At 64.7% G+C, this 223,637-nt stretch carries 210 protein-coding genes, 2 tRNA genes and 2 pseudogenes (3 of these 214 only partly in view); 101 read left to right on the top strand and 113 right to left on the bottom strand.

Translation table 11 applies throughout. The features are described from left to right. Window positions 1–9 carry the beginning of a Rieske (2Fe-2S) protein gene (locus tag ACQR0U_RS19345; protein ID WP_315715574.1) on the bottom strand. It extends 351 nt beyond the left edge of the window, so the window shows 9 of its 360 coding nt (coding positions 1–9); the start codon lies at window positions 7–9; its stop codon lies beyond the left edge, outside the window. Continuing rightward, window positions 1–946, bottom strand: the 5' portion of a protein-coding gene (locus tag ACQR0U_RS19340; protein ID WP_434843938.1) for a VOC family protein. 8 nt of this gene lie to the left of the window's left edge; 946 of the gene's 954 nt are visible here — the first part of the coding sequence; it begins with the start codon at window positions 944–946; its stop codon lies off the left edge, out of view. Before ACQR0U_RS19340 ends, ACQR0U_RS19345 begins: the two co-directional genes overlap by 17 nt. 23 nt (window positions 947–969) lie before the next feature. Beyond that, window positions 970–2,127, bottom strand: coding sequence for an alpha/beta hydrolase family protein (locus tag ACQR0U_RS19335; RefSeq protein WP_315715572.1), 1,158 nt, complete (start codon window positions 2,125–2,127; stop codon window positions 970–972). Window positions 2,128–2,272: 145 nt separating this feature from the next. Here ACQR0U_RS19335 and ACQR0U_RS19330 point away from each other — a divergent pair, with 145 nt between their 5' ends. Next, window positions 2,273–3,181 carry a LysR family transcriptional regulator gene (locus ACQR0U_RS19330; protein WP_315715571.1) on the top strand — a complete coding sequence of 303 codons (909 nt, stop codon included), beginning with the start codon at window positions 2,273–2,275 and terminating at the stop codon, window positions 3,179–3,181. An 89-nt stretch (window positions 3,182–3,270) separates the two neighbouring features. Here the strand turns inward: ACQR0U_RS19330 and ACQR0U_RS19325 are convergent, their stop codons facing one another. Next, the gene (locus ACQR0U_RS19325; protein ID WP_315715570.1) at window positions 3,271–4,254 is read right to left on the bottom strand and encodes a SphA family protein; all 984 of its coding nucleotides are present in this window, start codon (window positions 4,252–4,254) and stop codon (window positions 3,271–3,273) included. A 1,188-nt stretch (window positions 4,255–5,442) separates the two neighbouring features. On the opposite strand from ACQR0U_RS19325, the gene ACQR0U_RS19320 reads away from it, so the two are divergent. Both ACQR0U_RS19320 and ACQR0U_RS19315 read left to right on the top strand, forming a co-directional pair. Then, on the top strand, window positions 5,443–6,177 hold the full coding sequence (locus tag ACQR0U_RS19320) for a LuxR family transcriptional regulator (RefSeq protein WP_315715569.1): 735 nt from the start codon (window positions 5,443–5,445) through the stop codon (window positions 6,175–6,177). A 75-nt stretch (window positions 6,178–6,252) separates the two neighbouring features. Next, a complete protein-coding gene (locus ACQR0U_RS19315) occupies window positions 6,253–7,026 on the top strand; it encodes an acyl-homoserine-lactone synthase (RefSeq protein WP_434872218.1) in 774 nt (257 codons plus the stop codon). A 530-nt stretch (window positions 7,027–7,556) separates the two neighbouring features. Here ACQR0U_RS19315 and ACQR0U_RS19310 read toward each other — a convergent pair. From ACQR0U_RS19310 to hemA, 5 genes are read right to left on the bottom strand one after another with little or no spacing between them, the layout of a single operon-like run. After that, on the bottom strand, window positions 7,557–8,516 hold the full coding sequence (locus ACQR0U_RS19310) for a DMT family transporter (protein WP_434843935.1): 960 nt from the start codon (window positions 8,514–8,516) through the stop codon (window positions 7,557–7,559). 18 nt (window positions 8,517–8,534) lie between these two features. Next, window positions 8,535–10,943, bottom strand: a complete 2,409-nt coding sequence (locus tag ACQR0U_RS19305) for a penicillin acylase family protein (protein ID WP_434843934.1) — start codon at window positions 10,941–10,943, stop codon at window positions 8,535–8,537. Continuing rightward, window positions 10,943–12,448, bottom strand: coding sequence for a hypothetical protein (locus ACQR0U_RS19300; protein WP_434843933.1), 1,506 nt, complete (start codon window positions 12,446–12,448; stop codon window positions 10,943–10,945). Before ACQR0U_RS19300 ends, ACQR0U_RS19305 begins: the two co-directional genes overlap by 1 nt. Beyond that, window positions 12,445–13,983 (bottom strand): B12-binding domain-containing radical SAM protein, encoded by a 1,539-nt coding sequence (locus tag ACQR0U_RS19295; protein ID WP_434843932.1) that lies wholly within the window; start codon window positions 13,981–13,983, stop codon window positions 12,445–12,447. The genes ACQR0U_RS19300 and ACQR0U_RS19295 overlap by 4 nt, the downstream gene beginning before the upstream one ends. A 57-nt stretch (window positions 13,984–14,040) precedes the next feature. Further along, on the bottom strand, window positions 14,041–15,348 hold the full coding sequence (gene hemA, locus ACQR0U_RS19290) for a 5-aminolevulinate synthase (RefSeq protein WP_316195896.1): 1,308 nt from the start codon (window positions 15,346–15,348) through the stop codon (window positions 14,041–14,043). 516 nt (window positions 15,349–15,864) lie between these two features. On the opposite strand from hemA, the gene ACQR0U_RS19285 reads away from it, so the two are divergent. Genes ACQR0U_RS19285 through ACQR0U_RS19270 form a run of 4 tightly spaced genes read left to right on the top strand, consistent with a single transcriptional unit; the run spans window position 15,865 to window position 20,261 of the window. Further along, a complete protein-coding gene (locus ACQR0U_RS19285) occupies window positions 15,865–16,674 on the top strand; it encodes a HalD/BesD family halogenase (RefSeq protein WP_316195886.1) in 810 nt (269 codons plus the stop codon). Continuing rightward, window positions 16,671–17,579, top strand: a complete 909-nt coding sequence (locus ACQR0U_RS19280) for a DMT family transporter (protein WP_434843931.1) — start codon at window positions 16,671–16,673, stop codon at window positions 17,577–17,579. The genes ACQR0U_RS19285 and ACQR0U_RS19280 overlap by 4 nt, the downstream gene beginning before the upstream one ends. Beyond that, on the top strand, window positions 17,576–19,027 hold the full coding sequence (locus tag ACQR0U_RS19275; RefSeq protein WP_316226614.1) for an amidase: 1,452 nt from the start codon (window positions 17,576–17,578) through the stop codon (window positions 19,025–19,027). The genes ACQR0U_RS19280 and ACQR0U_RS19275 overlap by 4 nt, the downstream gene beginning before the upstream one ends. A 46-nt stretch (window positions 19,028–19,073) precedes the next feature. Then, complete coding sequence (locus tag ACQR0U_RS19270) at window positions 19,074–20,261, top strand: amidohydrolase (RefSeq protein ID WP_434841934.1); 1,188 nt, start codon at window positions 19,074–19,076, stop codon at window positions 20,259–20,261. 191 nt (window positions 20,262–20,452) lie between these two features. Here ACQR0U_RS19270 and ACQR0U_RS19265 read toward each other — a convergent pair whose 3' ends face one another. Continuing rightward, window positions 20,453–20,920: a GNAT family N-acetyltransferase gene (locus ACQR0U_RS19265; RefSeq protein WP_434843930.1), complete on the bottom strand. Its 468-nt coding sequence runs from the start codon at window positions 20,918–20,920 to the stop codon at window positions 20,453–20,455. 524 nt (window positions 20,921–21,444) lie between these two features. On the opposite strand from ACQR0U_RS19265, the gene ACQR0U_RS19260 reads away from it, so the two are divergent. Then, complete coding sequence (locus tag ACQR0U_RS19260; protein WP_434843929.1) at window positions 21,445–21,690, top strand: hypothetical protein; 246 nt, start codon at window positions 21,445–21,447, stop codon at window positions 21,688–21,690. Window positions 21,691–21,858: 168 nt separating this feature from the next. Here ACQR0U_RS19260 and ACQR0U_RS19255 read toward each other — a convergent pair. Next, window positions 21,859–21,933, bottom strand: a tRNA-Gln gene (locus tag ACQR0U_RS19255). A 288-nt stretch (window positions 21,934–22,221) separates the two neighbouring features. Here ACQR0U_RS19255 and ACQR0U_RS19250 point away from each other — a divergent pair. Beyond that, window positions 22,222–24,000 (top strand): acyl-CoA dehydrogenase, encoded by a 1,779-nt coding sequence (locus ACQR0U_RS19250; RefSeq protein ID WP_434843928.1) that lies wholly within the window; start codon window positions 22,222–22,224, stop codon window positions 23,998–24,000. A gap of 1,044 nt (window positions 24,001–25,044) precedes the next feature. After that, window positions 25,045–25,338 carry an HdeA/HdeB family chaperone gene (locus ACQR0U_RS19245; protein ID WP_315715557.1) on the top strand — a complete coding sequence of 98 codons (294 nt, stop codon included), beginning with the start codon at window positions 25,045–25,047 and terminating at the stop codon, window positions 25,336–25,338. A 115-nt stretch (window positions 25,339–25,453) separates the two neighbouring features. Here the strand turns inward: ACQR0U_RS19245 and ACQR0U_RS19240 are convergent, their stop codons facing one another. Further along, window positions 25,454–26,146, bottom strand: a complete 693-nt coding sequence (locus ACQR0U_RS19240; RefSeq protein ID WP_315828095.1) for a phytanoyl-CoA dioxygenase family protein — start codon at window positions 26,144–26,146, stop codon at window positions 25,454–25,456. Between the two features lie 270 nt (window positions 26,147–26,416). On the opposite strand from ACQR0U_RS19240, the gene ACQR0U_RS19235 reads away from it, so the two are divergent. Together ACQR0U_RS19235 and ACQR0U_RS19230 are read left to right on the top strand one after the other, a co-directional pair. Beyond that, window positions 26,417–26,785 (top strand): hypothetical protein, encoded by a 369-nt coding sequence (locus tag ACQR0U_RS19235; protein ID WP_315715555.1) that lies wholly within the window; start codon window positions 26,417–26,419, stop codon window positions 26,783–26,785. Window positions 26,786–27,057: 272 nt separating this feature from the next. Beyond that, on the top strand, window positions 27,058–27,315 hold the full coding sequence (locus ACQR0U_RS19230) for a hypothetical protein (RefSeq protein WP_315715554.1): 258 nt from the start codon (window positions 27,058–27,060) through the stop codon (window positions 27,313–27,315). A 337-nt stretch (window positions 27,316–27,652) separates the two neighbouring features. Here the strand turns inward: ACQR0U_RS19230 and ACQR0U_RS19225 are convergent, their stop codons facing one another. Beyond that, a complete protein-coding gene (locus ACQR0U_RS19225; RefSeq protein WP_315715553.1) occupies window positions 27,653–28,921 on the bottom strand; it encodes a DUF892 family protein in 1,269 nt (422 codons plus the stop codon). 293 nt (window positions 28,922–29,214) lie between these two features. Here ACQR0U_RS19225 and ACQR0U_RS19220 point away from each other — a divergent pair, with 293 nt between their 5' ends. Then, window positions 29,215–29,724: a hypothetical protein gene (locus tag ACQR0U_RS19220; protein WP_316164264.1), complete on the top strand. Its 510-nt coding sequence runs from the start codon at window positions 29,215–29,217 to the stop codon at window positions 29,722–29,724. Next, window positions 29,724–30,095 (top strand): hypothetical protein, encoded by a 372-nt coding sequence (locus ACQR0U_RS19215; protein ID WP_434843927.1) that lies wholly within the window; start codon window positions 29,724–29,726, stop codon window positions 30,093–30,095. The genes ACQR0U_RS19220 and ACQR0U_RS19215 overlap by 1 nt, the downstream gene beginning before the upstream one ends. A 33-nt stretch (window positions 30,096–30,128) precedes the next feature. On the opposite strand, the gene ACQR0U_RS19210 is transcribed toward ACQR0U_RS19215, so the two are convergent. Beyond that, the gene (locus tag ACQR0U_RS19210) at window positions 30,129–30,644 is read right to left on the bottom strand and encodes a hypothetical protein (RefSeq protein WP_434843926.1); all 516 of its coding nucleotides are present in this window, start codon (window positions 30,642–30,644) and stop codon (window positions 30,129–30,131) included. A 455-nt stretch (window positions 30,645–31,099) separates the two neighbouring features. Here ACQR0U_RS19210 and ACQR0U_RS19205 point away from each other — a divergent pair, with 455 nt between their 5' ends. Together ACQR0U_RS19205 and solA are read left to right on the top strand one after the other, a co-directional pair. Next, a complete protein-coding gene (locus ACQR0U_RS19205; protein WP_434843925.1) occupies window positions 31,100–31,864 on the top strand; it encodes a crotonase/enoyl-CoA hydratase family protein in 765 nt (254 codons plus the stop codon). 21 nt (window positions 31,865–31,885) lie between these two features. Further along, window positions 31,886–33,079: an N-methyl-L-tryptophan oxidase gene (gene solA, locus ACQR0U_RS19200; protein ID WP_434843924.1), complete on the top strand. Its 1,194-nt coding sequence runs from the start codon at window positions 31,886–31,888 to the stop codon at window positions 33,077–33,079. A 12-nt stretch (window positions 33,080–33,091) separates the two neighbouring features. Here solA and bla read toward each other — a convergent pair whose 3' ends face one another. Further along, window positions 33,092–33,979, bottom strand: coding sequence for a subclass B3 metallo-beta-lactamase (bla, locus tag ACQR0U_RS19195; RefSeq protein WP_315752053.1), 888 nt, complete (start codon window positions 33,977–33,979; stop codon window positions 33,092–33,094). A 107-nt stretch (window positions 33,980–34,086) separates the two neighbouring features. Between bla and ACQR0U_RS19190 the strand changes: the two genes are divergently transcribed. From ACQR0U_RS19190 to ACQR0U_RS19160, 7 genes are all read left to right on the top strand, one after another. Continuing rightward, the gene (locus ACQR0U_RS19190; RefSeq protein WP_434843923.1) at window positions 34,087–35,763 is read left to right on the top strand and encodes a bifunctional metallophosphatase/5'-nucleotidase; all 1,677 of its coding nucleotides are present in this window, start codon (window positions 34,087–34,089) and stop codon (window positions 35,761–35,763) included. Between the two features lie 111 nt (window positions 35,764–35,874). Beyond that, the gene (locus ACQR0U_RS19185; protein ID WP_315715545.1) at window positions 35,875–36,804 is read left to right on the top strand and encodes a histone deacetylase family protein; all 930 of its coding nucleotides are present in this window, start codon (window positions 35,875–35,877) and stop codon (window positions 36,802–36,804) included. 100 nt (window positions 36,805–36,904) lie between these two features. Continuing rightward, window positions 36,905–37,156, top strand: a complete 252-nt coding sequence (locus tag ACQR0U_RS19180) for an exodeoxyribonuclease VII small subunit (RefSeq protein WP_315715544.1) — start codon at window positions 36,905–36,907, stop codon at window positions 37,154–37,156. A gap of 963 nt (window positions 37,157–38,119) precedes the next feature. Continuing rightward, window positions 38,120–40,045, top strand: a complete 1,926-nt coding sequence (dxs, locus tag ACQR0U_RS19175; RefSeq protein WP_316164258.1) for a 1-deoxy-D-xylulose-5-phosphate synthase — start codon at window positions 38,120–38,122, stop codon at window positions 40,043–40,045. 29 nt (window positions 40,046–40,074) lie between these two features. Beyond that, window positions 40,075–40,635 carry a nucleoside 2-deoxyribosyltransferase gene (locus ACQR0U_RS19170; protein ID WP_315715542.1) on the top strand — a complete coding sequence of 187 codons (561 nt, stop codon included), beginning with the start codon at window positions 40,075–40,077 and terminating at the stop codon, window positions 40,633–40,635. A gap of 183 nt (window positions 40,636–40,818) precedes the next feature. Next, window positions 40,819–41,556 (top strand): TlyA family RNA methyltransferase, encoded by a 738-nt coding sequence (locus ACQR0U_RS19165; protein WP_315715541.1) that lies wholly within the window; start codon window positions 40,819–40,821, stop codon window positions 41,554–41,556. Then, a complete protein-coding gene (locus ACQR0U_RS19160; RefSeq protein ID WP_315828087.1) occupies window positions 41,549–42,784 on the top strand; it encodes a class I SAM-dependent RNA methyltransferase in 1,236 nt (411 codons plus the stop codon). The genes ACQR0U_RS19165 and ACQR0U_RS19160 overlap by 8 nt, the downstream gene beginning before the upstream one ends. Before the next feature lie 199 nt (window positions 42,785–42,983). Here the strand turns inward: ACQR0U_RS19160 and ACQR0U_RS19155 are convergent, their stop codons facing one another. Continuing rightward, window positions 42,984–43,556 carry a septal ring lytic transglycosylase RlpA family protein gene (locus ACQR0U_RS19155; RefSeq protein ID WP_315752056.1) on the bottom strand — a complete coding sequence of 191 codons (573 nt, stop codon included), beginning with the start codon at window positions 43,554–43,556 and terminating at the stop codon, window positions 42,984–42,986. A 199-nt stretch (window positions 43,557–43,755) separates the two neighbouring features. On the opposite strand from ACQR0U_RS19155, the gene ACQR0U_RS19150 reads away from it, so the two are divergent. Then, the gene (locus tag ACQR0U_RS19150; protein ID WP_316185987.1) at window positions 43,756–44,598 is read left to right on the top strand and encodes a nucleotidyltransferase domain-containing protein; all 843 of its coding nucleotides are present in this window, start codon (window positions 43,756–43,758) and stop codon (window positions 44,596–44,598) included. 64 nt (window positions 44,599–44,662) lie between these two features. Here the strand turns inward: ACQR0U_RS19150 and ACQR0U_RS19145 are convergent, their stop codons facing one another. After that, entirely contained in the window at window positions 44,663–45,517 is an 855-nt protein-coding gene (locus ACQR0U_RS19145; RefSeq protein WP_316185986.1) for a DUF1194 domain-containing protein, read from the bottom strand. Between the two features lie 226 nt (window positions 45,518–45,743). Between ACQR0U_RS19145 and clpS the strand changes: the two genes are divergently transcribed. Next, window positions 45,744–46,049, top strand: a complete 306-nt coding sequence (gene clpS / locus ACQR0U_RS19140; protein ID WP_315715536.1) for an ATP-dependent Clp protease adapter ClpS — start codon at window positions 45,744–45,746, stop codon at window positions 46,047–46,049. 59 nt (window positions 46,050–46,108) lie between these two features. On the opposite strand, the gene ACQR0U_RS19135 is transcribed toward clpS, so the two are convergent. The 4 genes from ACQR0U_RS19135 to fabI form a co-directional block, all read right to left on the bottom strand. Beyond that, on the bottom strand, window positions 46,109–47,284 hold the full coding sequence (locus ACQR0U_RS19135) for an adenylate/guanylate cyclase domain-containing protein (protein WP_316185985.1): 1,176 nt from the start codon (window positions 47,282–47,284) through the stop codon (window positions 46,109–46,111). Between the two features lie 58 nt (window positions 47,285–47,342). Continuing rightward, a complete protein-coding gene (gene aroC, locus ACQR0U_RS19130; protein WP_315715534.1) occupies window positions 47,343–48,428 on the bottom strand; it encodes a chorismate synthase in 1,086 nt (361 codons plus the stop codon). A gap of 112 nt (window positions 48,429–48,540) precedes the next feature. Then, window positions 48,541–49,140 (bottom strand): histidine phosphatase family protein, encoded by a 600-nt coding sequence (locus ACQR0U_RS19125; RefSeq protein WP_315715533.1) that lies wholly within the window; start codon window positions 49,138–49,140, stop codon window positions 48,541–48,543. Between the two features lie 12 nt (window positions 49,141–49,152). Next, window positions 49,153–49,986, bottom strand: a complete 834-nt coding sequence (gene fabI, locus ACQR0U_RS19120; protein WP_315715532.1) for an enoyl-ACP reductase FabI — start codon at window positions 49,984–49,986, stop codon at window positions 49,153–49,155. Window positions 49,987–50,192: 206 nt separating this feature from the next. On the opposite strand from fabI, the gene ACQR0U_RS19115 reads away from it, so the two are divergent. Next, window positions 50,193–50,681: a sigma-70 family RNA polymerase sigma factor gene (locus ACQR0U_RS19115; protein WP_315752062.1), complete on the top strand. Its 489-nt coding sequence runs from the start codon at window positions 50,193–50,195 to the stop codon at window positions 50,679–50,681. Window positions 50,682–50,772: 91 nt separating this feature from the next. After that, complete coding sequence (locus ACQR0U_RS19110) at window positions 50,773–51,546, top strand: anti-sigma factor family protein (protein ID WP_316171900.1); 774 nt, start codon at window positions 50,773–50,775, stop codon at window positions 51,544–51,546. 369 nt (window positions 51,547–51,915) lie between these two features. Here ACQR0U_RS19110 and ACQR0U_RS19105 read toward each other — a convergent pair whose 3' ends face one another. Together ACQR0U_RS19105 and ACQR0U_RS19100 are read right to left on the bottom strand one after the other, a co-directional pair. Further along, window positions 51,916–52,878 carry a DnaJ C-terminal domain-containing protein gene (locus ACQR0U_RS19105; protein WP_315828080.1) on the bottom strand — a complete coding sequence of 321 codons (963 nt, stop codon included), beginning with the start codon at window positions 52,876–52,878 and terminating at the stop codon, window positions 51,916–51,918. Window positions 52,879–52,990: 112 nt separating this feature from the next. Next, entirely contained in the window at window positions 52,991–53,395 is a 405-nt protein-coding gene (locus ACQR0U_RS19100; RefSeq protein ID WP_316204000.1) for an RT0821/Lpp0805 family surface protein, read from the bottom strand. 125 nt (window positions 53,396–53,520) lie between these two features. Between ACQR0U_RS19100 and pdxH the strand changes: the two genes are divergently transcribed. After that, window positions 53,521–54,171 (top strand): pyridoxamine 5'-phosphate oxidase, encoded by a 651-nt coding sequence (gene pdxH / locus ACQR0U_RS19095; protein ID WP_315715527.1) that lies wholly within the window; start codon window positions 53,521–53,523, stop codon window positions 54,169–54,171. A 139-nt stretch (window positions 54,172–54,310) separates the two neighbouring features. Beyond that, complete coding sequence (locus ACQR0U_RS19090) at window positions 54,311–55,063, top strand: SDR family NAD(P)-dependent oxidoreductase (RefSeq protein ID WP_316171898.1); 753 nt, start codon at window positions 54,311–54,313, stop codon at window positions 55,061–55,063. A 256-nt stretch (window positions 55,064–55,319) separates the two neighbouring features. Here ACQR0U_RS19090 and ACQR0U_RS19085 read toward each other — a convergent pair whose 3' ends face one another. Further along, entirely contained in the window at window positions 55,320–55,538 is a 219-nt protein-coding gene (locus ACQR0U_RS19085; RefSeq protein ID WP_409998659.1) for a hypothetical protein, read from the bottom strand. A gap of 391 nt (window positions 55,539–55,929) precedes the next feature. Next, window positions 55,930–56,907, bottom strand: coding sequence for a magnesium transporter CorA family protein (locus ACQR0U_RS19080; protein WP_315715525.1), 978 nt, complete (start codon window positions 56,905–56,907; stop codon window positions 55,930–55,932). Between the two features lie 343 nt (window positions 56,908–57,250). Between ACQR0U_RS19080 and ACQR0U_RS19075 the strand changes: the two genes are divergently transcribed. After that, complete coding sequence (locus tag ACQR0U_RS19075) at window positions 57,251–57,931, top strand: L,D-transpeptidase (protein WP_011925214.1); 681 nt, start codon at window positions 57,251–57,253, stop codon at window positions 57,929–57,931. Window positions 57,932–58,027: 96 nt separating this feature from the next. Here ACQR0U_RS19075 and ACQR0U_RS19070 read toward each other — a convergent pair whose 3' ends face one another. Beyond that, entirely contained in the window at window positions 58,028–59,500 is a 1,473-nt protein-coding gene (locus tag ACQR0U_RS19070) for an extensin family protein (RefSeq protein WP_434872217.1), read from the bottom strand. On the opposite strand from ACQR0U_RS19070, the gene ACQR0U_RS19065 reads away from it, so the two are divergent. The 4 genes from ACQR0U_RS19065 (at window position 59,447) to ACQR0U_RS19050 (ending at window position 64,786) form a co-directional block, all read left to right on the top strand. Beyond that, the gene (locus tag ACQR0U_RS19065; RefSeq protein WP_315752068.1) at window positions 59,447–61,075 is read left to right on the top strand and encodes a fatty-acid--CoA ligase; all 1,629 of its coding nucleotides are present in this window, start codon (window positions 59,447–59,449) and stop codon (window positions 61,073–61,075) included. The genes ACQR0U_RS19070 and ACQR0U_RS19065 overlap by 54 nt on opposite strands. A 165-nt stretch (window positions 61,076–61,240) precedes the next feature. Continuing rightward, a complete protein-coding gene (locus ACQR0U_RS19060; protein ID WP_316171896.1) occupies window positions 61,241–62,446 on the top strand; it encodes an ABC transporter substrate-binding protein in 1,206 nt (401 codons plus the stop codon). A gap of 128 nt (window positions 62,447–62,574) precedes the next feature. Beyond that, on the top strand, window positions 62,575–63,792 hold the full coding sequence (locus ACQR0U_RS19055) for an MFS transporter (RefSeq protein WP_316192115.1): 1,218 nt from the start codon (window positions 62,575–62,577) through the stop codon (window positions 63,790–63,792). Window positions 63,793–63,925: 133 nt separating this feature from the next. Continuing rightward, entirely contained in the window at window positions 63,926–64,786 is an 861-nt protein-coding gene (locus tag ACQR0U_RS19050; RefSeq protein ID WP_315828076.1) for a DUF1499 domain-containing protein, read from the top strand. Between the two features lie 87 nt (window positions 64,787–64,873). Here ACQR0U_RS19050 and ACQR0U_RS19045 read toward each other — a convergent pair whose 3' ends face one another. From ACQR0U_RS19045 to ribB, 3 genes are all read right to left on the bottom strand, one after another. Beyond that, window positions 64,874–65,791 (bottom strand): MBL fold metallo-hydrolase, encoded by a 918-nt coding sequence (locus ACQR0U_RS19045; RefSeq protein WP_316192116.1) that lies wholly within the window; start codon window positions 65,789–65,791, stop codon window positions 64,874–64,876. A gap of 191 nt (window positions 65,792–65,982) precedes the next feature. After that, window positions 65,983–67,197: an acyl-CoA dehydrogenase gene (locus tag ACQR0U_RS19040; protein ID WP_315715517.1), complete on the bottom strand. Its 1,215-nt coding sequence runs from the start codon at window positions 67,195–67,197 to the stop codon at window positions 65,983–65,985. A gap of 64 nt (window positions 67,198–67,261) precedes the next feature. Continuing rightward, a complete protein-coding gene (gene ribB / locus ACQR0U_RS19035) occupies window positions 67,262–68,338 on the bottom strand; it encodes a 3,4-dihydroxy-2-butanone-4-phosphate synthase (RefSeq protein ID WP_316192117.1) in 1,077 nt (358 codons plus the stop codon). A gap of 175 nt (window positions 68,339–68,513) precedes the next feature. Between ribB and ACQR0U_RS19030 the strand changes: the two genes are divergently transcribed. Continuing rightward, the gene (locus ACQR0U_RS19030; protein WP_434843920.1) at window positions 68,514–69,752 is read left to right on the top strand and encodes a PLP-dependent aminotransferase family protein; all 1,239 of its coding nucleotides are present in this window, start codon (window positions 68,514–68,516) and stop codon (window positions 69,750–69,752) included. An 11-nt stretch (window positions 69,753–69,763) separates the two neighbouring features. On the opposite strand, the gene ACQR0U_RS19025 is transcribed toward ACQR0U_RS19030, so the two are convergent. Beyond that, the gene (locus ACQR0U_RS19025) at window positions 69,764–71,044 is read right to left on the bottom strand and encodes an amidohydrolase/deacetylase family metallohydrolase (RefSeq protein WP_315828073.1); all 1,281 of its coding nucleotides are present in this window, start codon (window positions 71,042–71,044) and stop codon (window positions 69,764–69,766) included. A gap of 175 nt (window positions 71,045–71,219) precedes the next feature. Here ACQR0U_RS19025 and ACQR0U_RS19020 point away from each other — a divergent pair, with 175 nt between their 5' ends. Beyond that, window positions 71,220–71,666 carry a hypothetical protein gene (locus tag ACQR0U_RS19020; protein WP_315752075.1) on the top strand — a complete coding sequence of 149 codons (447 nt, stop codon included), beginning with the start codon at window positions 71,220–71,222 and terminating at the stop codon, window positions 71,664–71,666. Between the two features lie 144 nt (window positions 71,667–71,810). Next, entirely contained in the window at window positions 71,811–72,038 is a 228-nt protein-coding gene (locus tag ACQR0U_RS19015) for a hypothetical protein (RefSeq protein ID WP_315715512.1), read from the top strand. A 92-nt stretch (window positions 72,039–72,130) separates the two neighbouring features. Here the strand turns inward: ACQR0U_RS19015 and ACQR0U_RS19010 are convergent, their stop codons facing one another. The 3 genes from ACQR0U_RS19010 to ACQR0U_RS19000 form a co-directional block, all read right to left on the bottom strand. Beyond that, window positions 72,131–72,952, bottom strand: a complete 822-nt coding sequence (locus ACQR0U_RS19010) for an aldo/keto reductase (protein ID WP_434843919.1) — start codon at window positions 72,950–72,952, stop codon at window positions 72,131–72,133. 193 nt (window positions 72,953–73,145) lie between these two features. Further along, window positions 73,146–73,565 carry a hypothetical protein gene (locus tag ACQR0U_RS19005; RefSeq protein WP_434843963.1) on the bottom strand — a complete coding sequence of 140 codons (420 nt, stop codon included), beginning with the start codon at window positions 73,563–73,565 and terminating at the stop codon, window positions 73,146–73,148. A 319-nt stretch (window positions 73,566–73,884) separates the two neighbouring features. Beyond that, window positions 73,885–74,766, bottom strand: coding sequence for an aldose 1-epimerase family protein (locus tag ACQR0U_RS19000; protein WP_434843918.1), 882 nt, complete (start codon window positions 74,764–74,766; stop codon window positions 73,885–73,887). A 330-nt stretch (window positions 74,767–75,096) separates the two neighbouring features. On the opposite strand from ACQR0U_RS19000, the gene ACQR0U_RS18995 reads away from it, so the two are divergent. Continuing rightward, window positions 75,097–76,293, top strand: a complete 1,197-nt coding sequence (locus ACQR0U_RS18995; RefSeq protein WP_315752147.1) for an amidohydrolase family protein — start codon at window positions 75,097–75,099, stop codon at window positions 76,291–76,293. A 147-nt stretch (window positions 76,294–76,440) separates the two neighbouring features. Here the strand turns inward: ACQR0U_RS18995 and ACQR0U_RS18990 are convergent, their stop codons facing one another. From ACQR0U_RS18990 to ACQR0U_RS18955, 8 genes are all read right to left on the bottom strand, one after another. Continuing rightward, window positions 76,441–76,956 carry a MarR family winged helix-turn-helix transcriptional regulator gene (locus tag ACQR0U_RS18990; RefSeq protein WP_315752079.1) on the bottom strand — a complete coding sequence of 172 codons (516 nt, stop codon included), beginning with the start codon at window positions 76,954–76,956 and terminating at the stop codon, window positions 76,441–76,443. A 13-nt stretch (window positions 76,957–76,969) separates the two neighbouring features. After that, window positions 76,970–77,674: an ABC transporter ATP-binding protein gene (locus ACQR0U_RS18985; protein ID WP_315715507.1), complete on the bottom strand. Its 705-nt coding sequence runs from the start codon at window positions 77,672–77,674 to the stop codon at window positions 76,970–76,972. Further along, entirely contained in the window at window positions 77,671–78,462 is a 792-nt protein-coding gene (locus ACQR0U_RS18980) for an ABC transporter ATP-binding protein (protein ID WP_315828069.1), read from the bottom strand. The genes ACQR0U_RS18985 and ACQR0U_RS18980 overlap by 4 nt, the downstream gene beginning before the upstream one ends. Next, entirely contained in the window at window positions 78,459–80,345 is a 1,887-nt protein-coding gene (locus tag ACQR0U_RS18975; RefSeq protein ID WP_434843917.1) for an ABC transporter permease, read from the bottom strand. The genes ACQR0U_RS18980 and ACQR0U_RS18975 overlap by 4 nt, the downstream gene beginning before the upstream one ends. A gap of 182 nt (window positions 80,346–80,527) precedes the next feature. Continuing rightward, on the bottom strand, window positions 80,528–81,730 hold the full coding sequence (locus tag ACQR0U_RS18970) for an ABC transporter substrate-binding protein (RefSeq protein WP_315715504.1): 1,203 nt from the start codon (window positions 81,728–81,730) through the stop codon (window positions 80,528–80,530). A 26-nt stretch (window positions 81,731–81,756) separates the two neighbouring features. Beyond that, window positions 81,757–82,341 carry an amino acid synthesis family protein gene (locus tag ACQR0U_RS18965; protein WP_315715503.1) on the bottom strand — a complete coding sequence of 195 codons (585 nt, stop codon included), beginning with the start codon at window positions 82,339–82,341 and terminating at the stop codon, window positions 81,757–81,759. A gap of 39 nt (window positions 82,342–82,380) precedes the next feature. Then, the gene (locus ACQR0U_RS18960) at window positions 82,381–83,268 is read right to left on the bottom strand and encodes a UPF0280 family protein (protein WP_315828067.1); all 888 of its coding nucleotides are present in this window, start codon (window positions 83,266–83,268) and stop codon (window positions 82,381–82,383) included. Further along, entirely contained in the window at window positions 83,265–84,716 is a 1,452-nt protein-coding gene (locus ACQR0U_RS18955; protein WP_315828066.1) for a 6-hydroxynicotinate reductase, read from the bottom strand. Before ACQR0U_RS18955 ends, ACQR0U_RS18960 begins: the two co-directional genes overlap by 4 nt. Before the next feature lie 285 nt (window positions 84,717–85,001). Here ACQR0U_RS18955 and ACQR0U_RS18950 point away from each other — a divergent pair, with 285 nt between their 5' ends. The 9 genes from ACQR0U_RS18950 (at window position 85,002) to ACQR0U_RS18910 (ending at window position 96,629) form a co-directional block, all read left to right on the top strand. Further along, window positions 85,002–85,484 (top strand): (2Fe-2S)-binding protein, encoded by a 483-nt coding sequence (locus tag ACQR0U_RS18950; protein WP_315715500.1) that lies wholly within the window; start codon window positions 85,002–85,004, stop codon window positions 85,482–85,484. Then, entirely contained in the window at window positions 85,484–89,029 is a 3,546-nt protein-coding gene (locus ACQR0U_RS18945) for a molybdopterin cofactor-binding domain-containing protein (protein ID WP_315828065.1), read from the top strand. The genes ACQR0U_RS18950 and ACQR0U_RS18945 overlap by 1 nt, the downstream gene beginning before the upstream one ends. A gap of 153 nt (window positions 89,030–89,182) precedes the next feature. Then, the gene (locus ACQR0U_RS18940) at window positions 89,183–89,965 is read left to right on the top strand and encodes an IclR family transcriptional regulator (protein WP_315828064.1); all 783 of its coding nucleotides are present in this window, start codon (window positions 89,183–89,185) and stop codon (window positions 89,963–89,965) included. Continuing rightward, on the top strand, window positions 89,965–90,840 hold the full coding sequence (locus ACQR0U_RS18935) for an ABC transporter permease (protein WP_315828063.1): 876 nt from the start codon (window positions 89,965–89,967) through the stop codon (window positions 90,838–90,840). Before ACQR0U_RS18940 ends, ACQR0U_RS18935 begins: the two co-directional genes overlap by 1 nt. 8 nt (window positions 90,841–90,848) lie before the next feature. Next, the gene (locus ACQR0U_RS18930; RefSeq protein ID WP_315715496.1) at window positions 90,849–91,727 is read left to right on the top strand and encodes an ABC transporter permease; all 879 of its coding nucleotides are present in this window, start codon (window positions 90,849–90,851) and stop codon (window positions 91,725–91,727) included. A 14-nt stretch (window positions 91,728–91,741) separates the two neighbouring features. Next, a complete protein-coding gene (locus ACQR0U_RS18925) occupies window positions 91,742–92,806 on the top strand; it encodes an extracellular solute-binding protein (RefSeq protein WP_316193386.1) in 1,065 nt (354 codons plus the stop codon). Beyond that, window positions 92,803–93,891, top strand: coding sequence for an ABC transporter ATP-binding protein (locus ACQR0U_RS18920; protein WP_316193387.1), 1,089 nt, complete (start codon window positions 92,803–92,805; stop codon window positions 93,889–93,891). Before ACQR0U_RS18925 ends, ACQR0U_RS18920 begins: the two co-directional genes overlap by 4 nt. A gap of 78 nt (window positions 93,892–93,969) precedes the next feature. Further along, window positions 93,970–95,073, top strand: coding sequence for a DUF917 domain-containing protein (locus ACQR0U_RS18915; protein WP_315828060.1), 1,104 nt, complete (start codon window positions 93,970–93,972; stop codon window positions 95,071–95,073). 2 nt (window positions 95,074–95,075) lie between these two features. Continuing rightward, window positions 95,076–96,629: a hydantoinase/oxoprolinase N-terminal domain-containing protein gene (locus ACQR0U_RS18910; RefSeq protein ID WP_434843916.1), complete on the top strand. Its 1,554-nt coding sequence runs from the start codon at window positions 95,076–95,078 to the stop codon at window positions 96,627–96,629. A 10-nt stretch (window positions 96,630–96,639) separates the two neighbouring features. Here the strand turns inward: ACQR0U_RS18910 and pncA are convergent, their stop codons facing one another. Continuing rightward, on the bottom strand, window positions 96,640–97,275 hold the full coding sequence (gene pncA / locus ACQR0U_RS18905) for a bifunctional nicotinamidase/pyrazinamidase (protein WP_315752148.1): 636 nt from the start codon (window positions 97,273–97,275) through the stop codon (window positions 96,640–96,642). Window positions 97,276–97,445: 170 nt separating this feature from the next. On the opposite strand from pncA, the gene ACQR0U_RS18900 reads away from it, so the two are divergent. After that, window positions 97,446–97,730: a hypothetical protein gene (locus ACQR0U_RS18900; protein ID WP_315715490.1), complete on the top strand. Its 285-nt coding sequence runs from the start codon at window positions 97,446–97,448 to the stop codon at window positions 97,728–97,730. Between the two features lie 68 nt (window positions 97,731–97,798). Beyond that, window positions 97,799–97,999, top strand: a complete 201-nt coding sequence (locus ACQR0U_RS18895; protein ID WP_315715489.1) for a hypothetical protein — start codon at window positions 97,799–97,801, stop codon at window positions 97,997–97,999. Between the two features lie 2 nt (window positions 98,000–98,001). Here the strand turns inward: ACQR0U_RS18895 and ACQR0U_RS18890 are convergent, their stop codons facing one another. Further along, a complete protein-coding gene (locus tag ACQR0U_RS18890) occupies window positions 98,002–98,202 on the bottom strand; it encodes a DUF3606 domain-containing protein (RefSeq protein ID WP_316226592.1) in 201 nt (66 codons plus the stop codon). Window positions 98,203–98,278: 76 nt separating this feature from the next. Next, complete coding sequence (gene amaB, locus ACQR0U_RS18885; RefSeq protein WP_315752091.1) at window positions 98,279–99,829, bottom strand: L-piperidine-6-carboxylate dehydrogenase; 1,551 nt, start codon at window positions 99,827–99,829, stop codon at window positions 98,279–98,281. A gap of 827 nt (window positions 99,830–100,656) precedes the next feature. On the opposite strand from amaB, the gene ACQR0U_RS18880 reads away from it, so the two are divergent. After that, on the top strand, window positions 100,657–101,283 hold the full coding sequence (locus tag ACQR0U_RS18880) for a LysE family translocator (protein ID WP_316226591.1): 627 nt from the start codon (window positions 100,657–100,659) through the stop codon (window positions 101,281–101,283). A 134-nt stretch (window positions 101,284–101,417) separates the two neighbouring features. Next, entirely contained in the window at window positions 101,418–102,182 is a 765-nt protein-coding gene (locus tag ACQR0U_RS18875; RefSeq protein WP_434843915.1) for a serine O-acetyltransferase, read from the top strand. A 34-nt stretch (window positions 102,183–102,216) separates the two neighbouring features. On the opposite strand, the gene ACQR0U_RS18870 is transcribed toward ACQR0U_RS18875, so the two are convergent. The 5 genes from ACQR0U_RS18870 to ACQR0U_RS18850 form a co-directional block, all read right to left on the bottom strand. Then, window positions 102,217–102,471 carry a hypothetical protein gene (locus tag ACQR0U_RS18870; RefSeq protein WP_434843914.1) on the bottom strand — a complete coding sequence of 85 codons (255 nt, stop codon included), beginning with the start codon at window positions 102,469–102,471 and terminating at the stop codon, window positions 102,217–102,219. A gap of 135 nt (window positions 102,472–102,606) precedes the next feature. Next, window positions 102,607–104,229 (bottom strand): methyl-accepting chemotaxis protein, encoded by a 1,623-nt coding sequence (locus ACQR0U_RS18865; protein WP_315715483.1) that lies wholly within the window; start codon window positions 104,227–104,229, stop codon window positions 102,607–102,609. A gap of 451 nt (window positions 104,230–104,680) precedes the next feature. After that, the gene (locus ACQR0U_RS18860) at window positions 104,681–105,064 is read right to left on the bottom strand and encodes a DUF302 domain-containing protein (protein WP_316171943.1); all 384 of its coding nucleotides are present in this window, start codon (window positions 105,062–105,064) and stop codon (window positions 104,681–104,683) included. A 173-nt stretch (window positions 105,065–105,237) separates the two neighbouring features. Further along, a complete protein-coding gene (locus ACQR0U_RS18855; protein ID WP_434843913.1) occupies window positions 105,238–105,744 on the bottom strand; it encodes an EF-hand domain-containing protein in 507 nt (168 codons plus the stop codon). 30 nt (window positions 105,745–105,774) lie between these two features. Then, complete coding sequence (locus ACQR0U_RS18850) at window positions 105,775–106,509, bottom strand: DUF899 domain-containing protein (RefSeq protein WP_434843912.1); 735 nt, start codon at window positions 106,507–106,509, stop codon at window positions 105,775–105,777. Between the two features lie 945 nt (window positions 106,510–107,454). Here ACQR0U_RS18850 and ACQR0U_RS18845 point away from each other — a divergent pair. Next, on the top strand, window positions 107,455–107,667 hold the full coding sequence (locus ACQR0U_RS18845) for a hypothetical protein (protein ID WP_315752098.1): 213 nt from the start codon (window positions 107,455–107,457) through the stop codon (window positions 107,665–107,667). A gap of 63 nt (window positions 107,668–107,730) precedes the next feature. Here ACQR0U_RS18845 and ACQR0U_RS18840 read toward each other — a convergent pair whose 3' ends face one another. The 3 genes from ACQR0U_RS18840 to ACQR0U_RS18830 form a co-directional block, all read right to left on the bottom strand. Further along, the gene (locus tag ACQR0U_RS18840) at window positions 107,731–109,428 is read right to left on the bottom strand and encodes a response regulator (RefSeq protein ID WP_434843911.1); all 1,698 of its coding nucleotides are present in this window, start codon (window positions 109,426–109,428) and stop codon (window positions 107,731–107,733) included. Beyond that, a complete protein-coding gene (locus tag ACQR0U_RS18835) occupies window positions 109,418–110,944 on the bottom strand; it encodes an ATPase domain-containing protein (RefSeq protein ID WP_315752100.1) in 1,527 nt (508 codons plus the stop codon). The genes ACQR0U_RS18840 and ACQR0U_RS18835 overlap by 11 nt, the downstream gene beginning before the upstream one ends. A 212-nt stretch (window positions 110,945–111,156) precedes the next feature. Then, window positions 111,157–112,191: a YihY/virulence factor BrkB family protein gene (locus ACQR0U_RS18830; RefSeq protein ID WP_315828053.1), complete on the bottom strand. Its 1,035-nt coding sequence runs from the start codon at window positions 112,189–112,191 to the stop codon at window positions 111,157–111,159. Between the two features lie 360 nt (window positions 112,192–112,551). Here ACQR0U_RS18830 and ACQR0U_RS18825 point away from each other — a divergent pair, with 360 nt between their 5' ends. Together ACQR0U_RS18825 and ACQR0U_RS18820 are read left to right on the top strand one after the other, a co-directional pair. Then, complete coding sequence (locus ACQR0U_RS18825; protein WP_315715474.1) at window positions 112,552–112,797, top strand: DUF3551 domain-containing protein; 246 nt, start codon at window positions 112,552–112,554, stop codon at window positions 112,795–112,797. Window positions 112,798–113,180: 383 nt separating this feature from the next. Next, window positions 113,181–114,071, top strand: a complete 891-nt coding sequence (locus ACQR0U_RS18820) for a hypothetical protein (RefSeq protein WP_315752102.1) — start codon at window positions 113,181–113,183, stop codon at window positions 114,069–114,071. Between the two features lie 83 nt (window positions 114,072–114,154). On the opposite strand, the gene ACQR0U_RS18815 is transcribed toward ACQR0U_RS18820, so the two are convergent. The 7 genes and pseudogenes from ACQR0U_RS18815 to ACQR0U_RS18785 all read right to left on the bottom strand — a co-directional run bounded on the left by ACQR0U_RS18815 (window position 114,155) and on the right by ACQR0U_RS18785 (window position 118,912). Next, window positions 114,155–114,631 (bottom strand): GNAT family N-acetyltransferase, encoded by a 477-nt coding sequence (locus ACQR0U_RS18815; RefSeq protein ID WP_316207695.1) that lies wholly within the window; start codon window positions 114,629–114,631, stop codon window positions 114,155–114,157. Between the two features lie 55 nt (window positions 114,632–114,686). Continuing rightward, window positions 114,687–114,959 (bottom strand): hypothetical protein, encoded by a 273-nt coding sequence (locus ACQR0U_RS18810; RefSeq protein WP_315715796.1) that lies wholly within the window; start codon window positions 114,957–114,959, stop codon window positions 114,687–114,689. Between the two features lie 288 nt (window positions 114,960–115,247). Beyond that, the gene (locus ACQR0U_RS18805) at window positions 115,248–115,778 is read right to left on the bottom strand and encodes a DUF4142 domain-containing protein (RefSeq protein ID WP_434843910.1); all 531 of its coding nucleotides are present in this window, start codon (window positions 115,776–115,778) and stop codon (window positions 115,248–115,250) included. A gap of 194 nt (window positions 115,779–115,972) precedes the next feature. Next, complete coding sequence (locus tag ACQR0U_RS18800; protein ID WP_434872216.1) at window positions 115,973–117,646, bottom strand: FAD-dependent oxidoreductase; 1,674 nt, start codon at window positions 117,644–117,646, stop codon at window positions 115,973–115,975. 61 nt (window positions 117,647–117,707) lie between these two features. After that, on the bottom strand, window positions 117,708–118,202 hold the full coding sequence (locus ACQR0U_RS18795) for a MarR family winged helix-turn-helix transcriptional regulator (protein ID WP_434843909.1): 495 nt from the start codon (window positions 118,200–118,202) through the stop codon (window positions 117,708–117,710). 235 nt (window positions 118,203–118,437) lie between these two features. Beyond that, a pseudogene (locus ACQR0U_RS18790) lies at window positions 118,438–118,503 on the bottom strand (adenosine-specific kinase); the annotation flags it as partial. Between the two features lie 163 nt (window positions 118,504–118,666). Next, window positions 118,667–118,912: a HypC/HybG/HupF family hydrogenase formation chaperone gene (locus tag ACQR0U_RS18785; RefSeq protein WP_315752106.1), complete on the bottom strand. Its 246-nt coding sequence runs from the start codon at window positions 118,910–118,912 to the stop codon at window positions 118,667–118,669. Between the two features lie 131 nt (window positions 118,913–119,043). Here ACQR0U_RS18785 and ACQR0U_RS18780 point away from each other — a divergent pair, with 131 nt between their 5' ends. From ACQR0U_RS18780 to ACQR0U_RS18755, 6 genes are read left to right on the top strand one after another with little or no spacing between them, the layout of a single operon-like run. Continuing rightward, window positions 119,044–119,544, top strand: a complete 501-nt coding sequence (locus tag ACQR0U_RS18780; protein ID WP_316164219.1) for a HyaD/HybD family hydrogenase maturation endopeptidase — start codon at window positions 119,044–119,046, stop codon at window positions 119,542–119,544. Further along, complete coding sequence (locus ACQR0U_RS18775; RefSeq protein WP_315828048.1) at window positions 119,534–119,953, top strand: hydrogenase expression/formation C-terminal domain-containing protein; 420 nt, start codon at window positions 119,534–119,536, stop codon at window positions 119,951–119,953. The genes ACQR0U_RS18780 and ACQR0U_RS18775 overlap by 11 nt, the downstream gene beginning before the upstream one ends. Beyond that, window positions 119,937–121,010: a hydrogenase small subunit gene (locus ACQR0U_RS18770; protein ID WP_316187356.1), complete on the top strand. Its 1,074-nt coding sequence runs from the start codon at window positions 119,937–119,939 to the stop codon at window positions 121,008–121,010. Before ACQR0U_RS18775 ends, ACQR0U_RS18770 begins: the two co-directional genes overlap by 17 nt. Next, on the top strand, window positions 121,007–121,666 hold the full coding sequence (locus tag ACQR0U_RS18765) for a hypothetical protein (protein ID WP_316187355.1): 660 nt from the start codon (window positions 121,007–121,009) through the stop codon (window positions 121,664–121,666). Before ACQR0U_RS18770 ends, ACQR0U_RS18765 begins: the two co-directional genes overlap by 4 nt. Beyond that, window positions 121,663–123,390, top strand: coding sequence for a nickel-dependent hydrogenase large subunit (locus tag ACQR0U_RS18760; protein ID WP_316164215.1), 1,728 nt, complete (start codon window positions 121,663–121,665; stop codon window positions 123,388–123,390). Before ACQR0U_RS18765 ends, ACQR0U_RS18760 begins: the two co-directional genes overlap by 4 nt. A 4-nt stretch (window positions 123,391–123,394) precedes the next feature. Further along, entirely contained in the window at window positions 123,395–124,660 is a 1,266-nt protein-coding gene (locus tag ACQR0U_RS18755; protein ID WP_434872215.1) for a (Fe-S)-binding protein, read from the top strand. A gap of 151 nt (window positions 124,661–124,811) precedes the next feature. On the opposite strand, the gene ACQR0U_RS18750 is transcribed toward ACQR0U_RS18755, so the two are convergent. The 13 genes from ACQR0U_RS18750 to ACQR0U_RS18690 form a co-directional block, all read right to left on the bottom strand. After that, a complete protein-coding gene (locus ACQR0U_RS18750) occupies window positions 124,812–125,039 on the bottom strand; it encodes a sulfurtransferase TusA family protein (protein ID WP_315715462.1) in 228 nt (75 codons plus the stop codon). Between the two features lie 41 nt (window positions 125,040–125,080). Continuing rightward, a complete protein-coding gene (dsrE2, locus tag ACQR0U_RS18745) occupies window positions 125,081–125,575 on the bottom strand; it encodes a sulfur carrier protein DsrE2 (RefSeq protein ID WP_315715461.1) in 495 nt (164 codons plus the stop codon). Between the two features lie 42 nt (window positions 125,576–125,617). After that, complete coding sequence (locus tag ACQR0U_RS18740; protein WP_434872214.1) at window positions 125,618–126,655, bottom strand: YeiH family protein; 1,038 nt, start codon at window positions 126,653–126,655, stop codon at window positions 125,618–125,620. A 15-nt stretch (window positions 126,656–126,670) separates the two neighbouring features. Continuing rightward, window positions 126,671–127,111: a glycine cleavage system protein H gene (locus ACQR0U_RS18735; protein WP_315715458.1), complete on the bottom strand. Its 441-nt coding sequence runs from the start codon at window positions 127,109–127,111 to the stop codon at window positions 126,671–126,673. Window positions 127,112–127,126: 15 nt separating this feature from the next. Then, window positions 127,127–127,561 (bottom strand): hypothetical protein, encoded by a 435-nt coding sequence (locus ACQR0U_RS18730; protein WP_316187354.1) that lies wholly within the window; start codon window positions 127,559–127,561, stop codon window positions 127,127–127,129. Between the two features lie 38 nt (window positions 127,562–127,599). Further along, window positions 127,600–128,523 carry a CoB--CoM heterodisulfide reductase iron-sulfur subunit B family protein gene (locus ACQR0U_RS18725; RefSeq protein WP_434843908.1) on the bottom strand — a complete coding sequence of 308 codons (924 nt, stop codon included), beginning with the start codon at window positions 128,521–128,523 and terminating at the stop codon, window positions 127,600–127,602. After that, entirely contained in the window at window positions 128,523–129,269 is a 747-nt protein-coding gene (locus tag ACQR0U_RS18720; RefSeq protein WP_315752118.1) for a 4Fe-4S dicluster domain-containing protein, read from the bottom strand. The genes ACQR0U_RS18725 and ACQR0U_RS18720 overlap by 1 nt, the downstream gene beginning before the upstream one ends. 10 nt (window positions 129,270–129,279) lie before the next feature. Then, on the bottom strand, window positions 129,280–130,155 hold the full coding sequence (locus tag ACQR0U_RS18715) for a hypothetical protein (protein ID WP_434843907.1): 876 nt from the start codon (window positions 130,153–130,155) through the stop codon (window positions 129,280–129,282). Further along, entirely contained in the window at window positions 130,152–131,204 is a 1,053-nt protein-coding gene (locus ACQR0U_RS18710; protein WP_434843906.1) for an FAD-dependent oxidoreductase, read from the bottom strand. Before ACQR0U_RS18710 ends, ACQR0U_RS18715 begins: the two co-directional genes overlap by 4 nt. Continuing rightward, window positions 131,201–132,574: a heterodisulfide reductase-related iron-sulfur binding cluster gene (locus ACQR0U_RS18705; protein ID WP_434843905.1), complete on the bottom strand. Its 1,374-nt coding sequence runs from the start codon at window positions 132,572–132,574 to the stop codon at window positions 131,201–131,203. The genes ACQR0U_RS18710 and ACQR0U_RS18705 overlap by 4 nt, the downstream gene beginning before the upstream one ends. 62 nt (window positions 132,575–132,636) lie before the next feature. Continuing rightward, window positions 132,637–133,380: a 4Fe-4S dicluster domain-containing protein gene (locus ACQR0U_RS18700; protein ID WP_434843904.1), complete on the bottom strand. Its 744-nt coding sequence runs from the start codon at window positions 133,378–133,380 to the stop codon at window positions 132,637–132,639. Between the two features lie 13 nt (window positions 133,381–133,393). Continuing rightward, window positions 133,394–133,774, bottom strand: a complete 381-nt coding sequence (locus ACQR0U_RS18695; protein WP_315752123.1) for a DsrE/DsrF/DrsH-like family protein — start codon at window positions 133,772–133,774, stop codon at window positions 133,394–133,396. Between the two features lie 259 nt (window positions 133,775–134,033). After that, complete coding sequence (locus ACQR0U_RS18690; RefSeq protein ID WP_316224342.1) at window positions 134,034–134,735, bottom strand: type 1 glutamine amidotransferase; 702 nt, start codon at window positions 134,733–134,735, stop codon at window positions 134,034–134,036. Between the two features lie 207 nt (window positions 134,736–134,942). On the opposite strand from ACQR0U_RS18690, the gene ACQR0U_RS18685 reads away from it, so the two are divergent. The 4 genes from ACQR0U_RS18685 to ACQR0U_RS18670 are packed head-to-tail and all read left to right on the top strand — an operon-like array spanning window position 134,943 to window position 140,106. After that, window positions 134,943–135,863 (top strand): radical SAM protein, encoded by a 921-nt coding sequence (locus tag ACQR0U_RS18685; RefSeq protein ID WP_316192121.1) that lies wholly within the window; start codon window positions 134,943–134,945, stop codon window positions 135,861–135,863. A gap of 8 nt (window positions 135,864–135,871) precedes the next feature. Continuing rightward, window positions 135,872–136,939: an NAD(P)/FAD-dependent oxidoreductase gene (locus tag ACQR0U_RS18680; RefSeq protein WP_315828033.1), complete on the top strand. Its 1,068-nt coding sequence runs from the start codon at window positions 135,872–135,874 to the stop codon at window positions 136,937–136,939. 55 nt (window positions 136,940–136,994) lie between these two features. After that, the gene (locus ACQR0U_RS18675; RefSeq protein WP_315828032.1) at window positions 136,995–138,218 is read left to right on the top strand and encodes a radical SAM protein; all 1,224 of its coding nucleotides are present in this window, start codon (window positions 136,995–136,997) and stop codon (window positions 138,216–138,218) included. A 16-nt stretch (window positions 138,219–138,234) separates the two neighbouring features. Beyond that, window positions 138,235–140,106: an alpha/beta fold hydrolase gene (locus ACQR0U_RS18670; protein ID WP_315828031.1), complete on the top strand. Its 1,872-nt coding sequence runs from the start codon at window positions 138,235–138,237 to the stop codon at window positions 140,104–140,106. 40 nt (window positions 140,107–140,146) lie between these two features. On the opposite strand, the gene ACQR0U_RS18665 is transcribed toward ACQR0U_RS18670, so the two are convergent. After that, window positions 140,147–140,470, bottom strand: a complete 324-nt coding sequence (locus ACQR0U_RS18665; RefSeq protein ID WP_434843903.1) for an ArsR/SmtB family transcription factor — start codon at window positions 140,468–140,470, stop codon at window positions 140,147–140,149. 289 nt (window positions 140,471–140,759) lie between these two features. Here ACQR0U_RS18665 and ACQR0U_RS18660 point away from each other — a divergent pair, with 289 nt between their 5' ends. Together ACQR0U_RS18660 and ACQR0U_RS18655 are read left to right on the top strand one after the other, a co-directional pair. Continuing rightward, the gene (locus tag ACQR0U_RS18660; RefSeq protein ID WP_315715442.1) at window positions 140,760–141,440 is read left to right on the top strand and encodes a class I SAM-dependent methyltransferase; all 681 of its coding nucleotides are present in this window, start codon (window positions 140,760–140,762) and stop codon (window positions 141,438–141,440) included. 35 nt (window positions 141,441–141,475) lie between these two features. Then, window positions 141,476–141,985, top strand: a complete 510-nt coding sequence (locus ACQR0U_RS18655) for a helix-turn-helix domain-containing protein (RefSeq protein ID WP_434843902.1) — start codon at window positions 141,476–141,478, stop codon at window positions 141,983–141,985. A gap of 112 nt (window positions 141,986–142,097) precedes the next feature. On the opposite strand, the gene ACQR0U_RS18650 is transcribed toward ACQR0U_RS18655, so the two are convergent. Then, a tRNA-Pro gene (locus ACQR0U_RS18650) sits at window positions 142,098–142,174 on the bottom strand. A 229-nt stretch (window positions 142,175–142,403) separates the two neighbouring features. Here ACQR0U_RS18650 and ACQR0U_RS18645 point away from each other — a divergent pair. Genes ACQR0U_RS18645 through ACQR0U_RS18630 form a run of 4 tightly spaced genes read left to right on the top strand, consistent with a single transcriptional unit; the run spans window position 142,404 to window position 145,910 of the window. After that, complete coding sequence (locus tag ACQR0U_RS18645) at window positions 142,404–143,402, top strand: L-threonylcarbamoyladenylate synthase (RefSeq protein ID WP_315828346.1); 999 nt, start codon at window positions 142,404–142,406, stop codon at window positions 143,400–143,402. A gap of 18 nt (window positions 143,403–143,420) precedes the next feature. Then, on the top strand, window positions 143,421–144,848 hold the full coding sequence (locus ACQR0U_RS18640) for an FAD-binding oxidoreductase (protein WP_434843901.1): 1,428 nt from the start codon (window positions 143,421–143,423) through the stop codon (window positions 144,846–144,848). Between the two features lie 15 nt (window positions 144,849–144,863). Then, the gene (locus ACQR0U_RS18635) at window positions 144,864–145,319 is read left to right on the top strand and encodes a GNAT family acetyltransferase (protein ID WP_434843900.1); all 456 of its coding nucleotides are present in this window, start codon (window positions 144,864–144,866) and stop codon (window positions 145,317–145,319) included. Between the two features lie 9 nt (window positions 145,320–145,328). Next, window positions 145,329–145,910 carry an NUDIX domain-containing protein gene (locus tag ACQR0U_RS18630; RefSeq protein ID WP_434843899.1) on the top strand — a complete coding sequence of 194 codons (582 nt, stop codon included), beginning with the start codon at window positions 145,329–145,331 and terminating at the stop codon, window positions 145,908–145,910. A 159-nt stretch (window positions 145,911–146,069) separates the two neighbouring features. On the opposite strand, the gene ACQR0U_RS18625 is transcribed toward ACQR0U_RS18630, so the two are convergent. Next, on the bottom strand, window positions 146,070–146,840 hold the full coding sequence (locus ACQR0U_RS18625) for an SOS response-associated peptidase (protein ID WP_434843898.1): 771 nt from the start codon (window positions 146,838–146,840) through the stop codon (window positions 146,070–146,072). A gap of 86 nt (window positions 146,841–146,926) precedes the next feature. Between ACQR0U_RS18625 and ACQR0U_RS18620 the strand changes: the two genes are divergently transcribed. From ACQR0U_RS18620 to ACQR0U_RS18605, 4 genes are all read left to right on the top strand, one after another. Next, complete coding sequence (locus ACQR0U_RS18620) at window positions 146,927–147,448, top strand: hypothetical protein (RefSeq protein WP_315828341.1); 522 nt, start codon at window positions 146,927–146,929, stop codon at window positions 147,446–147,448. 65 nt (window positions 147,449–147,513) lie between these two features. After that, window positions 147,514–147,930, top strand: a complete 417-nt coding sequence (locus ACQR0U_RS18615; protein ID WP_434843897.1) for an NUDIX hydrolase — start codon at window positions 147,514–147,516, stop codon at window positions 147,928–147,930. A 31-nt stretch (window positions 147,931–147,961) separates the two neighbouring features. Continuing rightward, window positions 147,962–148,360, top strand: a complete 399-nt coding sequence (locus tag ACQR0U_RS18610; protein ID WP_315782189.1) for a TIGR02301 family protein — start codon at window positions 147,962–147,964, stop codon at window positions 148,358–148,360. Window positions 148,361–148,528: 168 nt separating this feature from the next. Next, complete coding sequence (locus ACQR0U_RS18605) at window positions 148,529–148,795, top strand: hypothetical protein (protein ID WP_315717207.1); 267 nt, start codon at window positions 148,529–148,531, stop codon at window positions 148,793–148,795. An 840-nt stretch (window positions 148,796–149,635) separates the two neighbouring features. On the opposite strand, the gene ACQR0U_RS18600 is transcribed toward ACQR0U_RS18605, so the two are convergent. From ACQR0U_RS18600 to ACQR0U_RS18590, 3 genes are all read right to left on the bottom strand, one after another. After that, window positions 149,636–149,935, bottom strand: coding sequence for a hypothetical protein (locus tag ACQR0U_RS18600; RefSeq protein WP_315828339.1), 300 nt, complete (start codon window positions 149,933–149,935; stop codon window positions 149,636–149,638). A gap of 263 nt (window positions 149,936–150,198) precedes the next feature. After that, complete coding sequence (locus tag ACQR0U_RS18595) at window positions 150,199–151,551, bottom strand: transposase (RefSeq protein WP_434872213.1); 1,353 nt, start codon at window positions 151,549–151,551, stop codon at window positions 150,199–150,201. 629 nt (window positions 151,552–152,180) lie between these two features. Continuing rightward, a complete protein-coding gene (locus tag ACQR0U_RS18590; RefSeq protein ID WP_434844191.1) occupies window positions 152,181–153,710 on the bottom strand; it encodes a DUF1254 domain-containing protein in 1,530 nt (509 codons plus the stop codon). Between the two features lie 357 nt (window positions 153,711–154,067). Between ACQR0U_RS18590 and ACQR0U_RS18585 the strand changes: the two genes are divergently transcribed. Both ACQR0U_RS18585 and ACQR0U_RS18580 read left to right on the top strand, forming a co-directional pair. Beyond that, complete coding sequence (locus tag ACQR0U_RS18585; RefSeq protein WP_315754037.1) at window positions 154,068–155,327, top strand: HlyD family secretion protein; 1,260 nt, start codon at window positions 154,068–154,070, stop codon at window positions 155,325–155,327. Between the two features lie 437 nt (window positions 155,328–155,764). Beyond that, complete coding sequence (locus ACQR0U_RS18580) at window positions 155,765–155,950, top strand: Ig-like domain-containing protein (RefSeq protein ID WP_315754035.1); 186 nt, start codon at window positions 155,765–155,767, stop codon at window positions 155,948–155,950. 62 nt (window positions 155,951–156,012) lie between these two features. Here ACQR0U_RS18580 and ACQR0U_RS18575 read toward each other — a convergent pair. Continuing rightward, window positions 156,013–156,174, bottom strand: a pseudogene (locus ACQR0U_RS18575) (transporter); the annotation flags it as partial. A gap of 215 nt (window positions 156,175–156,389) precedes the next feature. Then, window positions 156,390–156,833 carry a CBS domain-containing protein gene (locus ACQR0U_RS18570; RefSeq protein ID WP_316159425.1) on the bottom strand — a complete coding sequence of 148 codons (444 nt, stop codon included), beginning with the start codon at window positions 156,831–156,833 and terminating at the stop codon, window positions 156,390–156,392. Window positions 156,834–157,572: 739 nt separating this feature from the next. Between ACQR0U_RS18570 and ACQR0U_RS18565 the strand changes: the two genes are divergently transcribed. Then, entirely contained in the window at window positions 157,573–158,091 is a 519-nt protein-coding gene (locus ACQR0U_RS18565; protein WP_316167499.1) for a protein phosphatase CheZ, read from the top strand. Window positions 158,092–158,224: 133 nt separating this feature from the next. On the opposite strand, the gene ACQR0U_RS18560 is transcribed toward ACQR0U_RS18565, so the two are convergent. Beyond that, window positions 158,225–159,559 (bottom strand): dihydroorotase, encoded by a 1,335-nt coding sequence (locus tag ACQR0U_RS18560; protein WP_316230906.1) that lies wholly within the window; start codon window positions 159,557–159,559, stop codon window positions 158,225–158,227. A 198-nt stretch (window positions 159,560–159,757) separates the two neighbouring features. On the opposite strand from ACQR0U_RS18560, the gene ACQR0U_RS18555 reads away from it, so the two are divergent. From ACQR0U_RS18555 to ACQR0U_RS18525, 7 genes are all read left to right on the top strand, one after another. Next, window positions 159,758–160,642: a YgfZ/GcvT domain-containing protein gene (locus ACQR0U_RS18555; RefSeq protein WP_316201104.1), complete on the top strand. Its 885-nt coding sequence runs from the start codon at window positions 159,758–159,760 to the stop codon at window positions 160,640–160,642. Between the two features lie 9 nt (window positions 160,643–160,651). Beyond that, on the top strand, window positions 160,652–161,281 hold the full coding sequence (locus ACQR0U_RS18550; RefSeq protein ID WP_316193403.1) for a DNA-3-methyladenine glycosylase I: 630 nt from the start codon (window positions 160,652–160,654) through the stop codon (window positions 161,279–161,281). Then, entirely contained in the window at window positions 161,278–161,895 is a 618-nt protein-coding gene (locus ACQR0U_RS18545) for an HD family hydrolase (protein WP_315717218.1), read from the top strand. Before ACQR0U_RS18550 ends, ACQR0U_RS18545 begins: the two co-directional genes overlap by 4 nt. Window position 161,896: 1 nt before the next feature. Continuing rightward, the gene (locus ACQR0U_RS18540; protein ID WP_315717219.1) at window positions 161,897–162,136 is read left to right on the top strand and encodes a hypothetical protein; all 240 of its coding nucleotides are present in this window, start codon (window positions 161,897–161,899) and stop codon (window positions 162,134–162,136) included. Beyond that, window positions 162,133–162,357 carry a hypothetical protein gene (locus tag ACQR0U_RS18535; RefSeq protein WP_315717220.1) on the top strand — a complete coding sequence of 75 codons (225 nt, stop codon included), beginning with the start codon at window positions 162,133–162,135 and terminating at the stop codon, window positions 162,355–162,357. Before ACQR0U_RS18540 ends, ACQR0U_RS18535 begins: the two co-directional genes overlap by 4 nt. 101 nt (window positions 162,358–162,458) lie before the next feature. Further along, window positions 162,459–162,965: a tyrosine phosphatase family protein gene (locus tag ACQR0U_RS18530; RefSeq protein WP_315754022.1), complete on the top strand. Its 507-nt coding sequence runs from the start codon at window positions 162,459–162,461 to the stop codon at window positions 162,963–162,965. Between the two features lie 188 nt (window positions 162,966–163,153). Beyond that, window positions 163,154–165,835 carry a DUF2339 domain-containing protein gene (locus tag ACQR0U_RS18525; protein ID WP_434844824.1) on the top strand — a complete coding sequence of 894 codons (2,682 nt, stop codon included), beginning with the start codon at window positions 163,154–163,156 and terminating at the stop codon, window positions 165,833–165,835. Between the two features lie 12 nt (window positions 165,836–165,847). Here ACQR0U_RS18525 and ACQR0U_RS18520 read toward each other — a convergent pair whose 3' ends face one another. From ACQR0U_RS18520 to ACQR0U_RS18510, 3 genes are all read right to left on the bottom strand, one after another. Next, window positions 165,848–167,536 carry a methyl-accepting chemotaxis protein gene (locus ACQR0U_RS18520; protein WP_316167488.1) on the bottom strand — a complete coding sequence of 563 codons (1,689 nt, stop codon included), beginning with the start codon at window positions 167,534–167,536 and terminating at the stop codon, window positions 165,848–165,850. 658 nt (window positions 167,537–168,194) lie between these two features. After that, complete coding sequence (locus tag ACQR0U_RS18515; RefSeq protein WP_315717224.1) at window positions 168,195–168,428, bottom strand: DUF6894 family protein; 234 nt, start codon at window positions 168,426–168,428, stop codon at window positions 168,195–168,197. A gap of 176 nt (window positions 168,429–168,604) precedes the next feature. Beyond that, on the bottom strand, window positions 168,605–169,273 hold the full coding sequence (locus tag ACQR0U_RS18510; RefSeq protein WP_315826955.1) for a hypothetical protein: 669 nt from the start codon (window positions 169,271–169,273) through the stop codon (window positions 168,605–168,607). Between the two features lie 798 nt (window positions 169,274–170,071). Here ACQR0U_RS18510 and ACQR0U_RS18505 point away from each other — a divergent pair. The 3 genes from ACQR0U_RS18505 to ACQR0U_RS18495 all read left to right on the top strand — a co-directional run bounded on the left by ACQR0U_RS18505 (window position 170,072) and on the right by ACQR0U_RS18495 (window position 172,042). Next, window positions 170,072–170,602, top strand: coding sequence for a winged helix-turn-helix domain-containing protein (locus ACQR0U_RS18505; protein ID WP_434872212.1), 531 nt, complete (start codon window positions 170,072–170,074; stop codon window positions 170,600–170,602). Window positions 170,603–170,907: 305 nt separating this feature from the next. Further along, window positions 170,908–171,609, top strand: a complete 702-nt coding sequence (locus ACQR0U_RS18500) for a DUF433 domain-containing protein (RefSeq protein WP_434872211.1) — start codon at window positions 170,908–170,910, stop codon at window positions 171,607–171,609. Then, on the top strand, window positions 171,587–172,042 hold the full coding sequence (locus tag ACQR0U_RS18495; protein ID WP_434872210.1) for a DUF5615 family PIN-like protein: 456 nt from the start codon (window positions 171,587–171,589) through the stop codon (window positions 172,040–172,042). The genes ACQR0U_RS18500 and ACQR0U_RS18495 overlap by 23 nt, the downstream gene beginning before the upstream one ends. 126 nt (window positions 172,043–172,168) lie before the next feature. Here the strand turns inward: ACQR0U_RS18495 and acuI are convergent, their stop codons facing one another. Both acuI and ACQR0U_RS18485 read right to left on the bottom strand, forming a co-directional pair. After that, complete coding sequence (gene acuI, locus ACQR0U_RS18490) at window positions 172,169–173,155, bottom strand: acrylyl-CoA reductase (NADPH) (protein WP_434872209.1); 987 nt, start codon at window positions 173,153–173,155, stop codon at window positions 172,169–172,171. Window positions 173,156–173,219: 64 nt separating this feature from the next. Next, window positions 173,220–174,467, bottom strand: a complete 1,248-nt coding sequence (locus ACQR0U_RS18485) for an MFS transporter (protein ID WP_315826956.1) — start codon at window positions 174,465–174,467, stop codon at window positions 173,220–173,222. A gap of 358 nt (window positions 174,468–174,825) precedes the next feature. Between ACQR0U_RS18485 and ACQR0U_RS18480 the strand changes: the two genes are divergently transcribed. The 3 genes from ACQR0U_RS18480 to ACQR0U_RS18470 all read left to right on the top strand — a co-directional run bounded on the left by ACQR0U_RS18480 (window position 174,826) and on the right by ACQR0U_RS18470 (window position 180,666). After that, complete coding sequence (locus ACQR0U_RS18480) at window positions 174,826–176,424, top strand: L-aspartate oxidase (RefSeq protein WP_315826957.1); 1,599 nt, start codon at window positions 174,826–174,828, stop codon at window positions 176,422–176,424. An 850-nt stretch (window positions 176,425–177,274) separates the two neighbouring features. Beyond that, window positions 177,275–178,168: a hypothetical protein gene (locus tag ACQR0U_RS18475; RefSeq protein WP_434844187.1), complete on the top strand. Its 894-nt coding sequence runs from the start codon at window positions 177,275–177,277 to the stop codon at window positions 178,166–178,168. Window positions 178,169–178,320: 152 nt separating this feature from the next. Continuing rightward, a complete protein-coding gene (locus tag ACQR0U_RS18470; protein ID WP_316193438.1) occupies window positions 178,321–180,666 on the top strand; it encodes an ABC transporter substrate-binding protein in 2,346 nt (781 codons plus the stop codon). Between the two features lie 4 nt (window positions 180,667–180,670). Here ACQR0U_RS18470 and ACQR0U_RS18465 read toward each other — a convergent pair whose 3' ends face one another. From ACQR0U_RS18465 to ACQR0U_RS18455, 3 genes are all read right to left on the bottom strand, one after another. Next, entirely contained in the window at window positions 180,671–182,152 is a 1,482-nt protein-coding gene (locus ACQR0U_RS18465) for a cell wall hydrolase (protein ID WP_434872208.1), read from the bottom strand. Between the two features lie 438 nt (window positions 182,153–182,590). Continuing rightward, on the bottom strand, window positions 182,591–185,554 hold the full coding sequence (gene ppdK / locus ACQR0U_RS18460) for a pyruvate, phosphate dikinase (RefSeq protein ID WP_315826960.1): 2,964 nt from the start codon (window positions 185,552–185,554) through the stop codon (window positions 182,591–182,593). Between the two features lie 106 nt (window positions 185,555–185,660). Beyond that, window positions 185,661–185,816 (bottom strand): DUF3096 domain-containing protein, encoded by a 156-nt coding sequence (locus ACQR0U_RS18455; protein ID WP_012042558.1) that lies wholly within the window; start codon window positions 185,814–185,816, stop codon window positions 185,661–185,663. A 248-nt stretch (window positions 185,817–186,064) separates the two neighbouring features. On the opposite strand from ACQR0U_RS18455, the gene ACQR0U_RS18450 reads away from it, so the two are divergent. Then, a complete protein-coding gene (locus ACQR0U_RS18450; RefSeq protein ID WP_315717233.1) occupies window positions 186,065–186,418 on the top strand; it encodes a DUF1236 domain-containing protein in 354 nt (117 codons plus the stop codon). 169 nt (window positions 186,419–186,587) lie between these two features. Here the strand turns inward: ACQR0U_RS18450 and ACQR0U_RS18445 are convergent, their stop codons facing one another. The 8 genes from ACQR0U_RS18445 to ACQR0U_RS18410 all read right to left on the bottom strand — a co-directional run bounded on the left by ACQR0U_RS18445 (window position 186,588) and on the right by ACQR0U_RS18410 (window position 193,621). Continuing rightward, a complete protein-coding gene (locus ACQR0U_RS18445) occupies window positions 186,588–187,181 on the bottom strand; it encodes a class I SAM-dependent methyltransferase (protein ID WP_315750431.1) in 594 nt (197 codons plus the stop codon). Between the two features lie 2 nt (window positions 187,182–187,183). Then, window positions 187,184–189,391, bottom strand: coding sequence for a glycine--tRNA ligase subunit beta (gene glyS / locus ACQR0U_RS18440; RefSeq protein ID WP_434844185.1), 2,208 nt, complete (start codon window positions 189,389–189,391; stop codon window positions 187,184–187,186). 3 nt (window positions 189,392–189,394) lie between these two features. Next, window positions 189,395–189,826 carry an endonuclease domain-containing protein gene (locus ACQR0U_RS18435; RefSeq protein ID WP_315826963.1) on the bottom strand — a complete coding sequence of 144 codons (432 nt, stop codon included), beginning with the start codon at window positions 189,824–189,826 and terminating at the stop codon, window positions 189,395–189,397. Between the two features lie 291 nt (window positions 189,827–190,117). Beyond that, entirely contained in the window at window positions 190,118–191,065 is a 948-nt protein-coding gene (locus ACQR0U_RS18430; RefSeq protein WP_434844184.1) for a glycine--tRNA ligase subunit alpha, read from the bottom strand. A 129-nt stretch (window positions 191,066–191,194) separates the two neighbouring features. Further along, window positions 191,195–191,386: a hypothetical protein gene (locus tag ACQR0U_RS18425; RefSeq protein ID WP_315717238.1), complete on the bottom strand. Its 192-nt coding sequence runs from the start codon at window positions 191,384–191,386 to the stop codon at window positions 191,195–191,197. A gap of 105 nt (window positions 191,387–191,491) precedes the next feature. After that, window positions 191,492–192,394 carry a S49 family peptidase gene (locus ACQR0U_RS18420; RefSeq protein WP_434844183.1) on the bottom strand — a complete coding sequence of 301 codons (903 nt, stop codon included), beginning with the start codon at window positions 192,392–192,394 and terminating at the stop codon, window positions 191,492–191,494. A gap of 242 nt (window positions 192,395–192,636) precedes the next feature. Beyond that, window positions 192,637–193,401, bottom strand: a complete 765-nt coding sequence (locus ACQR0U_RS18415) for a tRNA1(Val) (adenine(37)-N6)-methyltransferase (protein ID WP_316193411.1) — start codon at window positions 193,399–193,401, stop codon at window positions 192,637–192,639. Continuing rightward, the gene (locus ACQR0U_RS18410) at window positions 193,394–193,621 is read right to left on the bottom strand and encodes a DUF2007 domain-containing protein (RefSeq protein WP_006613556.1); all 228 of its coding nucleotides are present in this window, start codon (window positions 193,619–193,621) and stop codon (window positions 193,394–193,396) included. Before ACQR0U_RS18410 ends, ACQR0U_RS18415 begins: the two co-directional genes overlap by 8 nt. 151 nt (window positions 193,622–193,772) lie before the next feature. Here ACQR0U_RS18410 and ACQR0U_RS18405 point away from each other — a divergent pair, with 151 nt between their 5' ends. Further along, on the top strand, window positions 193,773–194,783 hold the full coding sequence (locus tag ACQR0U_RS18405) for a polyprenyl synthetase family protein (RefSeq protein ID WP_434844182.1): 1,011 nt from the start codon (window positions 193,773–193,775) through the stop codon (window positions 194,781–194,783). A 263-nt stretch (window positions 194,784–195,046) separates the two neighbouring features. Here the strand turns inward: ACQR0U_RS18405 and ACQR0U_RS18400 are convergent, their stop codons facing one another. The 3 genes from ACQR0U_RS18400 to ACQR0U_RS18390 all read right to left on the bottom strand — a co-directional run bounded on the left by ACQR0U_RS18400 (window position 195,047) and on the right by ACQR0U_RS18390 (window position 199,808). Next, entirely contained in the window at window positions 195,047–195,949 is a 903-nt protein-coding gene (locus tag ACQR0U_RS18400) for a 4-(cytidine 5'-diphospho)-2-C-methyl-D-erythritol kinase (protein WP_434844181.1), read from the bottom strand. 162 nt (window positions 195,950–196,111) lie between these two features. Then, window positions 196,112–197,908: a tetratricopeptide repeat protein gene (locus ACQR0U_RS18395; RefSeq protein WP_315717245.1), complete on the bottom strand. Its 1,797-nt coding sequence runs from the start codon at window positions 197,906–197,908 to the stop codon at window positions 196,112–196,114. 241 nt (window positions 197,909–198,149) lie between these two features. Next, window positions 198,150–199,808, bottom strand: a complete 1,659-nt coding sequence (locus ACQR0U_RS18390) for an electron transfer flavoprotein-ubiquinone oxidoreductase (RefSeq protein ID WP_434844180.1) — start codon at window positions 199,806–199,808, stop codon at window positions 198,150–198,152. A gap of 305 nt (window positions 199,809–200,113) precedes the next feature. On the opposite strand from ACQR0U_RS18390, the gene ACQR0U_RS18385 reads away from it, so the two are divergent. Beyond that, window positions 200,114–200,932 (top strand): uracil-DNA glycosylase, encoded by an 819-nt coding sequence (locus ACQR0U_RS18385; protein ID WP_316167476.1) that lies wholly within the window; start codon window positions 200,114–200,116, stop codon window positions 200,930–200,932. 111 nt (window positions 200,933–201,043) lie between these two features. Here ACQR0U_RS18385 and ACQR0U_RS18380 read toward each other — a convergent pair whose 3' ends face one another. The 4 genes from ACQR0U_RS18380 to ACQR0U_RS18365 form a co-directional block, all read right to left on the bottom strand. Next, window positions 201,044–202,552 (bottom strand): glycosyltransferase family 39 protein, encoded by a 1,509-nt coding sequence (locus ACQR0U_RS18380; RefSeq protein ID WP_434872207.1) that lies wholly within the window; start codon window positions 202,550–202,552, stop codon window positions 201,044–201,046. Between the two features lie 209 nt (window positions 202,553–202,761). Further along, a complete protein-coding gene (locus ACQR0U_RS18375; protein ID WP_315826968.1) occupies window positions 202,762–203,616 on the bottom strand; it encodes a ribonuclease HII in 855 nt (284 codons plus the stop codon). Between the two features lie 75 nt (window positions 203,617–203,691). After that, window positions 203,692–204,141, bottom strand: coding sequence for a VOC family protein (locus ACQR0U_RS18370; protein WP_316167472.1), 450 nt, complete (start codon window positions 204,139–204,141; stop codon window positions 203,692–203,694). Between the two features lie 19 nt (window positions 204,142–204,160). Then, window positions 204,161–205,339, bottom strand: a complete 1,179-nt coding sequence (locus ACQR0U_RS18365) for a PA0069 family radical SAM protein (protein WP_434844156.1) — start codon at window positions 205,337–205,339, stop codon at window positions 204,161–204,163. A gap of 191 nt (window positions 205,340–205,530) precedes the next feature. Here ACQR0U_RS18365 and ACQR0U_RS18360 point away from each other — a divergent pair, with 191 nt between their 5' ends. The 4 genes from ACQR0U_RS18360 to ACQR0U_RS18345 all read left to right on the top strand — a co-directional run bounded on the left by ACQR0U_RS18360 (window position 205,531) and on the right by ACQR0U_RS18345 (window position 210,236). Then, a complete protein-coding gene (locus ACQR0U_RS18360; protein ID WP_316201111.1) occupies window positions 205,531–207,948 on the top strand; it encodes a phosphoketolase family protein in 2,418 nt (805 codons plus the stop codon). A 175-nt stretch (window positions 207,949–208,123) separates the two neighbouring features. Next, window positions 208,124–208,696: a glycosyl transferase gene (locus ACQR0U_RS18355; protein ID WP_316167468.1), complete on the top strand. Its 573-nt coding sequence runs from the start codon at window positions 208,124–208,126 to the stop codon at window positions 208,694–208,696. Window positions 208,697–208,760: 64 nt separating this feature from the next. Next, window positions 208,761–209,690, top strand: a complete 930-nt coding sequence (locus ACQR0U_RS18350; RefSeq protein ID WP_316167466.1) for a bifunctional helix-turn-helix transcriptional regulator/GNAT family N-acetyltransferase — start codon at window positions 208,761–208,763, stop codon at window positions 209,688–209,690. A gap of 132 nt (window positions 209,691–209,822) precedes the next feature. Then, the gene (locus ACQR0U_RS18345) at window positions 209,823–210,236 is read left to right on the top strand and encodes a hypothetical protein (protein WP_434844155.1); all 414 of its coding nucleotides are present in this window, start codon (window positions 209,823–209,825) and stop codon (window positions 210,234–210,236) included. Window positions 210,237–210,276: 40 nt separating this feature from the next. Here the strand turns inward: ACQR0U_RS18345 and moaB are convergent, their stop codons facing one another. Together moaB and ypfJ are read right to left on the bottom strand one after the other, a co-directional pair. Next, window positions 210,277–210,840: a molybdenum cofactor biosynthesis protein B gene (gene moaB, locus ACQR0U_RS18340; protein ID WP_316201113.1), complete on the bottom strand. Its 564-nt coding sequence runs from the start codon at window positions 210,838–210,840 to the stop codon at window positions 210,277–210,279. A 9-nt stretch (window positions 210,841–210,849) separates the two neighbouring features. Beyond that, a complete protein-coding gene (gene ypfJ / locus ACQR0U_RS18335) occupies window positions 210,850–211,770 on the bottom strand; it encodes a KPN_02809 family neutral zinc metallopeptidase (protein WP_315717256.1) in 921 nt (306 codons plus the stop codon). A gap of 384 nt (window positions 211,771–212,154) precedes the next feature. On the opposite strand from ypfJ, the gene ACQR0U_RS18330 reads away from it, so the two are divergent. Further along, entirely contained in the window at window positions 212,155–213,288 is a 1,134-nt protein-coding gene (locus ACQR0U_RS18330; protein WP_315717257.1) for a site-specific DNA-methyltransferase, read from the top strand. Window positions 213,289–213,291: 3 nt separating this feature from the next. Here the strand turns inward: ACQR0U_RS18330 and ACQR0U_RS18325 are convergent, their stop codons facing one another. The 6 genes from ACQR0U_RS18325 to ACQR0U_RS18300 form a co-directional block, all read right to left on the bottom strand. After that, window positions 213,292–214,317, bottom strand: a complete 1,026-nt coding sequence (locus tag ACQR0U_RS18325) for a hypothetical protein (RefSeq protein WP_315750421.1) — start codon at window positions 214,315–214,317, stop codon at window positions 213,292–213,294. 295 nt (window positions 214,318–214,612) lie between these two features. Continuing rightward, window positions 214,613–217,144 carry an HWE histidine kinase domain-containing protein gene (locus ACQR0U_RS18320; protein WP_316171362.1) on the bottom strand — a complete coding sequence of 844 codons (2,532 nt, stop codon included), beginning with the start codon at window positions 217,142–217,144 and terminating at the stop codon, window positions 214,613–214,615. Beyond that, window positions 217,141–217,734, bottom strand: a complete 594-nt coding sequence (locus tag ACQR0U_RS18315; RefSeq protein ID WP_316171361.1) for a biliverdin-producing heme oxygenase — start codon at window positions 217,732–217,734, stop codon at window positions 217,141–217,143. The genes ACQR0U_RS18320 and ACQR0U_RS18315 overlap by 4 nt, the downstream gene beginning before the upstream one ends. Window positions 217,735–217,895: 161 nt before the next feature. Continuing rightward, on the bottom strand, window positions 217,896–218,516 hold the full coding sequence (locus tag ACQR0U_RS18310; protein WP_316171392.1) for a glutathione S-transferase family protein: 621 nt from the start codon (window positions 218,514–218,516) through the stop codon (window positions 217,896–217,898). An 870-nt stretch (window positions 218,517–219,386) separates the two neighbouring features. After that, the gene (locus ACQR0U_RS18305) at window positions 219,387–219,710 is read right to left on the bottom strand and encodes a hypothetical protein (protein WP_316171360.1); all 324 of its coding nucleotides are present in this window, start codon (window positions 219,708–219,710) and stop codon (window positions 219,387–219,389) included. Window positions 219,711–219,818: 108 nt separating this feature from the next. Next, entirely contained in the window at window positions 219,819–220,364 is a 546-nt protein-coding gene (locus tag ACQR0U_RS18300) for a hypothetical protein (protein ID WP_316171359.1), read from the bottom strand. A 283-nt stretch (window positions 220,365–220,647) separates the two neighbouring features. On the opposite strand from ACQR0U_RS18300, the gene ACQR0U_RS18295 reads away from it, so the two are divergent. Beyond that, window positions 220,648–221,469, top strand: coding sequence for a hypothetical protein (locus ACQR0U_RS18295; protein ID WP_316171358.1), 822 nt, complete (start codon window positions 220,648–220,650; stop codon window positions 221,467–221,469). A 318-nt stretch (window positions 221,470–221,787) separates the two neighbouring features. On the opposite strand, the gene mutY is transcribed toward ACQR0U_RS18295, so the two are convergent. Beyond that, window positions 221,788–222,891 (bottom strand): A/G-specific adenine glycosylase, encoded by a 1,104-nt coding sequence (mutY, locus tag ACQR0U_RS18290; RefSeq protein ID WP_316171357.1) that lies wholly within the window; start codon window positions 222,889–222,891, stop codon window positions 221,788–221,790. A 125-nt stretch (window positions 222,892–223,016) separates the two neighbouring features. Between mutY and ACQR0U_RS18285 the strand changes: the two genes are divergently transcribed. Both ACQR0U_RS18285 and ACQR0U_RS18280 read left to right on the top strand, forming a co-directional pair. After that, the gene (locus tag ACQR0U_RS18285; protein ID WP_315717265.1) at window positions 223,017–223,496 is read left to right on the top strand and encodes a DUF721 domain-containing protein; all 480 of its coding nucleotides are present in this window, start codon (window positions 223,017–223,019) and stop codon (window positions 223,494–223,496) included. 118 nt (window positions 223,497–223,614) lie between these two features. After that, window positions 223,615–223,637, top strand: the 5' portion of a protein-coding gene (locus ACQR0U_RS18280; RefSeq protein ID WP_315717267.1) for a DsbA family protein. 634 nt of this gene lie beyond the right edge of the window; 23 of the gene's 657 nt are visible here — the first part of the coding sequence; it begins with the start codon at window positions 223,615–223,617; its stop codon lies beyond the right edge, outside the window.

Genomic DNA, 223,637 nt, shown 5'->3' with positions numbered 1-223,637 from the left:
AGTCGCCATTCTCGGGGATTCCGGGGCCGGGGTACCATTTCTTGCGCATCTTCATCAGGAAGGTCTGCGAATTGTCGGCGGATGCCGTCGCCTCGCGCGGCTGCCAGCTCGCATCGTGCTGGTCCATGTCGGCATCCATCTCGATGTGGCAGCCGAACGGGCTATTGAAGTACCAGAACCAGTTCGAGCCCAGGATGTGACGGCCGGGGCCCCAGAACGCCTGATAGCCCTTCTCGACGAAGCGATAGCCGTTGGTGATCATTTCCGAAGGACCACCGAAATGGAACGTGAAGTGCTCCACGCCGTGCATGTGCGGCGGCGCGCCGATCAGGAAATGGGTGTGATGGTCGAGCGAGCCGCCCGGCTGCAGGAACGGCCCGGTGCCGGTGAAGCGGTCGGTGCAGCGGAAGCCGAGCCGGTTGACGTAGAACGCCTCGGCCTTCACCACGTCGGGCACGAAATAGACCACATGCGACAGCGAGCGCGGACGGATCACGCTGCCCTGCGGCGGCACGCCGAGGCTGTTGATCGGCCGGAACACCACGCCGCCCGGCGCATTCGAGATCTCGCTGGCCAGCATGAACGGCCGCCGTGCCGTCAGTTGAAAGCCGATCACGAAGTCGGAATCGTCGGTCGACTCGATCGAGCCATCGGGCAGCCGCCGGACCTCGCGGTCGCGCCGCAGCTCGGCGGTGATCGCCCCCAGCGTCGCCTCGTCGGCGACGCCCATCACCGTCTTGCGCAGACGGCAGCCCGGCACGGGCGCCGGCGGCAGAGCCGGATCATCCTGCCGTGCGATCACCACGGCGGTGCCGTCGATCGCCTCGAAGCGGCCGCCGCGATCGGAGACGTCGACGGGCGTCAGCCCGTAATCGACCAGGAAGCGCGCCGCGCCCCTCACGTCGTCGACACCGAATATCAGGCTCTCCAGACCGACGATTTTCATAACTTTCCTCTCCACCTGCTGCTTCAGGCGATGTGTCCGTTCAATGTCTCTGCGACCCAGTCCGCGATGTAGTGGCCGGCATTGATGCTGTTGTCGAAGCTCGCATGCTGGGCGCCGCCTTCACGCGCGGTGAAGACCTTCAGCTCGCGCTTGGGCGAATTCACCAGTTGCTCATAGGTCCGCTCGGCCCAATGCAGCGGAATCTGCGAGTCCTTTTCGCCATGCGTCACCAGGAACGGCACCTTGATGCGGTCGAGAATGCCGTCGAGGTGAACCTGCTCGGCAATCCGCATGAAGTCGTCCTGATCTCTCGCACCCCACACCCAGCGCACATGCGCCCAGTAATGCGGGACCGGGAAATCACCTTCCTTCTGCAGGCGCCTCTTCTGCACGTCGCGCCAATCGTGATTGGCACCCCAGGCGACGCCGCAGGCAAAGCGCGGCTCGAAAGCCACCGCGCGCGGACAGTAGTAGCCACCGAGCGAGACGCCCTCGAGACCGATCCGCTTCGGGTCGACGTCGCTGCGGGTCTCCAGCCAGTCGACGACCCGGGACGCCCAATGCTCGCTGTCATGGCGCGCGGTGAGACCCTGCAGCCGGAGCGCCTCGCCCGATCCGGGCTGGTCGATCACGAGCGACGACACGCCCCGTCGGGCGAGCCAGGCGGGCAAGCCGACGCGGTATTTCATCTCCTTGGTCGAATCCAGGCCGTTGACCTGCACCAGCAGCGGCGCCGGCCCGTCGCGCCCTTCCGCGCGGACCATGAGACCGGCAATGTGGGAGCCTTCATAGGGAATCTCGACGCGCTCGCAGTTCTCCCGCGCCAGTGCAATGCCCTTGGCGAACACGTCGAGACATCTGCGGTACAGCGCCAGCCGCCCCGGCGCCTCGTGCGCCTGCAGACGCTCGCAGGTGATCAGATAGCTCGCTGCGCGGCCATATTTCTCGCCGGCCGACAGCAGCCGCCCTTTCGCCTCGTCCTCGGACGCGAGCGCACAGAGCTTGTCTGCCATCCGCGCCCAGGTCTCGCGGAAGGCCTGGGTACCGTTGGCATCGGGCTGCCGGGCCGCCTCCTGCAGCGGCGCGCACATCTCTTCGATCTCGCCGATCCGCGCGCCCATCTCGATCGCGAGATCGACCGAGAGATTCCAGACATAGTTGGTCGGAAAATACTTGAACATGAATGCACTCGCGACGCGCGGCCCGGCCACGCGTCTTCCTCGACGTTCTTCCCGAGGTCTGGCATAGCCCCGTTTGACCATTTCGAAAAATTGATTAACAAGATTGATCGCATTGATCTCTTGAATACCTCGAGCGAGGCCGCCCATGCGCTTCAACAACAAGTTCGACCTCAATCTCCTGGTCGCGCTCGACCATCTGCTGCACCTGCGCAGCGTCAGCGGCGCCGCCGCGCGCATGAACATGACGCAGTCCGCGATGAGCAATGCCTTGCTGCGTCTGCGAACCTATTTCGATGACGAACTGCTGGTGAAGATCGGCCGCAAAATGGAGCTGACGCCGCGAGCGGAGACGCTGAAGGACTCGATCAGGGACCTTCTGGTGCGGGTCGACTGGGCCATCGCCTCGTCTGCCGAGTTCGATCCCGCGCAGTCCGACCGCTGCTTCAAGATCCTGGCGTCGGACTACACGCTGGTGACGCTGATCCCGCGGCTGCTGGCGCGCAGCGAGGCCCTTGCGCCCGGTATCCGCTTCGACTTCCTGCAGCAGGTGCAGCGGCCAGAGCGCGCGCTCGAGCGCGGCGACGTCGACCTGCTGATCATCCCGGAGGAATTCAGCTCCAAGCTGCACCCGTCCGAGGTGATCTTCGAGGACGACTTCTGCGTCATCGCGTGGAGCAAGGGAAAGTATGGCAAGGGCAAGCTGTCACGGCAGGATTTCGCCAAGTCGTCCCACGTCGTGATGCGGCCGGCGATCGCGGCACAATCGCTCGAAACCTATTATCTGGAGCAGCGCAACACGAGCCGCAGCGAGGACGTTTCGGTCTACGCGTTCACCGCCATTCCGCATCTCGTTGCCGGGACGAACCGCCTTGCCACCGTGCACCGGCGGCTCGCCATCGCCGCCCAGCGCAGCCTTCCCATCCGCATCATCGAGCTGCCGATCGCGCTGCCGGCGCTGCGGCAGCGCGTGCAATGGCATCGCTACCGCTCCAACGATGCCGGCCTGCTGTGGCTGCGCACTCTGATCCGCGAGGTCGTCGCCGAGCTGCCCTGACCACCGTCGACCGGCACTGGCGATGGCGAACGGCCGGCGCGAGACGCCGGCCGCCTTCGTTGATGAGCGATCAATCCAGCTTGCGCGAGTCAGCGCTTGATCGGTCCGGCTCCGGGCGGCGGCGCGGGCACCCAGATCGGGAATGCCAGATTGGCCCAGACCGTATCGCCGCGGCTGCCGTTCTCGACGTAGAATGTATGCTGGTAGTTTACGTTGATCTGGAAGGGGCCCGCATTATAGGTCAGCGACGGGCCTGCATTGATCGAGCGCAACCGGTTGCCGTCCTGCACCCCGGCGAAATTGAATGCCTTGACGCCGTTGATCTTGTCGTCCTGATACTGATGCGTATAGCCACCGACGACGCCGAGCTTCCAGGCGCCGATATTATAGCCCGCGTTGAAGTCGACCACCAGCGCATCACCGCTGCGGTACTGCTGGGTCAGCTGCGTGAAGGCGTTGACCGAATCGGTATTGGTGCCGTTGAGCAGCAGACGTGGCGAGACGGCGAATTCGAAGCCCTTCGGATCGGCATAGCGATAGGCGAGGACGGGCGAGATGGTGGTGTAGTTCGTGCCGACGTTGAGGGGCTGCCGCGCCGAATAGGTGCCGGTGTTGGGCATGATGTCCAGGCCGACCGTGAAGGTCTGCACGGGCGACAGCGCCCAGCTCAGAATGATCGGCGAGAAGGTCAGATTGGCAAGGCCGTTGGCCTGGAACGATCCGCCGGGATTGGTGCTTTCGAGATGGACGAAGGGCACCACGAGCTGCGAATAGACATGGGCGCCGAAAAAGTCGCCGGGATAACTGGCGAGAAACCGCATCGTCTCCGACACGGCGGAGAGCTTGAAGTCGATCGGCAGCTTTTTGCCCTGCCCGTCATACAGGCCGTTGGCGCTGGTGTAGCTGGTCTGGCTGATCGCAAACAGGCCCGGGATCGGCGGAAACGACGCAATGAACACGCCGGGCGAGCCCGCCGGATAGTTGGTGGCCGCGTTCTCGGCGGCCCACGCACCCTGGATCATCCCGGCCAACATCAACGCTGCGGAAGCGGACCGCTGCAGTCCTCTTGTCATGAATCCCCCCTTGGTGGCGCGTTTTCTACGAAACGAGCTTGCCCCCGACCGACCTCATGGCGACGCGCCCGCGCCCGACCGATCGCGTCATTGATGAGCGATCCCAGATCATTCGTAAAATTGATCGTTTTGATCCGAGCTATTCACAGTCTCGATGTGCCGGCCTCACGGGCGTCGATTGATGTCGCGCTCCTTGGTTCAAGCAGAGTGAGCAACCACGGGCACGTCACCGACGACATAATCGATCTCACCCACCGTGTTGAAGATTGCCCGTACGAGGCCTGCAGTTCAGGCCTTGGATCAAACACAACCATAGATTGTTGGCGGCAGGCGCATAGGGCTCGAACCTAGGACCCGCTGATTAAGAGGCATATGACTTGCCAGTAACTTCCATGGTCATTCCACCAATGACGATTCCATGACGTCGGGCCACGCTGCTGGATGAGAGGCCGCATGGCGGATTCAAAATCAGTTTGATGATGCAACGATATCAAAGCCATTTTGGCAAATCGTCGAGACGAACTGCCGCAATATCAATCGGTTGTTTGCCTTCTCAATGAACGCGTCGTATCCCGACGCGCGGCGCGATCGGTTCAGCAGGCCGGCTGTTCGCGTTGATGGCGAAAAAACGCTGCGCTTGCAGACCGCTTTTCAAGTGCTGGCTGGATCAGTCTTCTCATCGTCAATCAATACGTGTATTCGCTGACACTCTCGTCTCCTACCCAGGACGTCGGGGCCGCCGGCTTCTGGCCGTTCATTATCGTTCGGTCGCGTTTGATGGCAGCGAGAGCTGCCCAGCAGAGGAATCGGTGAATGGGTTTCGCCACAGCTTTCTTGATGTCTGCGGCCGATTACCAGAGTCGTACGGCAGACATTCGACGCACCGCTCCGACCAGATTGCCATTCAATCTGCAAAAAACCATTCCAAGGAAACCAGAACGGTTGCATTCCTATACCGTCACTGCTAATCATCCGCAGAGGTTGTAGGGCATGTCGAAGAAGCGACTCTCCAATTTTTTTGTGCACGACCGCGCGGGCGAGACGAGGAATTTCTGAACGGAACGTCGGGAGGAGGTGCGCTGGTTGAATGTGTGGCGACTCGCGAACTTCTAAGGTGACTGTCCGGACGAGAGATATCCGTCAGCTATCGGCAGTATCCTGACTACTTTGCGTTCGAGACAGAAGGCAATGTTTGAGATCCCTCAGGCCTATGGCGAAGCTATCGCTGATGCTACTAGCATCGACAGCCTACTCGAGCTGCTTCTAGCCTCCACTGAGCGCTTCGGAGTGACCGGCGTCTTTATCGCTGACCTGCCGAGCCGAATGGAAATCCTCGAGCCTCATATCCAGCTACGTGGCTGGAATGATGCCTGGATCAGATATTATAATGAGAGAAATTATGTCCATATAGACCCGATTGCCCAACTGCTTCGGGAAAGAGCGACGCCGTACGTCTGGAGCGAGGAGTGTGCGGTTCAGCCGCTCACCGCAAAACAACGAAAGCTCATGGACGAAGCAAGGGACGCAGGACTGATTGACGGCTTCACGGTCCCGATCCACGGTCCGCAAATGCGCACAACCTGCGTATCGTTTGCGACGGGCGCCAAGCCGCTGCAGCGAAGCGATCGGCACAATCTTCATTTCATGGCGTTACTCAGTCATCAGCGTGTCGACCAAATGATACACGCGAAAAGACCTGCAACGGCGAAAGAGGAGCGAGCGTGCGTGCTCGCGCCGCGCGAACTGGAATGCCTACATTGGGCGATGCACGGCCTGAAATCCAAGGAAATCGCCTTTGAGGCTCGTCTTTCCAAGCGAACCGTCGATCAATATCTTCGCAACGCGATGTCGAAGCTTCGCGCCGGCAGCCGAACAGAGGCCGTCCGCATCGCGATATTGAACGGTTCGCTAAAGCCGGTATGAAGTAAATACTGTACTAGAACGGCATCGCCAATACTTGTGCAAAATGATCGGTTGGTCTCCCTACCCGAGGAGACCATGATGATATTTGCGTTCTACGAGGATTCAAAACTGGCCACCCCCAGCCTTATGGATGAAATCTACGATCTTAGATATAGGATCTTCGTGGAAGCGCTTGCGTGGTCAAGCCTTGTCAAGCCGGACCGGCGCGATCGGGACCAGTTTGATGGTGATGATGCGCTGCATGTAGTTGATATCCACGACGGACGGGTGATGGCGTACTCGCGGCTTCTTCCGACGACCAGGCCGCATCTCCTGTCGCACGTGTATCCGGAGCTGGTGCGGGGGCGATCATATCCGAAGGCGCCGGACATCTTCGAATGGACCCGTCTTTGCGCCAGGTCCGAGATCGGAGACGGTGACGTTCTAGCCTCGCGTCGACTGATGGTCGCCATAGCAGAGATCTGTCAGTACCTCGGCATCACGGGTCTTATCGCGCAATCCAAACCGGGTTGGGTACGGCGGCTGAACCGGCTTGGATGGAATGCGCAACCACTCGCCGATCCCGTGGTCTTTGATGGGCGACCGACCCTTGCGTTGGAGGCGAGAGTCTCTGACCGTACGGTATCTACATCGCGCAAATGCTTGGGAATCGACACTGACATCTTGGACCAACCATCCCTCCGAGACCTCGCCGCTTCCAAAGCAAAACGTCACATCTGCGCAGGAGCGCTGCGCAGGACCGGGGTACTTCACGCGCAACGAGAGATTGTACCCGAGCCGTTAGATTTATGCTCCTTGCAGGTGGACGGCGCCAACCGCACCTACAGCGCGGCGATGCCGGTGACCTAACCAGACCTGTCATTCCGAGCCCAAGTTGCCTTCTGGCTGTTGGCTACAGCGAGCCGCCCGCAAGCACCTGCAGGCGGTAAGCCCCGTCCAGGGACGAGCGCTCGGCAGTTCGAGTGCCGATCAGCAGCTTGCGGTCCGCCGCGCCAAGAGCGTGCCGAGCCAGCGTTCGCGCTGACAGCTGTGCGATCGACGATCGTCACCGCGGAATGGCTGGGAGCATTTGCCGATACTTCGCTCTCGGGCGACAGGAAGCGCGGGCTGACTGCGATTGTCGCACCGGACGGCAAGCCGGGCGCGATCGTCTCGGACAAAGTACCGAGCTCACCCGCAGCGTCATGATGAACCGGATGCAGAGATCCGCGACGAGTTCTTGAACGAAACGCTGTTCTTCGACCTTGCGGTTCGGCTCGCTGACAACAACAACCTGCAACCGCATTCATCCAGCACAGCAATTCGCCCAGCCGCTATTGCGGAACGCACATCAAGAGCCGCATTGCTAACCGGCGACCCACCTCGCGGGATACGACCTCTCACGCCGACTTTCGACAGAAGTATACCCCCGTGAGAACCAATCCAACTGCAGCAAAAATGCTCATCGAAAGCTGCTCTCCCAGAAAGATCACGGCTATCAAGAGTGATACGATCGGCTGTCCGAACTGCAGAGGCGCAATCGCCGAGACGCCTCCCTTGTCCAAAGCCCAGAACCATGCGGCGAATCCGATCAAGGTGCAAAAGACCGCAAGAAAGAACAGGGCCCCTCCTCCTACGACCGTCACCCCGGAGATCGCCTCCAAGACAGAGGGCAACAGCGGCGTCACAAGAGCAGCACCGAAGATGATCGACCATGCCGTCGCTCCGAACAGGCCAATTCGCGCAGATGCGCGAGCGCCTGCCACATATCCAATGCTGACCGTAATGGTGCCGATGAGAACGATGACGTCGCCCACCATTGTTCCACTGCCGAAGACATCGCCGTTCGAACGAGCGCCGATCAGAAACGTCTCACCACACAATGCCATCGCACTTCCGATCAGCCAAAGAGTGCGGGGAAATGTCCGGGACAGCACATGCTGGATGATGGATGTAAACACCGGAGCGCAAGCCAAGATGAGAGCCGCGTGCGAAGTCGACGTTCGCGAGAATCCCAGACCCTGCAGAAAGAACGAACCACCGAACCCGATCATACCGTTGATCGCGACGGCGATCCAACCTCCCCTATCGGTCGGAAGCGGCGGCCGAAGCAGGAGAACCATTGGTAGGAGGAACATCGCGGCCAGGAGAAGTCTGGACGGCCCGATCAACGATGAGGGCATGTCATGGGCGACCAGTACTGTCGCGGCCGGAGTCGTTCCCCAAAACATGACTGCGATCAGCCCCAAAACATAGGGACCGGATCGACTGGATCCTGAGTCGACCGGCGGCAACGGCGCGCCCGAGGAGTCGGCTTCCGTATCACCCGATTTGACCAAAGATGCGTCCTCGACCGCCATGTGACTGCCCTGTCAGCCCTACGGAATAAATCTCATGAGAGTCGCGCCTTCACGCTGCAAGGCCAACTCATCGCCAGCCAGCGTGATCGACTCGCCTTCGTTCCAAAGCGGCGTCAGGTTTCCGTAAAAGCGCGAGAAGATATGGCCAGATTGGCCGGTCGCGGTCATGAAGCGGGACCGATCCGGATCGCCGAGATCATATAGGGCTCTAAATGTCGGAACGTGTTTCCGCTCGAACGGGCGATCATGGTGCGGCTGCAGAGCACCTCCGCTGTTGAGCGTATACAGGTCCCCGCCACTTCCGACGCCAAGCTCGCTCAATGACCTGAAGATCGGTATCCGCGAGTAGAAGACGTGCGAAAGCGTCGAGATGTGCTCGTCTCCCCACCGCCATTTCGTCAGGTCAGACCCGCGGCGCCTCGAGAGCATCGCCATAGCTTCTTCGAGAGCCCGCGTCAGACATGCACGACATTCCAGATCCGTCTCTTCGCCCGAAGCGCACCATTTGGGATGCTCCAGGATAAGCTTCCTGAGGAGCGAAGCCGCACATGGCCCGACATACTCAAGCTTCACCTTCGCCTTGTCATCGATCAGCATTCGTCGGAGCGCCTGCATCCACCCGTTGAAAATGAGCGGTTCTGCCCAGTCCTTGTGCATCGTGCCGTCCCACTTCGAGAGCAGCGCGAGGGCTTGCCGTCCCAGTGGACTGGACGGGGTTGCTCGAAGCAAAATCGGCAGAAGATCCTGAGCGGCGAGAGATAGAATGTCGGCCTGCATTTCGGCAGATGTTTCCAGCGAGTGCAATCTGATGTTGTCGAAAAACTGTTGGACTCTTTGCGTCCGATACGGCTCTTCCCAATCGCATCCCATAAAGACATCGTGCCCACACCAGGCCGGTCGACCATTCGCATTATGGATATAGCCACAGGCCGGATTGAACGAGTGCGGCATCTGCTCGAACGGAACGTAGCCTGACCAGTCTGCATCACCTGTTGATCCCGCCGCGGGATGAAGGCCATATTCCGACTTGCGCACTGGGACCCGCCCGAGACTCATCACTCCGATATTGCCGGCGACGTCGGCGTAGAACATATTCTGCGCAGGCGTTTCGTACAGCCGCAGACTATCCTTGAATTCCTCCCAATTCCGCGCCCGATTGAGCTTCAGAAACGCCTCGGCAGTGCGGTCACAATCTCCGAGCCCGCTGAAGGATAGCGCGATGACGCCATCGCTGCCCGCCAGCGCGGCAAGACGCGGGACAGCATCGGATAGCACCGGGCCATGCCGCGACTTGCGGATGGCGAATTTGACGTCGGGCCGACCTCGGACTCGGATCGTCTCTTCATGCCTGTCAAATGCGTGAGAGCCAGGTTGCGCAAGATATTTTGTCGTATCCGCCGGATCCAGAGTTTCCACGAACAGATCCTGAACGTCGGACATCGCCGCCGTGGTTCCCCAGGCGATGCTCTCGTTCTGCCCAAGCAGGATCATCGGTACGCCTGGTACTCCGGCTCCCTTCACCCATCCTTCGGGGGTGACGATCCGGCATAAAAACCAGAGCACTGGCGACGACACGTCAAGATGCGGATCGTTCGCGAGGAGCGGGTGGCCGCCGGTGGTTCGCTCGCCGGCGACGACCCAAGCATTTGAAGCGCCATTGGCCAATCCGAGCAGCGCTCCCATCTTGTCTGAAAAGTCGGATTGTCCGCGCGAGCCACCAGACCCACCCGACGCCGATGGTCCAGTCTTGCCCCGCATGGGATCGGGATAGAACGGGCCGGCATCGACCGTTCCGATTCTGCTGGTCAACTCGGCTCGATTCAGCTCGGCGAGATAGTTCCGGCTCATTTGCCAAGCCATGAGCTTGCCCCACACGATTGAATCAATGGGAGACCATGGCTCCGGCCGGATTCTCAACCAGACCATCTCAAACGGCAGTTTGCTTCGGTGCGTCGACAAGAATGCATTGACGCCGTCCGCATAGGCCGAAAGCGTGGATTGAGTTTCCGGCGCAAGCGCGGCAAAGCTGGTCTTGGCCAGCTGGTAGAGACCTAGAACACGAATGATTTTGTCTGTGTCGACGAAATCCGCCCCGAAGATTTCGGAAAGTCGCCCTTGTCCAGCACGTCGGTGAATTTCCATCTGAAACAGGCGCTCGCTTGCGTGCAGGTAACCCAGGCACCGCGCGGCATCCTGAAAATTCTCCGAGAAGATATGGGGAACGCCATGCTTGTCGTGATAAATCCTGACCTCGTTCCCCAACCCGGCAAGCCTGCGTTCACCCGATCGCCTTGGCATCGCGCGCACGAAGATCGTCGCGACCAGCGCCAGCCCGAAAAGAAAACACGGCCCAACAACGCATAGCGTCCCTGTCACCACCACGGCCGTGAAAGCAGGCATCGAAAATGAGTTGTTCAGCACGAACATCAGTCCGAGACGGCCGCCAAGCGCCGCGTCGCCTCCGCGTTCTTCTCTGACGGGGCGATATCGAGGCGAAGGCTCGGATCTCCCATCAGCAGGATCGGCTCATCGCCCAGGCACTCTTCGCGGACCAATCGGATTGATTGTCCGATCGCATAGCCAACCTTCAGCAATTCTGAAATGGACGCTACGGCAGCTCGCCATATCCTGGCGGGCACGACGAGCAAATGATACGGGCCAATCGTGGCGACGGTCATTTCTGGTCCACCGGCGAGGCTCCACAAACCTGGGCCGAGCCCACCACCGCACGCGCCTGTCGGCGCCTCGTACGACACAAGACCCACCGGACGGACCGCGATCGCGACTTGTGTTGGTCCAATGAAGTTCAGATACGAGCCGAGCAACGTGGACGAGAGAGCCGGCAGGTCCGCGGCGGTCAGGAGCCCGATAGCGCATCGGCGTTGCGCTGCCGATAAAACCGCCTTCGACAGCGCCCGGTCAGCCGGTCCGATAATGGCTGTCACGCTCGATACGGACGGTGGGCAGAGAGAGGGCAGTTCCTCCCAATCGTTCAGCTCGACCAGATGCTTGCAGGTCAGGACAGCGTATAGTCGCGCCAAGACCAACGCCTCCGAGTCGACAAGAACCGCCGCCAGGGTCTTGGACGAAAACCGAGCATTCAGATGCGCGAACCGACTGCTCGCCGTGATGGTCGAGCGATCCGGGCAGGCAGGGTGAACGGGAGATGCTGTTGAAGTTGCCGAAAAGAATTCATCGTCATCTGACCGCACCTCGACCGTCCTCAGATGACGCGTGAACGCCTCGTCGCGCGGCAGGTCGATCACCCGGTCGGGACGCGCCAGATACGGCAGATGTCCAGGGATCAGATCCTTTTCGAGAAGGGCCTCGAAAGTCGCCCCGAATGCCGACGCGGTGTCACACCGATGAAACACGGTGTCGAATACCCATGTCAGATCGCTCTCGGTCCATGGTTCGAAATAGGCCGCCGCGCGTTCTGAAAGACTCGCCTCCACCGCTGCATTGACACCAATGTCGTAGCGCATCGGTGTCCAGTCGCAGACAAATCCAGGCTTTTTGAACTTTCCTCCGATGGGAACGCACCCCATCGCCTGATACATCATCAGATTTGCGTCGGACGAATCCGCCCTGATTGACCTGATTCCATTTCGCTTCATGAGCAGAATAATTGCTCCGAACAACAGCCGCAGATGCGCTTTCCGGCGGTATTGCGCCGCGAGGCATAGATAGCTGACATAGTACTCCTGCCAATCTCGGATGTAGGCAAGACGAACAGCACCTATCAAACGGTTGCCCGCAAGCAAAACGACATTCTTCGAATACCAATCGAAAATGACGTCGTGATAGGATCGCTCCTGAATCCCAAGCTCATCGCAGAACACCTTGTCCCGCAGAGACCTAAGCGCGGCAAAATCGTCGGGGCGTCCGAAGCGGAGCTTGATATCATTCGTGACGTCGGCCTCGTCCGTCATGACGGAACCCCTGTCGGAAACACCTTGTCGATGTCGACGGAGCCATATTTCTTGTCCGCTACCGCGTCACCGCCGCAGCTTCCGCGCCGCATATCAACCCATGGAAGTGTTGGAAGCTCGCCCCCGCTTCGCTCTACGTAGCCGTAGTGCTTGTAAGACGTGTAGACGCGAAGAAAGTAGATCCAGAATGACGGAACGTTACAAATGAATTTGAACAGACCTATGCGCCGGATCTGCTCGAGTGGCGGTCTCTGGACCTTGAGCAGCATCTTCCCATAGAGATGGCAGAACTCCTTGATATCGAGCCTTGTGGGGAGAACGGCGTGCTGAAAATCGTAGTACGTCGGATTCTTGTAAATGAGCGCGTCTTCGTTCTTGGCGTAGTCTGTCGTCCCCGGCATCGGCGTCGCGACAGTGATGTTCGGGATATCGACTTTTCGGCTGCGGATGTAGCTCGTCAAGTTTTCGAACTGTTCTCTTTTGTAGTCGACACCGACGATGAACAGGCCTTCGATCAAGACATCATTCTTCTTGAGAATCTCGATGGCCCTGTCGTTGTGCGCCACGGAGCTGCCCTTTTCCATGGCACCGAGCTCGGAATCGGAATAGCTCTCCAGACCCATCCGAAGGCGCTTGAGCCCAACCCGCGACCACAGCGCGACCAGGCTCGGGTCTCTGACAATCGCGTCCGCCCGACTGTAGAACAAGTACTCCTTCTTGATGCCCGCCCGAAGGATCGCTTCACCAATGGCGTGCGCCCGGCGCCCGTCCCCGAAGAAGTGGTCGTCTGTAAATATGACATACGGCTCCTCGATCGTCTTGAGATACTCGACGATGTATTCCGGGCTCCACGTTAGATACTTTCCGAGGTTCGGCCGCCACAAATTGCAGAACGAGCATCTTGCGGGACATCCCATGGACGTCCTCAGGGCAGCAACCGGCTTCCACCAGAGGTGATAGTATCTGCCCTTATACTTGCCGAGGATGCTTCGGTTCGGAAGGGGGAGGCTGTCGAGATCGAAGGACTTCGGAACGACCGCCTTGCCGTTCGAGAAGAATTTGCCGTTGTCCTGCCAGGCAACGCCTGCCAGATCAGCTACGTTACGCTCGCTTTCCCGGCAGCGCAGGATTAGATCCCGGAAAGAGAGATAAGCCTCTCCCATCATGACGTAGTCAATGTTGGGGTCCGCAAAGTCGGACGGACTTAGGCTAGCATGATGCCCCCCTACCGCAACGATGATCGACGGGTCGATCTGCTTGACCAGCGCCGCCTGCATCCGCACGAGGTCGACATGCATCGTCCAAGACGTGAATCCGACGAAGTTTGGACGCAGGCGCCTTATCGTCTCGAGCAGGGCCAACGGGCGGCGATCAAGGCGCTGATCCAGCAGAGAAATGTCCACCTCATCCTTGTCCAGCATGGACGCCAGCACTTCGTACTGGATGGGTTCGACAATATAGATCCGGTCGTCTGCCAGATGAATTGGATGATAGTGCTGCGTTACGAACAGGATCTTGTACTTGGAATGCGTCATGTATCCGCCCTCGCCATGCCTGATGCCGCATCGTCACGACGCGCGGTGCGTTCGCCTTTACTCCGCCGGAACCGACCGCTGATTCGTCATGTCTTTCGGATTGACCGCGTCGTCCGTCATGCCAACGATCGGAGATCGCGCGGCCCGTTCATCGTACGGAAGCTCGAGAGACGCCCAGACGTCAGAGAGAGCAGCGACCAACAGATCGATGTGCACGTCTCGATGGGCCGGTGTCGGAGTCAAACGAAGCCGCTCCGTGCCTTTGCTCACAGTGGGATAATTTATGGGCTGAACATATATCCCGTGTCGTTCCATCAGCATCTGGCTTGCGGCGGTACATTTCTGCGCGTCGCCCACCACGACCGGGATGATATGCGATTCATTGGCCATGACCGGCAGGCGCGCGGCCTGGAGCGCGCGCCGGACCCTGCGCGTCACCGCCTGCTGTTGGTCGCGTTCGGCCTTGGACCGGCGCAGATGACGTACCGCCGCCGTTGCGCTCGCGGCGACGTTTGGCGGCATCGTCGACGTGAAGATGAACGACGGCGCATAGCTTCGGATTGAATCGACGATCGATGCATTTGCGGCGACATAGCCGCCAAGCGATCCGAACCCTTTGGCGAGCGTACCTTGAATGACGTCGATCCGATCTGCGAGGCCGTCTCGATCGCAAATGCCCCCACCTTGAGGTCCATACAGCCCCACCGCATGAACTTCGTCGATGTAGGTCATGGCACCGTAGCGTTCAGCGAGAGCAGCGATCCCGCCGATGGGCGCAATACTGCCGCTCATCGAATAGAGACTTTCAAATACGATGAGCTTTGCGCGATTGCGGGGCTCCGCGGCAAGCAGCTGCTCAAGATGCCTCACATCGTTATGACACCAGATCTTCTTCTCGCATCTCGAGCGGCTGATACCCTCAATGATCGAGTTATGGTTGTCCGCGTCTGAAAATATCACGCAGTCCGGCAACAGGGTCCCGATGGTAGAGATTGCTGCGAAGTTCGAAACCCAGCCTGACGTAAAGACGAGCGCCGCCTCCTTTCCATGCAGACTGGCCAGCTCCTGCTCCAACTCTACGATTTTTTGGTGCGTGCCGGAGATGTTCCTTGTTCCTCCCGCGCCCGTGCCAAAGCTCCGGGACGCTTCCGTGGACGCTTCGATCACATCCGGATGCAGGCCCATGCAGAGATAGTCATTGGAGCACCAGACGGTGACCGGCTGTGGTGCTCGTGTCTCGCCCGGCGGTCGCCAGAGCGCAGTCGGCGCAGTCTCGGGATTGCGCACCAGAGTGGCAAATGTCCGATATCGCCTTTCCTCACGAAGAGCGTCGATCGCCCGGACAAATATGCCTTCATAATTCATCATCGCTGATTCCACTCTACTGAGCGAACACATCGTCGGTGAAGTCGAGGTGGCTTGAGAGAGAGCTCCGAGCAGCGGTGGATGACACGGTGATTAGCAGGCAAGCAGCGCCGCGGCGAACGGCACCGACGATGAACGCCGAACAGGTGGCGTGACGTAGGGAGGATGTCCGTCGAAGACGCACTCATTAATTTCGCGACACGATACTGAACGCCAAGGAGCCGCGTCGAACATTCGCAATATCGCGCCGCATCCTGCTTGTCTCTCGCTCACCGACGCCGTCCTTCGTGATTTGTCACCTTCAACGCGAAGCAGAGCGAGCCCAATGCCCTGTCGTCCATAGCTACCGATGACCAACGCGGGCGGCTATATCCGAAAAATACGGTATCGATACTTCCATGGCCCACAGGCACCGTACAGAACGACGGAGGCAGTCGCGACGCGCGCGATGCATAGCCGCACGTCCTCGGGCGGGGGATCCGCCCTGGCTCTTTCAGCAGCGAAATTGAGGTTGCAATGAATCTGTCAGCAAACTGCACGTCCACAGACACCGAGCTGCGCCTCGCCAGTCACATTGGCGGCCTGTCGCAAGGCGCCATCGATCAGCTGTCACAAACGTTCAGGAGCAACCACGTCGCGGTCATCGATCAGCTTCTTCCGAAGGATATGGTCGAAGCGCTCACCAGCGAAGCGAATATCCTGCTCGACCGGGAGTCGAAGCGGCGAAAGCTGACCATCAAGGAAAGCGGCAATACACCAAGAGCCTACAGTAGCGTCGGGCGCGACGCTATTTGTCAACATGACGGGATTATTCCGGCCATCTTCAATAGCGACGCGGTTCTCTCCTTCCTCCGGAAGCTCGCCGGTGAGAACATCGAACGGGTTCCTTACCGACCCGAGGAGTATATCATCAACAGCCAGTGCGAGCCTGGCGACACCCATGGATGGCATTGGGACGATTATGCCTATGCCCTCATTTTTGTCATTGAGGCTCCAGATCCGCTCCTCGGGGGACGCGTCGAGTACCTCTCGAACGTCGAATGGCAGAAAGGCTCCACTGAGCCATATCTCCGGCGGGTCCTGCAAGACAACGTCGTTCGGTCTCTCTACGTCAACAGCGGACATTGCTATTTTATGAAGGCGAATACGACACTGCATCGTGTGGCGCCCCTGACGGGATCTACCAAGAGAACCGTTGTGGTCCTGACGTTTGCGTCGCCGGAAGACATGGTGTCGGATTCCATAACGCACAACTCGATGGAAGACATCTATCCAGACGATACCAGGTCTGATGACGCAACAGTCGAGACGGCTAACGTCGGATGACGGTCGGCGTCGAAGTTGCCGGGCTTGGAACCGCTGCGTGCCTGGCGATCAGTAGCCTCATTGCCGCTGACGTCAGTCGCACCACAGGTGTTTTCGAGTTCACGAAGACGCGAATGATCTTCGCGTCTTTTTTCATGCTTCCAGTTCTGCTCATCGCCGATGTTCCGCTTCGCGTGAGTGTCGCGGACGCGCTGACGCTCGCGGCATCGAGCCTCATCGGAATTGTGATCGGCGACCTGTCTCTCATTGCCGCAATCAGCAAAATTGGGCCGAAGAAGACCAGCATCATATTCTCATCCAACGTCGTTATCGGCGCCGTGCTGGAGGCTGCCATCTATCACAAGAGGACCACGATAGAGGCAGGAGTTGGTATTCTTCTTGTACTGACTGGGGCGTTGATCGTCATTGCCTTCAGAGGAGGCGCCGGCGCTCCCCTGAATGGACATCTCAACGCCGAACGTCAGAACACGGGCGTCGCATTGGCGGTTCTTGCAGCCGGATGCCAGGCGATCGGCACGCTGATTTCGACTCCCGTCGTAACGGCGGGAACGTCGCCCATCATGGCGACGACAATACGGTTTTGCGCAGCGTCCCTATTGTTTGTCATCATGGGCCGGACCCGCAGCGACGACATCAGGACAGACGCCAGCTCAGCCACCGTTTACGCCAAGATCGTTGTGAGTGCGCTCGTTGGAATGTGCGGCGGCCTGACGCTTCTTATGCTGGCGATCACGAGCGGAAAAATCGCAATATCGATGACATACGCGTCCTCGACGCCGCTGGTGCTCCTGCTTCTGCTCTGGCTTACGCGGGGTGAGAGACCGAATGCAAGTTCGCTCCTGGGCGCAATCACGGCCGTGGCGGGCACCGCTTTACTCATCTTCGAAGGGGCACACCAGCGATGAACGCCTTGCTCGACTATTCGGCTGTTGAGATCGTGTCCCTGCTTAGACGCGGCGACGTGACTCCGCATGATTGCCTTGATGCCGTGGAACAGCGCGTCGGCGAGGTCAACTCGACCGTCAACGCCCTGCCGACGCTCTGCTTCGATAGGGCGCATGATCGTGCATCAAAATTGATGCAGAAGCCTCGCGACGAGCGCGGCCAACTGTCTGGCCTGCCGCTGGTCATCAAGGACCTTCAGAAAGTGTCCGGGGTTCGATCGACGGCCGGATCTCTCATATATAGCGATCATGTTCCAGCCTTCACTGATGCGGTCGTCCAGCACATCGAGGATGAAGGGGGACTTGTATTTGGAAAATCCAACGTCCCTGAACTCGGCGTTGGATTCAATTCTCTGAATCCGGTCTTTGACCCGTGTTTGAACCCGTGGAACGTCAAATATTCGCCGGGGGGATCATCTTCCGGTTCGGCTGCTGCTCTGGCGTTGAATATGACGTGGCTTGCTCATGGCTCTGACATGGGGGGATCCTTGCGCATTCCCGCGAGCTTTTGTGGCGTTGTTGGGATGAGGCCGTCGCCGGGGCGGGTCGCGATGGCTAACCGCGCATCCGTTGATCAGACGCTAGCGGTCCAAGGCCCCATGGCACGAAACGTCGTCGATCTTGCAATGTTCCTTGACGCCATGTCGGGCGAGACCCACAGGGATCTGCTTTCCAAACCACGTCCATTGCGGTCGTTTGCCAGCGCGGCTGAAGTCCAGAAGTTGCCGAAGCGAGTCGCCTTCTCCGCTGATCTGAACATCGGCCCTGTGGACCCCGAAGTCGCTTGCATCGTGCAAAATGCCGCGGCGCGACTTCAGGCCAATGGCGTCGTCGTGGATCAGGCGTCTCCGAATCTAGATGGTGTCCAGCGATGTTTTCGAGTGATGCGTGCTTACGTATTGGCGTGCAGCCTTGGTAGCGTCCTGAGGAAGCAGGGTACGCTGGTGAGATCAACCGATATCAGGGAGAACGTGACCGAGGGGCTGCAGCTGACGATCGACCAGATGCTTGAAGCCGAACAGGCGCGGGTTCGCATCGTGCAGCATGTGGCTGATTTCTTCGAAACATATGATCTCTTGATATGTCCGTCGACAATCGTGCCGGCTCATCCGATCGATCAGCCGACCGTAGTTGAATGTGCAGGCCATGTATTCGATGGCTATTTCGACTGGACAGCGTTGACCTACGTTGCGGCCGTGGCCGGTCTTCCTGCGTTGTCGCTGCCTTGCGGTGTGACGCGGTCGGGTCTTCCAGTAGGACTACAGGTGATCGGGCCGACAAATGGCGACCACGACGTCATTTCCTGTGCGGCCGCCCTGGAGGACATGCTGTCGTTTCACCAACTCGCTCCTGTTCGTGGAAGGTCGGAGGCAATGGCCTTGTCCGAGAACATCCAGAGGCTGGCGTAGCGGGTCGCAGCGACGAGGACGCCCGCTTCGAGACGAAGGAGATGATATGTCATTGCGTGACGCACTGCAGCCAGGCACTCTCGATCAAGCGATACGCATCCGCAGGGCGCTGCATTCGATTCCGGAGTTAGGGTACAAGGAGCTCAAGACGTCGGCGATGGTTGTGGAGTGTCTGCAAGCGCTCGGTGCCGACGAGATACAAACCGGGATCGGCGGAACCGGCGTGGTCGGCATCATTCGCGGCATCAAAGGGACTGGCCCCAGAAAGTATGTGGGGTTGAGGGCAGAGTTGGACGGCCTGGAATTGACGGAGCAGACGGGTCTTGCTTGGCAGTCGCAGAACAGCGGCTGCATGCATGCGTGTGGTCACGACGGCCACATGGCCATTCTGCTCGCCACCGCACGAGAGCTTTCAGCGAACCGTGAGTTTTCCGGAACCGTATGTTGCATCTTTCAGCCCGCTGAGGAGGGGGGAGCGGGTGCAAAAGCGATGATCGAAGATGGATTGCTTGAGAGATTCCCGCTCAGCTCGATCTATGCAATTCATAATGCGCCGTGGCTTCCAATCGGAAAGATCGCCATCAATAGCGGGGCGGTGATGGCCGCGGCGGACCGGATCGAAATCTCCGTCCTTGGAGCGGGTGGCCATGGCGGAATTCCCCACCAGACGAGGGATCCGATCGTTGCCACCGCAAACATCATCTCGATGCTGCAAAACGTCGTATCGCGCTATGTGGATCCCGGGGAGGCTGCCGTCATATCTATCGGAGGCATTCACGGCGGAAGCCCTCTCAAGGGCAGCATGATTCCCGATCGGGTCGACTGTGTCGGCACGGTTCGTACATATTGTACGGACGTTCAATCGACTATTGAGAAGAAGATCCGAGATATCGTGGACCACGTCTGCGATGCCCATGATTTGACGGGATTGGTGACCTACAAAAAGCTCTATCCAGCCACGATCAATCATGCGGACCGCGCTGCTCTCGTGACCGGCGTTGCAGACATCTTGCTTGATCAAGACGACATCCTGAGCAACGTTCGTCCGAGCATGGCCGGAGAGGACTTTTCGTTCTTTCTACAAAAGGTCCCGGGGGCGTATTGCTTGATTGGTCAGGGGACGGACAGCGCTGCCAGCCTGCACAGCCCCTCATATGATTTCGACGATCGCAATATCGAGCGTGCCGCGTTGCTGTTGAAGCGCATAGCCCTTAGGGAACTGGCGTCCACTTGATGCTCCTCAAATGGAAAGACAGGGTTCTAATGCCCTTCTCTCCGATTCAAATCCTGTTCGAGCTTGACCTCAATAGGCCACCTGCGGCCGCCGCGCAGAAGAGCGAATACCGCGCAACGACCAAGACAATGACAGAGTCCAACATCGGCACCAAAGTGCAGGCAGATGCCTGTGGGACATTCAGCAGGTTGCTAAAGGTCGCGCTGCATGAATATGCTCAGCGGGTCGATGCCGTAACCGCCGAACGGCGGAATTTCGAAGAAGCCGTTCTTTCGATACAATGCTATCGCGGAATGCTGCAAGTATCCGGTTTCCAAACGAACACAAGATAGCCCTGCCCCTCGCGAGGCCTGCACGATCGTATCCAGCAGATCTTGCGCGACCCCCAGCCCCCTATAGGCAGGATCTACATACATGCGTTTCAACTCACCATAGTCAGGTGACAAGACGAGGGCCGTGCAGCCAATCACCCTGTCGTTGATCTGAGCGACGAAGAATAGAGTATCGTCCTTCGACAACTCATTCACATCGATCAAGTGGTTGCTTTCTTGCGGGTAAAGCGACGCATAATATTCGTCTGCGTCTCTGAGCATACGGACGACATCTGCGTGAAAGGGATTTCCCTTCGCGATCTCGACGCCTCCACGCTGCTTGTTCATCTCCAGCAACTCCATTGCACGCACATCGATGTATGACGATGATATCTTTCATGTCGTAACAAGGATAGCGAACTACGCCGAAAAAGATAGAACGGGCACGAAGAATCTAGGCTCTGTTACCAAGATCTCGCCGAGCCAAGGCGGACGTCTCTCTCGTCATCGCTCAAGCCCCGGCTCATCACCCGTGAGGCCATAGCCGCTTGCATCTGCGCTTCCCTCAACGTCTTCGACCAGATGGTGCAGGCAGGAAGTATGCCGAAGCCCGCACTCATTGGCGCTCGCCGAAGAGCATGGAACGTCGGAGAGCTTGATTGTGCCAATGATCGGCTGCCTTCGAATGACAGTGATTCTGACAACGACGAGACGTGGAGTGATGCCGATGCCAAAATCGAATGGGCATCCCCAATCCAAAGGCTTCTGTAGCGCGCGTCGGCTCGGTTGATTGGCTTTTCCGCGAATATAGGCAGACAAAGGCATGTCTCGAAAAGGTCTCGAAGCGCTCGCGACCGGTCTACGAGCACAGCATGCAAGCCATCTGCGACGTGCGCAACAAAGGAGGCGAGCGCATCGGGTGCTTGCCGATCAAGAGTATCACCCCGCGTGCCGCTGATAAGCTCTACGAAATGTTCATCAGGGATGACGCGGGCGAGAGCACACTCTTTCGGCGCGGCGAGAAATTCGTTGGCCTGTGCCGCAAGGCATGGCGCGTGGTTCATCGACTGTACCCGGCCGAATTCGCCAAGGATTCCCGAATCCTTGGCCCGGAGTAACGCCGGCTACGCCAAGCGCACAGCTCCGCGCATCCTTGCGGCAACACGCAAACGACGAGCTCACGTTTTGGCGAACACAACGCAAACAGAGTTTCGGAATGCGGCGCCTGGCGAATTTCAGAACAACAAGATCGTGAAATGTAAGATACCGACTGGGCTCCGGAAATCTGGCTGGGGCGGGAGGGATCGAACCTCCGAATGGCGGAATCAAAATCCGCTGCCTTACCGCTTGGCTACGCCCCATCAGGCCCGGCGGATCGGCATGGCGCGCGGGCGCCATGCGATTCCGGATCGGCGCCCGTGGTCTACAGAGCGCGCCCGCCCATTTCAACCGCTGCGCCGCAGGAAATTTGCGCGGGCTCCGGGTGATCCGCCGCGCTCGCCGATTCGTCAATCTGAACAAGCCTTTACCGTGTCCCGCCGGGTCCGCCGCGGCCGCCCGCCGCAACGGCTTGCGAAAAAGTTGAGACCCGGCCGGTTTCATGGGATGACGGCGGCCAAACCGGCCAATTTCGACCCCGAGGACACGCCATGACCTATCGCGCCCCGCTCAACGACATGCTGCTCGCCCTCAACCATGGCGCCGGGCTGAAGGCGGCGGTCGAGGCCGGCCATTACGGCGATTTCGACCCCGACATCACCGCCGCCGTGCTCGAGGAAGCCGGCAAGTTCGCCACCGACGTGCTCGCCCCGCTCAACCAGATCGGCGACAGGAACGGCGTCAAGCTCGCCGACAAGAAGGTCACCACCGCGCCGGGCTGGCCGGATGCCTACAAGCGCTGGACCGAGGCCGGCTGGAACGCGGTGTCCGGCCCCGAGGCGCATGGCGGCCAGGGCCTGCCGCTGGCCATCAACGCCGCCTGCACCGAGATCTGGAGCGCGGCCAACGTCGCCTTCGGCCTGTGCCCGCTGCTGACCTTGTCGGCCATCGAGGCGCTCGACGCCCATGGCAGCAAGGAGCTGAAGGACATCTATCTCGGCAAGCTGATCTCCGGCGAATGGACCGGCACGATGCAACTGACCGAGCCGCAGGCCGGCTCCGACGTCGGCGCCTTGCGTACCCGCGCCGAGCGGGCCGCGGACGGCAGCTACCGCATCACCGGAGCCAAGATCTTCATCACCTATGGCGACCACGACATGACCGACAACATCGTGCATTTCGTGCTCGCGCGGCTGCCGGATGCGCCGGCTGGCACCAAGGGCATCTCGCTGTTCCTGATCCCGAAATTCCTCGTCAATGCCGACGGCTCGCTCGGCGCCCGCAACGACATCTACGCCACCGGCGTCGAGCACAAGCTCGGCATGCACGCCTCGCCGACCTGCACCATGACGATGGGCGACAATGGCGGCGCCATCGGCTATCTCATCGGCGAAGAAAACGCCGGCATGCGCTGCATGTTCACGATGATGAACCAGGCGCGGCTCGGAGTCGGCCTCGAAGGCGTCGGCGTCGCCGATCGCGCCTATCAGCAGGCGCTCGCCTACGCGCAGGACCGCCGCCAAGGCCGCGCCGTCGGCAGCAAAGGCACCGGCTCGGACGCGATCATCGCCCATCCCGACGTCAAGCGCATGCTGATGCAGATGCGCGTCCTGACCGCTGCGTCGCGCTCGATCTGCTACGCGACCGCCGTGGCGCTCGACGTCGCCGTGCGCGCCAAGGATCCCGCCGCGCGCGCCGAGGCGGCCGCGCGCGGCGCGCTGCTGACGCCGATCGCCAAGGCGTTCTCCACCGACATCGGCAACGAGGTCGCCTATCTCGGCGTGCAGATCCATGGCGGCATGGGCTTCATCGAGGAGACCGGCGCCGCGCAGCACTATCGCGACGCCCGCATCACCGCGATCTACGAGGGCACCAACGGCATCCAGGCGATCGACCTCGTCACGCGCAAACTGGGTGCGAACGGCGGCGCCTCGGTGTTCAAGCTGCTCGACGAGCTCACCGACATCGTCCGCCGCGTCGAGACCTCGAACGATCCGGCCTTCGGCACCACCGGCGCCAAGCTGCGCGAGGCGCTGGCCGCGCTCGACCGCTCCAGCCGCTGGCTGCTGGAGAAGCTGGCGACAGCCCCGAACGACGCCCTCGCCGGCGCCACGCCCTATCTGCGCCTGTTCGGCTCGGCGCTCGGCGGCTGCATGCTGGCCAACGAGGCGCTGGCCGCGCGCAGCGAGAGCGAGACCGTCGGCGCCCGTCATGTGGCGCTGGCACGGTTCTTCGCCGAGACGTTTGCCGTGCAGGCGCCGTCCCTGGAAAAGACCGTCACCGACGGCGCCGATGCGGTGCTCGGCGCCGAGGCCGTGCTGGTGGCGTGAGTTCGACTCGGTCGTGACAGCGCAGCTTTGACGTCCTTACATCATGGCTGATCACCGGGCTCCCACCCTCCCCTGGAGGGGGAGGGTCGCCTCACGAGGAGCGCAGCGAAACGTGAGGCGGGGTGGGGTGATGTCTCCACACGCACCCGTGCCGGTGGAGACATCACCCCACCCCGCTCGCCCGCTTCGCGCGCGATCGACCCTCCCCCTCCAGGGGAGGGTGAGCACCGGCCATGTAGCATCGTGTGATCCACAATCTCAAACAGCATGTCACGATCAGCTCGGAGCGTAGCTCGGCATGAGCATCCGCGCTCTCGCGACGCGCTCCGCGCCCGAGCTATGAGCTAAATTCCCGCCCTCACCGAGTGGAGGGCGCGAGGAAGGCCGGACCTCGGCTGAGGCCCGTGGCCCGCCTGCAGAAAAAACGCAGGCGGCAGTCACCACAGGTACAGCCGGACAGATCCGGCCTTCCCCGCGCGATGGTTTTAACAGGCTATAGCGCGCTCTTCCTGGTGCACCGGGCTTTCTGGCCACCATGTCGCGCAATGCGCTTTCGCGCATTACGCTTGATACTAGCGTCGGAGTATCAGAACCACACGCCTTGACCGTCCGCGAGCAGCCGTTCGTCCGTGCCAACAGCACTGCGCCCGCCCGCGTCCACCGCATCCCGCTGCCAACGTCCGTGACGACCGCGAACCGTCCCCTACCGTGCAACGGGATGGGCGGACCATAATGCTGATTTGGGGAAACGACAAAGCGATTTATGTTTTTCAGCAAACCTTGACACGATCATTTCGGGTTAACGTGATTTGCCCGACGGGCACGCGCGCCCGCCGAGGCTCCCAATTCAGACCTCGGAGCTGGAAAGGCTCGATGCACCCTGCGGCTCTCCCGCTCATGCTTGACTTTCTCCGCGCGGTACGGACAGTTCCGGCCACCGCTCCCGTCGCGATCGTGATCACGGAATTCGCGCCGCTTCGCGAAGGGATTGGTGAGCCTCTGCATAGTTCATCGTTTTTGATCATGCCCGTTCGGAGAAGACATATGAAATCGCTCGTTGCCCCACTATTTGCCGTCGCCCTCCTGCTGTCATCTGCGCCGGCGTCGGCGGTCGTCCTCGATCTGTCGACCATGAGCTGCAAGCAGTTCGTCGAAAGCGGCGACGACACCATCAAGATGGTGCTGATCTGGCTGGACGGCTGGTACAAGGGCGATCAGGACGAAGCGCTGTTCGACACCGAGGAGTTCATCGCGAACGCCAAGAAGTTCGGCGCGTACTGCGCCGAGCATCCGACGGTCAGCATCGTGACGGCGGCCGAGAAGATCCTCGGCAAGTAACCGGCGACGCGCACCATCCGTGTCGCGTAGGGCGGGTTGGTGTTAGTGTGACCCGCCTTTCCACCGCGCCGCCAAGGGCGGATGACGCTCCGCTCATCCGCCCTCCTCCGTTGTCTCAAATGCCGAGCCATTCCAGTCTGCCCGGCAGTTCATCCGCGGCAAAATCGACTTGCAGCACGCGGCGATGGCCGGGCTGCACGGATAGTTCCGAGGCGTGCAGGATCGGTGTTGCATACAGCCAGATGTCGCCCGGCTCGGCGTGGCACGCGACGGTGCCGCACCGCGCGACGACGATCGGCACATCGGCTTCCGGGATGCGGCCGAGGCAGTGTGAGCCTGGCGCAATCAGGAGCGGGGCGTTGCCGTCGGGCACGGCGTCGAGGTGGACACGCAAGGTGACCATCCGCGCCAGCACCTCGTAAGGCGGCGCGACGTGCTGCAGGCCGCCCTTGGTGGTCCAGGGACCGAAACCCGAGAGCTCGATGCGCTCGCGCACTACGATGGTCCGGTCCTGATGCCACGGGACCGCCCAATTCATCTGCGGCGTCTTGTCGAAATAGACGGCGCGCACCGGGCGCGCGGCATCGCCGAGAACGGCGGCGGCGGCGCGGCCGACCGGACCGTCATTGGCGAGCAACGGCGTCAGCGCGGCAACACCGTGCAGCCGGGTGCCGGCCTGCGCCGGTGCGTGGCGGGACAGCGCGGCGGCGAGAGCGTGCAAAGCGGACGCATCGAGTGCCGTCGTGACGTGCAGCGCGCCGGCGTCGGTGAACTGCGATTTCTGCTGGGAAGAGAGCGCGAAGGTCATGCGCGCAGGAGACTAGAGTGCGCCGCGGGAGCTTGGCAATCGCTCTTCTTTCCCGCCGCCGAGTTCGCAATCCATGCCCACGATGGACATGAGATGCGAGCGCGATGGGGCCACCGGCGTCAAGCTTCGGTCTTGGTCCGGCATCAGGACGGCGGCGTCCGGACATAATCAGACGCAACTGGCGCCGCCAGTTTCGGGCGGCAGTTGCGTTGAAGAAGCGGGCCGAACGTCCACCGCGCGGCCCGGCTTCCTTCTTCACGCGAGAGTCCCATGTCGATCAGCTCTGTCACAACGCCCGTCGCGGCCACCGCGTCCCAGGCAAGCACCGCCACGCAATCCACCTCGTCCACGTCTCAGACGTCGTCGTCCTCGGCCACCAGCTCCGCCAGCGCCACGTCTGAAAGTTCTTCCGGCAGCGGCGGCTCATCGTCGGGCAAGACCGTGGTCAGCGAGGTCTCGATCACCCTCGACGGGATCACCACGACGACGATCACCTATTCCGACGGCTCGACCGAGGTGACCAAGACTGCCGCTGCCTCGAACGGAAGCGGCAACAACGCGCAGACCTACAATGCGCAGGGCGCGACCAATGGCGCAGCCAGCAGCACGGCTGCGTCGAGCCAAGGCGTGACGGCCTGAGGCTCGTTCGGAATCCCCGCGCCGTCCTACGAGCTGTGGGTCGCGCCGAGCGATGGCGTGGCGCCGATCGCGAGCGTCGCATCCGAACGCGCCGGTTCCGAATGAGGAACTGGACGAGCATTACAACAGCAAAACGCGCTGCGACGCACGCGTCGCGGTGACGCCGTGAAGCAACAGTCCGCGCGCGATGTCATGCGCGGCCCATTGTTAATTTGCCCCGGCGCGCCGAGTCACGCCTGCTGGCAGGCGGCTACGACAATGGGGAGACGACGATGTTGCGAAGCGTGATCGGCGCGGGAGTGCTGGTGCTGGCGATGGGGTCCGAGTTGCAGGCGGCCAACGAAGCAGGTCCGGAGACGCGGATGTCGTGCTCCGAGGTTCGCTACTACGTCGAGAAATATACCGCCGAGGTGGCCGAGATGTATGCGCGCAGCCGGGGCGCCACCGACGCCCAGATCAGCCGGGCCCGGCGCTGCCTGTCGCCGGTTCACTTCCGCCGGGCGGAGCGGTCGCACAGCTATACGGAGTGAGACGGCAGCCCATATTGGCTTGCTCGTTGTTGTCATCGCTCCCTCCACCGTCATTCCGGGGCGCCCGCAGGGCGAGCCCGGAATCCATACTCACGATGGTGGTGAGGTGCGAGCGGCATGTGGCGCGTGCTCGCCTCAAACTGAGGCCTGTGGTTATGGATTCCGGGCTCATTCACGCTGCTTCAAACGGCTGCGCCGTTTGCGCGCGAATGCCCCGGAATGACGACTGGGAGAGAGTTGAGACTCTTGGGGCAGGTTAGCCGCAGGCGTAACCCGCCGTCTTGATTTGGAAGGCGGCGGATGACGCTGCGCTCATCCGCCTACGACTACGCCCTCCTCACGCCTGCTCGATCGCCGCCGGCATCTTCGCCACCGACATCAGCGAGCGGGCGACCTGGTTGAGGAGCTGGTCGGCGTTCTCCTCCTCGGCCAGCGACTTCGACAGCAGCGCGACGACGGCACTGTGGCGGAGCTGCTGGGCGAGGTTGCGCGCGGTGGTGTAGCCGGAGATCTCGTAATGCTCGACCCGCTGCGCGGCGCCGATCAGCGCGAGGTCGGCGGCGGCATCCTCCTTGTCCTCGCTCTGGGTCATGATCTCCTGGCCTTCCTCGATGAGGCCCATCATGCCCTTGCAGGGTTTTGCGCGCGGCGTCTTCCCAAGGAGCTCGAAGCACTCGTTGATGCGCTCGATCTGCGCTTCCGTCTCGGCCAGATGCTGCTCGAACAATTCGCTCAACTGGTCGAAGCGCGCGGCCTCCGCCATCTTCGGAAGCGCCTTTGTGAGCTGCTTCTCGGCGTGCAGGATGTCGCGCAGCTCGTCCATGAGGAGATCGCTGAGGCCGGATTCGTCGGCCGGCGGCGAGCTTTCGGTGACAATCGCCGAGGCTGCTCCGGGCTCGCCGGCCTGGATCGCCGGCGATTCCGTGAACACCCAGTCGCCGCCCTCGTTCCAAGGGCCCCGGGTGTCGATCTCGCCGTGGTCCCCGGCGCCGGTGGAATCGTTGAAGAACTGATCGACCAGGCCCGGCGTCGGCGCGAGGCGGCCGATGCTGAAGGCGGGCTTGCCCATGCTCTCCAGCGCCAGCGCGAACGCCTTCATGTGGGTGATCTCGCGCGTCATCAGGAATTGCAGCGCGTCCTTGGTCCCGGCATCGTCGGTGAAATTGATCAGCCGCTCATAGACGATCTTGGCGCGCGCTTCCGCGGCGATGTTGCTGCGCAGGTCGACGTCGAGCTCGCCGGTGATCTTGAGATAATCGGCGGTCCACGGATTTCCCTGCGAGTTGAACAGGTTGACGCCACCGCCGCCGGCGATCGCAATCAGCGGATCGGCCTCGGCGGCCTCGCGGTCGAACTTGGCGGGCTTCAGATGCATGCGGGCGAGCGTGCCGACCACCTCGAGATGGCTCAGCTCCTCGGTGCCGATATCCATCAACAGATCCTTGCGGTCGGGATCCTCGCAATTCAGGCCCTGGATCGAGTACTGCATGGCCGCGGCGAGTTCGCCGTTGGCGCCGCCGAACTGCTCGAGCAGCATGTTGCCGAAGCGCGGATCTGGCTCGTCGACACGGACGGTGAACATCAGCTTCTTGACGTGGTGATACATGGGGAGGCCTCGGACGTTTGCGGGGGGACGCATTGTCCGAACGGCGCGGGTACATGGTTGTTCCTTACCTCCGTGCCGGAACCTGCCCGTCAGTGGGAGCTAGATTGGCGCCATATGCACGCTGAGCCACACTGAGCAATCCGCGCGAACCCAATACGGCCCCCCGCTGCGATCCATGCGGCCGGCTTAAAATGCGGTGACTTTGCGACGACATCCTGTTGGCAGTTGGGCCGCGGCCCTTGCTAAGCTTTTCCCTGCTCGCCTAAGCTGTGGTGCTGGAGAGTGAGATGTTGATGCGGACACCAGCCAGGGAGAAACCCGGTCTCGGCGAGCGACTTCGCCGCGTCATCGGACGACTTCGCGCGCACGCATCCTCGCTCGCGTCCTCGTCGCTCACGATGACGGCCGCACCGCGACCCTACTCCTATCACTTCGCCGAGGAGCCCGACGACAGCAACATGGACGTCGCGCTCGCGGCGCTGATCGACCAGATCGAGCGGCCGGCGATGACGTCGCCGCCGAAGTTCCCATCTCTGGCGCGCGTCACTGCGTCTCGCCAGGCGCCGCACATCCCGGTCTATGAGCGGCCCCCCTATTTCGGCGTCACGCCGCGTGACATCGCGCCGCGCCCCGTCGAGGTCGAGCCCCGGCGGCTGCCCACCGAAGACCCCGTCGAGCGGATCACACCGGAGGAGGAGCTGTCGGAGCTGCGCAAGGAATTCATGAGCGTAATCTCGGCCCGGCTCGGCTCGCCCGAGGATCATCTGGCAACGATCAGGACGCTGCTCAGGTCGGTGAAGTAATGTGGGGCCGCAGCAATATCGGCAAGACGGTCGAGGAACTGACCGACCATCTGCGGCTGGTCGATCACGTGCGCGCGCTGCAAGACGGCCAGAAGGAGATCGCCGAGGCGATCCGCACCGTGAACAGCCGCCTGACCTCGATCGAGGCCGAGTTCCGCGTGCTCAAGGCGGAGACGCAGCGCGACGCGCTGCGCGAGGTGCAGCACGCGATGACGGGGGTGCAGGGCTCGATGCATGACGAGCTGACGCGCATGGCGACACGGCTGGCGGTGCTCGAGCAGGCCTTGCGGCGCGAGGCCGTGCGGCAGCAGACGCAACCTGCCACACCGCGCGCACCCGGCACGCCGCCGCGCCTGGACGGGGCGCGGTGAGGCGCGGGATGCCGCGCGCGACCGCAAGCCGGGTCAGCGCAGTTTCGCCGTGCGGCCCGCGACGTCGACGATGACGCTGCCGCGCTTGGCATTGTCCTCCGGAACATAGGCTTCGCCGGGCGCGAGCTTGCGCATATCCTGCGCATCCTTCGGCTTCGGAAAGCCCTTGCCGCACGCGGTGCCGATCGTCTCGCGGTCGGCATAGGTCACGTCGGCGACCACGGTGCCCGGGCGCGGACCGGGCGCCAGCTTCGACAGGTCGAAATATTTGATCGGCTCCGCGCAGGTCACGACATTGGCCATGTCAGCCTCCGTCGTATCCTCGGCCTTCAGCAGAAAGTCGTTGGACATCGTGATGGGCTCGCGGCCGCCCCCGGTGAAGCCGATCCGGGCCACGGCGCTTTCGAGAACGCCCTGCCCCATGTGGCCGACCAGGCAGACCAGCGTATCCACTCCGTCGCTCTTGCCGGCCATCACACATTGGTCCACCCGCATACCGGGCTGGAAGCCACGAAACACGAAGGTCGCGCCGGTCTGCTCGAACAGCACCGAACCGCCGAAATCGTTCGCGCGCGACTCGCATTCGCTTTCATAGGTGACGACCAGCAGCGGATTGCCGGATACGAGGAAGCGACCGAGATGGCGTTGCGGCTTCAGCGTGACATCGCAGCCACGCTCGTCGGCCTCGGGATAGGATTTCGCACGCTTGCACTTGGCGCCCGCGATCGCACCGAAAAGAACTTCGTCATGTAATCAACCCTGGGGTTCAAGCTGTGACGATCACAGCCTGGCTCCCGACCTCATCCTGCTCCGATGCGACCGCAAACCGGTCATCAACCATGAATGCATGACGCCTTGCCCGCGCGACGGGATGCAACCTTCCCGTGTTTTCGTCGCATGCTCAGCCCTTGGCGCGCTCAGCAGATGATGTAGGCTGAGGCGAGAACAACGACTCGAAACGACCGGCAGCATCGCAGCCGCCGGCGCACACGCGCGAGGGGCCCATGACCGACCATCTGATCGTGACCGACGAGGGCGAGACGCGGACGATCAAGCTAAGGCGCCCGGAGAAGAAGAACGCGATCACCCAGGCCATGTATCTCGGCATGAGCGATGCGATCGACACCGCGCAGAACAATCCGCTGGTGCGATGCATCATCATCACCGGCGGCTCCGGCGTGTTCACGGCCGGCAACGACCTCGAGGACTTCCTGCATGCGGGGTCGGCCGGCAACGACGCCGCGCGCACCTCGGCAGCGACCAAGTTCCTGTATTCGCTGGCGCATAACGTCAAGCCGATCATCGCCGCCGTCGACGGCGTCGCGATCGGCATCGGCACGACGATGCTGTTTCACTGCGACTACGTGCTGGCCTCGACCACGGCGACGTTCTCGACGCCCTTCATCCATCTCGGCCTGGTGCCCGAGGGCGCCTCGAGCCTGCTGATGCCGCAGACCATGGGCTATCAGCGGGCGTTCGCCATGCTGGTGATGGGCCGCACGATGACCGCGGCGGATGCGCAGATCGCCGGCTTCGTCAACAGCGTGGTGGCGCCGGGGCATACCGAGGTCGAGGCGCACAAGGTGGCGCGCGACATCTGCCGGCTGCCGGCCGAGGCGGTGGCGATCGGCCGCAAGCTGATCCGCACCGCGCCGGACGAGTTGACCCGCCGCATCGACCAGGAGGCCTATCTGTTCGCCGAGCGCATGACCTCCGAGGAGGCGGTCGGCGCGTTCAAGGCGTTCCTGTCGCGCAAGAAGAAGAAATGAGCGGAGCCGCTGCGGGAGCGCATGGCGCAGTTTGATGTCATCGTGATCGGCTGTGGCGCGGTCGGCAGCGCCGCCCTGCTGCATCTCGCCAAGGCCGGGACGCGCGTGCTGGGCATCGACCGCTTCCAGCCGCCGCACCGCTTCGGCTCGACCCATGGCGAGACCCGCATCACCCGCGCGGCGATCGGCGAAGGCGTCGACTACACGCCGCTGGCGCAGCGCTCGCACGTGCTGTGGCGGGAGCTGGAGCGCGAGACCGGCGCGCATCTGTTCGAACAATGCGGCTGCCTGTTCATCCCAAGCCAGGACGGCGGCGAGGTTCACGGCGTCTCTAGCGCGCAGTTCTTCAGCAACGTCGAAACCGCGGCGCGGCAGCACGGCGTCGACGGCGAGATCATCTCATCGGAGCGGCTACGCGCCGACTATCCCGCCTTCGCCATCGCGCCGGGCGATCGCGCCTTCCTCGATCGCGAGGGCGGCTATCTCATGGTCGAGGACTGCGTCCGGGCCGAGCTCGCGGTCGCCGCGCGGCATGGCGCGGAGCTCATGACCGACCGGCGCGTGACGGCGTTTCGCCGTGCCGCCGGCGCCCACATCGTGATCATGGACGACGGCACGACGGCGTCGGCCAACAGATTGATCGTCACCACCGGGCCATGGATCACCGAGTTGATCGCGCCGCTGCGCCGGCGTGTGAATGTCACGCGGCAGGTGCTGTACTGGTTCGAGGTCCTGTCCCATCCCGAGCGCTTCGGGCCGGACACGCCGGTCTTCATATGGGACGTCAGCGGACGCGGGCGGGCGGCGTCCGATATCTACGGCTTCCCCTGGCTCGGCTCGCCGGACAACGGCGTGAAGATCGCCAACGAGGTGCTGACCGGCGAGACCGATCCCGACCACGTGTCGCGCGCGGTAACGGCGGACGAGATCGCCGAGGTTTACGAGACCTATGTCCGCCCCTTCGTGCCGGATCTCGGCCCGCGCTGCCTGCGCAGCGAGATCTGCCTCTATACCAACGCGGCGGGCGGCCGCTTCGTCATCGACCACGATCCAGGTGACGCCGAGGTGATCTACGCCTCGGCCTGCTCGGGCCACGGCTTCAAGCATTCGCCGGCCGTCGGCGAGGCGCTCGCGGCGATGGCCCGGGGCGAGACGCCGCGCGTCGACCTCTCCGGCTTCACGCTGGACCGGCTGGCCGTCGCCGATCCAGCATAGCGGACGGCGCAACTACTTGCCGGACTGCAGCGCCGCCGTCTGCTTGGCCAGCCCGTCGTTGAACTGCGTCTCGAGCTTGTCGAGATAGGCGTTGAATTCACCCGGCTTGACGAACGGGTTGGGCGCGCCGTCGGCGATCTTCGCCCGCTTTCCGGCCATGTCGTACATCTCCGGATGCGGCGCCAGCAGGATGTCGGGATGCGCGGTCTTGGCCCAGGCGAAGGTCTTCTTGTAGTCGTCGACGATGCCCGGATAGGTGGGACGGCCGACCAGCCGGTTCAGCGCCACGGTGGCGCTGCAGAAGAAGATCAGGCTGCGGGTGGCGTCGCCATCCTTCACGTCGGTCGTCCAGCTGGTACAGCCCGGCGAATGGCCCGGCGTCTCATGCGCCGTCAATGTGACGCCGCCGAGCGTGACGGTGTCGCCCTCGCGCACGGCGCGGTCGACCTTGACCGGCGGGAAGCCGAGATAGCGCTCCTCCTCGCGGCCCGGATAGAAGCCGCCTTCCAGCAGCGGCACGTCCTTGGCGCCCGCCACCATCTGCGCCCCGGTTTCCTGCTTGATCTGCGCCAGCCCCCCGGTGTGGTCGATATGGGCGTGGGTGTTGAGGATGTATTTGATGTCGGCGACCTTGAAGCCGAGCTTGCCGATGCTGGCCTCGATCTGCGCGGTCGATTCCGGCATCACGGTATCGATCAGGATATGGCCCTGCGGCGTGGTGATCAGGTAGGAAGCGAGCCCATTGGTGCCGACGTAGTAGACGTTGTCGATCACCTTGAACGGCTCGGTCGGCTTATTCCACGCCGCGACCATCTGCTTCATCAGGTCCGGCAGCGATTGCGCTGCAGCGGAGCCGGCGGCCAGCGACAATGTCGCCGCGAGCAGCATCATTCTTTTCATTCCGGCCTCCCGATGTATTGGTGTTATGAAATCGTTTTATGTCATTGCGACCGCGGCGGGGCAATCGCGCTTCGTCCCGCGGCCCCTGCATCACACGTGACCCTGCCATGAGCCGTCTCTCCCGCTTCGCCCTTGCCTGCCTGCTGACCGGCGCCGCCGTTGCAAGCATCGTCGGCCCGCCAGCATCGGCCGAGGACGAGCCGATAGCGTTGCGCATCCTCGCCATCAACGACTTCCACGGCAATCTGGAGCCGCCCTCTTCCGGCATCCGCGTCGCCGATCCCGCCGATCCAACCAAGACCACCGTTGTTCCAGCCGGCGGCGCCGAGCACATGGCGAGCCTCGTCAAGCTGCTCACCGACGGCCAGCCCAACACGATCTTCGTCGCAGCCGGCGACCTGATCGGTGCGAGCCCGTTCCTGTCGGCGATGTTCCACGACGAGCCGACCATCGAATCGATGTCGCAGATGGGGCTCGCGCTGTCGGCGGTCGGCAATCACGAGTTCGATGAGGGCAAGACCGAGCTGCTGCGGATGCAGAACGGCGGCTGTCATCCGACCGACGGCTGCCGCGGGCCGCAGCCGTTCACCGGTGCCAAATTCCACTATCTCGCGGCGTCGACGTTCCTCGCCGGCACCGACAAGACGGTGTTTCCGCCCTATGAGATCCGCACCTTCGAGGACGTCCCGGTCGCCTTCATCGGGCTGACGCTGAAAGGGACCCCGGGCATCATCTCGCCGGCGAGCGCGGCCGGCCTCGACTTCCGCAACGAGGCCGAGAGCGTCAACGCGCTGATCCCGGAATTGAAGGCCAAGGGCGTGCAGGCGATCGTCGTGCTGATCCACGAGGGCGGCTGGCCGTCCGGTGGCATGAACGAATGTCCCGGGCTGTCGGGGCCGATCGTCGACATCGTCAAGGAGCTCGACAGCGCGGTCGACATCGTCATCTCCGGCCACACCCATCAGGCCTATGTCTGCACCATCGACAAGCGGCTCGTCACCTCGGGCGACAAGTTCGGCACGCTGGTGACGGCGATCGACGTCAAGCTCGACCGCACCACGCGCGACGTGATCAGCGCCACCGCGACGAACATCGTCGTCGACACCAGCCTGCCGAAGGATCCGGCGCAGACCGCGCTGATCGACGCCTATGAGAAGCTCGCGGCGCCCTACGCCAATCGCCCCGCCGGCGTGCTCACCGCGACGCTGTCGCGGCTGCCGAACGCCTCCGGCGAGAGCGTGCTCGGCGACGTCATCGCCGATGCCCAGCTCGCAGCGACAGCCGCGACGGACAAAGGGAGCGCGGTCATCGCGATGACCAATCCCGGCGGCATCCGGACGGATCTCGTTCGCCGCGACGACGGCGCGGTGACCTATGCCGACGTGTTCGCGAGCCAGCCGTTTCGCAACCAGCTGATGACGGTCACCCTGACCGGTGCCGAGATCAAGGCCGCGCTGGAGCAGCAATGGCTCGACCCGGCGCGGCCGCGCATCCTGCAGGTCTCCAGCGGTTTTTCCTATGCCTTCGATGCGAAACAGTCCGCGGGCGCGCGGATCGATGCCGCCAGCATGATGCTCGAGGGCAAGGCCATCGATCCCGCCGCGTCCTACCGGGTCACCATCAACAACTACCTCGCGCTCGGCGGCGACGGCTTCACCGCGTTCAAGAGCGGCCGCGATCCGATCACGGGACCCTATGACGACGAGGCGCTGTTCGCCTATCTCAAGGCCAACAGCCCGCTGGCCCTGCCGCCGCGCGGCCGTATCGTCAACAAGGCTTCGTGACGCCTGCCGCGCCGGGCGGAAAGCCGGTCATATCGCCCGCAGGGCTCTTTCCGAGGCTGCGTTCAGCGCATAGATTGGGCCCTCCCGCAACGCGCGAGTGGCAGAGCCCTGATGTCGACGCTGTATCTCTCTCATGAAGCCTGCCTCGATCACGCCACGCCGTCCGGCCACCCCGAGCGCGCCGACCGCCTGCGCGCCGTCGAGGAGGCCCTGACCGAGGAGCGCTTCGCCCTGCTCGATCGCGACGAGGCCCCGGAGGCCGACATCGAGCTGGCCCTGCTCTGCCACAACGAGCACTACGTCACCGAGCTGCGCCACATGGCCCCGACCTCGGGCATCATCTATCTCGACGGCGATACCTCGATGTCGCCCGGCACCTGGGAGGCCGTGATGCGCGGCGTCGGCGGCGCCGTCGCGGCGACGGAGTCGGTGATGTCGGGCCGCCACCGCAACGCCTTCGTGGCGGTGCGCCCGCCCGGACATCATGCCGAGATCGCCAAGCCGATGGGCTTCTGCTTCTTCGACAATGTCGCGATCGCCGCCCGCTACGCCCAGCGCACCTTCGGCATCGAGCGTGCCGCCATCGTCGACTTCGACGTCCACCATGGCAACGGCACCCAGGACATCTTCTGGGCCGACAAGAGCGTGATGTACTGCTCGACCCATCAGATGCCGCTGTTCCCGGGCACGGGCGCCCGCGGCGAGCGCGGCGAGCACGACACCATCGTCAACGCACCGCTGGCCTCCGAGGACGGCAGCCTCGAGTTCCGCTCCGCCTTCGAGAACCTGATCCTGCCGCAGCTCACCAAGTTCAGCCCCGAGCTCGTGATCATCTCGGCCGGCTTCGACGCCCACTATCGCGACCCGCTGGCGTCGCTCAACCTGCGGGCGGAGGATTTCGGCTGGGTCACCCGCAAGCTGATGGAGCTCGCCGACAAGACCGCCGGCGGCCGCGTCGTCTCTGTCCTGGAGGGCGGCTATGACCTTCAGGGGCTTAAGGAATCCGTCGCGGCCCACGTTGCGGCGCTGACCGGGGCGTAATCCCCAGGTTCCAGCCGATCCACCCCGGCAGGGCCTGACAGGGCCGCGAGCGGGGTGTAAAAGCACGGCCCCGGAGTTGAGTGAGCTGCAGGGAACCCGCATGGCGGACAACACCGTAACCGACGTCAAGAAGCTGTCGTTCGAGCGCGCGATCGAGGAGCTGGAATCGATCGTGAAGCGCCTCGAGGACGGCAAGGTGCCGCTCGAGGAGTCGGTGGCGATCTATGAGCGCGGCGAGGCGCTGAAGCGGCGCTGCGAGGAGCTGCTGCGCCAGGCGGAGGCCCGGGTCGAGAAGATCACGACCGACGCCAGCGGCCATGCGGTGGGAACCGTGCCGCTCGACGTGCAATAGCAGCTTGCGGCCAACCGGCCGTCTCCGAGCGACAGTCCGGATTTATTTCGCTGGTTGTGGCCTGACGCGACACGCGGGCAAAGCGCCTCCCATTCGTGCAATTCAGCCGCGCATCGGTGCAACTGCATCGTCAATGGGCTTGGCCGCCAAGTGTCCCCCGGCGAAGTCTCCGCCACCGCGTTCACCGCTCGAGAGTCAGCGCGACGTCCTTCGTTTACCATGCGACACGATTGGATCCGGGCAGTTCGCCGTGGCGCCCCCCGATCCCACGATCGTGCCGTTCCGCGTCTGCGATCGTCCGGCCCGATCATGACAATGTGCTTGGCTCGCAGGTCTTCCGCGTCCGCTTCGTGACGATCCACGAAAGGCCGCACGCCTGCGACTTCTTCATGATCGTCTGCGGACCGATCCCCTGACGCGGACGCATGGCTCACCGTACCGCGGCGCGCGCAATCGCCGCATCGGCGGATTCTGCGGCGCGGGAAAAAGCCTGGACCGAGCTCGCGTCCCCGGTCTATTCCGGAGCGACGGCTGCCGTCGATTTGAGCAGAGCAATGGAACCTCCGGCACGCCGCCGCGGTTGAGACGTGGCGCAAAGGTACCGTTTGCGGGCTTGCCAACTCCCGCCGGGTTGGCTTTAAGACGCACTTTGGTGTAAAGCTTCTCGCAACTGCGGGTTTTTGGAAGTGTCCATCCTCTCCGGAGAGAGGAATCTAAGCGCTTGCAAGAGCTAGCAAAACTGACTTGGCTGAACGACTTGGCGATCTTGGGCGACTAACGAGGACGGCAAGGCCACCAAGAGTGACTTACATCACATAGATCGATCCCAAACCCGGCTAGTCTTCGGACTGCGGCTTCGATCCGCGCGGATGTGACCTTCAAGACCTCAGGTTTCGCCGCCCGTTACGATGAACCTCTCAGATGTCGGCCCTTGAACCCGACCTGCAAAATTGGAATGTCACCGTGACCACATTTAGTAAGACGCCGCTTCTCGACACCATCAAGACCCCGGAAGATCTGCGCCGGCTGAAGGTCGAGCAGGTCCGGCAGGTCGCCGACGAATTGCGCCAGGAGACCATCGACGCGGTCTCGGTGACCGGCGGCCATTTCGGCGCTGGTCTCGGCGTGGTCGAGCTGACCACGGCCATCCATTACGTGTTCGACACCCCGCGTGACCGCCTGATCTGGGACGTCGGCCACCAGGCCTACCCGCACAAGATCCTGACCGGACGCCGCGACCGCATCCGCACCTTGCGCACCGGCGGCGGCCTCTCCGGGTTCACCAAGCGCGCCGAGAGCGACTACGATCCGTTTGGCGCTGCGCACTCGTCGACATCGATTTCCGCCGGCCTCGGCATGGCCGTTGCCCGCGACCTGTCGGGCGGCAAGAACAACGTGATCGCCGTGATCGGCGACGGTGCGATGTCCGCCGGCATGGCCTATGAGGCCATGAACAATGCCGGCGCGATGAACTCCCGCCTGATCGTGATCCTCAACGACAACGACATGTCGATCGCGCCGCCGGTCGGCGCCATGTCGGCCTATCTGTCGCGCCTGTACTCGGGCAAGACCTACCGAACGCTGCGAGATGCCGCCAAGCAGCTCGGCCAGCATCTGCCCAAGGTGATCGCCAACCGCGCCAGCCGCGTCGAGGAATATTCCCGCGGCTTCATGATGGACGGCGGCACGCTGTTCGAGGAGCTCGGCTTCTACTACGTCGGCCCGATCGACGGCCACAACCTCGACCATCTGCTCCCCGTCCTGAAGAACGTCCGCGACATGGAGACCGGCCCGATCCTGGTCCACGTCGTGACCCAGAAGGGCAAGGGCTACTCGCCCGCGGAAGCGGCGGCCGACAAATATCACGCGGTGGCCAAGTTCGACATCGCCACCGGCACCCAGGCGAAGGCCAAGCCGAACGCGCCGGCCTATCAGAACGTGTTCGGCCAGAGCCTGGTCAAGGAAGCCGAGAAGGACGACAAGATCGTCGGCATCACTGCCGCGATGCCCTCGGGCACCGGCATCGACATCTTCGCCAAGGCGTTCCCGAAGCGCACCTTCGACGTCGGCATCGCCGAGCAGCACGCCGTGACCTTCGCCGCCGGCCTCGCAGCCGAGGGCTTCAAGCCGTTCTGCGCGATCTACTCGACCTTCCTGCAGCGCGGCTACGACCAGATCGTCCACGACGTCTGCATCCAGAGCCTGCCGGTGCGCTTCGCCATCGACCGCGCCGGCCTGGTCGGCGCCGACGGCGCGACCCATGCCGGCTCCTTCGACAACGCCTATCTCGGCTGCCTGCCGAACATGGTGATCATGGCGGCCTCCGACGAGGCCGAGCTGGTGCACATGGTGGCGACCCAGGTCGCGATCAACGACCGGCCGAGCTCGGTGCGCTATCCGCGCGGCGAAGGCCGCGGCGTGGAAATGCCCGAGGTTGGCGTTCCGCTGCCGATCGGCAAGGGCCGCATGATCCGCCAGGGCAAGCAGGTCGCCCTGCTCTCGTTCGGCACCCGGCTTGCCGAGTGCGAGAAGGCCGCCGACGAGCTCGCCGCCCATGGCCTGTCCGCCTCGATCGCCGATGCGCGCTTCATGAAGCCGCTCGACGAGGAGCTGGTGCTGAAGCTGGCCCGCGAGCACGACATCCTGATCACGATCGAGGAAGGCTCGGTCGGCGGCTTCGGCTCGCACGTCATGCAGTACCTGTCCGACCAGGGCATGCTGGACGGCGGCCTGAAGATGCGTTCGATGGTGCTGCCCGACGAGTTCCAGGACCACGACACGCCGGCAGCGATGTACGCCCGCGCCGGGCTTGACGCCAAAGGCATCGTCCGCAAGGTGTTCGAGGCGCTCGGCAAGGATTACACGACCGAGTCGGTCAAGCTCGCCTGAGGCGAGCTTGGGTCCCGCAGTGGTGAGCCATGAAGATCTATCTGGCAGGTCCCGACGTGTTCCTGCCGGATGCCATTGAAATCGGCCGGCGGAAGGTCGCGATCTGCGACCGCCACGGCCTGATCGGCCTCTACCCCCTCGACAACAGCATCGACCTCGCCTCCTCCGACGCCTCGCGCCAGATCTTCCATGGCAACGAGGCGATGATGGACGACGCCGATGCCATCATCGCCAATCTCACACCGTTCCGCGGGCCCGGCGCCGATGCCGGCACGGTCTATGAGTTCGGCTACATGGCCGGCTCCGGCAAGCTGTGTCTCGGCTACTGCAACGACCCGGCCGTCTACGCCGATCGTGCCCGGCGCTTCACGGCGGTGACGGAGCAGGACGGTCGCCTGGTCGATGGCGAAGGCCTGACTGTCGAGGATTTCGGCCTGCCCGACAATCTCATGATGATCCACGCGCTCGAGCTACGCGGCGCTCCGCTCGTCGCTCCACGCGAACGCCCTGCGGACGTCTGGCATCATCTGGCAGCGTTCGAGACCTGCGTGAGATTGGCGGCGGAGCGGCTGGCGACGAGGACGGTTTGATCCCGGGCCCCTCCGAAGCCGCGAATACGCACGAACAGCTTGCAACACCCGTCATTGCGAGCGAAGCGAAGCAATCCAGGGCTACAAAGGAGGTCTGGATTGCTTCGTCGCTTCGCTCCTCGCAATGACGGAGTTCAAAATTCATTGCGTCGCCCTCATCTCACCTATCTCGCGATCCGGCCCATGACCCCTGCCCGCAAACGTGCTGACATCCTCCTCGTCGAACGCGGCCTGTTCGAGAGCCGCGCGCGGGCGCAGGCGGCGATCGAGGCGGGGCTCGTGTTCGCCAACGACAAGCAGGTGGGCAAAGCCTCGGAGAACATTCCCGCCGACGCCGTCCTGCAGGCCGAGCCGGCGCATCCCTGGGTGTCGCGTGGCGGCGTCAAGCTGGCGGCGGCGCTGGAGCATTATGGCATCGAGGTCGAAGACCATGTCTGCCTCGATGTCGGTGCCTCCACCGGCGGCTTCACCGAGGTCCTGCTGGCGAATGGCGCGGCGCTCGTGTTCGCGGTCGATGTCGGCCGCGACCAATTGCACCCATCATTGCGCAATCACCCGAAGATCATCTCGATGGAGCAGACCGACATCCGCAGCTACGACGGCAAGCGCCTGCCGCAGCGCCCCGACGTCGTCGTGATCGACTGCAGCTTCATCTCGCTCAAGGCGGTGCTGCCGGTCGCGCTATCACTCGCGGCCTCGCCGATGAGCCTGCTGGCGCTGATCAAGCCGCAATTCGAGGCGCAGGGAAAGCACGGCAAGGGCGGCATCATCAAGGATGCAAGCGTGCATGCCGCCGTCTGCGACGACATTGCGGCCTTCGCCGCCTCGCTCGGCTGCAGCGACATCGAGATCTTCCCGTCATCGATCAAGGGCGGCGACGGCAACGCCGAGTTCTTCCTGGGAGCGCGCCGCCATGGTTGAGCGTCTCGTCATCGACCATGTCGGCCATCGCGGCGATGGCGTGTCGCTGTCATCGGGCGAGGCGCTGTACGTGCCCTACACGCTGGCCGGCGAGACCGTCGAGGCGGCTGTCGTGCCCGGGCATCCCGATCGCCGCAAGCTGCTCGCGGTGGAGGCGGCGAGCTCGGAGCGGATCGCGCCATTCTGTGCGCATTTCGGCGTGTGCGGCGGCTGCGCCATCCAGCACTGGATGCCCGGGCCCTATCAGCAGTGGAAGCGCAACATCGTCGTCGAGACGCTACGGGCCGCCAAGGTCGACTGCGACGTGGCCGATCTGATCGATGCCCACGGCGCCGGCCGGCGCCGCGCCACCTTCCACGCCCGGATGGGCACGCACGACGTCCTCAGGGTCGGATTCTCGGCCGCGAACAGCCACGATATCGTGCCGATCGACCGCTGCCCGATCCTCGACCCCGCGCTGGACGGTGCGCTGGAAGCCGCATGGGCGCTGGCGGAGGCGCTGAAGCCGACCGGCAAGCCGCTCGACATTCAGGCGACCGCGACCAGCAACGGCCTCGACATCGACATCCGCGGCTCCGGCCCGCTGCCGCCGCCGCGCGTCGCGGCCCTGTCCCGCCTCGCCGAACAGCACCGGCTGGCGCGGCTGACGCGCCATGGCGAGCTGGTGCTGATGCGCAATGCGCCCGTGGTTACGATGGGGACGGCACAGGTGACGCTGCCGCCCGGCTCGTTCCTGCAGGCCACCGTGCAAGGCGAGGAGACGCTGGCGCAATTGGTGATGGAGCGGATCGGCAAAGCCAAGCACGTCGCCGACCTGTTCTGCGGCGTCGGCCCGTTCGCGCTGCGGCTCGCCACGCGGGCGCGCGTCACCGCCATGGACAATGATGCCGGCGCGATCGCGGCGCTGCAAAAGGCGTCTGGCACGCCCGGCCTCAAGCCGATCAAGGCCGAGGCGCGCGACCTGTTCCGCCGCCCGCTGATGTCGCCGGAATTGCGCGACATCGACGCCGTCGTGTTCGATCCGCCGCGCCAGGGCGCTCAGGCGCAGGCCAGGCAACTCGCGGCCAGCAAGGTGCCGGTGATCGTCGCGGTGTCCTGCAACGTCACGACGTTCGCGCGGGATATGCGCATGCTGATCGACGGCGGCTACAAGCTCGAGACCGTGGTGCCGGTCGACCAGTTCCGACATACGCCGCATGTCGAGCTGGTGGCGAGGCTGGTGCGGTGAGCACCGTCAGCGGATTTACGAGCGATATCGGCTTTTTCGGGAAGCGCCAAGCGTTGCCCCTGCAATGACGCACGGAGCTCGCGCATCACGCTCGGTGCGCCCCCTCGCCCCGCTTGCGGGGAGAGGTCGACTGAGAACGCCGCTGACTATGAGCACGAACTCGTAGGCGATCGACCAGCGATGTCGCCTATCCGATGCGCTACCTCACCACGCTGACCTTCACCGGCGCGACGCCGGAGTTGACCATGCCGAGCGCCTGCGCGGCTGAGTAGGACACGTCGACCACCCGGCCCTGCACGAACGGTCCGCGATCGTTGACGCGCACCACCACGGAGCGGCCGGTCTTGACGTTGGTGACCTGCAGGCGGGTGCCGAACGGCAGGCTGCGATGCGCGGCCGTCAGCTCGGAGGGATTGAAGCGCTCGCCGCTCGCGGTCTTCTGGCCTTCCGAATAGTAGCTGGCGAGACCGGACGCTCCGGAGTGCGCCGGCGGCGGGCTGGGCTCGGCCCGCCGGACGCGCACCACTGACTCCGGCGCCTTCTCCGCGCGCTGCACCTGCGGCCGAAATTCGGCTCCGGCTTGCTTCGTCGGCGCCGCCCAGCGCGCCTGCCGGACCGCCGATGATTGCGCGCAGGCTGCGAGCGAAGCCGCCGCCGCACACACCAGCGCTGCCCTGAGAAGTTGGCAAGCGAGCCCTGCACGCGGACCTTGGATGACTGACGAGCGCCTGACGCGCTGCGCGGGACGTGCTGTCCGGTCGATGATACGCATGTTCTGTGCGCCTCCGCCTCAATCCGCTCATGGTCGCGGCCCAATCGCGGCGGCACGGTGGCAAAGGGAAACTTGCGGGAGATGCAACCCCTGGTTTTTGGGAGATTGTGGCTCAATGGCAACAGATCAGCCTGAACAGCGGCCTTGTGGAGTTTTTCCACGCAAGAACTTCATACTGTCATCCTGGGAGAACACGTGAATGCCTGACCCGCTGCTGACCCGCATCGTCGGCGAACTTGCCGATGTCCCGGGACTGCGCGCCATCGCGCTCGGTGGATCACGTGCGCGCGGCACCGCGCAGGCGGGCTCGGACTACGACGTCGGGCTCTACATCGCATCCAGGCACGGCCTCGACACCGACGTGCTGCGCGAAGCAGTGCGGCGGCTCGTCGACGACCCGCAAACGCTCGAACTGACGGCGGTCGGCGGCTGGGGACAGTGGATCGTCGGCGGCGGCTGGCTCAGAATCGACGGGCACAAGGTCGACCTGCTCTATCGCGAGATCGATGCGGTCGGCGGCGTGATCGACGACTGCCGGAAAGGGCGGATCGAGATGCACTACCAGCCAGGCCATCCGCATGGCTTCGTCTCGGCGATCTGGATGGGCGAGGTCGCGCTCTGCCGCCCGCTGCACGATCCCGCGCAACTGCTGGCGGGGCTGAAGTCGCGCTGCACGCCCTATCCGCGCCGCCTGCGCGACGCGATTATTGCGCGCTTCCACTGGGAGATCGCATTCAGCATCGATAATGCCGAGTTGGCTGTCGGGCGTGGCGATCATACCCACGTCGCGGGCTGCGCCTATCGCGCCCTCGCCTGCCTTGCGCAGGTGCTGTTTGCGGTCAACGGGCGCTACCTGATCAACGAGAAGGGCGCGCTCATGGAGGCCGCGACGTTTGGACTGGCACTCGCCGATCTCGCGGCGCGCGTGGAGCTCATCTGGCAATCGATCGGCAATGGCGAATTCGGTGCGGCGCTCCGCAGCCTGCGGGAGGTCGAGGCCGAATTGAAACAGGCGTTGGTCCATGCTGCGACGGCCAGCTGAGATCGGCGCCTTACCAATCAAGTCTCCCCGCGCGCGCGTCTGCTCGGCAGCCTGGGCCTGCGGGTCACCGCCCCCAGCGGTCCTGCCAGATCTTCTCGCCGATCGTGCAGGACACGCGCGGCTCCTTGTCGGCATCGTCGGCGACAGGCACGATCCACGGCGGAGGTGAGCGTCCGGCAACCTCCATCAGCAGCTTGGTGCGGATGGCTTCCTTGAACTCGTCGCGGCTCTTGATGGTGACGACGAACGAGCCGTGGCCGCCGGTGACGCAATCCTTGTAGTAGAGATCGAGGTTCTCGATATCCATGGTCGAATAGGACGGCTCCTTGACCATGATCGGCAGGCCGTTGATCGTGATGCCCTTGTCGACGGCCTCGTCGCGCGCGATCGTCACCGGTGAGGGACCATTGTTGTTGGGCCCGTCGCCGGAGATGTCGATGACGCGGCGCAGTCCGCGGTAGGGATTCTCGTCGAACAGCGGCATGGCGAAGTAGATCGCGCCGGAGATCGAGGTGCGCGACGCCCGGCGGATCGGCGTCTTCATGATCTCGGCGGCGACGGCGTCGGCACTTTCCGGTCCGTCGATCAGGCGCCATGGAATGATGATCTTCTGGTCGCTCGAGGCCGCCCATTCGAAATAGGTCACGGCGATCCTGCCGTGCACGCCGCTCTTCAGCGCCTGCAGGAACTCGCGCGAGCTGAGCGCCTGGGCGTAGCCTTCGCGCTGGATCGCCAGCTCGTCCAGGTCCATCGAGTAGGACACGTCGACGGCGAGGATCAGTTCGACGTCGACGGACGCTTCCTTCTCGCTCAGCTGCTGCGCCGGCTGGGCCCTCGGCGCTGCCACGACGGTGGCTACGTCGCCGCCGGCCAAGGCGCCCGCCAGACACGCCACCCCGATCGAGATCCACCAGCGCATGAGCTGCCCTCCAATCGCGTCTGATGATGGTGACATGCAATCCGCAGAGCGCAAAGCGGGAACGCACACATCCATTCACATTCCGGTTAGTCCCCTGGGGTTTGCCCGGATGTCAGGCAGCCGCGTGCGCCCATCGCGCAAGGCATGCAGCCCGTGGTTTCCCGGAGCGGCCGAAGCCTGTATCGTGGCGTGACTGCCGCATCCGGAACACAGGCACGCCCTCAGAATGAACGATGCCGTCACCAAGCCCAAAACGAAGGTACGCACCAAGACCGAGCGTCCGCGGCTCTACAAGGTGATCCTCGTCAACGACGACTTCACGCCGCGCGATTTCGTGGTGATGATCCTGAAGGCGGAATTCAGCATGACCGAGGACCAGGCCTACAAGGTCATGATCACGGCGCATAAGCTCGGCGTCTGCGTGGTGGCCGTGTTCACCAAGGACGTCGCCGAGACCAAGGCGACGCGCGCGACCGATGCCGGCCGCGCCAAGGGATACCCGCTGCTGTTCACCACCGAGCCGGAGACCTAGAGCATGATCTTTCGGAAAACCGGTTTCCACCTTTCCGGATCGTGCTTCAGGCCGGAGAACTAATCCTCTTCGCGAAGCCCGAACACGCGCTGCTCCGTCGCAAGGCCCGCGATCGGGAACGCGCCGAGATCGGTCCATGGTTCGGCACAGGCTCCGGCGAAAGTCTCCGAGGCGACCACGGTGCGCCTCAGCCGCGCGGCGATCTTCTCCAGCCGGGCCGCAAGATTGACGGCCGGACCGATGCAGGTGAAATCGAGCCGGTTGCCGCCGCCGATATTGCCATAGAGCAGCCGTCCGACATGCAGCGCGACGCCGAAGCGGAAGCGTTCCCCGGTGCCGCCGGCCGCGTAATCGAGCGCATCGACGCGGGCCCGCGAGGCGCGCGCCGCCGCAAGGACGCGGGCGCAGACCTCGGTCGGATCGCCGCCCTGCTCGCGAAACGGAAACACGGCGAGCAGGCCGTCGCCCATGAACTTCAGCACCTCGCCGCCCTGCTCGCGGATCGGATCGACCTGGCAGTCGAAATAGTGGTTGAGGATCGCCACCACGTCCTCAGCCGGCAGGCGATCGGACAAGGGCGTGAAGCCGCGCAGATCCGACAGCCAGATCGCCGCATCCAGCGTATCGGTATGGCCTCGGCGGATCTGGCCGCCCAGGATGCGCTCGCCGGCGCGGTTGCCGACATAGGTGTCGAGCAGCATCGAGGCCGTACGTCGAAGCGTGACGATCTCGGTGTAGCGCGCCAAAGCCGGCATCAGCGAGCGAATTGCATTCAGATGCGCGTCGGTGAAGCCTGTTGGAGATTTGGTGGTCCAACTCGACGCGTGGACCGCACGGTCGATGAAGGTCAAAGGTAGAGTGAAATAGTCGGTCACGCCTTCGGCCCGCAGATCCATCAGGATCGGAAAGAGCTCGGCTTCCCGATCGCGAGGATCGGCCCTGAACTCGGTCCCCTGCTCGAACACGCGCGCAAGCGGGCTGTCCCTGTAGGCCGGCGTACTCTCGAAGCCGAAATCGACCGAGCCCATCTCGACCTCCGCTCCCTGGCGCCAGATGAAGCTGCGGCCGGCGATATCAGGATGAAGGGTGCGGACGAACACGCCCACGCGCCACAGCGGCACGCCGAGCCCGACCAGACGATCGCAGCATTCGGACATCATCTGGCTCGGCGTCGCCGCGGAACGCGCGCCGTCGACCAGCCAGTCCTTGATGTCCCGCAGCTTGGAAGTGTCCATGGGACGACACTAGGCGAGCAGCGTGGCAACAGCAAACAGCCGCGGCGGCAGCGTGCGGCTACCCCACCTGGCCGCGGTGGCGCAGCAGATGATCGGCCAGCACACAGGCCATCATCGCCTCGCCGACGGGAACCGCGCGGATGCCGACGCAGGGGTCGTGACGGCCCTTGGTCAGGATCTCGGTCTCCTGGCCTGAGCGGTCGACGGTCTGGCGCGGGGTGAGGATCGACGAGGTCGGCTTGACCGCGAAGCGCAGCACGATCGGCTGTCCCGTGGCGATGCCGCCGAGAATGCCGCCGGCATTGTTGGAGAGGAAGCGCGTGCCGTCATTGGCCGAGCGCATCTCGTCGGCGTTCTCCTCGCCGGTCAGCTCGGCCGCGCCGAAGCCGGCGCCGATCTCGACGCCCTTCACGGCGTTGATGCTCATCATCGCCGCGGCGAGATCGGCATCGAGCTTGCCGTAGAGCGGCGCGCCAAGTCCCGCCGGCACGCCCTCGGCGACGATCTCGAGCACGGCGCCGATCGACGAGCCGGACTTCCTGATGCCGTCGAGATAGTCCTCGAAGAACGCCGCCTTGTCCTTGTCAGGGCAGAAGAAGGGATTGCGCGCGACCTCGTCCCAGTCCCAGTTGCCGCGATCGATCTTGTGCGGACCCATCTGCACCAGCGCACCGCGCACCTTCACGTCGGGCAGGACCTTGCGCGCGATCGCGCCGGCGGCGACGCGCGTCGCGGTCTCGCGCGCCGAGGAACGACCGCCGCCGCGATAGTCGCGCAGGCCGTATTTGGCCTCGTAGGTGAAGTCGGCGTGACCGGGACGAAACTTGTCCTTGATCTCGGAATAGTCCTTGGAGCGCTGGTCGGTGTTCTCGATCAGGAGCGCGATCGGCGTGCCCGTGGTGACCTGCACGCCCGTGTCGGGATCAGCCATCACGCCGGACAGGATCTTCACCTGGTCCGGCTCCTGGCGCTGGGTGGTGAAGCGCGACTGGCCGGGACGGCGGCGGTCGAGATCGCGCTGGATCTCGTCGGCGGCGAGCGGGATCCGCGGCGGACAGCCGTCGACCACGCAGCCGATGGCCACGCCATGGCTCTCGCCGAAGGTGGTGACGCGGAACATGTGGCCGAAGGTGTTGAAGGACATGAGCTGATCACCCAACCGGAAAAACCATCATTCCGGGATGGTCAAGGACCAGACCGGACTCTCGAGATTCCGGGTTCGCCTCCGCGAGGCGCACCGGAACGACGGAGACAAACTAACTGTACTTCTCGAACCCGTTCTCACCGAACACATAGACCGCGCCCTGCTGGATCGGCAGGTCGACGGCGCCGTGCGGCGTCTCGAAGCCCAAGGCGACCATCAGCGCCCGCGCCGTGCCGCCATGGGCGACCGCCACGATATCGCCAGACAGCCCATCGTACCAGTCGCGCACGCGGCGCTCGACGTCGGCATAGGTCTCGCCGCCCTCGGGCGCCAGCGACCATTTGTCGGTCAGCCGCCTGGCATAGAAGGCGGGATCGGCCGCCTGCATTTCCGGCAACGTCGCCCCTTCCCATTTGCCGTAGCCGATCTCGCGCAGCCGGGCATCGAGCGCATAGCCCTCTGCTGGCAGGCTCAGGGTCTCGCGCACCAGCTCCATGGTCGCGCGGGCGCGGCTGAGGGGGCTAGCGACGTAGGGCAGGCGCGCCGCATCATGGCCGTTGCGCGCAGCGAGCTCGGCCAGGATGTTGCCGGCCTGCACCGCCTGCACCCGCCCGAGCGCGTTCAGCGGGATGTCCTGCGTGCCTTGCAGCCGGCCGAGCGCATTCCATTCCGTCTCGCCGTGGCGGATGTAGTAGATCGTGGGCCGTGGCATTGCGCGTTGACGTTATTCCTTGGCGCCGACGGAATTGCTGAGCGAGATGTCGGGCGCCTCGGGCCGCTTCATGCCGACGACATGATAGCCGGAATCGACGTGATGCACCTCGCCGGTGACGCCGCGCGACAGGTCGGACAAGAGATACAGCGCGCTGTCGCCGACCTCGTCGATGGTCACGGTCCGGCGCAGCGGCGCGTTGTATTCGTTCCACTTCAGGATGTAGCGGAAGTCGCCGATGCCCGAGGCGGCCAGCGTCTTGATAGGTCCTGCCGAGATCGCATTGACGCGGATGTTCTTCTCGCCGAGATCGGCGGCGAGATAGCGCACGCTGGCTTCCAGCGCGGCCTTGGCGACGCCCATCACGTTGTAGTGCGGCATCCACTTCTCGGCGCCGTAATAGGTCAAGGTGATGATCGAGCCGCCGTCGGTCATCAGCTTCTCGGCGCGCTGCGCGATCGCCGTCAGCGAGTAGCAGCTGATCAGCATGCTCTTGGAGAAATTGTCCTGCGTGGTTTCGATGTAGCGGCCGTCGAGCTGGTCCTTGTCGGAGAAGGCGATGGCGTGGACCACGAAATCGATCTGGCCCCACTTCTCCTTGAGCACGTCGAACACCGCGTCGATGGTCGTGGGATCGGTGACATCGCAATGGCCGAGCACGAGCCCGCCGAGCTCGGCCGCCAGCGGCTCGACCCGCTTCTTCAGCGCGTCGCCCTGGTAGGTCAACGCGATCTCCGCGCCGGCCGCGCGCGCGGCCTTGGCGATGCCCCAGGCGATCGAGCGGTTGTTGGCCACGCCAAGGACGACCCCGCGCTTGCCCTGCATCAAACCTGAAATCTGCGCCATGCGGCTTCCCATCGAACTGATTATTAAGGACTGGACGTACACCACCGGTCTGGCCCGGTACAGCCCCATTCCGCCCGCTCTGTGGCAAACTCCCCCGCAGGGCTTGCGGTCCGGAATACGCTGATCATCGCGGGGTTATGATCTTTGCAAGACGCCGGCTGCGGCCTGCGCCCTTGTCATCGCAGCGAACAGCCGCAGGGCATTCCATGAACGCGTTCCGCCAGAGCGTCGAGACCATGATTCCGGCACTGCGCCGTTATGCCCGGGCGCTGGCGCGCGACATGGACGCGGCCGACGAACTGGTCCAGGACACGCTGGTGCGGGCGCTGCGCTCGGAGCGGCTGTTCCTGGGCGGCGACATCAGGAGCTGGCTGTACACGATCCTGACCAATCTGAACAAGAACCGCCGGCGCTCCTTGGCGCGGCGGCCGCACTTCATGCCGCTCCAGGACGACAATGCCGACGCCAGCGGCACCGAGGCCGAGGGCCGGGACATCGAGCACGCGCTGGCGACCCTGGTGGAGGAGCAGCGCGCGGCGCTTCTCCTCGTCGTGCTCGAAGGCCTGAGCTACCGCGAGGTCGCCGACATCCAGGGTGTCCCAATCGGCACCGTGATGTCCCGCCTCGCCCGCGCCCGCGCCCATGTCCGTGCCGTGCTCGAGGGCGAGCGGCCGGCGCTGCGGAGGGTGAAATGACCACTGCACAAAAGCCGCCCTGCCATGTTCGGCTGCCCAAGCCTGCAGCGACCGTGCATCGCCGCAGCCGCCCGATTGCAACGAGATCCCGATGATGACCGAGCCGACCATTCCCGTCACCGAAGACGAGCTGCACGCCTATGTCGACAACGAGCTGCCGGCCGAGCGCCGCAGCGACGTCGAGCGCTGGCTGGCCGCGCATCCGGCGGACGCCGAGCGGGTGCAATCCTGGCGCAGCATGGCTGAGGCGCTCCATGCCCGCTACGATTCGATCGTCAACGAGCCGGTGCCGCCGCGGCTCGACCTCGACGGTCTGGAGCGCCGGCCGCGGCGCTGGGTCGTCGCGGCCATGGCGGCAAGCGTGGCGGCCTTCGCGGTCGGCGGCGCGGTCGGCTGGGTCGCGCGTGGCGCCGCGTCCTCGCCGTCGCCGCTGCAGGCCCTCGCCGGCGAGGCGCTCGATGCGCACCGACTCTACGTCGTGGAGGTGCGCCATCCGGTCGAGGTTCCTGGCGACGAGAAGGCCCATCTGCAGCAATGGCTGACGCGGCGCTGCGGTCGCACCGTGCAGGCGCCGGAGCTGGAAACCACCGGGCTGAAGCTCGTCGGCGGCCGGCTGCTGCCGGGGCCGACCGGCCCGGCGTCCTTCCTGATGTACGAGAGCACCTCCGGCGAGCGCTTCACGGTGTATGCGACCAAGGTCGGGATCGAGGCGGCCGAGATGCGCTATACGGCGCAGGGCAACACCGCCGCACTCTCATGGGCGGAGCGCGGCGTCAGCTACGTCGTCAGCGGCAGCAGTGACCGGACGCGTCTCACCCAGGTCGCGCGCCTTGTTTATGACCAGACCGAACGGGCGGGCGGCTAGCGGCGGACCAGTGCCCGATCTCGCGAGGTGCCGGCCTCGGCGCGATTACGGCCGGGATCAGAAGCGTTTGCAGGATGGCCGCGAGCGCTGCCCGAGAGGATCCTGATCCCCGCATGGCTCAGGCGGGAGACACGCCAGGGTCGGCGCCGCAATTCGGTCACCGGAAATCTGGAATCAGGTCACCGGCACGTCTCAATATAGCGCCAAATGTTCACGAAAAAATGAGGAGTGTTCGATCCGCCGATCGACACGGAAGCGGCCTCGATTGGGGTTTTGTACCGCGCTGGTCCCCCTTTCGAGGCCGCACTTTTTTCTCAGCTTTCCAGCTCGTCCTTCAGCTTTCAGCCGAGTCGTCCGCAACGCGCAACCTCAGGAGAGGTTGCTGCGCGGATTGTAGGGATGACGGTCGCGCCATTTGGTCATCAGGGCCTCGAGCTCGGCGTCGTTGCCATCGGGCAGCACGATCCGGGTGGTGACGAACAGATCGCCGGCCGAGCCGTCGCTCTTGGGCAGGCCCTTGCCCTTGAGCCGGAAGGTCCGGCCGCTGGAGGTGTTCTTCGGGATCGACAGCTCGACCGCGCTGCCGAGAGTCGGCGCCCTCACCTTGGCGCCCAGGACCGCCTCGTAAAGCGTGATCGGCAGATCGAGCCTGAGGTCGCTGCCCTCGACCTTGAAGAACGGATGCGGCGCGATCTGGATCGTGATCAGGAGATCACCCGGCCGGTGTCCGGGCGCGCTCTCACCCTGCCCCTTCAGCCTAATCTGCTGGCCGGCGGTGACGCCGGCGGGGACCTTGACGTTGAGCTCCTTGCCCGACGGCAGCCGCACCCGCTTCTCGCCGCCATTGACGGACTCCTCGAGCGAGACCGACATTGCAACCTTCAGATCGAGGTCGAGGCCGACACCGCCGGTATCGAACTCGAACGAGCCGCCGCCGCCGCGTGCACCGCGCGCGCCGGCGCCGCCGAACATGCTGTTCAGAATGTCCTCGAATCCGCCACCGCCGAAGCCGCCGCCCGGCCCGCCGCCGCTGCGGAAGGTATAGCTCTCGAAGCCGCCCCCCGGCCCGCCGCGGCCGGCGCCGCCCCCGGGAAAGCCCTGGAAGCGCGGCTTGCCGTCAGCGTCGATCTCCCCGCGATCGAACTGCTTGCGCTTCTCCTCGTCGCCCAGGATCTCGTTGGCCGAATTGATCTCGGCAAACCGCGCCGATGCCTTCGGGTCATCCTTGTTGCTGTCGGGATGATGCTTCTTGGCGAGCTTGCGATAGGCGCTCTTGATGGCCGCAGCGCTGGCGCTTCGCGGCACCCCCAAGACCTCATAGGGGTCGCGCATCCGTCACGTCTCCTTACAGAAAGTCAGATACTAACCTATGGGCTCCCCGCCCGCTTCGCATTTCATCTGGGGAGTCCGTTGTATTTTTGCAACGGGTTCCAGACGACCCCGGCTAGCTTTGCTGCCAGGGTTTGAGCGTCTGGATGTCCCAGCGCCCACGCTCGATACGACACGCCGAGCCCTGCAGCCAGCGTTCCGTCTTGCCGTTGACGTAGCTCGCCAGGAAATCGCGGCACGCGCGGCCGTCGTCGGCCGTGTAGGACTTGGCGATCGGCGTCACCGAGCCGCGGGCGCCGGTCTGCGGATTCTGCCACGGCTGGCTGGAATCCTTGCTCCCCTTGGTCAGCACGTCCGACGCGGCGTTGCGGGCAAAAGCGAGATCGGCTTCGGTCGGCTCGCGCTCGGGCGGCGGGCTGACCGCGCCGGTGATCTCCGCATCGTCCATCTTGGCAAAGGCCGTTTCAGGGCGCGACAGGCTGCAGCCGCCGCCGGACAGGCCGATTAGAATGAGTGTCAAAGCCGTGCCGGCATGACCGATCGCGGATAGGCCAAGTCGGACCGATGCCCTATATAGGGCCGGACCAGAATGGACTTGCACGCGCCTGGCCGCGGGTGAACGCAAAACTCGGACTCCCCATACACATGACCGACCCCACGAGCATCAAACACCAGACAACCTTAACATCCGGTACATCGGCCGATTTTACCCAGGCCGGCGAGCCGTTTGCGCTGTTTGCGGCGTGGTTTGCCGAAGCCGGCAAGAGCGAGCCCAACGATCCGAATGCGATGGCGCTGGCAACGGTCGACGACAGCGGGCTGCCTGACGTGCGCATGGTGCTGATGAAGGGCTATGACGAGGACGGCTTCGTCTTCTACAGCCACAAGGCCAGCCAGAAGGGCCGCGAGCTCGCCGCCAATCCGAAGGCCGCGCTGCTGTTTCACTGGAAGTCGCTGCGCCGCCAGGTCCGCATCCGCGGCCTCGTGGCGCCGGTGACCGACGAAGAGGCCGACGCCTATTTCGCGACCCGGCCGAAGCAGGCGCAGCTCGGCGCCTGGGCCAGCAAGCAGTCGCAGCCGCTGGAGAGCCGCTTCGCGTTCGAGCAGGCGATCGCCAAGGTCGCCGCGCAATACATCATCGGCGAGGTGCCGCGCCCGCCAGGATGGAGCGGCTGGCGCATCACGCCCGTCAGCATGGAGTTCTGGCACGACCGGCCATTCCGCCTGCACGACCGCATCGAATTCCGGCGCGAGGCTTCGGGCCGGCCGTGGACCAAGGTGCGGATGTATCCGTAGGGGATCGCCGCGCGGGCTTGCGCCCGGCCTCCAGGCGTCCGATGCGCCAACGAATCGCCATCGCGCGCGTGAATCAGGCGCCGAACGCACAACCATTGTGGTAAGTTGATCCCGTCCGGGATCGTGAAAGACGCAGTTCATGCCGACCTCTTCCAATCAGCCACGGCGCACGATGCTGCTGACCGGTGCCAGCCGCGGCATCGGTCATGCCACCGTGATCCGCTTCTCATCAGCCGGCTGGCGCGTCCTCACCTGCTCGCGGCACCCCTTTCCCGAAGAATGCCCGTGGGGCGCCGGCCCCGAGGACCACGTCCAGGTCGACCTGTCCGATCCCCAGGACACCGTGCGCGCGATCGCCGAGATCAAACAGCGGATCGACGGCGGCGAGCTGCACGCGCTGGTCAACAACGCCGCGATCTCGCCGAAGGGCGCGGGCGGTGCCCGGCTCGGCACCGTCGACACCGACCTCGACACCTGGAATCACGTCTTCCGCGTCAACTTCTTCGCGCCGATCATGATGGCGCGCGGCCTGATCAAGGAGCTGAAGGCGGCCAGGGGCTCCGTCGTCAACGTCACCTCGATCGCCGGCTCGCGCGTGCATCCCTTCGCCGGCGCGGCCTACGCGACCTCCAAGGCGGCGCTGGCCGCCCTGACCCGCGAGATGGCGTCGGATTTCGGCCGGGTTGGCGTCCGCGTCAACTCGATCGCGCCGGGCGAGATCGACACCTCGATCCTGTCGCCGGGCACCGAGAAGATCGTGCAGGAGCAGATCCCGATGCAGCGCCTCGGCACGCCCGACGAGGTCGCCAAGATCATCTACGTGCTGTGCTCGGAGACCAGCTCCTACGTGAACGGCGCCGAGATCCACATCAACGGCGGCCAGCACGTCTGAGGCAATCGACGCGGAGACGCTTGCCCGTGTTCGATTTGGTTCATGGCGGCTTGCCACGTTCGGCAAGTTCCGGATGACCGCGCGAAGGCGTGATTAACGCCATCTCCGAAGATCGATACGGACCTACCGACCACCACAAACAAGACAGCGCTCCCGGAGGGAACGCTGTTCATGGGATGGGATCGGCGTACTGAATTTCCAATCACTGGCCGCGCAGACGGCATTGCCTGAATACCGTCACGTCGAGAACGGTCGTTCAGCCTTCGCACACCAAACCGCGCAGAATCTGCGCGGCGCGCCAGCGCAGGCGGTCGGACTCGACGTTGAGGGCGCTGGAGCAATCATCGTCGCGCTCGTCCTCCTCGAGATCGGCGCCGCAGTAGCGGCAGGTGCGCGGCGACAGCGCATGGGCCACGACGATGTCGGCGCGGCTGCGCTGATAGCTGGCAAGATCGATCACGTTGTTCGATGCCATTATGCGTTTCTCAACCATTGCCGCCGCCTCTTGGATAAGGCGCGATGAACGCGCCCTCGAGCTCTGCCTTGCATGCCACGCGCCGAGGCGCTCGTTGTTTGTCATGCTGGTGCAGATTTATCGCAGAGAAGTTTCGATCAAACGTTCAGCGTTCCCATCAAATTTTACCTGAGGAATTGGGGCGGCTTTGCAGCGGCATTGCAGCCGGCCTAACAAGTATTTCCTATTATGTGTTGCATCTCACCGCTTGTGTCACCTGAGGTGCATAGCGACGGACTCTGCCCCGCAGCTAACAACGGGGCGCGAATGAGGCATCACCTGGAATGACGGCACAATGCCGCAGGCCTCGCCCAGATCTGTCGCCAGAGCCTGGATTTTCAGGCCAGCGGCACTACAGCCACTTCTTCAATTTGAAGATGTAGTACGGCACGATCGCGCAGATCAGCATCAGCACCAGCGCCATCGGATAGCCGTGCACCCATTCGAGCTCCGGCATCATCTTGAAGTTCATGCCGTAGATCGATGCGATCAAGGTCGGCGGCATCAGCACCACCGCCATCACCGAGAACAGCTTGATGATGTTGTTCTGCTCGAGGTTGACGACACCGAGCATCGCATCCAGCACGAAGGTGATCTTGCCCGCGAGATAGGACGCGTGGTCGGTCAGCGAGGCGACGTCGCGCTGCATGGTCTTGAGCTGCTCGCGCATATCCTTCGACCACTTCACGCCTTCGACGACAGCAGAGAGAAACGTGACGAGACGGCCGATCGACACCAGGCTCTCACGCACCTTCGAGGTCAGGTCGCCCTTGCGCCCGATCGCGATCAGGATCTGCGAATACTGCTTGGCGTGTCCGTGACGCTCATTGTTCGGCTCGAAGATCTCGTGGCTGACCTGGTCGATATCGGCCCCGACCTTCTCGAGAATGTCGGCGCAGCGGTCGATTACCGCATCGAGCAACTCCATCAGCACCATCTCGCCGGTGATCCCGGGCGCACAGTTGCGAGCGAGCTTGGCCTCCACCACGGCGAACGGTCGCGGCTGGTCGTAGCGGACCGTCACCAGACGGTGGCCCGCCAGGATGAAGGTGACGGCGGTGGTCCTGGGCATATCGGAGTCCGAGTGACACATCAGCGTAGCCGTCATGTAGCGGGCGCCGTTCTCGATGTAGAGACGGCTGGAGATCTCGATCTCCTGCATGTCCTCGCGGGTCGGCACCGCGATCCCGGCCAGCTTTTCGACGGCCCGGTCCTCGGCACTGCTGGGGTTCACCAGGTCGACCCAGACCGCATTGTCGGGCAGAGCCGCGGGATCGGTGATCGCCATCTTCTTCAGCGCGGTTTCGGACGGGACGAACACCGAGAACATGGACAAACTCCGAATCGCGAAACCTGAATTTCGGGGACTTAGCGGTGGGATGCTGCCGCCTTGTGACGCAGCTTGCGAGTCCGGTCCATCGGCTTTTCGCGCCAATGCTCCGCGGCCTCTCGCGCGGCGCCGAGGGGGAGCTGACCGTGCCATTCGAAGCACAGCTGTGGATGACTGCCCGCAACTTTGCGGCAAAAAAGCAACAATCGCGGCGCTGCAGCGTGACCTGTGCGTGTATCGGCTGGAATTGAGAACGATTTTGACGATAATGGGACATGTGGAATCGCGCTGCAGTGGCGCGGCCGTGTCATTGCAACGTCAGCTGTCGATTGGAATTGGTGACATGTCGCTGAAGGTGAAACTCGGACTCCTGGCCGCCGGCCTGATGCTGTCGGGCTGCATGCAGGCCACGACGTACGAGGCGACCAACACCCAGGCCTTCAAGCCGAAGGACAAGGAACTTCTCGCGAAGATCCGCTACACCAACACGCCGGTGGCCGAGCCCTATCGGCGCGCGATCGTCGACTATCACCGCAAGGAAGCTCCGGGCTCGATCGTCGTCGATTCCGACAGCCACTACCTCTATTACGTGCTGGATGGCGGCAAGGCGATCCGCTACGGCATCACCGTCGGCGAAGAGGCCATGGCCTGGTCGGGCATCGCCAAGGTCGGCGCCATGACCGAGTGGCCGGCTTGGCATCCGACCAAGGGCGAGATCGAGCGGCTGGGCGTTCCGACCTTCGTCGCCCCGGGCCCCGACAATCCGATGGGCTCGCGCGCGATGTACCTCTATGCCAACGGCAAGGACACGCTGTTCCGCATCCACGGCACCAACCAGCCGGAATATATCGGCGCCTCGATCTCCTCGGGATGCATCCGCCTGACGAACGAGGACGCGATCGACCTCTATAACCGGGTGAAGGTCGGCACCATCGTCGTGGTCCTCGATCCGAAGAAGGGTGATTCGCCCTACAAGCCGCAGATGGCGCTGCAGGGCGGGGGCACCTACGCTGCGATGCAGTGAGCCTCGGCTGAAGCCGGCACGATATCAAAAAGCCGAGAAACGCGTTTAGCAGCCTTTCCAAGGGCGCCGGTCACCCGGCGCCTTTTGTTTTGGGGGCTAGAACAATCCGCGGAAAGGATCCCAGCCACGACGGCTGTGATGGCGCGTCCGAGAAGCCGGCTTCGACGGCGAAGCCCGACCCACGCGGGGACTGTTCTGTGCGCGCTGGTCCCGCCCGGCTGCATTCCGCACCGTGTCGGAAGCTGCGGTCGGCGCGCGCGCCTCTGCCGCGGAGCTTCCGGGCTCTTGCTGTTCAGGCGCCGACTGGGACGCGGTCCGCCGGCTGCGGGCCGTTGCAGCGGGCTTTGTGGCCGGAGGCCCTGCTTCCGCGTCGGCCCGTCGGGAGCCGTCGTCAGCAGAAGGATTCTCCGCTGCGGCCGAGGGGTCGGCCTTCCTCTCGTCGGCGCCGGCGCGACCGCCGTCGTTGTGCTCGGCTTTGGTGCTCGGACTCTTCCGGGCGTTTTCGGTGCCGGCCTGCGCGGTCTCGCGTGGCGGCGCGTCTTCGGGTCTGGCGGCGGGCATCAGGGGCGCGACCTTCGGCAGCGGATCCAACACGTCCCATTGGCAGATCCGGTAATTGTTCCGCCGCTCCATCAGGTCGAGATGGATGTGATCCTCGTGGTACCAGTCGGAGTCGGGGCCGAGCACCGTGGAGAAATGGGTGCACACCGCGTGCAGCACCGCCTCGCGCAAATCGCGCGGCTGGGTGCGGTCGGTGAGATCGACCAGGCGGCCGTCGGCCAGCTTGAACCCTTGGACGTCCAGCGCATTGGCACGGCCGTGCTCCGATAACTGCGCGCCGCTGACATTGTTGCGGCCGCGACACTGATATGAATCGAAATTGTCGAGCGCGGTGACCGCGCTGCCGAGCCGCTCGGCCAGCGGCGCCACGTCGTTGCGCACCCAGTTGACGACCGCGGTCGCCATCGGACAACGCATGGTCGCCGCGGGCGTCAGCGCCACCCTGCGCTTGTCAGGCAGCACCACCGCCTCCAGCCGCACCAGGTCCTCGCCGCCGCAGCCGCCAGGCCCCTTGATCGGCGGAATCGATGGCGCGATCGCGACCTCTTCGGTCAGGGCCAGCCGGCAGGCCGAAGGCGGCGGCGGGGCTTGGGCATCCGCCTTCGGACCGCCGCTGGCCGCGTCGCGCGGAGCGGCATCCTCACCCTTGGCCGCCTGCCGCGCCGGCGCGTCGGCTGGCCGCGGCTGCGGAAGCCGCACCTTGGCAACGTCGTCGGCCGGCTTCGCTGCGGGCTCAGAGGCCGCGGGCGGGCTGCGGTGCGCCGATTTCGCGGCCGCCGCCGGCACCGCCATGAGCCAGCTCAATGCGATCGCCACGGCCACAGCGCTAACCATCACGCCCGGCGCGACGTCGTGGCCATCACAAGCCCATTTGCGTCGGGTGCGGCGCGCGCTAAAATTGACCAAAGAGACCAAAAGACCCTCGCTGCAAGCGAATACCGGAGGAACGACCTGATGCTTGGTTTGATGCAAGACTGGCCCCTGCTTTGTCACCGGATCATCGAGCATGCGGCGACAATCCACGGCTCCCAGGAGGTCGTGACCCGCTCGGTCGAAGGCCCCATCGTTCGCACCACCTATCGGCAAATCCACGACCGCGCTCTCAAGGTCTCGCAGAAGCTGACGCGCGACGGCATCAAGCTGGGCGACCGCGTCGCCACCATCGCCTGGAATACCGGCCGTCATCTCGAGGTCTGGTACGGCATCATGGGAATCGGCGCGATCTGTCACACGGTCAATCCGCGCCTGTTTCCCGAGCAGATCGGCTGGATCATCAACCATGCCCAGGACCGCATCGTCATCACCGATCTGACGTTCGTGCCGATCCTCGAGAAGCTCGCCGACAAGCTGCCGAGCGTCGAGCGCTACATCGTGCTGACCGACGCCGCGCACATGCCGCAGACGACGCTCAAGAATGCCGTCGCCTACGAATCGTGGATCGGCGAGGCCGACGGCGATTTCGCCTGGGGGACCTTCGACGAGAACACCGCAGCCGCGATGTGCTACACGTCCGGGACCACCGGTGATCCGAAAGGTGTGTTGTATTCGCATCGGTCCAACGTGCTGCATGCGTTGATGGCCAATAGCCGGGATTCACTCGGTACGTCCGCAGCAGACACAATGCTTCCGGTGGTTCCGCTGTTCCATGCCAACAGCTGGGGCATTGCCTTCTCCGCTCCCTCGATGGGCACCAAGCTGGTGATGCCCGGCCCCAAGCTCGACGGCGCGTCGGTCTACGAGCTGCTCGACACCGAGAAGGTGACCTACACCGCCGGCGTGCCGACGGTGTGGCTGATGCTGCTGCAGCACATGCAGGCGCATAACCTCAAACTGCCGCATCTGAAGATGGTCGTGTGCGGCGGCTCGGCGATGCCGCGCTCGATGATCCAGGCCTTCCTCGACATGGGCATCGGCGTGCGCCATGCCTGGGGCATGACCGAGATGAGCCCGATCGGCACGCTCGCCACCCTGAAGCCGCCGTTCCTCGCCGCCGACGGCGACGCCAAGCTCGATGTGCTGCAGACCCAGGGCTTCCCGCCGTTCGGGGTCGAGATGAAGATCACCGACGATGCCGGCACCGAGTTGCCGTGGGACGGCAAGACCTTCGGCCGGCTCAAGGTGTCCGGTCCCGCGGTGTCGAAGGCCTACTACAAGGTCGACAGCAACATCCTCGACGATGAAGGCTTCTTCGACACCGGCGACGTCGCCACCGTCGATGAACATGGCTACATGCGCATCACCGACCGCTCCAAGGACGTCATCAAGTCCGGCGGCGAATGGATCTCCTCGATCGACCTCGAGAATCTCGCCGTCGGCCATCCCGCCGTCGCCGAGGCTGCCGTCATCGGCGTCTATCATCCGAAATGGGACGAGCGCCCGCTGCTGATCGTGCAGTTGAAGCCCGGCCAGACCACGACGCGCGAGGACATCCTGAAATACATGGAAGGCAAGATCGCCAAATGGTGGATGCCCGATGACGTCGCCTTCGTCGACGGCATCCCGCACACGGCAACGGGCAAGATCCTGAAGACTGCGCTGCGCGACCAGTTCAAGAGCTATCGCTTCCCCAACGCCGCCGCCTAGCAACAACTCCCGCTCCGCGCGAGACTCACGGCCCCTGCGCCCCCGCGGGGGCCGTTTGCGTTCCGCGCAAAAAGTTCCATCGCCCTCGCCTCGACCAAAGGCGAATAGGAAGCCCATGGGCGCGTTCCTAAGGTCCGGCACCATAAAAAACGAGGGAACGCCACCATGCGAAAATCAACCCGCCTGCTGCCCTGGCTGCTGGGAGCATCACTGGCCGCCACGGCCGCTCACGCCGCTGGCAACAAGGTCGTGATCGGCGACATCGACGACATGTCCGGGCTCTATGCCGACGTGATCGGGCCGGGCGGGGTCGAGGCTGCAAAGATGGCGATCGAGGATTTCGGCGGCAGCGTGCTCGGCAACAAGATCGAGTTCATGGAGAGCGATCATCAGAACAAGCCGGACGTCGGCGCCCAGAAGTTGCGCGAGTGGGCCGATCGCGACGGGGTCACCATGATCCTCGGCGGCTCCAACACGGGGGTCAGCCTCGCGATGGCCAACGCCGCCAAGGAGAAGAAAATACCGTTCATCGCGATCGGTGCCGCCGGCGCCTCGCTAACCGGCAAGGACTGCACGCCCTACACCGTCCACTACGCCTACGATACGACCTCGCTCGCCAACGGCACCGCCAAGACCATGGTCAGCCAGGGCGGCAAGAGCTGGTTCTTCCTGACCGCCGACTACGCCTTCGGCACCCAGTTGCAGGAAGCCGCGTCCAAGGTGGTCGAGGCCAATGGCGGCAAGGTGGTCGGAGCGGTCCGCGTGCCGCTCTCCACGTCGGATTTCTCCAGCTATCTGCTGCAGGCGCAGGGCTCGGGCGCGCAGGTTCTGGGCCTCGCCAATGCCGGCAACGACTTCACGAACTCGATCAAGGCCGCGGATGAATTCGGCATCGCCAAGACGATGAAGCCGGCGGCGCTGCTCGCCTTCATCAGCGACATCCACAGTCTCGGCCTGAAGACCGCGCAGGGTCTCTATCTCACCACCGGCTGGTATTGGGACCTCAACGACAAGACCCGCGCCTTCGCGAAGCGCTACTACGAAAAGACCAAGCGCGAGCCGACCATGAACCAGGCCGCCTACTACTCGGCGACGATCACCTATCTCAATGCCGTGAAGGCGGCCGGCACCACCGAGTCCGACAAGGTCATGGACCAGCTGCGCAATATGAAGATCGACGACATGTTCACGTCGAACGGCAAGATCCGCGCCGACGGCCTGATGGAGCATGAGATGTACATCATGCAGGTCAAGAAGCCGGAGGAGTCGAAGTACCCCTGGGACTACTACAAGCTGATCCAGACGATGTCCGGCGAGGAGGCGTTCGGCAAGCTTTCGGAGTCCGCCTGCCCGCTGGTGCATTCGCACTGAGCATCCGGCGCAAGCCTGACCAAGACAGCCGCGGCCCCTTCCCCTTTGGCGGGGCCGTGGCGTTGCGTGCCGCCGTGGCGTTGACGTGGCGCAAGGCGGGCATGCCGGACCGCATCTAGAAGGTGGGCATGAGTTCAAGAGCGCGCCTCCCAGCGTCCACGACATGGCGCGACATACCGTCGACGGTGCTGACGCTCGGGCTGGTATCGCTCCTGATGGATATCTCCTCGGAGCTGATCCATGCGCTGCTGCCGGTCTTCCTCGCGACCGTGGTCGGCGCCTCCACGGTGACCATCGGCCTGATCGAAGGCGTGTCCGAGGCGACCGCCGCAATCACCAAGGTATTCTCCGGCGCACTGTCCGACCGCATTGGCAAGCGCAAGCTGCTGGTCGCAATCGGCTATGGGCTGGCGGCTTTGACCAAGCCGGTGTTTCCGCTCGCCAGCACATCATGGCAGATCCTCGCGGCGCGCTTCGTCGACCGCATCGGCAAGGGCATCCGCGAGGCGCCGCGCGACGCGCTGATCGCCGACGTCACGCCGGAAGGCATCCGCGGCGCGAGCTACGGCCTGCGCCAGGCGCTCGACACGATCGGCGCCTTTGCCGGTCCCCTCCTCGCCGTGGCGCTGATGGCGCTCTACGCCGACGACTTCCGGGCGGTGTTCTGGTGGTCGGCGCTGCCGGCCACGCTTGCCGTGCTGCTGATCCTGTTCGGCCTGCGCGAGCCGGCGCAGACCGCGCCTGCGGCGCGCCGGGACTGGCCGGTCCATGCGCGCGAGCTGCGCCGGCTGCCATCGGCCTATTGGATCGTGGTCGCCACCGGCGCGGTGTTCGCGTTGGCCCGCTTCAGCGAGGCGTTCCTGGTGCTGAAGGCGCAGGCCGACGGCCTCGCTCTCGCCCTGATCCCGTTGGTCTACGTGCTGATGAACCTGATCTATGCCGGCGTCGCCATGCCCGCCGGCATCCTCTCCGACCGCATCGGCCGCAACAACGTGCTGACCTGCGGCCTCGTGGTGCTGACAGCCGCCGACCTGACGCTGGCCTTCGTGCCCGGCCTGATCGGCACCGCGATCGGCGTCGCGCTGTGGGGCCTCTACCTCGGGCTGTCGCAGGGGCTGCTGTCGGCAATGGTCGCCGATACCGCCCCGCCGGATCTGCGCGGCACCGCGTTCGGCCTGTTCAACCTTGTGACCGGCGCTGCGCTGCTGATCGCGAGCCTGCTGGCGGGATCGCTGTGGCACGCCTATGGGTCGCAGGCGACGTTCACGACCGGCGCAGCCTTCTCAATCGCAACCGTCCTGTTGATGCTGACGGCGTTGCGCAGCCGCCCAGACCGAGCCGTCTGACGCGGTCTCCGCATCAACCGCCTTCTCCGGGCCAAACGCCTCTTGAATTTACGCCATCCGCGTGGTCTCACACGGGGTGATCCGGCCGCCCGGCAACGCAGGCAGCGGCCCAACCCCGGCAGTTCCTGACACGATGGCACGCAGGTTTCACGCCCCCTATCTGTCGGAGCCGATCTCCAGCCTCGCGACCTGGACCCGCAATCTGGCGGTGTTCTCGGTCGTCGCCGTGCTGGTCTCGATCCTGATCCTGCGCTTCGATTTTCTGGAGATGAAGCCGGCGCTGGCGACGTTCTTCGGCGCGCTGGGGCTCGCCGTGCTGTCGATCCTGCTCGGGCTTGCCGCCTTCGTCGCGATCTGGCGCAACGGCAGCCGCGGCATGAGCCGGATCCTGCTCGCCTTCATGATCGATGCCGTGGTGCTGGCCTATCCGGCCTACCTCGCGCTCCAGTACCGCAAGCTGCCGAAGATCTACGACATCACCACCGACCCGATCGATCCGCCGCGCTTCGAGGCTTTGGCGCCGCTCCGCAACGGCGACGGCACCAACACGGCCGTCTATGCCGGGCTGTATTCAGCCGAGCAGCAGCAGAAATTCTATCCGGACATCGAGCCGGTGCAGATCGAACTGCCGCCCGATCGCGCCTACGCGATCGCCCTGAAGCTGGTCAACCGGCGCAAATGGTTCGTGGTCGACGAACGCGCGCCGCAGCCGCCGCGCCGCATCGGCCGCATCGAGGCGGTCGCACGCACGCCGATCATGGGCTTCCGCGAGGACATCTCGATCCGCATCCAGCCCGACGGCGAGGATTCCCGCGTCGACGTCCGCTCCGCCTCGCGCTATTTCGAGTCAGATATCGGCAGCAATGCCGCGCGCGTGGCCAAGCTGATCGAGGACCTGTCCAACGCCGGCGAGGCCGAGGCGCAGAAGCCGGTGAAGAAGGTCACGCCGCCGCCGGTAGCGGCGAAGGGCAATGCGAAGACGGTGAAGAAGTGAGCGGGGCGAATGGCGAATAGGGAGTAGCGAATAGGGAATGAAGTCTTCCCGGCTCGCACTCTTCCCCTACTCGCTATTCCCTATTCGCTACACCAGCCGATACGTCCCGCCGATCACCGGATCACCTTCCGTCGCGACTACGCCGCGGGCGACGAGGTCTTCCAGATGGGCCAGCACGGAATAGCCGGCCGCGGTGGTGAGCCGTGGATCGATGCCGATATAGATCGCGCGCACCATGGTCGGGATGTCGGCCTCGCCCTTGGCGAGGCGGTGCAGGATCGAGGCCTCGCGGGCCTGGCGGTGGCGCATCAGGAAGCGCGTGTAGCGCGGTCCCTCCGGAATTTCCGGACCGTGACCTGAGAAATACAGTTCCTCGGGCCGCGCGGCGAGCCGCTCCAGCGAAGCCATGTAGTCGACCATCGAACCATCGGGCGGCGCCACGATCGACGTCGCCCAGCCCATGACGTGATCGCCGACGAAGGTGGTGCTGCGCTCGGTCCAGGCGAAGGCGAGATGGTTGGCCGTATGGCCCGGCGTCGCCACGGCCTCGACCCGCCAGCCCCGCCCTTCGATCACATCGCCGTCAGCAACGGTGACATCCGGCGCAAAGTCGCGGTCGACGCCGGATTCCGGACTGTGCTTCTCACTCTCGTAGCGCGGCCGCGAGGCGCGATGCGGGCCCTCGGCATAGACGGTGGCGCCCGTCGCGGCCTTCAGCCGGCCGGTGTTCGGCGAGTGATCGCGATGCGTGTGCGTCACCAGGATGTGCGTGACGGTCTCGCCTCTGATGGCATCGAGCAGCGCCTGCGCATGGGCCTCGTTGTCCGGACCCGGATCGATGATCGCGACGTTGCCGGTCCCCACGATGTAGCTGACCGTGCCGGTGAAGGTGAACGGACTCGGATTGTTGCAGAGGACGCGGCGAATGCCCGGGCGGACCTGCTCGACGACGCCCGCCCGAAGCGGGAAGTTGCGGTTGAACGGGACATCGTCGTTGTCGGCCATACCGTGGCTTGCCTTTGCAAGGGGTAGATCGCCTGCCCCACTTTCCGCCGTCATACCCCGCGAAAGCGGGGTATCCAGTACTCCGTCACTTCTCGGCTGAACATTCTCGTCTCGGCGTACTGGATCGTCCGCCTTTGCGGACGATGACAGTTCAGGACTCAAGGCCCCTCCCCCGAGAACGACCAGGCGAATTAGAAAAACGCCTGAATGCCGGTGATGGCGCGGCCGAGGATCAGCGCGTGGACGTCGTGCGTGCCCTCGTAGGTATTGACCGTCTCGAGGTTGGCGGCGTGGCGCATCACCTGATACTCGATCGAGATGCCGTTGCCGCCATGCATGTCGCGCGCGACGCGGGCGATGTCGAGCGCCTTGCCGCAATTGTTGCGCTTGACGATCGAGATCATCTCCGGGGCCATCTTGCCCTCGTCCATCAGGCGGCCGACGCGAAGCGACGCCTGCAGGCCGAGCGCGATCTCGGTCTCCATGTCGGCAAGCTTCTTCTGGACCAGCTGCGTGGCAGCCAGCGGCTTGCCGAACTGCTTGCGGTCGAGCGTGTACTGGCGAGCGCGATGCATGCAATCCTCGGCGGCACCGAGCACGCCCCAGGAGATGCCGTAGCGGGCGCGGTTGAGGCAGCCGAATGGCCCCTTGAGGCCGGACACGTTGGGCAGCAGCGCGCTCTCCGGCACCACCACGCCGTCCATCACGACCTCGCCGGTGATCGAGGCGCGCAAGGAGAGCTTGCCGCCGATCTTCGGCGCCGACAGGCCCTTCATGCCCTTCTCGAGGATGAAGCCACGGATCTGGTTGTCATGCGCGGCCGACTTGGCCCACACCACGAACACGTCGGCGATCGGCGCGTTCGAGATCCACATCTTGCTGCCGGTCAGGCGATAGCCGTCGGCCACCTTCTCGGCACGCGTCTTCATGCCGGCCGGATCGGAGCCGGCATCCGGCTCGGTCAGGCCGAAGCAGCCGACCCACTCGCCGCTGGCGAGCTTCGGCAGATATTTCTTGCGCTGGCTCTCGTCGCCATAGGCATAGATCGGATACATCACCAGCGAGGACTGCACCGAGTTCATCGAGCGGTAGCCGGAATCGACGCGCTCGATCTCGCGTGCCACGAGGCCATAGGCGACGTAGCTCGCATTGGCGCAGCCATATTCCTCCGGCAAGGTGATGCCGATCAGGCCGAGCTCGCCCATCTCGTTGAAGATCTCGCGGTCGGTCTTCTCCTCGAGATAGGCCTTGGTCACGCGCGGCAGCAGCTTGTCCTGGGCGTAGGCGCGCGCGGTGTCACGCACCATGCGCTCGTCCTCGGTCAGCTGATCGTCCAGCAGGAAGGGATCGTCCCACTGGAAGCTCGACTGGGCCGGCTTGTCCTTTGCCTGAGGGCGCGCGCTCATGAATGGTCCTTTCGCGTCTCGCTGCGCACGGGTCGCAGCAGTTGAGAGGTTAAATCCTGGAAGTTCAGCCTTCAAGCCGCTCGTTGGCGACGATCTCGATGCCGAAACCCGACAGGCCCTTGTAGTCATGCACCGACGACGTCAGGTTCCGGATCGAGGTCACGCCGAGATCACGCAGGATCTGCGCACCCACGCCGACCTCGCGCCACTGCCGATGGCGATCGGCCTCCGCGGTATGCGGCTCTTCGACCGGCTCGACGGGAACGCCGGCCGCGCCGTCGCGCAGATAGATCAGCACGCCGCGACCGGCCCGCTTGAAGTGCTGCAGCACCGCCTGGATACGCTGCGGACCTGCGATCAGATCCTTCACGATGTTGGGCTTGTGCAGCCGCGTCAGCACGTTCTTGCCGTCGCCGATGCCGTTATAGACGAACGCGGCGTGGGTGATCGGATCGAACGGCGAGCGGTAGGCGAAGCCCTGCAGCGGCCCGATCGGGCTGTCGGTCGTGAAGGTCGACACCCGTTCGATCAGCTTCTCGCGCGCCTGCCGGTAGGAGATCAGATCGGCGATGGTGACATGCTTGAGATTGTGGGCCGCAGCGAAACGAATGACCTGCTCGCCTTTCATGACCGTGCCGTCGTCGTTCATCAACTCGGAGATGACGCCGACCGGCGGGAGCCCGGCGAGCTTGCAGAGATCGACCGCCGCCTCGGTGTGGCCGGAGCGCAGCAGCACGCCGCCGTCACGCGCGATCAACGGGAAGATATGGCCGGGGCGCGCGAAATCAGCGGCACCGGCATTCGGGTTGGCGAGCGCACGACAGCAGGAGGCGCGCTCTTCGGCCGAGATTCCGGTGCCACCGTCCGGCTTGTAGTCGATCGAAACGGTGAAGGCCGTGGTGTGGTTGGAATCATTGTGCGCGACCATCGGGTCGAGCCGCAGCCGCCGCGCGTCGTCGGCCGTGATCGGCGCGCAGACGATGCCCGAGGTATGGCGAATGATGAACGCCATCTTGTCGGGCGTGCAGAGCGAGGCGGCGACGATGAGATCGCCCTCGCCCTCGCGGTCGTCGTCGTCGGTCACGACGACCATCTCGCCCTTGGCGAAGGCGTACAGAACTTCCTGGATCGAGTCGGCCATTGCAAGTCTCGCTGCTTTTCCGGGCTGCTTTAGCCGGGATCGCAGGCGCGCGCCAGAGCGGCGGAACCGCCGCTCGAAGGTCGCCTTCCCCGGGAAAAGGACCGGCCCTGCCAGGACAAGCGCCCTGGTATCTGTTTAAAGTCGCCTCAAATCGAGAACAAGGGAGCCGCGCCTCATGGCCGCATTCGATTTTGCACCCCTCCTCAGCCCCGGCCTGCCCCCACCCGCCGCGCGCTGGACGGGACTCGCAAAATACAGCTTCGTCGGCGGCAACAACGACGCCGATGCCGTGCCCGTGGAGGGCTTGCGCGCGGCCGCCGACGCCGTGCTCGCCCGCGAGGGACGGGCGCTCGCCACCTACGGCCTCGCGCACGGGCCTCAAGGCTACCGGCCGCTGCGGGACTTTCTTGCCGCCAAGCTGACGCGGGACGCGGGCATGTCGGCGCGCGCCGACGACATCATGATCCTGTCCGGCTCGCTGCAGGGCCTCGACCTCGTCAACCAGGCGCTGCTCACGCGCGGCGACACCGTGCTGGTCGAACAGGACAATTACCAGGGCACGCTGACGCGGCTGGCACGACTGGGCGTCAAGGTCATCGGCATCCCGCTCGACCAGGACGGCATGCGAACGGATGCGCTGGCGACGGTGCTGGCCGATCTAAGGGATCGCGGCATCCGGCCGAAATACATCTATACCATTCCGACGGTGCAGAACCCGACCGGCACCATCATGCCGGAAAGCCGGCGGGCCGAGCTGCTGTGGCTGTCGCGCGCTTATGGCGTACCGGTGTTCGAGGACGACTGCTACGCCGACCTGATCTGGGACGGCAAACGGCCCCGCGCGATCCACGGCATGTCCGACCATGGCGGTGTGATCCACCTCGGATCGTTCTCGAAGTCGGTCGCGCCGGCGTTGCGGGTCGGCTTCCTGGTCGCCCCCTGGGAGATCATGTCGGTGCTGCTGTCCCTCAAGACCGATGCCGGCTCGGGTGCGCTGGAGCAGATGGTGCTCGCGGAATATTGCAGGCCGCATTTCGCGACCCACGTGCCGCAGTTGGTGCGGGGACTGCGCGCCAAGCTGGACACCCTGATCGAGGCGCTCAACGCCGAGTTCGGCACCGCGGCCGAGTTCGCGCCGCCCAGGGGCGGGATCTTCCTCTGGGTCAAGCTACCGGACCAGGTTGACGCGATGAAGCTGTCACAGGCAGCGCTCAAACGCGGCGTCTCGATCAATCCGGGACCGGAATGGTCCACCGACGCCGCGCATGCGCGGAGCCGCCTGCGGCTGTGCTTCGCCAGCCCCTCGCATCAGGAGATCCGCGAGGGCATCGCAATCCTCGCCGACGTCTGCCGGGAGGAGTTCGGCGTCCCATTGCGCTCATCCAATGTGGAGCGGACGCGCGCGATCGAGTGATCGCGCGCTGCTCACCGCACCGAAAAGGGCGACTGGTAGGGCCGCCCGAACGGCACGCCATTGATCACCGTCTGCACCGGCTTGAGCTGCAGCTTGCCCTCGCGCTTGTTGCCGCGGGTATCGACGAAGCTGACGGGCCCCTCGACCAGGTCCATGATTGCGACGTCGGCCGGCGCGCCAACCTGCAAGCTGCCGATCTTCGGCGCACGGTTGATGATCTTGGCCGGCGCCGAGGTGGCCATGCTCACCACCTGCTCCAACGAAAATCCCATAGCGATGAATTTCGCCATCACGTTGGGCAGGAACGGCATGCCCGGGCTGTTGCCGGAGAAGACATGGATGTCGGAGGAGATGGTGTCCGGGCCGCAGCCGCCGGGGATCGCGACCTCGGCCACGGTGAAATCGAAGCTGCCGCCGCCATGGCCGACATCGAACAGCACGCCGCGCTGCTTGGCGGCGAGCGCCGCGGGCAGCAGCTTGCCGTCCTGGACGATGTTGGTGAAGGCGCCGCCCATATTCGGCGCGCCGGAATAGGCATGGGTCAGGATGTCGCCGGGGCGCAGCAGGTCCAGGATCTGCGACATCAACTCGCCGGTCTCGACCCCACCGATATGCACCATCATCCGCGCCGGCCAGCCGCACAGCTCGCAGGCCTTGATGCCGCGCTTCAGCGGCTCCAGCCCATGCTTGAAGATCACGTTCTCCGACATTCGCACCTTGACCCCGAGCAGGAAGTCCGGGTTCTCCGCCAGCGCCATGGCGCAGGCGTCTACCTGCGCATTGTCGATGTTGTAGAGCTCGGCCACCGGAAACGCCGACAGGCCGTTGTTGGCGATGTGGACGAAGGCGTAGATGCGTGCCCGCGACTGGGCGGCGATGAAGCGGCGCAACGCCGCAAGATTGTTGACGCCGGCATCGCCGGCCGAGACGACCGTCGTCGTGCCCTGGAATTGCACCAGTTCGTCGGGCGGGATCCCGATCGCCGAGCCATAGGGATAGACATGACTGTGGAGGTCGATGAGGCCCGGCGTCACCAACCGGCCGTTGGCGTCGATCGACCGCAGCGCCCGCTCGGCCGGTATCTCGGGCTCGACCGCTTCGACGACGCCCCAGCGGATCCCGATGTCGCGCTTGGCTCGGAGCGACTGGCTTGGATCGATCACGTCGCCGCCCTTGATCACCAGATCGAACTTGTCGGCTGGCCCCACCGCGGCGCCGGCAGGACCCGATAGCGCGGCCATGGCGGCCGCTCCGGACGACAGCAGGAATTTGCGGCGCGACAGCGCAGACATGGTCAGCCTCCCCACGCTTGTTTGTAGTTGCGGGGAGCATGCGCCTTGTCCCCCTCGCCAGCAAGGCCGGCCCGGAAAGAATGAGACTTTGTGCCAACGATCTCGGCGCAGGTCTGTCGTTGCGCCATTGACGCAGTGCATTAAGATGTCACGGCAGTCATCCCCGCGAGACCGCATGATTTCGATCTCCCGCCCTCTCATCGCAATCGTCCTCTGCGCATCATCAGCGTCTGCCGCCCGGGCCGACGACACCGTCGAGGTTGCTCGGACCTGGGGCCTGATCGGAACCTGGGCCGCCGACTGCAGCGCACCCGCGGTCAAGGGCCGCGGCGCCATCATCTCCTACGAAGTCACTGACGATGGTCACCTGATCTATCGTCGTGACCACGATCCGTCCGACGTCAACCAGGTGGCGAGCGCACGCGTCGAGGCGGACCAGACGCTGGTGCTCTCGATCGTGCTGCCCAAAGCACGCCAGACGCGAGAGAACGGGATCACCCGGACCGCCGACGGCAACATCCGCTCCGCGTTCAATCGCGGCGAGGACGACAGCTACACCATTCGTGACGGCCGCTTCGTCGCCAACGGCAAGCCGACGCCAGCGCTCAGGAAGTGCGACTGACGCGGCAGGCTCGAGGGGACGGCACGGTTCGCCCGCGAGCGTGAAGACCAAATCTGAACGTGTATTCAGCAACTTCGTGGAAGTTCCTGCGGAACGTTCTTTCACACTTCAAGTTGATCCCGCACTTTCATTCTGGAGGACAACATGAAGAAAATCGCTCTCGCGCTCGCTTCCCTTGCGGTCGTCGCGCTCGCGGCACCGTCGATCGCCAACGCCGAGACGGTGGTCATCAAGCGTGGCGGCCATCACTACCACCACGGCTGGGATCGGTCCCACGCCGAATACCGCATGCATCGTGAGTACCGGCCTCACCGCTATGTCCGGCCGTTCCACCGCCATCACGATCGCACCGTGATCATCCGGCGCGACTGATCTGCAACTTCGACACAGCAATGGCCCCGAGAGGGGCCATTTTCTGTGGCGTTCGTTCTGACGTCCGTTCTCGCAGGGGCTCCGCGTGGTGGTCAGCGGTCCCATTCCGGCGCAAAGGCCGGATTGACGAAGCGCTTGTCCTTCGGGAGGGACGCGATGGTGGCACGATCCTCATCATCGAGTTGAAGCTTCATCGCATCCCAGTTCGCACGCTGACTTTCCGGACGCGCGGCCTTGGGGATCGCCGCCACCCCATCCTGGTCCAACAGCCATTTCAGTGCGACCTGGGCGGCGCTCGCGCCATGCTTCCTGCCGATGGCCCCCAGCGTCTCGTCGGCGGCCGCGCGTCCCTGCGCCAGCGGGCAATAGGCCACTAGGGGAATCGACCGACTCGCCATGTAGGCCATCAGCTTCGACTGGTCGAGCATCACATGATACTCGACCTGATTGCAGGCAACAGGTGCCTCGACGTCCTCCACCGCCTGTTTCAGCAGCGCGACGGTGAAGTTGGCGACGCCGATCGCGCGCGTACGCCCCTCCTCCTTCAGCTTCAACAACGTCTCCAGCGCGGCCGGCAGGTTCATCCCCTTGGCCGGCCAGTGGATGAGATAGAGATCGACGAAATCCAGTCTGAGCTTCCTCAGACTCGTGTCGAACGCGCGACGGATCGCGTCCGGCGCGAGGTTCTCCGGCCAGACCTTGGTGGTGACATGCAATTCGGCGCGCGGCAGATTTGTTGCCGCAAGTACAGCACCGATCGCGTCCTCGTTGGCATACATCTCGGCGGTGTCGATGTGGCGGTAGCCGAGCGCAAGCGCGCTCTCGACGGCCTCGCGGCAGACAGTGCCCTGCATGCGAAAGGTGCCGAGCCCGAGCTTGGGCAGACGGATACCCTGGGTGTCGATGGCGTTCATGAAATCTCCTGGAATCGCGCGAGCCATCCGCCAGCAAACGCCGGCGGCAGCCTCGAAACATCAAGACCTTGGCGGGAAGCGCTCAACTTGCCTTTGCTCCGCTTGCGAGTTCAAGCGAGCCGGCATCCGCCTCAATCAAGATGTCGGGAGCGAGGTTCCTGAACGCGACGGGCGCGCGGGGTAGCCCCGCCGATCAGCGCCAGTTACAGATGCCGCCGCTGCCAAGCCGGCACGGCCAGATCTGAATGCGCGTATCCATCGCCTGCGCGTCGAGCGGATTGCCGCGCCGATGGACGAGCTTGGCGCGGGCGGCGCCGCGGGGCCGCTCGGCCGTCCTCGTGCCATGAGCCCGCCGGGTGGCGACGGCGCGCGGGATGCCGGAGCTGACGTCGGGGTCAACAGCAGAACGGACGGCGACCGCAGGTCGATCTGTTTTGGCTTCGATGGGCACAGGTTCGAAATGCGCCTCGGGGCCGAGCGGCTCCGGCGACAACACGGCCTTCGACAAATCGAGCTTGAGGAAGTCACCCGGCTGATAGGCCCCTGCCACAGCATCGGTCGCTGCGAGCAACACGGCGCATGTAATCGTGCCGACAACAGCTCTCAACACCATCCCATCCTCCCGTTCCCCCGCGTAACGCCACCTTACGCGCGCCCCCTGCCATGAGATCTCCGCACGCCCGCTGACGGCAAACGCGCACGGCTGCAAGAACCGGCTGCGAGCGCCTGAGTTCGCGCCACGCATCATGTTCGATAATCGACCGTTATCAGTTCGGAGAAAGCGCCCGCCAACCGCCGGTCGTTCGACGCATCATAGCCAAAGTTCCGCGCTCGTCCCTCATGTAGGTCACGGCACCGTCATTTCCAGGCCCAAAACTGCTGATCACGGTTACCGCTGTGCACGCAAACGGGCGCTGCCGAGATAAGTCATACTAATTCGAGGATTCGATCCCGATGCGGCAACTTAGCCTCTCGGCGACGCCCGGCGCGATATGCATTACGCCAGGCTTGGCCGCGAACTCGCCGTCGAAATCGAGCGGACTGGCGAAGCTGCGCCACGGCTCGATGCACAGGAACGGCACGCCGCCGGGCTTCGACCAGATTCCAAGCTGACGAAAATGATCCCAAGTTAACTCAAGCGCCGGTCCTATGGTTCCGACGAGGCGAACCGAACGGCTGGCCAGCTGATCGAGGATGACGGCATCATCGTCGAACAGACGTTCGCTCAACGGGAGCACGCGCCCCTCGATCGGTGAGGGCTCCGGCCGCTCCCGCAGCAAACCGCCAGTCAGACGGCGGATCGGCGCCGGCTCCGGCTCTGCAAAAATCAGCCGATAGCTCTCCTTCGGCTGGCCGGGGAGCAGCGGCCAGTTGAAGGCGGGATGGCAGCCGAACGAGGCGGGCAGAACCTCCGCGCCGGGGTTGGCGATTTCGACCGCCACGTCCAGCGCATCAGCCGTGATCCGGTAGCTCACCGTGAGACGGAAGGCGAACGGATAGCGCGCCCGCGTCGTCTCGTCGTCGGTCAGCTGCAACACGCACGACTCGGCCCCGCGCTCCAGCCAGGTGAATCGCAGGTCGCGGGCGAAGCCGTGCTGGGTCATCGGATAGGTCTGGCCGCGGTGGCGGAGCTGGTCATTCTTGAGTCGGCCGACGATCGGAAACAACCACGGCGCATGGCGCGGCCAGACGGCTCCGGCCTGCCACAGCAACTCCAGGCCCCCGGCCGTCTTCAACGAGCACAGCTCGGCGCCATCAGCCTTGACCGAGGCGGTGATGCCGCCCGCGCCGATCATGTGGAGGTCGTCGCTCATCTGCCGTCACCCACGTCGCAAAAAGATCGCACGAGGTGATGCCGGATTGCGGCGGCAACGTCCAGGGATGCGGTTCGTCACCAGCGCGTAGACCACCGCCACAAGCACAGGGACGGGAACGTCGAACTCGCGACCGAAGCCGAGGATGTCGCCGCGCTCATAGGGCCCGCGCTGTGTCTGAAGGGTAGGCAACCCGCGCCAAATCTTCGTGCAGGCCGCAGCTTGCCGGACCTGATCATTCGTGTACGAATGACCGAAACCGGCTTGATGCTGCGCCGCGTGCAGGCGCAAACTGCCGCAAATGCCTTGCCAGGAAAGAAGGACATCCCGATGGCCCATGACGCGCCGCAAGCAACCGGTCCCAGCAAGCTGGTCATCCGCAACATCGGCCTGATGCTGTCCGGCGCACTGGAACGGCCCATCCTGGACGCCGACACGATCGTCGCCGAGAACGGCAAGATCACGGGAATCGGCCGCTTCAAGGACGTCGACACCGAAGGCGCGACCACGATCGTCGACGCCCATGGCACGACGGTGGCGCCAGGCCTGATCGACAGCCATGTTCATCCGGTGGCCGGCGACTGGACGCCGCGGCAGAACCAGACCAACTGGATCGACTCCTATCTGCACGGTGGCGTCACCACGATGATCTCCGCCGGCGAGGTGCACATGCCCGGTCGCCCGCGCGACGTGGTCGGCCTGAAGGCGATGGCGATCTTCGCGCAGCGCGCATTCTGGACGCTCCGCCCCGGCGGCGTGAAGGTGCATGCCGGCGCGCCGGTGATCGAATGCGAGATGGTCGAGGACGATTTCAAGGAGCTCGCGGCGGCCGGCGTCAAGCTGCTCGGCGAAGTCGGCCTCGGCGGCGTCAAGGACGGCCCGACCGCGCGCAAGATGGTCGGCTGGGCGCGCAAATACGGCATCCAGAGCACCATTCACACCGGCGGTCCGTCGATTCCCGGCTCCGGCCTGATCGACAAGGACGTCGTGCTGGAGGCCGGCACCGACGTCATCGGACACATCAATGGCGGCCACACCGCCCTGCCCGACGATCAGATCCGCTGCATCTGCGAGGGCTGCAAGGCGGGGCTCGAGCTGGTGCACAACGGCAACGAGCGCTCGGCGCTGTTCACCTTGCGCACCGCGCGCGAGATGAACGATCTCCACCGCGTCATCCTCGGCACCGACGCGCCGGCCGGCTCCGGCGTGCAGCCGCTCGGGATCCTGCGCATGGTGTCGCTGCTGTCGTCGCTCGGCGACGTCCCCGCCGAGATCGCGTTCTGCTTCGCTACCGGCAACACGGCGCGGATGCGCGAGCTCGACTGCGGCCTGATTGAGATCGGCCGCTCCGCCGACTTCGTCATCATGGACAAGGCGCAGCACTCGCCGGCCACGACCTTGCTCGACAGCGTCCAGCTCGGCGATCTCCCGGGTATCGGCATGACCATCATCGACGGCATCGTCCGCACCCAGCGCAGCCGCAACACGCCGCCGGCCACCAAGATCCCGGAGATCGTGGCGAAGTAATATCGTCGTAGAGCGGCATAAACAGTCATTCCGGGGCGCCCAAAGGGCGAACCCGGAATCCCGAGATTGGCCTGCGCTGTTCTTTCCCTCAGCTCGGGATTCCGGGTTCGTCGCTTCGCGACGCCCCGGAATGACGTGGAGGAAGGGCTACCGCAGCCTGCTCAACAACCCCAGCAGCGTCTCGCGTTCCTTCGCATCCAGCGGTGCCAGTGTTTCCTTGGAGATGGCGAGCGCGAGCGGTGCGGTCTTCTCCGCGAGCTGCTGGCCGGCGCGGGTCAGGCTGACGAGCAGCCTGCGACCATCCTGCGGGTCCGGGCTGGTTTCGGTGAGACCGCGCGCGGTCAGCCGGTCGATCACACCTTTGATCGTCGCGACATCCATCGCCGTGAACCGTCCGAGCTGGTTCTGCGAGCACGGCCCGGTCTCGACCAGCTTCGACAGTGCCGCCCATTGCGTTGGCGTCAGGTTGCTGCCGATGTCGCGCGCGAAGATCATCGTGTGGCGCTGCCAGACCTGACGCAGGATGAAGCCGATCTGATCGTCGAGCACGTAATTTGATTTCGCCGCTTTGGCCGTGGCCTTCGCGGCGGCCTTTGCCTGCGGCTTCGGCGCGGTCTTCGTTGCGGTCCTTGCCGATCGCTTCAGCGTGGCGCTCTTGGCCATATCTTCCCTCGCCTCAGATCGACAGATGCGCGTCGCGGATGTCGGGCCGCGCGTCGAGCTCGGCCATGGTGCCGGAGAAGCAGATGCGGCCGCGCTCGATGATATAGGCGCGGTCCGAGATCAGCTTGGCGAAATGCAGGTTCTGCTCGGAGACGACCAGCGAGACGCCTTCCTTCTTCATGGTCAGGATCGCATCGACCATCTGCTCGACGATCTTCGGCGACAAACCCTCCGAGGGCTCGTCGAGCAGCACCAGCGACGGATTGCCCATCAGGGTACGGGCGATGGTGAGCATCTGCTGCTCGCCGCCGCTCATGCGCCCGCCCGGGCGGTTCTTCATCTCGCCGAGATTGGGGAACAACTGATAGAGTTTCTCGCGCGTCCATTGCGGCGCATTGGGCCGCGGCTTCTGCCGACCGACCTCGAGGTTTTCCTCCACCGTCAGCTCGGTGAAGATGCGGCGCTCTTCCGGAACATAGCCGAGGCCGGCGCGGACGATCTCATGGGTCGGCGCGGACGAGATGTCCTTGCCCTCGAACATGATCTGGCCCTCGCGCAGCTCGACCAGGCCGACAATCGAGCGGAACGTCGTCGATTTGCCGGCGCCGTTGCGCCCGAGCAGCGCCACCACCTCGCCCTCGCCGACCTCGAGGCCGATGTCGAACAGGATATGCGCCGGACCATAGTGGCTGTTGAGACTGGCGACGGACAGCTTCATGCCGGAGCTCCCTCGCGATGATCGGCATCATACAGCAGGCCTTCGCCGAGATAGATCGCCTGCACCTCCCGGTTGGCGCGCACCTCGGCTGGCGATCCCTCGGCAATGAGGCTGCCGCGATTGAGCACGAGAATGCGGTCCGCATGCTCGAATACCACGTCCATGTCGTGCTCCGTAAAGAGGACGCCGATCGACTGCTCACGCGCGATTCCAGCCGTCAGCCGCATCAGCTCGACACGCTCGCGCGGCGCCATTCCGGCGGTCGGCTCGTCCATGAGCAGCAGCTTCGGCTGGTTGGCAAGCGCGATCGCGAGCTCCAGCCGCTTGAGGTCGCCATAGGCGAGCTCGCCGCAGGGACGCTCGGCATAGCCGGCCATGCCGACGAGATCGAGCAGGCGATCGGCTTCGTCCCGCTCGATGGCAACCATCGGGCTCCAGAAATCGAAAAGGCGGCGATGATGCGAGACCAGCGCGACCTGGATGTTCTCACGCACGGTCATGGTCGGATAGGTCGCGGTAATCTGGAAGGTGCGGCCGACCCCGAGCCGCCAGACCTCGCGCGGCTTGCGCCCGGTGGTCTCCTGCCCCATCACCGTGATGCGGCCGCTGTCCGGCACGTTCTGGCCGTTGAGCATGTCGAAGCAGGTGCTTTTGCCCGCGCCGTTCGGGCCGATCAGCGCCAGGATCTCGCCGGCCCGCAGCGTGAACGACACGTTGCGGACGGCGTGAATGCCGCCATAGGATTTAGACAGGCCTTCGACCGAGAGCAGCGACACGCCGAGACTCATTGTGCGCCCTCCATCTTGGCCGACAGCGAAGCCCCCTTGGGGGACACTGCGCGGCGCCGATGCATGACGGTCTCGACCACGCCCACGATGCCTTTCGGGAACACCACCACGATCAACACGATGAAGATGCCGAGCACGAGCTTCGACCAGTCGGTCTGGCTGACCAGCCAGATGTTGAGCGCCTTGTAGACGATGGCGCCGAAGATCGCGCCGGGCACCGTCTCGACGCCGCCGAGCAACACCATCACGAGCGCATCGACCGAGAGCGAGATGCCCATGTTGTCGGGGAAGACGCTGCCCTTGAGATAGGCGAACAGCGCGCCGCCGAGGCCGGCCGTCGTGCCGGCGATGATGAACGCCGTCCACTGGATACGCTTGCCGTTGATACCGATGGACTCGCTGCGCAGCGGAGAGTCGCGCATGCCGCGCAAGGCGTAGCCGAACGGCGAGAAGGTGATCAGGCGCAGCACGCTGACGACGAACGCGGAGACGCCGAGCGCAAGCCAGTAGAAGTGCGACGGCGACGCGGCCCATTTCTCCGGCCAGAGCCCGAGAATGCCGTTGTCGCCGCCGGTGACCGCGACCCATTGGAACGCGATCGACCAGACGATCTGCGCAAAGGCCAAGGTCAGCATCGCGAAATACACGCCCGAGAGCTGGACGGCGAAGGCGCCGAACACGGCCGCACCAAGCGCGCCGAGCAGCGGCCCCAGCAAGAGGCAGGCGATCATCGGCAGCCCCGCCATCTTCGCGAGGAAGGCGACGCCGTAAGCGCCGAGGCCGAAATAGGCGGCGTGACCGAACGAGGCGAGCCCGCCGACCGCCATCAGGAAATGCAGCGACGCCGCGAAGATCACGAAGATCGCGATCTCGGCGCCCACGGTCAGCGCGTAGTTGCCGGCGATGAAGGGCAGCATCGCCGCCAGCGCCAGCGCGACGAGAGACGCCAGCCGCTCGACCGAACTCAGCGGACGCCAGGGAATGACGGTGAGGCCCGGCGTGCGGCGCGCCGGCGCCTCCTTCTTGCCGAACAGGCCCCAGGGACGGACCACCAGAACCACGGCCATCACCAGGAACACCAAGATCAGCGAGATCGTCGGAAAAATGAGAATGCCGAACGCATTCAATTCGGACACCAGCACGGCGGCAACGAAGGCGCCGAGGATGCTACCGAGGCCGCCGATCACGACGACGACGAACACCTCGACGATGATGCGCAGATCCATCGCGTGATGGACCGCGTCGCGCGGGATCTGCAGCGCGCCGCCGAGCGCGGCGAGGAAGACGCCGACCGCAAACACCGAGGTGAACAGCCACTTCTGGTTGACCCCGAGCGCCGCGACCATGTCGCGGTCCTGCGTCGCCGCGCGCACCAGGATGCCCCAGCGCGTGCGCTGGAACAGCAACCACAGCACACCGAGCACGACGGGGCCGAGCACGATCAGGAACAGGTCGTAGCTCGGGATGTTCTGGCCGAAGAAATCGACCGCACCTTTCAATCCCGGCGCGCGGCGGCCGACCAGGTCATCCGGTCCCCAGATCAGCACGACGAGGTCCTCGACCATCAGGGTCAAGCCGAAGGTCGCGAGCAGCTGGAACAGCTCCGGCGCGTGATAGATCCGGCGCAGCAGCACGATCTCGACGAGCACGCCGATGGCCGCGACCGCGAGCGCTGCCACGACGATGCCGCCCCAGAAGCCGAGCGGACCGGACAGCCTCTCGGTGAGCGAAAAGGCCACATAGGCGCCGAGCATGTAGAACGCGCCATGGGCGAAATTCACGATGCGGGTGACGCCGAAGATGATCGACAGTCCCGACGCCACCAGGAACAGCGAGGCTGCACTGGCAAGGCCGGTCAGGAACTGGACGAAATAGAAGGCCATGGGCGGTCCGCGTGAGGAGATCGTCGAATCGATGAGCCGCGTTTGCGCTCGGCGCTCCCTCAGAGAGCTGGCGAGCAAGCGTGGGGTGAGGGATCTCGGCCCGAACCTGCAGATCAGGCGTCGTATTCCCTCACCCCGCCCGCTCTCCCCCTGCGGGAGAGGGAGAGGCAGGATCGTGTGAATCAGTCCTTCGGCCGGAGCTTGCCGACTTCCGCGTCACCCGGCAGATAGTCCGAGCCCTTGCGATAGACGGCGTCGACCATGATGCCCTTGCCGTCCTTCAGCGCGGTCTTGCCGACGTAAGCGCCGAGCGTCGACTGGTGATCGATCTTGCGGAACGTGATTTCACCGAAGGGCGACGGCACCGACAGTCCCTCGGCCGCGGCGATCAGCTTGTCGGTATCGGTCGAGCCGGCCTTGGCGAGGATGGCGGCTGCCGACTTGATGGTCTGGTAGCCGACGATCGAACCAAGCCGCGGATAGTCGTTATATTTGGCCTGATACGCCTTCAGGAACGCGTCGTGCTCGGGCGTCTTGATCGAATACCAGGGATAGCCGGTGACGATCCAGCCCTCGGGCGTCTCCTCCTTGAGCGGATCGAGATATTCCGGCTCGCCGGTCAGGAAGCTGACGACCTTGCGGTCCTTGAACAGGCCGCGGGTGTTGCCCTCGCGGACCAGCTTCACGAGATCGGCGCCGAAGGTGACGTTGAGGATCGCCTCCGGATTGGCGGCGGCGACGGCCTGCACCACCGGACCGGCGTCGATCTTGCCCTGCGGCGGCCACTGCTCGTCCACCCACTGGATGTCGGGCCGTTTCTCCGACAAGAGCTTCTTGAACACGGCGACGGCCGACTGGCCATATTCATAGTTCGGCGCAATGGTGGCCCAGCGCTTGGCGGGAAGCTTGGCGGCCTCCTCGACCAGCATCGCCGCCTGCATGTAGTTCGACGGACGCAGGCGGAAGGTGTATTTGTTGCCCTTCGCCCAGGTGATGGCGTCGGTCAGCGGCTCGGCCGCCAGGAAGAACACTTTCTTCTGGTTGGCGAAGTCGCTGACGGCGAGTCCAATGTTCGACAGGAAGGTGCCGGCGAGCATCGCGACGTTCTCGCTCGACACCAGCTCGTTGGCTGCGGTCTGCGCGTCGGCCGGCTTGCCGCTGTCGTCCTTGGAGACGACGACGAGCTTCTTGCCGTTGATGCCGCCGGCCGCGTTGACCTCCTCGACTGCGAGCTGCCAGCCCTTGCGATAAGGCTCGGTGAAGGCCGGCAGCAGCGAATAGCTGTTGATCTCGCCGATCTTGATGACGTCCTCGGCGCGCGCCGCGCCCGTCAATCCCGCGACGGCAAGGCCCAGGCCTGCCGCAAGCATCGTTCTCCGTCGCATCCCTTCAGCCTCCATGTTGAGTCGAATTACCGTAGACCGTCCTCGCCCTTGATCTCGGCGACCGTGAGCCCGCCGACGCGCGGCAGCGGACGGCCGCTGTCGGTGACCGCGAGCGCGACCATGATCTCATTGGCGCGCGGCGCGTCGTTGATCTGCACCTCCATGCCATCGAAATGACTGCGCACGAAGGCCGCATCTTTATGGCCGAGCGGAATGTCGAGCGTGCAGCCGACGCCGCCGCGCTTCTTCGACGACGGGATCAGCGCCGCGCCCTTGCCGAGTACCTTGCGCACCGGCGCGCCCATTTTCGGATGCAGGATCGCGGCCGCATGCTCCAGCTCGCCGTCGCTGCCGACGGCGGCCGCCTTGCCGTAGCTGTGCGCGGCCGGCCCTTCGATGCCGAGCGCGGCCACGGCGCGCTTGGCCAGCATCTCGCCCAGCTCCTCGCCGATCGCAATCAGAGGCGACAGGTCCTCGACATAGCGGCCGGCAAACGGATTCTCGATCACCGCCACTGCCGCAGCCCGCCGCGTCGGCGGCGAGACGGACCGGCCCATCTCCTGATGGACTTCCTCGACCACGGTCACGATCTTTCTGATGACGGCGCTCATCGATGATCCTTCGTGTTCCTGCACATCATGCATCAAACCTCACGCCGCCGCCGCTCGCAACTGCGGCCGACGAACGATCTCGATCGCGCGCGGACCGACAACGCGAATGTTGCCGCGAAGCTGCAGAACGGCGCCTTCGATCAGACCGGCCGACAGCAGCGACTGCCCACGATGCTCGCCCGCGGCCAGCGCTTCGGCAACCTCGACATCACGGAGCTCTCCGACCTCGCATGTGACGAGGCGATCACCGAGATCGGTCTCCGGTTGCAACTCGCAGGCGGGTCGGCGAAGCACGGCCGGATGACCCGGAAGATCGACCGCGTTGCCGATCACCGTCGCCGCCGCATCCGCCTGCGCCGCGCTGCGCGCGAGTACCGTCACCGCGTCGGCAATGCCCAGCGAGAAACTGCGGCCGTGGCGGCCCGACGTGGCGACGCCGCCGATCGCATCGGCAGCACGAAGCGTCATCCTGCGCATCACACCTGCGCCGTCGGGACGGTCCATCAGCCCGACGCTGAAGGTGGCGGCATCCCGCAGATGGAGTGCGATGTCACCGCCATTGTTGACATAGGCCCGCGTCAGCTTCGTCGCGCCGCGCATGGCGCCGAGGATCTCCTCGGCCACGCTCCCGGCAACCGCGGCCATCGGCGTGATGAACATTTCGCGCGCGAACGGCGACACGGCCGCATGCATCCGCCGCGCGACGACACCTTTCAATCGGCATCGATCGTGATCGGCGCCCCTGCGCAGATCGGACAGTTCCGTACACAGCTCGTCCAAGAGACCCGTGAAACGCTCGACCGCCGCCCGATAGGCCGCGCGGATATCACCATCGACCGCGTCGGCGCCGATGATCAGATCGATCGGGCCGTCCTGCAGATGCAGCCGCCGGTCGGGCAACAAGGCGATCTGTGGCTGCCGGGTCATGCACCCGGCCTCGGCCACGGCAGTTGGCGAATGTCCTTGCTGACATCCTTGAGCGAAGCGAGCGGCTGGACGTAATCCATGTGCCCGCCGAGCGCCGCATAATCCGATAGCCTCAGCGTAAACTCGATCGGCGCGACGATCGCCGGCGTCGGCACATAGCCGAAGGCGCCGGCCGGCATCTGGGTCACGTCGACCATATAGGTGATGCCGCCGCCCGGCCAGACATAGACCGGCGCACCGCCGCTCGTCACCCGCGTCAGCGTATCCTTGACCGAACGCGTCAGCCGCACCGGATTGTCGGTGACGCCGGCGCGCAGCGAGCCGCCGGCACCGGCCATGAACAGCACGGTGCACAGCGCCGGCTCGCAGTTCTCCTGGATGCGCTCGACCGAGAACTGCAGCTCCGGCGGCATCTCGCGCTGCACCGGCCTGAGCGTCTCGTCGAGCACGTAGTATCCGGCATGCTCGCCCGTCGTGGACACCATCAGCAGCGTCGTTCCCGGCTTCGCCGTCTTGGGATCGAATGGCCCGAGGATCGACAGCGGATCGGAGATGTCGGTGCCGCCCCAGCCGGTTCCGGGCTGCGCCACCTGGAAGTAGCGGCCCGGCGTCGAGCGTCGTCCCTTCATCTTGATGCCTGTCGCGGGAATGTCGAGCAGCTTGCCGGCCTGGTGCTCTGACAGCACGCCGGTGATGTGATCATCGACCACGACGACCTCGTCGACCTTGCCTTGCCATTGCTTGGCGAACATGCCGATCGTGGCCGAGCCGCAGCCGACGCGCATGCGCTCTTCCTTGACGCCGTTGACGATCGGGGGCTGCCCCGCCTGCACCATCACGCTGGAGCCGCCGTCGACCACGAGTTCCACGGCCTTGCGGTTGCTGAGGTCCATCAGCGCGTCACAGGTGACACGCCCCTCCTTCTTGGAGCCGCCCGTGAGATGATGCACGCCGCCGAGCGACAGCATCTGCGAGCCGTATTCGCTGGTCGTGACGTGACCGACCGCTTCGCCGTCGACGCGCACCGTCGCCGCTTCCGGGCCGAGATAGCGGTCGGTGTCGATCTTCACCTTGACGCCGCAATAGCTGAAGATGCCCTCGGTCACGACCGTGACCATGTCGACGCCATCGACGACCGATGACACGATGAACGGCGCCGGCTTATAGTCGGGATAAGTGGTGCCGGCGCCGATCGCGGTGACGAACAGCTCCGGCTGATGCACGATCTTGCCGTCCCAGTCGCCGCTCGCCTGGAACGGCACCAGCTTGCCGCCATGCGACACCGTACGCTCCAGCAGGATATGCGGATCGACGCGCACCAGCACACCGTCCTGATTGGCATAGCGGTCGCAGGCACCTGCCGCGCCCGGCTTGATGTAGCACATCACCGGGCAGGCATCGCAGCGGATCTTGTCACCTGCACCGTCGCTCGCCGTCTCAGTCACCATGCAGAGAAGCCCATCTTGGATCGGAGTTGGCGGCAGCCATCCACACGCCGCGGCAATTCGTTCGTATACGAATGATGTCGCGCCCCTCCGCCGACTGTCAAGCGCCACCGCGAACGAAAAGCACGATTGCCGGATAAACGATCAGTTTGCCCTGCACAATGACGACAAATCGTGCATACGCTGCAGCGCAATACGTGCCACTTGCATGTTAGTATACAAACGATACGCTCGGAGCGATCACTATCGCATCCTCGTTAACGATAGCATAGCGGACGACAGAAGGGCATGACGCCAGCAACGATTCGGCTGACCGTGAACGGACGGACGCATGACGTCGCGGCCGCGCCGGACACGCCCCTGCTCCATGTGCTGCGCAACGACCTCGCTCTGAACGGTCCGAAATACGGCTGCGGCCTGGGGGAATGCGGCGCCTGCACCGTACTGATCGACGGCCGCGCCGCCCGCTCCTGCGTCATTCCGGTGGAAGGCTGCATCGGCCGCGACGTCACCACGCTGGAAGGACTGGGCTCGCGCGAGGCGCCCGATCCGGTGCAGCAGGCCTTCATCGCCGAGCAGGCCGCGCAATGCGGCTACTGCCTCAACGGCATGATCATGACGACCAAGGCGCTGCTGGCGATCAAGCCCGATCCGTCACCCGACGAGATCAAGCAGGCGCTGCGCTACAATCTCTGCCGCTGCGGTGCGCATGTCGAAATCCTCCGCGCGGCGATGCGCGCGGCCGGCCACACGCTCGAGGCGCTGGACTGATGAACGATCGCCTCACCAAGAACGCCGACACGCCTCGCGGCTGGCTGGTTGTCGAACGTCCCATCGCCGGCAACGATGGCCAGTTCGAAACCTTCATCCGGATCACGGCGGCAGGCGAGGTCTCCGCCTTCAACGGCCATGTCGATCTCGGCACCGGCATCCGCACCGCGCTGGGACAGATCGTCGCAGAAGAGCTCGACGTCTCCTTCGCTCGGGTCGTGGTCGTGCTCGGGGACACCGCGGTCGTGCCGAACCAGGGCGCGACCATCGCCAGCGAGACAATTCAGATCACCGCCGTACCCCTGCGCAAGGCGGCGGCGCAGGCGCGCGCCTTCCTCTTGGCGCGGGCGGCGACGCAGCTCGACCTCGACGTTCAGGACTTGACGGTCGAGGACGGACTGGTCCGCGGGCCCAACAACCGCGTCCTCAGCTATGGCGAGCTGATCGGCGATGAGACGATCCGCCTCGAGCTCGCCGACGATATCCTCGTCAAGTCGGTGAACGACTATCAGGTCGTCGGCCGCTCGGTGCCGCGCGTCGACCTGCCGGCGAAGGCGACCGGTGAGCTCACTTACGTGCATGACGTTCGCGTCCCCGGCATGCTACACGGCCGCGTCGTGCGTCCGCCCTATGCCGGCGTCGATGCCGGCCCCTTCATCGGGACCAGCCTTCTTGGCGTCGATAGGGAGTCAGTGCGCGATGTCCCTGGCCTGGTCGACGTCGTCGTCATCGGCGACTTCATCGGCGTCGTCGCCGAGCGCGAGGAGAATGCGATCCGTGCCGCCGAGCGCCTCGAGGTGAAATGGAAGCCGGTGCCGACCCTGCGCGACCTCGACGATGTCGAGAACGCACTGCGGGCCAATCCGTCCGAGCCGCGCCGGCTGCTCGACAAGGGCGATGTCGATGCCGCCATCGCCGGCGCCGCCAAGCCGATGCGGAGGACCTATCTCTGGCCCTACCAGATGCACGGCTCGATCGGGCCGTCGTGCGCTGTCGCCGACTATCGCGACGGGCAGATCCGCATTTATTCCGGCACGCAGAATCCGCACATCCTGCGCGGCGATCTCGCCAAGCTGATCGACTGCCCCGAACACCAGATCGAGCTGATCCGCCTCGAGGCCGCCGGCTGCTACGGCCGCAACTGCGCTGACGACGTCACGGCCGATGCGCTGCTGCTGTCGCGTGCGGTCGGCCGCCCGGTGCGGGTGCAATTGTCGCGCGAGCAGGAGCATCTGTGGGAGCCCAAGGGCACCGCGCAGCTGATGGACGTCAATGGCGGCCTCAATGCCGACGGCTCGGTCGCGGCCTATGAGTTCGCCACGCGCTATCCCTCGAACGGCGCGCCGACGCTGGCGCTGCTGCTGACCGGGCGCATCGGACCGGAGCCTGCGGTGTTCGAGATGGGCGACCGCACCGCGATCCCGCCTTACGACTATGAGCACATGCGCGTCACGGCGCATGACATGCCGCCGATCGTGCGTGCGTCCTGGATCCGCGGTGTCTCGGCGCTGCCCAACACCTTCGCGCACGAGTCCTACATCGACGAGCTCGCCGCCGAGGCCGGCGTCGACCCGATCGAATACCGGCTGCGCTATCTGAAGGACGAGCGCGCACGTGATCTCGTGAACGCCGTGGCCGAGCGCGCCGGCTGGACGCCGCGCCCCGTGCGGGAGGAGAAGACGCCTGAGAACGGCGTCGTCCATGGCCGCGGCTTCGCCTACGCGCTCTACGTCCACAGCAAGTTTCCCGGCTACGGCGCGGCATGGTCGGCGTGGATCGCCGACGTCGCCGTGAATACGACCACCGGCGATGTCAGCGTCACGCGGGTCATTGCAGGCCAGGACTCCGGCCTGATGATCAATCCCGACGGGGTACGCCACCAGATCGAAGGCAACGTCATCCAATCCACCAGCCGTGCGCTGATGGAGGAGATTCCCTTCACGCGCGGCAAGGTCGCGGCACGGGAATGGGGCGCCTATCCGATCATCACCTTCCCCGACGTGCCTGAGATCGACGTGCTGATGCTGCCGCGGCCGGATCAGCCGCCGCTCGGCGTCGGCGAGTCCGCGTCCGTGCCCAGCGCCGCCGCGATCGCCAATGCGATCTACGACGCCACCGGCGTCCGCTTCCGCGAGCCGCCATTCACGCCGGAGCGCATCCTGAAAGGCCTGCGCGGCGAACGGGCGGAGACGCCGGCGCCGCAGTCGCTGCCCGCCCCCGAAAGACCGGCGACCACGTGGCCCAAGCCCTTTGCCAAGCGGGGCGGCGTGATCGCCACCGCCGTCGCGGCCTGCGCCGCGGCGATCGGCGTCGCCACCGCCGTGTTGCCCTGGCGCGCCATCGCGCCGATCACGCGCCCCGATCCCTCGGTCTATTCCGCAGCGACGATCGCGCGAGGCGAGGCGCTCGCGGCGCTCGGCAATTGCGCTGTCTGCCATACCGCGGATGGCGGCCTGATCAATGCCGGCGGCCGCGCACTGGAGACGCCGTTCGGCACGCTGTTCAGCACCAACATCACGCCCGACGTCGAGACTGGCATCGGCGCCTGGTCCTATCCCGCCTTCGAGCGCGCGATGCGCGAGGGCGTGCATCGCGACGGCCGGCAGCTCTATCCGGCGTTTCCCTACACGCATTTCGCGCGAACCGATGATGCCGACCTGCAGGCGCTCTACGCCTACCTGATGGCACAGGCGCCAGTGAGACAGCAGGCGCCTGACAACGCGCTGCGCTTCCCATTCAACCTGCGGCCGCTGGTCGCCGGATGGAACGCTCTGTTTCACGACACGCAGCCGTTCCGGCCCGATCCGACACAATCGGAGCAGTGGAATCGCGGCTTCTATCTCGTCGAAAGCCTCGGCCATTGCAGCGCCTGTCACTCGCCGCGCAACGCGCTCGGCGCCGAGCAGCGCAACGCACATCTGGCTGGCGGCTTCGCCGATGGCTGGGAAGCCCCTGCGCTGACCGCGCTCTCGACTGCCCCGATCCCGTGGACCGAGGACGAGCTCTACACTTATCTGCGCTCGGGGCAATCGCGCTTCCATGGTGTCGCGGCCGGTCCGATGGCGCCGATCGTGAAGGATCTCGCGACGCTGCCCGACGCGGACATTCGGGCCATGGCGATCTATCTCGCCTCGTTCCAGACGCCCTCGCCCGAGGCAGCGAAGCTGGAGGCGATGGCCGCGGAGTTGGAAGCGCGCACCAAGGCGACCTCGACGGCGTCTCCGGCGGCACGGCTCTATCTCGGCGCCTGCGCGGTCTGTCACGAGGTGGGCGGCCTGCCGCTGTTCGGCAGTCGGCCCTCGCTGGCGCTGAACAGCAACCTGCACAGCGCCACACCCGACAATCTGATCCAGGTGATCCTGCACGGGATCATGAAGCCGGTCTCGTCCGATCTCGGCTACATGCCGGCGTTCAAGGACCATCTCAGTGACGTCCAGATCGCCGAACTCGTCGCCTATCTTCGTCAGCAGTTTGCTCCGGACAAGCCGGCCTGGACGGGCGTAGACGCCGCCGTCGGTCGCATCAGGTCCACCGTGGCGCAGTGAGGCTGAGCATGCTCCGTCTGCGCCCGGCGCCCCGACCACCACCCTGACGCGCATTCGGGCACCTCGTTGCCAGTAATTTCGCCTTGCGGCAGACGGTCTGCCGCTTCTAGAATTTGGGACTACGTTCCAAAAAATGGAACAAACGGTATCATCATGAGCGCTCTGACCAACGCCATCGACATCCTGCGCTGCTTCTCGACCGCGCGGCCCGACCTCTCCTTTGCCGACGTCCAGGTCCTGACCGGCAAACCGAAAAGCTCGACCTCCCGCCTGCTCCGCTCGCTGCGCGATTGCGGCCTGCTCGAGCAGGATCCGCACAGCCGCCGCTACCGGCCGGGCCTGCTCACCTTCGAGCTCGGGCGGCTGCACCGGGCCCATGACGACCTGATCGCCACCGCCGAGCGCGAGCTGCGCGATGTCTGCGCGCGCACCGGCCACACCGGCTACATCGCCGTGCTCGACGGCTATCAGCAGGTGGTGCTGCGCATCGTGCCCGGCTCCAATCCGCTGCGCGTCGTCAACCCGCCGGGCCAGCGCACGCCGGCCATCATCACCTCGAACGGCCGCGCTATGCTGGCGCGTCTGACAGACCAGGAGATCCGGGCGCGCGTGCCGCTCGACTACCCGAAGGTCCCGGCCAACTCGCCGCAGAACTTCACCGAGCTGATGGCGCGGCTGAACGAGATCCGCCGGACCGGCATCTCGGACGCCGCCGACGAGGCCATCGAGGGCGTCGGCTCGCAGGGCTTTGCGCTGACGAGCGGCGAGAGCGGTGAGCTGATCGGCATCGCCGTCTCCTACTCGGTCCAGGCCACCACCGAGATCGAGCGTGCCAATGTCCGCCGCGAGCTCGGCAGCATGGCCGCAAAGCTGCGGCGCATGACCGGCGATCCGCTCGGCCAGACCATCGAGCAATTGGCCGGACTGGCCTCCTGATGACGAGCAGCAGCGCGCCGCGCGTCAACAGCCTGGCGCTGTTGATCCTGCCGAGCGCGCTGCTGTTTGCGTTGTTCTTCTTTCTGCCGATCGGATTGATGGCGGTGATGAGCGTCCTGACCGGCAACCCCGTGGTCATGCCGAACGTCGCCCTCACAGCCAGGCACTATGCCCGCATGGGCAATGACGGCTACTATCTCGAGGTGATCTGGACCACGATCCGGATCGGCCTCTGGACGACGCTCGCCGCGCTCGTGATCGGCTACCCGCTCGCGCATTGGATGGCGCGGATCAAGAGCCGCACCGGCCATGCGCTGCTGCTGATGGCCGTGCTGGCGCCGATGCTGACCGGCATCGTGGTGCGTACCTTCGCCTGGATGACGCTGCTGTCCGACAAGGGTGTCATCAACCAGATCCTGGCCTCGCTCGGGCTGGTCACAAGGCCGTTGCAGCTGATGTACAATGAGACGGGCATCATCATCGGCCTGGTCCACATCTATGTGCCTTTCATGGTGCTGACGCTCACCGGCGTGATCGGTCGCATCGACGAGCGGCTGGAGCAGGCGGCGGAGAATCTCGGCGCCAGCCCATGGCGCGCATTTCTCGAGGTCACCCTGCCGCTCAGCCTGCCCGGCATCCTCGCCGGCTCGCTGCTCATCTTCGCGCTCGCGATCAGCGCCTATGTCACCCCGATCCTGCTCGGCGGCTTCCAGGTCATGACCTTGCCGATCCTGATCTACCAGCAGATCTCCGCCAACTTCAACGTCGGCTTCGCGGCTGCGCTCGGCATGGTGCTGCTCATCATTTCGCTCTCGCTCGTCATCGCGTATAATCACGTGCTCGGCCTCGTTTCGGGCCAGCGCGAGCTGCAATGAGGGCGCAGATGACGAGCCTTGCTCCGGGATCGCGGCCGCCGCTCGCTGCGCCAATCGGTCTGGCGGCCACACCTGCCCTTCGCAGCAAGGCGCGGCCGCTCCGGTGGGGCCGCAGGCTCTATCTCGCCGCCAACACCGCCATCCTCGTCTTCCTGCTGGCGCCGATTGCGATCGTGATCGTGTTCGCGCTCAACCCGACGCCTTTCATCCAGTTTCCACCAGTCGGCATCTCCTTTCGCTGGTTCGAGAAATTCTTCGCCTCGGGCGACTTCATGCACGCGCTGCTGTTCAGCATCGAAGTCGCGGCCATGACCACGGTCGCGGCCACCGTGCTGGGCGCCTCGGCCGCGCTGGCGATCGCCCGCGGCAACCTGCCAGGCTCCCGGCTGATCGTGGCGACCATGCTGTCGCCGCTCATGCTGCCGGCGATCCTGACCGGTCTTGCGCTGTTCCAGTCCTACGTACTGCTCGACGTCGGACGCCCGGTGTGGGGGCTGGTGGCTGGTCACACGCTGGTGACGATTCCCTACGTGGTGCGGACCACGCTCGCCGTGCTGCACAATTTCGATGTCAGGTTGGAGGAAGCCGCGCAGAATCTCGGCGCCAGCCCCACCCGGACCTTCTTCGAGATCACGCTGCCGCTGGTGAAGCCCGGCGTTCTGGCAGGCGCGATCTTTGCTTTCATCGTCTCGTTCGACCAGTTTCCGGTGTCGCTGTTCCTGGTCGCGCCGGGCAGCGAGACCTTGCCGATCACGCTGTTCAACTATCTGAAGTTCGATCTCGACGGCACCATCGGCGCGGCCTCGGTGGTCTCGATCCTGCTCGCCTTCATCGTCGTCATCGCGCTCGACCGCACCGTAGGTCTTCGCTCCTACGTCAAACTCTAAGGGAGATCCCGGACATGACCGCCTCATCGCGTCGTTTTCCCCTGAGCCGCCGCCGCCTGCTGACCGCGGCTGCGTCGCTCGGCGCCGGCGTTGTCGCTGCTCCCTTTGTCGCGCATGCGGACGAGCCCGTTCTCAACGTCACCGGCTGGGGCGGCAAATGGGGTGACGTGATGAAGGCCGAGATCGGCCCGGCCTTCGAAAGCGAGTTCAAGTGCAAGCTCAAGACCGACACCGCGCTGCCATTCCTGCCGAAGCTGCAGGCGAGTTCGCGCTCGGCTCCCATCTACGACGTGCTGCACACCAACTCCAACGAGCAGTGGGCGGCCGTGGAGATGGGTCTCGTCGAGCCCAAGGTCGACCCCAAGCTGGTTCCGAACATTGCCGACGTCTACCCTTACGCCGTCAGCGACAAGATCGTCGGCGTCTGCATCTTCACCAGCGCCATCGGGCTCGGCATGCGCACCGACAAGGGCTATGGGAGCGTCACGTCGTGGAAAGACTACTGGGATGCGAGATTCAACGGCGCGCGCGGCGGCTATGTGATCCCTGCCAACAGCCTGGGACAGGCGTTCGTGATGATGTGCGGCGCGCTGTATGGCAAGGGCCAGACCGACCTTGACGCCGCCTATGCAGCGCTGGAGAAGCTGAAGCCGATCAAGCTGGTCGACTTCACCGGCGCGATGGAGAAGCTGATCCTGTCCGGTGAGGTCGGCCTCGGCATCCTGCATGATTCCGGCATCTATCGTTACGACGGTCAGAACCAGACGGTCGACTTCGTCACGCCGAACGAGGGCGTGCTGTCGCTCGAGCAAGTGCTGAGCATCACGCCCGGCAGCAAGGTGAAGGAGCTCGCCAACGCCTATATCAACTACATGCTGCGCCCCGAGGTTCAAAAGCGCCTCGCTGAGACCGTCTGGTATTCGCCGGCCAACAAGAAGGTCAAGCTCGACTCCAAGTATGACGCCAAGCTGCTGACGACGCCGGAGAAGGTCGGCAAGCTGATCCAGGTCGACTGGAAGTGGTACAACGCACGGAAGGACGAGATCGACAGCCGGGTCAACCGGATCTTCCGCGCATGAGCGCTGCCATCGAGATCGCCGCGGTCAGCAAGATCTATGACGGCGGCGTACGCGCAGTCGACGCGGTTGCCGTGAACATCAGGCCTGGCGAGTTCTTTTCGCTGCTCGGCCCGTCCGGCTGCGGCAAGACCACCACCCTGCGCATGATCGCCGGCTTCGACAGCCCAAGCGCCGGCGAGATCCGCCTCGACGGCGCCGACATCACCCACGTGCCGGCGCACAAGCGCGACATGGCGATGGTGTTCCAGAACTACGCCCTGTTCCCGCACCGGACCGTGGCCGAGAACGTCGCCTTCGGCCTGCGCATGCGCAAGATCGACAAGGCGACGATTGCCGCGAAGGTGAAGGCAGCGCTGGCGATGGTTGAACTCGGAGGCCTGGAGAACCGCAGGCCGGCGCAACTGTCCGGCGGCCAGCAGCAGCGCGTCGCGCTCGCCCGCGCCATCGTCATCTCGCCCCGCGTGCTGCTCTGCGACGAGCCGCTCGGCGCGCTCGACAAGAAATTGCGCCAGCAGATGCAGTTCGAACTCAAGCGGCTGCAGAAGACGCTTGGCCTCACCCTCGTGTTCGTCACCCACGACCAGGAGGAGGCGCTGGCCATGTCGGACCGCATCGCGGTCATGAACGCCGGCCGCGTCGAGCAGATCGGCACCCCGCTCGAGATCTACGATCAGCCGCGGACGCGTTTCGTTGCCGATTTCATCGGCGACACCAACATTTTTCGTGGTCAGCGCGTGACCTTGGACAATGGCGTCGGGATAGCCGTCGGCAACGGTCTGGTGCTGGCCCTGGCGGACACAGTTGCAGCAGCCGAGGCCGAGGTTCTGTCGGTCGCGCTGCGGCCGGAGAAGATATCGGTATCGCCAGCCGAGGTGGCCGATGCCAAGCGGACAGGCATGTCCGCGCGCGGCACAGTCGAGAGCACCAATTTCCTCGGCGGCGCGGTGCTGTACCGCATCGCCCTGGAGTGCGGACAGCACGTGCTGGCGCAACAGCCGAATTCCGGAGCTGGTCCTCTCCACGCGCCGGGTCAAACGGTCACGCTCGACTGGCGTCCGGCCGATCTCGTCATTCTCGAGGATTGATACTGTGAGCGTTATATTCCTATTCCCGCAGCAGTACCGTGCGCCGCAGTCACAGAGCGACGTCGAAGAGCTTGTGCCGTGAGCGCAGCCGGCATGAAGACGATCAGCCTCGACGACATCGAGGCGCTCGCGGTCGGCGCCTGGATCCTCGGCACCGGCGGCGGCGGCAGTCCCTATCTCGGCCTGCTCAACCTGCGCCGGCTCTATGCGGAGGGGCGTCGCGTGCAGATGATATCGCCGCTCGACCTCGCCGACGACGACTGGGTCGCGGTGGTCTCCAACATGGGCGCCCCCTTGGTCGGGCAGGAACGGCTGGCCGACAGCCGCAGCATCGCGCGTGCGGTGCGCATGCAGGAGGAGATCAACGGCATCACATTTCGCGCCGTGATGTCGGTCGAGATCGGCGGCGGCAACGGCATGCAGGCGCTGATGGCGGCGGCGCATCTGAACATCCCCGTGGTCGACGCCGACTGCATGGGCCGCGCCTTTCCCGAGGCGCAGATGACGTCGGTCGCGATCGGCGACCTCAAGCCCTATCCCTGCACGCTCTACGATCCGCGCGGCATCGAGGCCGTCGTGACCAAGGTGCCGAGCTGGAAGTGGATGGAGCGCGCCAGCCGCAAGATCTGCGTCGAGATGGGCTCGATCGCCTCGACCAGCAAGGCGCCGCGCACGGGCCGCGAGGTCAAGGACTGGGGCATCCATTTCACCACCACCAAGGCGATTGCGATCGGCCGTGCGGTCGAGGCAGCCAACCGGAGCCACCAGGATCCGATCGCGGCGATCCTCGATTGTGAGGGCGGCCAGCGGCTGTTCAGCGGCAAGATCGTCGACGTCGAGCGCCGCACCACCGAGGGCTTTCTGCGCGGCAGCGCCGTCGTGGAGGGCAGCGACGACGATCGCGGCACCCGGCTCAAGCTGTCGTTCCAGAACGAATGGATCGTGGCTTGGCGCGATGGCGAAGCCATCGCGATGTCGCCGGACCTGATCTGCGTGCTCGACAGCGTCAATGGCCACGGCATCGGCACCGAGACGGCGCGCTACGGCCAGCGCGTCACCGTGATCGCGCTGCCCGCGCCCGCCGTATTGACCAGCCCGCGCGGGCTCGAATTCGTCGGCCCCCGCGCCTTCGGTTATGACCTCGATTTCCGGTCGCTGTTTGCGACCCCTGGAGCTCCCTGAGAATGAAGCGGATTGGCATTGACGTCGGTGGCACCAACACCGACGCCGTCCTGATTGCCGACGACCATGTCGTCCACTCCGTCAAGGCTGCGACCACCGCCGACGTCACCTCCGGCATCCTCGCGGCGCTGAAGGCGCTGCGAGAAAATCCCGCGGCGGCCGTGCCGGTCGACGCGGTGGTGATCGGCACCACGCATTTCATCAATGCGGTGGTGCAGCGGCGGCACCTGCAGAAGATCGGCGCCATCCGCATCGGGATGCCCGCCTCCGCCTCGCTGCCGCCGTTCTGCGACTGGCCGGGCGATCTCGCCGCGCTGGTCAGCGGCGAGACCTTCATGCTCGAAGGCGGCCACGATTATGATGGCCGCCCATTCATGCCGCTCGACATCGGCGGCCTGAAAGCCGCCGCGCGCGCGATCAAGGCCAAGGGCCTGCGCGCGGTCGCGGTCGCCTCGTCGTTCTCGCCGCTCGACCCGAGCTGTGAGATCGCGGCGCGGGAAATCCTCGCCGAGATCTGCCCTGATGTGGCCGTCACGCTCTCGCACGACCTCGGCCGCATCGGACTGCTGGAGCGCGAGAACGCCGCCCTGCTCAATGCCGCGCTCCACGACCTCGCGGTCACGACGGTCGCCGCCTTCCGCAAGGCGATCGCGGAGTCCGGCATCGATGCGCCGCTGTTCCTGACGCAGAACGACGGCACCGTGATGCAGGCGGAGATCGCGACCGCCTTCCCGGTCATGAGCTTCGCCTCCGGCGCCACCAACTCGATGCGCGGCGCCGCGTATCTCTCCGGCCTCGACGACGCCATGGTCGTCGACGTCGGCGGCACCACCAGCGACATCGGCCAGTTGCGCCACGGCTTTCCGCGCGAGGCCAACACCGTCGTCGAGGTCGGCGGCGTCCGCACCCTGTTCCGCATGCCCGATTTGCTCTCGATCGGGCTCGGCGGCGGCAGCCATGTCGAGCAGGATCCGGTCCGCGTCGGCCCGCTCAGCGTCGGATACCGGCTGACATCCGACGCGCTGGTGTTTGGCGGCAACCGCCTGACCGCGACCGACATCGCGGTCGCGGTGGGGCTGATCGACATCGGCGACAGATCGCGCGTCGCGCATCTGCCGAAAAGCCTGATCGACGCCGCGCTCGCCGACGCCCACCGCAAGCTCGAGGGCGACATCGACCGCATGAAGACCGAGGCCGGCGACGTGCCGCTGCTCGCGGTCGGCGGCGGCGCCTTCCTGGTGCCGGAGCGCCTTGCCGGCATCTCCACCATCGTGCGCGTCGACCATGGCGACTGCGCCAATGCGGTCGGCGCCGCCATCGCCCAGGTCTCCGGCGAGGCCGACCAGGTCTTCCGCGACCTGACCCGCGACGAGGCCATCGCGGCGGCGCGGGCCATCGCCGAGGAGCGCGCGATGCAGGCCGGCGCCGACCGCGACACGCTCAAGACGGTCGATGTCGAGGACATGCCGATCGCCTACCTCCCCGGCAACGCGCTGCGCGTCCGCGTCCGCGTCGCCGGCGCCATCGCCGAGCCGACCATCGGCGCGGCGGCGTAGTCCATCGTCGCTACGCCAGCTCGGCGATCCGCTCGACCCCGGCCTCCGCGCCCTGCGCCTTGGCCGCCGCCATCGAGCCGCCGAGGTCGATGCCGCGGCAGGCGTTGTCGATGACGATGGCCGCGAAGCCGAGCCGCCGCGCATCGACCGCCGAATAGTGCACGCAGAAATCGGTGGCGAGACCGACCAGGAAAACCCGCTTCAGGCCGCGCTCGCGCAGATAGCCGGCGAGGCCCGTGGGCGTGGTCTTGTCGTTCTCGAAGAACGCCGAGTAGGAATCGATCGCGGCACGAAAGCCCTTGCGGATGATGAGCTGCGCCTTGTCGGTCGCAAGCTCGGCATGGAAGGCGGCGCCCGGCGTGCCCTGGATGCAGTGGTCCGGCCACAAGGTCTGCGGCCCGTAGGGCATCGTGACGCTCTCGAACGGCGCCTTGCCGGGGTGGCTCGAGGCGAACGAGCTGTGTCCCGCCGGGTGCCAGTCCTGGGTCAGGACGACGTGATCGAACATCCCGCTCAGCCGGTTGATCGCCGGCACCACGGCATCGCCGTCGGCCACGGCGAGCGCGCCGCCGGGACAAAAATCGTTCTGCACATCGATGATGAGCAGCAAATCCTCGTTGGCCCTGATCTGCATTCCTGTCTGCATCCGTTTCACTCAAACTCCATCAAGGATGGCCCCAGGCCGCGGCGATCTCAAGCCGGGCCGCCGAATAATCCGCGGCAAGCCAGCCCCTCCATTTTGGAATCCCTGCCCTGCAGGATGGGCCTGGAAACGCCCGCCGATTCATGGATTCTCCCGGCGGGAGAGCGTGGCCGATGCAGACTGCCGTCACACACCATTCCGCGAGCCAGCGTCTCGAGCGCTGGGCGGTCGCCACCCTGCGCGAGGCCGGCGCGATCGTCGAATGCGAACAGCACGGCTGGATGCGCGAGCGCGGCGACCCGCATGCGCTGGCGCGGGCGCTTCGCATCGCACGCGACGATCCGCCACGCGGCTTGTGTAGTTCGGACGCGCTCGCGGCGATCGAGGCCGTCCTGGCGGCGACCGGCGACACCTGCCCTGATTGTTCACGGCACGGAGAGCCGGAATATCCGCCGTGATTCAAATAAGTGATTCCGTAGCTACCCCGAGATGCCCTAGCCTGAGGCCTCCACCGGGAGACGCAATCATGCCGAATCATCCGGTCCCCTGGCTGCTGCGCAAGCCGTGCCCGACCTGCGGCCGTGCGCTCGCGGTTCGCGAGGGCAAGGGCGGGCGCCGCGAGCTTGCTTGTCCGACCTGCGATGGGCCCGATCCGCTGCACTCGCCCAAGGCGCTCCGCTGGGCGAGGGGATCGCTTCGGCCGCCGGAGCGGCCGAAGCAGCATTGACGTCACCGACCCGTCAGCTTGCGCTCGACTTTCTTGCGGCTGTTGCCGACCTTCTTGACCGCCTTCTTCACCGCGGACGCCGAGCGGCCGCTCTTCTTGGCTTCGTAGCGGACTTCGTGGTCCTGTCCACCCGCGACGCGGGCGCGATCCTGGTTGCGTCCGCGAGCTGACTTTGCGGTCGAGGCTTTCTTCTTCGTTGCCATGGTGCATCTCCTTATCAGCGCGCAACGCACGACGCAGCGAAGCGGTTCCGCCGATGAGGGAGCCCCATCGCATCGATCAACCGAGGTCGAACTTGACGCCCTGCGCCAGCGGCAGGCTGCGGCCGTAGTTCACGGTGTTGGTGGCCCGGCGCATATAGGCCTTCCATGAATCCGAGCCGGACTCACGGCCGCCGCCGGTCTCCTTCTCGCCGCCGAACGCGCCGCCGATCTCGGCGCCCGAGGGGCCGATATTGACGTTGGCGATGCCGCAATCGGAGCCGCGCGACGACACGAACAGTTCGGCCTCGCGCAGATCATTGGTGAAGATCGACGACGACAGCCCCTGCGGCACCGCATTGTGCAGCTCGATCGCGGCATCGAGATCGCGATACGGCATCACATAGAGAATCGGCGCGAACGTCTCGCGCTCGACCGGACCGGATTGCGATTCGATCTCGACCAGGGCCGGCCGCACGTAGTACGCCTCCGCAAAGCCGCCGACCGCGACGCGCTCGCCGCCGAACACGCGGCCGCCGTGATCCCGCGCGGCGCTCAGCGCGTCCTGCATGGCGTCGTAGGCGCCGCGATCGATCAGCGGGCCGATCAAGGTGCCCTGCTCCAGCGGATTGCCGATCGCCACCGAGGCGTAGGCCTGCTTCAGCCGCGGCACGAGCTGGGTGTAGACGTCGGCATGCACGAACAGGCGGCGCAGGCTGGTGCAGCGCTGGCCCGCGGTGCCCATCGCCGCGAACGCCACGGCGCGCAGGGTGAGATCGAGGTCGGCCGTGGGCGTGACGATCGCGGCATTGTTGCCGCCGAGCTCGAGGATGGCGCGGGCAAAGCGGCCGGCAAGACAGGCGCCGACGACGCGCCCCATGGCGGTCGATCCGGTCGCCGACACCAGCGGCACCCTGGCATCGTCGACCAGCATCTCGCCGACCGCGCGGCCGCCGAGCAGCAGGCCGGCGAGCCCCTCCGGCGCCTCGCCGCCCTCGCGGCGATAACGCTGCAGCGCGCGCGCCAGCAGCGCGTCGGTCGCGAGCGCGGTGAGCGGCGTCTTCTCCGACGGCTTCCAGACGACGCTGTTGCCGCACACCAGCGCCAGCGCTGCATTCCAGGCCCACACCGCCACGGGGAAGTTGAAGGCGGAGATCACGCCGGTGACCCCCAGGGGATGCCAGGTCTCCATCATCCGGTGCTCGGCGCGCTCGGTGGCGATGGTCAGGCCATAGAGCTGGCGTGACAGGCCGACGGCGAAGTCGCAGATGTCGATCATCTCCTGGACCTCGCCGAGCCCCTCGGAGACGATCTTGCCGGCCTCGATCGAGACCAGGCGGCCGAGCGCGGCCTTGTGGGCGCGCAGCTCCTCGCCGAACAGCCGCACCAGTTCGCCGCGCTTCGGTGCCGGCTTGAGCCGCCACTGCAAGAACGCGGCATGCGCGCGCGCGATCACCGCGGTCGCATCCGCTCTGCTGTCGTCATGCACATGGGCCAACACCTCGCCGGTCACCGGCGAACGGGCGGCGCGCGTCCCACCGCGCAGCCGCTCCGGCGCGACGCCGAGCGAGGTCAGGATCTCGGCCGTTTCGACAACGAGTGTCAGAGGCGATGCTTGGCTGGGCGACATATGCAACTCCGGATTGTCCCACGCACCGGTGCACGCGAGACGTCATGAATGGTCCATCGTAAACGCCCCCGTGTAGATCAAATCCGGCTGCGGCGCGAGCACCCGCGCGCTGGGCAAACGACCACTGGGCAGGTGGCTCGTCGGCGCACGGAGGCGTCCTCCCGCTCGTTCTGTTTCGCGCGCGCCGGCTCAGCCTTCTGGCGCGCATCGGCGAGATCCCGCGACGCAACGCGCCCGGGCTGATGGGATCGACGATCCCTCGCGAAACACGAGGGCGCGGGGAATGCCGGGAGCTGGCCGCCCCCATGGCCCGCCTGCGGAAAAAAATGCAGGCGGCAGGAACCACAGGTTCAGCCGAGACATCCCGGCATTCCCCGCGCGATGGTCTTCACGCTTATATCGTGATCTCCCCGGTGTACGGCTGTTTAGCCACCGTCGCCTCGGGATCATCGCCCGACGGCTTGGCGCCAGCGTCGCGGCGCCAGGACCACACGACTTCACGTCCGCAAGCCCGCCGTTCGTCCGCGTGCAAGCACGCTGCGACAGGCAAGCGGCCATCGCCTCCCCGCCTCACGTGTCGTGACGATCGCGATACGCCCCTCGTGGCGAAGCAGGATGGATGCAGTAGAGCACATTTTCTGGAAAAGCGAAAGCGCTTTTTTTGGAGCGCCGCAGTGATCGAAGGTCGTTCATGACACGTCTTGCGTTGGCAGACGGATTGTGATCGTCGAGGAAAACGGCGAAGCGGCTCTCGCAACAAAGATCATTGCGGCCCTATCCGCCTCGATATACCAACGTCGCATATGTCCTCGCGAGAGACGATCAGCATGACGATCGAGACTTTGTTCGCGTTTGCGGGAACGTCCGTCATCCTCCTGGTGATCCCGGGGCCGACGGTTCTGCTGGTGGTCTCCTATGCGCTGGGCCAGGGGTGGCGAACCGCGCTGCCGACGGCCGTCGGCGTCGCGCTGGGCGACTTCACCGCCATGACCTTGTCCATGCTGGGCGTCGGTGCGTTGCTGGCGACCTCGGCGCTGCTGTTCACCGTGCTGAAATGGATCGGCGCGGCCTATCTCGTCTGGCTCGGGATCAAGCTGTGGCAGGCCGGCGGCGCGCTGAACGCCGTGCCGCGGACCGACAGGACCTCGGCGCTGAAGATGCTCGGTCACGCCTGGATCGTCACGGCGCTGAACCCGAAGAGCATCACCTTCTTCGTCGCGTTCCTGCCGCAGTTCCTCAGTCCGAACGGCAGCTTCCTCACGCAGATGGTGGTGTTCGAATCGACCTTCGTCGTGCTCGCCTTCGCCAACGCCGTCGGCTATGCGCTGATCGCCTCGCGCGCCCGCGCGCTCGTACGGAGCACGAAGGTGATCAGCATCTTCAACAAGGCGGGCGGCACCCTTCTGATCGGTGCGGGCGTCGCCGCCGCAGCGGCGCGGACGGCGCAGAACTGAACGAGCTGCGACCTTCGGCGTGGATCGTCGCCGGCCACATCGGATGACGACGCCCGCGAGGCGTCGTCCAGGTTTCTGCAACGCGCAGGTCAGGCTATATTGTCGCCGTCACCTGTTATCGAGCAGGCTTTGCCATGGCCGACACACACCCATCCAGTCCCGAGCTCTGGTCGTCGATCCAGCACGAGGCCCGGCGCATCGCCACGGCCGATCCCGTGTTCAGCCGCGCCCTGTCGGCTGCAATCCTCGATCATTCTGATCTCGGCAGCGCCGTCGCGCAGCAGATTGGCATCCGCCTCGGCAGCGGCGATGCCGCGCGCGCCCGATTTGCCGCGGTCGCGCGCGAGGCGTATGCCGCCGCGCCTGAGCTCGTCGAGGCGGCGGGTCGCGACCTCGGGGCGATCGCGGCGCAGGATCCAGCGACGACGGCGCTGCTGCCGCCGCTGCTGAACTACAAAGGCTACGTCGCGCTGCAGGCGCATCGCGTCGCGCACTGGCTCTGGAGCAAGGGGCAGTCCGACCTGGCGCTCCTGATGCAGGCGGACTCGTCAACATCCCTGCAGGTGAGCATCCATCCCTCGGCGCGGCTCGGGACCGCGGTGTTTCTCGATCATGCCACCGGCATCGTCATTGGCGCCCACAGCAGCATCGGCCACGACGTCACCATTCTGCAGAACGTTACGATCGGACGACACGACGCGCTGCCCGGCCGCGCCCCGCGGATCGGCCGCGGCGTGCTGCTCGCCTCGGGCGCGACCGTGCTGGGCGACGTCGCGATCGGTGATTTTGCCAAGATCGGCGCCGGTGCCGTCGTCACCACCGATGTGCCGTCGGGCTGCACCGCCGTGGGCACGCCGGCTCGCCTGACGAACTGCCCGGAGCAGCCGGTCCCAGCCTGACCACGACTCCTCGCGACCCCTGGGGCAGCCGGTTCTACAGCAATGTTTCAAGCTTGCCCGCAGTGACGGAGATCAGGTCGCGGATCTTGTCGCACTCGGCCGCAAGCGATGCGAGGGCCGGATCCGACCTGATGCACCGCTCCAGATTGTCGACCGCGCTTCGCCAGGCCTCCAATTCGCGCCGCAGCCGTCCGATCTCGCTGGTAACCACCGCATCGCGCCGCCGTTCTGCTTTCGCGCCGATGATCCGCAACGGGGCTCGGGCAGGAAATGCGAGGAAATCAGCCACGGATCGCCTCAATGAGAAAGGTGGAATTCGGCGAAGACGACAGGCGCATGACGTGCGGGGCGGCGGCATTGCCTGCAACGGCGCGGCGACCTGGATTGGCAGGCCGCCGCGCGATCAGTGCTTTCCGGTCCGACCTCAAGCCGCGGCGCGCTCGGCCAGCGCCTGAGCCTCGGCCGCGGCGCGCGCCATGCTGGACGACATCTCGCTCGTGACAGTGCTCTGCTCCTCGACGGCGGCGGCCGTCGACGTCACATACTCGCTGACGTTCTGGATCGCCTGCTTGATCGAGCCGAGAGACGTGACGACGCCCCCGGAAATATTGTTGAGACTGTCGATCTCGGTCGCGATCTTGTCGGTGGCGGTCTTTGCCTGGGTGGCAAGGTTCTTGACCTCGGAGGCAACGACGGCAAAGCCCCTGCCAGCTTCGCCGGCCCTGGCGGACTCGATGGTGGCATTCAGCGCCAGCAGATTGATCTGGCCGGTGATGTTGTGGATCATCTCGACGATGCCGCTCATCGACTGAGCGGCATCGGAGAGCCGCTGCGCCTGCGCGTCGGCTGAGGTGACACGGTCCACCGCGCCCATGGCGGTCTCGCGCGACTTCGTCATGGCTTCGGAAATCTCCCGCACGGACGCGTTGAGCTCCTCCGCGCCCGCCGCCACCGATTCCATCATGGCGCGCACGCGCTCGTTGCCCATGCGAACGAAGACCTGCCGGGTGACGTCGGTCGCGTATTTGACCACCTTGAACGGCTTGCCGTTGAGGTCGAGGATGGGATTGTAGGAGGCCTGGATATAGACCTCCCGGCCGCCCTTGCCGATGCGCTTGTATTCGGCCGACTGGTACTGACCACGGTTCAGGCTGGCCCAGAAGTCGCGGTAGGCGGCGCTCTCCCGCTCGGACGGTTCGACGAACATGCTGTGATGCTTGCCCCGGATCTCGGCCAGCGTGTAGCCGAGCGCATGCAGGAAATTGTCGTTCGCGGTGATGACCGTACCGTCCATGTTGAACTCGATCACGGCCTGGGACTTGCCGATGGCCTCGATCTGGCCGGCGAGGTCGGCGTTCGTCAGCTTCTGCGCGGTGACATCGGTTGCGAACTTGACGACCCCGATTGGCCTGCCCGTCGCATCCAGCACCGGATTGTAGGTGGCAAGGATCCACACTTCCTTGCCGCCCTTGCCGATGCGCTTGTATTCGCCGCCCTGATATTCGCCGCGATTGAGAGCTGCCCAGAACTCGCGGTAGGCCGCGCTGTCGCGCAGCGCGGGTTCGACGAACATGCTGTGATGCTTGCCCTGGATCTCGTCGAGGCGATAGCCCAGCGCATCCAGGAAATTTTTGTTGGCACTGACGATGGTGCCGTCGAGCTTGAATTCGATCATGGCCTGCGCGCGGTCGATGGCGGCAAGCTTGGAGCCGTCGGCCATGCTGCGCAGCTTCTTCTCGGTGATGTCGGTTGCGAACTTGACGACCTTCACCGGCTTGCCGGCGCTGTCGAGGACGGGATTATAGGACGCTTCGATCCAGATTTCGCGACCGCCCTTGCCGATGCGCTTGAACTCGGCGGCCTTGAGCTCGCCGCGGCTCAGCGCCGCCCAGAACTCGCGGTAGGCGGCACCGTCGCGTTCGGAAGGCTCCACGAACATGCTGTGATGCCTGCCCTGGATTTCCTCTAGCTGATAGCCGAGTGCGTTCAGGAAGTTCTTGTTCGCGGTGATGATCGTGCCGTCGAGCTGGAATTCGATCACGGCCATCGCGCGACTGATTGCTGCAAGCTGTGCTTCCGCGTCCGAGCGGCTGTTCGATCGAAACAACAAGATAACCTCCAGATGAATAGTTCGTTTGCAGATGGTCGGCGGCGACGACGATCGTCCCGCGCGCCCGGCGACATGTCTGCGCAAAAATTGATGCAACTTGTTCCACTCTCGTTAAAGCGCGTTGAGAATTCCGGCTTTTCCGTAGTTCTACCGCTGTGACATGACGTCCGACATACAATGACGTCGCGCGGAAGCTGCGCTGCGGCCCCCGGAGCGTCGACAATCGGGCGCGTGGCGCGGAGATCGTAGGGCGTCAAGTCGGTCGATCGCATGCCTGTCGCAGCTCTGCTGCGGAAGCATGCGATCACCGCGGTCCATCATCCCTGGTGTCGTCATGCACCTGGGCCGGCGATCCTCCGATCAGCGGTGGTCCCGTTGGGCGGCAGAGCTAGACCGCCTCGACCACCGCCTTCAAAGCGTCAGAGACCTTTGTGGCGAGCGTCGCGAGCGCCGCGTTCTCGATGGCCTGCATCGAGGCGACGGGATTCACGGCGGCGACCTCGACCCTCCCGCCGATCTCCTGGACGATGACGTTGCAGGGAAGCATGGTGCCGATCCGGCTCTCCGCCTGCAATGCCTCATGCGCCAGCTTCGGATTGCAGGCGCCCAGAATGGTGTAGGGCCGAAAGTCGGCGCCGATCTTCTCGCGCAGCGTCGCCTGCACATCGATGCGGGTCAGAACGCCGAAGCCGCGTGCCTTCAGCTCGGCCGTCACCCGCTCGATCGCCGCGTCGAACGATAGATTTACCGCTTTGGCAAAATAGTAGGTCATGCTCGCCTCTTTCCGGCTGGTCTGCCGCCGCGTCGACGCAGTTCGTCGCACGCGGCGATCGGATCTGACGGCGGCACTGTTGCGCGTCCGTGCGGCGGGCACTTGATCGAGATCAGCGAAATGGCCGCACTCGCGCCGGCGCAGGCCCGGTCATCACGCCGGTTTGACGCCGGTCATTGCGGCCCGTGCATGAACGCCTGCATCTCTTCCGGGGTCAACTTGCCGTCCTTGTTGCTGTCCATGGCCTTGAAGATGCGCTCATGCGCCGCCTGGAATTCCTGCAGCGAGATCGTGCCGTCGCCGTCGGTGTCGACAAGTGCGAACACCATGCGCATCAATGCCGGGCCCATGACGCCGCCGCCCATCCCGCCGCGTCCCATCGGGCCGGGCATATGCCCCATCATGCCGCCGCCCATCATGCCGCCCATCGGCGAGCCGGTTCCCGGGGCCATCGCAGGCGGCATCTTCTGCTGATCCGGCGTGGTCTGGCTTTGCGCCAGCGCGGCGGCGGTGCCGCAGGCAAAAACCAGGGCTGATATCGTCAGTCGCAACATGGCTCGGCGCATGGAAGCCTCCTCGAATGCGTCATCACGCAAGTCCGCCGACCGGGCATCGATCCTATGAGAACCCTTCACGATTTCCTGTGTCCGCATGGCGGCACTGACGGCGCCGCGGATCACGCTGCGCTGATCCGCCCTACTCGTTTCGATCTACCGGCCGCAATGACAGTCTCGCGCGCCGCTTTCCTCATATTGATCGTGCAGGCGCACCCAATCGGAGAGATTGCCGCGGCCGGTCTCGTTGCGGCCCTTGGGCGTGAGATCGAGATAGTGGTAGGCGCCGATCAGGGGATCGCCGCCGCGGGAGCGGACCTGGAACGTGCAGAAGATGTTGCCGGCGTCGTCCTTGGTGAACACGGTCAGGCCCGGGAGCTCGGGCGACCTGCTCGTCAAGGGCGCGAAATTGTAGGCGGCCTTGCCCGTCGCGATCTGCTCGTCCGAGAACGAGACCTGAAAGTCGAAGTTGAAATCACTGCCCTCGGATGACACCCAGTCGAACGCCCAGCCCATGCGCGCCTTGAACGGCGCGATCTCGGCGAGCGGCGCACGCGACACGACGACCAGGCTGACGTCGTGGTGGCGGAGGTGCTGGTTGGCGCCGTCGATGTGGTCGCACAGAAACGAGCAGCCGGGACAGCGGTGCGGATCGCCAGGCGCCATCATGAAATGATAGACGATCAGCTGGCTCCGTCCCTGAAACAGATCGCCCAGGCTCACGGGTCCGTCCGCCGCCTGGAAGACATAGTCCTTCTCGACCCGGACCCACGGCAGCGCCCGGCGGGCGGCAGCCAGCGCATCGCGCTGCCTGATGAAGGCCTTCTCCTGGGCGAGGTGGGCGCGATGCGCTTCGGTCCATTCGTCCGCAGTGACTATTCTGGGGGTCATGTCTGGAGTCCTCCGTGTCCTTCGCAGAGGACGATGCAAGGTTCGGCGGTCCGACACCGACGCCATCTATTTTCTCGGCGGGTCATCGCAGCGCGGCCGGGTGCGGGGAACCGCGGATCGACCAGAAAAGGCCAGCGTCGGGCGCCCCCACTCCCATCTCAGACCGGCGTGCGCGGTCGACCTGATCCACCGCCCGCTCTCGTCCGTTTCGGGGCAGCCATGGCAGACGTGTCGGATCAGAGCAGTGACTCCCACAGCGGTCGGACCGAGCCGGCGCGCTGCCGCGGCTGCGGACAACCGGCGCGCGCGGTTCAGAGCATCCTGAACCCACGAACCGGCGAAGCGGCGCGTCTGTTCAATTGTAACGCCTGCGGATCTGTCAATTGGATGGGCGACCGGCGGTGAGCACCGGTTCGGTCGCGGCTGGCTGCCGGCAAAAAACTGATCCGCGAGGAACAGACCTCGCATTCGGCCGTTTTCGATGATCGCCTCCGGTCCTGCAGACCCTGCCTCAAGCCGATGGTCTTGAGCTTCGCCATCGCGAGCGGGTCAGGCATCCCATGACGATCCTGACCCGCCGGTTGCGACGGCACGAGCTGAACACCATCGACACCGCGGCACCTCGGCTTTGGCTCGGCAGCGGCACGCGTGGCGCATCTCGTCGCTGAGCTGCGACAACGCCTGGCGGAGGTCGGTCTTGTCGCCGACAACGAGTATCAGTTCCCGATTACGAGCCTGCGCTCGCCGAAGCCCTCGCTCTCAGCACGGTGCATGTGAAGCGGGTGCTTCAGGAGGTCCGCAGTCAGGGTGTTCCGGACATCCGCAGGAACCTTGTCACAATGTTCGATTTTGAGATGGTCGTGGCTGCTGGAGGGTTCGATCCCGCATATCTCCACCAGATCGACGGCTCCCGCCTTCGGGTGACGGCAGATCAGGACGAACGAGATGCGCTTCTATGTGACAAGTCCTGGCGAAATGCGCGGCGATGGCGTCGATTTCGATGATGTCGAGACGGTGCTGATGCAGACGGCGGACACCGCGCTTGCAATCGCGCGCGACCGGCTCGATCCCTCCTCCACGAACGTCCGCCTCAAGGTCAGCTCCGATGACGGCGAGGTCGGGCATGTCACGGTTTCGGTGCTGATCGAGCGCGGTTGATCGCAAACTGGAGAGGTCCAAGGCCGCAGCTCGCTATCAGCAGCTCACCATCAGCCCCCCGTATCACGAGATGCGCGCCTGCGACCAGACGTGGTCCATCTTCACAGCATCGAGTGCGGTCGCCAGTTCGTCGATGCGATATGGCTTCGACAGGATGCGGACGCCCGCCTCCTTGGCGGCGTGAACGGCAGCGCCCGAATAGCCGCTCGTCAGCAGGATCGGCATGTCGCCGCGCCGTTTCTGAATCTCGCGCGCCAGCTCGACACCGTTCATGCCCCCCGGCATCATGACGTCGGAGAACACGAGATCGACGGTTCGTCCGTCGGCCAGCGCACCGAGCGCCGCGGCCGCGCTGGAGGCGCGGGTCACCTCATAGCCGAGCTGGCGGAGCATCTCGCCGACGAGCGCAGCGACCTCATCGTCATCCTCGACCAGCAGCACGCGGCCTTCGTTGCGCCGGCGGGCCTGGGGCCGCTGCAGATCGATCAGATGGTGCGGCTCCCTGGACGCCGCGTGCTCGGACCTCGGAAGGTAGAGCGCAATCGTCGTCCCCTTGCCCGGCTCCGAGTCGATGCGGACGGTGCCGCGTGACTGGGTGACGAATCCATAGACCTGGGCCAGCCCGAGGCCGGACCCTTTGCCGACGTCCTTGGTCGTGAAGAACGGCTCGAACACCCGGACGCGAACCTCCTCCGTCATGCCGGTGCCGGTGTCGATCACCGACAGGCGGACGTAGTCGCCGGCGATCTGATCGTCTTGCACATTGCGGAGGTTCTCGGCCCGAACCACGATCGTGCCGCCGGTCGGCATCGCGTCGCGAGCGTTGACGGCGAGATTCAGCACGACGAGCTCGAGCTCGCCGGGGTCGACCTCGACGGGCCAGAGCGCATCGGGGAAATCGAACTCGACGTGCACGTCGCCGCGCAGGCTGCGGTCGAGCAGCTCGCGCATGCCGCCGATCTGGCGGGCGATGTCGACCGGCTCGGGCCGCAGCTCCTGCCGGCGCGAGAACGCGAGCAGCTGGCGGGTCAGGCTGGCGCCCCGCTGCGCCGCCTGGATCATGCCGTCCATCAGGCGGCGACGCCGCGCCGGATCGCTCTGGCGGTCGAGCATGTCGAGCCCGCCGGAGATCACCATCAGCAGATTGTTGAAGTCGTGCGCGACGCCGCCGGTCAGCCGGCCGATGGCCTCGATCTTCTGCGTCTGGCGCAGGGTCTCCTCGACCCGCGCGCGCTCGGCCATCTCGATGCGAAGATGCTCGTTCGACTCCGCGAGCGCCCGCGTCCGCTCGACGACGAGTTGCTCGAGCTGCTGCGCCGCCTGCTCGCGCGCCTCGATGAGGGAGCGAATCTCGTATTGACGACGTCGCGCCCGCAGCGCGGATTGAACGGCGCTGGTGAGCGTGATCGGCTGGACCGGCCGTTCGAGCAGCGAGACATTGCGCAGCGCGCTTACCAGATTGCGCCGCCACGTGACGACGGCACTCTGCTCGCGGTGACTCGTGAGCACGATAAAGGGCAAATCGGACCAGGCCGGCTGCCGCTCGACCCATTGCGTGAGGGCGGCGGTATCCTTTGCGAACAACCCTTCCTCGGCCACGAAGACCGTGCCCACGCCCGCGCTCAACTCACCGAGCAGCTGCGTGAGGTCAGAGCAGACGGTCGTCTCGATTCTTGCACTGCGGAGCAGCTCTGCCGATGCCGGCCCGTCCCGCCCGATCGGCGCGAAGACGAGGACGCGGTGATCTCGCTCAATGCCCATCCCGCACGTCCATGTCGGGGATGTCCGTTCCGGTGAAGCGCGGATTGCCGGAAAATATTCCGCTGAATTCCCTGAGCGGCGGGCCGAGGGTGATGCCGGAGCTGCTCAGGCGAAACTCGCGGATGCTGTGCTCGTGGTGACCGCTGCGCTTCTTGACCACCGACAATGCGCGTCGCACCGCCCCTCCCACCTCGAAATAGCGCAGCATCAGCACGGCATCGCTGAGATAGCTGATGTCCAGCGGCGTATCCATCGGCCCGACCAGACCGTGCTGCGCGAGCACGAGGATGGTCAGCACACCCTGCTGGCCGAGATAGGTCAGCAGCTCATGCATCTGCAGGATGAGAAAGCGCTCGTCGGGCATCGCGTTGAGATAGCCGTTGAGACTGTCGATGACGATCAGGCGGGCGCCGTCCTGCTCGACGCTCTGCCGAACGATGGCGCCGAATTCGCCCGGCGACAGCTCGGCCGGGTCGACCTGCTGGAAATGGATGCGCCCGGATTCGATATGGCGTTCGAGCGGCAGGCCGAGCGTCCGGGCACGGGCTTCCACGGTGCCGCGGCCCTCGTCGAACGCGAAGAAGACGGCGTGCTCGCCGCGCTGGGCCGCCGCGATCGCGTAGATCAGCGCCACCGAGGATTTGCCGACACCGGCCCCACCGATGAGAAGCGCATTGGTGCCGCGCTCCAGCCCGCCGCCCAGGAGCTGATCGAGCTCGGCGTTGCCGCTCGAGGTGAAATCGCCGGCGAAGGATCGGTGATGCTCCGCGGCGACCAGGCGCGGAAAGATCCTGAGCCCGCCCGAGGCGATCGTGAAATCATGGAAGCCGCCCCGGAACGAGATGCCGCGCATCTTGATCACGCGCAGCCGGCGGCGCTCCGCGCCATATTCGATCGCGAGCTGCTCCAGCATCACGACACCATGCGCGACCGAGTGGAGCTGCAGGTCGTCCTGCGAGGATGACAGGTCGTCGAGCAGGACGACGGTGCAGTTGCGCTTGGTGAAGAAGTGCTTCAGCGCGAGCACCTGGCGGCGATAGCGCAGCGGGCTCTGGGCCAGCAGCCGGAGCTCCGACAGGCTGTCGATCACAACACGGCTGGGATTGATGCGCTCGACCTCGTTGAACATCAGACCGGTGGTCTCGCTGAGCTCCACCTCCGCCGGATGGAACACGGTGAGCTCGCGCTCCGGGTCGAGCGTCGTTTCCGGCGGCACCAGCTCGAACATGTCGACGCCGGCGAGCGACCAGCCATGGCGCCGCGCCACGACCTCCAGCTCGCGCCGGGTTTCCGACAGCGTGATGTACAGCACGCGCTCGCCACAACTTGCGCCCTTCAGCAGGAACTGCAGCGCGATGGTGGTTTTCCCGGTGCCGGGACGGCCTTCATACAGATACAGGCGATTGGGATCGAAGCCGCCGCCGAGAATGTCGTCGAGGCCTTCACTTCCGGTGGAAATGCGCGGCAGATCCCTGGGCCCACCCTCGTCGCTTCCGCGAACAGGCTGCTCCGTCATGCATAAGCTCCGTCGTGACAATCGAGACGACGCCGCAGCGAACCCGACAATTCGGGGCTTCGCGACGACCCGATAGGAACACAGCGGATCCGCCTCGGGTTCCCGGGTTCCGTCTCAGGCGGGCGGTTCCACGAGGTCGCCGTGGCGCGGGCCCCGTGCGTTGCGATCCCCGTGCGGCATCTCGCACGGCTGCATTCTCAGCCGACGGCAGATCAGCTCCCACGGCCCACCGTGTCAGCCATCGTGGCGCCGCGGGTGCCAAGTGGCTGTGCGGCGCCGGTGGTGGTGTCGCGCAGGGTCTGATGCTCCAATTCGGCATCGAGCTCGGCACCGATCAGGATCACGATGGCGGAGATCCAGATCCAGGTCATGAAGCCGATGGCGGCGCCGAGCGAGCCGTAGGTCGCGTTGAAGCTGCCGAAATTCGCCGCATACCAGGAAAACAACGCCGAGCCCGCGAGCCACAGCGCCGCCGCCAGCGCGCTGCCCCAACTGATCCAGCGCCATCTGGGCTCCTCGCGGTCCGGCCCGTAGCGATAGATCAGGGCCAGTCCGAGCGCGACGCAGATGAAGATCGCCGGCCAGCGGCCGATCCGCAGCACCAGGTCGCCGGCCCCGGACATGCCGAGATAGTTCAGCAGCACCGGGAGCACGACGACGGCGCCGATCGCAAGCAGCGCGAACAGGATCGCGCCGCCGGTGAACAGCAGCGAAATCGCGTTCAGCTTGATGAAGCCGCGCCTCTCGGGCTCGCGATAGACGATGTTGAGTGTGTCGAACAGCGACTTCATCGCCGCATTGGCGCTCCACAGCGAGATCGCCAGGCTGACGAGGAAGGTGATGCCCAGCGCCTGACGGCCGTTGGCAGAGACGCGCGTCAACTGGTCGCGCGCGATGTCGATGGCGCCGCCGGGCATCACGCCCTGCAACTGTTCCAGATGTCCGGTGATTTTGGCCGGATCGGAGAACAGGCCGTAGATTGCCACCAACGCGGCCAGCGCCGGAAAGATCGCCAGCAGGGTGTAGAACGTCATGCCTGCGGCGAGCGCGACGATCCTGTGCTCGGTGACGTTTTCATAGACCCGGAACAGGACGTCCTTCCAGCCGCGCGCGGGAAGCTCCGCGGGCGAACGCGCCAGCCGGCCGTGTCCAGCGCCGGACCGGCGCGCGCCTCCCGAGCCTTCCGTCTGTTCGGGCCGCTGATCGAAATAGTGGATCAGGAACGCGAACCCGAGCAGAGCCAGCATCCCGCCGGTGCCAGGTGCGCGCGGGCGGCTCGCGAAAACGCTCGAAGAGTCGCGATGTGCGGCGTCTGACGTCTTGGATCGGCGAAACATGGGATCGGTCCATCACCAGCGGCCAAAAGCAACCGGAGCGGTGGACGAATGTTCCGGCATCACGCCATGACGCGCGTTGCCAAGCTCCGCAACGGTGGAGTCCTCTGATCTTCAAAAGGCCAACTCGGGCAAGCGCCAACATCCAGACAATTTCGTCGGCCTGTGAACGCGTCGCTGCGCCGCCGACACAAAACAGTTGATGTTGCGCGCGAGGAACGGGCCTGCGCCCCCTCGCGTTGCAATAGTACTTTTCAACGCAAGGATAAACGCATGCGCCGCCTGTTATTTGCCTCGCTGTCTGCCACCGCCGTCCTCGCGAGCTTCGCCGCGATCTCACCGGCTTCCGCCGCGCAAGACCGCTTCTGCCTGCAGGGCAGGATGTGGGGCTATCCGGGCAACTGTCAGTTCTCCACCTATCGTCAGTGCCAGGCGGCGGCCTCGGGGACCGATGCGGGCTGCGGCATCAACCCCGCTTACGCCTATGCCCGGCAGCGCGGCTACGACCCACGCTATTGACCGCGGGTCATTGCGTCAGCCCTCGCGCGGGGAATGAGCCGCGCGATCCATCCAAACCTGGCAACAATTGAAACATGGCTGGCGGCGACATCTCTGGCCGCCACGCCCCCCTGGCCCTGCTCTATTGCATCGCGCAACGGCACCATGATCCTTTGGCTCATGATCCGTTAGCTGTTGCGGCAAGTCCCATCCGAGGCCGGCGGTCACGCGTCCTCTCCTCCTCCGCTGATACGTGCACGGAACATTGCGCCTCGCTGTTGCTTATACGGCGACCAATGTCGAACCGGAGGAGGATCATCATGGACGGACTGATTTATCTCGTGGGGTTGATCGTGGTCATCATGGCCGTTCTGTCGTTCTTCGGTCTGCGCTGAGACGACATCATGGCCATGGAAACTGCGCCGCTCGTCACATCACCCCTTTCAAGCGCGACGGCCGATAGCTGGACCCTGCAATGGACGCCGGTCGTTGCAGGAGCCCTGACCGCCGCCGCGGTCTCTTCGATCCTGATCAGCTTTGCCATGTCGGTCGGCCTCGGTGTCAGCTCCACCGCGCCGACATGGCGCGACGCCTCGGTGGCGCTCTGGCTCCTGTCCGGCCTCTATCTGGTGCTGCAGGCGCTGATCAGCTTCGGCTGCGGCGGCTACATGGCGGGCCGCTTGCGCGCAACGCACGGGCTTGCCGAAAGCGAAGAGATCGAAAAGCGCGACGGCCTGCATGGCGTCTCAGCCTGGGCGCTGGCAGTCGTGCTCGGCGCTATCCTGGCCGTGCTCGGCGCGTCCGCGGCGACGCGGACCAATCCACTGACTGCGCCGGCGACGGCCAATGAACCATCGATCCTGAGCTATGAGCTCGACCATCTGTTCCGCGCGCCGCGGCGAGCACCCAGCCCGGATCTCGCCCCCGCACGCGGCGAGGCCGGCCGCATCCTGCTCACGGCGTCGAGCCACAATGGCGTCAGCCCGGAGGATCGCAGCTATCTCGTGCAGCTCGTCAGCGGCACGACCGGTCTCGCTGCTCCCGATGCCGAGCGGCGGGTGGACAGCGTGATCGCAGAAGCCAAGAACGCGATCTCGCGCACGCGCGCCGGCACCGTCATCCTGGCGTTCTCGGTGGCCACCGCGCTGCTGCTCGGCGCCGTCGCCGCCTGGGCGGCTGCGGAGAGCGGTGGCCGTCACCGCGACGGCAAGCCTGTCACCGGATGGATGCTGCACGCCAATCGCTTCAGCCGGCGGCGCGACATGTGGCGGCGGCCGATGTCGATGCCGGAATAGAGCACGTCAAGAACAGCGAGCGGCCCGGCCCATCGCCGGGCCGCTACGCATTGTACCCCCGCCGCGAAAGAAGCGCGCGCAATTCAGGCGAGCCGCAGGATCATCAGGTTCGCGTCGCTGCCATAGCTGCCGGTCGGATCCGCGGCGGCTGCCTTGTCGACCGCAAATCCTTGCCTCTCCCAGAATGGCGTCGAGCCGTTGACGGCGATCAGCGACAGCGACTCCAGGCCGAGCGCACGCGCGTGTCGGATCAGTTCCTCGACGATCACGGTCGCCGAGCCGCGGCCGCGAACCCCGGGCAGCAAGGCGAGATCGTGGATGTAGTAGGTCGATGCAGCCGACGGAATGCTTCCGATCAGCCGGTTCAAGGCCGGCGGCCGGCCGAGATGCCAGGGATGGCTGAGCACATAGCCGGCGATGCCGGCGCCGGTCCCACGCAGCACGCGGCATCCATCAGGGTGGAGACGCAGGCGCTCCGCGAAAACACTCCTGTCCTCGGGATAGTCCGGGTGCACGCGGGCTGCGATCCCATCGACATCAGCAAGATCGCTTGGCGCCATGGCACGCCAACTCATGCGGTCCGCACCGGTCTGGCTCGTCCTCACTCGCCCTTGCTCACTTGGCAAGCGCCAGCCAGCGTTCGCTGGCCGACAGCGCCGTCGGCCACAGCGCCTCCGTCGGCTGCCCGCGATGCAGTGCCTTGCCGACCTCGCAGATCGACATGAAGGCCGCGGAGCGCGCCTCCTCCACCTCGAGCGGCTGCTCCGCGCTCGGGCTGCGGACGAGGCCCATCAGGCCGTTCAACGTCTGCAGTGCCGCTTCCGGCGGGCTCGCCTCCGCCGCCCTCAGCGCAGCCACGATCTGCTGCGCCTTTTCCGATTCGGTCATCACGTCAGTCATCGTCTTATCGCTTGCCCGTGCCTCATGGGAGAACGCTAGCAGCCGGACGAAGGTCGGGCAATGCTGGGGCGGACGACACTCCGATGCCGAACACGCAGTGCCGACGTGCGATTTTCCGCCGGTCCCGGCTCGGCCATCTTGCGAGGCTGCTTCGCCAGCGTCTCAGCCAGCGTTGCATTGGCCTCGTGGTCGGCAAACTTGTTCTTCAGATGGCGCGATCATTGGCGATCACGACGCCCGGACAAGGCTGAGGCATCGTGGTCGCTCTGGCCCATGTCATTTCGCCAATGATTTCGCCATGTCGAGGTGCTTCTGCAGCACCGGCACGGTCTGCTGGGCGAAGTCCGACAGCGGTGAGTTTGCCGCGGCCTGCTTCTGATACTTCTTGATATCCTCCTGGTGATCGCGAACCATCGCCTGCGCGAACGCCTGGTCGAACCGACCGCCGGACATGCCTTCCAACCGGCTGTAGATGGCCTTCTGCTTCTTGCTCGGCTCGGACGGCATCTTCATCCCGTTCTGGCTCGCAAGCTGCTGCGCCTTCTGCAGATGCTCGCTATGGTCCTGCTGCAAGGCCTGCCCGAACTGCTTGACCTGATCGCTCTGCCCCTTCTGCTGCGCCAGCTTGCCCATGTTCACCTCGGACATGTCGCCCTCGATCGCCTCGGTCATGAAATGCTGATCCTTGGCGGGCGACGGACCTTTCGGAGCGGCGACCGCGCCGCCGGCCACCAACACGGTCACGGCAGAGGCGGCCATGGCAATTCGGATCGCTTTCGTCTGATGGTTGTGGATCATCCTGCTCATCGTTGATCTCCGAGGGGTTGGCTCTTGATCGTCCCGACGGCAAGAGCCTCGCCCGACGATCGTTCCTAAGCCCCGCGTGGCTGCCCTGCAGAATGCTTCCGCGCGCAAGTACGCGGCGGGTTCCAAATGCTGCGGCACGCCCCCGCAGCACGACATCGATGGCTTCTCGGTATCGGACCCGCGCCAGACAGCGCTCAGTGAGTGCGTGCATCTCCTCCGAGCGCCCGAGCCAGCACGCGTCGAAGCAGGCCGGCCTGCGCCGCGCTCCCGCGCCAGGCCACGATCTGATCGGGACGGATCAACGCGAGGTCGGCCTCGTAGAGATCGCGCAGGGCCCGCGGCAAGGTGACGATCTCGACATCGGCACGCAGCGGCCCCATGGCCTCACGGAGTTGATCCTCATCGAGGTCGCTGCCCTCACACCGCAGCAGCGTCCATTCGAAGCCGAAGCGGTCGTACAGCGAGATACCTTGCTCCAGCCAGGCGTGCGGCGCGCGGCCGCCGGGACAGGCGCTCGGCACGTAGGCGTTGGCCGCATCCGGCGGCGGCCGGGTGCCATCGGGGACGATGATCGGTGAGCCATCATAGCGGCCGCCGAAGGTGACGCCGGGGATGTTGAACTCGGCGCGCGCATGCTGATCGAGATAGGCGCTGGCGATGCGCCGTGCCTCGTCGCCGGCCGCGGTCGCGTCCTCGATCTCGGGCACCGCGGCAAACAGGCCGAGCGAATCCGCAAAGCCGCGCGCGAAGCCGGTGTTGCGCAGCGCCACCGGACGGCGCTCGGCCTCGTAGCTGTCGAGCAGCGAGACGGGGCTCGTTCCCTTGACGACGCTCGCGAGCTTCCAGCCCAGATTGACCGCGTCCTCGATCGCGGTGTTGTAGCCGAGTCCGCCGGTCGGCGTGAACAGATGCGCCGCATCGCCGCCAAGGAAGACCCGGCCGCGCTGCAGGCGCTCGGCGACCAGCGCATGACCCGCGGTCCAGGTGAGGTGCGAAAGCACCTCGCAGGGAATGGGCGCACCGCAGGCGCGCTGGAACGCTGTCCTTGCATCATCGGCAGTGATCGCGCTTTCGTCCTCGCCGGGCCGCAGCTGGGTGTGGAAGGCAAACTCGTCGCGTCCGTTCACTGCGGCCATGAAGGCGCGGCGGTCTCGATTGAAGCAGACATACATCCAGGCCCGCGCATGCGGGACACTGGCGTAGAACTCCGGCGAGCGGAGATAGACCGCGAGCATGCGGCCGCCCATGAAATCGCGCCGTATTCCCGTCGTTCCGCCGTAGGAGATCCCGAGCGATTGTCGCACCGGGGAGCGCGGACCGTCGGCGCCGATCAGGAAATCGGCCGCGACCTCGCAGCGCGCGCCGTCGCTGACACGCTCGACGTCGGCGGCAATGCCGCCGTCATCCGCGACGTAGCCGATCAACCGATGTCCGTAGCGCAACTGAATGCCCGCAAGCTGCGCCGCGTGCCTACGCAGGATCGCCTCGACGAATTTCTGCGACACCCGGTGCGGCAGCTCTGCTGCGCTCCACGAGCCGGACAGACCCTTCACCAGTTCCGTCGCGCGTGCTGCGGACGGCAATTGAAAACGTGCCAGCTCATGCGCCGTGTAGCGCGTGAAATAGGCGACGTCGGTCGGGTAATCCGCGGGCAGGCCGGCGCGCCGGACCTCGTCGGCGAAGCCGAGCCGGCGGAAATGCTCCATCGTCCGCGCCTGCGTCGCGTTGGCCTGCGGGTTGAAGGCCGTTCCCGGCTTCTCGTCGACCAGGATTGCGGACACGCCGCGGCGGCCAAGCTCGTTGGCCAGCATCAGCCCGCACGGACCGCCGCCCACGATCAGCACCGAGGCGCTCAGACGTTCGATCACGGCGCTTCTCCTCGCAACGGAGGAAGGCTACCGCGCCCGGCAAAATAGTCAAGCAACCTGACTATCTGGTGTCGTCGAGCGTATCGAAGCGGGCGCCGTAGGCCGACAGCCCTTGCAGGATCGCGTCCATCACGGCCTTGCCGATCTCCTTGCGCATCTCGGCTTCGGCCACGTCGACGGCGTCGCCGAACGCCTCCAGCCATTTCAGTCCGGCCGGCGTGAAGCGGACCAGTCGGGCGCGCCGGTCGCTCGGATCGGCCTCGCGCGACACCAGACCCAGCTCGACGCATTGATCGACCAGCTCGCCCATCGCCTGCTTGCTCATCGAGGCCCGCCGCGCGAGCTCGGTCAGCCGGGTGCCCTCGACATCGAGATTGCGGGTGAGGCTGACATGGGCGATCCGCGTCCCGCCGTGGCCGCCCTCGGCCATCAATTGGAGAACCCGGGATTCGAACCGGCGCACCGCATTGTTGAGCAGCCGGCCGACATTGGCGTGCCGCCATGCTGTTCCGGTTCGTCGCGCAAGCGGCGCCTCGCGTGGAGATCGCGCTGTCATGTGGAAAACACCTCGTCGAATCCGGCTACGCTGGGCCAGGGTAGCAAGCGCACGCTCGTTTCACCCGATTCGCGGCGATTCGTTGCGGCGTTTCGTAAGAGCAGCTCCAACTTTTCCGATGATCTCGGCTTGAGGGCATACGCTCGCGAAGCCACCCTGAGAACAAAGTCGTTCAAGATGGCCGGCCTGGCTGTCTGCTTCTGAAATCGATCGATGCTTCGTCATTACCTGATCAGCGCACCAGCCGCTTGCCTGAGGCCTCGCAGAAAGCCAGCCCGAAGCGGATGCCCTGAACCGCGCCGCGACGATCGAGGCCAACGGTCCGCAGAGTCCATGCCGTCGTGACATGCAAATGCACGTCGTCGTGCTTCGGAGCGAAGCGCCCGATCGAGCAGCGCGGCTTCGATCGCCGACGGCGTCCCCTTACGTTAGTCCGGCTGACGCAGGCGGCCCGCATGGCGCGTTCATGCATTGCCGCGCATTGCGTCTTCCGCCGCAAGCAGTTCGTCGAAGAGATCCCATGCACTCGACGCTTCGGCTTCTGACATCTTCCGGATGGCGTAACCGACATGAACCACGACGTGATCGCCGGGATCGATCGTTTCATGCTGAAGCAAAAACAGACTCACCATGCGCTCGATGCCTTTGGCCTCGCATCGCGCCATGACTCCGTCACACTCCACGACCCGCATCGGGATGCCAAGGCACATGTCGGTTCCACGCAATTACTTGGGTGCTAAATCATAGCCCGCTCGATGAACTCGATTTGACGTGGATCAAGATAAGAGCATCATATTCGCTGCATAGAATATGAGGCGCCTGATCTCGCAGGAGTTCTCCTATGCGGACGCATGTCGCGGCGACCCACACGCTGGTGCTCGGAATCGGCAATATCCTGCTGAGCGATGACGGCATTGGCGTGCACGTCATTCGGGCCCTCGATGCACTGGAATGCACGGGCGAGATACCGCATCGTGTTGCTCTGCGGGATGGCGGGACGCTCGGGCTGTCCCTGTTTTCGGAGATCGAAGATTTCGGCTCGCTCATCGCCGTCGACGCTGTGGAACTGGGCGCGAAGCCCGGCACCGTAAGGATCTTTCAAGGTCCGGAGATGGACCGGCAGCTGACGGGAAAGAAGCGGACGGCTCATGAGGTCGCGCTTGCCGACCTGATGTCGGCGGCGCGGCTGACCGGCTGCGAGCCGGCGCGTCGGGCGCTCGTCGCGGTTCAACCCGAATCCACGCAATGGGGCCTGTCGCTGACGCCCGCGGTTGGCGCGGCCATTCCCACCGCATGTCAGCAGATCAAAGCGCTCCTCAGCAGGTGGCACCATGACAGTTGAAGCGGATGCCGCAGCGGGGTTCCGCACCGGGATGACCGACAGCCTGCTCCGCGAGATCGCCCATCACCTCGATGTGCTTGCCAAGACCGGCGCTTGCGCGGCGATCGATCTGTGCAGCCTGCCTCTCACGGTTGCGGACCGCAGCGAACTGGAAGAGCGGTTGGGCCATGGTGACCTGGAGGCCGTTTTGACCGCAGCCGGCATCAGCGAAATCTGGGAGACGCGCTATGCCGGCGTGTGGTGGGTTCGCCACCTGGGCGCCGGGGACAAGCTCGCCGCCGAACGCATCGAAATCACGGCGTCGCCGGAGATCCTGACAAGCCATGCGGCCGACATCGCTGCGGCCAGCAACAAACTGTCTGAAGATCTGATCGACCGCGTCTCTTCAGAGGATGCCGAAGATGCATGAAACCCAGACGATCGGCGAGCTCTTGACGCGCCGGGGCGTCTCCCGCCGCGCCCTGCTGAAATATACGACCTATCTTGCCAGCCTGCTGGCGTTGCCCCCCATGGCCGCGAAGGGCATGGCGGAGGCGTTGGCAAATACGCGGCGCCAATCCGTGATCTGGCTCTCATTTCAGGAATGCACGGGCTGTACGGAATCGCTGACGCGTTCTTTCGGTCCGACCATCGAGGACATGATCTTCAATCTCATCTCGCTCGACTATCACGAAACGCTGATGGCGGTGTCGGGTGCTGCCGCGGAAGCGGCCCGCCTCGCTGCCATGAAGGAGAACAAGGGCAAATATGTCGTCGTGGTCGACGGCTCAGTCTCGACGAGAGATGGCGGGGTCTACTCCACCAACGCCGGCAAGACCAACCTCGAGGTGCTGAAGGAGACGGCCGCAGATGCAGCCGCGGTGATCTCAGTCGGGACCTGCGCGGCCTTTGGCGGCATCCCGCACGCAAATCCCAACCCCACCGGCGCAGTTGCCGTCAGCGACATCATCACCGACAAACCGGTGATCAATGTCTCCGGTTGCCCGCCCATTCCGGAAGCCATCGCTGGCACGGTTGCGTATTTCGTGACTTTCAACAAGCTTCCCGAGCTCGACGACAAGGGCAGGCCGAAAGCGTTTTTCGGCGATACGATTCATGACCGCTGCTATCGCCGACCGTTCTACGACAAGGGGCAGTTCGCCAAGCAGTTCGACGACGAGGGAGCACGCAAGGGCTGGTGCCTCTATGAAGTCGGTTGCAAGGGGCCCGTGACTTACAATGCGTGCGCGACCGTGAAATGGAATGGTGGCGTCTCCTTCCCGATCCAGTCCGGGCACGGCTGTCTGGGGTGTTCCGAACCGAATTTCTGGGATCGCGGCAGCTTCTACCAGCCGCTTTCCTCAAACACGTTGAATGATCCGGAGATCATCGGCGGCGCCGCGGCTGCGGGCGCGGCGGTCGGGATCGCCAGCGCCTGGCTGGCGCGCCGGCGCAAACAACGAGCGGAGAGGGAGACCCTGCCATGAGCCTGCTGGATTTCGTGCGCGGGCCCGCGATCGAGATTGCAATCGCGATATTCGTGGGCGGCGTGGTGTGGCGGCTCGCGTCACTGTTGCTCCTGCCCTGGACCAACGACAGATCGGCGAAGCGAGCCGGTGCACCGCACGCCGTGGTTGGCGCGTTCCGGGGCTTCGTGCGTCACCTATGGCCCGCGAACACCTATCTGCGCGCGTCGCTGTTCAGCACGGTGAACGGCTATGTCTTTCACGTCGGCCTTGCCATCGTCGTGTTCGGACTGGCGCAGCACATTCTATTCCTGCGCGGATTGTTCGGCTTTTCATGGCCGAATTTGCCCACCGGCGTGATCTCGGCCGCGTCGGTGCTCACGCTGGCGTCGCTGCTGGCTGCGCTGGCGCGGCGGATGACGAATCCGGTCTTGAGACTGCTTTCGACGATTGACGACTACTTCAGCTGGCTGGTGACGTTCCTTCCGGTCGTGACAGGGCTGATCGCGGTGAGCCACCTATGGGCGCCGTATGAAACGCTCCTGTCCGTGCACATCCTGACCGTGTGCCTGTTCCTGATCTGGTTCCCGTTCGGCAAGCTCATGCATGCCTTCCTCGTCTTCCTGACCAGAAGCGAGACCGGGATCTTCTACAGCCGCCGGGGAGTTGAGATATGAACCAGCGCATCGTGGTCGATCCCATCACGCGCATCGAAGGGCACCTGCGGATCGAGGCGGAAACAGATCCCCAGGGCGCCATCACCGGTGCGTACAGTTCCGGCACGATGGTGCGCGGCATCGAGCTGATCCTCAAAGGACGCGATCCGCGCGAGGCCTGGGCTTTCGCGCAGCGCATATGCGGCGTGTGCACGCTGGTCCACGGCATCGCCAGCGTCCGTGCCGTGGAGAATGCGCTGGGATACGCCATTCCGCCGAACGCGCAACTCATCCGCAACCTGATGATTGCCGCACAATATGTGCACGACCATGTCATGCACTTCTATCATCTGCACGCGCTCGACTGGGTCGACGTGGTGTCGGCGTTGAAGGCCGATCCGGCGGCGACGTCGCAACTGGCGCAATCGATCTCGAGCTTTCCGAAGTCGAGCCCGGGCTATTTCGCAGATACGCAGAAGAGACTGAAAGCCTTCGTCGAAGGCGGCCAGCTCGGCATCTTTGCAGGCGGATTCTGGGGACATCCCGGATTCAAGCTGCCGGCCGAAGCAAACCTGATGGCGGTCGCGCACTATTTGGAAGCGCTCGCCTGGCAGCGCGAGGTGGTGCAGCTCCATACCGTCTTCGGCGGCAAGAATCCGCATCCGAATTTCCTGGTCGGCGGCGCCCCGTCGGCGATCAGCCTGAACACCGGCGGCACCGCCATCGGCATCGACGGTCTGCAGACGGTGAAGACCGTGATCGGCCGAATGAAGGATTTTGTCGAGCAGGTCTATCTGCCGGACACGCTGGCCATCGCATCCTTCTACAAGGACTGGTTCGCGCGCGGCGAAGGCGTGGGCAACTTTCTGACCTACGGCGACTTTCCCGAAAAGGGCATGGACGACCCGGCCAGCTGGCTGATCCCGGCGGGCGCCATCCTCAATCGCGACCTGACCACGATCCATCCCGTCGACATGAACAATTCGGAGGAAATCCAGGAGTTCGTCTCCCATTCCTGGTACGACTATGCAACCGGCAAGGACAAAGGCCTGCATCCCTACGAGGGCGAGACCAATCTGCATTACACCGGTCCCAAGCCTCCCTTCGAGCAGCTCGATGTCGGTGCGAGCTATTCCTGGCTGAAGGCGCCTCGCTGGAAGAGCCATGTCATGGAGGTCGGCCCGCTCGCGCGCGTGCTGATGCTCCATGCCAAAGGTCACGAGCCGACGCGCGAACTGGCCGGTTACGCGCTGGGCAAGCTCGAGCTGCCGCTGACGGCGATGTTCTCGACCATGGGACGCACTGCGGCGCGCGCCCTGGAAAGCAAGATCGTCGTCGACCAGATGTCGACCTGGTACGACCGTCTTCTTTCCAACATCCGCGCGGGTGATCTGAACGTCCACAATTCGAACAAGTGGGATCCCTCAACCTGGCCCGCCGAAGCCAAGGGTGTCGGCTTCATGGAAGCGCCGCGTGGGGCGCTGGCGCATTGGGTGGTGATCAAGAACAAGCGTATCGATAATTATCAGGCCGTGGTGCCCTCGACCTGGAACGCGGGACCGCGCGATTCCAAGGGCCAGCCCGGACCTTACGAAGCGGCATTGATGGATCGCCACACCCTCCACGATCCTCGGCAGCCGCTCGAGATCCAGCGCACGATACACAGCTTCGATCCGTGCATTGCGTGCGCGGTGCATGTGATCGATCCGGAAGGCGAAGAGCTGATACAATTGCGGGTGAGGTAAGGCGATGGGCGGCGAAATCGACGTCGAAGCAGCCAGCAGAGCGTTCCTGGCGCGAACCGAGGGACATCTGGTCAGCTATCTCGAGGCCTGCGTCCATTGCGGGAACTGTGCCGAAGCCTGCCACTTCTATCAGGCCTCCGGAGATCCGCGGCACACGCCCGCCTACAAGCTGTTTCCGATTGCCAAGGCCTATCGCCGGCAGAAATTCCCGCTCTCGCTCTTCGCCCCCCGCGTCACGGAAGAGGACCTCAGGGAATGGGAGGAACTGCTGTTCGATACCTGCACCATGTGCGGTCGCTGCACCACGATCTGTCCGATGGGGATCGACATCGCTTCCATCGTGGGCGGCGCACGGCAGGCCTTCGTCAAGGCGGGACTTGGACCGAAAGACCTTCTGCAGGCCGCCGACAATTCGCGCGATCATGGAAGCCCGCTGGGCGTGACGGCCGAAAAGCTGCGCGATCGTATCGAATGGCTCGAAGATGAGCACGACGTGCCCATCGCGCTCGACAAGGACAAGGCCGACATTCTGCTGACGCTCTCGTCCGTCGAGACGATGAAATACCCCGATTCCGTGGTGGCCATGGCCAAGCTGCTCAACCACGCGGGCGTTGACTGGACGCTGAGCACGAAGGGCTATGAAGCCACGAATTTTGGCTATCTGGCCGGCAAGGCGGACGTCGCCAGGATCATGGTTCAGCGGATCACCGAGGCCGCCGAGGCGGTGGGAGCCAAGACGGTGGTGATTCCGGAGTGCGGCCACGCGTTCGGTGCGCTGCGCTGGTCGGGCGCCAACATTCTCGGCCGCCCCCTGCCCTTCGCAGTCGTGCACATTTCGGAATTCATGGCGCAACTCAAGCGGGACGGCAGGCTGAGGCTGAAGCCGATCGAGGAGTCGATCACCTATCACGATCCCTGTCAGATCTCCCGTCGTGGCGGCGCGACCGAAGATGCGCGATTCCTCCTGCAGGATTTCGCGAAGGACTTCCGCGAGATGACCCCGACCGGAAATCTCAACTGGTGCTGCGGTGGCGGGGGCGGCGTGCAGGCGATCGCGCGCGCTGCCGATCTTCGCCACAAGGTATTCAAGATCAAAATGGATCAGGTCGAGAAGACCGGTGCAAAGACGATGGTCTCGGCATGCTCGAACTGCCGGCTGACCATGGACGAGAGCAAGGCCCACTGGAAGTGGGAAGGCGGGCTCGCGAGCCTTGTGGAGATCATTGCGGACCATCTGATCGAGGACGCCCCAGCGAAGACGCAAGGGTGACGTTTCACAGTCGTACGCCTTGCAGCGTGGGCAAACGGCGGCGAAACGCCGGCGGCGGAGCGCGCAGACTGCACCGGTCCCCCTCCGTTGGTTGCGGTTCCGCTCTCGGTCAAACCGAAAGGCACTCCGGCGTGGCAGAGATTGCGTAGCGTCAGGACGTTCGCCTGATCAGGAACTCGAACTGCTTGCCTTCCGACTTGGATTCCAAGAGATCATTTCCGGTCGTGCGACAAAACGCCTCGAAGTCCTTCACAGCGCCGGGATCGGTGGCGAGCACTTGAAGCGTCCCACCGATCGGCACGTCCTTGAGTGCCTTCTTCGCGCGCAAGATCGGCAGCGGGCAGTTCAGTCCCTTGGCATCGAGAACCTGGTCAGCCATCCTGTCTCTCCGTAATTTCTGGTGCTGGCTTCGTGATACATTCAAATGAACAGGTTGATGTCGCTCTTGGTCGCCGTCTCGATGTAGGTCGCAGCGCCGCCGAGCACCGGCCCCTCGATCATGTCGTCCTTGGTGTACTCGAATAGATCCATGGTCATCTGGCAGGCGATCATCTTGACTTCGGCTTCGATGGCCATCGTGCGCAACTCCTCTATCGATGCGACCCCCTTTTTCTTGATCAGGTTCTTCATCATTGTCGTCGCCGCCGCGTCGACGCCGGGGATGGCCGATACGAGATTCGGCATGCCGATGTGCATTCCAAACATCGGCATCTCCATGGCCGGATTGCCGAGCGTCGAAATCTTCAGGTCGAGATTCTTCTTGAGCAGCGTCAAGCCGTAGAAGGTGAAGAACATGGTCACTTCGAGGCCCATGGCCGCCGCTGTCGTGGCCAGGATAAAGGGCGGATAGGCCCAATCCAGCGTGCCCTTGGTGACAATCATCGACATGCGCTTGGTATTGTTATCATCGGCCATTGCATCTCTCCGTTCGATCTCTCACAGGCGCAACCGCGCGCATCATTGGATTCCTGCTTTCCAACGCACGACCATCAGCACGAGGACCGCGAGGAACAACGTCTCGGCGACGATCAGCGCGATCGCCCGGCCGCCGACATCGGCCATCGCCTTGAGCGACGTCTTCATCCCGAGCGCTGCGATCGCCGTCACCAGGCACCACCTTGAAGCGTCCTTGATGAGGGCAAGCAGGAATGCGGGAATGACGCCGGCGCTGTTGAGCATCACCAGAACGGCGAACACCACCAGGAACCCCGGCAATTGTCGCCCGGCCTTACCGACGTGATGGGCGCGGAACACGTAGGACAGCATCACCACGACAGGTAGCAGCATGGCAACCCGGAGCAGCTTGGTGAAGGTCGCGACGTTTCCGGTCTCCTCCGACACGCTGAAGCCGGCGCCAACCACTTGCGCAACGTCGTGAATGGTGCCGCCAAGAAACATGCCGACTGCAGCGTGATCGAGATGGAATCCTGCGATCACCAGCGGATAGACGATCATCGCGATCGTGCTGAGCGCGGTCACGCCGATCACGGTAAAGACCGTGTCGCGTTCGTGCTGCTCCCCCTTGGGCAACACCGACGAGATCGCGAGCGCCGCCGACGCTCCGCAAATCGCCACAGCCCCGGAGGTGAGGATTCCGAACCGCCGGCTCAAACCCATGGCACGGGAGGCCAGCGCGCCGAACAGGATGGTCAGGATCACCGCGCCGACGACCGTGATCACGGGCGTCGGACCGAGCTTCATGATCTCGGCAATCGTGATCTGCGCCCCGAGCAGGCCGACGGCGACGCGCAGGATGTGCTTCGAGGCGAGTTCGATGCCGGCAACACAGCGCCCCTCCTGCGACAGGAAATAGAAGGCCATCCCAAGCAGCAAGGCGAACAGCATGACCGGCCCGCCATAGTGCTCGGACAGGAAGGTTGCAGCGATCGCGATGATCAGACTGGCCAGGACACCCGGGAAATTGGTCGGCAGCGACATGAAGGCCGCGAGGCCGCGACTTATCATCGATGTCCTGATTGCGACGGTCTCAGTCACGGCCTATCCACTTCCTTACGCGCAGCCAGCGAAATTCTCGGCAGCCATCTTCGCTTCGTAAGGGGCGGCGGCCGCCGTGCCCGGCACGAGGCCGGCCTTGGCAGCAGCCCAGTCCTTCGGGCGCACCTTGACCATCCATCCCTCGCCATATGGGTCCGTATTGGCGAGCTTGGGCGCTGCGCTCATTGCATCGTTGACCTCGACGATTTCCGCATTGAAGGCGACCTTTGCCGGGCCGACCCACTTGCCGGATTCGATCGTGGCGCAGGACTTGCCCGCATCGACCGACCGGCCGGCCTTCTTTGGTGTGAAGGCGACAAGCTGACCGGCCATGGCCGCTGCCACAGCGGTCATCCCGAGCGTCACGGTGCCGTCGGCGTTCTCGCGATACCAGATGTTGTTTTCGACGTCGTAGAGGAGGTCGTCGGGAAGGTTGCAGCCGCGGACGATGGGCATCGTCTTCTCCTTGTCTCAAACAGTTTCGTTGGTCTGCATCGATGCATCGAGTTGACGTAGCGTCCGGGACGCACAGCAGAAGTCGCCGAGCCCGGCCACCTCCAGCTTGCCTCCGATGAACAGCATAAGGTGCCGCGCGACCATGGCGCCCAGCCGCAGCCGCCGGGCGACCTCCGCGTGGCCTGGCTCGAGGCGCACCAGATTATAATGATAGACGAGCTCGCGGCATGTTTCGCGGCATGCGTTGAAGCTTGCATCGCCGCGCGCACCCTGCCGATGCAGCGCCAACAGGCGAAACGTCTCGACCTTGCGATCGGTCGCGATCTCGCCGTGCGCAGCGAGCCATGTTTCGAGAATCGTTTCGCCGAGCTGCAGCAACTCCTCGGCAAGCGGCGCGGCGGCCGCCGAGAGTGCGGCATCGGACGCGGCCAACATGCCGTCGAGCCGCATCGCGACGTTGTCGAGGCTCGTGATACCGATATCCGCCATCAGCCGAGCCCCCGCGCACGCAACAGACCGGTCGAATCCGAGAAGTTCTCCTGCACGCCGACCCTGCGCGCCGACAGCCCGAGCGCCATGCCGAGGAGCTGGGTGAAGTACAGGATCTTGACGCTCGTCTTGCGGCCGAAGACCTTTTCGGCGCGCACCTGATGCATTTCGAGCCCGGTGTGGCAGGTCGGGCATTCGGTGGCGATCACGTCCGCGCCGCAGGCCTCGGCCGTCGTGAGCAGGTTGAGAACGAGCTTGGTCGAGGTGTCACTGTCGGACAGCGTGTGAGCGCCGCCACAGCATGCCGTCTTGAGGGGGTACTCGACATTTTCGGCCCCCGCCGCGGCCAGCAGGTCGTCCATGAAATGGGGCTTGGAGGTCGATTCCGAGCCGGGCCCCTTGTCCTTTTCCGGAAAGATGTGACGCGGCCGCGTGTACATGCAGCCGTAGTAGTTGGCGACCTTCAGGCCCTTGAGCGAGTTCTTCACGCGTGCCTTGAGGCCTTGTTCGCCGACCGATTCCTTGATCCAGTCGAGCGCGTGAATGGTCGTGACCTTGCCCGCTTCGTAGGTCGCGTGGCCGGCCTTGCGCGACAGTCGGTCCGTCACCTCGCGCGACGCGGGATCCTGGGCGAGGTCGTATTCGGCCTTCTTGAGATTGTGATAGCAGCCATTGCACGGCGCCATCACGGTATCGAACCCCATCGCATCGGCGATCGAGAGGTTGCGGGCCGACAGATAGGTCTGCAGCTTGGGATCGATGTTCTTGACCTCCATGGCGCCGCAGCAGTTCCAGTTCTTGAGCTCGACCAGATCGAGGCCGAGTGCCTTGCCGACCTCCTTGGTCGAGCGGTTGTAGGCGTGCCCGGTTCCTTCGAGCGCGCAGCCCGGATAGTAGGCGACCTGCTTGTGTTTGTCGCTCATCACTCAGCTCCCTGAACGTCCAGCCGAAGCGCCTTGCGGGCAGCTGCTTCGCACTCACGGACATACTCGTCGATCGCGAGGCTGGCGCCCCGCCATCCGCGCGTGCGGGGACGGATCACGCTGGCAAGTCCCAACTTCACCAGGAGGCCGACCGGCAATCGGCTGGCGAGACTGCGTATCAGTTCGACAAGCCAGCCCTGCGACAGGGACTGCCCGGTCCGCGCGAAGAACCGGCGCAGCACGCGGCCTTCCTCGATCTTGCCGGTGGCGAAGACCTGCTCGGAGAAGACCTCATCGAACGCGGTGGACGGCTTCTTCTCCGTATAGCCCTTCAGCTCCAGCCAATGTGCCGTGGCCTTCATCACGCCTTCCGGACTGACGTCGCGCGGACAGGCATAGGTGCATTTGTTGCAGGAGACGCACTGCCAGATGATGTCCTTGTCACGCAGCAGCTCGCTTTCGAAGCCCATGCGGATCAGGTAGATCCAATAGCGCGGGTTGAAGTCGGGATTCACGGCGTTGATCGTGCAGGCATTGGTGCATGAGCCGCATTGCCAGCAGCGGTGGATGAACTCGCCCCCCGGGAGCGCCGCGATCTCCTCCTGCATCTGCTCGTTGTAGTCGGTGATGGCGCGCGAGGTGATGAACGTGCTCCAGTGCCCGGAGACATCGACGCCATCGATTTCCAGGTGTTCATGCGTGACGAGGTTCTCGGGCCGGATCAGCGATTTTTCGTGAATCGGCATGGATGTTCCCTCATTCGCTCAGCAGGCGGGGCTGCCCGAGCACATAGGCCCTGCCATCGATCAGCTTCAGGCGGGTGCGCCCCGACTCGGTATCGACCGCATCGAGTCCCAGGAGACGCCGAGTATGTGCCATCGCGTCTGCCTTGAAGCCGCCGCAGAAGTCCGCGTGCAGGAACTGGCCGCCCTTGTCGTTGATATAATTTGCATAGGTGTGGGCGCAGAGCAGATCGACGTAGAAGGCCAGATCGCGGAAGACACCGTTCGCCTGCAGGAAACCTTCGAGCTCCTCGCGTAGCATCGTGAAAGTGGCGAGGCCGTCGCCGACGGCGATCGTACCGGCCTCGGCATCCTCGTCGTACCATATCTCGCGCAACACGCCGGTATTGACCCTGGCGTCCCACATCCAGCGCGTCATCAGCGGATAGCGGTCGGGCGCGGTGAAATGAAGGACCTCGGCGGCAAGATCGCGCGACCAGCGGTGCTCGCGATCGGCTGGAAAGCTCGTGACGAACGCGGCGACGCGCTGGTCCGTGGTGCCGAGATCGGACCATCCGCGCAGCAGGGCCTCGAGCCTGCTGCGCATCGCCACAAATCCGTTGCGGCCGAGCCACGCACCCACACGCCGGCGCACCGGCGTGATGAACGTGGCGAGGTCGCAGAATTCGGCCTCCGTCAGCTCGCTGACCCGCCCCTTGCCCAGCACCTCCTCGAACAGCGAGGCCTTGAGCGCGAGCGCTCCGACATAACGCTCGACGCCGCCGGTGTCGTCGGCAGATTCCACGAGGTTCTCGAACGCCCGCCGCAGCCTGGGGCCGGACAGATCAAGCACCGGCCGCGTCGGCTCGGCCACCGCCTTGCCTCTATGGCTGGTGATCGGCCACATCACTCGGCCGCTTCCATCATGGCGCCGCGGACCAGGGCCAGCGCGGCCATCGCTGCCGATTGGCCCTGTGCGATGGAATCGTCGATGGTCTCGGGCCCGGTCGCCGCGCCGGCGACGAAGACGCCGGGCCGCGAGGTCGCCGATGTGTTGGAATAGACCGACGCCTTCTGGATATGGCCGTGCTTCTGCAGTTTGACGTCGAACACCGCCGACAACGTCATGTTGTCGACATTGGGATCCATGCCAATGGCGTGCACCACCATGTCGAACGGAATCGAGATCGGCCGCTTCACCAGCGTGTCCTCGCCCTTCACGATCAGCCGCCTGGCGTCCGATGTCACTTCGGCGATCCGCGCCTTGATGTATTTGACCCGATGCTTCTCCTGGCTTTCCCAGTAGTAGAGATCTTCGTAGAGGCCGAAGGTGCGGATATCCATGTAGTAGATATACACGTTGCACCGTGGCACCGCCTCGCGGATCTCCATGGCAATGTTGGCGGAGACCGTGCAGCAGATCTTCGAGCACCACTCGCGACCGATCTGGCGGTCGCGCGAGCCGACGCATAGCAGGATCGCGACCCGCTCCGGCTCGCGTCCGTCGGACGGACAGCGCACGCCCCTGCCGGAGGAGAGCATCTGCTCGACCTGGGTCGTCGTGACCACATCAGGGTAGGTACCGAAACCCCATTCCGGCTTGTTGACGGAATCGAAATGCGTGAAGCCGGTGCACAGGATCGCCGCCCCCGCCTCCAGCACCGTGCCATCCGACAGCGTCACGCGAAAGTCGCCTGGGCCGCCCGAAAAGGCCTTCACCGTGGCGCGCCTTCGGATCTCGACACGGCTGTCGGTTTCGACCCGGCGCACCATGCCGCCGATGGCGTCCTTGGCCCATTCGCCGGACGGCACCAGCTTGGCATAGCCCGACTGGATCGGCGCGCCGCCGAGCTGCTCCGCCTTCTCGACGAGAACGACGCGCTGGCCGGCCGCGGCCAGCGCATGTGCGGCGGAAAGCCCCGACGGCCCACCGCCAACGATGAGAACGGGACGGGTCATGATGCGGCTCCTGACAAGGTCGCCGTCGGCTTGAGATAGCCTGGGCCCGACGTAATCGCGCGTTTGGGGTCGTAGAGCGTCTCGATGCGGCCGGCCTTCACTTCATCGAGGTAGGCCTCGAATTCGGCTTTGGCTTTCTGCCAGTCGATGCCGAGCTTCTCGAGCAGCCCCTCGAACGGCGAGGCGTGCCAATGAAGCTGCGCGAGCTTGTATGGATGCGCACCGAGGGCGAGCGCCGCGAACTGGCAATCGGCCATGACTGGCAGCGCGTAGACCTTGTCGACGGCTTTGCCGATCCACTGGTTCTTGTCGAGCGTGGTGATGCAACCCGTGTCGTGGCCGATCATGACGTCCGCCCGCGCCTCCTCGACCGCGACCCTGATCTTGCGGTCGATGGCGAAGGAGCGGGTGAATTCACGCTCGCCAATGATATGACGAAAACCGAAGCCGCAGCAGTCGTACCAGGTGGAGTAGTCGATCACCTGTGCACCCAGCGCCTGCATCAGGCCGGTCGATACCGCGACGCGATTGCCGTCCATGACGGTGTCGTCATAGATCACGTCTTCCGGAACCATCTTGTAGACGTGACAAGCCGGATGAACGGTGGCGCGAAGGCTGCTCACGTCTATGACCTGCCGCTCCCGGATGCGATGACGCATGACGTGCAGCCATTCGGAATAGTGCACGATCTCCTCGGGGATCAGCAGCTTGCCGTCGACCAGGCGGCCCAGCTTGCCGAGAATCTTCTTCACCTGCTCGCGCAGTTCAGCCGAATGCATCAAGAAGATGCGCATCTCCTTGTAATTGCCGAACGACGTGCCACAGTGGACCAGCGGGAAGTAGGTTCCGACCGGCAGCCCCTGCGCCTTGGCCGACATGTATGCCTGGTGGAAGTTGCGCAGGAAGACGGCGGCCAGACTGACGACATTGCCGACCCCGGAGCCGTGATAATTCCAGGCGGTGCAAGAGGTTTGATCGGTCTCGTCGAGATAGCGTACACCGAGCTGGTTCATCAGCCACATCACGCTCGACGGATAGCCGGGGATATTGCCGCACTGTCCGCAGGATTTGTGCTGCCAGAGGTTGGTGGTGGGAATGCGCTTGTCCCAGCCGTACAGCGTGCGCGCCACCACCGGCTCGTGGCGCTCGTCGATCCGATGGACGACGATCTCGCCGTCCTTCTCCAACTCCCACATCGCGTCGCGGATGTCCTGGACACGGTCCTTGTTGGTCAGCATCGAGCGACGGTCGATCCGGGTTTCCACCCAGGCCGTCGCTGTCTGCGCCTCGCCCGGCGTCAGATTGGAAGGGCGCCACTCCGCGCCAAAGCCGGCGTAAGCCGACTGACTGTCACTGCGCTTTTCGTCCATCGTTTCCTCCGTCGTCCACCGCAGCGATTGATCTCGCCGTCTGTTGTGGTCGTCTCAACGGCCTATTCTTCCTGCTGCTCTTCAAGCCACTCGTTGTATTCCTCGCGCTTCTCATCCATCACGTCACTGACGACATCGAACAGATTCTCGTCGATCGTCTCGAGCTGATCGAGCACGCCGGTCGCCTCCCAAATGGTGTAGAGTTCGACGGACGTCTTCAGGTTGACCTCCCAGGCCGTGTCCATGGTGTGCATGGTCGGGACCGGAATGGCCTTGCGCAGGATATTGAGCGGGGCGTCGACCTTGGCGACGTTCGGGCCCCAGTCGGGAAACGCATCGCGCGTGATCATGTTCGGCGCGAGCTGGTTTCCCGTGGAAATGACCTTCAGAAGCACCCGCGAGAACGGCCGCAGCACATCCTTCGCCGACTGCATGCCGTGCTTGATCGCAACCTCGCGCATGATCATGACGAGCCCGCCCGGCGAATTTTCGAACGGACAGCGGGCCGCACAGGTGTAGCACTGCGCGCAGGACCAGATCTTCTCCTGCATCGCGTCGTAGATGCCTTCGAGATTTTCGGTCCACAGCAGCTGGACGATCTCGCGGGGTGAATAATCGTAGTAGTGCGCCGAGGGACAGGTCGCGGTGCAGATGCCGCAATTGAGACAGCCATGCAGCTCATGATCGTAGAGGACGTGCGAGCGAATGTCGTCGAACACCTCTTCCAGCTTCTCGTAGGGAACGACCGGCGCCTCGGAGACCGGGTCGCCGATAGAGGTCAGCTCGATTGAAGCTCCGCTCGTCATCTGGCGGCTCTCCTCAGTAGGTCAGCACCTTGGCATTATCGTTTTCCATCACCTCTTCGATGACCTTTGCACCCCCGACGATGCCCTCGCATTCAGGGATCAGGTCCTGCTCGGTCATGTCGAACAGATCGAGGTTCGGAGAGCAGCAATAGAACTTCACTCCCGCTCCGTGCGCGTCCTTGATGAAGTCATAGACGGTTTTCGGAGACCCGGGCTTGACCACGAGCTTCTCTGCCACGCCCTTTTTCATGAGCTGCCCCGACGTCGCGGTACAGACGACCTCCACCTCGTAGTCCATCGCCGCGGCAACGGTGGCCTGGAAGAACGGCGCGCCCAGTTCCTCGCCGTTGCGAGGATCGGTATTGACCATGATGATGATGAGCTTTTTGGCCATTCTTACGATGTCCTCCCGATCATCTGCTATTGAGCGTGCGCAACGCACATCGACACACGAGCGTGCACAATAAGTTTATCTTGAGGCGCATCACCTTGGAGTTGATGAAGATCAACATGCCCAAGAACCGAAGTCCTGGGTGAACAACAAGCTCACATCGAATTCATCCAATCCGTCGGACGAACGCACAAAACATATTCCATTTTTTGAATGACATCTATAGGCTGAAGAAAATAATTCGTTGCTCGGGAGAACGGTCCTACGGGAGCGGCCGCATCAAATGCGTCGACTCGATCAAACCAATCATCAGCGGTCCGAGCGCCGCAGCGATCTCGCGCTGCACCACGCGCAGGTCGGCGAGCGTTTCCGCCGTGCGATCAGGACATTCTTCGGATTCCATGATCAGATCCTCGATCATGGCCGACTTGATTCCGGGATGGCCGAGGAACCCGAAGCAGTTATCACGAAGCTGAAACACCGCCGGCTCCCCCGCAGCGTCGATCGCGAGAACACGGGCATCGGCCGGCAGCACCGGGCGATCGCGCATGTAGATCGCGACGGGAAAGGATTGCGGCAGATGACCGCCGAGCGCCGCGGGATCGACCCGTCGGGCCGTCTCCACAACGAAGCGGAGCGGAGCTTCCTGAGTGCCGCCGCCGCACGCGGTTGCAACTATGCAGCTGCCAGCTCCGATGCCGATGACGGGCAGGTCGCGCGCCAGGAAATCCTGTACCAACCGCAACTCGGGCCCAAGGCTCGGAAGCAGGTTGCCGCTGACGACTCCGAGCGGTCCGGCGCCAAGAACAACGAGGCCGTCAAAGTCCCCGGCCGTCGCAGGTATCGATCCTCCGGCCGTAAACGGCCGGCAATAGCGAAAGCCGACGTTGCGGCCTTCGAACTGGTCTTCCATCAAGCCGAGATAGTCCGCCTCAAAATGCTGCAAGACGCAGAGTGTCTTCATGGCGAACCGCGACAACTGATGAGGCATCAATGACGGCCGAAGCCGACGGCGGACCGACAATATATGTTTTTTCGCATATGAAAAGCGAGGAACGCAATGGCGTGGTATGAGAAGCTGCAGGAGATCGAGCCGCTCGACGACCTGCGTTTTGATCGCGGGCTCGTCGATGCACTCGAGGCGGCAGCCCGCGAGCGCGCACTCGGACCGATGCGGTTCTACACGCCGACGTTCCGCGCCTATGCCAGCGAGGAACTCAAGGGCTGCGGCAAAGCGAGTTTTCCCGCCTTTTCCATCACGGGCGGCGTTTGCGCGCTGAATTGCGATCACTGTCAGGCGAAGATCCTCGAGCCGATGATCGCGGCAACGACACCGGACGAACTCGACCGCAAGGTGCGCGATTTCATTCTGCTCAAGGATCTGCGCGGGTTCCTGCTCTCAGGCGGATCCAACCGCCGCAACGAGGTTCCGTACGATCGCTTCTATCCGACCATCGAAAGGCTCAAGCGCGACTTTCCCCATCTGCGCATCGCCGTCCATTCCGCGTTGCTCGACGAACGGCGCGCCCGATCCATGGAGGCCGCCGGGGTCGACGTCGCGATGCTCGACGTGATCGGCTCGGAGCAGACGATCCGCGAAGTCTATCACCTCGACCGTCCTGTCGCGGATTTCGAGGCGACGCTCGCCGCGCTCTCGGGCACCAAGATGCAGGTCGTGCCACACATCGTCATCGGTCTGCACTATGGCCGGCTACTCGGCGAGGAGACCGCTCTGGACATCGTTTCGCGCCATCCGGTTGCCGCGTTGATCCTGGTGGTGGTGACTCCGATTTATGCGCCGCCGGATCGGCCCTTCGCTACGATATCCACCGACGACGTGGCGAAGGTGCTGGTCGCCGCGCGGCAACGCATCAGTCACGCGCCGGTTCAACTTGGCTGTATCCGCCCCGCGGGCCGCCATAAGCTGATGACCGACGCATACGCCGTCATGGCGGGATTTGACGGTATCGCCTATCCCGCGGACGGCATCGTGGCTCTCGCCCGCGCCATCGGCCGGCCGGTCGAGCAGGAGCATGCCTGCTGCTCGATCGCGCTTGACGGCCTCGCCGGACGGCGGGCTTGCGCAGCCTGAGGTGCACCATGAACGCCGAGGCAGCGGATATCGTCGTCGTCGGGCTTGGACCGGCCGGGAGCCGTGCGGCTGCGATTGCCGCGAAGGCCGGCTACCGCGTCGTCGCCGTGGATCGCCGGCTCGAGGCGGGTCGCCCGGTCCAGTGTGCCGAGTTCGTGCCCGCCATGATCGAGCGGGACGTTCCGAACATCACGGCCGTCGCCGAACAGAAGATCACGCGCATGCTGACCTTCACCGAAGCGACGGATTGCGAGGAAACGCGGGACTTCTGCGGCTGGATGATCGATCGCGCCGCCTTCGATCGAATGCTTGCTGATGAGGCGGCGAACGCGGGAACCGCGTGCCGATACGGCACCTCCGTGGTTGCCATCGATTTCGACGGCACAGTTCATACGTCCGATGGTCTTGCCCTGAAACCGCGCGTCCTCATCGGCTGCGACGGCCCTCGCTCGCGCGTCGGCGCGGCTATCGGCCAGACCAATCGCGCGCTTGTCGATACGAGGCAACTGACCGCGCCGCTGATCGTGCCGCACGATGCCACGGATATCTTCCTGAGCGCCGACTACCGCGGCGGCTATGGCTGGCTGTTTCCCAAGGGCGCCGTGGCCAATATCGGCGTCGGCATCATGATAGAGGACCGGCGGCGACTGAAACCGATGCTCGCCGCGCTCTTCGCCTCGCTGTCGGCATCGCGCCGCATCGGAACGCGCCCGTTCGCGTTGACGGGCGGGGCGATACCCGTGGGCGGCAGGGTGGGTTCGACAGGCCGGCTCGGCGCAACCCAGGTGTTGCTGGCCGGCGATGCGGCAGGCCTGACCAACCCCGTGACCGGCGCCGGCATCGCCTCCGCCGTGCAATCGGGGGCACTCGCCGGGCACGCCGCGGCAGACATGCTGTCCGGCCGCCGCGGCGCCCTCGATGACTATGACGAAGAGCTCGGCGACATTTTCGATGCGGCCTTGAGCCGGGCATTGCGGCGACGACGGCAAGTGCTGGCGCACTATGGCGACGGCCGCCGCCCCGACGCGACTGCGCTCGCCGAGGGGTGGATCAGTTCGCCGAACTATTGGGCGTGAAGATGCAGGACCAGGGGAGGACGTCATGAGCTGTCTCGAAGGACCGACGCATCCGGTGCCGGATTTCCTCACCGGGGAGACGCGCACCTTCAACGCGGCCGAAGCCATGCAGCCGCGCGCGCCCGGCGCCGTGCCGGCGGAAGCGCGCAACGGCGGGCGCGTGAGAGCGCAGGATGTGCGGCCGGTCGGCACGTACCTGCCGAACGACAATGTTCTGACGCCGAACATGCGGTCGCCCGAGTACGTGCAAATGTCGACGGCAGCGGCGATCACCCTCGGCATCATGAACGGGTACATGCATCGCACCAGTTGCACCCGTTGCCTGAACCTGCTGCTGACCTACCCGGAGGGCTGCCGCGCCAACTGCGCCTATTGCGGGCTTGCGCGCCATCGCGAAGCGGAGCGCAACTATGCCGACCGCAACTTCATTCGGGTCGACTGGCCTGCGGTGCCCTACGACCAGGTGATTGACATCGTCGCATCGGGCGGCGACGGCGGACGCTTCCATCGCATGTGTATCAGCATGATCACGCATCCGCGGTCGGACCAGGACACCCGCATTGTCCTGCGGAAATGGGTTGAACGCATCAGGCACGTACCCGTGTCCATCCTGTCCAACCCGACGACGATGACGCGACTGGATGTGCAGGAGCTCAAGGATCTCGGCGCCGAGATATTTACGGTCGCGCTCGATGCAGCCAACCCGGTCATCTTTGACCGCACCCGCGGCCGCGGGGTTCAATCGCCGCATAGCTGGAACAAATATTGGGAGATCCTGCTGGCTGCCGCCGAGATATTTGGCCCGGAACGTTTCGGCGCCCATCTCATCGTCGGGATGGGCGAGAGCGACCACGACGTTCTCTCGCAGGTGCAGAGAATTCGCGACCTCGGCGGCCACAGCCACCTGTTCGCGTTCTTTCCCGAACAGGGCTCGTTGATGGATCATCTCCCGCCGGCGCCGCGCCCGCAATGGCGACGCATCCAGCTCGCCCGCTATCTCATCGACTATCGAAGCCATTCCCTGCAGCACATGCGTTTCGACGAGCGCGGCCAACTCGTCGATTTTGGTCTGCCGCAGGACGAAGTCGACGCGATCGTCGACGCGGGCGTGGCCTTCCGCACGTCCGGCTGCCCGGGCAAGGAGGCCGCCGATGTGTCCGCCTGCGACCGCCCCTATGGCGACTCGCCGCCGCGCGACATTGCTTCATACCCTTTCAAGCCCGATCGCCGCGACATTCGCCACGTGCGCAGCCAACTCCGGCGCGGACTACCCAAATAACCGGGAGGAAGATGCGATGGCCAGCAGCGCCAAGTCATTTCGGGTCATCGACACCGGGATTCGGGGCGGACGCGCCAATATCGCCTTCGACCAGGCGCTCATCGACGCTCACAAGGCACGGCAGATTCCCGATACCATCCGCTTCCTGCGGTTTCGTCCGTCGGCGCTGGTCGGAATCCATCAGATCCTGAGCCATGAGGTCCGGCTCGACTATTGCCGGAGCAAGGGAATCGAGATCGGCCGGCGGATCACGGGAGGCGGAGGTCTCTATCTCGACGAGGGTCAGATCGGATGGGAGCTCGTGTTCGGCCGCTCCAGCCTCGGCGCCATGAATCTCACCGAAACGACACGCCGGATCTGCGAAAGCGTCGCACTCGGGCTCAACAAGCTCGGCGTCCCCGCGCGCTACCGCCCGCGCAACGACATCGACGTCGACGGCCGCAAGATCAGCGGCACCGGCGGCTTCTTTGACGGCGATACGCTGTTCTACCAGGGAACACTGCTGATCGACTTCGACCCCGAGCAGATGATCGCTGCGCTCAAAGTGCCGGTGGAAAAGCTCGCCAAGCGCGACCTCGCCTCGGCCCACCAGCGCGTCGTCAGCATGCGCGAGATCCTCGGCGACAAGCTCCCTGATCTGGCCACCATCCAGCGAGGCTTGCTCGACGGCCTGGCGGAAGGCCTCGGCATTGTTCCGCAATGGGGCCAGGCGTCGATGCACGAAGAAGAGCTCGCCGACCAGTTGTATCGCGACGAGATCGGCCGCGACGACTTCGTCGAGATGGTCGACGCTCCCGAGGTGGACGGCTCGCTGGTCAGTGCCACTCTGACGCGGCGCGGCGGCAGCCTGCGCGCCGATATCCGCCTCGAGGGGCCAGACCGCAGGCGAATTCGCGAAGCCCTGATCACGGGCGATTTCTTCGTCACACCGCCACGCGTCATCTTTGATCTCGAGGCGGCGCTGCGCGGCGCCGAACTGGCCGATGCCGGATCCCTCGTTGAGGACTTCTTCTCGCGCACGTCGGCCGACTTCGTCAATCTCGGCCCGTCGGACATTCGCGACGTGGTCGTCGCGGCGGCGCGGCAGCTGAGCTTCGTTGCGGCCGGCCGGAGGCTTCGCGGCCATTGGCTCGTGGCGACGCGACCGGAACGTCCGCCGATCGTCCTGCTGCATGACGCCTTGGGCTGCGCCCGGCTCTGGCGCGATTTTCCCGAGCGGCTTGCGGCCGCGACCGGCTGCTCCGTCCTGGTGTTCGACCGCTGGGGCTCGGGTGACTCGGAGCCGCTCGAGCCGCCCCATTCGCGGCAATATCTGCTCGCCGAGGCTCTGGATGCCCTGCCCGAAGTGCTACGGACGACCGGAGCGCGGCGCCCGATCCTGGTCGGACACTCCGACGGTGCTGCGATCGCGTTGACGTTTGCCGGCGCGTTTCCCGATGAGGTCAGCGGGGTCGTCGCGATCGCCCCTCACCTCTTCCGCGAACAGCGGACGGTTGACGGCATCGCAGCCCAGATCAGGGACTTCGAGCACGGCGACCTGAGGGCGCGGCTCGCACGGTATCATGGCAGCAGAACCGATCATCTTTTTGGCCGGCTGGTCGATGCTTGGACTGGGGAAGAAGCGCGCGACTGGGGGATCAAGCCCTACGTTGGACGGGTTCGCGCCCCGGTGCTCGCTGTTCAGGGCAGCGAAGACGAGTTCTTCACGCATATTCAGCTTGAGACGCTCCGCGCCCTCGTGCCAGCCCGGATCGAGACCTGCGTGCTGGAAGGCTGTGGACATGCGCCCCACCAACAGGCGACCTCCGCGGTGATAGCCGCGGCAGCCGGGTTCATCGATCGAGTGACCGCAGGAAACACAGTCGCCGCCGTCCCCGGCTCCGCCTGACGGACGATCTCCGCGGGCAGCGAGACTCCATCAGCACCACCTAGCAGAAAGCGCGATAGAGAGCGGACATGACCTCGATCACTTCCTGCCGCGAGACCGAATAATACACGTTCCTGCCGTCCCGGCGCACCTTGACGAGATCGTCCGCGCGCAGCCGGGCAAGTTGCTGCGACACCGTCGGCTGGCGGAGTTGCAGCGAATCCTCAATGCTGCTGACGGACTTCTCTCCGTCAAGCAGCAGACACAGAATGGCAAGCCGCGCTTCGTGCGACAGCGCCTTGAGGAATTCGCTTGCCTTGTGAGCCTTCTCGAGCAACGCGTCCGGCTCGAGCGAAGACCTGCTGCGTGCACGCTTGGTTGCCATATTCGTCCGCATATTCCTCAATCGACCAATTCGGTCGGTTACATCGGCGGCCACGGCGTCATGCCGCAAGGCCGTCCCGTGTTGCTATCACTTTGGCGAGACGATAACAAACAGGCGGTCGAGCCTGTCCCAGCGCGGTTCGTGCGAGACGGTATCGAGCCGCCGGCGCGATCGTCCCCTGCTCACGCGCCTGCCGCGTCTGACGAGCTGATGAACTACGATCCGGCTTCCAGTTCACCTAACTTGCGATCAAGGTTCGCAAGCTGATACCGAGGAGCTCGCAAGCTCCTTGCGGCTGCCAACAAACACGCTTGTCATCTTCAAAGTGGGACTGCCGATGGTCACGAACGTACCGCCAGACGCCGACGCCGGCCGCTGGAACCGACGATTCGAAGGCGATGATTTCGTTTTCGGAACCGAACCCAATCAATGGCTGCGCCGCCATGTCGGCACGTTCCCGTACCGCAGTCGCATTCTCTGCGTCGCCGACGGAGAAGGCCGCAACAGCGTCTGGCTCGCCCGGCAGGGATTTCAGGTCGACGCCTTCGACATCTCGGAGGTGGGTCTGGCGAAAGCAAGCAAACTTGCCGCGTCAGCCGGAGTCAGCGTGAACTACCAGCTTGCCGATTGCGACGGCTTCGCGTGGCCAAGCGCGGCGTATGACGGCATCGCGGCGATTTTTGTGCAGTTCGCCGCCCCGGATCTGAGGAAACGGCTGTTCGCGCGCATGATCGCAAGCCTGAAGCCGGGCGGGACGCTGATCCTGCAGGGCTATACGCCCAAGCAGTTGGAGTACAAGACGGGCGGCCCTTCCGCCCTCTCGCACCTCTATACGGAAACCATGCTCCGAGAGGCGTTCCGTGAGTTGGAGATCATCGAACTGCGCGAATACGAGACGGAGCTCAGCGAAGGCAGCGGCCATCACGGCCGCTCTGCGCTGATCGGAATGGTCGCGCACCGGCCTTCCTGATCGCGCTCTGCTGGTCCCCGGAATTGATCGCGCGCATGCGTCGCGCATTGTCGAGAAACGATCTCTACGACCGACTGTCGACCTTTCCGATCCTTCTGCCGGCATTGCGCGAGCGCGCCGCTGATCTACCCCTTCTCGCCGCAGCGCTGCTTGCCCGCGTGGCGCCGGAGCGAAGGCTCACCTTGTCCCAGCCGGCACCCGAGCGGCTCGAGGGCGACGCCTTGCCGGGCAATGTTCGCGAGTTGCGCAACGTGTTGGAGCGCGCGGCCCTGCTCTGCGATGACGATGTCATCTCAGCCGCGACGATCGAGCGTGCTCTGACGCTGCGATCGCCGGACATTGAGGGACGCGACCGGGTGCAGCGAACCGCAACAAAGCTGGCGCCTGCTGTCGGTGAGAACCCGCCGTCATCGAAGGAGCGCGAGGCGCGAGCGCTTCGGACCGCCCTGTTGACGCATCGCGGCAATCGAGAATCGCTTGCAAACCCCCTCGGCATCAGCCTGCACACGCTTTACCGGAAACCGGAGGAATTGGACGCTCGATGAAGCGCTGTCGCCTGCCGCGGCGAAATGCTCACGAATAGCCGGATGGTGCAGGGTGGCGCCGTGTGATTTCGTTGCGCTTCTCGGGAGATGAAAAGCTAGGCGCCTGAAAAAATGGTCGGAGCGGCAGGATTCGAACCTGCGACCCCTGCGTCCCGAACGCAGTGCTCTACCGGGCTGAGCCACGCTCCGACTTGGGAAGCCGGCTTATAGCGTCGGGTTTCCGTCTTCGCAAGGACACAAGGCAGGAAATCGCATCGAAATCGTCGATCGTCGGCGGAGGGGTTAACTGCTTGAGGCCGTGGGGCTTTGTCCGGCGGCCATGGCGCGAGCGCAAGGCGACAGGCGATTTGCGCGCTTCATTCGGACGTCCGCGCCCGCTATAGCCGAGCGCGGAAGCCACCGCCGTCCCGTACCATCGATGCCCGCCCCAGACATGCAAGCGATCGAGACCAGGATCCTGCCCGCCGACGCAGCTGGAATCGCGCAAGCCGCGGCGACGTTCGCGCGCGGCGGACTGGTCGCGTTCCCGACCGAGACCGTCTACGGCCTCGGCGCCGATGCGGCCAATGCCGCGGCCATCGCACGCCTCTATCAGGCCAAGGGCCGGCCCGCCTTCAATCCGTTGATCGCCCATGTCGCCGATATCGCAGCGGCGCAGCGTATCGGCCGCTTCAATGCCACCGCCGAGCGTCTGGCCGCTGCGTTCTGGCCGGGACCGCTGACCCTCGTGGTGCCGCAGAGCGACGGCTGTCCCGTCGCCGACCTCGCCACCGCCGGCCTCGATACGGTGGCGATCCGCGTGCCGGCGCATCCGACCGCACAAGCTCTGCTCATGGCGTTCGGCGGCGCCGTCGTGGCGCCCTCCGCCAACATCTCCGGCCACGTGTCGCCGACCACGGCGGCGCATGTCGCGGCCGATCTCACCGGGCGAATCGACCTCATCCTGGACGGCGGGCCGGTCGAGGTCGGCGTCGAATCGACCATCGTCGGCTGCTTCGATGCGCCGACGCTGCTGCGCCCGGGCGGAGTTCCGAGCGAGGCGATCGAGGCCGTGCTCGGCCGTGTGCTGGCGCGGCCCGCCGCAGAGACCGAGACGTCCGAGCAGCCTCTGGCACCGGGCATGCTGGCCTCCCACTATGCCCCGTGCGCCCGCGTACGCCTCGACGCCAGCGAGGTCGCGCCCGGCGAGGCGCTGCTCGCCTTCGGACCCACCACCTTGCCCGGAGCCCACGAGGCCGCCGCGATCCTGAACCTGTCGCCCTCTGGCGATCCGGCAGAGGCGGCGACGCATCTTTTCGGCTATCTTCGCAGCCTCGATGCCAAGGGAGCGCGCAGCATCGCGGTGATGCCGATCCCGAACGACGGACTGGGCGAGGCCATCAACGACCGGCTGCGCCGCGCCGCCGCGCCGAGATAACACTGGAAGCGACTAAGCATGAACATCAGCCAGCCTGCCCTGCCGCCGCTGCCGCCCGATTTGATCGCGCAATTCGCTGCCATCGTCGGCGAGCGCCAGGCGCTGACCGCGGAGACCGACGTCGCGCCTTACGTCACCGAGGAGCGCAACCTGTTCCACGGCCGCTCGCCGCTGGTGCTGCGCCCAGGCTCGACGGCCGAGGTCGCCACAATCTGCAAGCTTGCCAGCCAGCATCGCATCGCGCTGGTGCCGCAAGGCGGCAACACCGGCCTCGTCGGCGGCCAGACGCCGCACAATGGCGAGGTGGTGGTGTCGCTGAGGCGCATGGACAAGATCCGCGACGTCGACACCGCCTCCAACACGATGATCGCCGAGGCCGGCGTCGTGCTGCAGGTGGCGCAGCAGAAGGCTGCCGAGGTCGACCGCCTGTTTCCGCTGTCGCTCGGCGCCGAGGGCAGTTGCACCATCGGCGGCAATCTCTCGACCAACGCCGGCGGCACCGCCGCGCTCGCCTATGGCGTGGCGCGTGAGATGGCGTTGGGGGTCGAGGTGGTGCTGGCCGACGGGCGGGTGCTCAATGCGCTGTCGAAACTGAAGAAGGACAACACCGGTTACGATCTGCGCAATCTGTTCATCGGCGCCGAGGGCACGCTCGGCATCATCACCGCGGCGAGCCTGAAGCTGTTCCCGAAGCCACGCGCGATCGAGACCGCCTTCGTCGGCCTCAAGTCGCCGGAGGACGCGCTCAAGCTGCTGGCGATCGCGCAACGCGAGGCCGCCGGCAGCCTCACGAGCTTCGAGCTGATCGCCGCGATCGCGCTCGACTTCTCGATCCGCCACGCCGCTGGCAACCGCGCGCCGCTGTCGGGCGCCCATCCCTGGTTCGTGCTGATGGAACTGTCGTCGTCGCGCGAGGATGCCCGCGCCACGCTCGAGACCATTCTGGAGCAAGGCCTCGAAGACGGCATCGTCGACGACGCCGCGATCGCCGACAGCCTCGCCCAGCGCATGGCGTTCTGGAAGCTGCGCGAGGACATCTCTGCGGCGCAGAAGCCGGAGGGTGGCTCGATCAAGCACGACATCTCGGTGCCGGTCGCCGCGGTGCCCGCCTTCATTGCCGAGGCCAATGCCGCCGTGGTGAGGCTGATGCCCGGCGCGCGTCCGGTGCCGTTCGGCCATCTCGGCGACGGCAACATCCACTACAACGTCAGCCAGCCGATCGGCGCCAACACCGCCGACTATCTCGCGCGCTGGCACGAGGTCAACGCGGTCGTGTTTGAGATCGTGCTGCGCATGGGCGGCTCGATCTCGGCCGAGCACGGCATCGGCGTGCTCAAGCGCGACGAGCTGCCTGACGTCAAGGATCCGACCGCCATCGCGCTGATGCGCGCGATCAAGGCACAATTCGATCCGCTCGGGATCATGAATCCCGGCAAGGTGCTCTAGGCTGCCGACGCTCCCATGGATTCTGCTCCCACTCTCGCCATTTCCGACATCACCGATGCCGACGTGCCCGCGATCATTTCGCTGTGGCAGCGCTGCGGCCTGACGCGGCCCTGGAACGATCCGGCCGCCGACATCGCGCTCGCCCGCCGTGGCGACAGCTCTACCGTACTGGTCGGCCGCAGCGGCGGCGCCATCACGGCCTCTGCCATGGTCGGCCATGACGGCCATCGCGGCTGGGTCTACTATGTCAGCGTCGATCCCGAGCATCGCGGCCGCGACCATGGCCGCGGCATCATGGCCGCCGCCGAGGACTGGCTGCGGGCGCGCGGCATCGCCAAGCTGATGCTGATGGTGCGCGGCGACAACACCAAGGTGCAGGAATTCTACCAGGCGCTCGACTATGCCGTGCAGGACAGCGTCGTGTTCTCGAAATGGCTCGACGGCCGCCCGCCGACGCCCGGAATGAAATAGAGACGAGCGATGAGCATCTCCGACCGCATCCGCGTCCACGAGACGCGCGTGCTCTCCGACCATTACGGCACGCTGACCTCGACGAAGTTCGAGTGGCGGCGCGACGACGGCACGTGGCAGATGCAGAGCCGCGACGTGTTCGACCGCGGCAATGCGGCGGCGATCCTGCCCTACAACCTCGCCCAGCGCAGCGTCATCCTGGTCAAGCAGTTCCGCTATCCCGCGTTCGTCAACGGCCATGACGATCTGCTGATCGAGGCGGCGGCCGGCCTGCTCGACGACGCCTCGCCGGAGGAGCGCATCCGCCTCGAAGCCGAGGAGGAGACCGGGTTCCGGCTGCACGACGTCAAGTTCGTGTTCGAGGCGTTCATGAGCCCGGGCGTCGTCACCGAGAAGATCCATTTCTTCGTCGCCGAATACGAGCCTCACATGCGCGTCAGCGCCGGCGGCGGGCTCGCGCATGAGGGCGAGGAGATCGAGGTGCTGGAACTCTCGATCGACGACGCGCTGGCGATGATCGCCGACGGCCGTATCCAGGACGCCAAGACCATCATGCTGCTGCAGCACGCCGCGCTGAGGATCTTTGGCTGAGCGCGGCCAACGCTCGGTCGCGGGTCTTGCTCCTCTGTCGTCCTCCGCGAAGGCGGGGGACCCAGTATTCCACCGGCAGCCGTTTCGGCACGAGAGGCCCCGGCGTACTGGATCCCGCTTTCGCGGTACTGACGATCTTCTCTGTCGGGATATCCCGCCTCAGAACAAACTCCCCTGCCCGTCATCCGCAGGCGCGGGCGAAACTTTGCGGGATGCAACCTTCTTCGCCGGCTTGCGCTGCGCGTCCTCGGCGGCACGCAGCTCCGCGGTCATCGGCAGCAGCAGCTGCTCGTCGTCGTTGGCCACCGTGTTGACGCGCGTGGACACCTCGTACCACGCGAACTCGCCCTCGCGAGGCGCGACCAGCAGCCTCATGGCCTCGTCAGGATCATCGGAACGGCAGTCGAGCCACAGCGCGAAATCATCCGGCCTGATCGTCACGGGAACACGATGATGCAGCGTGGCGAGGTCGCGGCTCGCAGCCGCGGTGACGATCGCCACCGTATCGACCTCCTCGCCGTTCGGCCCGCACCAGGTCTCGGCGAGGGCCGCGAAGCCGAGCGGCGCGCCGTCACTGCGGTGGATGAAGAACGGCCGCTTGCGACCATCGATCACCTGCCACTCGTAATATCCATCAGCGGGCACCAGTACGCGGCGCCGCCGGATCGCATTCTTGAACGCCGGCTTCTCGTGTACGGACTCCGAACGCGCATTGATCAGCAGCGTGAAATTACGGGGATCCTTGACCCAGGCCGGAATGAATCCCCAGCGCATGAGCCGAAAATGCCTGATGTCCTGATCCAGAAGAACTACGGGAATCGGCTGCGTCGGAGCAATATTGTGCCGCGGCGGAAAGTTCGGCTGTTCCTCGTAGCCGAAAATCTGCCTGAGAGCCGCGGGTGGTGAAGTGATCACGAAGCGTCCACACATAATCTCACTCAAATCGTCGTGTGTTCAGCACCTTTTAACTTGGGTTGCCAACACTGCAGCGGATGACCGCAGCGGCGACCCATTCCGTGCCTACCGATCGCACGACCCAACGACCGGCGGGCAGCGCCATTGACCCGGCGCGGGCCGCGATGCTGCGCGCCGCCAACATCAATCCGCGCACCGGGCTCGCCACCGACTATCTGAATCATTTCAACGAAGCCGTGATGCTGCTCGAAATGATTCCCGATATTCCGGAATGCGCCGAGGATTTTCTGGCGTGGTCGCCGCTGACCTATCCAGAACATTTCACGCACACCAATTTCAAGGCCCGCGATCTCGTCATCGAGGCCTATGAGCAGGCCGACCCGGCGATTCGCGACAAGTTCGATCATCTCACGAAGACCATGACCGACATCCTGCTCGCGGTCGGCAGCGCGATGCGCGCTGCCAAGCAGGACGCCACCAAGGCCAAGCTCGCCGAGCAGGCTGCGGCGTGGGTCAAGCCGCTGGTGACGCAGGCCGGCGGCATCATCAATGGCGACATCGAGGTCGACCCTGACCCGGTCGACGAAGTCGACACCGTCGATGCCATCATGGCAAGCTTCTGAGCAGCACGGGCTACCGGCCCGGTCGTCTTCACGCTACGGCGCAGACCACGCCTGGAGCCATTGGCATGCCCCCCCCGACGCCGCCCCGCCACCCCCAACTCGCCGTCAGCGCCGCCATCTTCCGCGACGGCAAGCTCCTGCTGGTGCGCCGGGCGCGTTCCCCCGCCAAGGGCGTCTACACGCTGCCCGGCGGCCGGGTGGAGCTCGGCGAGACCCTGCACGAGGCCGTCGCGCGCGAGGTCATGGAGGAAACCGCACTCTCGATCGCAATTGTCGGGCTGGCCGGCTGGCGCGAGGTCCTGCCGGCCCAGGGCGGCGGCCACTATGTGATCCTTCCCTTTGCGGCCCGCTGGCAGGCCGGAGAGCCCCGGCTCAACCCGGAACTGGACGACTTTCAGTGGCGCCTCCCCGATGCGCTCGAGGGCCTCACGCTGACTGACGGACTGCCGGAGATCATCGCCGCCGCACGGACCCTGGTGTAGGCGCCTTGCGTCCGCCGTCCGGCAAAGGCATATGACGTCGGTGTTCCCCATGATCCCCAAGCGCCTCCTGGCCGCCCTCATGCTCGTTGCCGCCTGCGCCATTGTGCCCGCGCGCGCGCAGGATGCGGCCGCGCCGTTCGATGGCGATCTGCAGCGGCTGGCCGAGATCCTTGGAACCCTGCATTACCTCCGCGGCATCTGCGGCAGCAATGAAGGCGCCAAATGGCGCAACCAGATGCAGGCTCTGATCGATGCCGAGACGCCGTCGGGCGAACGCCGCGCCCGGATGATCGCCGGCTTCAACCGCGGCTATAACGGCTTTCAGCAGACCTACCGGACCTGCACGCCGGCGGCGATGGTGGCGATCCGCCGCTACATCGACGAGGGCTCGAAGATCTCGCGCGACCTCACGGCGCGCTACGCCAACTGATGGCCCATGGTTGACGGCGCGCGGGCGTTATCCACGTTTGCGTTAACCTTGTTAACCTTTCCTAAAGAACTGGCCTAGGCGTCTGCCGCCTGCGTGGTAAACCTCACTGGTCCGGCGCGTCCGCGTTCGGAATTCAACGCGCCTCGCGGCCCCGCCAGACTGAATTCAATGAGCTTTCCCGTCACTTTCAGCGCCCTCCCCGCCGTCCTGCCCGACCACGAGCAGAAGCAGGCCGCGCTCAGTTACCTCAACGAAGCCTGGGCGGAAGCGCGCCATGACGGCGTCGACGGCGACTGCCTGGCGCAGGCCAGCCTGTTCGCGGCGCTGGCCGAACTCGTCACCACCTATGGCGAGGACGCGGTGGCGACCTTCGTCGAAGGCCTGCCGGAGCGCGTCCGCAACGGCGAGTTCTCGCTGTCGCGCGCGACGCAGTAGGTTCTCCCGCTCCTCGCGCGTAGCCCGGATGCGCGCAGCGACATCCGGGGTCTCGTTGAACCCGGATATCGCTGCGCTCGTCCAGGCTACGACAACTACGTCGACAAACTCCGCGTCATTGCGAGCGCAATGACGGAGCCAAAACGGAGAGCGCCCATCGGGGCCGAGATCCGTCTTCACATCTCAAACAGCATCGAGACACGCCTCATCGTCCTCGCGGCGCGATGCGTCCGAGCGATGACCGACGTTCGGCCCTCATTCAATCGAGGGCGCAGGGAAGGCTGGGCGTCGGCTGACGCCCATGGCCCCCGTGCGAACAAAAGTGCACGGGGCAGGAACCACAGGTGCAGCCGGATGAGCCCAGCCTTCCCTGCGCGATGGTTTTAACGCTTCTTTCGCGCTCTCCCTGGGGACCGGCTTGATTGCCCCCATCGCCTGCGCCGATGCTCTCGCATCACGCTCAGGCTTGACCTCGGCATCGGGAGGCCAGGACCACGCGACTTCACGTCCGCATCGGGATTGTTCGTCCGCGCAGCCAAAGCCACGCTGCAACCCGACGCGTCCACCGCCTGCCCGCCTCGCGTCTCGTGACGACCGCGCGTACGCCCCTCTCGTTGAGGCGGGATGGGTGGAGGATAGACACATATTCTGGAAAAACGAAAGTGAAATCTTTTGCCCGGGAGAGGCTACGGGCGCGATCACGTTGAGACAATACGCAAAATTGCCGTTTCGGCACAGGTGTTTCGTGTAGTTGCGGCGAGCGCGAACGACGGCGTTGCAAACAAGATCGCGCAACTGATTCGCCCGACGGGCTTTTTGCTTTGCATTTCTTGCGGCGCTTCAGTCCCAATCTAGTCCGCCAATGACGCCAAGAAACCAGCCGCCGATAAAAGCGGCCGTAAGCGCCATGAGATGGATCGTCGCGGAGGGACCAAGTTCCTGGTTGTCTTGAACATGACTGAGTCCAATCAACCCAAGCTCAAAAATTGCCGCGCAGAATACAGGCCAAAGCGCCCGCCGCCGCGCTGCCAGCCGCTGGGCCGGGCCAGCCCCCCGAGCGTTCCGTGATAGAGTCATGGATCGGCGAAGCGACACCACGGCAGTCAAGACGACCACGATCATAAAGGCGATGAAGTACACCGGACATTATCCTTGGGGCCAACCTTACCGTCTTGAAGGTCACAGGCGAATAGCGCGAACCAGTTTCCTCAACCCTAAGAAGACAGCAAAATACAGCCGAGTCGGAGCGCTGTTCCCGGGCCCCTGCTTCCGGTTGAGCATCAGAAGCAGACCCTCACGCGAGCCGGCGACCAGATCCGTTATGGGCCGATTCCGTTGAAAAAGTCGGCAGTAGTTTCGTCGTGAACGCCATCTGTTTCGAGGACGAATTGGCGCGTTGTGGTTCACGCGGGCGTCAGCGCGGGCATCGGGATCAGCTTGGCCATCTTACGAAGGTTCTGAGCGGCTGCAGCGAGGGTGAACTCGTCGCGTGCGCCGTTCGGCCCTCTTAGTCGCAGCCGATCTAGCTTGAGGATGCGCTTGAGATGCGCGAACAGCATCTCAATCTTCTTGCGGAGCCGGCGTGAAGTGCGGCCTTCCCATGAGCTTGCGATCTCGCGTGCCATGTCGCGAGCGCCCTCGTAGATCGAGCGCGGCACTTTTCGAGCCGGGGTGTTGGGGCAACACCTGCTTCTTAGAGAGCATGCTTGACAATCGCGCTTGCTCGCACGGTAGAGGACCGTCGTGTCGTTGTACACCAGCGTCCCTGTAGTGGTGAGGGGTTTGCCAGCGGGACAGCGATAGACGTCCCTGGTATGGTCGTAGGTGAAGGCCTCACGCGAGAAGGTCCCGTCGGTGCGGGCCGACTTGTCGAAGACGGTCACGTGCGGCTCGATCCCGTGCTCGTAGACCAGCCACCCGAGCATCTCAGCGGAGCCATAGGCGCTGTCGCCGAGAAGCCGGCTTGGATAAAGATCGAACCTTTCGATTGAACGCTCAATCATGCGCTTGGCGGCCAATACTTCTGCCTGGCGGATCGCCGTGGTCGCTTCGACATCGACGATGATCGCATTCTCGACGTCGACCAGATAGTTCGTCGAGTAGGCGAAGAAGGCTTGGCCGCCGTGCGCTCCCGTCCAGCGCGCCGCCGGGTCGGAGGGCGATATAAACTTGGGCGTGACCTCCGTCGCGGCACCGAACGCGGCATCATCAAGAACGGCAAGATACTCGTCGATCGCTCGACCCGCAGCCTCCGGCGGAAGCCTCTTATCGCCTTCGATTCCCTTCTGCCGATTGGCATCCGCCTTGATCAGGCTCGCGTCGACTGCGAACCCTTCGCCGCCGATCAGGCGCTCCCGGATGCAGCGGCGCAAGACGGTCTCGAACACGCGACGGAAGAGATCGCTCTCACGGAAGCGGCCGTGCCTGTTCTTCGAGAACGTCGAGTGATCGGGGACAGCTCTATCCAGACCCAGCCGGCAAAACCAGCGGTATGCCAGATTGAGATGGACTTCATCGCAGAGGCGCCGTTCCGATCGGATGCCGAAGCAATAGCCGATCAAGAGCATCCTGATCATCAGCTCCGGATCGATCGAGGGCCGCCCGATGTTGCTGTAGAACGGCGCCAGCTCCCGCCGTAAGTCCTCAAGGTCGACGAACCTATCGATCGACCGCACGAGGTGGTCGGCTGGGATGTGCCTTTCCAGCGAGAACTCATAGAACAACGCAGCCTGTTCGACTTGCCGATGCCCCATCATGACCTTCAGTCCTGCCCACTAGACAGACTGAATCACCGATATCTCTGCGTCGCAACTGCTGACTTTTTCAACGAAATCGGCCAACAGGAGACATTCGAGGAGGGGACTGCTGGCCTATTGTATCGAAATTAGTACCAAAACTGCCGCAGCAAATATTGCGAAACAACTCAGGAAGAGCACAATGTTTGCTCCCTTCCAGGCATTGAAACGGGCTCTCGTACTGAAGGTCCAAACGCTATAGCCCGCTGCGCGTAGTTGCTGGCCGGCGCGAAAATTGCTCCACATTGCTCCGCACCAAGCGGACAAGGCCACGATCCAGCAAAACGTCTTCACCAAAACGCTCATAGCGATCACCTCGAAACCAGCCTTAGTGATGTCATAGCAGCGGTCGTTAACAAATCAGGACGCCCATCAATTCAAATTTTGGCGGCGGCCTTCGCTAAGGCAGTGTCGCCCCGGCGCACGGAAACAGACTGGCGATGCCAGAACGCTTCCTGAACTCGGCGGGTGTGAACAAATGTCTGTCCGGTCGAGGCCGGGAAGCCGACATCGCGGATGCGGACCGGAAGGTCCGGACCGGGCCATAAGCTGAAATGAAGAGGCGAGTCGAAGCTCGGACCTCCTTCTTGCTATATCGGCTCAATCTCGCCGGGACGCCAAGTTTTGTCGAACCACGGCTGAAGCGGGCCGTAGAGGCGCAGGAGCGTGTTCCATCCTTTGCCGGGGATGGTCTGCACCCAGTTGTTCTCCTTCCCAGCCGGAGCCTTGGGCCCGAAATAGACGTCCACTGACCCGTCCGCGTTGACCATGAGTTTCGGGTTCTGGCTGGTTGCGGCTGGCCAACGCTGGTCGGTCTGCAGCATGGAGCGGGTCTGATTGTCGTAGAGGATGACCGACCAGAACTGCTTGACTGGAATATTGGGCGGCAAGTGCAGCTTGTAGTTCTTTCCGCCGTCGAATGGCTTGTTTTGGCTGTCGACGAACGCGGCCATGTACTGCGATCCCTCGCCAACCGACTTGGAATCCATCGCCGGCGTCACGCCGGTCGCGTAGAAGAAGAATGCGGAGTAGGCATCGAGGATGCGCGCGCCGTTTTCCTCGAACTTGTAGCCGCCGAAGAAACCCGTGCGCCATGCGCTGTTGGGATAATAGTAGCTCTCCTTGATCCGCAACCGGCCATTGATTGCACGCGCGGTGGCGTCACCTACCAAGGCGGCTTCGGTCAGAATTTTTTTCATCCGTGTATCGGGCGCGAAGGGCTTACCCTTGCGGATGCCGACCGATGCGTAGAGGCCGAGTGTGACCGGGTCGACTGTATCGGTCGGCTCCTCCTGCACAACCTGATTCAGATACTCCCAGAAGGGATAATCTCCCGGAGCCAGCGTGCTAAATGCTTTGCCGGAAACATGCACGAAATTGAGTTTCGGCGGATTCGCAGCATCTTTCAGGTGATAGATTTTCGTGTGCTCTTCGACCGCGTCGACGCCGGGCTTCGGATCGCCATTGACCAAGAACGAGCGCCACGGAACCCAGACGCTGAACGTCGCCGGCTTCACGACAAAGAAGCCGGTCGGCACCTCGCCGTTGTAGCCGGGCGGCAAGATCAGGTACTTGCCGCCCTGACCCTTGTCCGGACCGACGAGTCCAACATCAGTCACAAAATTATACCACATGTCGTTGATGAGGCCGAGCACATTGGGTGGCACTTCGAGCACCAGAGGCCCGTCACGCAGGTCGAGCCAAAACCAAGTGTACGGCGTGTTGTTGTTCGGGGTGAGAAAAAGCGACTTCGAGTCCATCCTATCCTCGAAGATCGGCACCGTTAGATTGAACGGACCCAGTTCCGCGATGCCCTTCCGATTTGCCAACTGGTTCACTGGAGCCAGCGCCAACATGTAGGCCTGGACGGCGTGTTGGAAATCCAGATTGTCGTAGAGCTTTTCCACGGTCGCATCGTCGGGAAAACCGTCGAAGAAGTTCAGCGTCCCAAGGCGGGTCTCCACCTTGTCCGGGATTGCGACGCCCGGCGGTATCGGCGTTTGCATCTTGTATTGCTGGGCGTTGAGCGGAATTGCCGAGAGCGCCACGAAAGACAGCGCAGAAACTACTGATGCCGCTAATTTCATGATACGGCCCTTCTTGTCAGATGTTGAATTCATAAAGCATCTCTTCGTAAGTCCCATGATTATCGGGACTTCGTGCAGGGCTACAAATCTCGCAGCTCGCAGAATGACCAATCAACGTCTGCCAGCGCGATTGACCGGGCCACCGCGATTTACCGTCCCAGCACCCACCACCGCCTGTCGTGCAACGGGTCGCGGCCTCAGAACTACGCCCGGCCGTACGACGCAATTGGCTGGATAGCCAACGTATGTGCAGTACACCACAGCGCTGGCTTTCTCAGTGCTCGCGGCTACGAACCCGGTTATCAGCAGCGTAGTCGCTATTGCGATTGAGAGCTTCATTTTCGCCTCCTCCGCCAAAGACAAATAGTTTCATTAGAAACGATCTTCGCGTTGATCCAGATCAACAGGCCAACTCAGAATAATTTGGATGAGAATGTTGCAGATGCCGTTTGCGAGAAGCCGAATCGTCCTTGGCAAACCGCCGTAATGCGGCCGGCTCAATTTTCGGCTGTCTCGCGGCATACGAAGGAGCGAAGCGCCATGGTCCTCGTGATGGTACTCTACATCGTCATGGTCTGGCTCCTGTTCTCGAAGCTGAAGCTTGTGAAATGGGGATGGGGGGCCGGCACCATCACCGTTGTCATCGGCGCTTTCATCTTGATGGTCTTCCTTGGCCTGTTCAACTCGCTCACGCCCGCCGGCCGCTTTGTCGTGATCTCTAGGGTGGTCGAGGTCACACCCAACGTCTCGGGCCAGGTCGTAAGCATCCCCGTCCAAGTCAACGCCCCGGTGAAGGCCGGCGCCATCTTGTTCCAGATCGATCCGGCACCTTACAAATACAAGGTCAGCCAATTGGAGGCCTCGCTCGCTCAGGCGCAGCAGCAAGTCAAACAACTCAAGGCCAGCTATGATCAAGCCAAGGCGAACGCCGATGCCTTGAAGCAACAGCTCGTCTACCAGACCCAAAGGTTGGCCGACATTCGGAAGCTCGTCGCAACCGGCTCTCAGGCTGAGTTTCGTCTGCAGGACACGCAGGTGCAGTACGACACCGTGCAATACCAATTGCTCGCAGCGGAAGCCGCAGTAGAGAACGCCCGGCTCGCAATGGAATCCGAGATCGGAGGCGAGAATACCAACGTTGCACAACTCCAGGCTCAGCTCGAAAACGCCCGGTGGGAGCTGGATCAGACCACCATTCGGGCAACGGGCGACGGCTACGTCAGCAGCCTGGCACTGGCGGTTGGCGCTCGGGCATTGCAGACGCGTTCCGAGATGTCATTCATCCTCACCAACGACATCACCATTCTCGCGACGTTCAAACCGAACGCCTTCCAAACAGTGAAGCCCGGAGCAACCGTAAAGCTGGTCTTCGACGATAATCCCGGCGAGATATTCGGGGCGCGAATACTCGAAATCCCTCGCGGCATCGGTCAGGGCCAGATCGCGGTTTCCGGCCAATTAGCACGCGTCGGTTCGATCGGTGGCGCTCAGGGCTACCCGGCGACGATCTCGTTGCCAGATAATTTTGACAAGACGCGGCTGCGCCTCGGGATGCCCGGCAGCGCATGGGCCATCGCCGCAAACGCCGGCCCAATCGGAATGATCACGTCGATTCTCGTCTGGATAAGTTCGTACCTCGCATACTTGTGAGACTCTGCGTAGCTCAAATACACCGACGGCTCCGGCGAGGAATCAAGTCTCCGGTCTAATGACCGCTTTGGAGCGGACATCTAGCTGTCTGAGCAGTCTTGGGTGCCACAGGAGTTGCGAATTTTCGCCAAGGGTCACACCTTGGCACGCATTTCAGCCAAGTGGGCGGTGTATGTTGATCCTGGTCAATATTGGAAACGCTGGGAGCGCGATCCTATTGTTACTCAAAAACAAGGGAGGCTTTCATGCGATGTTCGACAGCAGTTCTTTTAGCCCTCGTTGCCGCCGCGCCCATCTCGGCGTCGCTCTCGCCAGCGCGCGCAGCTTCGGAGTGTCCAGCTTCCGGAAGCTTATCGGACTGGGGTATCAATTCGACCGGCTACTTCAACGTCGCTTCTGGTGGAAGCTGCCTGTTTCCAATTCGGATAGCGGGCGTGATGAAAAGCTCGAGCATTTCACAGAAGCCGGCTCACGGCACCCTGAAGAAGCTAAATATTTCGACATTCCAGTACACGGCGAAAGCAGGCTACAAGGGCCCCGACAGCTTCGCCGTGACGGCAACTGGCAAGGGACCGACTGCCTCCGGAACGTCGGTGATCACCATGAACGCGACGGTTCAATAGGACTTCCTTTTTCGCCGATAGACAAAGGCCCACTTCCAACCGGAGTGGGCCGCTTTTGTTTAGCCGAGCACGCGCGAACGGAAACCGCCGAGCACGGCGGGCTGACTGAAATCATCGGTAGTCTGCTGGTAGGCGTAGCCGACGAAGCCGACAAAGACCTGCTTCGACAGGAATTGCGATACGCCCCAGTCGAAATGGAAGTCGATGCCGCTCTGGTACTGCGTAGCGGTAGCCTCGCAGACGTGCTGCCACACCTGCCGTCCATCAAATCCCCATAGAGCCTGCCGCACCAGTCCTGCCCACCAAGCGCGGTTTCCTCCCTTGGAGGCTTTCGGACGACGGCCGCCCGAATATGCCGCGCCATCAATCATGCGGCCGGCATCCGAAACCCTTCACAAAAGCAGACATAGGCGGAGGGCGACGGCACCACGTTCGTCCGTCAGCCCCCGGGGCCGTCCTTCATGATGTAGCCCATCAGGTCGTCGACGTTGTGCTCCAGATCCCGGATGATGTTCTTGACGACGTCTCCGATCGAGATCACGCCCACGACCTTGCCCGCGTCCAGCACCGGCAGATGGCGAAAACCACGCTGAGACATCATGGCCATGCAACTGTCCAGCCGGTGGTCCGGCTTGACCGTCACCGGGTTGCCCGTCATCACCTGGCCCACCGGCGTCTGCTTGGCGTCGAGCCCGGGCAGCAGCACTTTGATGGCGCAGTCCCCCTGCGTCACGATGCCGACCAGCGCGCCGTCGTCGATGACGAGCACCGACCGGACCCGGTTGTCGCGCATCTGGCGCAAGGCTTCGACGACCATGTCGTCGGAACGAACATGGATCACGGCGCCACTCTTCTGCGCCAGCGCGCTTCTTACTGTGCTCATCGATGTCCCCTCCTGGACCCCCGTCCTGCCCCGCCTTGATGGTCCACATGGCAGGATAGTCGAAATATCCGGCTTCGTCAGCGCCGCGCCGATGCCGCGCGCCTGGCCGTGAACCGAACGATGATCGGGGTCACAGGCGGCCCATCGATTCCTGGGATTGCAGAGGCCAGGTCGTCCCCGAGAGCGGAACCGTCGGGTGCCGGCAAGAATGTTGCTCGGCAAAACGCAAGTCGGTCGACTGATGGCGGTCAGGTGGAGCGCTCTGGGTCAAGAGGCGGCGTACTGGAATTTCTCCCCCACGTCCGCGTCGTCCCTGGCAGCGGACATTCGCATTCATTTTGGCCGGCCGCGCGCCGCCTGCCTCCTGTCGTGACGCCCGCCCGCTCATCCAGGCTCCAAGCGCTGTCCCCGCGTCGCGGAAACCGACAGCAGACCGAGCTCTGCCCAATGGCCTCCCCCGGCAGCCACGTCGGCTCGGAAACTCTTCACGAAGCAATTTGAAGGCTTTGACGTGAATGAACATGCGCCCTTAACGAAAACCGGCAAAAATAGGTCGCTGATCTTCACCTACCTGACCACAGTACCGTTTCGAGCTGACGTGAAATCTCGATAGCCGCGTCGCGAGCCGGTCACCGCCGAAGCGAAATCCGAAATGCCTTCACAGAAGAGCAGGCCGGGGTTTGCAACTGCCGCGTGAAGAATTGGTAAGGAAACGTTAAGGAAAATTCGGGGATTTCTGATGATTGCGCCGGAAGAAGAGAGATTGCTGAAGACGTACCTGGTCGAGATGTTCGGCCAGATCAGCAGCATGCGGCGCGAACTCGCCGCTCTTCAAGGCGACGGCAAGGGCAGTTTCGCGACGATGACCGACACCCTCGACGCGATCGTCGAGAATACGGAGACGGCCGGGAACGCGATCCTCGAAAGCATGGAGGCGATCGGCGCCAGCGTCGCGAAGTTGCAGAAAGTCAAAGACCCGACTGCCGCAGCGGTCTGCGACGAGATCGTCGACAGCACGAACAAGGTGTTCGAGGCGTGCGCGTTTCAGGACCTCACAGGGCAGCGGATCACGCGCGTGGTCAAGTCGCTGCAGTTCATGGAGGACCACATCAACAAGCTCGTCCGCATCTGGGGAAAAGAGGAGCTGGCGCGGCTGGCCACCGAGCTTGCTGCCCCAAGCGCCCCGGACTTGATGGAGGGCCCGAAGCGGCCGGGCGTGGCGATTTCCCAGGACGACATCGACAAGCTGTTCGCGTGAACGACGGCCAGGCGTGATGCCCGCTCCGCGTCAATGCGAGGAGCAGGGCGACGAAGCAATCCAGGGACGCGCTAAGGACTCTGGACCGCGTCGCTGCGCTCGCAATGACGGAGCAAACTCACGCGCAGCGCCGTTACGGCCGCAGCGTCTCCATGAACCGCACCGGCTCGCCGGTCGCTGGCGTCAGCAGCTCGCCCTGCCACATCACGCGCTGACCGCGGACGAACGTGCCGACCGGCCAGCCGGTGACGCGCAGGCCATCATAGGGCGTCCAGCCGGCTTTCGAGGCGACCCATTCGTTGGTGATGGTCTCGCTGCGCTTGAGGTCCACGATGGTGAGGTCGGCGTCGTAGCCGGCGGCGATGCGGCCCTTGCGGGCGATGTTGTAGATGCGGGCGGGGCCGGCGCTGGTGAGGTCGACGAAACGTTGCAGCGACAGCCGGCCCGCATTGACGTGGTCGAGCATGATCGGCACCAGCGTCTGCACGCCGGTCATGCCGGAGGGCGAGGCCGGATAGGTCTTGGACTTTTCCTCCGCGGTGTGCGGCGCGTGGTCGGAGCCTAAGATGTCGACGATGCCCTGGTGGACGCCCCACCAGATGACGTCGCGATGATCGACTGATCGCACCGGCGGATTCATCTGCGCGTAGGTGCCGAGCCGCTCGTAGCACTCCGGCGCCGCCAAGGTGAGATGATGCGGCGTCGCCTCGACGGTGGCGACGTCCTTGTGGTCGCGCAGATACACGATCTCCTCCTTGGTGGAGATGTGCAGCACGTGGATGCGCTTGCCGGTCTCGTGCGCGAGGGTGACGAGACGTTGCGTGGCGCGCAACGCCGCCTCCTCGTCGCGCCACACCGGGTGTGAGCGCGGATCGTTCTCGACGCGCAGGTCCTTGCGCTCGTTGAGGCGGTACTCGTCCTCGGCGTGGAACGCGGCACGGCGGCGGATCACCTGGAAGATGCGGCGCAGGCTGTCGTCGTCCTCGACCAGCAGCGAGCCGGTGGAGGAGCCGACGAACACCTTCACGCCGGCGCAGCCCTCGGCGCGCTCCAGCACCGGGAGCTGCTCGACATTCTCGCGGGTGCCGCCGATGAAGAAGGCGAAGTCGCAATGCATGCGATGGCGGCCGGCAGCGACCTTGGCGGTGAACGCCTCCTCGGTCACCGTCAGCGGATTGGTGTTGGGCATCTCGAACACGGCGGTGACGCCGCCCATCACGGCGCTGCGCGAGCCGGTTTCGAGGTCCTCCTTGTGAGTGAGACCAGGCTCGCGAAAATGCACCTGGGTGTCGATGACGCCGGGCAGCACGTGCAGGCCCTTGCAGTCGATGATCTCGGCGGCCGAGGCTGTGCCGAGATCGCCGATCTCGACGATGCGTCCGCCCGAAATGCCGATGTCGCGGACGCCCTCGCCGTCCTGATTGACCACGGTGCCGGATTTCAGAATGACGTCGAAGCGCGCGCTCATGAAGCCCTCATAGGATTTCATTCTCCTGACCGCCCCAAGACAGATCGATCATGCTGCGCGCCTGCCCATTTGCTGGCCTCCGGTGGCACGCGAGTCTCGATCTTTAGAATGAAGCCACCGCGCGGCGGCGTTTCAGCCTTGTGGTTTATGCCTGGGCGGCTTACGTTTCAGTGCGGCCTGTCGCAAGAGGTTTTTCGGATGAAGGCGACGTTTCTCGACGACCGGGGCGTGGTCCAGGTCAGCGGCGACGATGCACGCAAGTTCCTCAACGGTCTCTTCACCACCGACGTCACCAAGCTCACGCCTGGCGAGGCCCGGTTCGGCGCGCTGCTGACGCCGCAGGGCAAGATCATCGTTGATTTCCTGGTGGCGCAGGTGCCGGCGACGGACGCGGGCGAGCGCTTCCTGCTCGACTGTCCGCGCGCGCTGGCGCAGGCGCTCACCGACAAGCTCAACCTCTACAAGCTCAGGGCCAAGGTCGCGGTCAGCAATCGCTCCGGAGAGCTCGGCGTGATCGCGGTCTGGGATGGCGCCATCGGCGCCACGCCGGAGCCGAGCTTCGTCGATCCGCGTCATGAGCGCCTCGGCGCGCGCGTCATTGCGCCGCAGGAGGCGCTGGCGGAGATCGCCGCACGGCTCGGCGCCGAGATCGTCGATTCCGACGCCTATGAGGCGCATCGTATCGACTGCAGCGTGCCGCGCGGCGGGCTCGACTTCATGTATGGCGACGCCTTCCCGCACGAGACCAACATGGACCGGCTGCACGGCGTCGACGTCGGCAAGGGCTGCTATGTCGGCCAGGAGGTCGTGAGCCGCATGCATCATCGCGGCACCACGCGCACGCGCGCGGCGAAGGTGCTGCTCGACGGGCCGAGTCCCGAGCCGGGCACGCCGATTCTGGCCGGCGACAAGTCGGTCGGCACCATGGGCTCGGCCGCCGCGCAGAAGGGCATGGCGCTGCTGCGCATCGACCGCGCCGCCGAGGCGTTGGAGGCGGGAACGCCGCTCACCGCCGGCGGCCTCGTTCTGCGCATCGCTGATCCCGACGCGCTGCAGGGCGCGCCGAAACAGACGGTCGCCTGAGCCGGTCTCATGGGTCGCGCTGCTGTCGTCCATCCCGATGGCCTGACGCGCTGCCCCTGGCCGGGCAGCGATCCGCTCTATGTCGCCTATCACGACACCGAGTGGGGCGTGCCGGAATATGACGACCGCGCGCTGTTCGAGAAGCTGATCCTCGACGGCTTCCAGGCCGGGCTGTCGTGGATCACGATCCTGCGCAAGCGTGACAATTTCCGCCGCGCCTTCGATGATTTCCAGCCGGAGAAGATTGCGCGCTATTCCGACAAGAAGATCCACGCGCTGATGAACGATGCCGGCATCGTGCGCAACCGCGCCAAGATCGAAGGGACGATTCTCAGCGCGAAATCCTGGCTCGACATCCAGGACAAGGGTCCCGGCTTCTCCAAGCTGCTGTGGGACTTCATGGACGGCGCGCCCAAGGTCAATCAGTTCAAGACCACCGCGAGCGTGCCGGCCTCGACGCCGCTGTCGATCAAGATCTCGAAAGAGCTGGCCGCGCGCGGCTTCAAGTTCGTCGGTCCCACGATCGTCTATGCCTTCATGCAGGCGACCGGCATGGTCAACGACCATCTCGTCACCTGCTTCTGCCACGAGACCTGCAGCGGCAAGCGCCGCGCCCCGCGCCTCAAGCCTCCCAAATGACGACTGACAAGGCCCCGAGCGGGCACGACCGCGTCTGGCAGCGCATGCTGTCCGGCCGGCGGCTCAACCTCATCGATCCCTCGCCGCTCGATGTCGAGATCGCCGACATCGCCCATGGGCTCGCGCGTGTCGCGCGCTGGAATGGCCAGACCACCGGCGCGCACATCTTCTCGGTCGCGCAGCACACGCTGCTGGTCGAGACGGTGATGCGCGCGCGCAAGCCCAACATCGATGCGAAGCTGCGGCTCGCCGCGTTGCTGCACGATGCACCGGAATACGTCATCGGCGACATGATCTCGCCGTTCAAGGCGGTGCTCGGCGACGGCTACAAATCAGTCGAGAAGCGGCTGCTCGGGGCGATCCACATCCGCTTCGGGCTGCCGGCGGAGATTGCTCCGGAGATCGAGCGCCAGATCAAGGCGGCCGACCGCGGCGCCGCCTTTCTGGAGGCGACCCGGCTGGCCGGCTTCTCGGAGAGCGAGGCGAAGAAGCTGTTCGGTCGCGACCCCGGCCTGCCGGACGCCACCGTGACGGACTATCTGACGCCCTGGAGCGCGGCCAAGGCCGAGAAGCAGTTCCTGACCCGCTTCAACGCGGTGCTGGGGGCGTGCTGAGATGCCGCTGACGCCGGACGAGCGCCGCAACGAACGGCTGAAGCTGGCCGCCAACTGGGTCAACACGCTGGCGACGGCCATCGTCACTGCCGGGACGTTCGTGCCGCTTGCCCAGTTCGTCTATGGGGTGCTGCCGCCCAGCACCCCCGCGGGCCTGATCTACGGGTCGGGGGTCGTTTGCATTATCACCGGAGTGCTCATACATTTGCTCGGTCAGTGGATCCTGGGAGGTCTTCGATGACCACGCACCAGTTCGTTGCCCTGAGCTTTCCGCTCCTGACCGCCTTGGCCGTCGCCATCGTGGCCCTGTTCGTGCGCCGTCCCTGGTCCGAGAAACCGGTCGAGATCGCCCCCCAGAACCGTGAGCGGGTGCTCGATCATCTCGAGCGGCTCAACGCGGAGATCGAGGGCAAGGCCCATCTGGTCCGCCAGGAGTTGCGGCAGCTCAAGAACACGCGCTGAGGGCCGTCGGCGCACACATGCGCCAGCCCGACGGCTGACATCCAAAACGCGCTTTTGCCCTTGTGCCCCCATTCGTATAATCGGGCGTTCAAAGGCTCGCCATGATCCACGTCTGCTCACTCGCCGCCCTGCCCGAGACCGTGCGCCTGACCGGCGCCAGCCACGTGCTGACCATCATGGCCAATGTCGAGCAGGTGCGGCGACCGGAGACGATCCGCCCCGAGAACCATCTGCGGGTCTCGGTCGACGACATCACCGAGCAGCTTCCTGGCTTCATGGCGCCGAGCGAGGATCACGTCGCCCAGGTGCTGCAGTTCGTGCGCGGCTGGGATCGTGCGGCGCCACTGGTGATCCACTGCTATGCCGGCATCAGCCGCTCCACCGCGAGCGCCTTCGCCGCGGCCTGCGCGCTCAACCCCAATCGCGACGAGCTCGATATCGCCTGGGCGATCCGCCAGGCCTCGCCGATCGCCTCGCCGAACCGGCTGATCGTCAGCCTGGCCGACAGGGCACTGGGCCGCCAGGGGCGCATGGTGCGCGCACTGGACGCGATCGGGCCCGGCGCCATGATGGTCGACAGCGCGCCGTTCCGGATCGATCTGGACTGAGTTGCGACGCTGCGTAGCCGCGTACCGGTGCGCTTTGAACTTATGTTCCACGGTTTGACACAGAGGGAACGACGGCCATCGTGCGGCCCGCCGGAGCGGTTGGCCGATTCGCCGGGATCCGCAAGGGCTCGCAGCTTCCCTCCACCCGTGACGCCTCCCGGCGGCATCGATTTCAGGATTCCCGCGTGATGTTCGATTGGCCCCTGGATTGGATCGCCCTGCTGGTGGCGTTCGCGGCGCTCGCCTTCGCGCGCCGGACCTCCGACCGATTGGCCGAGGTGCAGGCACGGCTGGCCAAGCTCGAGGGGGCCCGGCCGATCGCGGCCGCGCCGGTGGTCGCGCCGCCGCTCAGCCCGCTTCAGGAGCCCGCTGAAGCCCCGCCAATGCCGCCCCCATTGCCGGAGCCGACCGAGGCTACCCTGCAGCCGGCGGCGATGGCGAGCGATGCAGCGGCCGAACAGCCGCCGCTCGTGTCCCCGCCACCCGTGCCGCAACCCGCGGCCGGCTTCGAGGAGCGCATCGGCACCCGCTGGGTGGTGTGGATCGGCGGGCTGACCCTGGCGCTCGGCGGCTTCTTCATGGTGCGCTACTCGATCGAGGCCGGCCTCGTCGGCCCCGAGGTGCGCGTCGCGCTCGGCGCGCTGTTCGCCGCCGCGCTGCTCGCGGCCGGCGAATGGACACGGCGCAAGGAGAGCATCTCGCAGATCGCGGCGCTGCCGATCGCCAACATTCCGGCGATGCTCACCGCGGCCGGCACGGCGGTCGCCTTCGCCACCATCTATGCGGCCTACGCGCTGTACGACTTCCTGCCGCCCGCGATCGCCTTCGTGCTGCTCGGCATCGTCGCGCTGGGCACGCTGGCGGCTGCGCTGCTGCACGGCCCGGCGCTCGCCGGGCTCGGCATCGTCGCGGCGTTCACGACGCCGGTGCTGGTGTCGACCGGCGAGCCGAACTACTGGGCGCTGTACATCTACCTCGCCATCGTCACCGCCGCCGCGTTCGCGCTGGCACGCGTGCGGCTGTGGCGCTGGCTCGCGATGACCACGATCGGGCTGTCGTTCCTGTGGACCTTGCCCGGACTCGACGCGGGCGTCGAGACGGTGGCGCCGCATGTTTTCCACGTCGCGGTTGGTTTCGCGCTGGCCGCACTGATCGTGGTCTGCGGCTTCATGTTCGGACCCGCCGCCGAGAACGACGAGGTCGAGCCGATCTCATCCGTCGGCCTAGCGGCTTATCTGCTCGGCGCCATGCTGGTCGTGCTGGCGAGCTTCCATGACGGCCTGGCGCTGATCGGCTTCACGGTGCTGGTCGCGGCGACGCTGGCGGTCGCCTGGCGCGCGCCGAGCGCCGTCGGCGCGGTGGCCGCCGCCGCTGCGACCGTGTTCCTCGTGTTCGCCGAATGGGCGCTGCGCGACAATCCGGACCTGCTGGTGCTGCCCGGCGGCGCGCTGCCCGGGATGGGGCCGAACCCGCTCGGCGCGTCGGTCACGTCGCATCTGGTGACGGCCGCGATCTTCGCGCTGGGCTTCGGCGGCGCCGGCTTCCTGGCGCAGGGGCGCGCGCACAACGCCGTCGTGCCGGTGGTGTGGTCGGCGGCCGGCGTGTTCACGCCGCTGGCACTGCTGGTCGCGCTCTATGCGCGCATCGCCCATCTCGACCGCTCGATCCCGTTCGCGATCCTCGCCGTCGTGCTCGCCGCCGGCTTTGCCGTCGCCACCGAGGCGCTGACGCGGCGCGAGGAACGTTCCGGCCTCAGTGCCTCGATCGCGCTGTTCGCGACCGGCACGCTGGCCGCGCTGGCGCTGGCCCTGACCTTCGCGCTTGAGAAGGGCTGGCTGACGATCGCGCTGGCGCTGATGTCGCTCGGCACCGCCTGGATCTTCGAGAGCCGGCCGATCCCGTTCCTGCGCACGCTCGCGGCCGTCTTTGCCGGGCTCGTGGTGCTGCGCATCGGCCATGATCCGCGCATCGTCGGCGCCGATGTCGGCACCACGCCGATCTTCAACTGGCTGCTGTGGGGCTATGGCGTGCCGGCGGCGTCGTTCTGGGGCGCGAGCTATCTGATGCGCCGCCATGGCGACGACGCGCCGCTGCGCGCGGTGGAGGCCGCCGCGATCCTGTTCACGACCCTGCTCGCCTTCCTGGAGATCCGCCACGCCGTCAACGACGGCGACATGCTGGCGGTGCCGTCGCTCGCCGAAGTGGGACTCGACGTCTGCGTGGCCCTGGCGCTGGCGATCGGGCTGGAGCGGCTGCGGGAGCGCAGCGGCAGCATCGTGCACAACATCAGCGCCGTGATCCTCACCGGATTCGCCGGCGGCGCCACCGTGCTCGGCCTGCTGCTGTTCGAAAACCCGATGATCTCGGACGTCGCGATCAAGGGCGGCCTGCTCAACATCCTGATCCTGGCCTATGCGTTCCCGGCGGTACTGATGCTGCTGTTGTCCTACGCGGTCGCAGGCCGCCGTCCGCCAGCCTATGGCAATACGCTGGCCGCGGGCGCACTGATCCTGGCGCTGTCCTATGTCAGCCTCGAGATCCGCCGCATCTATCACGGCCCCGATCTGACGGCAGGACCGACCAGCGCCGCCGAGCAGTACACCTATTCGATCGCCTGGCTCGCCTTCGGCGTGATGCTGCTCGGGATCGGAATCATCGTGCAGTCGCAGCGCGCGCGTCTGGCATCCGCGATCGTGATCGCGCTGACGATCCTGAAGGCCTTCCTGATCGACATGTCGGCGCTGACCGGCGTGTGGCGCGCCCTGTCTTTCATCGGGCTCGGGCTGGTGCTGGTCGCGATCGGCTGGCTGTACCAGAAGGTGCTGTTCCGACGGCAGCAGCAGGCGCCGCCGGCTCAGCCGGCAGCGTAGCGCCATGTCGGATTAGGCCGCGCGCACCGACTCCAGGAACGACGCCACCTCACGCTTCAGCCGGTCGCTGTCCGAGGCCAGCGACTGCGCCGCGGCCAGCACGTGCGTGGAAGCCGTACCAGTCTCGGTCGCGCCGCGCTGCACGTCGACGACGTTCACGGAAACCTGCTGCGTGCCCTCCGATGCCTGCTGGACGTTGCGCGAGATCTCCTGCGTGGCGGCGCCCTGCTCCTCCACGGCCGCCGCGATCGCCGACGAGATTTCCGACAGCCGCTCGATGGTCGTGGAGATCGCCCGGATGGCGCCGACCGATTCCTGCGTCGCGGCCTGGATGCCGGACACCTGCTGGCCGATCTCGTCGGTCGCCTTGGCGGTCTGCTCGGCCAGCGCCTTCACCTCGGAGGCGACGACCGCGAAGCCGCGACCGGCTTCGCCGGCGCGCGCCGCCTCGATGGTCGCATTCAGCGCCAGCAGGTTGGTCTGGCCGGCGATCGTGTTGATCAGCTCGACCACGTCGCCGATGCGCGCCGCCGCCTTGCTCAGCTCGCTCACGCGATCATTGGTCATGCGCGCCTGGTCGACGGCCTCGGTGGCCATGCGGGCGGATTCCTGCACCTGGCGGCTGATCTCGGTGATCGACGACGATAGCTCCTCCGTCGCGGACGCGACCGACTGTACGTTGGTCGAAGCCTCCTCCGAAGCAGCCGCAACCGCGGTCGAGATCTCCTGCGAGCGCGTCGCGGTGGATGACAGCGCGCCGGCGGAATGCTCGAGCTCGGTCGAGGCCGACGACACCGTCTGCACGATCTCGCCGATCGTCGCCTCGAACTGGCGGGTGATGTTGTCGACGCGCCGGCCGCGTTCGATCTTGGCCTCGGCATCGTGGGCCGCGAGCTCGTCGGCCTCCTTCTTGGCGATCAGCGCCTCCTTGAACACCTGCAGCGTATCGGCCATGGCGCCGATCTCGGTCGGCTCGCCGCGATGCGTCACCTCCGCGCCGAGATCGCCCTTGGCGAGCTCCTGCATCGGCTTGATGATCGACGCAATGCCGGACGAGACGTTCTGCACGAGATAGAAACCGACGGCGACGCCGGCAATGACGGCCGCGGCAATGATCGACATCACCAGCCAGATCGCACGCGTGAAGCTCTCCGCGGCCTGCCGCGTCGCGTTGTCGGCACCCTTGTTGTTGAACTCGATGTCCTGGATGAAATACTTGTCGGCGTCGCGCGCGATCGCCGCGGCCGATTTTTCCAGCATTTCGGTGGCTTCGCGCGGGATCTTTCCGACGCTCTTGTTGGATTCGTCCATCACCTGCTTGACCGCGACGACGTACTTCTCCCAGGACTGCACCCAGTTGTTGTAGATCGCCCGTTCCTCGGCCGAGGTGATCATCGGCTCGTAGGTCTTGCGGTCCTTGTTGATCGTCTCGAGGATTCCGTTGACGCGCTTCTCCGCGCCCTGCTTGGCCTCGGCCGTCTCCGACATCACATGCGCGCGCAAGGCGATGCGCAGCAGATTGATGTCGGCGCGCAGCTCGCCGATCGCGCGCACGCTCGGCAGCCAATTGGTGGCGATGTCGACCGTGTTGGCATTGATCGACTGCATGCTGGTGACGGCGAGCACGCCGAGCCCGCACATGGTGACGAGCATGAAGGCGATGACCGATATGATCTTCGTACGGATGGACATCTTTGACACGGAGGACCCCAGCTGACTGCGTGGTTCGGCCGCGTTCTGCCAGCGCCAAAGACGGCCCGAAGATCCAAGTCTACGCTGCGCTGCGCGGTCGAGGTCAGAGGATCAGAGGGCTCCGAAAATTCCGAACCCGCATGTCGTCTCTGCCGACCTCATTGGGCGCGAAACAGGCTTATCAGAGGTTAATGCTGGAACCGTAAGATTACTGACAATGCCCATAAAATGATGGCGCCCAGGGATGACACGGTACCCTGAAACCGGCGGCCGATAAGCCTGGTCTCCCGATACCGCTAAAGGATCGCGTCGAAGCAAGACCTTTGGAGCGCGCACGGGGCAAAGGACGATTGCCGCCACGACCTGCGCCGGCAGGCGGCAGCAACCGGAAGACGCTGATCACCGCGCGGATGAATCCGGAGATGAGGTGGCCGGGCCAGGACCGACGTCCGGCAGCATCACAAGCGATTGAGCACGAGAGCGTGACGGAGATCGGCGGCGCCGGGGCACGACGCGGAGCCTAGGCCGAACTCCATCAATCCCGACTGACGTGCCCGAGGCGGACGCAGACTTCATCAAAAGGCGCCTGCGCGCAGAAGATTGCCGCCACGGCAAACCGGACTCGAATCCGACGGCCAGCGGCGCAATCCCCCCGGACAGCTAGACCTCAGCCGACCGCTTCGGACACCAGGCGAATCCGGAACACCGGCTGCTTGGCTTCGTCGAGCAGCTCCATCTGCCACTCGGCCCCCTGCTGCAACGACCTCGAGATCCCGCCGATCAGGTCGGAGCAGACAGCCGTCAGCTCGTTCCAGGCGGTTTCCCGGTTGGCGAACTCATAAGGCTGATCAGCCGCGCCAGAATAGCGGCCCTGGCTGATCCGGAAGAAATAAAGCGACATAACGACCCTTTCTCGTGGGCCACCCCCCTGGTTGCAAACTGCACACGAGTCGCTACCGAGGCATGAATTTGAGATTCCGTACGACTACGGCGCAATGACCACTAACGTGCGGTCAGCTTAAAATATTACTCTATGATAATAGGGAACCGGTTTTTCAATGATCGGTGAACTAACAACTAATCGGTCGAGCGACGCAGCTCCGGCGCCGCATCCGACTTCGCGTTATCGGATTTGGTAATTTCAGTCTTCGCGTTTTCGGCCTTCATGTTCTCAGTCTTGGAACTTTCCGCCTTGGCGGCCTTCGCAGCATCTGCCTTCAAGGGTTCCACCTTGCTGCGTTCCACCCGCGGGGTCTCGACCCGTGCCGCAACTTCGGTGTGGGAGCCGTCAGCCGCGGGTCCAGCAGCGCGTGCGGCGCGCGGCCGCGCCACGGCGCGCGCCATCAGCATGGTGGCTCCGCCCTGGTGCTGGAAGTCGCAATAGGCGAAGGCGCCGAGCCCGGAGACCGAACCGCGGAAGCTGCGATCGTCCTTCTTGTCGAGGTTGAAGCACGGTTCGAACGGCATGCCCTTGATGGCAGCGCAGACATTCTGGCCGCGAATCTGCAGGGTATTGCCCGGCAGGCGGATGTGACGCACCGGCCCCGAGCCGGAGAACTGCACCGCACCGGCGGCGCCCATGTCGTCGAGAATGCGGCCCGCGCCACGGGTGCCGTCGACGCAGGTGAAGGCGAACACCTTTCCGGCGACGAATTTGCGGGCCTCGTCGGCTGTCATCGAACCCGCCATCGCAGGAGCAATCACGGCACCGGCAGTCACGGTCCCCAGCAATATACGCGCGAGCATGCATCAAACTCCCACTTAACCCCACGCAGCGGGTAAGGCGGTATCTTTACCCCATGCTTACCATACCAACCATGGCAAAACCGAGCCGTCAGGGTCTGAAGAAGATTTTCTCGCGTTAGGCCGTTGGCGCAACACGGCTTAAGCAATCTCCTCCAGTAATTTGTTGACAGCTCTGGGATTTCAGTCGGCAAGGAAAAGTCGGTCGAAGGTATCCATTAACTATGAATATCAGCTTAAAACCGGCCTGTTGCTCTACAGCAACACAGCGTCCATGGACAACTTATGAATGCAATTTGGACCCCTGGACCTTCTCCAACACTGAGCGCAAGGCGGCGGGAGGCTTTCGGCGAATCGGCTTTTGATGAGGCTGGCTGCTGCCGTCAACATTTTTGGATATTGGCACACCGACGCCAACCGCTTCACGGCAAAAGCAGTCGGGGGCCGCGGCTGCAGTATGCCCGAAACGGCGTTTGGATTGTGAATGGAAAACATGGAAATTACCAACATCGCCCGTGAAAATACGGGGCCATCCGTACAACTACGGCAAAGATGGGAAACTGCGGATTTCCTGCATGGCTCCGCTTGTTTGTGGGCGTTAACCATGCAATAGAAAAGGCGCGCAGGATTCACGGTCCTAGCGCGCCTCAATCCTCAACCCGCCAAAGAGCAGAGGAGGTTGCGAAGAAGATGACGGTCCAACAAGCGAGTGGGGGTCCGTGACCCCTTATGACCCGCCTACAAGGCGTCGGCGCGTGTGCCGCTTCGCATCGGCACGGAGGCTCCATAGCACACTTGTGCATGAAGGGCAACCAAATGACTGATGAATCAAAAGGAATCGATCCATACGAGACGGTTTTGGCCGATCTCTACGCGAAGCGCGAGCAGATTTTGCAAGCCATTGCTGCAATCGAGGCAATCCGGGGCCCTACCGTCGGAGGCATTAATTCCGGTGCGGCAGCGAACCCAAATAAGCTGGGCAGTGGTTCGCTAGATCATCCAGGCGCCCTTCTCGGCATGTCCATCGTGGATGCTGCGAAGGCACTTTTGGCATCCAAGCGAACCCCACTAAAAAACCCTGAGTTCGCTGCACTGTTTAAGGCCGGTGGCCTGCATATGAACTCGAAGGAGCCTGCGAATACGATTGGCTCGGTGTTGACCCGCCGCATGGCCGAAGTGGGTGATGTTGTGAGAGTCGGGCGCGGTACCTGGGGCCTTAAGGAATGGTACCCAAACCGTAGCTTTAAAGTGAAGGACGATGAAAAGAAGGAGGAAAGACAACAAGAGTCAGGAGATGGACCGACGAGAACATCTAAGCCAGTCGATCCATAGCCAAACCAATCTAAAGGGAAGATCGCACACTGACGGGCTGATTACTACCGCGGCCAATGAAGAACTCTAGCGCACCCCGGAATGGGAGCGCTACCGCAGTCGCTTTGGCTAGATTTATGGCCGTGAGCGTATGAGGATCGGCTGCTTATAGCGCGGCAAGATTCGCTAAGACCTGGACACCGAAGAGAAAAGACGGGGAACTTGCAATTCCTGCGTCGGCTCAATGACTTAAATTATTCTCTTGACGAGGAAGGGTTTAGGCCCTAAATTCTGCTCTGTCCGAAGAATAATTTTAGGGTCCTGTCATGCACACACACGCCGTTGTCGAGCGGACGCGGAATGCCGTTGTGCCAAGCCGCCGCCTGCTCAGCTTGAAAGAGACCGTCATTCTGGCCGGGGTCGCAGAGAAGGAGAAGGAGGTCCGGAACGACATTTCTCGGGGCGTTATGCCAACGACCGTTGTCAGGTTTGACAATTCGCGTCTGTGCTTTGCGCTATTGGATGTTGTGACCTTTGCGGCGGTGTACGGCAACAGCCTTTTTGGAACTCGAGAAATCCGGAAGGTGGCCCTTGAGAGACTGCACTTTGCTTTGGGTGCTCATTCCTCATGGGCTGCGACTCTCGGCGACGAATATCGTTGCTATTTTCATGACTGCGGCGACGTAAATCGCACCGCAGTGGATATCGACAAGTTCGTGAGTATTGAGTTCGGCAAGGCTTGCAAGGAGGTGAAGCCGAGGGTCAACCTGTACGTTGAGGGGTTGGAACGAGTCGAGGAGAGCCCGAACATTCTGGGTGGGGCAGCCGTGTTCAAGGGTTCTCGCCTCTCCGTGCTTCATATCGGCAAAATGGCCGATAGAGGCGTAAACACCGCGGAAATCCTGGAGGACTATCCAGCGTTGACGGAGGGGGATGTGGAATTTGCGAAACTCTATTATAGGGCGCACCCCACAGTGGGCAGACCGCGCTCGGACGGGGCGCCTCATGCTGTCAGTGGCAACGAATGAAGTAAAACTTCTTCTCGACGAGAACATCTCTCCGAACATCGTCCCCCGTCTCTGGGAAGAGGGGATCGATGCGGTACCGCTCCGTGATCGGGCCATGTTGAGGGCAAAGGACCACGAGGTTTTTGCCTTCGCGGCGAAAGAAAATCGGGCCGTCACCACAATCAACGAGAGCGATTTTGAGAAGCTGATTGCCAGGATGAAAACTCATCCTGGCGTTATTTCAATTCCAAGCGGCGGCTCGCGCGATGAGCAGTTCGACTACATCATGGCAGCCGTCAATCAATTGCGCGCGATGGGCAATGCAATGGCCGCAGCCCAAGACCACGTGGTTGCCGTAGACGAGCATCTGAAGGTTGCTCGTCGGATGGTCAGAGCACCCGAGGTCAAGAGCCCGCCTTTGATCTCGCCAGTTGTTCCCAAGCGACCGGCCTGACGAAGCAACACCTCTCCTGCACAGCAGTTGCCTTGAAGAAGTGCTGGGAATTCATGCACTTGCTTACTCTACTCCGAACTACTCTTGGAACAATGGAGCAGCATGGTTTGAAAAGTCTGAACGTCCTCAGGATATTCTTACCACCGTACGGCCGCGGACCTGGCCGGCGAGGATCTGCGGCCCCAGCGACGCCACCTGGTCCAAGGCGATTTCGTGAGTGATTTCAGCTAGTTTTGCGCGATCCAGATCGGTCGCGAGGCGCTGCCAAGCCGCCTTGCGCGCCGGCAGCGGGCACATCACCGAATCGACTCCGAGGAGGCACACGCCGCGCAAAATGAACGGCGCCACCGACGTTGGCAAATCCATGCCCGCAGCGAGGCCGCAGGCGGCGATGGCGCCGCCATATTTGGTCATCGCCAGCAGGTTGGCGAGCGTATTGGAGCCGACGCTGTCGATGCCGCCCGCCCAGCGCTCCTTCGCCAGCGGCTTGGCCGGTCCGGACAGCTCGTTGCGGTCGATGATCTCGGCGGCACCGAGCGACTTGAGATAGTCAGCCTCGGCCAAGCGGCCGGTCGAGGCGATCACATGGTAGCCGAGCTTGGCGAGCACAGCCGTCGCCACCGAGCCGACGCCGCCGGCCGCGCCCGTCACCACCACCGGCCCGCTCGCCGGCGTCAGCCCGTGCTTCTCCAGGGCGAGCACCGCAAGCATCGCGGTGAAGCCGGCGGTGCCGATCGCCATCGCGTCCCGGGCTGACAGCCCCTGCGGCAGGCCGACCAGCCAGTCGCCCTTGACCCGCGCCCTCTCGGCATAGGCGCCGAGATGGGTCTCGCCTATGCCCCAGCCGGTGCAGATCACGGCATCTCCCGGCTTCCAGTCGGGATGGCTGGACTGCTCGACCGTGCCGGCGAAATCGATCCCCGCGATCATCGGGAAGCGGCGCACCACCGGCGCCTTGCCGGTCAGCGCCAGCCCATCCTTGTAATTCAGCGCCGACCACTCGACCTTCACGGTGACGTCGCCGTCCATCAGTTCGGCTTCATCGAACTGCGTCAGCGTCGCGGTCGTTCCCTTGTCCGCCTTGTCGATCCGGATCGCCTTGAACGTTCCCACAGCCGCACTCCCTGCGCTTTCTTCGTCTCGCGCCATGTTTAGCCGATCGGATCGGCGGCGCAACTCAGGTCGCGGGCACGGCCCGCGCCACCGGCTTCTCGACGATCGGCAGGTTGATCAGCGCCGACAGCACGCCGAACAGGATGGAGAGCCACCAGATCGGGGTATATGAGCCATAGCGCTCGAACACGAGGCCGCCGAGCCAGACGCCGAGGAAGCCACCCACCTGGTGGCTGACGAAGGCGAAGCCATAGAGCGTGGCGAGCCAGCGGGTGCCGAACATGATCGCGACCAGCGACGAGGTCGGCGGCACCGTGGAGAGCCAGGCGAGCCCGGAAACCGCGCCGAAGGCGATCGCGGAAGCCGCCGTGACCGGGAACGAGATGAAGGCGAGCGTCGCCAGCGCACGGGTGAAATAGATGAAGGACAGGATGTAGCGCTTCGGCAGCCGGCTCTGCAGCCAGCCGACACTGAGCGAGCCGATGATGTTGAACAGGCCGATCGCCGCGATCACCCAGCCGCCAACCTGCGCCGAAAGGCCGCGATCGACCAGGAACGCCGGCAGGTGCACGGTGATGAAAGCGAGCTGGAAGCCGCAGGTGAAGAATCCGAGCACCAGCAGCACGTAGGAGCGGTGGCCGAACGCCTCCATCAGCGCGGTCGTGAACGACTGCTGCTCGGCCTCCGACGGCTTGGCCTCGGCTGCCGGCGGCGTCGCCACGGCGAGCGACAGCGGCACGATGAACAGCATCAGCGTTGCGAACACCATCAGCGCGCTCTGCCAGCCGAACTGGTCGATCAGCGCGACGCCGAACGGAGCGAACAGGAACTGGCCGAGCGAGCCGGCCGCGGTGCCCGCGCCGAGCGCGACGCCGCGGCGCTCCGGCGGCAGCAGCTTGCTGAAGGCCGACAGGATGAGATTGAACGAGCAGCCCGACAGGCCGAAGCCGACCAGCACGCCGGCGCCGATGTTCAGCGACAGCGGCGAGCTGGAATAGCGCATCATCAGCAGGCCGCCGGCATAGAGCAGCGCGCCGACACAGATGACGCGCATCACGCCGAAACGATCGGCGATCGCGCCGGCGAGCGGCTGACCGAGTCCCCACAACAGGTTCTGCACCGCCACCGCGAGGGCGAACACGTCGCGTCCCCAGGCGAATTCACGGCTCATCGGCTGCACGAAGAAGCCGAGGCTGGAGCGCGGACCGAAGCTCAGCAGCGCAATGGCGCAGCCGCACACGATGATGACCACCGGCGTGCGCCAGCCCTGATTGCGGGACACCATACCGAGATCGCCTGCCTGTACCGACATCAGTGTCCTCCCATGCCGCGGTCGCTGTCCGCCGCGCCTCTCCGGTTAATGCATTTGCATTGAACTCCCAAGCTCAAAAGCGGAACCCAGTCATGAAAAATTTCGATGCGGGGGCCAGCCATGAGCAGGTGTCATCCGAAGCGAGTTCCGGCACCGGAACTCGCTCATGCGTCTTTGTCCCCGCGCGAAAACGTCCTGATGCGCGAGTCGCAAACGACGATTCATCCTGTGCGGGAGCGACCTTCAGAACGGCCGCTATTTGTCGCCAAACACCGATAAACAGCGAAGGAAGTCTCTGAAGAAGAACTAACAGGTACCGCGGTACACATGCGCACGGAATGTGGAATTTGGACAGCACATGGACCACGATCAGATCGAGACATCCGGCCACGTCGTGATCGTCGGTGCCGGAGTTGCCGGACTGTTCTGCGCGCTGAAGCTCGCCCCGCAGCCGGTCACGTTGATCTCCGCGACCTCATTGGGTGAGGCCTCGTTCGGCACGACGATGCAGGCCGACATCGCGGCAGCGGTGTCATCCGGCGACAGCCCCGATACCCATGCCGCCGACATGATCGCTGCGGGTGGCGGCCTCGTCGACGCGACGGCGGCGCTGGCGCTCGCGCGCGATGCCTCGGCTGCAATCGAGGACCTGGTCCGTCTCGGCGTGGCATTCGATCGTGATCACGGCGGCAGGCTCGCGACGTCTCGTGCGGCTGCGCACGCCGCGCGACGGATTCTCAGCGTTCGCGGGGACTTCACCGGACAGGCGATCATCACCGCGCTGTCGCAAGCCGTGCGCGCGACGCCCTCGATCCGCATCATCGAGGGCCATGTCGCCGACGCGCTGCTGACGGAAGACGGCGCGGTGCGTGGCCTGCAACTGCGGCCGACCGATGACGACGCGGCCGCGCCGATGCTGATCGCCGCGCCGGCAATCGTGCTGGCCACCGGCGGCATCGGCCGGCTGTTCGCGGCGACCACGAATCCGCCGCACGCCACCGGCATCGGCCTCGCCATCGCTGCGCGCGCTGGCGCGGTGATTGCCGATCCGGAGTTCGTGCAGTTTCATCCGACCGCGATGATGGCCGGTCACGATCCGGCGCCGGTTGTGAGCGAGAGTCTGCGCGGCGCCGGCGCGATCCTGATCAACCGGCGCGGCCAGCGTTTCATGCTGCCGCGCCATCCGCTGGTCGATCTTGCCCCGCGCGACACGGTGGCCCGCGGCGTCATGGCCGAGATCATCGCTGGACGCGGCGCCTTTCTCGATGCGCGCGACGTGCTCGATGACGACGTCGCCGAGCGCTATCCGATGCTGCACCGGGCCTGCGTCGCCGCGGGGCTCGATCCGACCCGCCAGCCGATTCCAGTGGCGCCGGCGGCGCATTTCCACATGGGCGGGATCGCGGTCGACGCGCAGGGCCGCAGCTCGATCGAGGGGCTCTGGGCGGCAGGTGAAGTCGCCGCGACGGCAACGGATGGCGCCAACCACATCGCCGGCAACGCGCTGCTCGCGGCGCTGGTGTTCGCCCGGCGGATTGCCGACGACATCTCCGGCCGGACGTTGACCGCGTCCTCCACCCTGCAGCACGTTGCATTCGCCGATCCGGCCGGATCCTGCGCGGGCGCAGCGCAGGTGTCGCTGCGCGAGATGATGACGAGCCAGCTCGGTGTCATCCGCGACGAGGAGAGGCTCGCCGAGGCCATCGCCGCGATTGCCAGGATGGAGCGCGACGCCGGCAGCCCGAGGCTGCGCAACATGGCGAGCGCCGCGCTGCTGATCGCCACCGCGGCCTGGAGCCGGCGCGAGAGCCGCGGCGCGCATTGCCGCGCCGACTGCCCCGCGGAGAATCCGAGTTTCGCGCAGCGGACGATGACCACATTGGCCGCTGCCCGCGAGATCGCCGACGAGCTCGCGGCACGGCCGACGGCGCGGCAGTCGCGGCCATTGAGCGCGTAGCAAGAGCTGATCCGACTGCGTCACGACGGAGCTCGGCAGTCGCGTTTTCACCGTCATTCGTGATCACCGTCATTCCGGGTTCAGGGCCTGCGGCCTTGTCCCGGAATGACGGTGCTCATGACGAAGCAGCCATCGTCGTCCAATACAGATATTACGACTCGTTGTTATTTGCTGCCTCGCCGGTATTTGGGGGCAGGCACGATGTAATTAGTGCGTGCCGTGTCGGCCGCGTGCATCCATTGATCCGCGGGCGCTGGACGAACAAATCGGCCGTACCGTTGCGCTGGTGCTCGTAGTCATCACGCGCACGATCTGAGCGGCCCTCGCCAATGAGTTGGACGAGGCCTTTCGTCGAAGCAGATCACCGGCTGACGCTGATGCGACTCGCCGCACGGATCGAGCACATCCTCTACGCGCGCGACTAATTCGCATCGATCTGTGGGTATACGCCACATGCTCCTGCGCCATGGTTTCAGATCGTTCTCGGCCAGACGCCGCCGCACTATCTCGTGCGCCCCGGCGCCGACGGCATTTACCAGCACCAACTAAATGGCTGGACAGGTTCGCCATGATTTCGGCAAAAGAACCGCGGAACCTGTACAAATAAGAAAAAGAGATGGTCGAAATTTAGCGGTGCTCAAGTAGTAGCGCGCGTTTTGTCCGTCCTGCTGACGAGGAAATGGGAATTCACGGCTGCCAGATCGCCGATTCACCGCTTGGCATGGCCCTAGATTCGGTCATCGGTCTCGCCGCCGATTTGGAAGCCGAGTCGCCGAACAGAAAGGCGCCAAACGGTCCAGGGAGTGTTGCGGGGCGACGCGATGGCGCGTGTCCGCAGGAGTAGTTGAGGATGAGTTCCTTATTGCGGAGTAGCGGATCGCGGATCACCGTGGGTGATGCGCAGAGCGAACGTTGGCGCCCGGCAAAGCCTGCCGCTTTGTCCAACAGCCTCGCGCATGCGCCGTCTGAGCCTGATGAGGATGCGGCCACCGATCTCTCCCGGCCGTGGTGGCAAACCGCTTCAGCGGTTGACGATGCGCCGATGCCAATGGCGCCAGCAGAAGCGGACCGATCCTGGCAGATCCCTTCACTCGATCCCGTCGTGATGCCTCCACCTCCGCCCGAACGGCTCGAATTCGATTCTGTTTTCCGGTTCGGTGCCGCAGCGGCCGCGCTTGCGTGCCTCGCGTTCTTTGCGGTGCGCATCATGCAGGCTCCGAACATTGAAACAGTTACGAAGTCTGAAGCGACCGCTTCATCGTCTCCCCGAAACCTCGGGACAGCGGGGAAATCGAAATCCGATGACGGCCAAGCATCGCTGGACGCCGCGGCGCACACGATCGGACGGGCCGATTCGATCTTGGCGTCGGTCCCGATCGTCAAGCCGGCTCCGGGCGGAGGCGAGACCCCGCAGTCAATTCCGCCGAAAGCATCTCGGACCATCGCGACCAGGAGCCCTGCACCGGCGGCCGCGTCTGCGCTGACCAAGAACGAGATCAGCGAAATGCTGAAGCGCGGACGCGATCTCATCGGCGCGGGCGACGTTGCGAGTGCCCGCCTGATCCTGGCGCATGTCGCGGAAGCGGACGCCGAAGCATCACTGACGCTGGCCGGCACCTATGACCCCGCGATCTTGTCCAACCTGAAAGCCGTTGGCGTCGCGCCCGATCCGGCCAAGGCCCGCGCCTGGTACGCGAGAGCCGCCGAACTCGGGTCACTCGAGGCTCGACGGCGGCTCGAGTGACCCGGGCTTCGAAACCGGGTGATCCAGCGCGGTCTCACGCCGGTCGCTGCGCAGGAATTGCGGCGGGGCGCGGACCGCCGGATCCTGGTCGATGGTGTCGTGCGGGCGACGCGCGTCCCCGCAAAGTGTTGTGTTGCGTGATGAGGTCCATGATGGGAATGTTTGATCGTCTGTTGCAATCGGCCTTGTCGTCGGCGCCCCGTGGTCCTTGGCTGCTTGGCGCGCCGGGTTCTCCGACCGTGGCGTTGCTCCTCGTGCTTGCCGCCGTGCCAGGCCTGGCGCGTGCTGCCGAGGGCGAGATCCGGATCGGCAATACGACGCCCTACAGCGGGCCGGCGGCCGCCTACGGCAGCGTGAGCAAGGTCATCTCCGCCTATTTCCAGAAGGTGAATGACGAGGGCGGGATCAGGGGCCGCAAGATCACCTACATCTCCTATGACGACGGCTATAATCCGCAGAAGACGGTGGAGCTGACACGACGGCTGGTGGAGGAAGACAAGGTCGACGTCATCTTTGCGAGCGTTGGAACAGCGACCAGCGCGGCGGTGCGGCCTTATCTCAACGCGAACAGGATACCGCAATTGTTCGTCGGCTCCGGCGCCTCGATCTGGGATCAGCCTCGCGACTATCCTTGGACCATGGGAGCGCAACCCAGCTACCAGATTGAAGCTCATATTCACGCGCAATATCTGCTCGAGCAACATGCCGGTGGCGCGCGCATCGGTGTGCTTTATCAAGACGACGAGTTCGGCAAGGACTATCTGAAGGGTTTGAAGGACGGGCTCGGCGGCAAGCTGCCGATCGTCGCGGAAGCGGCTTACGCGGTCACCGATGCCGACATCAATCAGCAGATCGCGAAGCTGAAGACCGCCGGAGCCAACATCCTGGTCGACGTCAGCACCCCGAAATTCACGGTGCTCGCGATCCGCCGCCTCGCCGAGCTCGGCTGGAGACCCGAGCACATCATCCCCACGGTTTCGGATTCGGTTGCCACCGTGCTGCAGCCTGCAGGCCTGCAGAACGCGGAAGGACTGCTTTCCGCCACCATCCTGTACGAGGGCGGTGTGCAGGGCGGCGATCCCGGCTTCGCCGAGTGGTCCGCGTTCATGGATCGCTACGCGCCTGCGATCAGCAAGAACAACAGCTTGGGAATCGTGGGCTACGCGCTTGCCAACCTGATGGTTGCGGTCCTGCGCAATTGCGGCGACGACTTCTCCCGCGACAACATCATGAGGCAGGCGCGTTCCTTGAAGGGGACGCCAATTCCCATGTTGATTCCCGGGATCGTCGCCAATACCAGCGCCAGCGACCACGCGCCGATCGAGCAGATGCAGATGAAGCGTTTCGTCGATGGCCATTGGGAACGGTTCGGGCCGGTGCGCAGCGGAATCGACCCGGGTGCGGTCAGCGATTCCTTCAAGGCGATCTTCCGCTATGCGTCGGCCAAGCGGGACCTCGCGAGCCAGCTCAACGCCAATACGGTGAGCCTGATGACGGGCTCGTATGGCAGCACCTATTCCCAGATGGGCGCCGACGTCGCCTCGGTCCTCAATGACGGCATCAACCTGCGGGTCATGCCGGTCCTCGGCAGCGGCTCGGTTCAGGCGGTGGCCGACATCCTCATGCTCAAGGGCGTCGACGTGGGAATCGTGCGCAAGGACACGCTGTCCTATCTCGAACGCAAGGACTTCGCGAGCAACATCCGCAATCAGCTCGTCTACGTCACCAAGATGTTCAACGAGGAAATGCATGTTCTGGCACCGCGATCGATCCGCACCATGCGGGAGCTCGACGGCAAGACCGTTGCGGTCGACCTGCCGGACGGCAGCACCTTCGTGACCGCGATCAACGTGTTCGAGCGGCTCGCGATCAAGCCGCATCTGCTCTATATCGAGCCACGCATCGCGCTCGAAATGTTGCGCAAGGGGGAGATCGACGCGATGATTGCGGTCGACGGCAAGCCGGTGCCCTGGCTCAGCCAGATCACGGATGCCAATCTGCATCTCGTCCCGGTCGGCTACGACAAGACCTTGCGCGAGGATTACCTTCCATCCAAGCTCACCGCGGACGACTACCCCAACCTGATCTCCAATTCCGAGTCGGTGGAAACGATCGCAGCAGAGGCAATCCTGGCGTCGTATAATTGGCAGCCGGGAAGCGACCGCGATCGCCGGCTGTCGCTGCTGGTCGAGTCGCTGTTCTCGCGCATGTCGCAGCTGCAGCGGCCTCCCTTCCATCCGAAATGGCAGGAGATGGCGCCGCGCGCGCCGGTCGCCGGCTGGACCAGGTTCCGGGCCGCGCAGGAATGGCTCGATGGGACGACACGGATTCCGGCGGCCACTACGGCCACCGTTAAACCGTCGAAGCCGGTCGCGGCCGCCGCACCGTCCCCGCGCATTCCTGTCACGGCAAAGCCGGCGGCCGCAACGCCGCCGGACCAGGCGCGCCAGACCGAGTTGTATCGCCGCTTTCTCGAGTGGAATGCGACGCGTCGCTAGATGATTAGCGCCGCGTCCAGTTCGGATTGCTCTCGGCCTCGCTCTTGGCGGCCTCGGTGAGCTCGGCCGAAATGGCCGCGGTCTGCTGCGGCGTGCCCCAGCTCGGCGCGTCGCCGCCGTCGCCCCACTTCTTCGGCCGATAGAAGGTGTGAACGCCGAACTTGTACATGCGCTTCATCTCGGCGACCCAGGACGGCCGCACCCAATAGGCATGATAGTGGGTCGACTTGCCCACCTCCGGCAACCAGATCAGCCCGTCCAGCATGGCCTTCGCGATCTTCCTGGCGCGATCCCACATCTCGGGCTCGCGGATCACATCCGGATTGTTGTCACAGGCGAAGGTGAACTGGCAGGCGAAGTGGCGGTATTTGTTCTGGTAGACGACGCCGCACACCGTCGTCGGATAATAGCCGGAGAACGCTCGGTTCAGCACGACCTGCGCCACAGCCATCTGGCCGCGCACCGCCTCGCCGCGGGATTCGAAATAGACTGCTTCGGCAAGACACTTCTCGGACTTGAAGCGCGCCTTCTCGTCCGTGAGCCCCAACCGTTCGGCCGGAGTCCTGTCGCGCTGATTGTCGGCATTGACCTCGCCCTTCGGCGCGATGCTCTCGCCGCCATCACCGGCCTTGGCAGCATCGTCGGCCGGATGCGACAGCACCGCCATCGGCTTGAGGTCCGGATCCGGCATCACGATCAGCGGCGCCTCGCCCGGCAGCCATGTCGCCATGGTGCCGGCAGCACCGCCCAGCGACGACGTGCCGAAATAGAGGTTGGACGTCTTGATGGTGAGGCCGTCATAGCTGACGGCGCCGTCCACCCGGATTTGATCGGCTGCAGGCTTCAGTTCGCCCGATGGCTGGATCTCGGACTTCGCCGCGTCGTACTGCACGAGCGGCGGCGCGCTCAGCGCCTCCTGCAATTCGGGATCGAGTGCAGAACGCTGCGGGAGCCGCGCCTGCGCCGGCGCTTCCGTCGTCTTGGCGCCGAACACCGAGGAATTCGAATCCGGTCGTGTCGATGGCGTGGGTGCGGGCTCGGAGGGCGCGGGCTCGACGGGCGCGGCCGATTCGGTCGGCTGCGCCGACGGCGTCGGGGGACGCACGACGAGACGATCGCCCTTCAGCGTGCGATCGACCTTGGGAAAATCGGAGGCCTGATAGCGCGGCGGAACCTGCAGCGCCGGATTGCGCGGCGTCGATCCGGTGATGTCGAGATCGCGCCCATCGAGGCTTGCGAGGCGGATGCTCACCGCCTGCGGCGCCGAGGTTCCGATCGGACGACCGAAACTATAGGTGGCGAGCTGAATGGAGGCCGCAGCCGAGAACACACGCTTCTGCCAGCGTTCGGCGACGCCCGGCTGGCGGGCGAGCAGAGAGGCGATGTCTTGATACCCGGTCTCTGTCGGCATCAGAGCGAAGACGCAGAGACCGAGTCCGAAGGACGCAAATCGCGCGCCCTTCGGATCGGGACGCAGAACTAACATCGATACGCTCAACGCAACGCTTACTGGATCGACCGAACAACAGTGCTTCCGTGCAATTCGATCTTCTCTCTTCGTATCGGGTTTAGGTTGCCGAGGAGTTAATCCGCGTTGCAATTGTGAAACAGGCAAGCGGGGAAGTTGCAGAGCGCCGAGCGATCGAGATGCTTGGTAAACAGCGCACCGACGAGAACGGGTGAACATTCAGTCAACAGATGCGGTGAATGAAAATCATCTGCACATCATGAGGCGGAGTGTTCCATCGGCCTGCGACGTTCGCTCTCTCCACTCGTCATTCCGGAGCGCCCCCGGCATGGCGGCAGTGGTGGAGAAGAAGTGCACCTTGCGTCACGTGCGCGCAGCATCGCGACGAACCCTCACCAATGAAAAAGGCCGGCAACATGTGCCGGCCTTCGTCAGATCAGATCGATCGCAGCAGGATCAGGCCTGGCTCGCGATCTCCTTGCCGAGCGCGGACTGCGCAGCGGCCAGGCGGGCGATCGGCACGCGGTAGGGCGAGCACGACACGTAGTTCATGCCGACCTTGTGGCAGAACGCCACCGAGGCGGGATCGCCGCCATGCTCGCCGCAGATGCCGACCTTGAGGTTGGGTCGCGTGGCGCGGCCGCGCTCGACGCCGATCTTGACCAGCTCGCCGACGCCCTCGCGGTCGATCGAGATGAACGGATCGATCTCGAGGATGCCCTTGGCGACGTAGGCGCCGAGGAAGCTGCCGGCGTCGTCGCGGCTGATGCCGTAGGTCGTCTGCGTCAGGTCGTTGGTGCCGAACGAGAAGAACTCGGCGGCCTCGGCGATCTGGCCGGCCATCAGGGCTGCGCGCGGCAGCTCGATCATGGTGCCGACCTGATACTCCAGCTTGGCGCCGGTCTCGCGGATCACGGCCTGCGCCATCGCGTCGATGCGCGCCTTGACCAGGTCGAACTCGGCCTTGGTCGCGATCAGCGGCACCATCACCTCGAGGCCGACGGCCTCGCCGGTGCGCTTCTCGGCCTCGACCGCGGCCTCGAAGATCGCGCGCGCCTGCATCTCGGCGATCTCCGGATAGGCGATCGCCAGACGGCAGCCGCGGAAGCCGAGCATCGGGTTGAACTCCGACAGCTCGCGGGCGCGATCGGCCAGGCGGCGCGGATCGGTGTTCATCGCGCGCGCGACTTCCTCGACCTCGGCCTGGGTGTGCGGCAGGAACTCGTGCAGCGGCGGATCGAGCAGACGGATCGTGACGGGAAGCCCCTTCATGATCTCGAACAGCTCGACGAAGTCGGCGCGCTGCATCGGCAAGAGCTTGGCGAGCGCGGCGCGACGCTCCTGCTCATCCTCGGAGAGAATCATCTCGCGCACAGTGCGGATGCGCGTCTCCTCGAAGAACATGTGCTCGGTGCGGCACAGGCCGATGCCCTCGGCGCCGAACTTGATGGCGGTGCGCGCATCCTCCGGCGTGTCGGCGTTGACGCGCACGCCGGTCTCACGCACGGCGTCCGCCCAGCCCATCAGGGTGCCGAACTCGCCGGACAGCTCCGGCTCGATCATCGGCATGCGGCCCGCGAGCACCTGGCCGACCGAGCCGTCGATGGTGATCACGTCGCCGGTCTTGAAGGTGCGCCCGCCGATGCTCATCGTGCCGCGGCCGTAGTCGACGCGGATGGTGCCGCAGCCGGAGACGCAGGGCTTGCCCATGCCGCGCGCGACGACGGCGGCGTGCGAGGTCATGCCGCCGCGCGTGGTCAGGATGCCCTCGGCAGCATGCATGCCGTGGATGTCCTCCGGCGAAGTCTCGATGCGGACCAGGATGACCTTGCGACCGTCGGCCTGCAGCTTGGTGGCCTCGTCCGAGGAGAACACGATCTCGCCCGATGCCGCACCGGGCGAGGCCGGCAGGCCGGTCGCGACCACGTCGCGCTTGGCGGCGGGATCGATGGTCGGGTGCAGGAGCTGATCGAGCGAGGCCGGGTCGACGCGGAGCACGGCGTCGTTCTCCGAAATCAGGCCCTCATTGGCGAGTTCGACCGCGATGCGCAGCGCCGCCTTGGCGGTGCGCTTGCCGCTGCGGGTCTGCAGCATCCACAGCTTGCCGCGCTCGACCGTGAACTCCATGTCCTGCATGTCACGGTAGTGCTTCTCGAGCAGCGTGTAGATCCGCGTCAGCTCCTTGAACGCGTCGGGCATCGCGACTTCCATCGACGGCTTGTCGGAGCCGGACTCGACGCGGGCGTCCTCGGTGATGTCCTGCGGGGTGCGGATGCCGGCGACGACGTCCTCGCCCTGCGCGTTGATCAGGAACTCGCCGTAGAGCTTGCTCTCGCCGGTCGAGGGATTGCGGGTGAAGGCGACGCCGGTGGCCGAGGTGTCGCCCATGTTGCCGAACACCATGGCCTGGACGTTGACGGCGGTGCCCCAGGATTCCGGGATGTCGTGCAGCTTGCGATAGGTCACCGCGCGCGCGTTCATCCAGGATGAGAACACCGCGCCAATGGCACCCCACAGCTGGTCGTGCGGGTCCTGCGGGAAGTCCTTGCCGGTCTCGTGCGCGACCGCGTCCTTGTACTTGCCGACCAGCATCTCCCAGTCCTCGGAGCTCAGGTCGGTGTCGAGCTGATAGCCCTGGGTGTCCTTGAAGCTGTCGAGGATGTCCTCGAAATGATGGTGCTCGAAGCCGAGCACGACATCCGAATACATCGTGATGAAACGGCGATAGCTGTCGAAGGCGAAGCGGCGGTCGCCGGACAGTTGTGCCAGCGCTTCCACCGTCTGGTCGTTGAGGCCGAGATTGAGCACGGTGTCCATCATGCCCGGCATCGAGGCGCGGGCGCCGGAGCGCACCGAGACCAGCAGCGGGTTCTCCGGATCGCCGAATTTCTTGCCGGTCAATTTGCCGATGTAGTCGAGCGCCTTGTCGACCTGCGACTGCAGCTCCTTCGGGTAGGTCTTGTCGTTGGCGTAGAAGTAGGTGCAGACCGAGGTCGGGATGGTGAAGCCCGGAGGCACCGGCAGGCCGAGATTGGCCATCTCGGCCAGATTGGCGCCCTTGCCGCCGAGCAGGTCGCGCAGGCCGGCCTTACCTTCGGCCTTGCCGTCACCGAAGGTGTAGACCCACTTGTTCGGCTTGATCGCGGTGACCGCGCTCTTGGCCGGGGCCTTGGCGGCCGACGCCTTCGCGGCCTTGGCGACCGGCTTGGCAGCCGTTTTGGCCGGCTTCTTCGGAGCGGTTTTCACTGGCGCTTTCGGTGCAGACCTGGGCGCGACCTTGGCCGGGGCCTTGGCCACGGGCTTCGACGCCGTCTTGAGCGCCTTGCGCGGTGGAGCGAGTGCTGCGGTCTTGGCCTTGCCGGGCTTGGAAGGCTTTGATTTCGCTGTAACTTTCTTAGACTTCGCTACCGCTTTGGCCATGAGGTGCTTCGATCCGCAAATGGGAGGAGAAATCGCGCGCCTTACACCACTTTGGGCGCTGCGGCGCAAGCTCGGGGGTTCCCGACCTTGGGACTAGAACCTGGGACTAGAAGTGGAGCCACTTCAGCAGGCCCATGCCGATCAGGCCGTTCAGGATGAGGAAGATCGCGACGATCAGGTTCAAGAGGCGCGGCATGATAAGGATCAGGACGCCGGCGATCACGGACATGATCGGCGAGATATGGGCAACGGTCAGGGTCATCGACGAGCTCTGAATGATTGAAGGACGAGGCTGGGGCGATTCGATTTGGCCGGACTTTATCCTGGCCCATCGTGGCGGAATAGGAGACGCACGGCACGAGTTCCGGTTCCCCCACCGCTGGATCTGCCGCAAAAATGCCGCCGGTTCCACGTGGCGTTGCGCGGAACGATGACCTGTTGCCGGCATTGGGAGCAGATGCCGGCGCGCGCCGGTCTCTCTCAGCGATCAACAGCTCAGGAGTCCCGTCCATGCGAACCCATCTCACCCTTGCCGCCCTCGTGGCCGCACTCGTGATTCCGGCGGCCGCACAGGCGCAATCCTACACCACGGGCGTCGGCCGCAGCGTCGTGGTCGAGGAGGACGCTCCAGTGATCACGGTCGAGCGACGGCCGGAGTTTCGCGAATATGTCGTCCGCGAGCGTGTTCCCAACTATGTGATCCCCGATCGCGTCGTTGTTGGCACCGTGCTGCCAGAGTCCGGTGTTACATATTACGACGTCCCGCAGCGCTTCGGTGCGACACCTTACCGTTACACCGTGGTCAACGGCGAAACTGTTCTGGTCGAACCGCGATCCCGGCGGATCATTCAGGTTGTTGAGTAGTTATAGAGCTGCATTTGGTCGCCAACGCCCCCGCAAGCGGCCAGATGTGAAAGGCCCTGCCCGGTTCCCCCCGCCGGGTGGGGCTTACTTTTTTCGCCGTCATCGCAAGCATCACGACGCGATCCAAGGCGACCGACGACGCCTGCTGTGAGCCAGGGCGCAGTTGCGCTCAGGCAGCCGTCTTCACCACCAGGCGATGAATGACCTTGCCCGAGGAGGCGCTGACCACATCCTCGTCGAGCAGGCTCGTATCAGCTGCGAAGAGTGCGCGGATGGTTGCGAGGTCGACCACCGCATAGAGCCGGCCGTGGGCATCGCGCTGATCGGCCTGCTCCGTCACCCGCCAGCTCAGATACAGGACGCCACCGGGCTTCGTGATCGCGCGCATCCGCCGCACCGACGGAACCACGTCGCTGCGATCGAGATGCATCAGCACGGTCTCGCACAGCACGTTGTCGAAGCTTGCATCCGCGATGTTGGCGAGAGCGGGCAGTTCGGCATGCGTGAACGACGCGTTCGGATAGCGCGTGCGCGCTTCAGCCAACAGTCCCTCCGACGCGTCGAAACCCTCTGCAGGATACCCGTTGGCGTTGAGCCAGCCGACCTCGCGGCCGCTGCCGCAGCCGATGTCCGCGGTGCGGCCACCGGAGACGAAGAAGCGCCTGATGATGTCGTGGAGATCGGTCGACGCCGGCTGCGCATGCCAGTCGGCCGCGAACGCCGCCGCCTCACGGTCATAGGCGGCGAGCGTCGGCCGGTCCATCCTCAGCCCTCGATCTTGGAGAAGTCCGCGACCGCGCGCGTGGCGCTGCGGATTTCGTTCAGCAGCCTGAGCCGGTTCTCGCGGATCTTTGGATCGTCGTCGTTGACCTTCACCCTGTCGAAGAAGGCATCCACCGCCGGGCGCAGCTTCGCCATCGCGCGCATCGCGGCGGCGAAGTCCTCCTTGGCGACGGCAGCGCCCGCTTCCGCCGCGACCTCGCCGATCGCCTTCGCCAGCGCCTTCTCCTCGTCGAGCCTGTACAGCGCAGCATCCGGCGCGCCGTCGAACTTGCGCTTGTCCTTCTTCTCCTCGATCGCGAGGATATTGGACGCGCGCTTGGTGCCGGCAAGCAGGTTCTTGCCGTCGTCGCTGTCGAGGAATTTTCCGAGCGCCTCGACGCGGCGCACGACCATCAAGAGATCGTCCTGGCCGCCGAGCGCGAATACGGCATCGACGAGATCGTGGCGGGCGCCCTGCTCGCGCAGCTGCACCTTGAGGCGGTCGGCGAAGAAGGAGAGGAGGTTAACGGCCCTTTCATCCAAGAAGCGCCCACCGAAAGAAACCTCACTGCGGTGTCCGCCGCTAGCAATCGCTCCAACGGTGATACCAAGTTTTTTTGAGGCCTCGTCTCGAGCCTGTATATCCCGCATGATATTGGCGAGATCTATCTTCTCAAAAAGCGGACTAACAAGAGTACCAATGGATATGCGAAGATCGCTTTCCAAGACTAGCCTGATCACGCCCAGCGCCGCACGGCGCAGCGCATACGGATCCTTCGAGCCCGTCGGCTTCTCATCGATCGCCCAGAAGCCCACCAGCGTGTCGAGCTTGTCGGCCAGCGCCACCGCGACCGCGACCTTATCCGTCGGCACGCGATCACCCGGCCCCTGCGGCTTGTAGTGCTCCTCGCAGGCAGCGGCGACAGAGGCGTCCTCGCCCTGGGCCAGCGCGTAGTACTTGCCCATCAGCCCCTGCACTTCCGGAAACTCGCCGACGACCTCGGTCAGCAGGTCGGCCTTGGCGAGCTTCGCGGCACGCGCGGTCTTCGCGACATCAGCGCCGACCAGCGGCGCGATCTCGGCGGCGAGCTTCTCGATACGCGCGATGCGCGCGGCCTGGGTGCCGAGCTTCTCGTGGAACACGATCTGCTCGAACTTCGGCAGGCGGTCCTCGAGCTTGGTCTTGAGGTCCGTCTCGTAGAAGAACTTCGCGTCTGACAGCCGGGCGCGGATGACGCGCTCGTTGCCGGCAATGATCGTCTTGCCGCCGTCGGTGGCCTCGATGTTGGCGGTCAGGATGAATTTCGGCGCCAGCCCGCCCGTCTTGGGATCGCGCACCACGAAGCATTTCTGGTTGTTGCGGATGGTGGCGCGGATCACCTCGCCGGGGACCTTCAGATACTCCGGATCGAACGAGCCCATCAGCACCACCGGCCATTCGACCAGGCCCGCGACTTCGTCGAGCAGCACGGGGTCCTCGACCAGCTCATAGCCTTGCGCAAAAGCGAGCTGCTTGGCGTCGGTGACGATGGTGTCCTTGCGCCGGTCAGGATCGAGCACGACCTTGGCGTCGAGCAGCTTGGCCTCATAGTCCTCGAAGCGGCGCACCGAAATCGGCGACGGCGACATGAAGCGGTGGCCGAATGTCGTCTGGCCCGCCTCGATACCGTCGACGGCGAAGCTGACGACATCGGGCTCCTCGGTTTCCAGGCCGAAGGTCGCCGTGATCGCGTGCAGCGGGCGCACCCAGTTCAGCGCGCCCGGCTTTTCCGAGCGCTTGCCCCAGCGCATCGATTTCGGCCAGGGGAAGGTCCTGACGATCACCGGCAGCATCTCGGCGAGCACGTCGAGCGTGGCGCGGCCGGGCTTCTCGATCAGCGCGACGTAGAAGTCGCCCTTCTTCGGATCGCGCTGGATCGTGGCCTCCTCGATCGAGGACAGGCCGGTGGCCTTGAGGAAGCCTTGGATCGCGGCATCGGCGCCGCCGACGCGCGGGCCCTTGCGCTCCTCCTTGAGATCAGCCTGCCGCGCCGGGATGCCGTGCACGGTCAGCGCCAGCCGCCGCGGCGTCGCGAACGCCTTGGCCCCCTCATAGACGAGGCCCTCGGCGACGAGCTTGTCGGTCACCATGCGGCGCAGATCGTCGGCCGCCTTGGCCTGCATGCGCGCGGGGATTTCTTCGGAGAACAGTTCGAGGAGAAGATCAGGCATATCTCAAGTCTCTCTGCACGAAGAACCACCCTCCCCTGGAGGGGGAGGGTCGCCTGCCAAGGGCAGGCGGGGTGGGGTGACCGCGATCTCCGTGTGAATGGCTTCGAGCACCGCCTCAGTCCTGGTCATAACGTCGTTGTTCCAAAATCGCAAAACGCGATAGCCTTCCGAGTTGAGCCAGCGCGTCCGGGCCTCGTCGCGCTGGATGTTCGCATCCTCTCCGTGCTGCGAGCCGTCCACCTCGATGATGAGGCGACGAGCCAGGCAGGCAAAATCTGCAACGTAGGGACCGATGACGACCTGTCGTCTGAAATGGGTCCCTTCGATCTCGAGGCGCCGCAGGTGACGCCACAGAATGTCTTCGGCCGCCGTCGTGTTTTCGCGCAGCCGTTTCGCGGTTCGGCGTTTGAAGTCGCTGATCGGCCGTTTGCCCATCTGGCACCTTCACCCCACCCCGCTCGCTTCGCGAGCGCCCCTCCCCCTCCAGAGGAGGATGATCATGTCATCCAGCCACGAGCACAGGGCCCACCCTCCCCTGGAGGGGGAGGGTCGATTGCTCATGCGCAAGCATGAGCAATCGGGGTGGGGTGACAGTCTATCCATCATCAACAGTGCCCGAGCCGAGAGATCACCCCACCCCGGCACGCATCTCGCTTCGCTCGATCGCGTGCCGACCCTCCCCCTCCAGGGGAGGGTCGAAGAGTCACTTCCCGCGTCGATATTGACTCAAACTCCCGCCCCGCCGGCCTCCGTATGCAGCCAGGCCTCGCCGCAGGCCTTGGCGAGCTCGCGGACGCGCAGGATGTAGCTCTGGCGCTCGGTGACCGAGATGACGCCGCGCGCGTCGAGCAGGTTGAAGACGTGGCTGGCCTTGATGCACTGGTCGTAGGCCGGCAGCGCCATCTGATGCTCCCGGCGGTTGCCCAGCTTTGAATTTTCTTGCCAGCCGGCGGCGAGATATTTGCGGCACGCGCCCTCGGCCATCTTGAACTGCTCGAACAGCATGTCGGTGTCGGCATGCTCGAAATTGTGCCGGGAAAATTCCTGCTCGGCCTGCAGGAAGACGTCGCCATAGGTGACCTTGGCGTCGCCGTCGCGGCCGTTGAAGTTGAGGTCATAGACGCGGTCGACGCCCTGGACGTACATCGCCAGGCGCTCGAGGCCGTAGGTGAGCTCGCCCGCGACCGGCGCGCATTCGAAGCCCGCGACCTGCTGGAAATACGTGAACTGCGACACCTCCATGCCGTCGCACCAGCACTCCCAGCCGAGCCCCCACGCGCCGAGGGTCGGGCTCTCCCAATCGTCCTCGACGAAACGGATGTCGTGCACGGCGGCGTCGATGCCGATCGCGCCGAGCGACTTCAGGTACAGCTCCTGAAGGTTCGGCGGCGATGGCTTCATGATCACCTGGAACTGGTAGTAGTGCTGCATCCGGTTGGGGTTCTCGCCGTAGCGGCCGTCCTTCGGCCGCCGCGACGGCTGCACGTAGGCGGCATTCCACGGCTTCGGCCCGAGCGCGCGCAAGGTCGTCGCCGGGTGGAAGGTGCCGGCGCCCATCTCCATGTCGTAGGGCTGCAGGATCACGCAGCCCTGCTCGGCCCAGAACCGTTGCAGGGCCAGGATGAAGCCCTGGAACGAACGTTCGGGGCGCATGTGCGGGGGCAGCGAGTCCATCGTCGATATCGGTCTTTCGCAGGCGTCGGAAAAGCGCGCGGACCGTATCGGCGGGGCCATCAGGAATCAAGGCAATAGGGGCCTCGAAACGACGGCGGCGTCCCTTCGCTCGAAGGTCGGTGAAGCGTGTCAGCCCGGCCGGTAGGCGCCGGTGACGGGATCGCGGCGCAGAGTCTTGATCTCGGCCGCCTGTGCGGCCTCGGCGACGCGTGACAGCCGCGCCTCTTCGAGCTCGCGGTTGATCTTCTGCGCGGCCTTGTAGGCCCAGCGAACCACGGCAAGCCCGCCCAGCATACCCGCGAAAGCAACGAACGGCGGCATTGGTCGATCCTCGTTCATGAACAGAGCCACCCCGAATCCCATTGTCGCCGATCCCGGTTCCCCCCGCAATCCGGATTGCGAGGGGCGAAATGGCGCGCTCCCAGTCTAAAACCCGAAACGGGCCCAGATCGCGCGGGTTTCGGCCGCGGAGATCACCTCCTCGGCCAGCCCCGTCCAGCCGAATCCCAAGCTGCCCGCGCCGGCCGCACGCCGTCCGAGCAGACCCGACAACAGGCCGGCCGCCGGCGCCACGACAGGCATTGCGACCTTGTCGCCGAAACGGGCGCGCAGCACAGCGCGCAGGTCGCCCACGGCGTCCGCCAGCCCCAGCGTGACGGCGCTGTCGCCGGCCCAGTACTCGCCGGTGAACAGCACATCGTCGGCGCCCTTCAGCCGGGTCGCGCGGCTCTCCTTGACCAGCGAGATGAACAGCGCGTGGATCTCGCGCTGGATCTTCTTCAGCCGCGCCACGTCGTCGGGATTCTCCGGCAGGAACGGATCGAGCATCGCCTTGTGCTCGCCGGCCGTATACAGCCGGCGCTCGATGCCGATCTTCTTGATCAGGTCCTGCAGCCCGAACGAGCCGCCGACCACGCCGATCGAACCGAGGATCGAGGACGGATCGCAGAAGATCTCGTCGCCGGCGCAGGCGATCATGTAGCCGCCGGAGGCCGCCACATCCTCGACGAACACGAGCACCGGCAGCTTCTTCTCCGCCGCGAGCTGGCGGATGCGCAAGTAGATCTGGCGCGACTGCACCGGCGAGCCGCCGGGCGAATTGATCACCAGCGCCACGGCCTTGGCGTTGCGCATGGAGAAGGCGCGCTCCAGCACCTTGGCGACGCCCGCAAGTGTCAGGCCCGGCCGCAGCGGCGTCACCGCGCCGATCACGCCGGACAGGCGGACGACCGGCACCACCGGTACGCCGCGCAGCCGCGCCGGAAGCAGCGCCTTCAGCCGATCGAAGAGCCCGGCTGCATCGCTGGGTTGTGTCAAATTGTCCACCATCCTGTTACCTCGGATTAACCACTTTTTATCGCGCCGCTGCCATTCAAAGGGCTGGAACGAGCCTTGCAATCTCCTGGGCAATCGCACGGCGAGCCAAGGTGCAGAGTGCGGCGGAGGAATACATGAAGGTCTACCTGTTGATGCTGCTGATCGGTACTCTATTGACTGCGATCCGTTTCACGACGGTAACCGAACGCCAGTCCGAAGCTCAGACGCAATAACGCCCGACCACGATCAACCGTTCAGGGGGTGCTCAAGGCCAGCGCCCCCTGCCCCGACAGCACCCGCACGGCCTCGTCATTCGGCACGCCTGCCGCCTCATTCAGCACCACTCCGGCGAGAAGCTGGGTCGGCGCCCGCCCTCCCTTAACGGCCCTGACCAGGATACGGATCGCCGGCTTGCCCGCCTGGCCGTGAACCGGTTGAACGGCAAGACTGCCGAAGCCGCGCGCCAGCGCCGCGACAACCTCGCTCAAACCATCGGCCCGCCAGATCAAGGTCAGCACGCCACCGGATTTCAGCATCCGCCGCGCGGCATGCGTCCAGATCTCCAACGTCGTCGCCGTTGCCATGTGCGCGGTCGCGCGCGCGGCGTCGGGCGAGGCACGGTGACGCGCGGCATCGTGGAACGGCGGATTCATCAGCACGACGTCGACACTGTCGGGCCCGAGCCCTGCGGCCGCGAAAGCGGCCGCGTCCGCGGCGACGTCCAGCACCACGACCTCCGCGGGCAAGGCATTGGCGCGTGCGTTGTCGCGCGCGAGGCGCGCCAGATCCGGCTCGCGCTCGACCAGCGTCAAGCCGAGACCGCCCACGCGCCGGGCCAAGGCCAGCCCGGCCGTCCCCACGCCGGCACCGAGATCGACCACGCGCTCGCCCGAACGCGCGGCCGTCGCCGCCGCCAGCAGGATTGCGTCGTGGCCGGCGCGATGGCCAGTCGTGGGCTGCCGCAGCCGCAATTGGCCGCCGAGCACGGCGTCCTCGGAGATGTCGACAGCGTCACTCATCAGGGCGCAGTTCATGCGCCAGACCGGCGTCGGTGAGAAGCCGCCGGGCCTGGAGATTGTCGTCCTCATGCACGAGGATCCGGCGCGGCAGGATGCCGAGCGAGCCCTCGATGATGCTCATGTTCTGATCGAGCACGAGGTGATGGATGTCGGCGCCGTCGAGCAGTGCCCCGATCGCCGAAACCAGCACGATATCATTGGTCCGAACCAATTCCTTCAATCGTTATGTCTCCATGCGGGCTTGGGTCAAGAAGGGCTTGGGTCAAGAAGGCTTGGTCAAGAAGGCTTGGGTCAAGGTTCCGTGTCTGCCCTTGCCGCCTGCGGCCGCAGTTTCTATTGTCGTTTCGAGCATAGCAAAATCGGAGACCAGAGTGGCGGTTATCGTACCTTTCGAGAGTCCATCGGGAGCCTCCATCGATGGGCTGGTCGCGCTGGTCGCAGCCGACATGGAACGGGTCAACGCTACGATTTTGTCGCGCACCGGCTCGGACGTCACGATGATCCCGGAGGTCGCAAACCACCTGATCTCCTCCGGCGGCAAGCGGTTGCGGCCGATGCTGACGCTGGCGATGGCGCATCTCACCGACTACACCGGCGACGGTCACGTCAAGCTCGCCGCGGCCGTCGAGTTCATGCACACGGCGACGCTGCTCCATGACGACGTGGTTGACGAGAGCGAAATGCGCCGCGGCAAATTGTCGGCGCGCATGCTGTGGGGCAACGAGGCCAGCGTGCTGGTCGGTGACTTCCTGCTCGGCCAGGCGTTCCGCATGATGGTCGAGGTCGGCTCGCTGCGCGCGCTCGACATTCTCTCGGCCGCCGCCGCCACGATTGCCGAGGGCGAGGTGATGCAGCTTGCCGCCGCCAAGAACACCGCAACCACCGAGGACGAATATCTCGCCGTGATCCGCGGCAAGACCGCCGAGCTGTTCGCCGCGGCCTGCGAGGTCGGGCCGGTGCTCGCCGATCGGCCCAAGGCCGAGCAGACCGCCTCGCGGTCCTTCGGCATGAATCTCGGCATCGCCTTCCAGCTCGTCGACGACGTGCTCGACTATGGCGGCAAGGCCGCGAAGCTCGGAAAGAATGTCGGCGACGATTTCCGCGAGGGCAAGATCACGCTGCCGGTGGTGCTGGCGTTCCGCCGCGGCAGCGACAGCGAGCGTGCCTTCTGGATCAAGGCGCTGGAGCGCGGCGAGATCAGCGATTACGATCTCGACCATGCAATCGGGCTGATGAACAAGCATCGCGCCTTGGAGGACACGATCAGCCGCGCGCATCACTACGGCGCCATGGCCGTCGACGCGCTGGCGCTGTTTCCGGCGTCACCGATGAAGACCGCGCTCGAGCAGGTGGTGGCGTTCTGTTTGGCCAGGTCGCATTAGTTGGCGAACCTGGGCCTGCCCTTCGTGATGTCATGCCCCGGCGCAGGCGGTGTGCATTAATGCGCCCTCGCCCCTTGTGGGAGAGAGCATGCAGGACAGAGCAACAAGCTCGCTTGGGTGAGGGGTATGCCTCAGCAAGCGCGGCGTCCGCGGACAGATGCCCCTCACCCAACCCAGTACGTGGATGAGCCGGCGATGCCCTCTCCCACAAGGGAAGAGGGCGCTGTATCGGGAAGCCGCTCGCCGCTAGTAAGTAGTTACGACTAACTCAACGTCCCCGCATGCACCCACCATTCGGGGTGCGCGACGGCGATCTCTGCGCCGGCGGCCTTCGCCTCGACCTCGCTGCCGTAGATCGCAAAGCATGTGGCGCCAGAGCCGGACATGCGTGCCAGCAGCACGCCGGCGCTCGCACGGAGAGCGTCGAGCACGGTGCCGATGACAGGCTGCACTTTAAGCGCCGGCGGCTCGAGATCGTTGCGCACCTGGCTCAGCGTCTCGATCCAGTCGCTGACCGACGCTCCGGCACCAGGCCAGGACGGCGCCGTGAGAACATCCGTCACGCCGACCAGCAGATCGCCCGGCTTGAGGCCGAGCGCCTGGAACACGTCCTTGGTCGCCACCGGCACGCGCGGATTGATCATCACGCAGGGCAGGACGGGAAGCGCGAGCGGCTGCAGGTTCTCGCCGACGCCGGTCATGGTGCAGGCGCGCGAGGGCACGCAAACCGGCACGTCGGCGCCGGTCTTCAAGGCGACCGCAGTGAGGCGCGGGTCGTCCAGCGACAGGCCATTCAGCTTCGCCAGCAGCCGCAGCGCCGCTGCGGCATCGGCCGAGCCGCCGCCGATGCCGGCGGCGACCGGCAGCACCTTCTCCAGCGTGAAGGCGCCAAGCTTCAGGCCCGGAACGGCCTCCGCAAGCAGCCGCGCCGCCTTCAGCACCAGATTGTCCGTGGTCTCGCCGCAGGCCTCCGCGAGCGGCCCGGTTGTCGTCAGCCTCAGCTCCGGGCCCGGCACCAGCGTAAGCTGGTCCGCGCAGTCGGCGAAAGCAACGACGCTTTCGAGATCATGGTAGCCGTCGACCCTGCGGCCGACGACCCGCAGGGTCAGATTGACCTTGGCGCGCCCCTGCTCCTGCAGCGCACCGGTGACCGTGGACGCCAACATCGGCGCAATGCCCCCAGCATGTTCGGTGGCGGATCCGGTATCGCGCTCGGCCAGCGGCCGAAACGAACGTGGCCGGCACCGCCACACGCTTCATCAAAATCATCCGGGCTCCCCGGCAAGCCGAGGAGCCCGTGATGGCTCTCACCTCGTGATCAGGGCGACCTAGCCGCCCTTGCCGTCGTCCTTCTTGGCGTCGGACGGCGTGTCCTTGCTGTCGTTGCTCGCCGCGGCCGGCGCTGGATCGTCGGTCAGGCCGTTCTGGATCTTGGCCTCGATCTTCGGCAGCTCCTCGGCCTCGGGCTTCAGGTCGCGGGCATGAGCCCACTGGAACTTGGCTTCCAGCTTGCGGCCGATCTTCCAATAGGCGTCGCCGAGATGGTCGTTGATGGTCGGATCCTCGGGCTTGAGGTCGATCGCGCGCTCGAGGTTCTTCACCGCCTCTTCGTAGTTACCGATGCGGAAATAGGCCCAGCCGAGCGAATCGACGATGTAGCCGTCGTCCGGGCGCTGCTCGACCGCGCGCTTGATCATCTTCATGCCTTCGTCGAGATTGACGCCCTGGTCGATCCACGAATAGCCGAGATAGTTCAGCACGTGCGGCTGGTCGGGCTGCAGCTCGAGCGCCTTGCGCATGTCGGCCTCGGCCTTCGGCCACTGCTTGGAGCGCTCCAGACAGATACCGCGATAATAGTAATAGACGCTGTTGGCCTTGTCGTTGTTGGCGGGCAGCGAATCGACGCCGAGCGAATAGGTCTTGGCGCAATCGGCGAACTTCTTGCGGCCGCGCTCGATGTTGCCGAGCGCCATGATCGCCTCCAGGTCCTTCGGATCCTGGGCAATCACGTCCTTGAGGATCTTGATCGCCTCGTCGCTGCGGTCGGCGCTGTCGAGATCGGTCGCCAGCTGGATCTGCGCATTGCGCTTCAGCGGCGAGCTCGCCGGCACCCGCTCATAGACCTTGATCGCCATCTGCGGCTTCTTCACCGTCTCGTAGAGATCGGCGAGTGACAGCAGCGCCAGCGGATGATTCGGCTGCAGGTGCAGCGCGAGCTGCAGATAGACCAGCGCCAGATCCTCGCCGCCGCGGCGACTCAACGTGGCGCCGATGCCGTACAGCGCCTCGGCGGCGCCGGCCTGGGCCGAATCGACCAGCGGCGGCAGCTTCCTGCCGGCCTTGGTCTCGCGCAGGCCCTCCTGCACCAGCGGATGGCGCGCGAGCTTCTTGTCGAAGGCTTCATAGATCGCGGTCGCCGCCGCCGCATCCTTGTTGCGCGACAGCCAATGCGCATAGGCCTCGGTGATGCGCAGCATCGAATCGTCGAGCTTGTAGGCGCGCTCGAACCGCGTGCCGGCGTCCTTCTCCTTGCCGGCCAGCTCCAGGATCATTCCGGCATGAAGATCCTTGAACAGCGGATACCATTCGGGACCGGTCAGCTTGTCGATATTGGCGACGGCGGCCTTCGAATCGCCCGCGCCCGCCGCGGCCCACGCCGACAGCAAGGTGGCGACGAGATCGGTGATCGGCCCGCGCACCGACTGGTTGATGTTGGTCTGGGCGGCAGCGTATTTCTTCTGCTTGATGTCCTGCACGCCGACCACGAGACGCGCGATGCGGTTGGACTTGTCGATAGTGAGCACGCGCTCGGCCAGCTTCACGGCCTCGTCGATGTCGCCATCGGCGACCGAGGAGATGAAGGCACGATCGAGCAGCTCGTTGTTCTTCGGGTCGCTGCGTAGCGCCGAGCGGTAGAACGCCGCCGCCGAGGCCGCGTCGCGCTCGACGCTGGCGTGGCGGGCCGCCAGATAGCTGCCCGACGTGGTGAGCGACTTCAGATCGACGCCGGTCGGAAATTTTGCGGCGTTGTCCGCAGGATGATCCGGCGTCTGGGCCAGGACGGCACCGGGGATCAGCAAGGCAGAAACGGCAATTGCGGTCCAGCGATTGCGAATTGACAACATCACGGTGCGCTCTGGTTGTTGGAAATGACGGATCGGTACGGACACGAACCCGATCGGCAGCTCTTCAAGGCGCCGACAATGCCGCGTTTGGCGGCCAACCGCAAGGATCTGCAGGATATTCGGGTCAGCCGGGAGCCCCTTTGGCGAAGGTGACCTGCGTCAAACCGCGCCAGTATGGCCGTATCGTGGCCGGCTGCCCTCCCCGGAGCAGCCGACTCACGCAATCGTGCGTTATACGAGGCTACATCGCCTCGTAGTTCGGCCCACCGCCGCCTTCCGGAGGAACCCAGGTGATGTTGCCGTTGGGATCCTTGACGTCGCAGGTCTTGCAGTGGACGCAGTTCTGCGCGTTGATCACGAAGCGCGGGCTGGTGCCCTCCTCGACCCATTCGTAGACGCCCGCCGGGCAATAGCGGTTGGACGGCCCGGCATAGACGTCGTGCTCGGAGCTCTTCTGCAGCGCCATGTCGGCGACCTTCAGATGCACCGGCTGGTCTTCCTCGTGATTGGTGTTCGACAGGAATACCGAGGACAGCCGGTCGAAGGTCAACTTACCGTCCGGCTTCATCGCCGGCTTCGGCTTGTGCGCCTTGGCGGGATCGAGCGTGGCGCGATCGGGCTTGACGTGCGACTGGGTGCCAAACAACGAGAAACCGAGCGTGTTGCACCACATGTCGAAGCCGCCGAGCGCGACGCCGAGCACCGTGCCGAACTTCGACCATAGCGGCTTGACGTTGCGAACCTTGAACAGATCCTCGCCGACTGGCGAGCCGCGCCAGGCGTTCTCGTAACTGACCATCTCGTCATTGGCACGGCCGGATGCGAGCGCGGCATTGACGTGCTCGGCCGCGAGCATCGCGCTGCCCATCGCGTTGTGCACGCCCTTGATGCGCGGCACGTTGACGAAGCCCGCGGCGCAGCCGATCAGCGCGCCGCCGGCGAACGACAGCCGCGGCACCGACTGGTAGCCGCCCTCGGTGATCGCGCGCGCGCCGTAGGCTAGCCGCTTGCCACCCTCTAACACGCCGCGGATCGAGGGATGGGTCTTGAAGCGCTGGAATTCCTCGAACGGCGACAGATAAGGATCATCGTAGTTCAGGTGGACGACGAAGCCGACCGCAACGAGGTTGTCGTCGTAGTGATACAGGAACGAGCCGCCGCCGGTCTTCATGTCGAGCGGCCAGCCGAACGAGTGCTGGATCAGGCCCTTCTGGTGCTTGGCCGGATCGATCTGCCAGACTTCCTTGAGGCCGATGCCGAACTTCGCCGGCTCGCTCTTGGCGTCCAATGCGAACTTCGAAATCAGCTGCTTGGACAGGCTGCCGCGCGCGCCCTCGGCGAACAGCGTGTACTTGCCGAGCAGCTCCATGCCGCGCGTGAACGAGGCTTTCGGCTTGCCGTCCTTGCCGATGCCCATGTCGCCGGTGGCGATGCCGCGCACCGCGCCCTGCTCGTCATACAGCACCTCGGTGGCCGCGAAGCCCGGATAGATCTCGACGCCGAGCGCCTCGGCCTTGCGCGACAGCCAGCGGCAGACATTTCCGAGCGAGCCGATGTAGCAATGATGGTTGTCCATCAAGGGCGGCATCGCGAAGCCCGGCAGCGAGATCGCGCTGCTCTCGGTCATCCAGAAGAACTTGTCGACCTTGACCTGGGTCTTCAGCGGGCAATCCTCGTCCGACCGCCAGTCGGGGATGAGCTTGTCCAGCGCCGCCGGATCGATCACCGCACCAGACAAAATGTGCGCGCCGACCTCGGAGCCCTTCTCGACCACGACGATGTTGAGGTCGGCATTGAGCTGCTTCAGCCGGATCGCGGCAGTCAGGCCCGAGGGGCCGGCGCCCACGATGACGACGTCGAACTCCATGGATTCGCGCGGAGGTAACTCTTCGGTGCTCATGTCTCTCAATCTCAGGCCCGGCCGGTGCAGTGGATTTGACCTTTGCATCCCCCTGGCGCGTGCAAAGGTCAAACCCGGAGCTGCAACAGCAACAATGACTTAACTAGAGTTCCTGGAGGCGCCGGCGGTTCGCTGATGGGCTGGTCCTGAGGGGGAGCGAACGCTGGCGCCGGAACACTAGGGCGTTCCGTCCCTTTTTTGGGTTATTCCAAGCTCTTGTTTCCGATTTTTCGGGGCAGGACAACCACCGAAATGCATTCCGCCATGCGCCGAGGCGGCGTACATTGTTGCCACGATCGATCATGATGACCCCCGAGCCCCTCCCCGACGTCCGCCAACTGCTCGCCTTCTATCTGGAGGCCGGGGTCGATTGCGCCTTGGCCGACGAGCCGATCAACCGGCTGGTGGAGCCTGAGGCCGCATCCCCTGCCGCTCCTGCCGCCCGTCCGGCGGCGGCGCCGCAAGCCGGCCGGCTATCCGCGCCGGCGATCATTGCGCCGCGCGGCGAACCGCCGCCTCCGCCGGAAGCGGCCGTCGCCTCGGCCCGCGAGGCGGCGCTGACAGCGCCGACCCTGGAGGCGCTGCGCGAGCTCCTGGAGACTTTCGACGGTTGCGCACTGAAGCAGACGGCGTCGCGACTGGTGTTCGCCGACGGCAATCCGCAGGCGCGCATCATGCTGGTCGGCGAGGCGCCCGGCCGCGACGAGGACATCGAGGGCCTGCCATTCGTCGGCCGCTCCGGCAAGCTGCTGGACCGCATGATCGGCGCGATCGGGCTCGACCGCAGCAAGGTCTACATCGCCAACGTCATTCCCTGGCGCCCGCCCGGCAACCGGACGCCGACGCCGCAGGAGACGCAGATCTGCCTGCCGTTCATCCGCCGCCAGATCGAGCTGGTCGATCCCGACGTGCTGGTGACGCTCGGCAACCCGTCGACGCAGGCGCTGCTCGGCACCACCGAGGGCATCATGCGCACGCGCGGCAAATGGCGCGACTACGACACCGGCAAGCGCACCATCCGCGCGATCGCCACCTTCCATCCGGCCTATCTGTTGCGCTCGCCGTCCTACAAGCGGCTGTCATGGCAGGATTTGCGCGCGATCGCGAAGGTGATGGCGGTCTGAGCCGAACGCCCTCCGCGTCATTGCGAGCGAAGCGAAGCAATCCAGAATCCCGCCCAAGCCTCTGGATTGCTTCGTCGCTTCGCTCCGCGCAATGACGGCTTATGGAAAGCGCTACGGTCCCTTCGGCCGCACGATGGCCCAGCCGATGCGCAGCACCGGCTGGCGGCCATTGATCAGCCAGTCGAAGCTGCGCGGCACCTCCGGCACCAGCCCAGGAAAGCGCTGGGCGATCTCCGGCGGTGGGGTGCCGACCGTGTCGGAGGCGCGCCATACCACGACGCCGCCACTCTCGGCGAATTTGGCCGGCGTGACCCAGGGCGTCCGCTGCGGGGTGGCATCGAGGAACAGATGCGCGCGGCGGCGGCCGAGCGCGACCAGGCTGGCGAGTTGCGGATCGCCGGCGACCGCCTGCAGCGGCTGGTTGGTACGGCGCTCAAAACTCTCGACGAAGAAACGAGAGATGTCGCGGGCCGGCATCGCCGTCGCGACCTCGCGGTCGCCGAGCAACGGCAGCACCACAGCGCTGCCCGCCGCGAGGATGGCGGGCGCGGCGATCGCAACCGCCCAGACCAGGCGCAGCAGCCGCTGCCGCCGCAGATAGATCAGATCACCCGACGCGACCACCAGGGCAAGGCCGACCATGGTCAGGGTCACGGCAGTGCCGCCGAACACGGTCGAGAGGCCGAACAGGCCGGCGATCAGACTGCCGGCCAGCGCCGGTGCAATCGCGAAGCAATAGACGAAGTCGCGCGCGAGCGGCGGCACCGAGCGGCGATAGATGATCGGCGCATCGGTCTCGCCGCGATTGATCCAGCCGGCGTCGAGCAGCACCAGCAGCAGCACGGCCGAGATCGCCAGCAGCAGCTCCCCCGCCAGCGCGAGCCAATGCCAGGCGCGCGCCGAGAGCTCGGCGAGAACGGGCAGCGCCGGTAAGCCTACACTGTCGGAACGCAGCACGAAGATGAGATAAGGCAGCGCCAGCGCCACCACCACGAGCAGCGCGAACAGCGGATCGAACGAGCGCAGAACGCGGCGGCCCTGCGCGGTCGAGACCACGAAGCCCGCGATCAGCAGCAGCAGGCCGGCGGCGGCCGGCGTGGTCAGCAGCAGCAGGCCGGCCTCGATCGACCAGGCAAACCAGGCGTTGCGCCGGCCCTCGCCGAGAATCCGCCAGCTATGCAGCAGCAGCAGCGCCCAGAGCGGACGCGCCAGCACCTCCGGACCGAATTCCAGCGTGGGCGCACCGAACGCGGTGATGGTCATGGTCAGCAGCACGGCAAGCACCGCCTGCTGGCCGCCGACGATCGCCCCCGCCAGGAGATACATCACCCACAGACTGAGCGCCGAGCACAGTACAGCCAGCACGTAGACGCCGAGCAGATGATGGCCGGCAAGGCGATAGGCGACGTCCGACAGCCAGAACGACAGCGGCGGCCCGAGATCGGTGCCGACCTGGTACTCGCGTCCGAACGCGATGGTGGTGGCAAGCTGGCCGGGCGGGCTGCGATAGAACAGCATGGCCACGCCGAGCCACATCAGGGCCTGGCACAGCACCACGATGACGACGACCAGCCGCGGCCTTGCGCGGATCAGTTCGACAACCAGGGACGTGAAACGCATGAACGGCTGGATCGCTTGGCTGAATCGCTGAGGACGTCGAGGAGGCCGGCAGGACCGTCGCTCATCCGCAGCAGCCTCGCTGTCCGACGCCCGCAATCGATACCGTACGATCGGGGCGCACAACACCGCCCCTGCTGCGAGGAGTGACACTTCGTGCTGGCTGGCTGACCAAAACTATTAAGACCGCGGCGACCGCGAGGCAACCTGCATCAGACCCCGACCGAGATTTCGGTGGATGTCACCACGGTCACCTCGGCAAACAAATCCGGCTCCGGGACGTCGGTCCACGGCTGGTGCTTGCGCCGTGCGGCCACGACGGGTGCGAACAGGCTGCGATGATGCACCGACGGTCCGAGCCGGTCCAGCGCAGCGAGGTGCTCCGGCACGGCATACCCCTTGTGCTGCTCGAAGCCGTAGCCGGGGCAATCCTGCGCCAGCGCGCACATCAGCCGGTCGCGCGTGACCTTGGCGACGATCGAGGCGGCCGCAATCGACATCACCAGGCCATCGCCGCCGATCACCGCCTCGCAGCCGCAATCGACGTCGATGCGGTCGCGGCCGTCGACGAAGACGTGCTTCGGCGCCTCGGGCAACGCCCTCACGGCGCGCGACAGCGCCCACAGCGAGGCCCGCAGGATGTTGTCGCGATCGATTCGCGCCGGCGAGGCGACAGCCACCGCGAACGCCGACGTCTTGCAGATCTTGTCGAACAGCGCCTCGCGCTGCTCCGCGCTCAGCCGCTTGGAGTCATCGAGGCCTTTCGGGATGCGCGCGGGATCGAGAATCACGGCCGCGGCGACCACCGGACCGGCCAGCGGCCCCCGTCCCGCCTCGTCGCAACCGGCGACCGGCCAGATGCCCTGCTTGAGCAGCGCTCGCTCCCGCCGGAAGCTCGGCGGCGCCACCGCGATGACGCCCTTGCCGAGCTTGGCGGCCGACCTGCCGGCAGCATTCGTGGCAACAGGCTTGGTTGCGGCCTTTGCAGGTGCGCTCTTCGCCACGGCGCCGCTCGTCGCCTTCGCCCTGCCCGGCTTTTTCGATTGGTCGCGAATCATGGCGGGCATGGTGCGAAACGGCCCGCGGCGGCGCAACCCCGAACGGACCTCATTCCCCGCTATTCGCCCCTTGCCCGCGACCGACTACGCCGGCAGATGCACTCGATCATCCTTGCCGACATCAATCCCCGGCGCGATCACCACTTCCCAGACATGACCGTCCGGATCGGAGAAGTAGCCGCTGTAACCGCCATAGTCGGTTCGTTGCGCCGGCTTCAGCAGCATCGCGCCTTTCTCCACCGCCGACGCGAGCGCCGCATCGACCTCGGCCTCCGAGCGGCAGTTCCATGCCAGCGTCACGCCGCGGAATGCCTGGGGGCGCGGTGCGTCCGGCACGCCCGCATCATCGGCGAGCGCGCCCCACGGGTACAGCGCCAGCACCGTCCCGCCGGTCTCGAAGAATGCCACGGCCTCTCCGGTCGCGCGGAATTTTCGGGCGAAGCCGAGCGACGTATAGAAGGCGATGCTCCGCCGCATCTCGGATACACCGAGTGTGATGACGGTGAACCGCGGAACGCTCGCTTGTGCGCTCATCAACTGCTCTCCGCACGCTTCAGAACAGGCTGAGTTGCTGCCCGCCGCCCTTCGGCCGGACGAAATGATCGGTCGTCAACTTGGTCCGGCGCTTGTTCAGGCCGAGCTTTTCGCAGGCGATCTCGAAGCGGCGGCCGATCATCCAGGCCATCGGGCCCGTCCCCTTCATTCGCGTGCCCCATTGCGAGTCGTAATCGCGGCCGCCGCGCATGTCGCGGATCAGGGTGAAGACGTGGCGGTAGCGGTCCGGATAATGCTCGAGCAACCACTCGCGGAACAGGTCGCGCACCTCCAGCGGCAGGCGCAGCAGCACATAGGCCGCCTCCTTGACGCCGGCATGGGCGGCGGCATCGAGGATGCGCTCGATCTCGCTGTCGTTCAGCGCCGGGATCACCGGCGCCACCATCACCGTGGTCGGAATGCCGGCCCTCGACAGCGCCTGCAGCGCCTCCAGCCGCTTCGACGGTGTCGAGGCCCGCGGCTCCATGGTGCGCGCCAGCTTCGGATCCAGCGTGGTCACGGAGATCGCGACCTTCGCCAGGTTCCTCTTGGCCATCCGCGCCAGGATGTCGGCATCACGCATCACCAGCGCCGACTTGGTCACGATCCCGACGGGATGGCCAACCTTTTCCAGCACCTCGAGGATGCCGCGCATGATCTTCCGCTCGCGCTCGATCGGCTGATAGGGATCGGTGTTGGTTCCGATCGCGATCATCCGCGGCTCGTAGCCGCTGGCCGCGAGCTCCTTTTCCACGAGCGCGGGCGCATCCGGCTTCACGAACAGCTTGGATTCGAAGTCGAGACCAGGCGACAGCCCGAGAAACGCATGGGTCGGCCGCGCGAAGCAGTAGACACAGCCATGCTCGCAGCCGCGATATGGGTTGATCGAGCGATCGAAACCGATGTCCGGCGAGTCGTTGCGGGTGATGACCTTGCGCGAGGTATCGGTCGCGACCGTGGTCTTGAACGGCGGCAAATCCTCGAGACTCTGCCATCCATCGTCGAAGACGACGCGAGCCTCCGCTTCGTAGCGGCCGCTCGCATTGGATTGTGCACCCCGGCCGCGGCGCCGCCCCCGTTCGATGGCGACCGCGAGTTCGGGGAAGTCGTTTTCCGGGTCAGATGAAGGCGCGCCCACCGGCTCGGAGGGCACCGGGACCGGCGGGCGCTTGAGGGCATGTGAAGATGCTCGGCTCATGGCCAAGACATAGCACACAAAAAGAACAATACAAGAACAAAAGAGAACAACGTCTCGGAACGGTTCTGGAGCCCGCGCAGGGCCAACCATCACATTCCCGTTCTATCCTTCGCAGCGCACTGGAACGGAATGGTGCGGCGCTACTCTAATGCACTTCCCGCAGGCGCGAAGCGGACGGCAAGCGAGGTTCCATGAACATCACATCTTCCCATCAGACCAACACAGCCGACGATCTCGACCTGCTCGATCGCTATTGGCGCGCGGCGAACTATCTTTCGGTCGGGCAGATCTATCTGCTGGACAACCCGCTGCTGCGCGAGCCGCTGAAAGCGGAGCACGTCAAGCCGCGCCTGCTCGGCCACTGGGGGACGACGCCCGGACTGAATTTCATCTACGCCCATCTCAATCGCGCCATCCAGGCGCAGGATCTCGACGTCATCTACGTGTGCGGTCCCGGCCATGGCGGCCCCGGCATGGTCGCCAACACCTATCTCGAAGGCAGCTACAGCGAGATCTATCCGGACATCACGCGCGATGCCGATGGCCTGCGCAAGCTGTTCCGGCAGTTCTCCTTCCCCGGCGGCATTCCGAGCCATGCCGCGCCCGAGACGCCGGGCTCGATCCATGAAGGCGGCGAGCTCGGCTACGCGCTGGTCCACGCCTATGGTGCGGCGTTCGACAATCCCGATCTGATCGTGGCCTGCGTGGTCGGCGACGGCGAAGCCGAGACCGGGCCCCTCGCCGCATCCTGGCATTCGAACAAGTTCCTGAACCCGGCCCATGACGGCGCGGTGCTGCCGATTTTGCATCTCAACGGCTACAAGATCGCCAATCCGACCGTGCTCGGCCGCATGGGCGATGCCGAGATCAAATGCCTGTTCGAAGGTTACGGCTACGAGCCGCTGTTCGTCGAAGGCGCGGAGCCGAAGGCGATGCATCGCCAGATGGCGGACGCGCTCGATGTCGCGCTCGCGAGCATCCGCTCGATCCAGCAGAATGCGCGTCAGCCGGATGCAACGATCCAACGGCCGCGCTGGCCGATGATCGTGCTGCGCAGCCCGAAGGGCTGGACCGGGCCGAAGGAGGTCGACGGCCTCAAGGTCGAAGGCTTCTGGCGCGCCCATCAGGTGCCGATCACCAATCCGCGCGGCAAGCCCGAGCATCTCGCGCTGCTCGAAGCGTGGATGAAAAGCTACGAGCCGGAAACGCTGTTCGACGGCCACGGCCGGCTCGTGCCGGAGCTGCAGGCACTGGCACCGAAGGGCACGCGGCGCATGGGCGCCAACCCGCATGCCAATGGCGGTCTGCTCAAGCGCGAGCTCAGGCTCCCAGACTACCAGCATTTTGCGGTCGAGGTGTCCTCTCCGGGCCAGACCATGGCTGAAGCCACGCGCGAGCTCGGCAAGTTCCTGCGCGACGTGATCACGCTGAATGCAGAGACACGCAACTTCCGCATCATGGGCCCGGACGAGACCGCCTCGAACCGGCTCGATGCCGTATTCGAGGTCACCGAGCGGGTGTGGATGGAAGGCATCGAGCCCTACGATGTCCACCTCGCCCATGACGGCCGCGTGATGGAGGTGCTGAGCGAGCATCTCTGCCAGGGCTGGCTGGAGGGCTATCTGCTCACCGGCCGCCACGGCCTGTTCTCCTGCTACGAGGCGTTCATCCACATCGTCGATTCGATGTTCAACCAGCACGCCAAATGGCTGAAGGTGTCACGCGAGCTGCCGTGGCGGCGCCCGATCGCGTCGCTGAACTATCTCCTGACCTCGCATGTCTGGCGGCAGGACCATAACGGCTTCAGCCATCAGGACCCCGGCTTCGTCGACCTCGTCGCCAACAAGAAGGCGGACATCGTCCGCATCTACTTCCCGCCGGATGCCAACACGCTGTTGTGGATCGCGGACCACTGCCTGCGCACCTACGACCGCATCAACGTCATCGTTGCCGGCAAGCAGCCGGCGCCGCAATGGCTGTCGATGCAGGAGGCGGCGACGCATTGCGACGCCGGCATCGGCATCTGGTCTTGGGCCGGCACCGAGCCCGCCGACGAGGAGCCCGACGTGGTGATGGCCTGCGCCGGAGATGTCCCGACCCTGGAGACGCTCGCAGCCGTCGACCTGCTGCGCAAGGAATTGCCCGACCTGAAGATCCGTGTGGTCAACGTCGTCGACCTCATGACCCTGCAGCCGAAGCAGGACCATCCGCACGGCCTCAGCGACCGCGACTTCGACAGCCTGTTCACCACCAACAAGCCGGTGATCTTCGCCTATCACGGCTATCCGTATCTGATCCATCGCCTCACCTACAGCCGCACCAACCATGCCGGCATGCATGTGCGCGGCTTCATCGAGGAAGGCACCACGACGACTCCGTTCGACATGGTCGTGCTGAACGAGCTCGACCGTTTCCACCTCGCCATCGAGGCGATCGAACGCGTGCCCGGCCTCAGCGTGTCGGCGGCTCATGTGAAGCAGAAATTCCGCGATGCGCTGATCGAGCATGCCCGCTACATCCGCGCGCATGGCGAGGACATGCCGGCGATCCGCGACTGGGTGTGGCCGAACAGCGCCGGCGGCACCACGCCGACACAGGCAGGCGACTGAGCCAGTCAAGCGCGAGCTTCAGCAACACGGCACCTTGAAATAGCACCGTTCGGGCGCGGGCCGAACGGCGCGGCCAGGTACGTGCTGCAAAATTCCGCAGCGCAGCGGGCTGATTTGGCTATGACAAGATGATAACAGTCATGCCGGAGGCGCGACAGATAGCGATGCCAGTTTCATGCTGAGCGTGATCATTCCGACCGAAGGTGTCGAGCAGACCGCCGTGGCCACCCTGTCCGCGCTGGTGCCGGGCGCCGCGGCCGGTGTCGTCACCGAGGTGCTGCTGGTCGATCGCTCGCCCGATTCCAGCGTGATCGAGCGGGTCGCGGACGTCGCTGGCTGCCACTTCATGAAGTTCGAGGGCTCCCAGGCCGCGGCCCTGGCTGCAGGGGCCGCCAGCGCGCGTGCGCCCTGGCTGATGTTTCTGCCCGCCGGCGCGATGCTCGATCCCGGCTGGATCGATGAAACCATGCAGTTCGTCCAGAGCGTCGCCACCGCCGGCCGGCCGCGCGCTGGCGTCTTCCGCTATGCCCGGTCTCCCTATGCCGCAATCAGCCTGCGCGACCGGCTGCGCGCGGTTGCGCGGGTCCTGGTCGGGCCGCTCGGCGACCAGGGTCTCTTGATCGCCAGGGATCACTACCGGCAGCTCGGCGGATACAAGCCCGACCACAAGCGCGCCGAAACGCGGCTGCTGCGTCAGCTCGGCCGTTCCTCGCGGACGATGCTGCGCAGCCGGATCGTGATGGTGTAGCGGCACGACAATACTTGCCAAAGTCAATCAATTGGTTGACAATGGCAAATATTGGAGGTGCCCCATGAATTCCGCCCCAGCCGACGGCAAGGTCGCCGCCATCCGCGCGTTCAACCGTTTCTACACGAGGAAGCTCGGCGCGCTGGACCAGCATCTGCTCGACAGTCCGTTTTCTCTGGCCGAGGCGCGTGTGCTCTATGAACTCGCACAGTACGACGCCATCTCGGCCAAGGAGATCGGTCTCTCGCTCGGCCTCGATGCCGGCTATCTCAGCCGCATCGTCCAGAGCTTCGACGAGCAGGGGCTGATCACCCGCACGCCTTTGCCAACCGATCGCAGGCAGCAGCAGCTCGGCCTGACCGCAAGAGGCCGGCAGGCCTATGCCAAGCTCGACCGCAGCTCGCAGAAGGAGATCGCGGCCATGCTGGCGCCGCTGGCGCCATCCGTGCGCGACCGGCTGGTCGGTGCAATGACGACGATCGAGACCGCCCTGGAGCCGCAGCAGCCGGGCCGCTCCCCAGTGCTGCTGCGCAGCCATCGCCCGGGCGACATCGGCTGGGTGGTTTCACGGCACGGCGCAGTCTACGCCGAGGAATATGGTTGGGACGTCTCGTTCGAGGCGTTGGTCGCCGAGATCGGCGCACAGTTCATCAGGAGCTACGACCCGGCGCGCGAGCACTGCTGGATCGCCGAGCTTGCGGGCGAGCCGGTCGGCTCGATCTTCCTGGTCAAGGGCAGCGATGAGGTCGCCAAGCTGCGGCTGCTGCTGGTCGAGAAGAAGGCCCGCGGTCTCGGCGTCGGCCGGGCCCTGACCGAACAATGCATCCGCTTCGCCCGCGAGAAGAACTACAGGACGATCGAGCTATGGACGCAAAGCATTCTCACCGCCGCGCGCGACATCTATGCCCGCGCCGGGTTTCGCAAGATCGCCGAGGAGCCGCACGCCATGTTCGGCGTCCCGCTGACCGGCGAGACATGGCGGCTCGAGTTGTAGCCGGGCGGCTCGTGCAGCAACCGCCGGTAGGCCGAGATCACCGCCACAACACGCTGCGCATGCCGATTGCGAAGTTCCCGCGCGTCGGTAGTATCCCGCCAAACGGGGCGGGTATCAGCAGTGATGGAATCGATGGTGCGATCGAAGCTTGCGGCGCTTGTCGCGCTCGCAGGCCTGTTTGGGGTCGAGGCCGGGACGGCGGCTCGCGCCGCGCCCAAAGGGCGCGCAACGGTCGCGATTACGCGCACGACGGACTTCCTCTATCTGGCGGCACCAGCGGCGATCGAGATCAATGGCGCCAAGGTGGCGAGCCTTGGCCGCGGCGAGAGCTACAGCGGCCCGATTGCGCCCGGCGCCACCACGATCACCGTGTCGACATGGTCCTCGCCGGGCTCGTCGAACATTCGTTTCACCGCCGTGCCTGGCAAGACCTACCGGATGGTCGTGGGACCGCGCGGCCAGAATTTCGCGGCCAGCATGATGGGCGGCCTCATTGGCGCGGCGATCGAAGGCGGCGGCGCTTTCGAGATCGTACCAACGAAGTGAGACGCGCGATGGACGCGCGCCGCGTCGTCGTCCCGTGGCCCTATGCCGTCGCGCCCTGCGCCTTGGGCCGGCGCAGATGCTCGTCGAGCCGCGGCATGATCTCGACGAAGTTGCAGGGTCGCGTGCGGTAGTCGAGCTGGGGGGCGAGGATGCCGTCCCAGCCGTCGCGGCAGGCCCCCGGTGATCCCGGCAGGCAGAAGATATAGGTCGCACCGGCGACGCCGGCCGTGGCCCGGCTCTGGATCGTCGACGTCCCGATCTTGGCGTGGCTCAGCATGTGGAAGGCGATCGAGAAGCCGTCCATGCGCTTCTCGAACAGCGGCTCGATCGCTTCCGGCGTGACGTCACGGCCGGTGAAGCCGGTGCCGCCGGTGGTGATGACGACATCGACGCCGGGATCGGCGATCCACGACTTCACCACCGCGCGAATCTTCTCGACGTCGTCGGTGACGATCTCGCGCGCCGCGAGCCTATGGCCGGCAGCGGTCAGGCGGTCACTCAGGGTGGTACCGGACTTGTCGTCGGCAAGCGAACGCGTGTCGGACACCGTCAGCACGGCGATGTTGAGGGGAATGAAGCTCTTGCTCTCGTCGATCGCCATCATCGCGTCTCCCTACAGCGAACTGGCGCTGAACGTATTGCAGGCCTGCACCGTGCCCTGCTGGTAGCCGATCATGAACCAGCGTTTGCGCTGCGCGGCGGAGCCATGGGTGAACGAATCCGGCACCACGCGTCCGGTAGCCTTCCGCTGCAAGGTGTCGTCGCCGATCGCCGAGGCCGTCGTCAGCGCGGCGTCGATGTCGCCCTCCTCGAGGAAGCCCGGACGCTTCTTGGCCTCGCGATTGACCCAGACCCCCGACAGGCAGTCGGCCTGCAGTTCGACCTTGACCTGCAGCGCGTTGGCTTCGGCCTTGTTGTCCGACTGCTGCTGCATCCGCGTCACGCGCGGCAGGATGCCGAGCAGGTTCTGGATGTGGTGCCCGGCCTCGTGCGCAATGATGTAGGCCGCGGTGAACTTGCAGGCGCTGCCCGAGCAGCCCCGGAAGCGCGTCTCGACCTCGCGGAAGAAGTTGGTGTCGAGGAAGATCTGCCGGTCCGGCGGACAGTAGAACGGCCCCATCGCCGACTGCGCCATGCCGCAGCGGCCGCCATTGGTGCTGTTGCGAAACAGCACGATCTTGGGCCCGGTGTAATTCTGGCCGCTGGCCTGGAAGATCTCGCTCCAGCGGTCGTCGATCTCGCCGAGCACGCCGGCGATCATGTCGCCCATCTCGTCCTTCGGCGCGCCGGTCTTGCCGGGCGAGCGCCGATCGGCCTGCTGGGTCGGTGCGCCGCCGTGGCTGAGCATCTCAGCGCCGCCGATCAGGATGCGCGGATCGATGCCGAAGGCGTAGCCGATCAGGCCGAGAACGATGATGGTGCCGATGCCCAGCCCGCCGCCGCCGATCGGCAGACCCATACCACCGCCCATCCCGCCGCCTTCGTCGCGACGGTCATCGATGTCGTCGCTGCGACGGAAATCATCGTAACGCATGGGCGGCCTTTCCTCACGATTCTTGCGCGGCTCTGCGCGAAATGCCTAACGCGGCAAACAGGTAAAATTTCCACTGTGTTAATCAATAACCCGGCCGGCAAATTTTGCCTAGCGCCGCCGAAAAAACTGGCCCGCGCCGAACCTCGATCGGCTGCGCTCGCGCGCGGCCGGCGCGAAAAACCCATCGCAATCGGCGTCTTGCGCAGAGACCATCGTGTATCGACGAACGGAATTCGTCGCCGGTGCGCGTGATGAATGCGTGCGCATCGATGCGAATAATTTTCCGGGTTAAGTCCATTTTTACTTTGCCGGGTCAATGTGTGGGCAGTCGGTTGTTAGGTCCCGCGTCGCCGACAGCGTCGCCTGAGTCAGAGTTCTTGAGTCATGGTAGAGTCGCGTCGCGGGGCGTCTGCAAGGGCGCCCCGCACTAAATTTCAGACCCTCGAAGAGCAACGAATCATCGTCGGCGACTGCGTCGCCGAGATGTCGAAACTGCCAGGCGCATCGGTCGACCTGGTGTTTGCAGATCCTCCCTACAATCTGCAGCTCAAGGGCGAGCTCAAGCGTCCCGACGAATCGCAGGTCGATGCGGTCGACGACGATTGGGACAAGTTCTCCTCGTTCTCCGCCTATGACGACTTCACGCGCGCCTGGCTGCTCGCCGCGCGCCGCCTGATGAAGCCGAGCGCGACGATCTGGGTGATCGGCTCCTATCACAACATCTTCCGCGTCGGCGCGATCATGCAGGATCTCGGCTTCTGGATCCTCAACGACATCGTCTGGCGCAAGTCCAACCCGATGCCGAACTTCCGCGGCCGCCGCTTCACCAACGCGCACGAGACCATGATCTGGGCCGCGCGGGACGAGAAGGCGAAGGGCTACACGTTCAACTACGAAGTGCTGAAGGCCGCCAACGAGGACGTCCAGGCGCGCTCGGACTGGCTGATTCCGCTGTGCACGGGCGAGGAACGGCTGAAGGACGGCGACGGCAAGAAGATCCATCCGACGCAGAAGCCGGAAGGCCTGCTGGCGCGGGTGCTGCTGTCATCCTCGAAACCCGGCGATCTGGTGATCGATCCGTTCAACGGCACCGGCACGACCGGAGCCGTGGCAAAACGCCTCGGCCGCCGCTACATCGGCTTCGAGCGCGACAAGGTCTATGCGAAGGCGGCAGAGCGGCGCATCGCCGCGGTCGAGCCGCTGCCGGAGGCAACGCTCGCACCGTTCATGACGGCGCGCGAAGCGCCGCGCGTCGCCTTCTCGGAGCTGATCGAACGCGGCATGATCGCGCCCGGCACCAAGCTCGTCGACTCCAAGCGCCGCCACGGCGCGCTGGTGCGCGCCGATGGGGCCATCATGCTGGGTGACAAGGTCGGCTCGATCCACCGCATCGGCGCGGTGGCGCAAGGCCTGCCGGCCTGTAACGGCTGGACCTTCTGGCATGTCGAGACCAAGGGCGGCCTCAGGCTGATCGACGAATTGCGCGCCGAGATCCGCTCCGAGATGTCCGCCGCCTGACGCTCAGGAATTCCGGCGTTCCTGTCCGGAATAGCGCGCCAGCAGGTCTTCGACCTCGTACTGCTCATCGTAGCGAGCGTCGTCGCGCGGCACGACCGAGACCTGCGCTGTCGACTGCGACGATTTACCCCGGCGTCCCGCCAGCGCCGGATAGTAGCTGTCCACCGGCGGCAGGTGCATGCGATCGAGCTCGGGCTCCGCCGGCCAACGCGTGACGCGCCGGGCGGCCACCGGCTCGATGCGAAGCTGCCGCCTGCTCCGGGCGCGCGCAAACAGCACGCTGATCGAGAAGCCCGCGATCGCGACTGCGCCCAGGAAAGCAAACATCCGCGTCTTGGACGCATCATCCCCGGACATGCCGATCGTCACGGCCGGCGACGCATCCGCAGCGGCCAGCGCCGGCGTCGCGGGAGCAGCCGCTTCCGCGGCGTTGGTGTCGCTGGCGGCCGCGAGCGTGTAGGATGACGCGCGGGGCGCAGCGGGCTGCGCCGCGGCCTGCAGCGTGCCGGACTGGTCGGGCCAACGCGTCGCAACAGCAGATTCGTTCACAGCCGCGCCGACCGGGTCGGGCGCAGCCGCCGCCGGCGCTGACACCACGGGCGCCGGCGCGACGACCGGCGCAGGCGCGGCCGGAAATGCAGCAGCCGACGGAAAGGCAGACGCCGCCACGGTCGGTGTCGAGGACACGACCTTCACCTCATCGGCGGCGTCCTTGGACGACGATTGGATCTCGGCACGTGCATTTGCCGCGGTCGACGAGAGCTGAGCCCGTTCCTTCTGCGAGGCGAGCTTGCGCGTGACCAGCGACGCGCCCTTCGCTTCGCGATCGTCGTCGCGCAGATACCAGCACTGCTTCTTGGTCGCGCGATCGATGCGATAGAACCAGTGCTTCCCCGCCGGCGTCCCCGCAGGCTTTGCAAGGCATTCGTCTGCAGCCGATGCCGGTGTAAACTCGATTGTCGTCGCAGCCGCTCCCGCCAGCACGGCGACAGCAACGCACGGCAACAAACTCGTCGTTCGATTCGTCATCAGACCTCCGACGATTCAACGCGCCCCCGCTGCGCCGTTTCGGCGATGACTTCGTTCGGAATAAGGCTGCGGAGGTTCCATTTGTCGAAACAATGTTAGAACAGCGGTGTCCTTTGGATGCGTTCTAATATTTTCGGGCTGTTTTGTCGCAGCAACAGTGGGAATAGTCGATGATCTGTCTCCCGTCGTGCGTTGTCGCGCTCATGTGCAACACGCGGATGTGAGAAAACCCAAGACTGCAATCATGAATGCCAATCACCGCGACGCGCAAAGCCGACCTTGATGCGCGTGCGACTCATTTGATCTTCGTCAATGCCTTCTCGACGACTTCGCGCGTGTACGGCTTCTGAATCACCGGCATGTCGGACAGATCCGCCGGAATCGGCGCACGCTCGCCATAGCCGGTCGCGAACATGAAGGGCACACCGAGTTCCTTCAGCCGGTGCCCGACAGGCAGGCTGCTTTCCGCGCCGAGGTTGATGTCGAGCAGTGCGAAGCTCGGCACCGCGCGCTCGATCGACTTCAGCGCCTGACTGACCGACGCCGCGGTGTCGATGTGCCGCGCTCCCAGCTCGAGCAGAATCACTTCGGCGCCCATCGCGATGATCAGATTGTCCTCGACGATCAGCACCGTACCGGACAGGCGCGGCGTGTCCTCTTCCTTGCGCTGGTGCCTGGAGGGTGCCCCCGTCATCGCCGGCACCATCTGGACGAAATTGGCAGGGATCACGAAGCGCGCCTGCACGCCGAGCAGGTCGAAGCGGATCTCGGCGTCGCCCTTGAGGTCGAACGGCACCGAACGCTCGATGATGGTGGTGCCGAAGCCGCGCCGCGACGGCGGCTGCACCGGCGGCCCGCCGCTCTCCTTCCAGTCGATGACCAGGCTCGCCCCGGGATCGAGCCGCCAGATCACCTGCACCTGTCCTGTGGAGTCGGCGAGCGCGCCGTATTTCGCTGAGTTGGTCATCATCTCGTGCACGACGAGCGCGAGCGTTGCGAACGCCTTGGGGTCGAGCGCGACCTCTGGACCTTCCATGCGCACCCGTCCGGCCCTTGAGCCGAGATAGGCGCCAGCCTCCGATTCGAGCAGATGGCGGAGCGCGACGGGGGCCCAATTCAGGTTGGTGATCTGGTCGTGCGCCCGCGCCAACGCCTGGATGCGGCCGCCGAGCACGGACGCGAACTCCTCCACCGAGGTCGCCGTGTCCTTGCTCTGCGCGACGAGGCCGCGCACGAGACTGAGGATGTTGCGGACGCGATGATTGAGCTCGGCGATCATCAGCTCCTGCCGCTCCTGCGCGCCGCGGCGCTCGCGCGCGGCGAGCTCGGAGAGTTGCAGGATCACTTCGAGCAGCGTGACGCGCAGGCTCTCGGCGATGCGCAAATCCGCCGCCGTCCACGGCTTCGACTGGCCGGCCACCGTCTGCTGCCACAGCTCGAAGCTCTTGCGCGGCGTCAGGCGGGAACCGTTCGGGCCCTCGGCATAGCTCTTGTTCGGATCGCCCGCCCAGTTGACCGCGCGCAGCACCTCGCGGCGGAAGAAGATCAGGCAGTCGCGCGGCGTGCGCGAGATCGGAATGGCGAGGAAGCCGGCGGCGCGATCGCGAAATGCCTCGCCCGCCGCGTACACCTTGGCAATCTCGGCGCTGGCGCAGATGCGGCCGGGGGAGGTCCGGTTGATGAAGCCGATGAGGTCCTGCACCTCCTCTTCGGTCGGCGTCTCGCCGTCGAGCGTGATCTCGTCATCGGACCACACGGCGATGCCGTCGCACTCGATCATCTGGCGATAGTCGGCGACGAACTCCAGGATCGCGCGCTTGCTGTGGGCCTGCGCGGCCGCGCGCTCGATCAGCCGCTCCTGGATCTGATGCGCGCGCGTCTCGTAGGCGATGTCGGTCTCGCGCTCGCGCGCCTCGAGCAGCCAGGAGTACATCTGACCGAACAGCTCGGCCGCAGTGCGCTTCTCGAACGACAGGTGATGCGGCGCATAATGATGGCAGGCGAACAGGCCCCACAGCTTGCCTTCGCGCAGAATCGAGACCGACATCGACGCGGCGACGCCCATGTTGCGGAGATACTCGATGTGAATGGGGGAGACCGCGCGCAGCACGCTCATCGACAGGTCGAGCAGTCCGGCATTGTGCGTCGGCGTCGACAGCAGCGGCGCCGGCGCGGCGTTGATGTCGGCGATGATCCGCAGCCAGTTGCGCTGATAGAGCTGCCGCGCCTGCTTGGGAATGTCCGAGGCCGGATAATGCAGCCCGAGGAACGGCTCCAGGCCGGAGCCCGCGACCTCGGCGATCACCTCACCCGAGCCGTCGGGATGAAACCGATACACCATCACCCGGTCGAAGCCGGTCAGCAGCTTGAGCTGGCGCGCCGCCTCCTGCGCCAGGTCCATCATCCCCGTCGTCTTGCGGATGCGGCCGAGCATCAACCGCACCAGCTCGCCGGAATTGACGCCGGGCTCGGTCAGACTGGGCTCGGCCTCGACGACGAGATACGCACCGGAAAAGTGGATGGCGAGATCGAAAAGCTTGCCACGGCCCTGCAGATCGACGCCGAACACGCGCTCGACCGCATCGGGGCCGCTGAGATAGTCGACCCTGGCGCGGATCGCGGCCGCGGCCGCCTCCGAGAGCACGGCGTCGAGCGGCCGCTGCAGCAGCCAGCCGATATCGCCGCCGAGAAAATCCGGCGCGTTCTCCGAGGCCATGCATATGGTGAAGTCCGACACCAGCGCCAGCAGGAAGCCAAACGGCTGAACCGTCCCGGGAACATGGATCGGCTCGCGATCGCAATTGGTGAGGTTGACCGGCTCGTTCATGCTGCTGCCATCGCCTTCGCAAACATCGCGAACGCTTCGCGTGCACTCACGATCATCCTGACTTCCTCGTCGGCCGTCGTCCGCGCCTGCGCGAGTTGCGACAGGAAGCTGCTCCACAAGCCCTGCCGCGCGCCATGGCCGAGATAGCGCGTCGCGCGTCTCACCCGCGGATCGGCGGAGGCCGCGACCATGCGCAGCAGATAGGCTGCGCCGAGCCGAGATCCCTCGAGTACGTAGAGCGTGCCGAATACGCCCGCACGGTCGAGCGAGGGCGCGGGAAGGTCCATCGGAACCGGCGCGGCACCGAAATCCGCGAGGTCGCCGGCGATCGCCTGTGCCCGCCGACGCTGCGGCCAGTCCTGGATCAGATCATCCACCCCGGCCTGGTCGAGCGCCGCCTCCAGCGGTAGCAGCGCGGCTGCGCTGGCCTGCAGGAACCGGCGATAATGAGCCGTCGTGGTGAGATCGAAATGAACGAGCCCCTCATCCAGCACGCGGTGCGCCGAGGCCGTTGCCGCCTTCAGTCTCTCGCGGATGCCCTCGGTGCCGGTCGCGCGCAAACGGTCATCTGAAACGGCAGCCGGCAACATCAAGGGGTCCCAGAAAAGGAGATCGGTCGCAGGCGCGCCACGGCCTCCTGAAACGTCGATGGCCGGAGCTGGGTTCCGGCTTCGCGCGGCTATTTTTTCCGCTCTCCCGATGCGCCATGCTGGCGGGCGCTGTTCCGACGCCATGGCCTCGAGGATGGCCGTCAGCCCGCCAGCTCGGCCAGCGCCTTCTTGACGGCCGGCCGCCCGGACATGCGGTCAAAATGGTCGGCGACCTTCGGGAAGGCGTTGATGTCGACGCCGTCGCCTTCGAGCCATTGCGCGATCGTGAACAGATAGGGATCGCAGATCGTGTACTGCTCGCCCATCACCCACGGGCCGCGCAGCATCTTCTGCTCGATCAGCGCGAAGCAGGCGCCCATCGTCTCCGGCACCTTCTTCTTCATGTCGGCGAAGGAGGACTCTTCGGTGGCCCAGCGATAGCCCCGCATCTTGTGCGCGTGGGCGATGTGGACCGTCGAGCAGAGATAGCTGTTGAACGACTGCACCTCGGCAAAGGCGAAGACGTCGTCGAGCGGCGCAAGCCGCGCTTCCGGAAAGCGCTGCGCGATATAGGCGAGCATCGCCGGCGTCTCGGTCAGAACGCCCTGCTCCGTCACCAGCGCCGGAACGCGCCCCTTGGGATTGATCGCGAGATAGTCCGGGCTGTTCTGCTGGTTGGTCTTGAAGCTGAGCTTCTCGGCGACGTAGTCGGCGCCGGTCTCGGCCAGCGCGATGTGTGAAGCGAGCGCGCAGGTGCCCGGCGCGACATAGAGCTTGAGCATGGTGATCCCTGACAGATGATATCCGACCCTATCTGCACCGGTCCGGACCGTCCACCCCTGGCCGCCCGCGTGCGCCGTCATGGGCGATCTGCATTCTGCGGGCCGCGTGCTCGACCCGCACGGATCCGGACACGACCCATGCCGATCGATGGCGATGCGACGACGGACATCCCGATGAAGGACATGAGCTCACCCTCTCGCGGCGCGCCGCGCCCGAGGTGTTGCCGAGAAGGACCCTCGCAAATGAGGAGGGCGCAGGGAATGCCGGGCGCTGGCCGCAACCCATGGCCCGCCTGCAGAAAGATAAGCAGGCGGCAGTCACCACAGGTCCAGCCGGTCATCCGGCATTCCCTGCGCGATGGGCTTCCGTTTTATACGTGATCTCCCCGGGGACCGGCTGTCTTGCCCCCGTCACCGGCGGATCATCATCACCGCCCGCTTGGCATCAGCATCGGGATGCCAGGACCACACGATTTCAACGTCCGCGAAAGGCCCCGCACCCGAACCACGACGGCAAGCCGCCGCAGCTCTGCACGAGGCCGGTCGACGTCGCTCGTCCTGACGACGCCGTCGCAGCCACCGCATCCCGCCCCGCGTGTCGTGACGACGCGTACGCCCCTCCTGCCGGGACGGAACGGCATGGATAAGACACCTGATTTGGGGGTGGAGTCAAGAAATATTCTGAAAAACGGAAGTCGAGCCTTGGGACGGGACGAAACGGCATCGGGAATGGCGGGCAAGGTCAGCACATTCTGCGCGTTGATGCGATCAGCACCGACCTGCACGACGCAGCCTCTCGTCGGTGCTGCTCGCTACCGAAGATTTTATGCACGGTCACCGTAATACTGCGTAATCCTGGAGTTGGGAAAGTCAGTCGGGGCCCCCTTGAGTGATCCAATCCTCGATGATCTGGATCTGATCATCCGGTATGAAAGGGCCTCCTTTCGGCATGCGTAACGCAGGACTGTCGATGCCTGTCCGGAGGTCGACCACCAGATTCGCGGCGGCTCCGTTTTGACCGATGACTTCCGGTTGAATGAGATGCTTTCCGTGACCCGATGCCGCGAGAAGGTTCGCCTTGGTGTCCCATTTGAAGGTCGCGCCGTGGCCCTTCAGATGGGCCGGTCTGCCTTTGGCCTGCACCCAGGTCGCCATGCCTTGCTCAAGAATGTCTTTGACTTGTTCAAAGCCCATTTTTGCCTCCTTTCGTCATTTCGAATCGATGACAAACTTCGAAAATATGTGGCTGAGGTTCAGCTTCTTTGGTCGCAGAACGACATTGTAGGCGGCATCCGTCACCGCCTACGTATCGTGACAGCTAAAGCAGTTGACGAAGCTATTCTGCGTGAACGACTCCATGGCCATGCTGGAGAGCCCGTCTTCGCCCGCGACGATTGCGGCGGGATCGTCCGTATCCATACCAGCCGGATTTGCAATCGGCATGTTCGCAGTCAGGAGCTTGGGCTTATCCATCCAGATCGCGCCCACGAGCCGATAATTGCGTCGCGGGTCGTTGGGAGCATTTTGCACGAACAGCGACGTCATGGACTTGTTCAAATCCGCAACATCTCCGTCCTCATCCGTACCCGTTACGACCGATTTCGACCCGGGAAACATCCGATAGACGGACGTTTGGACCGGCTTCCCTCCGCTAAGGAATGTTTGGGAGTTTTCGTCGAACGAAGACGCCATCGCGGCGTCCGACAGGAATCGATTGGCCGCCGACGAGCGCAGAGAAAAATTTCGGCGCTGATCGCGACTATTGGCAGCTTGATTGTTACGCCGATGTGCGGCAATTTTCAATTGTATTTTTAGATGGGGGTCTAAAATGTTTCGTTCCTTAGTCATTACTGCCGTTCTGATGTGTAGCCTTTCAAATTCGGCTCGTAGCGACACGATCCTCTGTCCCCGGCAAAAGGAGCCGACCTGCCAAGACATTCTTCCCGCTCAAGAGATGAACTGCGAACGGTCATTCTGCAATGTCGCCAAAAACTCCGACAACGGCCGTACGTCGTGTCTTTGGACTTGCGCTGCGCGCTTCGATAATTTCAGTATCAACGGTGTCCCTCTTCAATCGCTCCTTGATGCACTGAAGAAGTCGCAGCAACAGCAGTGACGCGGAGCAGACATCATGAAGCGAACGAGCATGACCGCTGTGGTGGCGGCAGCATTGTCCATGAGCTTGGCCGGCTGCGGAACTTACATACCGCAAATGCAGGAGGCTTGGGAAACTTCGCGTACGCCCGTGCTTACCGCAGGCGGCGATCTTGAATTTAAAATTCGCGAGAAAATCTACTGCGATATCGTTCAAGCAGTGCACGACAACGATTCACTGCTGCCTAGTCGATGGGGTGTGCAGACAACGGTGGATCTTCAGGTGGACGAGACCGGCGCCCTGAACCCCGGAATTTCCTTCATCGAACCTCTCGCGGACAGTCAATCACGTTCGCTCGGCCTCGGCGGTACGCTCTCTTCCCAAGGTACGCGCGAAGACAAATTTGGAAACTACTGGAATCTCGACAAGCTTCGGAATTTTCCCGGCGGCACGTGCGCTCAAGACCGTCCATCATTTCACGGTTCGTCCTTCCTCCTCGAGAGCCAATTGGGCATCTCGGAATGGCTGCGCGACCGGCTGCAATCCGAACTAGCGCTCCCGTCCTCGGCATTGCCCAAGGACGCCGGCGACACGTTCAAGCAAGACGTGCTGTCCTATCACGTCAAGTTCGTGGTGATCTCTTCCGGCACGATCAACCCGGTCTGGAAACTCGTCCGGTTTTCCGCCGGCGACGGGTCCACGCTCGGATCTCTGAACCGTACGCGGACCCATGATCTTCTGATCACATTCGGGCCCGCGTTCAAGCCCGGAGGCGCCAACGTCGCGTTGCTCTCGCACCAAGCCCAGGAAATCGGTATCGCGGTCTCGAACGGCAATCGGTCGTTGGCGCCGCGATAGACGCTTTCCAAAGGTGGTCCGAAATCCATCTTCGAAGTCGCACACGCATCACCACAACAACGCGGTCGGCGGACGCGGTAGGCGCTTTTTTCGATCGAGCCGATAGGCTCTTCGGGCCTCTTCGCGCTTTTGAAAGTGGGCTATCAGGAAAGATCGCATTTCGAGCTTTACGATCGTGAGGAAATTGGAGGCTAGGGTGTGGAGGCTAGGGGGCCCGCACGACAGCTCTGCATGAGCTGTGTGGCGTAGGGCGCGCCTTTGCCCGCCTTACGCCACACAGCTCACGGAGGGCCTTCAGCCTCCATCACACGCGTAGCTTCAATCCCCAAGCCCGTGCGCGACGACCTTGCGCATCACGTTGGGCAGCGCCTCGCCGTCCAGCGTCGCGATCGGGACCCAGCGCATGCCCTCCGGGGCGCGTGTCCGCGCCGGGACCCGCGCGGTATAGACCACGAGCTCCAGCGGGAAATGCGTGAAGACGTGGGTGACGACGCCGAGCCTGCGGTGCCAGCGTTTCACGCCGGCCAGCTCCGGCGCTTGGGCGAGCGCGTCGGCATCGTCCTGGCCAGCGAGCCATTCCGAGCCGGGAACCTCGGTCATGCCGCCGAGCAGGCCCTTTGCGGGGCGGGAGCGCACCAGCAGCTCGTCGCCTCGGATGACGACGAAGGCGGCGCCGCGCCTGAGCGTGCCGGTCTTCTTGGCGGCCTTGCGCGGGAACGTCTCCTGGTCGCCGCGCTCGCGTGCGGCGCAGTCCTCGCTCAAGGGACACAGCGCGCAGGCCGGCTTCTTCGGCGTGCAGATGGTGGCGCCGAGATCCATCAGCGCCTGCGCGCTGTCGCCGGCGCGCGACGGCCCGAGCAGCGTCGCTGCCAGCGCCTGGATCTGCGGCTTGGCCTGCGGCAACGCCTCCTCCACCACGAACAGCCGCGAGACGACGCGCTCGATATTGCCGTCGACCGGCATGGTCAGCCGATCGAACGCGATCGCGGCAATGGCCGCCGCGGTGTACGGACCGATGCCGGGCAGCGCGCGCAGCCCCTCCTCGGTGTCCGGGAACACGCCGCCATGCTCGCGCAGCACGGTGACGGCACAGGCATGCAGGTTGCGCGCCCGCGAATAATAGCCGAGGCCGGCCCACATCCGGAGCACGTCGTCGAGCTCGGCGCTGCCGAGCGCGGAGACATCCGGCCAGCGCGCCAAAAACTTCTCGAAATACGGCCCGACCGCCTTCACCGTGGTCTGCTGCAGCATGATCTCCGACAGCCAGACGCGATAGGGATCGGAGCGCTGCCCGGCCGGCGCGCGCCACGGCAGCCGCCGGCGGTGGCGGTCGTACCAGGCGAGCAGTTGTGCGGGGCGCTCGGCGGAGCCGCGATTCTCTGGTCGGCTCTTGCGCTTGGAAGGAAGGGCTGATGACACCATTGGCTTAATCTAGTACGTCAGGAGCCATCGTCGCCCGCTGGACCGCCGTCTCGTCTGCGGCATCCACGGCTTTCTTCGAGCCCCGGCGGCTCGGACGGGCGGCAGACCACGAGAAGCCTGCATCGATGGCAAAGCCCGGCCGCCTCACCGCAAAACCGCTGTCGCTCATGATGGGCGACGTGCTGACGGCCGCCTATGCCAAGCAGGGCTTTGCCGCGCGCGAGCTGGTGACGCGCTGGCCGGAGATCGCGGGGCGCGAGATCGCCGAGCACGCCCAGCCGCTGAAGATGCAATGGCCGCGGCCGGTCGAGGGCCAGCCGCAGGAGCCGGCGACCTTGATCCTGCGCGTCGAGGGGCCGATGGCGCTGGAGATCCAGCATTCGTCGGACGTGATCCTGGAGCGGGTCAACCGCTTCTTCGGCTGGCACGCGGTGGGCAAGCTGGCGCTGCGACAGGGGCCGCTGTTGCGCCCCCCGGTGAAGCGCCGCCCGGTGCCGCCCGATCCGAAGACGGTCGCGAAGGTCGCGCAGACCCTGACCGCGATCGAGGACGACGCCCTGCGCGACGCGCTGGCCCGCCTGGGCGCCGCCATCAAGCGAAATTGACGCTGACGCTTTGATCCCCATTTGCGGCCCGGCATTGCCTCCGGGTGGGTTTCAAGCTAGCGAAAAGCCGAGTTACGAGCGTTTCAGGCGCGAGATGCGCCCATTTCGGAGCAGAGCCTTGATCATCACCCGCCGCGCCTT

The organism is Bradyrhizobium sp. HKCCYLRH3097 (assembly GCF_051167875.1).
Classification (GTDB): domain Bacteria; phylum Pseudomonadota; class Alphaproteobacteria; order Rhizobiales; family Xanthobacteraceae; genus Bradyrhizobium.
Note: the sequence above shows the minus strand (reverse complement) of the source record. Positions and strands in the feature narration are given on the sequence as shown.

What these genes read in the sequence shown, in the direction of transcription:
- ACQR0U_RS19335 (WP_315715572.1), bottom strand. Translation starts at nt 2,127, where the DNA reads ATGTTCAAGTATTTTCCGACCAACTATGTCTGGAATCTCTCGGTCGAT.
- ACQR0U_RS19330 (WP_315715571.1), top strand. Translation starts at nt 2,273, where the DNA reads ATGCGCTTCAACAACAAGTTCGACCTCAATCTCCTGGTCGCGCTCGAC.
- ACQR0U_RS19325 (WP_315715570.1), bottom strand. Translation starts at nt 4,254, where the DNA reads ATGACAAGAGGACTGCAGCGGTCCGCTTCCGCAGCGTTGATGTTGGCC.
- ACQR0U_RS19320 (WP_315715569.1), top strand. Translation starts at nt 5,443, where the DNA reads ATGTTTGAGATCCCTCAGGCCTATGGCGAAGCTATCGCTGATGCTACT.
- ACQR0U_RS19315 (WP_434872218.1), top strand. Translation starts at nt 6,253, where the DNA reads ATGATGATATTTGCGTTCTACGAGGATTCAAAACTGGCCACCCCCAGC.
- ACQR0U_RS19310 (WP_434843935.1), bottom strand. Translation starts at nt 8,516, where the DNA reads ATGGCGGTCGAGGACGCATCTTTGGTCAAATCGGGTGATACGGAAGCC.
- ACQR0U_RS19305 (WP_434843934.1), bottom strand. Translation starts at nt 10,943, where the DNA reads ATGTTCGTGCTGAACAACTCATTTTCGATGCCTGCTTTCACGGCCGTG.
- ACQR0U_RS19300 (WP_434843933.1), bottom strand. Translation starts at nt 12,448, where the DNA reads ATGACGGACGAGGCCGACGTCACGAATGATATCAAGCTCCGCTTCGGA.
- ACQR0U_RS19295 (WP_434843932.1), bottom strand. Translation starts at nt 13,983, where the DNA reads ATGACGCATTCCAAGTACAAGATCCTGTTCGTAACGCAGCACTATCAT.
- hemA (WP_316195896.1), bottom strand. Translation starts at nt 15,348, where the DNA reads ATGAATTATGAAGGCATATTTGTCCGGGCGATCGACGCTCTTCGTGAG.
- ACQR0U_RS19285 (WP_316195886.1), top strand. Translation starts at nt 15,865, where the DNA reads ATGAATCTGTCAGCAAACTGCACGTCCACAGACACCGAGCTGCGCCTC.
- ACQR0U_RS19280 (WP_434843931.1), top strand. Translation starts at nt 16,671, where the DNA reads ATGACGGTCGGCGTCGAAGTTGCCGGGCTTGGAACCGCTGCGTGCCTG.
- ACQR0U_RS19275 (WP_316226614.1), top strand. Translation starts at nt 17,576, where the DNA reads ATGAACGCCTTGCTCGACTATTCGGCTGTTGAGATCGTGTCCCTGCTT.
- ACQR0U_RS19270 (WP_434841934.1), top strand. Translation starts at nt 19,074, where the DNA reads ATGTCATTGCGTGACGCACTGCAGCCAGGCACTCTCGATCAAGCGATA.
- ACQR0U_RS19265 (WP_434843930.1), bottom strand. Translation starts at nt 20,920, where the DNA reads ATGAACAAGCAGCGTGGAGGCGTCGAGATCGCGAAGGGAAATCCCTTT.
- ACQR0U_RS19260 (WP_434843929.1), top strand. Translation starts at nt 21,445, where the DNA reads ATGCAAGCCATCTGCGACGTGCGCAACAAAGGAGGCGAGCGCATCGGG.
- ACQR0U_RS19250 (WP_434843928.1), top strand. Translation starts at nt 22,222, where the DNA reads ATGACCTATCGCGCCCCGCTCAACGACATGCTGCTCGCCCTCAACCAT.
- ACQR0U_RS19245 (WP_315715557.1), top strand. Translation starts at nt 25,045, where the DNA reads ATGAAATCGCTCGTTGCCCCACTATTTGCCGTCGCCCTCCTGCTGTCA.
- ACQR0U_RS19240 (WP_315828095.1), bottom strand. Translation starts at nt 26,146, where the DNA reads ATGACCTTCGCGCTCTCTTCCCAGCAGAAATCGCAGTTCACCGACGCC.
- ACQR0U_RS19235 (WP_315715555.1), top strand. Translation starts at nt 26,417, where the DNA reads ATGTCGATCAGCTCTGTCACAACGCCCGTCGCGGCCACCGCGTCCCAG.
- ACQR0U_RS19230 (WP_315715554.1), top strand. Translation starts at nt 27,058, where the DNA reads ATGTTGCGAAGCGTGATCGGCGCGGGAGTGCTGGTGCTGGCGATGGGG.
- ACQR0U_RS19225 (WP_315715553.1), bottom strand. Translation starts at nt 28,921, where the DNA reads ATGTATCACCACGTCAAGAAGCTGATGTTCACCGTCCGTGTCGACGAG.
- ACQR0U_RS19220 (WP_316164264.1), top strand. Translation starts at nt 29,215, where the DNA reads ATGCGGACACCAGCCAGGGAGAAACCCGGTCTCGGCGAGCGACTTCGC.
- ACQR0U_RS19215 (WP_434843927.1), top strand. Translation starts at nt 29,724, where the DNA reads ATGTGGGGCCGCAGCAATATCGGCAAGACGGTCGAGGAACTGACCGAC.
- ACQR0U_RS19205 (WP_434843925.1), top strand. Translation starts at nt 31,100, where the DNA reads ATGACCGACCATCTGATCGTGACCGACGAGGGCGAGACGCGGACGATC.
- solA (WP_434843924.1), top strand. Translation starts at nt 31,886, where the DNA reads ATGGCGCAGTTTGATGTCATCGTGATCGGCTGTGGCGCGGTCGGCAGC.
- bla (WP_315752053.1), bottom strand. Translation starts at nt 33,979, where the DNA reads ATGAAAAGAATGATGCTGCTCGCGGCGACATTGTCGCTGGCCGCCGGC.
- ACQR0U_RS19190 (WP_434843923.1), top strand. Translation starts at nt 34,087, where the DNA reads ATGAGCCGTCTCTCCCGCTTCGCCCTTGCCTGCCTGCTGACCGGCGCC.
- ACQR0U_RS19185 (WP_315715545.1), top strand. Translation starts at nt 35,875, where the DNA reads ATGTCGACGCTGTATCTCTCTCATGAAGCCTGCCTCGATCACGCCACG.
- ACQR0U_RS19180 (WP_315715544.1), top strand. Translation starts at nt 36,905, where the DNA reads ATGGCGGACAACACCGTAACCGACGTCAAGAAGCTGTCGTTCGAGCGC.
- ACQR0U_RS19170 (WP_315715542.1), top strand. Translation starts at nt 40,075, where the DNA reads ATGAAGATCTATCTGGCAGGTCCCGACGTGTTCCTGCCGGATGCCATT.
- ACQR0U_RS19165 (WP_315715541.1), top strand. Translation starts at nt 40,819, where the DNA reads ATGACCCCTGCCCGCAAACGTGCTGACATCCTCCTCGTCGAACGCGGC.
- ACQR0U_RS19160 (WP_315828087.1), top strand. Translation starts at nt 41,549, where the DNA reads ATGGTTGAGCGTCTCGTCATCGACCATGTCGGCCATCGCGGCGATGGC.
- ACQR0U_RS19155 (WP_315752056.1), bottom strand. Translation starts at nt 43,556, where the DNA reads ATGCGTATCATCGACCGGACAGCACGTCCCGCGCAGCGCGTCAGGCGC.
- ACQR0U_RS19150 (WP_316185987.1), top strand. Translation starts at nt 43,756, where the DNA reads ATGCCTGACCCGCTGCTGACCCGCATCGTCGGCGAACTTGCCGATGTC.
- ACQR0U_RS19145 (WP_316185986.1), bottom strand. Translation starts at nt 45,517, where the DNA reads ATGCGCTGGTGGATCTCGATCGGGGTGGCGTGTCTGGCGGGCGCCTTG.
- clpS (WP_315715536.1), top strand. Translation starts at nt 45,744, where the DNA reads ATGAACGATGCCGTCACCAAGCCCAAAACGAAGGTACGCACCAAGACC.
- ACQR0U_RS19135 (WP_316185985.1), bottom strand. Translation starts at nt 47,284, where the DNA reads ATGGACACTTCCAAGCTGCGGGACATCAAGGACTGGCTGGTCGACGGC.
- aroC (WP_315715534.1), bottom strand. Translation starts at nt 48,428, where the DNA reads ATGTCCTTCAACACCTTCGGCCACATGTTCCGCGTCACCACCTTCGGC.
- ACQR0U_RS19125 (WP_315715533.1), bottom strand. Translation starts at nt 49,140, where the DNA reads ATGCCACGGCCCACGATCTACTACATCCGCCACGGCGAGACGGAATGG.
- fabI (WP_315715532.1), bottom strand. Translation starts at nt 49,986, where the DNA reads ATGGCGCAGATTTCAGGTTTGATGCAGGGCAAGCGCGGGGTCGTCCTT.
- ACQR0U_RS19115 (WP_315752062.1), top strand. Translation starts at nt 50,193, where the DNA reads ATGAACGCGTTCCGCCAGAGCGTCGAGACCATGATTCCGGCACTGCGC.
- ACQR0U_RS19110 (WP_316171900.1), top strand. Translation starts at nt 50,773, where the DNA reads ATGATGACCGAGCCGACCATTCCCGTCACCGAAGACGAGCTGCACGCC.
- ACQR0U_RS19105 (WP_315828080.1), bottom strand. Translation starts at nt 52,878, where the DNA reads ATGCGCGACCCCTATGAGGTCTTGGGGGTGCCGCGAAGCGCCAGCGCT.
- pdxH (WP_315715527.1), top strand. Translation starts at nt 53,521, where the DNA reads ATGACCGACCCCACGAGCATCAAACACCAGACAACCTTAACATCCGGT.
- ACQR0U_RS19090 (WP_316171898.1), top strand. Translation starts at nt 54,311, where the DNA reads ATGCCGACCTCTTCCAATCAGCCACGGCGCACGATGCTGCTGACCGGT.
- ACQR0U_RS19085 (WP_409998659.1), bottom strand. Translation starts at nt 55,538, where the DNA reads ATGGCATCGAACAACGTGATCGATCTTGCCAGCTATCAGCGCAGCCGC.
- ACQR0U_RS19080 (WP_315715525.1), bottom strand. Translation starts at nt 56,907, where the DNA reads ATGTTCTCGGTGTTCGTCCCGTCCGAAACCGCGCTGAAGAAGATGGCG.
- ACQR0U_RS19075 (WP_011925214.1), top strand. Translation starts at nt 57,251, where the DNA reads ATGTCGCTGAAGGTGAAACTCGGACTCCTGGCCGCCGGCCTGATGCTG.
- ACQR0U_RS19065 (WP_315752068.1), top strand. Translation starts at nt 59,447, where the DNA reads ATGCTTGGTTTGATGCAAGACTGGCCCCTGCTTTGTCACCGGATCATC.
- ACQR0U_RS19070 (WP_434872217.1), bottom strand. Translation starts at nt 59,500, where the DNA reads ATGCTCGATGATCCGGTGACAAAGCAGGGGCCAGTCTTGCATCAAACC.
- ACQR0U_RS19060 (WP_316171896.1), top strand. Translation starts at nt 61,241, where the DNA reads ATGCGAAAATCAACCCGCCTGCTGCCCTGGCTGCTGGGAGCATCACTG.
- ACQR0U_RS19055 (WP_316192115.1), top strand. Translation starts at nt 62,575, where the DNA reads ATGAGTTCAAGAGCGCGCCTCCCAGCGTCCACGACATGGCGCGACATA.
- ACQR0U_RS19050 (WP_315828076.1), top strand. Translation starts at nt 63,926, where the DNA reads ATGGCACGCAGGTTTCACGCCCCCTATCTGTCGGAGCCGATCTCCAGC.
- ACQR0U_RS19045 (WP_316192116.1), bottom strand. Translation starts at nt 65,791, where the DNA reads ATGGCCGACAACGACGATGTCCCGTTCAACCGCAACTTCCCGCTTCGG.
- ACQR0U_RS19040 (WP_315715517.1), bottom strand. Translation starts at nt 67,197, where the DNA reads ATGAGCGCGCGCCCTCAGGCAAAGGACAAGCCGGCCCAGTCGAGCTTC.
- ribB (WP_316192117.1), bottom strand. Translation starts at nt 68,338, where the DNA reads ATGGCCGACTCGATCCAGGAAGTTCTGTACGCCTTCGCCAAGGGCGAG.
- ACQR0U_RS19030 (WP_434843920.1), top strand. Translation starts at nt 68,514, where the DNA reads ATGGCCGCATTCGATTTTGCACCCCTCCTCAGCCCCGGCCTGCCCCCA.
- ACQR0U_RS19025 (WP_315828073.1), bottom strand. Translation starts at nt 71,044, where the DNA reads ATGTCTGCGCTGTCGCGCCGCAAATTCCTGCTGTCGTCCGGAGCGGCC.
- ACQR0U_RS19020 (WP_315752075.1), top strand. Translation starts at nt 71,220, where the DNA reads ATGATTTCGATCTCCCGCCCTCTCATCGCAATCGTCCTCTGCGCATCA.
- ACQR0U_RS19015 (WP_315715512.1), top strand. Translation starts at nt 71,811, where the DNA reads ATGAAGAAAATCGCTCTCGCGCTCGCTTCCCTTGCGGTCGTCGCGCTC.
- ACQR0U_RS19010 (WP_434843919.1), bottom strand. Translation starts at nt 72,952, where the DNA reads ATGAACGCCATCGACACCCAGGGTATCCGTCTGCCCAAGCTCGGGCTC.
- ACQR0U_RS19005 (WP_434843963.1), bottom strand. Translation starts at nt 73,565, where the DNA reads ATGGTGTTGAGAGCTGTTGTCGGCACGATTACATGCGCCGTGTTGCTC.
- ACQR0U_RS19000 (WP_434843918.1), bottom strand. Translation starts at nt 74,766, where the DNA reads ATGAGCGACGACCTCCACATGATCGGCGCGGGCGGCATCACCGCCTCG.
- ACQR0U_RS18995 (WP_315752147.1), top strand. Translation starts at nt 75,097, where the DNA reads ATGGCCCATGACGCGCCGCAAGCAACCGGTCCCAGCAAGCTGGTCATC.
- ACQR0U_RS18990 (WP_315752079.1), bottom strand. Translation starts at nt 76,956, where the DNA reads ATGGCCAAGAGCGCCACGCTGAAGCGATCGGCAAGGACCGCAACGAAG.
- ACQR0U_RS18985 (WP_315715507.1), bottom strand. Translation starts at nt 77,674, where the DNA reads ATGAAGCTGTCCGTCGCCAGTCTCAACAGCCACTATGGTCCGGCGCAT.
- ACQR0U_RS18980 (WP_315828069.1), bottom strand. Translation starts at nt 78,462, where the DNA reads ATGAGTCTCGGCGTGTCGCTGCTCTCGGTCGAAGGCCTGTCTAAATCC.
- ACQR0U_RS18975 (WP_434843917.1), bottom strand. Translation starts at nt 80,345, where the DNA reads ATGGCCTTCTATTTCGTCCAGTTCCTGACCGGCCTTGCCAGTGCAGCC.
- ACQR0U_RS18970 (WP_315715504.1), bottom strand. Translation starts at nt 81,730, where the DNA reads ATGCGACGGAGAACGATGCTTGCGGCAGGCCTGGGCCTTGCCGTCGCG.
- ACQR0U_RS18965 (WP_315715503.1), bottom strand. Translation starts at nt 82,341, where the DNA reads ATGAGCGCCGTCATCAGAAAGATCGTGACCGTGGTCGAGGAAGTCCAT.
- ACQR0U_RS18960 (WP_315828067.1), bottom strand. Translation starts at nt 83,268, where the DNA reads ATGACCCGGCAGCCACAGATCGCCTTGTTGCCCGACCGGCGGCTGCAT.
- ACQR0U_RS18955 (WP_315828066.1), bottom strand. Translation starts at nt 84,716, where the DNA reads ATGGTGACTGAGACGGCGAGCGACGGTGCAGGTGACAAGATCCGCTGC.
- ACQR0U_RS18950 (WP_315715500.1), top strand. Translation starts at nt 85,002, where the DNA reads ATGACGCCAGCAACGATTCGGCTGACCGTGAACGGACGGACGCATGAC.
- ACQR0U_RS18945 (WP_315828065.1), top strand. Translation starts at nt 85,484, where the DNA reads ATGAACGATCGCCTCACCAAGAACGCCGACACGCCTCGCGGCTGGCTG.
- ACQR0U_RS18940 (WP_315828064.1), top strand. Translation starts at nt 89,183, where the DNA reads ATGAGCGCTCTGACCAACGCCATCGACATCCTGCGCTGCTTCTCGACC.
- ACQR0U_RS18935 (WP_315828063.1), top strand. Translation starts at nt 89,965, where the DNA reads ATGACGAGCAGCAGCGCGCCGCGCGTCAACAGCCTGGCGCTGTTGATC.
- ACQR0U_RS18930 (WP_315715496.1), top strand. Translation starts at nt 90,849, where the DNA reads ATGACGAGCCTTGCTCCGGGATCGCGGCCGCCGCTCGCTGCGCCAATC.
- ACQR0U_RS18925 (WP_316193386.1), top strand. Translation starts at nt 91,742, where the DNA reads ATGACCGCCTCATCGCGTCGTTTTCCCCTGAGCCGCCGCCGCCTGCTG.
- ACQR0U_RS18920 (WP_316193387.1), top strand. Translation starts at nt 92,803, where the DNA reads ATGAGCGCTGCCATCGAGATCGCCGCGGTCAGCAAGATCTATGACGGC.
- ACQR0U_RS18910 (WP_434843916.1), top strand. Translation starts at nt 95,076, where the DNA reads ATGAAGCGGATTGGCATTGACGTCGGTGGCACCAACACCGACGCCGTC.
- pncA (WP_315752148.1), bottom strand. Translation starts at nt 97,275, where the DNA reads ATGCAGACAGGAATGCAGATCAGGGCCAACGAGGATTTGCTGCTCATC.
- ACQR0U_RS18900 (WP_315715490.1), top strand. Translation starts at nt 97,446, where the DNA reads ATGCAGACTGCCGTCACACACCATTCCGCGAGCCAGCGTCTCGAGCGC.
- ACQR0U_RS18895 (WP_315715489.1), top strand. Translation starts at nt 97,799, where the DNA reads ATGCCGAATCATCCGGTCCCCTGGCTGCTGCGCAAGCCGTGCCCGACC.
- ACQR0U_RS18890 (WP_316226592.1), bottom strand. Translation starts at nt 98,202, where the DNA reads ATGGCAACGAAGAAGAAAGCCTCGACCGCAAAGTCAGCTCGCGGACGC.
- amaB (WP_315752091.1), bottom strand. Translation starts at nt 99,829, where the DNA reads ATGTCGCCCAGCCAAGCATCGCCTCTGACACTCGTTGTCGAAACGGCC.
- ACQR0U_RS18880 (WP_316226591.1), top strand. Translation starts at nt 100,657, where the DNA reads ATGACGATCGAGACTTTGTTCGCGTTTGCGGGAACGTCCGTCATCCTC.
- ACQR0U_RS18875 (WP_434843915.1), top strand. Translation starts at nt 101,418, where the DNA reads ATGGCCGACACACACCCATCCAGTCCCGAGCTCTGGTCGTCGATCCAG.
- ACQR0U_RS18865 (WP_315715483.1), bottom strand. Translation starts at nt 104,229, where the DNA reads ATGGCCGTGATCGAATTCCAGCTCGACGGCACGATCATCACCGCGAAC.
- ACQR0U_RS18860 (WP_316171943.1), bottom strand. Translation starts at nt 105,064, where the DNA reads ATGACCTACTATTTTGCCAAAGCGGTAAATCTATCGTTCGACGCGGCG.
- ACQR0U_RS18850 (WP_434843912.1), bottom strand. Translation starts at nt 106,509, where the DNA reads ATGACCCCCAGAATAGTCACTGCGGACGAATGGACCGAAGCGCATCGC.
- ACQR0U_RS18845 (WP_315752098.1), top strand. Translation starts at nt 107,455, where the DNA reads ATGCGCTTCTATGTGACAAGTCCTGGCGAAATGCGCGGCGATGGCGTC.
- ACQR0U_RS18840 (WP_434843911.1), bottom strand. Translation starts at nt 109,428, where the DNA reads ATGGGCATTGAGCGAGATCACCGCGTCCTCGTCTTCGCGCCGATCGGG.
- ACQR0U_RS18835 (WP_315752100.1), bottom strand. Translation starts at nt 110,944, where the DNA reads ATGACGGAGCAGCCTGTTCGCGGAAGCGACGAGGGTGGGCCCAGGGAT.
- ACQR0U_RS18830 (WP_315828053.1), bottom strand. Translation starts at nt 112,191, where the DNA reads ATGCTGGCTCTGCTCGGGTTCGCGTTCCTGATCCACTATTTCGATCAG.
- ACQR0U_RS18825 (WP_315715474.1), top strand. Translation starts at nt 112,552, where the DNA reads ATGCGCCGCCTGTTATTTGCCTCGCTGTCTGCCACCGCCGTCCTCGCG.
- ACQR0U_RS18820 (WP_315752102.1), top strand. Translation starts at nt 113,181, where the DNA reads ATGGCCATGGAAACTGCGCCGCTCGTCACATCACCCCTTTCAAGCGCG.
- ACQR0U_RS18815 (WP_316207695.1), bottom strand. Translation starts at nt 114,631, where the DNA reads ATGGCGCCAAGCGATCTTGCTGATGTCGATGGGATCGCAGCCCGCGTG.
- ACQR0U_RS18810 (WP_315715796.1), bottom strand. Translation starts at nt 114,959, where the DNA reads ATGACCGAATCGGAAAAGGCGCAGCAGATCGTGGCTGCGCTGAGGGCG.
- ACQR0U_RS18805 (WP_434843910.1), bottom strand. Translation starts at nt 115,778, where the DNA reads ATGAGCAGGATGATCCACAACCATCAGACGAAAGCGATCCGAATTGCC.
- ACQR0U_RS18795 (WP_434843909.1), bottom strand. Translation starts at nt 118,202, where the DNA reads ATGACAGCGCGATCTCCACGCGAGGCGCCGCTTGCGCGACGAACCGGA.
- ACQR0U_RS18785 (WP_315752106.1), bottom strand. Translation starts at nt 118,912, where the DNA reads ATGTGCCTTGGCATCCCGATGCGGGTCGTGGAGTGTGACGGAGTCATG.
- ACQR0U_RS18780 (WP_316164219.1), top strand. Translation starts at nt 119,044, where the DNA reads ATGCGGACGCATGTCGCGGCGACCCACACGCTGGTGCTCGGAATCGGC.
- ACQR0U_RS18775 (WP_315828048.1), top strand. Translation starts at nt 119,534, where the DNA reads ATGACAGTTGAAGCGGATGCCGCAGCGGGGTTCCGCACCGGGATGACC.
- ACQR0U_RS18770 (WP_316187356.1), top strand. Translation starts at nt 119,937, where the DNA reads ATGCCGAAGATGCATGAAACCCAGACGATCGGCGAGCTCTTGACGCGC.
- ACQR0U_RS18765 (WP_316187355.1), top strand. Translation starts at nt 121,007, where the DNA reads ATGAGCCTGCTGGATTTCGTGCGCGGGCCCGCGATCGAGATTGCAATC.
- ACQR0U_RS18760 (WP_316164215.1), top strand. Translation starts at nt 121,663, where the DNA reads ATGAACCAGCGCATCGTGGTCGATCCCATCACGCGCATCGAAGGGCAC.
- ACQR0U_RS18755 (WP_434872215.1), top strand. Translation starts at nt 123,395, where the DNA reads ATGGGCGGCGAAATCGACGTCGAAGCAGCCAGCAGAGCGTTCCTGGCG.
- ACQR0U_RS18750 (WP_315715462.1), bottom strand. Translation starts at nt 125,039, where the DNA reads ATGGCTGACCAGGTTCTCGATGCCAAGGGACTGAACTGCCCGCTGCCG.
- dsrE2 (WP_315715461.1), bottom strand. Translation starts at nt 125,575, where the DNA reads ATGGCCGATGATAACAATACCAAGCGCATGTCGATGATTGTCACCAAG.
- ACQR0U_RS18735 (WP_315715458.1), bottom strand. Translation starts at nt 127,111, where the DNA reads ATGCCCATCGTCCGCGGCTGCAACCTTCCCGACGACCTCCTCTACGAC.
- ACQR0U_RS18730 (WP_316187354.1), bottom strand. Translation starts at nt 127,561, where the DNA reads ATGCGGCTCGACGGCATGTTGGCCGCGTCCGATGCCGCACTCTCGGCG.
- ACQR0U_RS18725 (WP_434843908.1), bottom strand. Translation starts at nt 128,523, where the DNA reads ATGAGCGACAAACACAAGCAGGTCGCCTACTATCCGGGCTGCGCGCTC.
- ACQR0U_RS18720 (WP_315752118.1), bottom strand. Translation starts at nt 129,269, where the DNA reads ATGCCGATTCACGAAAAATCGCTGATCCGGCCCGAGAACCTCGTCACG.
- ACQR0U_RS18710 (WP_434843906.1), bottom strand. Translation starts at nt 131,204, where the DNA reads ATGACCCGTCCCGTTCTCATCGTTGGCGGTGGGCCGTCGGGGCTTTCC.
- ACQR0U_RS18705 (WP_434843905.1), bottom strand. Translation starts at nt 132,574, where the DNA reads ATGGACGAAAAGCGCAGTGACAGTCAGTCGGCTTACGCCGGCTTTGGC.
- ACQR0U_RS18700 (WP_434843904.1), bottom strand. Translation starts at nt 133,380, where the DNA reads ATGACGAGCGGAGCTTCAATCGAGCTGACCTCTATCGGCGACCCGGTC.
- ACQR0U_RS18695 (WP_315752123.1), bottom strand. Translation starts at nt 133,774, where the DNA reads ATGGCCAAAAAGCTCATCATCATCATGGTCAATACCGATCCTCGCAAC.
- ACQR0U_RS18690 (WP_316224342.1), bottom strand. Translation starts at nt 134,735, where the DNA reads ATGAAGACACTCTGCGTCTTGCAGCATTTTGAGGCGGACTATCTCGGC.
- ACQR0U_RS18685 (WP_316192121.1), top strand. Translation starts at nt 134,943, where the DNA reads ATGCGGTTCTACACGCCGACGTTCCGCGCCTATGCCAGCGAGGAACTC.
- ACQR0U_RS18680 (WP_315828033.1), top strand. Translation starts at nt 135,872, where the DNA reads ATGAACGCCGAGGCAGCGGATATCGTCGTCGTCGGGCTTGGACCGGCC.
- ACQR0U_RS18670 (WP_315828031.1), top strand. Translation starts at nt 138,235, where the DNA reads ATGGCCAGCAGCGCCAAGTCATTTCGGGTCATCGACACCGGGATTCGG.
- ACQR0U_RS18665 (WP_434843903.1), bottom strand. Translation starts at nt 140,470, where the DNA reads ATGGCAACCAAGCGTGCACGCAGCAGGTCTTCGCTCGAGCCGGACGCG.
- ACQR0U_RS18655 (WP_434843902.1), top strand. Translation starts at nt 141,476, where the DNA reads ATGCGTCGCGCATTGTCGAGAAACGATCTCTACGACCGACTGTCGACC.
- ACQR0U_RS18645 (WP_315828346.1), top strand. Translation starts at nt 142,404, where the DNA reads ATGCCCGCCCCAGACATGCAAGCGATCGAGACCAGGATCCTGCCCGCC.
- ACQR0U_RS18640 (WP_434843901.1), top strand. Translation starts at nt 143,421, where the DNA reads ATGAACATCAGCCAGCCTGCCCTGCCGCCGCTGCCGCCCGATTTGATC.
- ACQR0U_RS18635 (WP_434843900.1), top strand. Translation starts at nt 144,864, where the DNA reads ATGGATTCTGCTCCCACTCTCGCCATTTCCGACATCACCGATGCCGAC.
- ACQR0U_RS18630 (WP_434843899.1), top strand. Translation starts at nt 145,329, where the DNA reads ATGAGCATCTCCGACCGCATCCGCGTCCACGAGACGCGCGTGCTCTCC.
- ACQR0U_RS18625 (WP_434843898.1), bottom strand. Translation starts at nt 146,840, where the DNA reads ATGTGTGGACGCTTCGTGATCACTTCACCACCCGCGGCTCTCAGGCAG.
- ACQR0U_RS18615 (WP_434843897.1), top strand. Translation starts at nt 147,514, where the DNA reads ATGCCCCCCCCGACGCCGCCCCGCCACCCCCAACTCGCCGTCAGCGCC.
- ACQR0U_RS18610 (WP_315782189.1), top strand. Translation starts at nt 147,962, where the DNA reads ATGACGTCGGTGTTCCCCATGATCCCCAAGCGCCTCCTGGCCGCCCTC.
- ACQR0U_RS18605 (WP_315717207.1), top strand. Translation starts at nt 148,529, where the DNA reads ATGAGCTTTCCCGTCACTTTCAGCGCCCTCCCCGCCGTCCTGCCCGAC.
- ACQR0U_RS18595 (WP_434872213.1), bottom strand. Translation starts at nt 151,551, where the DNA reads ATGATGGGGCATCGGCAAGTCGAACAGGCTGCGTTGTTCTATGAGTTC.
- ACQR0U_RS18590 (WP_434844191.1), bottom strand. Translation starts at nt 153,710, where the DNA reads ATGAATTCAACATCTGACAAGAAGGGCCGTATCATGAAATTAGCGGCA.
- ACQR0U_RS18580 (WP_315754035.1), top strand. Translation starts at nt 155,765, where the DNA reads ATGAAAAGCTCGAGCATTTCACAGAAGCCGGCTCACGGCACCCTGAAG.
- ACQR0U_RS18570 (WP_316159425.1), bottom strand. Translation starts at nt 156,833, where the DNA reads ATGAGCACAGTAAGAAGCGCGCTGGCGCAGAAGAGTGGCGCCGTGATC.
- ACQR0U_RS18565 (WP_316167499.1), top strand. Translation starts at nt 157,573, where the DNA reads ATGATTGCGCCGGAAGAAGAGAGATTGCTGAAGACGTACCTGGTCGAG.
- ACQR0U_RS18560 (WP_316230906.1), bottom strand. Translation starts at nt 159,559, where the DNA reads ATGAGCGCGCGCTTCGACGTCATTCTGAAATCCGGCACCGTGGTCAAT.
- ACQR0U_RS18555 (WP_316201104.1), top strand. Translation starts at nt 159,758, where the DNA reads ATGAAGGCGACGTTTCTCGACGACCGGGGCGTGGTCCAGGTCAGCGGC.
- ACQR0U_RS18550 (WP_316193403.1), top strand. Translation starts at nt 160,652, where the DNA reads ATGGGTCGCGCTGCTGTCGTCCATCCCGATGGCCTGACGCGCTGCCCC.
- ACQR0U_RS18545 (WP_315717218.1), top strand. Translation starts at nt 161,278, where the DNA reads ATGACGACTGACAAGGCCCCGAGCGGGCACGACCGCGTCTGGCAGCGC.
- ACQR0U_RS18540 (WP_315717219.1), top strand. Translation starts at nt 161,897, where the DNA reads ATGCCGCTGACGCCGGACGAGCGCCGCAACGAACGGCTGAAGCTGGCC.
- ACQR0U_RS18535 (WP_315717220.1), top strand. Translation starts at nt 162,133, where the DNA reads ATGACCACGCACCAGTTCGTTGCCCTGAGCTTTCCGCTCCTGACCGCC.
- ACQR0U_RS18530 (WP_315754022.1), top strand. Translation starts at nt 162,459, where the DNA reads ATGATCCACGTCTGCTCACTCGCCGCCCTGCCCGAGACCGTGCGCCTG.
- ACQR0U_RS18525 (WP_434844824.1), top strand. Translation starts at nt 163,154, where the DNA reads ATGTTCGATTGGCCCCTGGATTGGATCGCCCTGCTGGTGGCGTTCGCG.
- ACQR0U_RS18515 (WP_315717224.1), bottom strand. Translation starts at nt 168,428, where the DNA reads ATGTCGCTTTATTTCTTCCGGATCAGCCAGGGCCGCTATTCTGGCGCG.
- ACQR0U_RS18510 (WP_315826955.1), bottom strand. Translation starts at nt 169,273, where the DNA reads ATGCTCGCGCGTATATTGCTGGGGACCGTGACTGCCGGTGCCGTGATT.
- ACQR0U_RS18505 (WP_434872212.1), top strand. Translation starts at nt 170,072, where the DNA reads ATGAAGGGCAACCAAATGACTGATGAATCAAAAGGAATCGATCCATAC.
- ACQR0U_RS18500 (WP_434872211.1), top strand. Translation starts at nt 170,908, where the DNA reads ATGCACACACACGCCGTTGTCGAGCGGACGCGGAATGCCGTTGTGCCA.
- ACQR0U_RS18495 (WP_434872210.1), top strand. Translation starts at nt 171,587, where the DNA reads ATGCTGTCAGTGGCAACGAATGAAGTAAAACTTCTTCTCGACGAGAAC.
- ACQR0U_RS18485 (WP_315826956.1), bottom strand. Translation starts at nt 174,467, where the DNA reads ATGTCGGTACAGGCAGGCGATCTCGGTATGGTGTCCCGCAATCAGGGC.
- ACQR0U_RS18480 (WP_315826957.1), top strand. Translation starts at nt 174,826, where the DNA reads ATGGACCACGATCAGATCGAGACATCCGGCCACGTCGTGATCGTCGGT.
- ACQR0U_RS18475 (WP_434844187.1), top strand. Translation starts at nt 177,275, where the DNA reads ATGAGTTCCTTATTGCGGAGTAGCGGATCGCGGATCACCGTGGGTGAT.
- ACQR0U_RS18470 (WP_316193438.1), top strand. Translation starts at nt 178,321, where the DNA reads ATGGGAATGTTTGATCGTCTGTTGCAATCGGCCTTGTCGTCGGCGCCC.
- ACQR0U_RS18465 (WP_434872208.1), bottom strand. Translation starts at nt 182,152, where the DNA reads ATGTTAGTTCTGCGTCCCGATCCGAAGGGCGCGCGATTTGCGTCCTTC.
- ppdK (WP_315826960.1), bottom strand. Translation starts at nt 185,554, where the DNA reads ATGGCCAAAGCGGTAGCGAAGTCTAAGAAAGTTACAGCGAAATCAAAG.
- ACQR0U_RS18455 (WP_012042558.1), bottom strand. Translation starts at nt 185,816, where the DNA reads ATGACCCTGACCGTTGCCCATATCTCGCCGATCATGTCCGTGATCGCC.
- ACQR0U_RS18450 (WP_315717233.1), top strand. Translation starts at nt 186,065, where the DNA reads ATGCGAACCCATCTCACCCTTGCCGCCCTCGTGGCCGCACTCGTGATT.
- ACQR0U_RS18445 (WP_315750431.1), bottom strand. Translation starts at nt 187,181, where the DNA reads ATGGACCGGCCGACGCTCGCCGCCTATGACCGTGAGGCGGCGGCGTTC.
- glyS (WP_434844185.1), bottom strand. Translation starts at nt 189,391, where the DNA reads ATGCCTGATCTTCTCCTCGAACTGTTCTCCGAAGAAATCCCCGCGCGC.
- ACQR0U_RS18435 (WP_315826963.1), bottom strand. Translation starts at nt 189,826, where the DNA reads ATGGGCAAACGGCCGATCAGCGACTTCAAACGCCGAACCGCGAAACGG.
- ACQR0U_RS18430 (WP_434844184.1), bottom strand. Translation starts at nt 191,065, where the DNA reads ATGGACTCGCTGCCCCCGCACATGCGCCCCGAACGTTCGTTCCAGGGC.
- ACQR0U_RS18425 (WP_315717238.1), bottom strand. Translation starts at nt 191,386, where the DNA reads ATGCCGCCGTTCGTTGCTTTCGCGGGTATGCTGGGCGGGCTTGCCGTG.
- ACQR0U_RS18420 (WP_434844183.1), bottom strand. Translation starts at nt 192,394, where the DNA reads ATGGTGGACAATTTGACACAACCCAGCGATGCAGCCGGGCTCTTCGAT.
- ACQR0U_RS18415 (WP_316193411.1), bottom strand. Translation starts at nt 193,401, where the DNA reads ATGAGTGACGCTGTCGACATCTCCGAGGACGCCGTGCTCGGCGGCCAA.
- ACQR0U_RS18400 (WP_434844181.1), bottom strand. Translation starts at nt 195,949, where the DNA reads ATGTTGGCGTCCACGGTCACCGGTGCGCTGCAGGAGCAGGGGCGCGCC.
- ACQR0U_RS18395 (WP_315717245.1), bottom strand. Translation starts at nt 197,908, where the DNA reads ATGTTGTCAATTCGCAATCGCTGGACCGCAATTGCCGTTTCTGCCTTG.
- ACQR0U_RS18390 (WP_434844180.1), bottom strand. Translation starts at nt 199,808, where the DNA reads ATGAGCACCGAAGAGTTACCTCCGCGCGAATCCATGGAGTTCGACGTC.
- ACQR0U_RS18385 (WP_316167476.1), top strand. Translation starts at nt 200,114, where the DNA reads ATGACCCCCGAGCCCCTCCCCGACGTCCGCCAACTGCTCGCCTTCTAT.
- ACQR0U_RS18380 (WP_434872207.1), bottom strand. Translation starts at nt 202,552, where the DNA reads ATGCGTTTCACGTCCCTGGTTGTCGAACTGATCCGCGCAAGGCCGCGG.
- ACQR0U_RS18375 (WP_315826968.1), bottom strand. Translation starts at nt 203,616, where the DNA reads ATGCCCGCCATGATTCGCGACCAATCGAAAAAGCCGGGCAGGGCGAAG.
- ACQR0U_RS18370 (WP_316167472.1), bottom strand. Translation starts at nt 204,141, where the DNA reads ATGAGCGCACAAGCGAGCGTTCCGCGGTTCACCGTCATCACACTCGGT.
- ACQR0U_RS18365 (WP_434844156.1), bottom strand. Translation starts at nt 205,339, where the DNA reads ATGAGCCGAGCATCTTCACATGCCCTCAAGCGCCCGCCGGTCCCGGTG.
- ACQR0U_RS18360 (WP_316201111.1), top strand. Translation starts at nt 205,531, where the DNA reads ATGAACATCACATCTTCCCATCAGACCAACACAGCCGACGATCTCGAC.
- ACQR0U_RS18355 (WP_316167468.1), top strand. Translation starts at nt 208,124, where the DNA reads ATGCTGAGCGTGATCATTCCGACCGAAGGTGTCGAGCAGACCGCCGTG.
- ACQR0U_RS18350 (WP_316167466.1), top strand. Translation starts at nt 208,761, where the DNA reads ATGAATTCCGCCCCAGCCGACGGCAAGGTCGCCGCCATCCGCGCGTTC.
- ACQR0U_RS18345 (WP_434844155.1), top strand. Translation starts at nt 209,823, where the DNA reads ATGGTGCGATCGAAGCTTGCGGCGCTTGTCGCGCTCGCAGGCCTGTTT.
- moaB (WP_316201113.1), bottom strand. Translation starts at nt 210,840, where the DNA reads ATGATGGCGATCGACGAGAGCAAGAGCTTCATTCCCCTCAACATCGCC.
- ypfJ (WP_315717256.1), bottom strand. Translation starts at nt 211,770, where the DNA reads ATGCGTTACGATGATTTCCGTCGCAGCGACGACATCGATGACCGTCGC.
- ACQR0U_RS18330 (WP_315717257.1), top strand. Translation starts at nt 212,155, where the DNA reads ATGGTAGAGTCGCGTCGCGGGGCGTCTGCAAGGGCGCCCCGCACTAAA.
- ACQR0U_RS18325 (WP_315750421.1), bottom strand. Translation starts at nt 214,317, where the DNA reads ATGACGAATCGAACGACGAGTTTGTTGCCGTGCGTTGCTGTCGCCGTG.
- ACQR0U_RS18320 (WP_316171362.1), bottom strand. Translation starts at nt 217,144, where the DNA reads ATGAACGAGCCGGTCAACCTCACCAATTGCGATCGCGAGCCGATCCAT.
- ACQR0U_RS18315 (WP_316171361.1), bottom strand. Translation starts at nt 217,734, where the DNA reads ATGTTGCCGGCTGCCGTTTCAGATGACCGTTTGCGCGCGACCGGCACC.
- ACQR0U_RS18310 (WP_316171392.1), bottom strand. Translation starts at nt 218,516, where the DNA reads ATGCTCAAGCTCTATGTCGCGCCGGGCACCTGCGCGCTCGCTTCACAC.
- ACQR0U_RS18305 (WP_316171360.1), bottom strand. Translation starts at nt 219,710, where the DNA reads ATGGGCTTTGAACAAGTCAAAGACATTCTTGAGCAAGGCATGGCGACC.
- ACQR0U_RS18300 (WP_316171359.1), bottom strand. Translation starts at nt 220,364, where the DNA reads ATGACTAAGGAACGAAACATTTTAGACCCCCATCTAAAAATACAATTG.
- ACQR0U_RS18295 (WP_316171358.1), top strand. Translation starts at nt 220,648, where the DNA reads ATGAAGCGAACGAGCATGACCGCTGTGGTGGCGGCAGCATTGTCCATG.
- mutY (WP_316171357.1), bottom strand. Translation starts at nt 222,891, where the DNA reads ATGGTGTCATCAGCCCTTCCTTCCAAGCGCAAGAGCCGACCAGAGAAT.
- ACQR0U_RS18285 (WP_315717265.1), top strand. Translation starts at nt 223,017, where the DNA reads ATGGCAAAGCCCGGCCGCCTCACCGCAAAACCGCTGTCGCTCATGATG.